Genomic DNA, 230,686 nt, shown 5'->3' with positions numbered 1-230,686 from the left:
ACACGGGTCAAACATCTGGCATGAAAATCTTCAGAAACAAGCGGTATCTTGCCGCCGGCAAAGCCACTGGGCCATTTATCCTCATCATAAAACCATGCATTGATCCCTATTTCCTTGGATGTACGGACAGCAGCATCCATCACCTCCCACCATTCGGAACCCATGTATTCGGTCAACAATCCTCCGCGACTGTGCAGGAAACTTCCTCCAAAACCAGCCTCCTTGAAGCCCCGGACCTGACGGATCACTTCGGCGGTATCCAGCTTGTCATTAAGAGAATAGAACGGGGCAGAGCGGTATTCAATCGGTGGGTTGAGAAAGATATCTGCATCAATAAATCCGTTGGGAGTCTCAGGCTTTGCACATCCAGCCATCACTAGCAGAACGGCCAATATGCCATAATAGATTTTCATATTAATGTTTTATTTTCAGTTGATGATAATTTTCGAAACGATCGGGAAATGGTCGGAGGGAAAACGGTATTTTCCATAAAAATCGGTAATGACACCAAAATTGAGCACCCTTATCGGGTTGCTGACAAAAATATAATCGATTCTTCTGCTACGGGGAGCTGCAGGGAGTGCGTTGCCGGAGTTCTCGCCAGCCCTCTGCTGTGCCTGTGCCACGGCAAGTGAGTCGATCCGGCGTTCCCGTTCGGGATTATATTGAAATCCACCGGTCGTCCTATCTGGACCATAGGGCGGCGTTTCCGATACTTTATATGTATCACGCAGCAAGGTCTCCAGTGTAGCTATCTGTTCGGTATCGGGAGTCGAATTCATGTCGCCCACCAAAATTACCGGCATATCTGCCGCAATCTCCCCAATTTTTGCCACCATGAGTTTTGCCGACTCACGACGGGCCACAGCTCCCAAGTTATCGAAATGGACACTGAAAAAGTAGAACTCCTTTTTAGTTGTCAAGTCGCGAAACCTGCCCCATGAACAGATCCGTTTGTTCACTCTCGAATCCCAGCCGATGGTAGGTTTGTCCGGAGTCTCGCTTAACCAGAAATCACCTGAATCGAGCAGCTTGAACCGCTCTCTCTTGTAGAAGATGGCGCAATGTTCGCCCGCCGATTCTCCGTCATCGCGGCCTTTACCGTACCATGCATACTGGTCGAGCTCCGCTACATCCTTTACCTGGTTGATCATACCCTCCTGAATCCCGAAAATATCGAAATCGTGGAACCGGATCAAGGCTTTGACATGCTCCTTGCGGTTAGACCAGACATTCTCCCCGTCGTTCGGATTATCATAGCGGATGTTATAGGAGGCGACAACCACCGGAATGCTCTTTGGGGCACACCCTGACATCAGGAAACCCAAAAAAAGTATCGAGATCAACTGTAAGCTTTTCATATTATAACATTTTTACAGGTTTGGACAATTTTTCATCGCCCATCGAGCCGCTGTTGACAGAGAAGCTTGTTTGGTAGGTCACCCCGAAAAAGAATCAACTCGGACTCAAAAATACACATTTTTTCATCAACCTCAAATTCTAAATCCCAAGATCTTCCTCATCGTTTCATACCCTGCCTACACCATGATTTTCGATCTGCCACGGTTTTTCCAGACCATGAAAAGCGCCAGAGATCCTTTGCTGCAATCATCGACAATCATCGAATAAAAAAATAAAAAAAATTATGGTTGAAGATGCAACTACAAAAAAAAAATTTCTAAATTTGCAGTGTCAAACCATAACGGCGCACTCTTCTAACGGTTAGGAAAATTGTTTCTCAGGCAATGAATAGCGGTTCGATTCCGCTGTGCGCTACAACACTATTCTGGAACGCTTCCCGCAACATGAATTGTCGGGAAGCGTTTTTCATTCTCTCCTACCTGAACTTATGCTCGTTGAATATCAACCATTTTTCAAGAAGAGCAACATTTTATTCAAAAATCCGCATTATTCTTTTTAAAAATAAACTATATTTGCACTATGTATTAACACCTATCAGCAAAAAGCGATAAAAAATGAAAATTTGTAAGATTGTTTTAGCCCTATCACTATTGATGGCTTCGTCTCATGTTTCACCACAAAGTCATCAGAGACTATTCGCCATTGTGGTCGACCCTGCTGTCAGCGAAAACTGTGGAGCATCTATCGATGCATATGCCAGATCGATTCGAGCCGATGGACTGGAGACTCTGATCATTGTGGACAAATGGCATGTTCCCGACTCCATTCGGGTTCAACTGCAACAACTATATCTCAACAATCACCTGGAAGGGGCCGTATTCATTGGCGACATTCCTGTACCGATGATACGTGACGCACAACATCTGACCACCGCCTTCAAGATGGATCAGCGACGTCCCTGGGATCAATCCTCCATACCTTCAGACCGGTTCTACGACGATTTCGACCTGCAGTTCGAATATCTCAAACAGGACTCATTGCAACCGCTCCTCCATTACTATAGTCTCTCGCCCAAGGGAGCCCAGACGGTAAAAAGTGAAATTTATACCGCAAGAATAAAACCTCCCAAATATGAAGGTAAAAGCCGGTTCGACCTGATCAGCACTTTTCTTGAGAAAGCCGTCAGGGAGAAAGCTTCAGCGCGTCGAATCTCCCAGATCACCTATTTTGCCGGAAATGGATACCACTCCAATAGTCTGGCAGCACGTATCGATGAGCGATTCTCGCTTACGAATCAATTTTCCGTCTTGACGAACGGGAAGGGTAAGCTCAACTACATCGACCATACTTACGATGAATTTATAAAGGGTCGACTCATGGCCGAACTGGAGAGGGAGGATCTCGATCTGGCCATCCTGCATCACCACGGTGCGGAAGACACGCAATATCTCAATGCCAGTCCCTATTCCATCATGGCGGACAAATGGCTGGAAATGGCCCGCAAGTTCTTCCGGGGCAAGATCCGTAACGCAAAAGATACCACCGCTTCCAAACAGTATTACATCGAGAAGTACAACGTGCCGGAATCCTGGGTCAACAATGCGTTCGATCCGGCAGTCATGCTGAAGGACAGTCTTGCGGACGCCGCTATGGATATCCATATTGATGACCTGAAAAATTTCACCCCGGCAGCCCGCTTCATCATGCTCGACGCCTGCTTCAACGGCTCCTTCCACCTGGAGGATTACATCAGTGGGCACTACATCTTCAACCCCGGGCATACGGTTGTGGTCAAGGCCAACTCGGTGAATACGCTTCAGGACATCTGGAGCAACCAGTTGATCGGATTGCTGGAGTTGGGGGTAAGTGTGGGTAACTGGGCAAAAGAGCAGTTCACCCTGGAATCGCACCTGATTGGCGACCCTACCTATATGTATGCTGCCAGCAGAGAGGGAGGCGACAAACTCAACTTTGCGATGGCACACAAAAAGGATGATACCGGTTACTGGAAAAAACTGCTGAAGGATAAGCATCCGGAGGTGAGAGCTTTGGCCATGAAGCGGTTGGCTGCCAAAGGAGCCATATCTCCCGAGCAGCTCTTCTCGATCCAAAGAAGCGACTCCTCGCCTACAGCAAGGCTGATGGCCTACCGCCTCATTAAAAAAAGTGAAGATAATCTGGCCATATCCTCCATCCTTGCGGGGCTCCGCGACGATTACGAACTGCTGAATCGCTTCGCTGCCATCGACGCTTCCGAGAACCAATCTCCCCAACTTCTGGATGAGTTAATCGGCATGTGGATAGCGCCGGGAACCTCACAGCGGGTCAGTTACCAGGTGAAGGGTGCAGTTGAACTTTATGAGAAGGAGGCGGCTCTAGCCGCTTACGACAAAGCACTGGAGGGAAAGCAGGGAATCTGGTACGATGAGCGGAGAGCCGAAAGAGGCAATTTTGAACGGATCCTCATCTCCAAGGAGAGCGACATGAAAGGGCTGCTCGATCCGGCAACAGAAACGCGCAACAATCGTTTCACCATCACCGCACTTCGCAACTCCCAACAGGCTGCCTACCTCGACACCCTTTTCCGTTTCATGAGGGAGTCTCACGATCAGACCCTGAGACAGCTGTTGGCCGAAGCTTTGGGCTGGTACACCCAATCCTGGAGAAAACAGGAGATCATAGACTTCTGCAAGTCACAGATCGAAGTGGAAAAGGATGATCTGGTGAAACGGGAGCTGCAACGCACCCTCCGCCGACTTACCGATTGATATTTCTCCATTTTTTGTAATCACATTATTAAGAAATTAAGAAGATAACGTATGAACAGTGATCAGCATCTCAAATTCATCACTTCGAGGAGGAGACCTCTTCTTTTCGGGATAGCCATATTGGGGTTGTGGATGGTTACTACAACGCAGTTGATGGCTCAGGAGACAACCGCTTCCTTGAGAGGCCGGGTAACGGAGTTGAACAATCCCTCCGTACCAGTTGAGTTTGCCACGGTGCAAGTGCTGCCGCAAGGGGCTGCCACCGCGACCAATAGCAGGGGAGAATTCTTTTTCGACAAGTTATCGCCCGGGCGGATAAACATAAGGATCGATTTCCTGGGAATGGAACCGATCGATACCACCTTCACGCTGGCTGCCGGGCAAAACCTGTCTCTTTCACTCCAGATGCAGGAGAGTACCTTCCGTCTCACCGAAATCACGGTGGTGGCCAAGGAGAGCAAAGCGGGTAGAGCCACAGCCTCCACCATCTCACGACAGGCGATGGACCACCTGCAAACCAGTTCATTGAGCGATATCATGCAACTGCTTCCGGGCGGAGTCACCTCCTACCAGAGCGGACTGGCTACGGCCAAGACCTTCAATATTCGTAGTCTGGGAGCCAATCCGGTTAACCAGGGCGTACCGATACCCACCGATGCAGCCAACATGAACAGTATGGGTACCGCTATCGTGATCGATGGAGCTCCCCTATCCAACAACGCCAACCTGCAAACCCTCTCGCCCGCCATCAGCGGCAGTGGTGCTGCTATTGGCGGTGGCTCGTCACCCAACTCCGGGCTGGATATCCGCAGTATCTCCACCGACAATATCGAGTCGGTAGAAGTAATCAGAGGTATCCCTTCGGTGGAGCATGGCGATCTCACCTCCGGCGCTGTGATTATCAGATCGAAAGCCGGACGTGAGCCACTTACTGTACGCCTGAAGACAGATCCCTACATCTACCAGGCCTCCGTCAGCAAGGGAGTGAATCTGGGCAAAGAGAGAGGAAACCTGAATATAAGCGGTGATTATGCCTACAGCATAAAGGATGCCAAGGAGTCATATGCCTATTATCAGCGTGCAACAGCCCGGAGCATCTATTCCAACCAGTTCAACAAGCTTTTCAGCACCACCTCGCTCGATCTCTCACTCGGCAAGGATACCCGCGAGAAGAATCCCGACGATGCCCGCAGCCAACTGGAGACCGGAGCTCGCGACCTTGGCCTGCGCCTCAACACCAACGGAACCCTCAACATCCGAAAGGGATGGCTGAACAACGTGAAGTATACCCTCTCGGGCAGCTACCGCGACAAGCACTCCTACCAGAAAGAGTTGCTGGGCAATGCATTCGCTGCCTATTCGATGTCGAAAACCGACAAGGCGGTCCTAAGCAACCGACCTGGACAGCAAGTATTTGACGACCAAGGAAATGAACTGACCAATATTCCTCCTTCGGAAAAAGATCTTATTGCCACCTACCTCCCCAACGAATACTACAGCCAATACGACATCTACGGCAAGGAGGTAAATATCTTCGCCAACCTGAATGCCACTTTAACCAAGAGCGTGGGCAATATCAATAACCGGATCCTGGTCGGAGCCAACTTCAAGAGCGACGGCAACCTGGGCGATGGCAAGGTATATGACCCCAACAATCCGCCATATAGAGTGCTCAGTTCTGAGAACTCTTCACCCCGTCCCAGAAAATATTCCGAGATACCTTTTATCAACCAGTTGTCGCTCTATGCCGAAGAGAATCTCAACTGGATCATGGGTAAACATGAGCTGATGGTTCAGGCGGGTGCCCGCTACGACCTGGTCAACGGAAAGAGCATCGTCACACCCCGCTCCAACCTCTCATTCGACATCTTGCCGCAGAAGCTGTGGCTGAGAGGAGGATACGGCATTACCGCCAAGGCCCCGACGGCCCTCTACCTCTATCCTGAAAATGCCTACTTCGACCTGGTACACTTCAATACGCTCAACTCCTCATCCGTACCCCAGGATGAACAACTTTTCCTGGCCACTACCCGGGTTTTCAACACCGAGAACCGCGATCTGAAAATCGCGGCAAACCGGAAAGCGGAGATCGGACTCGACCTGATGGTGAAAAAGATGCGATTCTCGGTCACCGCATACGACGAGCAGTTGAAAAATGGATATAATTTGGCTACCACCATCGACTCCTACAGGCTGCTCGAATATATCATCTACGAACAGGCGGAGGCCAACCCTGGCACCATCCCCACCCTGAAGGAGAAGGAGCGTCACAATATTTTTGTCTCCTTTGCCACACCCACCAACGACGGACGGTCGCATAACCGGGGCGTGGAATTCGATTTCGACTTCGGCAGGATCAACGCCATCCGGACCTCCTTCGTACTGAACGGAGCCTATATGCGGTCGACCGATTGGAACGACGGCCACTCCTTCAGCAACCAGAAGAACCTGAACAACCTGGAACGGAACGTCGGCATCTACGAGAAGGGGGCAGAGAAATATGAGCGGGAGCGCTTCACCACCACCCTCAGGGCCACCCACAACATCCCCTCAATTGGGTTTGTGGTGACCACCACTGCACAGGTGAGCTGGCTGAACAAGTACTGGACCACCTACGGAAACGACTCCATTCTGGTATCCTATATCTCGCGTGTAGATGGCTCAGTAAAGCCTTTCAATGAATCGATGTATAATGATCCCGAATTTGCCTATCTCAAACAAGTAAGGAGTCCCACCCGTTTTATCACGGAGTCCTATTTCCCCGTGCTGCTGATCAACTTCCATCTGACCAAGGAGATTGGCCGCAACCTGAAGGCCAGTTTCTACGCCAACAACATGTTCAACAACAGACCGCTCTATGAGAGTAAACGTACACCTGGCTCATTCACACGGTTAAATATTCCCCTCTACTTCGGCTTTGAACTGGCACTCCAGTTGTAGGGAGGAGTGGAATTTCCCAGCGCGATTTACAACCATAGATAGAAAAGATTAAAATCCGAAAATCATATGAAGAAGAAAATCAACAGATACAGTCTCTTCCTACTGCTGACACTGCTACTCTCTTGCGAGCAGTTTCAGAGTGTCTCCGATGCGGAGAAGATGGTTCCGTTGCGCGCCACCATTGAGGTGAATCTCAACGTGGGCGATGCGCCGATACCCGACCAGTTACAGGTAAAGCTGGTCAATTTTGCCGAACGATATGAGCTCTCCACCACCATGACACCCAATCAGCCGGTCACTGTAGAGAATATCATCCCTGGCATCTACACCGTAACGGTGAGTGCCGCGAAAAGCGAAGATGGATTTTCGTACAATTACAACGGAAATGTGGTGAACGTGGGGATAACAAAGGATATGGAAACCATCACTGTGGAGGTGGGGGCAGCCAAGTCCGGCGCACTCCTTTTCAAGGAGGTCTACTACTGCGGATCGAGAACCCCCAGCGGCGGCTCCTATTTCCGCGACCAGTTTTATGAGATCTACAACAACAGCGATCTCGAGCAGAATGTCCGCGGCCTGGCCATTGCCATCATCAATCCCCTAACCGCCACTGCAAATATGCCTGTATATGATGGTCCCGATGCCGACAAGTACGTCTATGCCCTGCAGATCTGGCAGGTACCAGACACGGCCGATTTTCCACTTCAGCCGGGCGAATCGATCATTATCGCCCAGATGGCTGATGACCACAGGAAGGAGAACCTCAACCCCTCCGCACCCGTCAACCTGCTGAGTGCCGAATTTGAGACACTGGTACAGACCACCTCGCTGATCCAGGATAACCCGGCCATCAACATGAAGATGGCCTTCTGGCCCTCGCCCGTCGCACAGTGGCTGACCACCGTCTTCGGAGGAGCATTCATACTCTTCGTGCCCTCCGAACCGATCGATCCCAACAGTCCAACCGAAGTGGTGAGCCCGGTAGGAACCACGACAAAGACCTACAGAGTACCGATCGAATCGGTGGTGGACGCACTGGAGAATGTAGGCAACCCCAACCAGATGGAACTGAAACGGATGCCCGCCATCCTGGATGCCGGTGCAGCTACCGTCAACGGCACCTACCTTGGAGTAAGCGTGGCCAGAAAAGTGAAGGAGACACATCCCGACGGACGTGTGATCCTGCAGGATACCAACAACAGCACCGACGACTTTGAGGTGATGGATCCGCCAATGATCAGGCGCTACGACGCTAAAGCCCCCGCCTGGAACACCTGGAAATAGCAAAAAGAGGAACGATTATGAAGAGAAATAACATACAATACATCAAAGGGCTGTTGCTGGCGGCTGTAGCCCTTCAGTTGGCCCCCTGCATCAAGGCCCAAGTATCACCACTCACCATAGAACTGAGCAAGGCTCGCTCCACATGGTTGGAGAGCGACAACGGTGCCGGTATCGGCCTCGACAGCCTCGGTAAATACGGCCTCCTGGAGGCTGGTTACCAGACAACCGACGGAACCTTCAAGAGGGTGCAACAGGGAGAAAAGGAGCGACAACTCGATGTGGTCACCGAGGGTGGTCAACAGATCGGTGGCATCTATGCCTGGGGCCGGTTTGCCTATGCTAACGAAACCGAGAAGGATACCCGTTTCAATACGGCGATGCTCGATCCTTACCGGGGAGTACCTTACTATCCGGTAGATCCCAACCCGAGTGAATGGAAAAAGCAGCATTACAACCTGCAGATGAAGGTATCATCCCGCCCACTGGCCAATCACTATCTGCTGGGTATACAGGCTGCATATAAAGCGGAGACGGGAGCCAAGCAGATGGATCCCCGTTCGGAGCTCTACCTCTATTCCATTAACGTGAAGCCGGGTATCGCTGGCATCTTCGGATCCCATCGTGTGGGTATAAATCTGGAGTACGAGAACATGATCCAGGAGACCCGGGCACATAGCAACAGTGACACCCAAGTAAACCAGAATGTGTTCGTGATGCGGGGATTGGGGAATCACTATACTGCCGTGATCGGCGGTCTGCAATCGCTGGGTAGCTTTATCTACGATGCCAACAAGGTGGGTTTCGGCCTGCAGTACGGTTGGCAACAGCAAGCTTTTCGCCTTTTTGCCGAGGGTGGCTACGGCTACCGTGTGGAAGAGGCGGTGAGGGATATCACCAAACCCCGCAAGGAGGGTACCATACGTCAGCAGGTGCTCTATGGACATGCAGCACTGCTGCACGAGGGGGTCAACCTGAACAGGGTAGACTTCATCTACCGCAGTAGCCGGACAGATGGCATCGAGTTTGTACAGGTGCTGGACAACAGTTATGAAGTACAACAGTGGGTGGATCTCTACAGCAGCATCCGCTCTACCTATCGGCGCGACAGCTACCGCCTGTCGTACGACCTCTTCCGCAACGCGGTTCGGGAGTACAGCTGGAAAGCAGGTATATATGCACTCTACACCGTAACGGACGACAACTATATCATGCCAGCCTCATACCTGAAGATCAGTGATCTCTACCTGGGAGCAGATGCTAAATTCAATCTTTCCACAGGTGGAAACTCCCGTTGGGTGCTGGGTGCCGACCTCGTCCGGAAAATGAACCGGAAAGGGGAGTATCACTATGGTGGTGTCGACCCCGGATCGATCGTCATTACCGATTTCATGAATCCCGAGGCAGACTATTTGAAACAGGACTACTATAAGGTGGGAGCCTCCATCAGCTATTTTACCGGCCTTTTAGCCCAAAGGGGCGGCGGTGCCTACGTGAAAGTGACTGCCGATTATTATAAACCGACCGAAAGTGATGATACAAGGCTGATTGCCCGCTTAGGTATTGGGCTCACCTTTTGATAATTAAATTGAATATGGTTCGAAAATTGATATTTCTGACAGCTTTTTCCTTGCTGCTCACTTACGGGGTAGAAGCTGCAGGCAAAGGTTTTGCCATCGTGGTGGATCAATCCACCTATACCGCCTGCAAGGCGGAGATCGATGCCTACAGCACACTCCTGGAACGGGAAGGCTTTTCGCCATCACTCCTTTCCGGGGAGTGGAAACAGCCCGATGAGCTGAGGCAACAGCTGCACCATCTCTATCTACATCATCAGCTGGAAGGAGCGATCTTGATCGGACAGATTCCGGTACCGATGATCCGCGATGCGCAGCATCTCACTTCCGCCTTCAAGATGGATCAGGAGCGGTTCCCCAAACGTGACTCGTCGGTACCTTCCGACCGCTTTTACGACGATTTCGACCTACGGTTCGACGACCTCGGAAGTGATGAGGAGGAGCCGCTGCTCCACTACTATTCACTGCGGGGAGACTCTCCCCAGTATATCCAGAGTGATATCTACAGCGGGCGACTGAAACCGACGCGACAGGGAGAAGAGGGGTATCAACAGATACGAAGCTATTTCCGGAAACTACTTCTCGAACGGGAGCAGCAGAATCCGCTCGATGTGGTTGTCGCCTATACTGGCGAGGGTTCCTTCTCAAACAGCCTTACTGCATGGCGCAACCAGGGGATGATGATGCGGGAGCAGATTCCGGCCGCCTTCCGCAACAAAAGTTCCGCAAAGTTTCTCTTTTTCAACATGTACCCCTATATGAAGGAGCTGGTAACCGAGCAACTTCGACGGATGGATTTGGACCTGATGCTTTTCCACGAGCATGGAACGCCCGACAGGCAATACCTTACAGCACTGCCGCATACCAAGGAGAGCGAGGAGCAGATGGAGGCGGGACGACGCCTCTTCCGGCAGGCTCTCCGTCGTGCCGGGGATGTCCAGCAGCAGGAAAAACTGAAACAGACCTGGATGGAGCTTTACCGGATAGATACTCTCTGGTTTGCAGGGGCAGATGATCCGAAACAGCGGGTAGCCGATTCGCTTCTCGATCTGCAGACCGGCATCGTCCTGGACGATGTGCCGCTCATCTCGCCCAATGCCCGGATGGTGATCTTCGACGCCTGCTACAATGGTGATTTCCGTGAAGAGCGCTATATAGCCGGCGAGTACATCTTCGCCGACGGCAAGACGCTGGCCACCTTCGCCAACAGTGTCAACGTATTGCAGGACAAGAGTTCAACCGACCTGTTGGGTCTGCTGGGACTTGGTTTTCGGATAGGTGAATGGGCCCGCGAGATCAACATCCTGGAGTCACACATCATTGGAGACCCCACCTTCCGTTTTGCAGGCGATGTTGCCGATCAGGTAGACCTTCGCACTACAGACACTGCCTACTGGCTGGCATTATACAACAAAGCAGATCATCCCGATCTGAAGGGACTGGCGCTGCATAAACTTTCCGACCTGGGGTATCCCGGGATGGCTGAATTTCTTACCAAAGCCTATAACGAGTCGCCCTACTACTCGGTACGGCTGCAGGCTTTTCTACTGCTCCAGCTCTACGGCGGTGACCATTTTGCACAACTGCTGGAGAAGTCGATTAATGACCCCTACGAGTTTATCCGTCGCAAATCGGTATATGCCATGGGCGCCATCGGTTCCGACCACTTTATTCCCTATCTGGTGAAAATCTACCTCGACAATTATCTTGATGAACGGGTCCATTTCAATGTCACCTTCACCTTCGACCGGATGGATTTCGATGCGATGGAAGCAGAGATGAAACGACAGCTTGATCAGAACATCTCCTATCCAGACAAAGAAAAGGTATGGGAAGAGTTCCAACACATCTTCGCCTCCCGCAAGCGGATAGCGGCGATGGCCAACGACGTCACCAACAGGGAGAAGCCGTTGAAGAGCAGAATATCTGCAGCAAGAATGCTGCGCAATAACAACTACCACAAGCAGGTGGGTGATTATCTCCAGGTGCTGACCGATACGAGTGAAGATGCTTCGTTGCGCGTGGCGCTTGCCGAAGCACTCGGCTGGTTCAACAACTCCTACCGCAGGGAGGAGATCGTGGCCGCACTCAGGGAGGTGGCCGCACAACCGCAAGCCTCTCAACAATTGAGCAATGAGATCAACAAGAGTATTGCGCGATTAGAACATTTTATGCAATAGCGAACATCTATATGAAGAAGATCAAAACCATAGCCATATTCTACCTGCTTGCCACCCTCCTTACCATGGCGGCAGACCGGATCATACCCGAAAGCGGGAAGTTCGAGAGCCGCTTTCTGGTTGTTATCGACTCCAGGAGCTTTGAGGAGGCCACCGAGGAGGTGATGGCCTACAAGGCTGTTCTGGAGGAGGAGGGACTGGGAGTTGTCATCATGATCGGCAACTGGGACAATCCCTTGAAGTTGCGGGAGGAGATCAGGCAGATCTACCGCCGGAAACCGGTGATGGAGGGGGCCGTCTTTGTTGGCGACATCCCCGTAGTGCGTCTGCGTAACTTTCAGCATGGCACCACCGCCTTCAAGATGAACGAGAAGGAGTTTCCCATTGAGGAGTCGTCGGTAACCAGCGATCGTTTCTACGATGATCTGGATCTGGAGTTCCGTTTTCTCAGCATTGACGAGAAAAATCCCCGCCATTTCTATTACGAGTTGACTGAAAGCTCACCACAGGTAGTACAGAGTGAATTCTACTCCGCCCGCATGCTCCCACCCGTCGATATGGGAGAGGATGTCTACGAGCTGCTGAGGCGATATCTTCGCAAGGTGGTGGAGGCCCACCGAGAGGTCAATTATGCCGACAGGGTCCGGTTTTTCAACGGCCACGGATACAACTCAGACTGCCTCACTACCTGGCACAACCAGCAGTTTGCAATCAAGGAGCTGTTCCCCGGCGCATTCCGTACGGCCGAGGGCAACGCCTTCTACAACTTCAGGCAGGCCCCCTTCATGAAATACAAGCTCTTTGAGCGACTACAGTCGCCCGGGACCGACATCTTTGTATTCCACGAACATGGCGCCTTCGACACCCAGTATATCAACGGCCCGTATCCTGCTCCCAATCTGCTGGGCATGGGACGTGAGGGAACAACGGGTCCCCTGGAAATTCTCTCGGCTTCGCTCCGGAACAGTTATCGTCGTTACAGCGGTGAACGGAGAGAGACATTTGCGAAGCGGGTATTGAGCGAATATGCCCTGTTGCCCGACTTCTTCTCGTCCGAACGGCTCGACAGTACCCGTGTGGGCGACTCGCTACTGGCTGCCGACATCAACATTGTGCTTGCCGATATCCGGAAACTGCAGCCCCAACCCCGCATCACCATCTTCGATGCCTGTTATAACGGCTCCTTCCACCAACCGGGTTATGTGGCCGGCTATCATATCTTCACCGACGGCAAGACGGTGGTGACACAAGGCAACACCGTCAATGTGCTTCAGGACAAATGGTCGATGGAGCTGATAGGCATGCTGGCCGAAGGAGCACGTATCGGATTCTGGCAGCGGGAGCTCCAGTGGATCGAGTCACACCTGATAGGCGATCCCACCTACCGGCTCCTCCCGGCCACCGATGGTGGTGATCCGTTGGCCTTGAGCCGGAAACTGAACCGCGACCTGGCCTTGAACCGCCACAAGAGCAAGGTATGGCAGGAGTACCTGCAGAGTGACAACCCCAACCTGCAGGCAATTGCCCTGAAGATGCTCTCCTACAGCTCACCCAAAGGATATCCAGAACTGCTGCTTCGCCATCTGAAAGAAAACCCCTACTACAGTGTCCGGATGCAGGCATTGCAACGGATTCTTTACTCTTCCGGCAACTATCTCACCGAGGCGTTGTTGCTGGCATTGGATGACCCCTATGAACTGATCCGCCGTAACGGTGCCCGTTTTGCCGGTTATCACGGCGATGATCGACTGATCGCCCCTTTGGTGGAGACAGTGCTCTTCGCAGATGAAAGTCAACGGGTTCAGTATGCTGCACAGGGATCACTCCCGATGTTCAACCTGGAGAAGATCCGGGAGGAGATTGCCCGCCAGACGGTTGCCTCAAACCTGACACAACCCGATGAGGTTGCAGGGAAGATGACCAGCTATTTTGAGGGGCAGGCGAAACGGTACGACCGCTCTCTGACTGTGATACAGGACAAGGAGGCTGCGCCGAAAGATCGGATCTCAGCCATCCGGATGTTGCGCAACTACAACAACCACCAGCAGGTTTCCGCTCTCCTGACGGTACTGAAGGATCAGAACGATGATACTGAAGTAAGGATTGTCCTGGCCGAGGCGTTGGGCTGGTTCCGTTGGAGCATCGAGCGGGATGCAATCGTACAGGCTTTAAAGGAGGTTGGCAGAAACAGGGCGACTCCACAGGAGCTGCGTAATGAGATTGAACAGTCGCTGATCAGGCTGAAATAGACCCTCTACGGCATCCACTCCAATATACCAGGCACGGGATTCTCATGTCTGTAACGGAGCAGCTCGTCGTAACTTCTTACCCCCCCGGTGATGACTGCGCGGTAATATTCAATACCCATGATCTTCTCATTGTCTGGAGTCTCAAATTTCAGTCGCAATATCGTATTACGCTGCTCTTCGGTCAGCACGGCCAAAATTCGGTCGCTCACCACCTCAAAATAACCATCGTAGCGGGAACCTTTTACGATATGGATCATGTCGATATGCCACATTTTGCCATCAAGGTCTTCATACCAAGCATGCCATTCTAGACAGGCATCTTCAACGTTAAGCAGATTGGCATATTCAATCCTCCTGATGGAGGGATGCTCTGCCAGTCTGGCTATTGCTGCGAAGCTATCGGATACACGAAGGGAATCTGTATAGATATGCATATCAATATCACAATGTTTCACCATCAGATTCAACTTCAGCGATCCTACAATGTTAACGGTAGCTCCTACCGACTCCCAGATGCCGATGAGATCGGTATCCCGGATAATCTCCCAGGCACGCTGCCGGTTTCTTTCCGATAACTCCAATATCTCTTTCACAGATTCTTTTATTTGGATCGCGAAGTTACAATTTTCTCGGTGATATGTCATAAGATTCCAGACAAGAAGAGTTCAAATGAAGCGGCGAGATCGCCGGAGTTCTCTGCATCATCCAACATCTTGAAGAACTGAAGTGAAGGAGTGGGAAAACAGTCGTCTCTTCCACCTGCTTGCCGGTCCCGATCTGGAAGAGCTGGAACAGGTAAGCAGGGGAAGAACGGATATTGTCGGGATAACAAAAGAGTAGTTATCTTTGCGTTCAGGATGAGAATAGATATTTTAGATATAAGCTTTGAGCATGATGGTACATCGCAGGCCATATATCCTGTTATTATTCAGGATAAAGAAAATATGCTCCTGGTTGATGCAGGGTATCCTCATCAGATTGAACTGTTTGAGGAGGCATCAAAACAGAATGAGATCAAACTGGATAAGCTAACACATATCATCATAACGCATCACGATTTTGATCATACTGGATCGTTAGCGGAGTTTAAAAGGAGATATCCGGCAGAGTCAAGCAGCAAGTGCAATTTACATTAATTGTTTGTAAAACTCAACTTTGGGTGTGTTAAAGTCCAATTTTTTCCTCGGTCTTTCATTCAGCCTGTGCTGTATCCGCTTCAATCTGTCGGGTGGATAGTTCTTGACCGAAAATCCCGTGCTTTTGTAACCATATTTACAGCTCTCTTCCCGATGTTCTTTCCTTACCCTTGAAGGTGTATGGTATCTCCAGGAGGTCGAAGACTAGTCGCTGAGCCGCGGTGGGTGTGGAGTACACATCCTTGTATTTTCCCTCGAAGTGAACCCTTGCATAAGTTTCCACCTTGCGCAACATATCTTGTTCAGACCAGTGTTTGCGTTTCTTCTTGTCAATCTGGCCCACCATTTTTCGTAACCTTGCAAGGATGATCAGAGAGATGAAGGTCACGAAAATTTTACCCTTGATCGTCTGCTCGCTATGGTTCTTCAGGCGTCTCAAGTCCAGGAGATTCTTCTCATCATCGAAGTACAATTCCACACCGTTTCTCTCCCGGTATTGTTCCAGTGCCTGAACCGCCGTTTTGGCTGAGGTAGAGATCAGTACCCAGTAACAACTGTCACTGTTGATGAACTCCTGTATCGCCTCATCGTTATAATTCACCGACCGGCCCCGAACGGGGGTCTCCTTGACGATGAAGTAACGCTCATACATCGTCCGGTGTGATTCTACAAGCTTGTCTGCTTCCAGCTCATCTTTCAAAGCCCTTAGCTTTTGCATGAAAGAGGCTATGATCTTGTCTTTTCTCGCGGGGTCAAAATACAGGTGATACCAGGTTCTGCCATGAGCAGAGGTAGTCTTGTAGATGGTCTTCCCGTACATGATACTCCCATTTTGCTCGATCAGGTTCCCCGGGCGCACAAGTGTGTCGCGATGTTCCGCGATCAATTTCTTTTGCCATGCGACATTGGACGGCACCGGGATGGTGAACTTGTAGCCCTCGCGTGACAACAGCTCAAGGTTGTAGTCACTATAAAAACCGCGATCACCCACGAAGGTAAACCTTGGGACTTCCATCTTCTTCATCATCGACAACACCTGATCCAGGATCACCTTGTCGGACATGCTCCCGGGGAGCACCTGGTACCACATAGGCAGCCCGCTCCCACACGAGGTCAGCAGTGCCAGGTTGATTTGCTCGAGGTTTTCCCTATCCCTGTTGTACCCGTACTCCGCGTAAGGGTTTCGTTTGCCGTAGGTACTCACGCTGGTCAAATCGAATAGCTGGCTCCCTTTTTCCGCGTGTTCCCCCGCCCAGAGTTGAAAGAACGTGCTCACCTTGTCTTGCTTCAATCTCTCGAGCAATTCGGATACCCTTTGTGAACTCAACCCCATATTCCCCAAACCGCGCTGCTCCAACCAGTCTTCCGCGTTGCTCAATGCCTTCCCCCGACATATCTGGTAGTAAGACAACGCGATGATCTTGCGGGCATCATTTTCCCCGAAGCTCTCGGTCAAAACGCGTGAAACACCAGTATCCCGGGTCACCTTGTCAAGTATCATCGTCTCTCCAACGAATGTGGTGTTGGATACCTCGTTGGGCTTCTTTACCTCTGCGGCTAGTTGATGCATCTTTTCCCGGTTCCTATAGTAAGTGTTGTAAATAGCCTCACCATCTGCCCCCTTCTTGCCAATACAGGTGCGCTTGTGCGTTGAGTAACCCTTTTCCCTGTCCCAGTATGACTCATCCTCGTAGAGATATACCGTTCCATTCTTCGCCTTGATCTCGATGACCCTTTTTCCCATGACAATGAATCTTCAATATGGTTACAAATGTAACCATATTGTTTGAGAAAAACAAGGGTTTTCCAAAATATTTTCACTATTTATCAGTAAATTACGTGTGATTGACAATAATCTGGTTAGAAAAAAGCGGGAATTTCAGTTCTTGAAGGACGCCCCCTTGAGGATGTATTGCCGGATGAGCTTGTTCGCGTTTTCGATCGATCCTTTTTGCCATGCCGAATAGGGGTCGGTGAAGTACACCGGGGCTTCCAGCATCTCCGTGATCCGTTCGTGCGCCGCGAACTCCAAGCCGTTGTCCGTGGTGATCGTCCTTATCACGTCCTTGTAGGGTAGCAACATGCGGCACAGCACCTTGGCCAACCCTTTCGAGTCCCTTCCGCGGGGCAGTTCCCCGATCATCACGAGGTTCGTCTTCCTTTCCGTCACCGTCAGTATCGCCTCCGACTGGTCGGCCCCTATCATCGTGTCCATCTCGAAGTCGCCGAAGCGCTTCCCGTCGGCCTCCACGGGCCTTTCCCGGATGCTCCTGCGGTTGGGGATGCCTCTAACGGAGCCCACCGGTCTCTTGCGGTGCTTGAGCCTGTGACGGCAATGCTTGTAAAGGTCGCCCCCGGCCTTCTTGTCCTCCCGGATCCACTTGTAGATGGTCTCGTGGGAGACCCGGATATTCTCCTTCTTTCTCAGGTGTCCGCTGATTTGCCCGGGCGACCAGTCCTTGCGCACGAGCCGGATCACCTTTTGTTTGATCCATTCCGGGGTGGACCGGTTGCCGGGCAGGCGTTCCCTTCTCTCCATCGCCATCTCGTGGGCCAGTCGCCACGAGTAGCCCCCGCGCTTGTCCTTGTTGCGCTGCAACTCCCTGGACACCGCTGAAGGACTGACACCTATCAAGCTCGCGATCGTCCGCTGGGTGTCACCGTTTTCTAAACCTAAATAAATCGCGTACCTTTGTTCTGAAGTTAACTGTTTGTATTTTTTCATAAGCAACATAATAGTTAATTTTAGGGAGACTTCGGTCTCCTTTTTCTTTTATGTTGCTGTCCGACTCTCTTCGGGGGCTTGCGCGCCCCCGGCCGTTAGGCAAACCCCCCCGGTGTTTTTCATGATTGTTGTGAAGAATCATTTCAAAAAACAACACGTGGATGTTGCACTTCTAAGTTGAACTTAGGCCCCAGATCAAAGTAATGGCATCCGATATTGAAAAAAGATATCACTGTTGTCCGATAAAACTTTTTTCTGAAGAAGTACGAGGGCAAATCTGAGTTTGCCCATCGTACTAATAATTGTAGCTTTGTATTTAGCACAAAACAAGACTACAATGAACAAAAGTACTTATTTTTTCGGACAATCGGTTTTCGGACAGCTCATATCTATGATAGATTCAGGAATCATCGCTCGAAACAGCAAACGCCACAAGGCTGATCATTACGTGAAACGTTTCATGGCCAAGGATCACCTCATAAGCATGTTATTTTGTGTTTTCGCCAAATGCTCCTCCCTGCGAGAGGTGGCGGGCGCAATGCTCGGTCTTTCAGGCAAGACCAGGCATTTCTAACTCGGCCACATACCCTACAGGAGCACATTGTCGGACGCCAACAAGCGCCGGAGTGTTGATTTCTTCTCGGGCGTGTATCACGATTTGCTCCGCGAGTATCAACACGTGATCTCGGACACCCGGTTCAAGGCCGTGTTGAACAAGCAGGTCGAGATCTTCGACAGCACGGTCATCAGCTTGTTTCAGGACATCCTGAAGTGCGTCGGCAGAACACCCTCTAACGGTAAACGCAAAGGGGGGATCAAGGTGCACACCGTCATCAATGTGGACGAGCCCGTTCCCAAGATGGTATGGTTCACGTCCGCCGCCACGCACGACCACGCGCTGTTGAAGAAACTCAGCCCCGACGACAACACCATTTACGTCTTCGACAAGGGATACAACGACTACAAGGCCTTCAAGCTGTTCGGCAAGAAGGGGGCCGGCTTCGTCACCCGCATCAAGGACGACGCCGTTTACAAGGTGGAACAAGAGCTTCACGTTGAAGAATGCATTCATAGCGGCGTGCTGGAGGACACCATCATAGAGGTGACCGTCAAGGAGGACAATGGGCAGGGCAAGCTGATGTTGCGCAAGGTGGTGTTCTACGACAGGGTGTTGAAACGCAAGTTCGAGTTCCTCACCAACCTGTTCGACCTTCGTCCCGACATGATAGCCGCCCTTTACAAGATTAGATGGCAAATTGAATTGCTGTTCAGTCAGTTAAAAGGTAACTTCCCCTTGAAGTACTTCCTCGGGGACAACGAGAACGCGATAAAAACACAGATATATTGCGCCTTGATCGTGAACCTCTTGCTCACGGTTGTTCAAAAGCGGTTGAAACGGCGCTGGGCATTCTCGAACCTGGTATCATTTTGCAGGATACACCTGTTCAATTACTTGCATTTGATGAGATTTTTAGAAAATCCGGAACGAGACTGGCAACGGGATGACAAGAATTTAGGGATGCTCACCCTTTTCAGGGGGGCTTACTTTTGAGAATAATAGAAAACTAAAAAAACATGTCTGATAATATGACGGTTGGAAGTCAAGCAAAATTAAAATCAGTTTTTATCGGACGGCAATGAAAAGATATATTGAAAAGCAGAAAAAATCCTTACGATTGGAACAAGCTGAAAAAATATATCCGACTTTATCTGATGGTGATAAGGCAGAGGCTCTTAAATTTCATAAGACGCTGGAAAGTGTTGAGGCAGTAGAGGTAAATGATATCCTGGAAAATCACCAGATCCTGCCTATTGGCTCAGGCATAGAGATTATTTCTACTCCTGGACACACTGAGGGACACATATCACTTTATGTCAAAGAGAAAAAAACACTTATTGCCGGAGATGCCTTAGTACTGGTAAATGAACAGCTTGTTATTCCCTACCCTCAGTTTGCCTATGATGCAGATAAAGCCAAAGAGTCTGTCAAGAATCTATTCACTTATGAAATTGAAGAGATTATTTGTTATCACGGAGGCCTGGTTAGAGGTAATTGGAAAGATATGAATATTGGATAACAGCTTGCTACTAATAGGGTTGACTAATCAAATCTTCATGGTGCGGTTCCATCTCAGCGAACTCTCAATGAGAATTGTGCTCCACATCACTTTGGGGAATATTATCCGGCGAGGTGACAGAATGGCTCAACATCAAGCCCCTGTCATGAATTGGATCTATGCATTTCCTCGATATTTGCATAAGTGAAAAGAGGAAGCTATCCAGAAATCACGGCAGTAAATGGTATACGCTCATTATAAGATGATAGCGAACAGCCTGAATCAAACAGCTATTCCAATTCAATTCAAATCAACTTATCATACCGTAACCATTGTGGTAGCTGCTTAAAGGTATCTAACCACACCGGTTAACAAATCGCGTAATCCGGCCTATTCTTTATTTTTCAGAATGCTTTTGCGCACGTCGTTCATGGTAAAGGCATACTGTCTCCGTAACCTGCCGAGTCTCTCACCGGACCGCTCTGAAGGGATGTTGAGATCGGCTGCAACTTTTTCCACCGGTATGCCGAATTTGTTGGCAACAAACTGTAGGGTTTGCCTTCCGTTGATTTCAAGGTCGACAAATTCAGTTCCGGATAGAGTCTGTTTCGGTTTATTCAGTCCCGCCCGGGGGGAAACCACTACATCCTTGTCAGCTTCTTTTGACACTTCTTTACGGATTTCTCCTGGTGACGCGATTTGGAGAGTTTCCTGTTTGATTTTTCTGTTCAGATGTAACGATTTCCTTGTAACGATCTCCGGTTTCACAAAAAGAGGAAATACAATCATGAGAAGACCGGTACCGGCAATCAGTGTGGCCGATATTGCACATAAAGCTTTATCAGGAAACATCCGTTTGAAGATCCCAACGATCATTTTCCAATGCAGAATAATGTGAAGAAGTAAAAGAACGAGGAAAACGATACTGATGATCAGGTGAATGGATCCCCATTGGTGACGTGTTAGTCCCCAAAATTCCAGTTCAACACCAGCCCCGTAGCGTTCGTTCCGCTGAATACCGGGGATCAGAACATATTTTATCAGGAAGCCGATTCCCGCCAAGGGCATGAGCAGTAATAACATGATGATGTCAATGCTCAGGTTCAGTTTTGATTGATTACACCACTTTTGTTTCATCCTGACTTATTTTTTCAGTTGTTGCTTAAAATCCTGATTGACGGCAGGATACCACGAGTCTCATTTTATCACCTCCGCATATAAGGCCAGGCCATCATGCTGTTTTCAAACACTTTTACGTTTTGATGGCCGGTTGCCTCAAGCCGTGATCTGGATCGGGATTCCCTGGGATTCAGGAAAAGAAGAATGGACAATTCCAAGAAGAGCTCCTGGCTTCAGCGAGCAGGCGCTCGTTGCTCTCATACTTGATCTGTTTGTAAAGATCGGCCACGCCACTCTTCTCCCTGAAAAGACGGTAGAGTTCTCTTGAGAGAGTGGGGACTGAAAAAACGGGTCCTATTGTGAAAGCGTGAGAACAACTCAGCGGCAAGCGCTTTTTTCTCAGTAGAAGTGAGTGTATGCTTTCACAGAATCTATACTACTGACAGTCACAGGCATCGAGACCGGTGACCATCTCTTCTTCTCATTCTTTCGCCTTGAGCCTGGCCCATACCCCTGATAGCACCCCGGCCTCTGCCGGCACCCTGTCGGAAAGGAGCATTTATCTCGGCTCCTGCAGGAGCATCAAAATTGTTGGACTCTCTGTTCGACGGGTTACAACGTCCCCGTCCTCTTCCACTCATCGGACCTTCGCCTTCGGGCCCTCTCCTGTTCATTCCTGGCATAATAACCTCCTTTTGTTAAATGTAAAATTTCTCTTTTTGATCATCAGAATCACCTCTTCCACACTTCTCTGCCGATCATCGAGCGGGGTCATCTCAATACCGAGTTGTCTCGCAACCGATGCTGCCTTGTCGCCCAGATGTCCGGTGATGGCTACTTTCAAAAGATGTTTTTCACCGTTCCATTTTGAGATCGCCAACATGGACTACTCATTTCGTACAGCAAATATAATGAACATATGTTCATTTAGCAAATAATTCGATATATTTTTAAGTGATTTTTTTTGTAGCATAAACAATGCAATAAAAACGGTCTCACTCTAAAAAATATGGTAATTCAACAATCAGGATCGTGAAATTATTTATCAAAAAAATCCCATTAATGAGCATAAGTTTATAACTATTCCATATCTTTGAAATTTAAAGTGACAAAATCAACTTTTTAACTGTGAATTGATATTATGCCTCGTCCCAAACAAAACCGGAAAATATCCAATCCTCCCCTGATGCAGGGATTCAAGCCCTTTGGCATTCCTCGGAACAAGTTGGGTTCTGTATCATTGCTATACGATGAGTATGAAGCAATCCGGTTATTGGACTATGAAGGATTAAACCAGGATCAGACTGCTGCACGGATGAATGTTTCACGCCCTACATTGACACGTATCTATGAACAAGCCCGTAGAACAATTGCACTGGCACTGGTGGAAGGAAAGGTGATTCATATTGAGGGTGGTAATGTACAGTTTGACAAAGAGTGGTTTCGTTGCAGACGCTGCTACAAATTGATAGGCGGTATCGAGAACCATGTACACTGTACGGATTGCAACAGTTTTGGCAATGACGAGTTAATCCCAATCCATGTGGGAAAAAAATGAGTATGGTCAACAATTGTCACCCGATGAAAATCTAACCTTATCAATACTTCGGTAAATATTCAATTAACTAATTAAAATTCAATGATTTACATAGCATAGTTTAACATAAAAAAGATGGTTAAGTAGCTGATTATCAGTATCTTTATAGCTGATCAAAACCTAATAAAGATGGATAGAACCAGCATACTTAACCAATATAGAGGTATCTGTAGTGATGTTCTTGGTGAACTAACTACGAAGTTAAACAAAAGTTTCAAATCATTCCTTATGGAGACGCTTATTTTGTATCTGGTCATTCCCGGCAGGATTAATTTCCTACAATTGGGGAGATATGGCAAGTCGTGTGAACAGCGATTTCGCCAGAACTTCTCGAAGGATTTTGATTGGCTGGAGTTTAACTTGTCTTTGTCTGATAGGGTATTTACCGGAGATCGCAAGGCAATTGCCATTGATCCCAGTTATATATCCAAATCAGGAAAGAATACCCCTTGGATTGGTTACTTCTGGTCGGGTGCAGCCGGTCAGGCGAAAAGAGGATTGGAAATCCTGGGAGTGGGCCTTATAGACGTCGACAACCAGGATTGCATCAATCTACAGGCCGTTCAGACTCCGGACCGTCAAACCCTGGAGAGTCGTGATGCCAACCTGATTGACTGGTACCTTTTGGTCCTTAAATCGATGCAGGAGAAACTCCATCGGGCAAGCCGTCACGTGGTTGCCGATGCCTACTTCGCAAAGAACAACTTCGTTACGGGTCTGCAAGAGATGAAGTTTGATCTGGTCAGCCGTTTCAGGGATGACGCCGCACTTTATTATCCAACACTGCAGAAACCGACAGGCAAGAAAGGCAGGCCCAAACTCTACGACGGAAAGATTGACATGGCCAACCTGGATACAACCAGAGTGCAAAAGATCAATATTGATAACGGTGATCTCTACACCTTGATAGCCTATTCCAAATCATTTAAACAGATGGTCAGGCTTGTCATCTGGTATTCCAAGGATGGGAAAAAACCAAAACTGTTCTTCTCTACCAATCCTGAGATGAGTGGAAAAGATGTTATAGAATTTTACCGCACCCGTTTTCAGATCGAGTTTTGCTTCAGGGATGCCAAAGGCTTCACAGGACTGATGCAATCGCAGGCAAGGGACGTAGCAAAGCTATCGTTCAACTTTAATGCGTCTCTTACCTCGGTCAACCTGGCAAGGGAAAGAGGTATTCCTTTTTCGATGGCATCATGTAAAACGATGATACACAATGCCTACTTGCTTGAACGATTTATTTGCGTGTCCGGCATTAAACCGAACAGAAGATTAAATGATAAACTTGTCAAAGAACTCATTGAGTTTGCAGCAAGTGCTGCGTGACTCTAAACTATATTTTTAACGAACTATTGTTATACATCAACCCACCCAAAACAACAAACATGATGGACGAAATATCAAACGCCCTGAGAAGTCTGAAGATGCCCGGAATGGCGCATTACTGGACTACCATGATGGAGACGCGACAGCATGATTCGATCTCCTTGAAAGATGGCCTGCAACTGCTTATACAGGCCGAGTTGGACAACCGCACGACAAGCCGGAACACGCGTCTGGTGAAGAAAGCCCGCTTCCGCTATCAAGCCTCTATCGGCGAGGTCATCTACGACAGCAAACGCGGAGTGGACAAGCAGAAGGTGCTCAATCTGGCCACATGCGACTATGTGCGCAAGGGAGTATCTGTGCTCATCACAGGAGCGGCAGGAACAGGCAAGAGCTGGCTCGGTACTGCTCTGGGGCATCAGGCCTGCATGAACGGACTCAAGGTGGCATACTACAATGTCTACCGTCTCTTCGAGGAGATTGCACTTGCACGCATCGCCAGTACCCTGCACCGGTTCTTTGCCAAGCTCGCACAGACTGACCTGCTCATCCTGGATGACTTCGGCATGAAGGTGCTCGATGGTCAACAACTGCTTGACTTTATGGAAATCATAGAAGACAGGCACGGCCAAAAAGCTACCATCATCATCTCACAGTTACCAGTAGCCGACTGGTACGATGTGATGAAGGGAAACACTACGGCCGCGGATGCCATCCTCGACCGTTTGGTGCACACAAGTGTGCGCTTCGAGCTAAAAGGTGCCTCTCTACGGCAGAAAAAAGTATCAAATCAAACTGAAAACAGAGAAAATGACTAATTTTGCATCGCCATTAGGGTAAAGAGCATGAAAAGTGAACGGATATCCCCGTTTTGGGTGGGTGGATATCGTCCGTTTTCAGCACATAAACACAAAGGCTGGTTTTCACCCGGAGATAACTCCGATCATCCTCGTTATGAATCTATTTTTTTGGAATATCACCGTACCAAATTGTTTTTTTTATCAAATCAAGGTATTTCTTCTCTTTTTTCTTTCCCTTATTTGTGAAGAACCATTTTAGATACAACACAGGCCTATTGGCCTTGCTTATTGCCAATCCGGTACAGTGCACGTATTTTTCTTCGTACGGTTTGTCCATAGGGATATCATAAATAAAAACGGAGTCGGCATTAAAAAGGTTTCGCGCCTCTTTTCCTGCCAATACGGTAATATGCTTGTCAGGGTCAATCCAAGCACGATAATCGATATCCAACGCCGCTCTGATCTCTGAATAGATAATACTGCGGGGAATTCCCACTTTCCAATTGGGGGTTTTGAGGATGGTAGAGTCTTTTTTCATAAGTTCTTCTATCTCTTTTCTCTCGCGTGAAGAAAAGCATGGGGTATCTCCGACTCTATCTGTATGTACAGGGTAAAAGGGATATAAGATTATGCACTGCTTGTCTTTTGACCTCAATACGGGAGTGTACACGAAAGTTACATCCCTGTTTTGATGAATTCTCCACTGTCTGAGCTGTTTTTGGTCGATAAAGTTACGGGGCATCGTGCAGGTAATTCCTAACTTTTCATCCATAAATTTGGCGTATTCTGGTAATGTGCGGGTGTTTTGTTCCGCTACTCTTTCTTGCCATAATTTTATTTTTGAAGGGGAAGCGGAGCCACAACCTATAACAAGGAAAATAAGCCCCAACAGACAAAACAATACTACTTTTTTCATAATCTCAAATTCAGTATTTAACATTTAGTATCTTATATCTTCTTCTTATTCTCCAATTTTCTATAACTACATCTTTGCCAGTTTGTTCGTCCCAAATATATGCCAATTCCCCATCTGAAATAAGTAAGACCTCTGCATGCCCTGTGCCATCCCAATAATCAAGAACAGCCATTGTTCTGGTATTACCTGCATTTAAATAGTTATAATACATAGGAGGTCCAGCTTGGTATTCGTAATTAAAAAAATGACCAACTGCAAACCCCATCAATTCCAACGGTACTCCATATTCCGCGTAGCCTTCTATGCTGTCATTCAGGAAGGCATTAATTCCCGAATATGTGTAATACCCGCCCAAGTCATTTGATATCGCATGGATGGTGTGAGCTACGCAGTTAATGTTGTCACCAAACTCTACGGTATCCGATCTTAGATGAGGGGTGGTGGACTTTTTGCTTTTCGCATTAACAAGTCTATTTGAATTTTCAACAATCTGTTTTATATACGAAAAAAGATTCTCTGATATATTTATTTCTTGTCCATTTTTTTGAACAATTTCATAAAAACCGTTTTCAGACACTATCTGAATACGTTCCAATGCAAGAATAAAATTGTTTAGTTCTTCTTTGGATAGTTTATCTAAACTTTGCTTGGTAGCACTAAATGAAAGAAATTTTGACCCGTTATTCAGTGAGTCTTGTTGACAACTATTTGAAGAAAAGAATGCAAGTACAATTATTATGCTTGCTAAAAATCCTGCATACTTTAACTTATTTTTATTCATCAATACTTCGGTAAATATTCAATTAACTAATTAAAATTCAATGATTTACATAACATAGTTTAACATAAAAAAGATGGTTAAGTATCTGATTATCAGTATCTTTATAGCTGATCAAAGTCTAATAAAGATGGATAGAACCAGCATACTTAACCAATATAAAGGTATCTGTAGTGATGTTCTTGGTGAACTAACTACGAAGTTAAACAAAAGTTTCAAATCATTCCTTATGGAGACGCTTATTTTGTATCTGGTCATTCCCGGCAGGATTAATTTCCTACAATTGGGGAGATATGGCAAGTCGTGTGAACAGCGATTTCGCCAGAACTTCTCGAAGGATTTTGATTGGCTGGAGTTTAACTTGTCTTTGTCTGATAGGGTATTAACCGGAGATCGCAAGGCAATTGCCATTGATCCCAGTTATATATCCAAATCAGGAAAGAATACCCCTTGGATTGGTTACTTCTGGTCGGGTGCAGCCGGTCAGGCGAAAAGAGGATTGGAAATCCTGGGAGTGGGCCTTATAGACGTCGACAACAAGGATTGCATCAGTCTACAGGCCGTTCAGACTCCGGACCGTCAAACCCTGGAGAGTCGTGATGCCAACCTGACTGACTGGTACCTGCTGGTCATTAAATCGATGCGGGAGAAACTCCATCGGGCAAGCCGTCACGTGGTTGCCGATGCCTACTTCGCAAAGAACAACTTCGCTACGGGTCTGCAAGAGATGAAGTTTGATCTGGTCAGCCGCTTCAGGGATGACGCCGCACTTTATTATCCAACACTGCAGAAACCGACAGGCAAGAAAGGCAGGCCTAAACTCTACGACGGAAAGATTGACATGGCCAACCTGGATACAACCAGAGTGCAAAAGATCAATATTGATAACGGTGATCTCTACACCTTGGTAGCCTATTCCAAATCACTTAAACAGATGGTCAGGCTTGTCATCTGGTATTTCAAAGATGGGAAAAAACCAAAACTGTTCTTCTCTACCAATCCTGAGATGAGTGGAAAAGATGTCATAGAATTTTACCGCACCCGTTTTCAGATCGAGTTTTGCTTCAGGGATGCCAAAGGCTTCACAGGACTGATACAATCGCAGGCAAGGGACGTAGCAAAGCTATCGTTCAACTTTAATGCATCTCTTACCTCGGTCAACCTGGCAAAGGTGCTGGCAAGGGAAAGAGGTATTCCTTTTTCGATGGCATCATGTAAAACGATGATACACAACGCCTACTTGCTTGAACGATTTATTTGCGTGTCCGGCATTAAACCGAACAGAAGATTAAATGATAAACTTGTCAAGGAACTCATTGAGTTTGCAGCAAGTGCTGCTTGACTCCAAACTATATTTTTAACGAACTATTGACCTTATCTAAAACGTGATTTTCTCGATATAGTATGAATCAGAATCATTTGACACAATTTATTGATTGTATTAGCCCGTAATAACCGAGCACATTAATTGTATTTAATCTTTTTTATTACTTTTGTATCGGACAAGCTGATCCGATGGTGATATATTATACCGAAGGATTTATAGAAGGGGTGTTACTGTAAGTAATTGCCCCTTTTACCATTGCCTGAAGAGCTATTTCATTTCTTCGTGGCATTGAGCCACTTGAAATGAGGACAAGCTGAACCTCAGGATCCTTATTGCCCGATGGTATATCATCTTTTACTTTTCGCTGGCTTTCAGCGTACTTTTCCCTGTATTCTACAGGTGAACAGTATTCCAGTCTATGAAGTATCCAATCCGTGTTGTAGTCATTAATAAATTGATCAATACTGTTATAAGCTTCCTCAAAGGAAGAAAATGTTTCTGTTTGCAGCACCTGTTCTTCCAGGGTGCGGTGAAACCGCTCTATTATCCCGTTGCACTCTGGTGACCGTACAAACGCTTTGGACATCTCCAATCCCAGGAATTTCATTTCATTCATAAAATCAGCAGAGTCATACTGCGAGCCATGGTCGCTTCTTAATTGCAACTTCATTCCTTTACATACATCCTTACCTACCGAACCGAAAGTCTTTCGTACAGCGGCCCTAACAGGCTTAATGGCAGCAAAACGGTTGCCTTTCTTTGCAATATGCCACGATATAATCTCATCGTTAAAGTGATCGATCACACCAAAGAACCAATGCCAGCCTGACCCTTCAATCCAGAACTTCTTCCCGTCAGTGGCCCACATTACATTGGGTGCATCCGTGATTATAGTGCCATCATGTTCGCGCTTATTCCTCTTCCCTGGCCTTCTGTAGGGGCTCAGCAGGTTGTGTTCCCGCATGATGCGGTTCACACATGCCTTGCCGGCTACCAGAGCGTTTATCTTCCTTTTACCCATGCGCTTCTTCACTTTCAGATAACCTTCAGCGTTGAATGTACTTTTCATAATTTCAGTTTTAATCTCTTGTAAAACTTCTTCATCGCTATGCTTGGGTTTTCTGCCCCGTTTCCCTGTTTTGGGGGTAGGGTTTTCATACCAGGTGCTGCTGCTGTAGCCAACAACCTTGAATATCAAACGCTTCGGGTATGGCTTCCCGGTTAATGGATAATGCTCCTCTATCAGCATGGAGATTATTTCCTTCTTAGTTTTGCTGCCAATTCGTTCTTTTTTTTTGTGAGTTCAAGCTCCATCTGCAGTTGCCCGATCTTACGCTCGGCTGCACTCAGCTTCGAATCGTCGGGGTTACGCTTGAACCCGTCGGTACCACTCTCGATAAATTGATCCCGCCAAAGGTTGATATCAGCCAGAGTAACTCCGTATTCACGGCTAAGCAACTCAGGATCTTCTCCACGCAACAAGGATAAAACTATTTCAGCCTTGATTTTCGATGTAAAAATTCTTCCTCTTTTCCATAGCAGTTGTAAAAATAACTTTTATTTTTTACTGCTCGGTTTTTTTGAGGGCTAATATAACACAATTTATTGATTCAGTTTTTCATCGAATGGACATAAAAAAAAACGCACAGCCAACGCGGAAAATGTGCGTAAAACTGTGCTTAGATAATGTATATTACTGAATTTCAGCATTTATTGCGGAGAGAGAGGGATTCGAACCCCCGGAACCTCTCAGTTCAACGGTTTTCAAGACCGCCGCGATCGACCACTCTGCCATCTCTCCTTGCTTTTTGTTAAAAGCGAGTGCAAAGGTAAAACTATTTTTGTAAAGAAAAAAGGTTCAGTAAAATTTATTTTACTGGAGAGCAGTTCAGGAGATAAAAAAAGGAAAATAAACACTATCTTTGCCAAAACTTTAGAAAATAGCAATGTTATTTACCGAACTTCCGCTGTGCGATAACCTGCTGGATGGGTTACAGGCAATGAACTTCAAAGAGACTACACCCATCCAGGAACAAGCCATACCGGTTATTCTAGAACATAAAGATGTGATCGCCTGTGCACAGACAGGGACAGGTAAAACTGCAGCTTTCCTGCTCCCACTGCTGAACAACCTACTAACCGAACCGCACGAAGCCAACAAGGTAAATGCCATCATCATGGCTCCTACCAGAGAGTTGGCGCAACAGATCGACCAACAGATGGAGGGCTTCTCCTATTTTACCCCCTTCTCATCGGTAGCCGTTTACGGAGGCAATGATGGGGATGCCTGGGAGGTACAGAAGAGAGGATTGCTTAGCGGGGCCGATGTGGTGATCGCCACACCTGGTAGGCTGCTTTCACATATCAACCTCTACAACATCGATTTTTCCGGGGTGAAGTATTTTATTCTGGACGAGGCAGACCGGATGCTCGACATGGGATTCTACGACGACATCATGAAGATTGAGAAATTGCTGCCGAAAGATAGGCAGACAATCATGTTTTCAGCTACGATGCCGCCAAAGATCCAGCAACTGGCCAAGACTATCCTGCGAAATCCCGTGGAGATCACCATTGCAGTAGCTCGTCCGCCAGAGACCATTTTACAGACGGCCTATATCTGTTACGAAGCACAAAAGATCGAGATCGTCAAACAACTCTTCTCGGAGAAGAAACCCAACAAGGTGATCCTTTTCTCCGGAAAGAAACAGAAGGTAAAAGAGATTGCCAAGACACTCCAGAAGATGGGGCTGTCGGCCGACGCCATGCATTCCGACCTGGAACAGTCTGAGCGAAACTCAGTAATGCACGAATTCCGGAATGAAAGGGTAAATATCCTGGTGGCTACCGATATTGTCTCGAGGGGAATCGATATTGACGACATCACGCTCGTCATAAACTTCGATGTACCCCACGACGTGGAGGATTATGTCCACCGTATCGGACGAACGGCACGCGCAGGCGATTCCGGGATGGCAATAACATTTGTATCGCCCGAGGAACAGTTCCGCTTCTCCAAAATTGAGCGGTTCCTGAAAAAGACGATCTACAAAATTCCTGTTCCTCCTGAGTTGGGGGAGGTTCCCGAATACAATCCCGAACAACAGCGCAAGGAGGGGAGGAGACGGAGCGACAAGCCTTCAAAAAACAAGGGAAACAAGGGGAAAGAGAAGAAACATGCCCAACCGTCGGGAGAGAAAAAAGGGAAAAAAACCTCTTCAAAGAGAAAACAAAGCCGGCCCAACAAGAAAGATCAGACCGGCTCCTGAATCTCTTTTCAGTCTACAAGGTTGCCTGCTGCTCCTGTTCAATGATCTCCATTCCTTTCAGAATGGCTTCCTGATTCATGGGTAGAAGTTTATGGTGACGTTCGGGCAATGTCTTCTGCAATCCCTTCATCACGTTTTCAAGCTGAACCATGGGTGAAATCTTGAGTAATCCACCCAATACAATCATATTGAACACCTTTGTGTTGTTCATCTTCAAGGATTCATCCATGGCCTTGATCCGGTAGACGTTGATATCCTTGCGGCTCACCTTGTGGCGTATGCCGTAGTCATCGTAGATCAGAGCTCCACCCGGTTTAACCTTCCCCTCGAACTTGTCTAATGAGGGCTGGTTCAACACGATGGCCACGTCGTACTGGTTTATCACCGGTGAACTGATAGGTTTATCACTGATTATAACGGTAACGTTGGCTGTTCCGCCGCGTTGTTCGGGTCCGTAGGCAGGAAACCAGGATACCTCCTTCTCTTCCAAAATACCGGAAATGGCCAGAATTTTACCCATCGATAAAACCCCCTGACCGCCAAATCCCGAAATAACGATCTCTTGTAGCATACTCTTCACTTTAAATATTCTTTAAATCTCCTATCGGGAAAACGGGAAACATATTCTCAACCATCCAGTCGTTGGCTTCGGTAGGCGTCATTTTCCAGCCTGAGTTACAGGTAGAAACAACCTCAACGATTGATGTACCTTTGCCGGCCATGGCATTCTCGAACGCCTGCTTGATCATCCGCTTGGTCTTTTTGACGGCAGCTGCGGTATGAACGCTCACGCGGGTAGCCAGACATACACCGTCGAGCATTGCAAGCATATCCAGAATCTTCAACGGTGCACCCATTGTTCGGACATCTCGTCCATCGGGACTGGTGGAGGTGACCATCTTGTTGAGGGTGGTAGGTGCCATTTGACCTCCGGTCATTCCGTAAATTCCGTTATTGATGAAGACAATCGCAATATTCTCTCCACGATTGGCAGCATGAATGGTTTCCGCAGTTCCAATTGCAGCCAGGTCGCCATCTCCCTGGTAGGTAAAGACCATCTTGTCGGGATTCAACCGCTTCACTGCAGTAGCCACGGCGGGAGCCCTTCCATGGGCTGCCTCCTGCCAGTCGATATCCAGATACTTGTACGCGAAAACCGCGCACCCCACCGGGGCGATCCCGATGGTTTTCTCCTGCAGGTCGAGCTCCTTGATAACTTCGGCTATGACTTTGTGGACAACACCGTGCGAGCAGCCGGGGCAATAATGCATGTGGTTGTCGTTCATGATTTCCGGCTTGGCGTAAACCAGGTTTTCGGGGCTAACTATACTGTTTATGTCCATAATCCTATCTTCTTGAAAATCTGTACAAAAAATAACAAACAACGGCGCAAGCCCCTGTGATCCACGTTAGTTTCATATCCTTGTCGGTAACAAAATAGACGGCTATCGTTGCTAGGAAGAAAAGCAAGAACAGCACCGAAAACAGTTGTTGCAATTTTGGACTCACGACTCTAGTTTTTTTATTTCATTACTATTTTTTCCTTCAACGCATCCAACACTCCGTCGGGAGTTGGTACAATTCCACCGAGGCGACCGTAATGCTCCACAGGGACCTTACCATTTACAGCCAAACGCACATCTTCCACCATCTGACCCGCATTGAGCTCTACAGTCAGCATTCCCTTCACCTTGTCGGCATATGAACGGAGTATCCCGGTCGGGAAGGGCCACAATGTTATGGGCCGAAGGAGCCCCACCTTTATCCCTTCCTCTCTGGCCATGTCTACCGCCTTGAGGCAGATACGGGCTGCAGAGCCGAAAGCCACCAGCAGATAGTCGGCATCTTCACATGCCACCTCCTGATAACGGACCTCCATCTCTTCGATTCTCCTGTATTTGGCCTGGAAGCGTTCATTGTTCTTCTCCATAAGCGCCGCATCCAGTTCCAACGAGGTGATGATGTTGGGACCTCGCTCTTTTGTTTTACCGAGCGTTGCCCAGGGGCACTCTTCCCGTATCTGCTGTTCGGTACGGCGTGGGCGGTAATCGGGAAGCTTCACTTTCTCCATCATCTGGCCGATAACACCGTCGGTCAGAATCATTGCCGGATTGCGGTACTTGAACGCCAGATCGAAACCCAACGCCACAAAGTCGGCCATCTCCTGAACCGAATTGGGAGCCAGTGTGATCAACCGGTAGTCGCCGTGTCCCCCACCCTTGACAGTTTGGAAGTAGTCGGACTGCGACGGCTGGATTGTGCCCAACCCCGGGCCTCCCCGCTGCACATTCACGATCAGGCAGGGCAGTTCAGCACCGGCCAGGTATGATATTCCCTCCTGTTTGAGGCTAATTCCAGGACTCGACGAAGAGGTCATGGCATATTTACCGCAGGCGGCACCTCCATAGACCATGTTGATGGCCGCCACTTCGCTCTCCGCCTGGAGCACCACCATTCCCGTCGTTTTCCAGGGAGCAGCCTCCATAAGGGTTTCAATTATCTCTGATTGGGGAGTAATGGGATATCCGAAGTATCCATCCACGCCATAACGGATGGCAGCATGGGCAACAGCTTCGTTTCCCTTCATTAATGTTACATCTTCTGTCATGATTCAATCTCCGTTTTTTGATCTTTCAATGAGTATGAGACTTAAGAAACAAAACATTTGGTTATCGGTCCAGACGTTTCCGGTAAACGGTCAGGCATCCTTCGGGGCAAACGGTACCACAATTGAAGCAACCGATGCACTCCCCCGGATTCTTCATGTAAACGTAATGGTAACCGCGATCATTCACCTCCCGCGGTTGTAACTCCAACACATCCGTCGGACACGATACAACGCAAAGGTTACACCCTTTGCAGCGTTGTGTATTAACAACTACATAACCTTGTACTTTTGCCATTTCTGCTTGTTTGTGGTTTCTGTTGGTTTTTGCAAATTTAATCGATGTTTCACTTGTTTTCAACTTTTACGTGTTAAATTTTCCGCATAACTCTTTTACTATTACCCCAATAGAAGTTTGATTATCGTAAAAAACCGGAAATTTCCTTCAAAAAATTTACTATTTTTATAAAAAAACAGGAAACAGAAGCTCAACCACCAGAAAAATGAATGAAATATAATTTGACGCCTATTTTTTACCAATAGAACGCATCATCGACCATCCATTTGCCCTGCACCTTCAATACCTGTTCAATGACATCGCGGGCAACTCCCTCTCCCCCTTTCACGGGCGAAATATAAATGGAGATCTCCTTGATCTCCGGACAGGCATCGGCAGGTGCAACCGGCAATCCTACCTCCTTCATTACCAGATAGTCGATAATATCGTCACCAACGTAGACAATCTCCTCCCGGACAAAACCGGTCTCCTCCATATACTCCTTCAACTGCACTGTTTTGTCGCGCGACTTCAGATAGATATGCCTTACACCAAGCGACTCGAGACGCCGACGGACAATTTCCGAACGTCCTCCTGTAATCACTGCAACATCAAATCCAGAACGTACAGCATGGTGAATGGCATAACCGTCCCGTACGTTGGTCGTTCGCAATGGTTGACCATCTTCGGAGAGCGGTACGGTTTGACAGGACAGAACGCCGTCTACATCAAAAATAAATGATTTTATCTTGGTAAGATCGTAATTGATTGTGCTCATTCAAATTAAAAGATTGGGTATATTTCAGTGTTTATACTTCCCCAGGTGAACTTTTTCCCACAACAGGGTATCTACGTTGTTTGGAGTGCGTGATTTCTCCCTGTTACCGAAAGCAATAACGCAAAGCACCTCCAGAGGCATCGGGATATCAAGAAGCTCATTGATATATGCTCCCGAACTTATCGTTTCGGAAAAGTCACGGTTCCTTACCTGTACCCAACAACTCCCAATCCCCAGTTCCTCGGCCTGCAACTGCATATTGATGGCAGCTATGGAGGCATCCTCAACCCAGGCATCGCTCTCGAGCGGATTACCCAGTACCACGACCGCCAATGCCGCATCGGCAATAAAAGCGGCGCTCTGGGGCTTGCATCTGGAGAGTTTCGACAGCATCTCCCGCTCTTCTACCACCACAAACTCCCACGAGTGCCTATTTTTTGAGGTGGGTGAAAGCAGAGCGGCTTCAAGAATAAGCTGAACAGCATCACCCGGTAAGGGTTCACCTGTAAATTTCCTGTAACTTCTCCGATTGACAAGAAGTGTGTTAAAATCTTGCATAGTTCATCTCTTTCGACTCACAAAAATAGCCATAAAAATTAAGAATCGGAAAGAAGTTAAATTGCAATTTTGCTTTTGCAGACTCTACCCTCTGCTCAAAAACCGGTTAAGAAGAGTTCAATTAGAATCAATCTAAATAAAATTGGTTATCTTTGTATCCAAAACAGGGATATATGTATCACGTCTGCAGAACATACGTAAAACCGGGAATGAAGTTGTTTGACCTGATAGAGGAAAATCCGGCGCTGCTACTAGTGATGCAGCATTTCGACATTGATTTCAGGGTTGGCGACCTGACTGTCAGTCAGCTCTGCCAAGAGAAAGGAATCAGCGAAAGGCTCTTCATATCGATCGCCAATCTCTACAACGGTTTCAAGCCCAAAGAGAATCCCATTGATTCGATTGACGATGTGGAACAGATTGTCCGCTTTTTGAAGAACAGCCATAACTACTACCGTAATGACAAATATCCGCAGATAAGTGCATATATAAAGCAACTGCAGGAGAACCATCCCGAAAAGGAGTTGAAATTGCTGGAACAGTTCTTTAACGAATACTTTGCTGAGGTTATTGATCACCTGGATTACGAGGATAACATAGCCTTCCCCTATTTCATTGAATTCAGCGTGAAGAGGGATAACCCCCAAAACACCTCCTACTCTGCCCTGGAGTACAGCGAACACCACTCGGACATCGAGTTGAAGATACGCGATATTAAAAATTTGTTACTGAAATATGTGACTATCGAGGATGATCTCGGGCTGCGCCGCAAACTGCTTTTCGCATTGTATGAACTGGAGTATGATCTCTATGTCCATTCACTGATTGAAGAGACCATTCTCATTCCTTTCGGCTACAACATGGAGAAAGCATGAACAGGCAACGGTTACATATCGCCATCATGGTCAATTCGCAGATCATCTACGAGGGAGTGTACGCCATCCTTTCGCAATCGGATATCGGCTGTATCATCTGCAAAGTGGACTCGCTCGACGATCTGGAGGAGATTCTCCCGTCTAGAAGGGTGGACCTGCTGATCGTCAACCCCCTTCTTCTGGTCAACAGAGAAAAGGAGATCAAAAGAATCAGGAAGAATCATCCCGACTTCTCCATAGTGGGAATCCATCTGGGAATTGTCGATAACCAGTCACTCGCATTACTAGACTCCTCGTTCACCCTTTTTGATACGGCTGAACAGATCTTGTCCAGGCTTGAAAAAACGGGAACCGGCAACGAGTCGAAGCTTCCGACGAATGATGACAATCTCACCGAAAGGGAACTGGACGTCCTCACCCAACTGGTTCACGGCCATTCCAACAAGGAGATTGCCGATTCACTCAACATCAGCATCCACACGGTGATGACCCACCGGAAAAATATTGCGGCCAAGACCGGAATCCGGAGCCAGTCGGGTTTGACCATCTACGCCATCTCCAAAAAGATCGTCCAGATTGAGGATGTGAGTCCCCAGGCCCACTGAACATCCTATACAAACGCCACAATCACCACCGTAAGCACAATGCTGATGATGATCATCACTATTCCGCGCTTGCTTTTCCGGCTTCCGAACCGGAACATGAACAGCGAGGAGAATGCCAGAAAGAAGAGCATGCAACCGTAAATCAGAGACAAGACGGAGAGACTGTGGGCACCGGTAACCTTGTGCAGGTTCACCAGCTTGTCGAACGGGGGAATGTAAACCTTCCGTGTAATCACCGACATCCCGGTATCACCATTGTAATGGCCCTCCTTAAAATAGATGACCGCCCCCTCTTCCCGCTCAACCTTGAAATTACGGATCCTGAGCTGCTGTGCAACTTCGCTGCCTGATAGACTGGCTGCCAACTGTTTCTCCTCCGTCTTCTCCATCTTCATGAAATCGGTATTCCGATAAATGAGCAGCACCCCCGAGAGGACATACACCAGGGTAAGTCCGATGGTCAGGAAGCCGATATCGCGGTGTAACACCCGCATGATTTTATAAATGTTCAACTTCTTCTCTTCGTTTTTCATCATTTCAATAATTAACCGTTAGAATTGATAATTGAGTGCCACTGAGAAATTTCGGGGATCGGTAGGATTGAGGTAACCTCCCCGATAATATGCCGTATATCCGGTAGAATTGAGCAGGTTATTCATAAACAGACGGACACGGTAGTTCCGGAAACGGTAGCCAACCTGCGCATTTACCGTTGAATAGGCGTCTGCCAGGAAGGGAGGGGTATTGGGCTGTATGGCGTGACCGGGGATTACCTGATAGGTATACTCGGCCAATGGCCGCTCACCTACATAATAGATGCCCAGACCGAAGGAGAGGTTGCGTAGCAACCCATCAAACAGGGTATAGTTTATCCAGCCGTTGGCAGTATGTTTGGCCGTGTTCATCGGTGCAGATTCCTCATGGTAATAGGGACTGTCGTGATAGGCCGCATCTAGATATGAGTATCCACCCACCACATCCAGATTTTTCAACAGCCGTCCGGTCAGTTCCAACTCAACCCCTTTCCGTTTCAGGTTCCCTGCCTTCATGTAGTAGCCGGTGTTTTGTCCCGATTCGTTCAACAACGCATAGGTCAGGTTGTTGTTCAGGATATGGAAATAGGTGGCGTTAAAGCGCAGGCGGTTATCGAACCATTCGGTTTTCATACCGGCCTCCACCTGCTTCTCACGTGTGGGACCGACGGGAGTAACACGGTCCTCCAGCAGGTCGGCAGCTCCACGCAACGAAGTGGTAGTGGTGTACGATGCAAAAAAGTTGATATTCTCGATCGGCGTAATGATAATGCCGAAGAGCGGATCCCAGACATCTCCGCCTGTGGATGAGACTACATTGTCGCTCAATCCGTTCACCTGACTGTATCGCAACCCGAGCGACAGCTTCAGGTATCTGTTGAACGTCATCACCTCCTGCAGCAGCAGACCGTATGAATAGGTTTGAGAGGTGGTGGGATCCCCATCCTTGAGCGTTACATCGGGCAGAATATTGGAGATGGGTTGCAGCACATCAACCGTATCCACGATGACCGAATTGGTGCTGATGGTGGCAACATCCGTCCAGCGGTAATCAAACCCCACATTGAATGTATGCTTTACCGAACCGGTCAGGATATCCTTACCGATAAGATCTGCCTGAAAAACGCCGTTCTTATCGCTCCGCCGGCTACCACTATAACTTCTCGAACGAAGATTATAATTACCGGTTGTTGCCGCCGACCGTAGTGCAGCGGCATGCCCCCTGATCGAACGAAGGTTCAGGTCGGCTCCTGCATATGCCAGGCGTACGGTAAAACCATTTCCAAGATCGCGTGTAAGGTGCGTCATGTAGGTTAACGTATTGGTAAACTGCCGGTCGGTTGAGAAACCCAGAAATCTGTCGTGCGGCATTTTGTAGATATTGTTCACACTGTCTGCGCTAAGGTTGACGGTTCCCTGGTCGGGTGTGCGCGAATCGTGCAGGTAATCCATCTCCAGCACGACGTTTGTCTTGTCATCGGGATTCCATGCGAACGAAGGATTCAGATAAACCCGATCTTTTGAGACATGCTTGCGGTAGTTGTCGGCCTGCTCATAGGCACCGTTGATCCGAAAAGCGGTATGTCCGCGAGCATCTAACACGCGTTGAAGATCAAACGTGGGACGAAACTGCCCCCAACTGCCCATACGCACCCCCAAGTTCCCTCTGTTGATAAAACGGGGTGTCTTGGTGGCAACATTTACTACACCGCCTGCCGATCCGATGTCATTTCCAATCCCTTGTGCAATGGCTGCCGAACCACGCAGCACCTGCACAGTCTCAACACCCTGCATGTCAGACAGGAAACCCTGTCCCCGAAAGTCGGAATGGATACGTACGCCGTTCTTCACTACTGGAATACCGCGGTAACCCCTCGAAGTTATACTTTCCGACGTATTGCCGTATGTGGCAAAAGTGCCTAATCCCGGAGCATTGCGCACCGCATCATTGAGTGTCATCGCCCCCTGTTCGGTTATCATCTTTTGCGAAATTACCGATACGCTCTGCACCTGTTCATCCAGCCGCAACGGTATCCTTGTAAGTGCCTCCATCTTTTCCGGACGCTCACGACGAACTCCAAACACCTCCACTTCCAACAATAGGCGGTCATCGGGTTGCAGATTGAAATTTTCCTCCCGATGCTGTTTCCCTCGTTGAAATTCGATCTCCCGGGTATCTGACCTGTAACCCATGTAACTTACCACAACGCGATGTCGTCCAGCCGGTATCTGCTCGATACGGAAATTTCCTGATATATCTGTACTGCCACCTATACCCAGCTCTTCAAAATAGATGGTTGCCCCAACCAGCTCCTTGTACTTTTCATCAGTCACCTTTCCCGTCAACAGATGGCTTTCCCGTTGAGAAAAGAGTGTCAACGTACTTGCCAGCAACCCGGCAATTATCGACAATACAATCTTATTGATCATCTTTTTCACTATAATTGTTTAATTTACAAATATTTGCTATCTTAACGCTACACCAACAACGAGGTAATCCTGCTCTATTGCGGGGAGACATTCCGAGAAGTCTGCGGCAAAAAGAAAAGCTGTTCGAAGCGAAACAAGTTCTTTTCTTTTCGCGGACAAGCGGATAATGGGTCGTAAAAGCAGCAGCAATCGAGTGTTAGTGTAGATCCATCACCCAGTCTTTACTTCGAGGGACAAAGGAACTGCAAAACCAGATCCCTCACAATCCCATAATGTGATGATATTATTCAAATGAGATACCTTAAATCGGGTAGTAGTGAACTAAAATATATATATTTGTATCTGATAATATTTCTAATCCGATTACACGACTATGAAGAGAAACTTAACCCTGCTGTGTTTGTCAGCCTTTATTTTAACCGCTAATGCACAGGATATCAACGACAACCTGTTTGACAAAAGGTACATCAAGACAATCATGATCAAAACGGCCAACTGGCAGCTGCATCATCCCAAACATGAGCCGAGAGACTGGACTAACGGGGCCTTCTATGCCGGACTTTATGCCGCCTGGGAAACCACTAAAGCAGATGGAATCTACCAGGCGATGATGGATATGGGAAATTCTGTAGGCTGGACGCCATACAGGCGCTGGTATCATGCCGACGACATCGTTATCAGTCAGATGTATCTCGACATGTACCGTCACGAAAAAAGAGCTGAGATGATACAGCCTACCCTGGATACTTTAAAACTATATACCAGCAGACCTTACCCCACACAAGGGAAGATTGATCTCATCAAATACTGGTGGTGCGATGCCCTCTTCATGGCTCCACCCACACTGGTGAAGTTTGGAGTGGAGACCGGCGACCGGTCGCTTCTCGAGATCAACGACACCTATTTCAAGGAGTGCTATGATCTGCTTTACAATAAAGAGGAGCATCTGTTTGCCCGCGACCTGAACTACGTGATCGGCCCCGATGGCACCGGACGCCTGGAAGCCAATGGTCAAAAAATATTCTGGTCACGCGGTAACGGCTGGGTAATGGGCGGATTGGTCCGTATTCTCCAGGAGCTACCCAAGAACTATCCAGCACGCCCATTTTATGAAGGTTTATTCAAAGAGATCTCTTCCCGGATCATCACCTTGCAACAGGAAGACGGCTTATGGCGGGCCAGTCTGCTTGATCCTGCATCTTACCCGGGTGGCGAAGTAAGCGGGTCGGGATTTTTCTGCTATGCCCTTGCATGGGGAATAAACAACAGGTTGCTCGACGAGAAGAGCTATCTTCCTGCCGTCAAAAAGGCGTGGATCGCGTTGAATAGATGCGTGAATGAGGAGGGACGCGTGGGATGGGTGCAACCCATTGGTGCCGATCCAAGAAAGAATTTCGACGAGAACAGCTGGGAGGTATACGGAACGGGTGCTTTTTTGCTTGCCGGAAGTGAAGTGATAAAGTTGAACCGGTAAAAAATAACATTATTTTTCTCCAATCAGAAAAAATATCTATTTTTACGAGATTATTATCATTTTAAAAATTTGCAGAGATTACAATTTGCCGTAAGTAACCTTACGACAGTTCAATTTACAATACAAAAAATTTGAAAAGCCCATGAAAATTCATGAGTACCAGGCAAGAGAGTTATTTGCAGCATATGGGTTACCGGTAGACCAGGCCTATATCTGCCGCAATGTTGAGGATGCCGTTCGGGCCTACCACGATCTGGATGCCCCATTGGTAGTGGTAAAAGCTCAAGTCCATACTGGAGGAAGAGGAAAGGCAGGGGGAGTAAAATTGGCCAAGGATGAGATAGAGCTGCGGCAACATGTAGCCAACATCCTGTGGATGGATATCAACGGATTTATCGTCGACAGGGTACTTATCGGCAAAGCGGTCAATATTGCATCGGAATATTACGTAAGTTATGTAATAGACAGAAAGACCAAATCTACCATACTGATGGTGAGCCGCGAGGGGGGAATGGATATCGAGGAGGTTGCCCGCACTTCACCTGAGAAAATCCACAAGATTCCGATCGATCCTCTAATTGGCGTGCCGGACTACTTGGCACGTGAAGCTGCATTCAAACTGTTCGACGACATCAAACTTGTCCGTAAGACTGCCACCATCTTCCAAAAGCTCTACAAGCTGTTTATCGATACCGACGCCTCGCTGGCAGAGATCAATCCCCTGGTACTCACCGAGGAAGGGGAGATTAAGGCAATCGATGCAAAAATGACGTTCGACGACAATGCCATCTATCGTCATCCCAAGATTGCCGCACTTTATGAACCCACCGAGGAGGAGAAGAAGGAACAGAACGCCAAGAGCAAGGGATTCAGCTATGTTCATCTAGGCGGTCAGATCGGGTGTATGGTGAACGGTGCAGGATTGGCCATGGCTACGATGGACATGATCAAGCTGTATGGGGGCGAACCGGCCAATTTCCTCGATATTGGAGGCAGTTCAAACCCCACCAAGGTGATTGAAGCCATGAGACTTTTGCTAAGCGACAAGAATGTGAAGGTGGTTCTCATCAATATTTTTGGGGGGATCACCCGTTGCGATGATGTGGCCAGAGGATTGCTTGAAGCGTTCAATCAGATTAAAACCGATATACCCATTGTTATTCGGTTGACCGGAACCAACGAGAAAGAGGGTCGGGCCTTGCTGGAAGGAAGCAGATTCCACCTTGCAGAAACCATGGGTGAAGCAGGTAAGAAAGCCGTTGAGCTGGCAAATTAAGTTCAACTTCACACAATTAACGTCTAGAAATATGAGTATTCTAATCGATAAAAATACACGATTGATCGTTCAGGGAATTACCGGACGCGACGGTGGATTCCACACAGCCAAGATGAAAGCATACGGCACCAACATTGTTGGTGGAACATCTCCCGGAAAAGGCAGAGAGATGGTGGAGGGAATCCCTGTTTTCGACACGGTGCGTGAAGCAGTAAGTGAGACGGATGCCAATACATCGGTTATCTTTGTTCCGGCACCATTTGCCAAGGATGCAATGATGGAGGCAGCAGATGCGGGAGTAAAGCTTATTATCTGCATTACCGAAGGTGTACCTACCCTCGATGTGGTAGAAGCCTATCGCTACATCAGTCTCAAGGGAGCCAACCTTATCGGTCCCAATTGTCCCGGTCTGATCTCTCCCGGAAAAAGTTCGGTGGGCATAATGCCTACTGCAATCTTCAAGCAGGGAGGAACCGGCGTAATCAGTCGCAGCGGAACCCTCACCTATGAGGTGGTCTACAACCTCACATCCAAAGGGATGGGGCAATCCACAGCTGTAGGCGTTGGCGGCGATCCGATTGTAGGGTTATACTATCAGGAATTGTTGGAGATGTTCCAGAATGACCCGGAAACCGATTCCATCGCACTGATAGGTGAAATTGGAGGGGATGCGGAAGAGCGTGCTGCCGAATTCATCAAGGAGCATATTACCAAACCAGTTGCCGTATTTATTGCAGGCCAACAGGCTCCTCCGGGGAAACAGATGGGACATGCCGGTGCAATTATCTCCAGTGGAAAAGGGACTGCCGCAGAAAAAATTGCAGCCTTCGAAGCGGTAGGTGTTCCAGTGGCCAAAGAACCGAGCCAGATTCCGGTACTATTGAAAAGCAGATTATAGAAACCTTTTACCCAAGGCCTTGGCCTTGGCTATGGAGAGGGTGTCGGAAGCATCGATACCATACTCTGAAGGATCTGGGATAATTAATGGGGTCCCAACGGCTACAACGTTGGGATTCTCTATTTTATCCCTATTTTTCAGGTAGATATAGATCCAGAACTCGCGACTGCCATACTGCTCCTCCGCAATCAGCCTGAGGGTTTTACCCGGCAGCACCACCACCTGCAAAGGGGGGGGCACCGGCGCTATCCCGGCGTCTGACGGCAACGGCATGGTTTCGGCGACAGGGGGTTGTGGGTGTGAGACCTCGACATTTACAGGCTCAGCATGAGGAGGAGTCACTGGAGGTTTTGGTTCTTGCCACCGGACGAAAAAAAAAAGCGCGGCCAACGCAATGGCCATTCCACCCAGGATAGGTATCCAGACAGGGCCTGCTGAACGTTTTCGCAGAGTAGTACCTGTGGGGAAACTTTCGGGATTGGGTTCCACCTCTTCGGTCACCATCATCTCGGGTGCCGGAGCCGGCTCTTCCATCACCTCCTCTATGCCCTCGAGGACAACTCCATCGTTTAACCGGATCGCTTCAAAATGGGCGAACGGTTTGTTGACCGACTCTTTCAGCTCATTTGCTGGAAAAAAGAGCGGTGTAGGCTGTTCATTCTCCCCGACCGGAGCCGGTGAAGTCTGAAAGACCCCCAATTTTTCAATCTCGACTCTTCCGCCGTTAACGACCCTATCCTTTACAAGACCGAACAGTTGGCTCAGAAAATTTTCGGCTTCGCCACTCGATATGGCGGTCCGTTCCGACAGCCATGCCGTCAGTTGGGTCAGCCCCTCTTCACCGGTAGCCAGTTTCGCATCGAAATGGGGCACGATGGAGGGAGGAATAAGATGGCGCTCTTTTGTTGAGGCATCTACCAAAATATGTTCAGCCCTCTTTAGGGTAGTGAGGGTGCCGATATGGGGAATAGATATGGGGTTCCCCGCCGATAATTTATCGGTCACTTCCCGTACCGTCGCCTCCAGCAGACCGGTCACCTCCGGCGGAGTCTTTCCAAGCCGCCGGCCCAATTCATCAATCAGTTCCTGGTGTGTCATGAAGCAACAATTCCCATTAAATCAAACGGCATGGCCGATGTGATTCTTACCTCATAAAACTCGCCCACTTGCAACAGGCCTCCTTTTTCAATCAATACCTCCCCATCCACTTCGGGTGAATCGAATTCGGTCCGACCCACGAAATAGTCGGGATCTTCCCGGTCAATAATCACCTTTAGGGTTTGTCCCACTTTCGATTCGTTGATGGAGGATGCAATCGACTCCTGCAGCTCCATCAACATATTCATTCGCTCCTGTTTTATGCCTGCCGGCACATCGTCTGTATAGTTCCTGTCACAATAAGTATCCTCCTCATGTGAGTATGGGAAAGCACCCAAACGCTCGAACCGGGTCTCTTTTACAAATTCCAGGAGCTCTTCGAAATCCTGTTCAGTTTCGCCAGGGTGTCCCACCATCATCGTTGTTCGCAGATGAATTCCGGGAACCTCCTCCCTAAAACGGGCAATCAGGTCTACCGTCTGCTGCTTGGTAATGTTACGTCTCATCTTCGACAACATATTGTCACTGATATGTTGCAGGGCGATGTCGAGATAGTTGCAAACGTTATCCCGTTCTCGCATCACCCGCAGCAGTTCAAAGGGGAAATGCGCCGGATAGGCATAATGCAAGCGAATCCATTCAGCCCCTTCAATATCAGCTATCCGCTCAACCAGCCCGGGTAACATCATCTTCCGGTATCTGTCGAGTCCGTAATAGGTGAGATCCTGAGCAATGAACTGAAACTCCCTGACACCTTGCGATACCAGGCGCTTCACCTCCTCCTCGATCTCTTCTACCGGACGCGATTTATATTTTCCGGTCATGATGGGAATGGAGCAGTAGGAGCAGGTACGATCGCACCCCTCCGAGATCTTTACATAGGCATAATGGGGCGGTGTGGAAAGGGAGCGGTCAAACGCGAGATCCTTGTAATAGGATTTTCCCAGGTCAGCAATCAGGTTTTTCCATGCAAACTTCCCGTAAAACTTGTCCACTTCCGGAATCTCAGCCTGCAGCTCATTCATGTAACGCTCAGACAAACATCCCATCACGAACAGTTTCTTCAACCTGTTCGCCTTCTTCGCCTCGGCGAACTCCAGGATCATGTTTATCGACTCCTCCTTGGCGTCACCAATGAAACCGCATGTATTTATTACTGCAATATCACCTCTAGGGTCGGCCGGATCGTGATCCACCGTGTAGCCATTGGCAACCAGTTGCCGCATCAACAACTCGGAATCTACCAGATTTTTGGAACAACCCAGGGTTATAACATCAATTCTGTTCTTCATTCTCCAAATAACGAATCCACAAATTCTTTCCTTCTGAAAACCTGCAGGTCTTCCATCCCTTCACCCAATCCGATATATTTTACAGGAATCTTGAACTGATCGGAGATGCCGATAACAACCCCACCCTTTGCAGTTCCATCCAGTTTGGTGATGGCCAAGGCTGTAACTTCCGTGGCTGCGGTAAACTGCTTGGCCTGTTCAAATGCATTTTGCCCGGTAGAACCATCCAGGACCAGGAGCACCTCGTTTGGTGTTCCTGGAACTACCTTGCTCATCACATTCTTAATTTTGGTGAGCTCATTCATCAGGTTTACCTTGTTGTGGAGCCGTCCAGCCGTATCGATTATCACGACATCGGCACCGTTCGCTTTGGCTGAACTTAGCGTATCGAAAGCGACTGAGGCAGGATCTGCTCCCATCTTCTGCTTTATGACAGGAACCCCAACCCGCTTTCCCCAGATATCAAGCTGCTCTACAGCCGCCGCACGGAAAGTATCTGCTGCACCCAAATATACAGACAATCCGTTCTGTTTAAACTGGTATGCCAGTTTCCCGATGGTAGTGGTCTTCCCTACTCCGTTCACACCTACCACCATAATAACGTATGGTTTTTGTGAGTCGGGCACGGTAAATTCAGCCATATCAGCTGAATTATTCTCGGTCAGCAATTCTGCAATCTCCTCTCTAAGAATCCGGGTAAGTTCGTCCGTCCCCACATATTTATCGCGTGCAACCCGCTTCTCTATACGCTCGATGATCTTTAATGTAGTATCAACCCCGACATCTGAGGTAACCAATATCTCCTCAAGTTGATCGAGCACATCGTCGTCGACACTCGATTTCCCGGCAACGGCACGGGTCAATCGTGAAAAGATATTCTCCTTGGTCTTCTCCAGCCCCTGATCCAGCGTCTCCTTTTTTTTCTTCGAAAATATCTCGAACAATCCCATACTTAGGCAGTTTTTACTTATTCAATTTCCCTTTGCACCAATTACTGCAAGGTTATCACAATATCTTACAAATCTACAAAATAGTAAATAAAAAACTTCCCCACAAGTTCTTGCAGGGAAGTTTTTAGATATTTTTAACAAGCTTATTTCTTGAAAAAATCTTGCACCTGATCGTTCAGGACCATCTCTTCCTTGAAACAGTAAGCCCCTGTTTTTTCAGACTTCACCATTTTGATTACCTTGGTGTGACTCCGTCCTGTAGTTGATGTTTTATCGCGGAACCCTGCGACTGCTTTCTTTGCCATAGTCTATTCCTTTATTTAATTTCTTTATGAACGGTCATTCTCTTCAGGATGGGGTTGTATTTTTTCAACTCCAATCTCTCGGTCGTATTCTTCCTGTTCTTCGTAGTGATATATCTCGAAGTTCCGGGCATTCCGCTATCCTTATGTTCGGTACACTCTAATATTACCTGAACCCTGTTACCTTTAGCTTTTTTCGACATTGTTCTTCTCTCCTGATGATTAAGCGTTTAAATACCCTTTTGCAGCAGCCTGCTTCAAAGCGGCATCCAATCCTATTTTATTAACGGTACGTAAACCTGAAGCAGAAATATTCAGGCTAATCCAGCAATCTTCTTCTACCCAATAGAATTTCTTTCTGAACAAATTGACGTTGAATTTACGTTTTGTTCTTCTGTTGGAGTGAGAAACGTTGTTTCCAACCATTGCCCTTTTTCCGGTTATTTGACAAATCTTAGACATTGCTATGTTGTATTTTATTGATTTCGATAAAATTCTGCCCTTTTCGGATAAATCAGGGCGCAAAATTAACCATAAAAAATGTATCTACCAAGAAAATCGGCAAATAAATTTCTTCTAGATAAGGTGATTATTTCATTTATTGAGACTGAATACCTTGCTCAGCTCATTATAGAGCTCGTTCAGGTAAAACAGCGTACTCTTCTGGGTATTTGTCCTAAACTCCTTATCGGTTCCAGATACGGCCGAAATCGCAGCCGGAGTAATGGTCTCCTCCGCTGTAAATGTCTTCGGGAAAAAGGCGGAACCAGACGATTGGCTATTCTGATAGGTGATATCCCTTATCACCAGCATACAGCCGGAATTGGTAATGGAGGCATCGAAGCGATAATTCATGATCACCTTTTCCCTTACCCCGCTGCTGTTCTGTGGCAACAGGAGTTCAATTTTTGAGCCAACGGTGATACTTTTGGCCTTGTCGTCGAAACGGATCCCCGACAACAGCGGATTGCCCGCATAGTTATCTTTTCCCCACTTGTAAAGCATGGCATAACGCTGATCGGCAGTTAGGGCCTGATCAATATGTATAAACTGCTGAAACACCACCTTGCCGTTTACCACAGGAACAGTAGTGAAAACAGACTGAGCCCTTACCTGAATCAATAGTGAAGCAAAAAAAAGTGCTGTAAAAATAGTTTTCTTCATAATATTCGTTTTAGAATTGTATAAATCTCCTTTATACAGCCTATATGACTACAAACTTACTGAAAAGATTAATCAGCGGCAAACGGTTTGTAGAAAAAATATCCAATTTATTTTATTTATCACTTAAAAACCATTACTTTTGCAACTCGAAAATTGATAACATAATTTTTTGAACAACATGTCCAATAAACACCAGGAAAGTAAAGCCGAAAAAGGTTTTGAGAATATCGAGGAAGTGTTGACCTCATCGGAACGTTTTATCGAAAAGAATCAAAAAACCATTTTAACCGCATTGGCAGTTATCGTTTTAGTTGTCGGCGCTGTCATCGCCTTCAATTACTTATACAAAAATCCACGAAACGAGAAGGCCCAGGCTGCCATCTACAAGGGTGAACGCTATTTCCAGAATCAGGAAGATTCTCTTGCACTTTTCGGAAACGGAAACGATTATATCGGGTTTGAAAAGATCATCAAGGAGTTCAGTGGCACCAAAACAGCCTCACTTGCCCATGCTTATGCCGGAATCAGCTATAGCCGACTGGGGAACAATGAAAAAGCACTGGAACACCTCAACAGTTTCAAAGGTGGTGATCTGCTTATCTCTCCCGCTATTGAAGGTGCCATTGGTGATGTTTACATGAATATGGGTGAAACCGAAAAGGCGATCTCCCACTTCAACAGCGCGGCCAAAAAGGCCAACGACGAGATGCTGAGCCCCATCTACTATAATAAGGCCGGGGTCGCATACCTGTCACTCAAGAACTACGCCAAGGCTATCGAGACTTTTGAGATGATCAAGGAGAAATACCTCAACTCACCTCAAGGTCAGGAAGCAGACAAATATATTGAGGCCGCCAAACTTCAACAAGCAGGAAATTAATGGCTACTGAACTGCATAACTTATCGTCGTACGATCACGGTTCCGTCCCGAGTGGCGAAGGAAAGAGAATTGGCATTGTCGTCTCGGAATGGAACAGACCTGTCACAGGCAATCTTCTGGAAGGAACTGTACAGACACTGCTGAAGTTCGGCGTCAATGAGAAGGATATTGTGGTTGAATATGTTCCTGGAAGTTTTGAACTCACCTTTGGAGCCAAAAAGCTGATTGAAAAAGCCGATATCGACGGTGTGATTGTGATCGGCTGCGTTATCCAGGGAGAGACCCCTCACTTCACATTTGTATGCGACAGCGTCACGCAGGGGGTTACCGAACTCAACATTCGCTACAACATTCCAGTAATTTTTGGATTACTGACAACCAATACGTTGGAGCAGGCTAAAGCCCGATCGGGCGGCAGGCACGGAAACAAGGGAGATGAAGCTGCAATTACTCTATTAAAAATGGTTGCGCTTAACGAAAAATACAAATAATTTTATTATCTTTGTCTCCCGAATTCAGGGCAGTTACCAGAGTGGCCAAATGGGGCTGACTGTAACTCAGCTGGCTTACGCCTTCGGTGGTTCGAATCCATCACTGCCCACACACAATAAAGATCGCGGAAGTAGCTCAGTTGATAGAGCATTAGCCTTCCAAGCTGAGGGTCGCGGGTTTGAGTCCCGTCTTCCGCTCTAAAAGGAGTAGCTATTAAATAGTTACTCCTTTTTTTCAAACTAATGGTGACAACCGATAAACTTGATAGGCCTGTGATTCGGGATTTCACTCGGGGAACTATATTCCGCCAGCTCATTATTCTGGCAATGCCATTAATGGCTGTCAGCTTTATCCAGATGACCTACAGCATGGTTGATATCATCTGGATCGGGAGGTTGGGCAGCAAATCGGTTGCAGCCGTGGGGACAGTTGGCATGCTGATTTGGATGATCAACTCTTTCGCTCTTCTCTCCAAAGTCAGTGCCGAGGTATCCATCGGTCAGTCCATCGGAGCAAAAAGATTGGACAAGGCAGCCATCTATGCATCACACACCACCACAATTGCCATAATTCTTGGCATCACTTTTGCCGTTTTCTTCTTCCTCTCTCCTCAGCTTATACTCGCTTTTTTCAGACTGGATGCCGACATTACGGCGGAAGCTGTCGACTACCTCAAGATTGTCTCCTTCTGCATCCCCTTCATCTTCTTGATTTTGAACTTTTCGGGCATCTATATCGGAAGTGGCAGGAGCGATATCCCCTTTTATTTCAATGCAGCAGGATTGCTCCTCAATATCGTGCTAGACCCCCTCTTTATTTTCGGTTTGGGGCCTATCCCCATGATGGGGTCGAAAGGAGCTGCACTGGCTACCACCCTTTCACAGGGAGTAGTTACGGTACTCTTCATTCGCCACCTGCGTGGCAACACGGGAGCAATCGGGCGATTTGCCTTCTGGATAAAACCGAGGAGAGGGTATACGGTCAATATCCTGAAGCTTGGCATTCCCGTGGCTGCCATGAATGTCTACTTTTCCTTAATCAATATGAACCTGACCCGTATCGCGTCGATTCACGGGGGACACCTTGGCGTTACAAGCCAAACCACAGGTGGACAGATAGAGGGAGTGACGTGGAATACGTCGCAGGGATTTGCCACTGCACTGGGAAGCTTTGTCGCACAAAACTTCGCTGCCGGAAGAATGGACAGAGCCAGACACGCCTACCGGTATACATTGATGACCATGATGGCATTGGGACTGGTGGTGACAGCATCGTTCATGTTGTTTGGCAGTGAGATCTTTGCCGTTTTTATCCCCGAAAAGGCAGCCTACCTCGCCGGTGGCGATTATCTCTTCATCATTGGCATATCTCAACTCTTCATGATGCTTGAAATCACCACACAGGGTATGTTTAACGGGATTGGGAAGACCGCCCCACCCGCCGTGGTAAGCATCGGGTTCAACACCTTGCGGGTTCCGCTCGCCATCTTCATGGCATCGGCCATGGGGGTCAACGGCGTCTGGTGGGCCATCTCGATCACTTCAATCATAAAAGGTGTATGTTCAGCTTTGTGGTTCTATCTCTCACAACGGAAATTGAAATGAATTCACCTATGAAACTCCACTTATCAACACTTCTACTCGTCGCAATCATCCTGCTCGGTTCCTCCTGCTCCACGCTTAAGCAACATCATCTTCGGAACCGACAGGTAATCATCCAGACAACTGAAGGTGATATCACACTGAGACTCCACAATGAGACCCCGTTACACCGCGACAACTTTATTAAACTGGTAAAGGCAAGATTTTATGATGGATTGCTCTTTCACCGTGTAATAGAGGAGTTTATGATCCAAGGAGGTGACCCCAATTCCAGGAGTGCCGCACCGGATGCATTGCTGGGGGATGGCGACGTGGGCTATTCCATACCGGCCGAATTCAGGACTCCGGGCATCTATCACAAGTATGGGAGTCTGGCAGCAGCTCGCGAAGGTGACGACGTCAATCCGCAGAAAGCATCGTCCGGATGTCAGTTTTATATCGTGGTTGGGAAAAAGTTTACCGCCGAAGAGCTGGATAGACTGGAAGAGAGAAGGAGGGCACCGTTCAGTGCAGAGGCGAGACAGGACTATATGACGGTTGGCGGGACACCGCATCTCGACGGTAACTATACCGTCTTTGGCGAGGTTGTGAAAGGGATGGATGTCGTGGAAAAGATATCCAAGACTGAGACGAACGAGGACGACAGGCCCAGAAAGGCGATCAGGATAAAGCGGATGAAGTTAAAATAAGAGATTGGTTTGTTTTAGTTGGTTAACCTGGTTATATTTGCCGAGTGCAATAGTGCCAATAATCAAGTTAAAATCCCTCTTTATGGAAGTAGCTGTTTGGGATACCTACGTAACAAGAAAAGATGGCAAGGTAATGCACTTTGATATTATTGTTCCGGCAGACTTGACGGATGAGAAGATAATCCTTGCCTACGGGAGGGAGTATCTCAAGACCAAAGGTCAGGAGGGCCAACCGCTTACATCCGAGGAGAGCAAATACTGCCATACGGAAAAGATAAAATCAACGTGGGAAGCTGATATTAGAGAAAAGGGATATTTCATCAGCGAGATGGAGAACTGTGACTGAACGGATCTTGCTTTCACGCAAATGACAGATCGGGAAGATGAAACTACTTATTCTGATGAGACATGGAAAATCATCATGGGAAGATTGTAACCTGGATGATTACGACCGTCCATTGAATGAACGGGGCAGGAGAAATGCTGCAGATATGGGTGCCTTCCTGCTTGGGAAAACCGGCATCCCTGATCTGGTTCTCTCCTCTCCTGCCAAGCGCGCTTTCACCACTGCTGTTGTTGCCACAGAAGTCATGGGTTATCCGAAAGAAAAAATCGTAACGGACAAAGAGCTCTATTTGGCTTGGATAGACGACATTCTGCGCTCTATCTCAAAGGTCCCCGACACCATTGGCAGTTGTCTGGTTGTCGGGCACAATCCTGGATTGACATACCTGATCAACCACTTTGGAATAAGGCTCGACAATCTGCCAACTGCATCAACCGCCTGCTTTACATTTGAGGTGCAGAGGTGGAAGGAGATTACCCCGGATAAAGCACGTTTTCAATGGTTGAAGCAGGCTAAGGAGATATAAACAGGAGGGAGTATTCAACTCGCTTTCTTTTCTCTTTCAGCTTTTGTAGTATACCCTCGCCGTCAGAAAAATAGAACGGCAATGAGCAGGAGCAAGCCCATTTGTCGGCATCCGTTCTACTCCATTGCAACCTGCACGGTTTGTCCTCAGGATCGTAGGCGACAGTCAGCTCTTCAGGTTCGCACAGAAAGGATTGTCGCCACGCGTCAATATGTTCATTAATAACAGGGAGAGGATAAAGCCTCTCTTTTTGGGGATCTTGGGTGTAGATAAATGTTTTTCGTAGTCCATACTTAAAGATTTTGTATTGTATGCGACTGGACGGTTTACAGTGGGTATGCAAGACAAAACTACGGAAAGAAGAGAATAATGGAGTTGTGATATCAACAAAAAAGTAGTAATTATAAGAAAAAGATGTTGTTTGATTATTATTGACAAAAATGGGTGGCTAAGAGGGAAATATCCATTTCAAGAATAACTTTCGCCACAAGGAGGGATTCAGACCGGGGAACAAAAACGGTCAGGAGAAAGATAAAACAGAGGGGCATTGGTAAAAAAAATCAAAGTGTCGTCTCTCTACAATCCGGGAAGAAACAGTCCTATATCGTTGACAGGCCGATTAAAATGGTTGGCTACATACGAGTTGACCATCTTTCCTGCAAACATATAGAAACCGGATGCAAAACCAATATCAAAACGGGCAAGGCGGCCTATTCCGCCACACTCTGCCATTGCCGAGAAGATCGAAATGAAGATATTGCTCAGCGCAATGGAGGCAGTGCGTGCAACACGTGAGCTGATGCTCAATTCACAAAAATGGAGGATTCCAAACCGTTCGAACACTTGGGGATGACCTGGAAGACAGGCCTCCATCGTAGTTTCAAAACATCCGCCATGCGACATACGTAAATCGATGATAAGAGCACCCTTTTTCATCTCCCGGATCAGGTCGGCCGAAATACGGTAGAGATCTTTTTTGTTTACATATTGCATGGCGCCGATTACCACGTCGGCAGAACGAAAAACGTTCCTCAGCACATTGGGTTGCAGGGTAGATGTAAAGACCGTCCTTCCCAGTTCGTGCTGAATCTTTCGCAGGTTATTGATGTCGTTGTCAAAAACTTTTACAGCCGCACCCAGGGCCAGCGCAGCCCGGGCTGCCACCGTTCCGGCAACACCTGCGCCGATTATAACCACCTCGGTGGGAGAGATTCCCGGAACTCCACCAAGCAAGATACCCTTTCCTCCATGTGCACTGCTGAGCAACTCGGAGGCAATAGAGATGGAGCAGGCTCCTTCGATCTCGCTGATGGCAGTCACAAAGGGAGAGACCCAATTGTCGTCATGAATCAATTCGTAAGCCAATGCATTTATACGCTTTTCGGCCATCAGCTCCAAAGTTTCTGACGAGATAAGGTGTAAATACAGAAACGAGAAGACACTGCTGCGGGGTTTCATCATCGCCACCTCCTCGTAGGTGGGTGGTGAGATCTTCAGAATGATATCTGCCTGAAAAACATCTGCTTTTGAGTCGGCGATTCGGGCTCCCGATTCGGAATAGTACCGGTCGGAATAGTTGATGGCCAACCCTGCCTTGCTCTCAATCACCACCTGATAACCCGACTCAACAAGCAGGGTGGTTGTTTCGGGGGTGATTGCCAGCCGCTTCTCAACTTTTTGATTCTCCTTGGGTACGCCGATTACAAGCGAGACATTGTGTTTGTCGGCCTTCAACAACAATTCACGGACAACAAATTGAGCGCTTCTTAAAGGTTCGTATATCATTTTAGCAGTTTTTTTATTTCGTGAGCAATCCCCTCTACGGTAAGGTGAATCTCATCCTTTGTAATCAGACGATCGGTCTTGTAAACGATCTGTGCCTGATTGTAAAATTTCTCCCTATCTTTCAGGTGACTGGCAATGAATGCTGTCAACTCCTCCCCACTTTTTCCGGCTACGACAGGACGGATATTTTTTGACGCCCTCAGTCTGGCGGCAAGCTCATCGGGTTCCGCATGGATGTAAACAGTGATACCGGTCTCATTCATCAACCCCACATTATCGAAAAAGCATGGGGTCCCGCCACCGGTCGAGATCACGACATCCTCAATTGATGAGACCTCGATCAGTGCCTTTTGTTCAATCAGCCGGAACTCCTCTTCACCACGTTCTGCAAAAATCTCGGGAACAGTCTTGTGGTACCTGTTCTCGATAAACTTGTCCAGATCAACAAACCCGATATCGAATAACTGTGCCAGCTTCTTGCCGACTGTGGTTTTCCCAACCCCCATATATCCGATTAAATAGATCCTTATCATATTGTTAAAGCCGGTTGTATTACATCAATGGAGCAAACAATCGCATCAGTGACTCGAAAAAACGGAGTCTTATCGGCCGCTTCACCCATTCGCGCAACGACACGACCTGGGAATCGCGCTGATCCTCAACAAAAATCTCAATGGCCCTCTCCGCCACAACATGATCGTATATAAATGCCTCCACCTCAAAGTTGTGTTCAAAACTGCGTGAATCGAAATTCACCGAACCGATCAACGTGAGGGAATCATCAAACACCATCAGCTTGGAATGAAGGAATCCCTTTTCATACATGTACACCTTCACACCGCTCTCCAGCATCTCCTTTACAAACGAACGCGACGCCATCTGCACCAGGGGGACATCCGACCTTTTTGAGATGATCAGCCTGACATCCAATCCCCGGATAGCAGCTGCCTGCAATGCTTCGATCATCGATTCGGGAGGTATAAAATAGGGTGTCTGGATGAAGATACTCTTCTGGGCATCGTAAATTGCCTGAAGAATACCATGATAGATCTCCCTCTCCTCACGAAACGGACCGCTGTTTACCATTTGCAGGGATATGTCACCATAGACGGGAAGCTCCGGGAAATATCTTCTCGAAGTGATAAGGGTCTGGCTGACAAAAAACCAGTCGATAAGAAAGATCGACTGCAATCCCTGTACCCCTTTCCCTTCGATGCGAACATGGGTATCGCGCCAGATACCCCACTTCAAACCGTCGATGTAGCGGTCCGCAATATTGATGCCACCCACATAGCCAATCTGTCCGTCAATAACAATAATTTTCCTGTGATTTCTGAAATTCAAGCGTGAAGTAAACTTTGGCAGTACCACTTTCAGAAAGGGCTCGGCTTCGATACCCGCTTTTCTGAACTCCTCGAAGAATGCCCGGCTGGTTTTCCGTGAACCAAAGCTATCGTAGATAACACGCACCTCAACACCTTCAAGCGATTTTCTGATCAGCGCATCCCGAATCCTTCTACCGATATTGTCACCTTCAAACACATAGTACTCTACGTGGATGTGCTGCTTGGCATTCTCGATATCGCGAAGCAGCTCTTCAAACTTCTCTGCTGCCCGGGTATAGAAACGAACATCGTTACCGCCAAGCAACGGGGTATGGTCGAGATTTCGCAACAAGCGTATCAAGCTGGCATGCTCCGGCGGATATGAGAACTCCTCAAGCGTACCGATCTCATCGAGCGGCCGCTTCTTAAGTTTACTGTACATCCGCTTGTTTATGACCTGTTTTCTGGTAAAGTCCTGTCCGAAGATAAGGTACCAGATCAACCCTACAAAAGGGAGAAACACAAGTACCATCACCCACGAAAGTGTCTTGATGGGGTTCCTATTCTCCGAAATCACCACAATAACCACACTGATGATAGTCAATGCGTAAAGAATCTCCAGAATAAGCATCAATACACTGTTCATAGCTATTCAACTTGTAATCCTCACGGCCGACGGGATCATGCCCATACAGCCAGACAACACCAGAATGATTACCGGTATTTTCCCTCGTTTACGTCTTCCAGGATATTCAAATAAGAGTGGTAACGGCTTTGGCTGATATATCTGTTCTCCAATGCCTCTATCACGGCGCAACCGGGTTCATTCAGATGCAGGCAATTGTTGAACTTGCATTTAGCTGAGATCTTGAATATCTCGGGAAAATAGTGCGATACTTCGGCAGTTGTCATATCGATGGTTCCAAAACCTTTGATACCAGGGGTGTCAATGAGGAACCCGCCGCCATTAAGTTCAATCATCTCGGAAAATGTGGTCGTATGCATCCCCTTATTATGGTAGTCGGATATCTTTCCCACTTTCCGTGCCGCCTCTTTTTGCAACGCGTTTACGATACTCGATTTTCCGACGCCGGAATGTCCGGCAAGCAATGTAATCTTACCCCGCACCTGTTCACGCAGTTCATCCATCCCCTTCCCCGTCAGCACCGAAGTTTTGATGCTGCCATACCCGATTGTAGAATAGAGATGGATCAACCCCTCAACATACTCCTGATCATCGGAGTCATAGATATCCGTTTTGTTGAAAACGAGATGGACGGGAACACTGTACGCCTCCGCAGTAACCAGAAACCTGTCGATAAAGACAGTGGTCGTTTCAGGAAACCGTACAGTGATGCAGAGCAGGGCCAGATCTATATTGGCAGCAAGGATGTGCGCCTGTTTGGAAAGATTGGACGCACGACGGACAATGTAATTTTTTCGGTCTTCGATTTCGGTAATATAGGCAGTTCCCTCGGAATTCGTCCCGATCCTTACCTTGTCTCCCACAACCACCGGACTTGTGCTCCGGATGCCCTTAAGGCGAAAACTCCCTTTCGCCAGGCAAGGAATATCATCTCCATCGTCCGTCCTTACCAGATAATTATTGCCCGTATTCCTGATTACCAGACCCCACTTGCTTCCCCCCTCGCTCATCACTGCTTATACGGTAAGTATTTCTTTCTCCTTCTCCGTGAACTTATCGTCAATCTTTTTGATGTATTTGTCGTGGAGTTTCTGAAGTTCGTTCTCTACATCTTTACCCATATCTTCGGGCAACCCCTCTTTCACGGCTTTACGCACCTCATCGATCCCTTCACGACGGGTATTACGGATACTGATCTTGGCATCTTCCGCCTCCTGCTTGGTCTGTTTCACCAGCTGCCTGCGTCTCTCCTCGGTAAGTGGCGGAATTCCGAGGCGGATAACTTCACCGTTATTCTCAGGCGTGATACCCACATCCGAATCCATGATCGCCTTCTCGATCACTTTCAAGATATTTTTCTCCCACGGCTGAATCAGAATTGTCTTGGCATCGGGAGTCGTTACTGTTGATACGTTCGATAACGGAACGAGACTTCCATAATATTCCACCTTCACTCCGTCAAGGATACGTACATTGGCTCTCCCTGCACGAATCCGCGCAAAAGTCTCATCCAGAAACTCCAAGGTCATCTGCATCTTTTCCTCGGCATCTTTTTTGATTGTCGTAATATCCATATATGTTTTGTTTGATGTTATGTAAACAAAAATAGTGATTTTTTTTGAATAAATCCCCTATACGTGCACCAGGGTCCCGACATTCTCTCCGGAAAGGAGTTTCAGGAGGTTTCCATAACGATCCATATCAAAAACCACGATAGGCAGACCGTTCTCCTTACACATCGTGGTTGCCGTGAGATCCATCACCTGCAGACCGCGATTGTAAACCTCATCAAACGAGATCGTGTCGAACCGGGTAGCTGACGGGTCTTTTTCCGGGTCGGCCGTGTAGACACCATCCACGCGGGTACCTTTTAACATGGCATCGGCCTCGATCTCGATTGCACGTAAGGCGGAAGCGGTGTCGGTAGTAAAGAACGGATTTCCAGTTCCTCCGGAGATGATGGCCACCTCGCCGTTTTGCATCGACTCAATCGCTTTCCATTTAGAGTAAAGCTCACCAACCGGTTCCATGCGAATGGAGGTAAACACCCTGTTCTTCTGGCCAATGGCCGACAAGGCAGAACTCAATGCCAAACTGTTAATAACGGTGGCAAGCATCCCCATCTGGTCGCCTTTCACCCGGTCGAACCCTTTCTTCGAACCGCTCAGGCCCCTGAAAATATTTCCACCTCCAATTACTATGCCTATCTGCACGCCCATCGCTACAGCCTCTTTGATCTGCCGGGCATATTCTTCCAACCTTATCTCATCTATTCCGTTTCTCTTTTCTCCTGCCAGCGATTCACCGCTGAGCTTCAGTAAAATTCTGTTGTATTTCATATATTATGTTATTCAATTAATCTGAATCACTCCCGATACAATACAAACTGCACCTCCTTGAACGCATACAACCTCTCCTCATTGGTCTCAAGCGTCTTCAGCACAAGGTGTCCCGAGGGAAGGACGTTATCGATCCGGGCCTGGAACCTGCCATTAGCATCTTCATACCAGTAGTAACCGTTCACCCGGTAAAGATCAAGCATGTATTCATCTTCGATAAGCTGCTTATCTCCCCGTTGCAATCCCCTGTACAAGAGGAAAAACTCCTTCAGTAACATCTCCAGAACATACTCCCTGTCGACCTCCGTTCCCGTGATCTGTCTCAACGATATCGGATTGGGCAGTTCCGCCGGAAAATCACGCTGGTTGAGGTTCAACCCTATTCCTATAATGGAATTTTCGATTCTCTTTCCCTGTATACTGTTCTCAATGAGCACCCCTGCAATTTTCCGTTCCTCCCAGTAAATGTCGTTGGGCCATTTAATCCGTATATCGTTGACAAATTGATCCAGGGTATTCTTTATTGCCAGTGAGGTTATCCGCGAGATGATAAACTGCTCGTTGGCCGGAATTCCGGTCGGATGAATCAGCAGGCTAAACAGCAAGTTTTTCCCTTTTTCTGAATACCAGCTGTTCCCTGTTTGCCCGCGGCCAGCCGTCTGAAAATCGGCCATCACGATAGAACCCTCATCGAGGGACTCACTTTTCAACAGCTCCTTCATGTAGGAATTTGTCGATTCCGTCTCCTCCAACCGTACAATTTTCCTGTTACTGCTCAACTGATCCATAATACTCTTTTTGTCTCTTTTTGGGGAGTTTTTTTATAACCTCGTCAACCGAATGCCTGACCCATCTCTTCACCTCTTCATCCGCCATCTCGCCGGTAAGGTAGATGGTATTCCAATAGGTTTTATTCATATGGAATGCAGGCTCCACACAATTGTACTCTTCACGTAACTGAGCCGCTTTGTCCGGATCGCATTTGAGCGCTATGCACAATCTCTCCGCATCGAGCGGGATAAGGGCAAACATCTTGTCGCACACCTTCATCACCAATGTTACATCGTCAAACGGCGTGGTCGCCTCTGCTCCCGGTATGGAAAGACAATAGTTGTAAAGCTCTTCTATATTCATATCAACAACTCAACTTTATGAGGAGGCATCCATGCAACTGAAGCTTTTGCTGACGATGTTCAAAGAAACGGCAGGAAGGCATCATCGATATGTTCCAGGTCGAATCTCTCCCCGTTCCACACCAGTCCGATAATGTCGAACCGGGCAGGTTTATCGATATCCATCTCAATCAGATAGTGATTGGCGGCATCGACCATTCTACGCATGCGGGACATATCGACATAACTGACCGGATTTCCCCATTGTGTAGAGGTTCTGGTCTTTACCTCCACAAAGACAATGAACTCTTCATTTTCCGCAACAACATCAATCTCATAACCGTAAAATCTCCAGTTGCGACAGAGGATCCTGTAATTTTTCGATTTTAAATAGTTTACGGCCTCTTCCTCACCTCTTCTACCTAACTCGTTGTGTTGTGCCATAACTTGTGAAATACCGGTGGTCTCCGACCAACAGATAGTTACTGATACAAATTTATGCATTATTATTTTCTTTCGTGTTAAAATATTTTGTTTTTTTGTGCCTGAAAAGGATGTAGGACATTTTTCAGAATACTTTCTTCAAAAGGAGATGAGAACGACTAAAAAGTACATGTTAAAGGGACGACCCTCCCCGCGATCGATAAAAGCGGGGTTTACACTGAGCGAAGAGGAATACGATGTGATCAGTTTCTATTTGAAGAAGTATAAAATCAGCAACCGTTCTCGCTGGTTCAGGGAAACCATCCTGAATCACGTTCTAAAAACCATGGATATGGACTACCCCACTCTTTTCGGGGAAAATGAGATGAGAAGATAAAAGATGCTGGACGATACTTATTTCATGCGTCAGGCGCTGGCCGAGGCACAGAAGGCTTTCGACAAGGATGAGGTACCTGTGGGTGCGGTAGTTGTTGCCAACAACCGGATCATTGCCCGGGCACACAATCTGGTAGAGACGCTGAACGATGTAACTGCCCATGCAGAAATGCAGGCAATAACCGCAGCTGCCAACGTGCTGGGAGGAAAGTACCTGACCAATTGCACCCTTTACGTCACCATCGAACCCTGTCCCATGTGTGCCGCCGCCCTGGGCTGGTCGCAGATTTCACGGATTGTTTACGGCGCCGGGGATGAGAAACGGGGCTACTCGAGACTGGCCGCAGGGGTTTTGCACCCCAAAACAACTGCTTCATATGGAGTGTTGGCAGAGGAGTGTGCAACGTTGATGAAGCATTTCTTCGAGAAGAAACGATAATCACCTAAAACCCATTATCATGAAAACATTTTGCCTATTACTTTCCGCTCTCCTTCTTTTCGCCTGCGGTTCACACCAGGGCAACAGTGACACCTTTCCCCAGGTAGAAGCTATTGACCAGGCGATGCTGGCATTTGTCGATTCAGGCTATATCCCCGGAGCGGTCACCGCGGTAGTCACCAGGGAGAAGATCCTGCATCTCGGAGCTGTAGGTGTCGCAGATTACGAAACTGGATCACCCATGGAGCCCGAACAACTTTTCTGGATTGCATCAATGACAAAGCCGCTCACCGCAGTTGCCTTATTGATGCTGCAGGATAAAGGCAGCCTTTCAGTTGACGACCCGGTTTCAAAATATATTCCCGAATTTGGGGCGTTAAAAACCCCTTCAGGTAAAGCGGCCAACCTCACCATTTCTCAGATCATGAGCCATACCTCGGGTCTGCGTGAGGCGGATGCCCAAACAGCCCGGAAAGCAAAGGAGCTTGCCGACCTGATTCCGTCATACCTGAATGGACCCACACAATTCGAACCGGGCAGCAGATGGAGTTATTGCCAGTCGGGAATCAATACGGGTGCCAGAATTGTGGAGGTGGTCAGCGGATTACGTTTCGACCAGTTCCTTCAGCAACGGATATTCGAACCGCTCGGGATGAAGCATACCACCTTTTATCCTCTGCAGCTTAAGGAAGCCCGGCGTGCTGCAGGCTACATAAGAAACAACGAAAATGGTCAGTATGAGAGAACCGAAGTTAGCGAGATCTTCGGCAAACCGGAAAGTGTTCCGCTGGGAAATGGGGGGCTCTTTTCCACCGCTCCCGATTATGCCCGTTTTACACAACTGCTTTTGGGAGAGGGTATCTATAACGGCAAACGCTACCTCAGCGACGAGGCCTACTCCCGTCTCACCACGGTGGTGACGGGCGACCTGGATTGCGGTTTTCTACAGGAAGCACAATATGGAAGCCGCGGAGCTAACTATGGTTGGGGAATCGGCACCTGCATCCTGAGGGCTCCGCATCCCGGAGTGGCAGCCATGTTGTCGCCCGGATCGTTTGGTCACGGCGGTGCCTGGGGCACGCAAGCATGGATAGATCCTGTAAAGGGGGTGGCCTACATTCTGATGATACAACGTCCCGGTTTCAATTCAGATGCAAGTAATATCCGTGCCGAATTTCAACAGGTAGCATTTGACGAACTGGTAAAGGGTAGAACTGACTAGATCGACAATCGAGACCAAACCGGTTAAGAACTTTTTGTTCAGTTTGTTGTTAAGAAAGAAATCACAAAATCATTAAACAAGACAAGTATGAACAAGAAAAAAATTGCCGTATTGGTAGGCAGCCTTAGAAAAGAGTCATTTAACAGAAAAGTAGCCAAACAGCTTATTCAGCTGGCGCCCGATTCGTTGGAGCTGGAGATAGTGGAGATAGGAAAACTGCCACACTATGATGAGGATATCGATCAGAATCCGCCCGCCGAATATGTCGATTTTCGCAACAAGGTAAAAGCAGCCGACGGGGTTCTGTTCGTTACGCCTGAGTACAACAGATCGATTCCCGGCGTATTGAAGAATGCCATCGATGTAGGGTCGAGGCCTTACGGTCAGAGCGTCTGGGGAGGAAAACCGGGTGCGGTGGTCAGTGTATCTGTAAGCCCTATCGGAGGGTTCGGAGCCAACCACATCCTGCGTCAATCGATGGTATTCCTCGATGTACCCATGATGCAACAACCGGAGGGGTATATAGGAGGCGCCCATACACTCTTTGATGAAAAGGGAGTTCTTGTCAACGATGATACTCGCGCTTTCCTTAAAAGATATATGGACGCCTACGCCTCCTGGGTAAACAGCTTCTGAGTTCAAACCATCAGGGGATGGCAAAAGTAGAGTCGGTGAAATGCACCAGATAGGGTAGCGGTGGAACAGCAGTAGTGTCAACACTGATACTTGAGAACAAAATGTAGTTCTTGCCGGTTTGCATTGTACGGTTGATTACCTTTCCTTCGCTGATTCCGGTGGCATCACTCATTGTCGCTCCAGGGCTTTTTATCGTGGCTATCCTCAGATTACCCACCAGATAATCTGTCTTGGGAATAAACCAGGCGTAGTAGGTCTGTACCTCATCGGGTTCGATAATTGAATCCGTGGGGAAAAAAGTCAGTGTTGTTGACTCAGATAATGTGACATAATTGCCGGTGGCCATATTAAAGGTTGCCAATCCTTCTCCGCTCTGGCGGTTTAGGATCCAATTCGTTGAAGGATTGGTTTGCAGTGCAACCGAATGGAGGTCAGTTACAGGTGTTGTGCCCACATTCTTCAGGTGTAGTGTCATCATCGATCCAAAATGCTGGAAAGGGATTGATATGTTCTCCATATCGGGTTCAATCACCTTCTTACCCCAGAGGGAGAAAACTATGGCCTGGTCGGCAAGGGTCGACTTGTAGTCATATTGGTCCGTCGGCAGGATGGCTATGGTAGGATCTCCGGCGTCCAAGACGCTCCCTACAGTTTTGAAGGGCCATCTGCCACTTCTGAATCCATAGAGTGTATATGGGCTTTCGGTATCGATTCCAACGGGAATCTCAACGGTAAAGAAGGCTGTCTTACCCTCAACACCTACACTGTCAACATTCGCAATATTGCTGTATTTAGTGCCGTCCTGTTCAAAGCTGTACTGAATTATATCGGTCGTGTCCCATCGGAATCCAATCGTTTTGACGATGGTAGTTCCATACTCCTCCAAAGAGCCACGTGTCCCTACAGGTTCATCGAATGAAGCGGTTACCTGCAGCACCTTGCCCTTAGGCAGGTCGGGAAGCTGATCGTTCCAATATTCAATTGTCTCGCTGCTGCAGCCGGCCAGAACAAGAGCTACGGCTGCCAAAAGAAATAATCTAAATTTCATATTCATTTTCAGTTTTTTAGTAGGGTTAAAATTGATCCCATATCACCATAGCTCTCCGTCCATATCACCACCATTACCGCCAGTACTGGCCAGAAAGGTCTGTTCGGTTTCAATATCAATCACGTCGATCTCGGGAGCAACATAAGTTTCCGGCAGATCCTGTACAAGCAGGAATCTCTCTCCAACGCCCGGCATAATTTGCAAATTGTTGTGCATAACGATACTCTTTAGTAGATTTATAAAATTGTTAAACGTAAAACTATCGTAACAAATGTGTGCTGCATGCTCATCTATTTGTTGTATAAATGTTAAAGATAAAGCGTGCTTCATTTAGTGCGGTAAAAGTAATATGCCAACATGGAGAGATGTTAGGACTGAACGGACATTTTTTTGTATTTTCTAATCAAAAAAGGTTGTTAAATTATAACTACAGAAGCATATTACATATATAAATATCTATATATGTGATGCTTATATATAAAAAAAATCTTTATGGTTTTTTCAAAAAAAAGAATCCTGAAAGAGGGTATTACAAAAGGAGACAAAATCGACTATCCATGTGAATATCTGCACATTACAAACATAAAACAGATTGTCCCGATCTCAATCCGGGGATCAACGATCGGCACAATCTGTTCAAATCTGCATATATCAGTCAGTTCCGTTATTCCTGGTATAACTTTCACACCGGATTATCAATCCAGACATACTGTATGGATATTACCTCCGGCAAGGCTGCGTCACTCTATTATATCTTTAAAAAGATCTTTTTCTTATAAAGGATATATAAGAAGAGCCAGCCGATTACCACATAACCTGCAGCCATGATCAACGGAGCCCAAGTTTCAGGAAACAGGGAGGCAAGCCCCTTGAAGAAGAACCTGGTTGCACTATCCCATCCAATAATCTTGTTCGCAAGATAGATGGTAATGGGATTCATGCCAATCACTACAAAGAAAAATGCCCACTTCTGAAATTTCCATACGTCGATGATCAGGTAGAAAATTGCCAGCAGCAGCATGCTCAAACCACCCACCCAGCAGACGAAGGAGCTCGACCACAAGTTCTTGTTAATCGGAAAAGCCAGATTCCACACCTGACCTATAACCATAAGCAGCACTGCCGCCACGGCGAGATATAACACCTTCTTCATCGGTTTCAAACCAGTCATCAGAAACTCGCCGGTAAGCATCCCCAGTAGAGCAGTACCTACAGCTGCAATGGTAGGCAATATCCCTTCATTGTCGCCAATCTCGTAGCAACAGAACCTGCCGGGCAACAGGAGCCGGTCGACATAACTCGAGATATTTCCCCTCATGGAATAGTGATCGGGGTCACCCAGGTCGGGCGCTTTGAACAACACAAACAACAGCCAGTAGAAAATCAGGATTGCGCCGAACCACAGCAGACGGATCTTCGTACTCTTCGTGTTCATAAAGAGAAGCGCCGCAAACATCCAGGCCAGTCCAATTCTCCCAAGCACACTTGCATAACGCATATGGACCAGATCGAAACTCAATCCGTTGTTATAGATTATCCCTATCAGGACCAGCAACAATCCCCGCTTGAAGATATGACGGTATAGCGATCTGCTTCCGCCGTCGGCACTCAAACGTTTCTTAGCCGAGAATGGGAAAGAGACGCCTGCTATAAACAAAAACAGTGGAAAGATCATATCATATGCATGAAATCCGTGCCACGCCACGTGTGACATCTGATTGGCCCACCATTGCAATGCAGGGATACCTGTCAGTGATCCCAATAAAATGAATACCTCTTCCGCCCCCATGATCCAGAACATATCAAATCCGCGAAGGGCATCCAGCGATTTTAATCTTTCGGGTTGCTGCTTTTCAATTTTTTCCATGATGTTATTCTACATTTTTCTCTATTGTGTTTAAATTGTCGTACGTTATCCGGACAGAGTTGGTCACCATGTTTGCTGAAGAATCGTTCAGTATGCTTGTCGCCTCACCATTGCAGTTCGTGAAATAGACATAGTGCCCCATATCATAAAACCGGTAAACCTTGCAACCATCGTGTTCAAACAGGTAATCCACCTGATACGACCGGTTGTTTTCGGGAATTTCCGTAGTGACTGGAGAAGGGTAGAAGATGGCACAACCGGACATTACGGTCACAATCATGGTAAATATCAATATTCTGGTAAAGATTTTCATGATGCAAAGATAAAAACTTTGTATTATTACGTACATTTTTTTATTAATTATTGAGCCATCCGATAACACTTTGAATGAAATATGTATATTTGCGAATCATTTAACACAGTGTGGTAAATCTACTGTCGTGTGACTGCTAAATCACCTTAAACATATGGAAATAATTAATGATTTCCTGATCACGCTGCACAACTATATCGGGGGGCACTACTGGTTCGTTTTTCTTCTGCTGGGTACTGGCGCCTTTTTTACCATCTACCTCAGGTTTCCCCAAATCCGTTATTTCCGACATGCTATCCGAATTCTAAGGGGGCGATACGACAAAACGACCGACAAAGGGGATACATCTCATTTTCAGGCACTGGCAACCGCGCTATCGGGGACGGTCGGCACTGGAAATATTGCCGGAGTGGCACTGGCCATCCACCTGGGGGGACCCGCAGCTATCTTCTGGATGCTGCTTACCGCATTTCTGGGCATGTGTACAAAATTTGTAGAGGTGACACTGTCGCACAAGTATCGCGATTTCGACGAGAAGGGCATGGTTGCAGGTGGCCCGATGTACTTCATGAAGAAACGGCTCAACATTACCACTAAAAAGGGATATCAAATTAAAACCGGCTACTGGATTGGAGGTTTCTTTGCAGTTGCGACAATCCTCTCCTCGTTCGGATCGGGTAATCTGCCTCAGATAAACAGTATCTCCAACTCCATCTTCGCTACTTTCGGCATCAGCCATCTTCTTACCGGAGCCGTGATGGCCATTCTCCTTGCCATGATAATTATCGGCGGGATCAAACGGATAGCCAAGGTGACCGAACGGCTGGTGCCTTTTATGGCCACCCTCTATTTTGCAGGGGCAATAGGTGTTATCTTGTTTAATTATCAAAACATTCTTCCCTCCTTTATCTCAATATTCAGTGACATTTTTACCGGAACGGCAGCTACCGGCGGCTTTCTGGGAGCAGGTTTTGCTTTCGCTTTTAACCAGGGTGTCAACAGGGGGTTGTTCTCCAACGAATCGGGACAGGGGTCTGCTCCGATTGCTCACGCTGCAGCCAAGGCGCATGAACCAGCCTCCGAGGGGATGGTCGCAATTCTGGAACCCTTTATCGACACCATCATTATCTGCTTCCTGACCGGGATTGTGCTGTTATCGTCAGGGGTATGGAAGGAAAAAATGCCCAATCAGTTTCAAAAAACGGATATTGAGGTACTGGCTACATTATACAGTGAAAACAATCCGTCCGATGCATTGAACCTCGGAAATCACCTTAACCGGGGTGACAAACTGCCGCTTTTCAACGGAACGCTTTATGTTGAGAAGGGAGAGATCAGGGAGAATGTATCCATCATCCACGCCCGTTCACTGGCAGACGATGTGCGGGTATTGGAATCGGGGCAACCCTACACCGGCCAAATCGATGTTATCAACGGAAAAGTGACCAACACCTCCAACACCATAACGTTCCAGGGAACATCACTTATCCACAGCGCACCTCTTACTGCAACAGCCTTCAGCAAAAGCTTTCTTGGTGATTTCGGGAAATATATCGTCTCCATCGGACTGCTTCTCTTCGCCTTCTCCACCGCCATTGCCTGGTCCTATTACGGCGACAGGGCTGTGACCTATCTCTTCGGTGCCAGGTATGTGATGGCCTACCGGATAATCTTTGTCGCAGCATTCTTTTTCGCATCATTTACCGATACCACCATTATCTGGAACGTATCATTGCTTACCGTAGCATTTATGGCGGCTCCCAACCTCTTTGGACTCTTGGTGCTTCACAAAGAGGTAAAATCTACTATCAGGGATTACTGGAGCGGATTCAGGCAAGAATACCCAAACGAAAAAACGCCCGGTGAATAATCCTGGTTGAATCTATCCTTTACGGTTTCAGAACAATTTTTGTTAAATTATTTCAATAAACAATTTTTGTTCCTAAATTTGCTCCACAAAGCGACGTCTGATGGATTCATTCTCTTCGGTACACTATTTTAATAAATTGTTTAACGACTATTACGATCGTTTCGTCCGTTTCGCATCGGGATATGTAAGAGAGAGACAGGTCGCTGAAGATATTGTATCTGAAGCCTTTACAGTTTATTGGGAGAACAGGAAGAATCTCTCTCCCGATTCAAATCCCCCAGCTTATATCCTGTCGGTTGTCAAGAACAGATGCCTCAATCACCTGCAACACATCCAGGTCCGTCAGCGCGCGGAGAAAGAGATTAACGAGCATACCGAGTGGTTATTATCCATAAAGATAAATTCATTGCAAGCCTGTGATCCCGATTTTATCTTCTCCGATGAGATCGAGAAAATCGTTGCCTCCACCCTCGAGAGTCTTCCTCAAAAAACCCGTCAGGTGTTCATGCTGAACCGATATCAGGGATTATCGTACAGGGACATTGCCAGCCAGATGGATCTGAGCATTAAAGCCATTGAGTTCCACATCTCGAAAGCCCTATCCCAACTCCGTTTTTCATTAAGGGACTTTATCTACCTGCTTCTTTTTTTACTTTATTTTCATTAAAAGTATACATTTTTATTAGGGTAAAGTGATCCTGAACTGTTTTCTATATACAGGATGAAAAAAACACGTGAATAAAGAACTTCTATACCGTTTTTTTGAGGGGAAGACTTCTGTTAGTGAGGAGAAACAGATAAAAGAGTGGCTGGATGCCTCTGAAGATAACCGTCATATATTTTTTCTGGAACGAAAAATGTATGATGCTATCCTGCTGACAACCCATGACAGTACACAGAAAAAGAATCGGAGTGCCCTCTTGTCGCCCTGGACTAGCGGTGCCGCTGCTGCTCTCCTGTTGATCATACTTGGAGGATTGTATCTGCTCGGCCAAAATAGAGCGGCAGAGTCGTACAACAGGCTGATTGTACCGCCCGGTCAACGGATCAACCTTATCCTCTCCGACAATTCGAACGTCTGGCTCAATTCAAATACCGAATTCCGCTATCCGACAGTATTCTCAAAGAAGGAGAGGACAGTATACCTTAATGGTGAAGCCTATTTCGAAGTAAGCAAAAACGTAGAAAAGCCATTTATTGTCAGAACCGGTCAGGGAGATATCCGGGTAACCGGCACATCGTTCAACGTGGAGGCATACTCGCAGTTCAATACATTTGAGACCAGCCTCTTTGAGGGGGGAGTGGAGATTTACAGAAACGAGACAAGGATTGCCGCACTGCAACCGAATCAAAAGGCGATCCTCTCCAACAATAAACTGGTTGTATCGGCAATCGAGGATACCGACCACTTCCTATGGAAAGATGGATTGATTGCTTTCAACAACAAGCCGCTGCACGAGATTCTCCTATCGCTCGAGAAATATTTCGATACAAAAATTGAACTTGAACTGAAAAGTTTACCCCAACATACATACACTGGAAAATTCCGTCAATCTGACGGTATTGACCATGCATTACGGGTATTGCAACGGAGTATCCATTTCAGATACGACAGGGATGATGAGACGGGAATAATCTATATCAGGCGTTAAACTGGGCCGAAGAAGCACTCTCCGATCCTGCTAGTGCCAAAAAAAATAAACGTTCAAAACATATAATCTGGATTTGCCTATGAAGTGAAACCTACTTATAAAAACGAAAGAAGACAAAAAGAAATCGGCAAGCGCTGCAACGCTCACCGATTACGTGTTTTCGTCAACACAACCTGGAAATTTTCTATGTATTAACTAAAAACAATTACAAATGTATGAAGAAAAACTATTCATTGGGTAATCATTTAACCGGAAAAGTACCCATTAAACATTTTTTATTGATTATGCGAACAACCGTTATTTTATTGTTTACCTGTGTCTTTTGCTCAATGGCCGAATTGAGTTACACGCAAAATGCCCGGGTAACTATCAATAAACAGAATGCAACTCTCAAGGAAGTATTGAACGAAATTGAGAAACAGACTGATTACCTTTTCGTTTACAGCAACGAAATAAATACGAACGAGAAAGTATCGGTGAAGGCTAAGCAGCAGGCTGTATCCAAAGTACTCAACTCTCTTTTGAAAGATCAGGATGTCGACTATACCATGGAAGGCAGTCACATCATCCTCGCCAAAAAGAGTGAAGAGGTGTCGCCTGCAAAAGAGGTTGCCTCAATCGAACAACAGAAGAGGAGAATTACCGGTACTGTGGTTGACAATACAGGAATGCCCATTATCGGAGCCAACATTCTGGAAGTGGGTACCACCAACGGTACCATTACCGATATCGACGGTAACTTCGTTCTGAATGTAGCGGACAATGCAACAATCACCGTTACCTATATCGGTTACCTGAACCAGACGATCCAGACCGCAGGCAAGTCGAACTTCAGCATCATCCTATTGGAAGACACTCAGGCACTGGATGAAGTTGTGGTGATCGCATACGGTTCTGTCAAGAAGAAAGACCTGACAGGTGCAGTATCTTCGGTCGACCCGGGCGTTATCAGCAAACAGTCCAACTCGACAGTCTCCAGGGCATTGGAAGGTGCTGCTCCCGGTATTCAGGTTGCATCTATCGACGGACAGCCCGGTGTTGACATGGGTATCCGTATCAGGGGTGCAAGTTCCGCCAGCCAGAACAGTTCAACCGCGCTCGTCGTGATTGACGGAGTACCGGCTCAGACCAACAACGCACTCTCCTCCATCAATCCAAAGGATATCGAGAACATCACCGTATTGAAGGATGCTGCATCAACAGCACTTTACGGTTCTCGCGGTGCAAACGGTGTTGTGTTGGTAACCACCAAGAAGGGAAACAAGGGGAAAGCCAAGATCGCATTTGAAGGACGTTGGGGTATCAACCAGATTGGCCCTTTCAAATATGAGAAAATTTCAGATCCCAAGGATATTTACGAACATGCCTGGTTGGCTATCTACAACAAGGTGAGATACGGAAGCACCCAGAACTATACAACCAATGTAAAAAATCCGAACATGTCACACGAGGAGGCTGCATTGTTCGCCAGCCAGCACCTCTTTGACTATACCGGATCGATGACCAATTTCCAACGCAATGCTTTGGGCAACTTCATGCCATACAGGGTACCTGGTGCAGTCTACACCCCCACCGGTGAAGGAGCCACAGCCAGTTCTACCATGAGCGGAGCATATCTGGTCAACCCCGACGGTAAATTGAATCCCAATGCAGAACTGCTTTACAGGGATCATTATGATGACTTCTTCCTCGAAAACAGACAGCGTCAGGAGTACAATATCAACGCCAGCGGCGGTTCCGATAAATCCGACTATTTCGTTTCGTTGGGCTATCTGGAAGATCCTTCATACATCCGCGGTTCGGAATTTGAACGCTACAATGTCCGTTCCAACCTGAATTCGCAGCTGCTCGACTGGTTGAAGATAGGTGCAAACATGTCTTACACCAACAGGAGAACCCAATCTCCCGCTACCCGTTATGGACGTAACCCAGGGTCGGCCGTAGCCAACGTCTTCCGCTGGATCAACGGACAGAATCAGCTGACCCCGTTATATGCACACGACGAGAACGGCAAGATTATTTACAATGCAGATGGTTCAAAGAAGGTGCATGAGGCACCGGGCATGACCTACTCTCCGCTGGGTCCGACAGCAGGTCCTCTCACTACGGCCAACCTGATTCAGATTCTGGACAAGGACCTTGACGAGACCGTTTCGAATGATCTCTCCATGAGAGGTTATGCAGAAGTCAAGTTTTTGAAAGACTTCACCTTTACCACCAATATGTCGTTGGATCGCGTAGGCGAAATCAGAACAAGATATTGGAACAAGGAGACAGGAAGCTCAGTCAGTGAAGGTGGTGCTCTCGGTAAGGTTTACCAGAACTTCACAGTCCTGAATACACAACAGTTGCTCAACTACAACAAGGAGATCGATCTCCATCATGTTGATGTAATGTTGGGACATGAGTTCAACAAGTACAACCGCGACAACCTGAACTACAACTCGGCCTACTCACTGATTCCCGACTTTCTGGGATATGTCAACTTTGTAGGAAGATATACTGGCGGTACCTTCTCAACTCCGGGCGGGGGTTATTCCGTTAATGCAATGGAGAGCTATTTTGGAAGGGCAAACTATATCTACAACGACAAATACTACGGTGAATTGTCGTTGAGAAGAGACGGCTCCTCGAAATTCAAATATAAAGAAAACAGATGGGGTACCTTCTGGTCGGTTGGTGCAGGCTGGAGAATCAGCCAGGAAGAGTTCATGCAAGGTACCAGCCACTGGTTAAACAACATGAAACTCAGGGGAAGCTACGGCGTAATCGGTAACCAAAGCGGTATTTCCGACCATTCCGGCTACCAGACATGGGGTTATAGCGCTTCGTACCAACAGACAACCGCAGGTACAGGTATACCCGCCAGTTACAATATAACTAAAGGTAGCTTTGTAAACGATGCACTTACCTGGGAAAATGTACATACGTTTGATGTCGGTATCGACTTCAATGTATTCGACAGGGTACACGGTACGGTGGACTATTTCTTGAAGAATACGGTCAACTCTGTATGGTCACAACCCATCCCATACTCTTTGGGACAGTCGAGTCTGGACAAGAACAGTGCAAAACTGCGCAACAGAGGTGTTGAAGTTGAATTGGGCATCGATATCATCAAAAACAAGGATTTCTACTGGAACGTCTCTTTGAACGGTGTTCACTACAGGACCATCCTGACTGCAGTACCTGCCGGTGTAGGCACCGCTGAACTGGACGGCAATTTCACTGCCGGTATTGACTCTTGGGGTGCAACCGGAGGAGCAAACACTGGTGGCAATATCGCCTATCTCAGGGGTGTTGGCAAAGACTTCTTCAACCTCTACTTCTACAAATACGGAGGTGTGGATCAAGAGACCGGTCTTCCCTTATTCTACGCAAGGGTAACTGAAAAGAAGAAAAATGACGGACACTTTGCTGAATATGCAGTGGGAGACGTGGTTAAAACCACCAACTACAGTCTTGCAGACAGATTCGAGATGGGTAGCGCCACACCCGACTGGATTGGCGGTTTCACAACCTCGGTCAACTACAAGGAGTTCGACCTGATGGTCAATCTGGCCTACCAGATTGGAGGTAAATTCCTGAGCGTGGAGTACGCAAACGGTCTTTACAGAAGTGACAAAATCGGCTCGGCACTCTCTGCTGAACTGATTGGTAATACCTGGACACCCGAACGCACTGATGCATATTTCCCGATGGTGATGTATGGCAATACCTACGGAGATGGAGCAACAATTGGTAGCTGGGCTTATACAGACATGGCACTTTTTGATTCGTCTTACCTGAATGTGAAGAATATTACACTGGGATATTCACTTCCCAAAAATCTTCTCGGCAAACTCAGCCTTTCCAACGCACGCCTTTTCGCTACTGCCGACAACGTATTCATGTTCACTGGACATGCAGGATTCGACCCGCGCATGTCACTGGTAGGTGGATTGGAAGTAGGAGCTTATGCTTTCCCCTACATGCGGACTATCTCATTTGGTATTGACTTAAGTTTCTAATTTAAAAAGACTATAAACAATGAAAAATAAAGTTCTATCCTTAATTGTTGCACTCTCCTTTCTTTTGATTGGATGTGCTGACCAATTGGAAATTACTCCCCCTAACAGCATCACGGATGAGCAGATCATGAAACTGTTGGAATCAGGCAATGAGGCCCAAATTGACATGATCCTGGGAGGTATGGCCAACCAGATGCCACTGTTGTTTAAGGCAGGCGGTATCAAGGATACCGGAAGCGATATCCGTTACAATACACCGCAGGGCCTGATGGTGATGCGTAACCTGGAAGCCAACGACATCGTCTTTGGCACAGCACACTCCACCGCATTCGGTGCAGATGAATACAATTTCAGGGATTTTACCTCCAGCTCAATCGACAAGAACAAACCCTACTGGTTTTTTGCTTGGAACATCATCACCACAGCCAATAAACTGCTTTTTTATCTGCAAGATGATAACGTAGTGAATGCAAACAACAAATTGAAGGATTATAAGGCAAGAGCATTGACCATGCGGGCATATGCATACAACTTCCTGATGGAAAACTACCAGGATGCCTATTTGCAAGGTGGTAAAAACAAATTGGGAATCATGCTGTACGACACCTTCTCGCCCACACAGCAGATGAAAGCGAGAGCAAGCAGCGATGAGACCTATAGCTTTATCAAGAAAGACCTGAATGATGCTATCGCTCTTTTCAAGTCAGCAAATATCGGCATCACGGAAAAGACGACCGACATCGACCTGGGGGTTGCAAACTTCATCCTGGCACGTGTTTCTCTCTGGACCGGCGATTGGGCTAAAGTTATCGAGGCTACGAATGTCATCCTGGCTGAAAAACCGTCATTGATGACGCAGGAGATGTATGGTGGCAAAAATACCGGCACGGACGACAACCCGGTATTTCTGCCTGAAAGCAACGGTTTTCTCAATAACACGATCAATCCTGAAGTGATGCTGGGTTGGCCGGTTGGAGAAGCCAACACCACTCACAACGCCTGGATGAATCCTTTTGGAACAAGCCAGGGAGGTCTTTCAGGCCTCTATCAACGCATCGACAACAGGCTATACGAAAAGATTTCGGATAACGACTTCAGAAAAGATGCATTCCTGGGTAATACCGCTTTTGGAAGCTATATCTATCCTCCCAACAATGTAGAAGGGCAAATTCCCTCCTATATCAACCTGAAGTTTGCCGCAACCCACGGTATGGGAAGCAATATTTCAGATCGTACACAAGTAGGAAGGGTTACCGACATCTATATGAGAACCTCCGAATTGCTGTTGATGAAAGCTGAAGCATATGCCCAGCAGGGAAATGACACAGAGGCCAAAAATGTACTGAACACTCTGCTGGCAGCCAGAACCAAAGAGGGAGCTCCTACCCTTACGTGCGACAACTACCCTGCAATGCAAGGGCTGACCGCAATGCAAATGGTACAGCTACAGTACAGAATCGAGCTTTGGGGCGAAGGAGGATATGAATTCTACAACAACAAAAGGTGGAATATCCCTGTAGACAGAACCAGCTCGGCCAACCACGTCAACAAGGGTACATACAGTGTAGCTGACATGACGTTGGATATACCCGATGACGAGATGTTCTACAACCCATATTGTGAACAGAACTAATCCATATCATCTACAACAGGGATTTGTATAGAATGATATAAACCCATTAATCTGATAATAGGAGCTTTTTGAACAGTCTGCTGCTCAATTGCTCCTATTATTTTTATCTTTTCACGCTCAGAAAATACCGTGGCTAATCAAAAGCTCTTTTAGTGCGGAGGTACGGAGATGTGAGATGAGAACGATTTTGCTTAACAAATAAAAACAGGAATATTATTCAAAAAAATATGGACAGACGATCCTTTATCATTCGCAGTGCGGCACTCTCTGCAGGTCTCGTGGTCACTGGCGGCATCCCGTTGCTGGGGGCAGACGCTGCCGAGGTGAACAGTGGAAAAGGTGCAGGCGACATCTATTCCACATTCAGTGAGCCGGATGCCAGATTCCATCCCTTTGTAAGATGGTGGTGGAACGGCAACAAGGTAGAAAAAAATGAAATTATCAGGGAGTTACGCCTGTTAAAAGAGGCAGGTGTGGGAGGAGTGGAAATCAATCCCATCTCTTTCCCCTCAACAGGCGACGACCTCGGTATCAAGTCGCTACGATGGCTTAGCGACGAGTGGATCGAGATGCTGCAGGTAGCCTTCAGTGAGGCCAAAAGATTGGGCATGACCTGTGACCTGATCGTAGGTTCGGGCTGGCCTTTCGGTTCCGAAACATTACCTCCGGACGAACGGGCCCAAGTAGCGTTGATCTTCGCTGAAACCCTCGAAGGCCCTATGGAGTATGAGGTATCGCGTTACCATATCTTCCGCGAAACAGATCCGGGGGTTACCGACACCTTCCCCGGTAGAACATTCGAGATTCTCTCCCTTAAACTTGTACCAGATCCTATGGAGAGCCTCAACCAGGTGATCGAATTATCTGATTGGCGCGATCAGGAACGCTTCGTGATCAAGGTACCGGAAGGCAAACATGTTTTTTACGCTCTGGTGAAAGTGAACTCTTTTGCCTCTGTCATCAACGGTGCGCCGGGTGCCGCAGGTCCTATACTAAACCATATGGACAAGGCAGCGGTGAAAAAATACCTGAATCACATGTCCGATACCATCCAGAAAAAGATTGGTCCGCTTTCCAACCACCTGAGGGCGCTCTTCACCGATTCGATGGAGCTGGAGGGTTGCAACTGGTGCGAAGATTTTGCCGATGAGTTCAAAAAGAGAAGGGGTTACGACCTGATGCCCTACCTTCCCTTTACCATGTTTAAGGTAGGGCGACTGGGAGCAGTGGTGGACGAGAAGTATGGCGTGACCAAAAGCCCGGAATTTGAAGAGATCATTCGCCGGGTGCGTTTCGATTTTGAGTATACCAAAGCTGAACTGCTCTATGAAAGATTTACCGAAACCTACCTGGAATGGTGCCGCGAGCAGAATGTAAAATCGAGGGCGCAGGCCTACGGAAGAGGTTTCTTCCCGCTGGAAACAAGTCTGGGGTATGACATCCCTGAAGGAGAATCGTGGACAACCAACTGGCTGCGTCACAAACTGGGTGAAGAGATGTCCGACCAAGACTACCGCAGGGGTCGGGGTTACACCATGATCAACAAATATGTCTCATCGGCAGCACATCTTACTGGCAAAAGGGTAGTCAGCTGTGAGGAGATGACCAATACCTATCTTGTCTTTAACGCTACGTTAGAGCTGTTGAAAATCGGTTCCGACCAGGCCATCATGTCTGGAATCACCCACTCCATCTGGCACGGATTCAACTACTCTCCACCGGAAGCACCCTTCCCTGGATGGGTACAGTATGGTTCCTACTACAACGAAAACAACAACTGGTGGCCCTATTTCAAGTACCTCAACCAGTATAAGGCTCGCATCTCATCCTTGCTGCAGCAGGCCGACATGTATACCGACATGGCCATACTGCCGGCCAACTACGACATGTGGGGGGAGATAGGTGTCCAGACCGATCCTTTCCCCGAGAAACTGAATGTGCCCTACACCTCCATCCTCTGGGAATCGATCAACAAGAACGGAGGTGCCGCCGATTACGTAACCGAGAAGATTATTCAGGATGCGACGGTCGAAAAAGGAAAACTTTGCTATGGACCCAAGAAATATGGCATTCTCTTTTTGCCGGAGGTAAAGAGCATGTTTCCGGAGACCATGGCCAAACTGTATGAGTTTGTCAGCAAGGGTGGCAAGATCTACTCCATCGGATGTCTGCCGGAAAAATCCCTTGGTCTGAACAATTACCAGGAGAATGACAAGAAAGTAAGCCGATTGGTTGAAAAGCTCCGTGCCTTTCCCGACCGTTTCGTGCTAATCTCCAAACCGGATGACCTTCGCTATCTGGAGTGGTATACCGGTTTGCAGCAGCAATATAGGCTACCGCACTACCTGGAGATCGGACAGCCCGACCGTTACCTGATGCAGACACGTTATCAGGCGGACGACAAGAGCGAGATCTTCTTCTTTGCCAATGCCCACAAACATGAAGGCAGAAGCAGCCGCATCACCTTCTCACGGGAGATAACCAATGGACGTTACCCCTGGCTACTGGACCCGGAAACGGGCAGATCATACCGGCTGAAACTTGAGGGGAACAGCCTGCAACTCAACCTGGGCCCGGCAGAATCCCGAATTATCGTCTTCAATAAGGAGAAGAACGGCTCCTACTGGGAAGAGCTCCCTTTAAACCATCCTGCCGCAGAACAACAGAACGACAACTGGGAGGTAGAGTTACGCCACAGCCGGGAGAATTGGGTGACAAACCTCAAGATGACGGAACTGAAAGACCTCAAGGATACCGACTATCTCCGTTTCACCGGCACGGCGGTCTACAAGAAACGGATCAATATCCGCAAGAAAGGAACAATCCTGAACCTGGGCAAGGTGGCCGGCGTATCGGAGCTGTTTGTCAACGGCAAATCGCAAGGGGTCAAGTGGTATGGCAACCGCATCTACAAGCTGGATGATGTGAAGATCGGCGAAAATGAGATTGAGGTACATGTCGTCACAACCATGGGTAATTACATGCAGACATTGACCGATAACCCCACTGCTCAGAAATACACCAACCGGAAGGGCCGGGAACAGGAGATTCAATCGATGGGGCTGATCGGGCCCGTAATGGTCTATTAAATTAATGAAAAGGTACCCCAAATCAAACCGAAAATTTCATGCAATCATAACAAACATAAAATATAAACCAATGAAAAGAATAAAAGCTATCTTTCTAACACTGGCACTGCTCTCTGTTCTGCACCTGTCGGCAGCGGAATATAAAGCATCCTACTTCGGTATTAAATCCAACGGAACAACACTGAACACCACCTCCATACAGAAAGCGATCGACTATATCCACGAAAAGGGAGGTGGCACGCTGGTTTTCTACGTGGGACGGTACCTTACAGGCACCATCGAACTGAAATCCAACGTCCATATCGTGCTCAAGGAGGGTGCCATACTGGTGGGATCGACCAACATCTACGATTACAATATCGACAATCCACCCTACACTGCACTGGTCTATGCCAAAAATGCCTCAAATATCTCGATCAGCGGCAAAGGGGTGATCGACGGCCAGGGGGCTTCGGTGGCGTACAACCTGGTTGATCAGGTACATAAAGGGATCATCGAGGATGAGCTGAAACTCGACCGTCCCGCACAGAGAAGGCCGAAAGGGATCTATCTGCGCGAGTGCAAGAATGTGGAAATAAAAGAGATCACCATCAAGAATACGGCAGACTGGGTTCAGGTCTATGATCAGTGCGAGAAGCTGTTGATCGACAAGATTACCGTCGACAGCAAGGTGTTCTGGAACAACGACGGGCTCGATATCGTCGACTGTAAAGATGTTGTGGTGAGCAACTCCTTTATCGATGCATCGGATGATGCCATCTGTTTCAAATCGCACGACAAGAACAAGCGGTGTGAAAATATCGAAGTCCGCAATTGTGTGGCCCGCTCAAGCGCCAACGGTATCAAGTTCGGCACCGTCACCTCGGGTGGATACAAAAATATCCGCATCATCAATAACAAGGTGTACGATACGTTCCGCTCAGCCTTCACCATTGCCGCCCCCGACGGTGGCAAAGTGGAAAATATCTTTGTCGACAGCCTCTATGCCTACAATACCGGCAATGCCATTTTCCTGCGCATCGGGAAACGGTGGAACACCGACCGGCAAGGGACCATCGACAATGTCACCATCCAGAATATGTACGTGGAGATCCCGGCCACCAAACCCGACACCGGCTACGGCTACGAGGGTCCGATCGAGGATCTTCCCCGGAATGTTTCTCCGGCCATCATCCACGGTATTCCGGGTGTTGATATCAACAATGTCACTTTGCGCAACATCGAGATCGTATACCCGGGTGGCAGCAATCCAAACTATGCCTATCGCGGAACTAAACCAGCAGATCTGGATGGAATTCCCGAAATGGTTGAAGCCTATCCCGAATTTTCACAATGGAAAGAGTTGCCGGCCTGGGGACTCTATGTGCGCCATGCCAGCAACCTCACCCTCGAGAATGTAACGTTCACGGCAAAGGAGAAGGAGTATCGTGCGGCAGTTGTATTTGACGACGTGAAGAGAGCAGCCTTGTCCGGTGTCAAGTACAATGTTCCGGGTGGAGGAAAGAAGCTTGTCAAGCACAAATCTACCCAGATCATCCAAAAATAAGCAAAAGCCAGATTCATTTATCAAACAGCAATAATCATGAATAAGATAAACCTGATTTTCTCACTTATATTTGTCCTGTTTGCCACGCATCTCCCGGCAAAAGATTACTATGTAGCCGATTTTGGCGCCAAAGCCGACGGAATTACGGTCAACACGCGAACCATTCAACGGGCAATCGATTACATCAACCAAAATGGCGGTGGCCGTCTCGTCTTCCAGGTTGGCAATTACGTTACCGGCACCATCTATCTGAAATCGAACGTAACGTTGCACCTGGAACCTGGAGCAACCATCCTGGGATCTACCAATCCCCTCGATTATGTGATCGACCCCAAGGTGAAATGGTCTTCCATGATCTTTGCCATCAACCAGGAAAATATCGGCATTACCGGCAAGGGAACCATCAACGGCCGCGGATTCACTACGGCCAACAACCTGGTCAGCCTGATTCACCGCGGTGTTTTTGAGGATGAGCTTATGCTGGACAGACCGAGGGAGTGGAGACGCCCCGAGAATATCTATTTCCGGGAGTGTGTCAACGTCACCATCACCGGCATCACCCTTCGTGACCCGGCAAGCTGGAACCAGACATATGACCAGTGCAAGAATGTATATGTGGATGGCATCTACGTGGACAGCAAAGCCTACTGGAACAACGACGGAATCGATATCGTGGATTGTGACGGGGTAATCATCAAGAACTCCTACTTCGATGCGGCGGACGATGTGATCTGTTTCAAGTCGCACGATGCCAACAGCATTTGCCAGAACGTGGTAGTGGAGAACTGCGTGGGACGCTCCAGCGCAAATGGGATCAAGTTCGGCACCGTATCACGTGGTGGGTTCCGGAACTTTAAGATCAAAAATGTAACCATATTCGACACCTTCCGCTCAGCCATCACTTTTGCTGCCGTGGACGGTGGAATAGTTGAGGATATCGAGGTGGACAGCATCCGTTCCATCAATACTGGAAATGTGATCTTCCTACGCATCGGGGACCGCTGGAGCAGCGGCAAACAACCCAGCATGAAGAATGTCCGCATCTCCAACGTCTATGCCGAGGTTCCCTTTAACAAACCCGACGCTGGATACAGCTACGAGGGACCGGTGGAGGACAATCCTCGCAACATCTCTCCTGCAGTGATATTCGGTCTCCCAGACCATAAAATCCAGGATGTGGTATTGAAAAACATCGAGATTGTCCATCCCGGTGCCGGCAACCCCCTCTATGCATACCGTGGAATAACTCCGGCTGAACTGGACAGCATCCCCGACATGCGTGACCGCTATCCCGAATTCTCACAATGGAAAGAGTTGCCGGCCTGGGGATTCTATGTGCGTCATGCCGACGGCGTGGTATTCGACAATGTAAGGTTGGTTGCCGAGAAGAAGGATTACCGTCCCTCGATTGTCATCGACAACGTAGATGGCGCCACTTTCCAAAACGTTGAGTTTGTTGAACCCGACAGTAAAGGGAAAGAACAGATCATTCAACACCGTTCCAAAAATGTGACGATCCGGTAAGGTTCGTTTTGATCATTCAACCATTTAATCAGAAGAAGAAAATGAATAAAAAAATAGCTATCATCTTCACTGCTCTCATCCTGTCGCTGACCATCCATGCAAAGGATTACAAGGCTTCGCTGTTTGGCATCAAATCGGATGGGGTGACCCTGAATACCGCGTCAATCCAGTATGCAATCGACCATATTAGTGCCAATGGCGGCGGCCAGCTCAACTTCTATGTGGGACGCTACCTTACCGGCAGTTTCCAACTGAAACCCAATGTAACGATCCAGCTGCACGAAGGAGCCATACTGGTGGCCTTTCAATCGGCCTACGATTACTTGAGTCTTAATGGCACTCCGGCCCTCATCCTGGCAGACAGTGTCGAAAATATCGGTATCACCGGTAAGGGTGTTATCGAGGGGCATGGCCAGGGGGTATTGAAAAGCATCTCTACCCAGGTTGAAAAAGGGTTTCTCAAGGAGAGCGACTTACAAACCAGACCGGCATTGATCCACTTCAACGGTTGCAACAATGTCAAGCTGGAGGGTATTATCCTGCGTGATGCCTGTGGTGATGCCCAGGTCTATACCGATTGCAAAGATGTCACCGTCAACAACATCACCGTGGAGAGCAAGGCGCTGCCCGGAAGCAAGGGGATGGTCATCTCCGGCTGCGACGGCGTAACCCTCGGCGACTCCTATTTCGACACCTCCGGTAGCGAACTGGTTTCAGACAAGCCTTCAAAGAGAGTGACGGTCAAGCAGTCCATCAACGCTGCCGGTAAGAAACTCCAGTTCAGAAAGTGACTGCAACTCCAAAGGAAATGACCAAAAGAGCTTTTAGATCATCTTTTTTACTACTTTTGTCACTGATGCTTCTCTCCTGTGCAGAACGTTACCAGGTGTACGTTTCTGCACGGGCAGAAGGGGGTGGAACAGGATCGAAAAAGGATCCCTTTTCCACCATTGAGGCAGCAAGGGATCATGTCAGGAAAAAAAGAGTCCTGGGAGAGAGGGGCAATTATGCCATCATACTCCGGGAAGGAGACTATTTTATCAGGGAGGCTCTTCGGTTTACCGAACAGGACAGTGGCTTGCAGATACTCCCCTACCGTGATGAAAGGGTTACCTTCAAGGGGAGCATATCCATCGATCCCTCTTCCATCCTGCCGGTTTCCGGTACTGAGAAAGATCAGCTGTCTGGTGAGGAGAAAGGGGGAGATATTTTAATGGTCCCGCTCAAGGAGCTGAATATTACCGACTACGGCACCCTCCACCCTGTCGGGTTTCAAAGGCCGGTCACCCCCGCGGGAATGGAGCTCTTCATTGACGGGCAACCGGGACAGCTGGCACGATGGCCCAACGACTCGATGATCGCCATCGGGAAGGTGCTCGACAGGGGTGCAGTTGCAGCAGAGGGCGATCAGAGCAACCGGGGTGCTGTTTTCACCTATGAAACGGAGCAACCTTCAGGCTGGTCAACCCCGGAGGAGATCTGGATATCGGGCTATTTCAGGTACGGTTGGGCGGACGACGCGATCGGGCTGGCCTCCATCGATACGGTAAAAAAAATGATCACCACTCTACATCCCCACCGTTACGGATTTGAATCGGGCAAACCTTGGAGCCGCTGGTATGCCTACAACGTGAAGGAGGAGATGGATATGGCCGGCGAATACTATATCGACCGGGAGGAGGGGATCCTCTATTTCTTCAACCCGGGCAGTGTGGGGGAGATTGAACTTTCCCTGCTGGAAGAGCCCTTCATCGTGATGAACGGTTCGGTGGATGTGACCATTCGGGGAATTCTGTTCGAAAACAGCAGGCTGAACGGAGTGGAACTGCAGGGGACACGCCGATGTATCATCAAGGAGTGCACCTTCAGAAACCTGGGCGGATATGCCATCAGCATCCAGGACAGCACAACGCCGTCGGCGGATGGAATGCTGCTTGCCAGCAGGGAGAATGGTGTGGTGAACTGTACCATCCACAATACCGGCCGGGGAGGAGTCATATTGTCGGGAGGCGACCGCCAAACCCTTGAACCGGGACTCAACTATGTTGAGAACTGCTCCATTCACGACTTTAACCGGATCGCGAAAACCTATTGTGGTGCCGTTACCATTTCAGGAGTGGGGAACCGTATTACCCACAATGAGATATACAACTCTCCTCATGTGGCCATCCTGCTCACCGGGAACGATCACCTGATTGAATACAATGAGATAGATCATGTATGTCTGGAGACCGATGATGTGGGAGCCATCTATTATGGCCGGAATCCCTCGGAAAGGAGCAATATCGTTCGGTACAACTACATTCATGACCTGGGTGACAACTTCCGTACCACCGCCGTCTATCATGACGATGGGGCATGCGGCATGACGGTTCATGGCAACATCTTTTACCGGGCCGGCCGCTTTCCGGTATTGATCGGGGGAGGTAGCGACAACAGCTACACCAACAACATCTTCATCGACTGTCAGGTAGCCATCAAGGTTGACAATCGCATGGAGGCTTTTGAATGGGCCAAAGGGATGATTGCCCCGGGAGGTGTCATCGAACAACGACTGGCAGAGATCAGGCATGACCAGCCCCCATACAGTGTACGTTATCCCGAACTGGCCAATTACTGGAACGAGGACCCCGCCTTTCCCAAGAGAAACCGGGTCGACAGGAACCTTTTCGTCAATGTCAACCAGGTTATCCTGAAAGTGCATGAAGGGGTGAATGCCAACAAACCGTTTCTCGATTTCACCCGTGACAACTGGATTACCCATGAAGATCCCGGGTTCGTCGACAAGGAGAATCAAAACTTTACCCTCAGACCGGGATCCGCGGTATTTGAAAAGATACCCCGATTTGAACCGGTTCCGTTTGAAAAGATGGGAAGAGAAACAGACCAATAAAACAGAAGAATATGTTCAGGAAATTATCGATTTTACTTTTATGCACGGCTGTCGCCTGCGGACCGTTATCCTCTCAGAATCAGACAGAGGATCTGACCCGATATGTGAACCCGATGATCGGCACCCAGGAGATGGGGCATGTCTTTCCCGGCGCCACTGTCCCCTTCGGGATGGTGCAGCTCAGTCCGGATACCGACACCATTCCTTATGCCGTAGAGGGGAAATATACCGGCACTGTTTATCGCTACTGTGCAGGTTATCAATACAGTGATCCCACCATTGTGGGGTTCAGCCATACCCACTTCAGCGGTACGGGCCATTCCGACCTGGGAGACTTTCTGATCATGCCCACTACCGGGAAACTGCAGTTGAACCCCGGAACTGCCGAAAAACCTGAAAGCGGTTACCGGTCGCGTTTCAGCCACGGAACCGAAACGGCCACTCCCGGCTACTACCGTGTCGCCCTGGAAGACTACCAGATTGCAGCCGAACTGACCACAACCGAACATGTGGGCTTCCATCAATACACCTTTCCCGAAAGCGATGATGCCCATATCATTCTCGATCTGACCCACGGCATCTACAACTATGACGGCAAGGTGCTCTGGTCGCAAGTGTGGGTACACAACGACACGCTGGTGACCGGTTACCGCATCACCAGCGGCTGGGCACGGACCAACTACCTCTATTTTGCCATGGTCTTCTCCAAACCGATCGAGAATTACGGCTGCCGCAACGACGAGACACAGGTATACCGCGGTTTCTGGCGTAAGTTTGACCAGGAAAACAATTTCCCCGAGATGGGTGGCAGAAAACTCAAGACCCATTTCGACTTTAAGACCGAAGCGGGCGAGAAGATCAAGATCAAGTTTGCCCTCTCGGCCGTCAGCACCGAAGGCGCACTGAAGAACCTTTACGCCGAGGTGCCTCATTTCGATTTCGAACGGACCAGAGATGAAGCACGGGAAAAATGGCAGAAGGAGCTGGAGCGGATCAGGATTCAAGCCACACCGGAAAAGAAAGAGACCTTCTACACCTCACTGTATCACACCTTTATCAATCCGGTGCAGTATATGGATGTGGATGGCCAATACCGCGGAATCGACCACCAGATCCATAAGGCTGAAGGATTTGTCAACTACTCGGTCTTCTCATTGTGGGATACCTACCGGGCGTTGCATCCCCTACTGACCATCATCCAGCCCGAACGGACCTCCGATATGATCAACTCGATGCTGGCCCACTACGACCAGAGTGTACATAAGTTGCTGCCGGTATGGAGCCATTTCGGAAACGAAAACTGGTGCATGATCGGCTACCATGCCGTACCGGTCATTGCCGACGCCTGGATCAACGGCATCCGCGGTTTTGACCCGCACCGGGCACTGGCCGCATCAGTCTCCTCGGCAAGCTATCCCCTATATGGCAACCTCGATGACTACATGAAGTTGGGATATGTCCCTTTCGACAAGAGCGCCAATGGCTCCTCCATGACCCTGGAGTATGCCTACGACGACTGGACCATCGCGCAGTTGGCCAAATCTGTCGGAAACGGAGAGGTGGCCGAAAAGTTCATGAAGCGGTCCGAAAACTGGAAAAAGCTGTTCAATGAGCAGACCGGCTTTATCGGAGCCAAGATGAGCGACGGAAGCTGGAAAGCACCATTCGATCCGCTCCATACGGCCAATGAGGGATTTATCGAAGGCAACGCCTGGAACTATTCGCTCTATGTACCGCACGATGTTCCGGAACTGATCCGGAAGATAGGAGGGAACGAACGGTTTACCCGGTATCTCGACACCCTCTTTACCATGTACCTACCGGACAAATACTTTGCAGAAACCGAAGACGTGACCAGGGAAGGGCTGATCGGCTGCTATGTTCATGGTAACGAGCCGAGCCACCATGTACCCTACCTCTACAACTGGGCCGGTAAACCTTGGAAAACACAGGAACGGGTACATCAGATCAAAAGAACCATGTATCTGAACAAGCCTGACGGGCTATGTGGCAATGACGACTGCGGCCAGATGTCTGCATGGTATATCTTCTCCTCGCTGGGCTTCTATCCGGTGGCCCCCGCATCGGGTCAATATGCCATCGGTTCACCCTCGGTTGAAGCGGCCACCATACAACTCCAGGACGGAAAGGAGCTGCGGATCAAGGTGGAAAACTACAGTGAGAAAAATATCTATGTACAACGTGTGGAGATAAACGGCAAACCCATCAGGGACTACACCCTGCTCCACAGCGAACTGGCGGGGGGAGGAGAGTTGCTCTTCAAAATGGGTAGCAAGCCGATGAAAAAAACAGTCAAATAGCCGCTATTTCAATGAGGGCTCTATTTTTATTCCTGCTCATCCTGTTAGCAGGGAGCAACCATGCAAATGTGCCGGAGAGAATCAACCGGAAGGCGGTAGTTACTCGCCACAACATCAAGTCGGATAGATTCAGTAAACGAAGTCCCGCACAAGTTGGAAACGGTGAGATCGCCTTTGGGGTCGATCTCACCGGTCTCCAGACTTTTGTTCCATTCAACACCCTGTCGCAATGGGGCTGGCATTCAGATCCCGTACCGGAGGGGGTGGAGATTGGGAATTTCAGGGGACAGCAGGTAGAACAGAACGGCAAGATGGTCACCTACCCTCTTCGAAATGAGGAGAACGAAGAGCAGAGGATGATCTCCGACTGGCTGACAGGAAATCCCCATCGGATCAACCTGGGGCGGATCGCATTCTCATTGCTGGACGAGCAGGGTGAGGAGGTGCAGATGGACGACCTGCAACATTGTCAACAGGAGGTAGACCTCTGGACAGGCATCATCTCCAGTTATTTTGAAATTGACGGTATTCCTGTACAGGTATATACGGCCTGTCACCCCGAAAGAGACCTCATTGCGGTTTCGGTGGAATCCCGCCTGATAAGCCTCAACAGGCTGGCGGTGGAGATCTCCTTTCCCGGAGCTTCTGCCGCCAACAGCCGGAAAGGCAACTACATCGGCATCTGGAATGAGCCCGACAACCACTCAACAACCTATAGTCGGGGCAATCGACAGGTAAATTTCACCAGGAGACTCGACCAGGATTGCTACTACTCCACCCTCTCCTGGGATACTCCTGCAAACTTCTCGGAAGTGGAAGGCACCATGCACACCTTCAGACTGGCCCCGGAAGGAGAGAGGATGGCCTTCACCTGTGAATTTTCACCCAAGGAGATCCGCAAAAAGAGGGTTACCGCAACAGCAACACTTGAAGCCAGTAAAAAGGGCTGGAAGCGTTTCTGGGAATCGGGAGCGGCAATCGACCTCTCGGGCAGCAAGGATGAACGCTGGTTTGAATTGGAGAGGCGCATTGTCCTGTCGCGCTACCTGATGAAGACAAATGAATCGGGATCCTTGCCTCCACAGGAGAGTGGACTGGTAAACAACAACGGCTGGTATGGCCGTTTCCACTTCGAGATGATCTGGTGGCACCTGGTACACTGGCCACTGTGGGATAACCTTGAATTGGCCGACAAGAGCCTCTCAATCTATCGGGATTTTCTGGAAACAGCCAGAATGAGGGCCAAAGGAGAAGGATTTAACGGGGCAAAATGGCCCAAATGTACTGCTTATACCAATGTGGAGTGGCCCGATATCGCCCATGCCTTCCTGATCTGGCAGCAACCACACCCCATCTACTTTGCCGAACTGGAATATCGGCAGAACCCAACCCGAAAGACGTTGAAAAAATGGAGTGATGTGGTTTTCAGTACGGCCGAGTTTCTCGCCTCCTTTGCCTATTACCATCCGGAAAAGGGGGAGTATGTACTGGGACCACCCATCGTTCCCGTATCGGAAAACACGAAGTATGGCGATACCTTCAATCCCACGTTTGAGCTGGGTTACTGGCGCTACGGACTGAAGACGGCCAAAACGTGGTACCAGAGACTCGATAGCGTGGTACCTCCCCCGATCGACACGGTGTATCAGCGTCTATCACCATACCCAATGGAGGATAGCCTCTACGTTCTATACGAGGGCATTCCCGACATGTGGAGCAAATATACCTTTGAACATCCCGCCATCATTGGCATTTACGGCATGTTGCCAGGAGATGGTGTCGACCGGAAGGTACTGGAAAACACCTTCGACAAGATCCTCTCCTCCTGGAATTTCAGGCGTATCTGGGGATGGGACTTCCCAATGCTCGCCATGACAGCAGTCCGGCTTGGCCGACCGGAACTGGCGATTGATCTGCTGCTGCACGACAATTACATCTTCGATGAACATGGATTGGCTTACGGCGAAGGATCACCATATCCCTATTTCCCCTCCAACGGGGGGTTACTTACAGCCATTGCCATGATGGCCGCAGGATGGGATGGTTGCAGTGAAGATGCAGCCCCCGGGTTCCCGAACGATGGCAACTGGAAAGTAACATTCGAAAACTTGCATAAACTTCCTTGAAACAGATGAAAAAATACACCAGGTTCCTTTTTATCACCGCAATTGTCTGGTTGACCTGCGGTTCATACTGTCAGCTGCATGCGGACAATCGTTTATCCATATTTGATATCCCCCTCTCGAACGGAGAGACTATGCGCATCCAGGTATGCAGCAACGAAATATTCCGGATCAGGTTCTCCTCAACGGGTAAATTCCAGGAAACCTTGATGGAACGGTATGGAATCATCAAAACAGAGTGGGAACCGACTGAAGTCACCCACAAAAGAGAGAGAGAAAAACACCTGATCTCCACAAGTTCATACCGGCTCATCGTTGATCCTGTAACAGGTGACATGACACTTCACGATAACCGGGGAAGAGAGGTAGTGAAAAAGATTCAACGGATGAAACCGGAAGAGAGGATAACCGGGGAGCTGGGCGCCTCCCTCCGCTCCTACTTCGAGGAGATGGGTCAGGAAAAGGCGATTATCGGATCTGAAAAAACAGACGCTCCAGTAAATATGGAGGCATCGGATGAAGCAGGAAACCCCGCCCAAACCGGAATAATCAGCATCAGTCTCGACGAAAAGGAGCGTTTTTATGGCGGCGGGAGCACAAGCCGCTCCAACATCCAGCATCGTGGAACTGCCCTGCGGATGTGGGCCACATACCAAAAAGCCGAGAACCCCACGCCATTCATCATCAGCTCGGGTGGATGGGGAATCTTCAATAACACCACGGTGAAGAACTATTTCGATATCGGACGTTTCCAGAAAGAGAAACTCTATATCTACAACAGCGAAGGGGCTCCCGACTTTTATCTGTTCCTAGGCAAGGAGATGTCAGATGTGATCGATCTCTACACTCAGGTTACGGGCAGACCCTATCTGCTGCCCAAATGGGCATACGGACTCGCATTCGGTGGCAACCAAATGGAAAACCAGTTCGATATCATGAACGATGCCCTCCGTTTCAGGGAAGAGCAGATTCCTTGCGACATCTTCTGGCTCGAACCGCAATGGATGGAGAAGCGGTACGACTTCTCCACATCAAAAAACTGGAATTTCGACAGGTTCCCTGCCGAACCCTTCTGGGAGAAGAAGATGTTTCCGAAATATGAACACCCCAGCCTCTTCATATCACGGCTACACGGTCTTGGATTCAAACTGGCCCTCTGGCTCTGTATCGATCACGACATGTCGATTGCCGAAGAGGACAGGCTGGCAGGGAAACGGGGAGCTCCCCTTTCTGGCAAGGAACACTGGTTCGATCACCTCACCAGATTCATCGACCAGGGTGTGGACGGATTCAAGCTCGATCCGGCGCACACCCTTGATGAGCATCCGGAGCTGAAATACTACAACGGGAAGACGGACAAAGAGATGCACAACCTGAATCAGGTACTGCTCCCCAAGCATATGTACGAAACTTTCCGTTCACATAAGGGGATACGTTCATTCCACCACTACTGCGGAGGATACGCCGGCACCCAGCATTGGGGAGCAGCGACAAGTGGGGACAACGGTGGTGGCAAGGTAGCTCTGCTGGATCAGCTAAATCTGGGGCTAAGCGGATTTTTAAACAGCTCGGCCGATGTCTTGGTAGATGTTTCCGACAACAAGATGGCCATGCACATGGGTTTCTTTCTCCCCTGGATCCAGGTAAACAGCTGGTATAATCTACTCCACCCTTGGTACATGAAACCCGAAGAGAAAGAGCTGTTCCGCTTCTATGCAAGGCTCAGGAACAGCCTATTTCCCTATATCTATTCTGCAGCTTTGCAGGGTAGCCAGACCGGTATTCCCATCGCGCGGGCGATGCCGCTGGTTTTCCCGGATGATCGCGCAGTGGATAACATCATCAACCAATATATGTTTGGAGAGCATCTGCTGGTGGCTATCTACAGCGACTCCCTATATTTGCCGAAAGGGAACTGGATCAACTACTGGACCGGCGAAAAGGTTGCCGGCAACAGGATCGTCAAGGCTAACGTACCGGAAACGAGGGGAGGTCCGCTCTTTATCCGCGAAGGGGCCATTATTCCCTACCAGAAACCGTCTCAATTCATCGGTGAACATCCGCTCGACACCATTGAGCTGAGGATCTACCCCCACCAAACAAGCAGCTATACCCTTTGGGAAGATGATGGAATAACCTTTGCTTATGAGGAGGGGAAATTATCAAAGACAAAGATCGACTGTAGGGAGAGCGGGAAAGAGACAACAATCACTCTCAACGCTGTCGTGGGCAGTTACGACGGAATGCCACTGCAACGGACGTGGGAACTCAGGGTATTCACTGGCTCACGACCCACCCAGTTACTGCTGAACAACATCACCACGGATAAGTGGGTGTACGAAAACGGCACCGTCCATTTCACCCTGTTTCAGGATGATTTCCATAAAAAGCAGACCATTGTAATTCAATAATCCGTCTCGATTTTTTAAATAAAAACTTAAAGATGACCAGAAGAAGACCTATCCAGACCAGATTCATGATGCTGTTGCTGTTATGTGCAACAACATTAGCATCATCAGCACAGCTCAACAGCTTTCCGGAATCTTACCGGATCAGCCAGAAAGATATTGAGAGGGCAAGAAAGGTAATTGCAACGCCGTTAAAGGAAGAGCCTACATTCCCGAATCCGCATCATGAGGCGCAATGGTTTCCTGACGCCAGCCTCGGACTTTTCATGCATTGGGGAATCCATAGCGTTGTAGGAGCACAACCATCGTGGGACATGATATCCCATTACAGGTACGGAGGTAAAGTTGCGCCTCCCGACCGTTACTATGCGCTGGCCGACCAGTTTGATCCTCAGAAGTATGATCCGGACAAATGGCTAAAGGCAGCCAAGGAGGCAGGATTTACCTATGCGGTGCTTACCACCAAGCATCACGACGGTTATGCCCTATGGCCATCAAGGTATGGTATTGGAACCAGTCAGTACATACAGGGGCGGGATTTGATCAGGGAGTATGTGGATGCTTGCAGAAAAAACGGCATGAAGGTCGGCTTCTATTTCTCCCCCAGGGACTGGCATTTCCCGGGACTGATGCATCCGGTCGAGTTTGATGCAAATACAAGGCATCAAGTGCCGGCCATTACCGATTCCGTGGCAAACTACCAACTGTACGAAAGGTTTCTCGCTTTTGTCCTTGCCCAGATGGAAGAGATCCTGACGCGGTACGGCAAGATCGATATCCTCTGGCTCGACGGAATGTATTTCAGGGGGGTGAGCGACATGCACACGAATCAGATCTATGCCTGGATCCGCTCCCTACAACCAGGGATTGTGGTAAACGACCGCTGGTCGAACATCGTGAACCCCGATGATCCAGACGGTACCGGTATGCGGATCGGCGACTTCACCACACCATTCGAGTGTATCCTTCCCAGCTATATCCCATCACGTTGGTGGGAGCACTGCGACATCTGGACGTCAGGCGGCGGCGGTTGGGGACACGACAAAACGGGCAAGTTCAGACCATACGCCTGGTTCTTTGAACATCTCGTTGCCAGCCGTTCACTGGGTGGAAATTTCCTCCCGAATGTAGGTCCCGACGGTAACGGGGAGATGCATCCGAACTACTACAGAAACATGGAGGCCATCGCAGCCTGGATGTCACACAGCCGAGAATCGGTAATCGGTGCCGGTCCTTCACCCGGCGTAGAACGAAGCAACGTAATGATCACCACCCGGGGCAACAACTGGTACCTGCACCTGTTGCCATCATTCCAGAAACAGGTCTCGCTCCGGACAGACCGTGAACCGATATCGGTAACACTGCTCCGTACTGGCGAACCAATTCCTTACATATACATGGACGGGTTCATCAACTTCACCCTCTCCCCGAAACTGCGCACAGAGATGGATGATGTGGTGAAGGTGGTTGTTCCGTCCGAGGAGAATGTGATGACGGTTGCCTCCTACAACATCAAATATGAATCAAAAGCCGACTATGAGGACGGAAACGGATGGGAGAAGAGAAAGGCGCCTCTCGCAAAACTGATTCTCGATCACGGGATCGATATCGTGGGAACCCAGGAAGGCACCCCAAAACAGCTGAACGAACTGAAGACTCTTCTGAGCGATTATCAATATATTGCCTATCCATATGGCGGGTCTGACGGCAAGTTGCACAACTGTGCCACCTACTACAGGGCCGACCGTCTTGAGTTGCTCGACGACGGGCTCTTCTGGTTAAGTGAAACACCCGAGAAACACTCCATAGGATGGGATGCCACCGATACCCGAATTTGTCAATGGCTGAAATTCAGGGAGGTGAAAAGCGGAAAGGTTTTCTTTCTTTTCAATGCCCATTTTTATTACAGGAATGAGAAGGCTAGAGAGCGATCGGCAGATCTGGTCATCTCCAAGATTGAAGAAATTGCCAAGAACAACCCGGTAATCTTTATGGGGGATCTCAACTCCACACCCGATATGGTACAGATCCAGAAACTGAGGAGTGTATTGACTGACTGTTCACTGGTTGCCCCCCAGGTTGCGGGTCCCCGGGCAACCTATATGGGAGGACGTTTCCATGGCAAATCCGAGATGCAACTGGACTATATTTTTATAAACGACAAGTTTCAGGTTTCGGCTTTCAGAACAGTTACCGATACCTATAACGGCGAGCGGTATCCCTCCGATCACCTGCCCGTAGCTGCCAAGTTGTCGATAAAGTAAACCATTCAATCATAATTAAAACATTTTAACTCTATCAACTCAGTATGAATCCCAAATCATTTCTATGGATTACTCTATTCATGAGTATCTCAACACTTCTGCTGTCCCAATCGCGGATCGCCATTACCCACGGTCCCTACCTGCAAGGCTTGACGGAAAATGAGGTGACCATTGTCTGGACGACCAATAAAGAGGCCATATCGTGGGTAGAACTGGCCCCGGACGACAATTCCCATTTCTATGGCGAACAGCGCCCCCGTTTTTATGCAGAATCATACGGCTTTAAAGTGATTGATTCGGTACATATGGTCAAGCTGAAGAACCTGAAACCCAACACAACCTACCGCTACCGCATCTATTCTCAGGAGGTGCTGAGCAACCAGCCGTACAACATAACCTACGGCCGGACTGCCGCCAGCAATGTATACAGCGAGGCTCCACTGAAGTTCACTACCAACAATCCACAGAAAAAGGAGATTTCGTTCCTGGTATTAAATGACATTCACGGCAACAATGAGCTGATGGATTCACTCCTGACCGGGACCCAATGGGAGAAAACCGACATGGTTATCTTCAACGGCGACATGACTACCGATCTGCGTTCAGAAAAGCAGCTCTTCGACAATTTCATGGACAAGGCGGTTACACTCTTTGCCAAAGAGACCCCGTTCTATTATGCGAGAGGGAACCACGAAACCAGGGGAAACTTCGCACCCACTTTTCCCCGTTACTTTCCCACCCCTACCGGGCAACTTTACTACATGTTCCGTCAAGGGCCGGTCTGCTTTATCGTGCTTGACTGCGGTGAAGATAAACCCGATATGGATATTGAATACAACGGCATTGCAGCCTTCGACAACTACCGCACCGAACAGGCCAAGTGGCTGGAAGAGGCGATCAAGTGCGATGATTTCAGGCAATCCCCCTTCAAGATAGTGATCGTCCATATACCCCCTCTTGGAGAATGGCACGGCGAGAAAGAGATTCTTGAGAAGTTTGTTCCGATACTGAACGGGGCCGATATCGACTTGATGCTGAGTGCCCACCTTCACACCCATGTTTACCGGGAAAAGAGCGATGCAATCAACTTTCCTGTACTGGTAAATCACAACCGGCAGATGATCAGTGTCAGGGCAGACAACAGTGTAATGGATCTCAAGATTTCTGACACCAAGGGGAAACAGGTCAAAACCTTCCGTTTTACTGCACGAAACAACGGCAACCGGAAATAAGAAAGGAGAAGTGATGCTCTTACAGCAATGTCTTGATTGATTCCTTGATCACAACTTGAGGTTTAAGGAGCACCTTGATCACATTCATATCCTTGTTCTGCATCCTTGAGAAAAGATACTTGACCGCGATCTGGATGATATCGTCGACGGGTTGAGCAACATACGAAAGGGGTGTTGACAAAAAATCTAGATAGGGGTGCTCATCGAACGTTATAATGGAAACATCCTGCGGTATGCGTATATTTTCCTCTTTCAATGCCTTTATACATCCCATTGCAATGGTGTTGCTTAAGGTAAATATGGCTGTTGGCCTTACCTTCTGCTGCATCAGGAGTTTCGTTTCCAGGTATCCGTTCTGTATAGTAAAATCATCTCCAACAACCCAATAATCACGGATACCCGATTGTTCAAGCGCCTCTTTAAATCCCTTTACCCGCAACCGGTTTGGCGTTGACTCCTTGACACCTTGTATGCAGGCTATGGATACATGTCCGTTTTTAATGAGATACTTTGTAGCATGAAATGCTCCATCATAATTATCCGTAGAGACATAGGGCAAATCCAAATCTTCAAAATACCGGTCAATACAAATAATGGGCAATTGTTGATCATAGAGCTCTTTTATATGCCTCCACTGATTTCCGGAAGGAACAATAATCAACCCCTCAATATTTCTAGCACTCAGCTGCTCCAACTCTTTTTTCTCGTTTTCAAAGTTCTCATCACTATCGCTGATAATGGTAATATATCCGTATTTCCTGATCTCTGCATTCAGTCCGCTAGCTATGGCAGCAAAAAACGGATTGCTTAAAGAGGGGACGATAAGCGCAACGGTATTGCTTTTCCCCGTACGGAGATTGGCCGCGTAAAGGTTCGGTACATACCGCATCTCTTTGGCTACCTCCAGAACTTTCTGCTGTGAAACTTTACTGATGCGGTATTGTTCACCTTTACCATTAATGACCCTTGATACGGTGGTCGTGGAGAGCCCGGCTTTTTTTGCTATGTCAGTAATACTCACTTTATGATTGCTCATGTCTTCCGGCGTTTTCACTATATAATCTATCTGTTCTACTCATCAAAAAATGAAATTCTGGTCAAAAGTAAGTAATATTAATCAATATACAAATAAAATCAGTAATGGGCAGAGTCAAGCAGCAAGTGCAATTTACATAAATTGTTTGTAAAACTCAACTTTGGGTGTGTTAAAGTCCAATTTTTTCCTCGGTCTTTCATTCAGCCTGTGCTGTATCCGCTTCAATCTGTCGGGTGGATAGTCCTTGAAGGACGCCCCCTTGGGGATGTATTGCCGGATGAGCTTGTTCGCGTTTTCGATCGATCCTTTTTGCCATGCCGAATAGGGGTCGGTGAAGTACACCGGGGCTTCCAGCATCTCCGTGATCCGTTCCGGGGTGGCCCGGTTGCCGGGCAGGCGTTCCCTTCTCTCCATCGCCATCTCGTGGGCCAGTCGCCACGAGTAGCCCCCGCGCTTGTCCTTGTTGCGCTGCAACTCCCTGGACACCGCTGAAGGACTGACACCTATCAAGCTCGCGATCGTCCGCTGGGTGTCACCGTTTTCTAAACCTAAATAAATAGCATATCTTTGTTCTGAAGTTAACTGTTTGTATTTTTTCATAAGCAACATAATAGTTAATTTTAGGGAGACTTCGGTCTCCTTTTTTATTTTTTTATGTTGCTGATTGACTAATTGTTTTTTTCAAAACCCCTTAAGCACTTTTGAAAGGGGATTTTGGAAAAAAACAATTAAGATAAGAAGTGTAATGTAATCAAATCTTTTGCACTTCTATCTTGAACTTAGTTCGTTAGCACAACCCAAAATCTCAATAAGATTCCATGCAAAACAACATCCGGACCGTACAGAGACAAGTTGCTACCTGATTTTATAGACCATGTATTTAGACAAACCATAAATAAACTGCTATTCAATTATTTTTTCAGACTTATCCTGTTCCATATGGCAACAAATTATAAAAGTATCTCAAAAAAGAATATTCTGGATCATTGCCGTCCGATAAAAACTGATTTTAATTTTGCTTGACTTCCAACCGTCATATTATCAGACATGTTTTTTTAGTTTTCTATTATTCTCAAAAGTAAGCCCCCCTGAAAAGGGTGAGCATCCCTAAATTCTTGTCATCCCGTTGCCAGTCTCGTTCCGGATTTTCTAAAAATCTCATCAAATGCAAGTAATTGAACAGGTGTATCCTGCAAAATGATACCAGGTTCGAGAATGCCCAGCGCCGTTTCAACCGCTTTTGAACAACCGTGAGCAAGAGGTTCACGATCAAGGCGCAATATATCTGTGTTTTTATCGCGTTCTCGTTGTCCCCGAGGAAGTACTTCAAGGGGAAGTTACCTTTTAACTGCCTGAACAGCAATTCAATTTGCCATCTAATCTTGTAAAGGGCGGCTATCATGTCGGGACGAAGGTCGAACAGGTTGGTGAGGAACTCGAACTTGCGTTTCAACACCCTGTCGTAGAACACCACCTTGCGCAACATCAGCTTGCCCTGCCCATCGTCCTCCTTGACGGTCACCTCTATGATGGTGTCCTCCAGCACGCCGCTATGAATACATTCTTCAACGTGAAGCTCTTGTTCCACCTTGTAAACGGCGTCGTCCTTGATGCGGGTGACGAAGCCGGCCCCCTTCTTGCCGAACAACTTGAAGGCCTTGTAGTCGTTGTATCCCTTGTCGAAGACGTAAATGGTGTTGTCGTCGGGGCTGAGTTTCTTCAACAGCGCGTGGTCGTGCGTGGCGGCGGACGTGAACCATACCATCTTGGGAACGGGCTCGTCCACATTGATGACGGTGTGCACCTTGATCCCCCCTTTGCGTTTACCGTTAGAGGGTGTTCTGCCGACGCACTTCAGGATGTCCTGAAACAAGCTGATGACCGTGCTGTCGAAGATCTCGACCTGCTTGTTCAACACGGCCTTGAACCGGGTGTCCGAGATCACGTGTTGATACTCGCGGAGCAAATCGTGATACACGCCCGAGAAGAAATCAACACTCCGGCGCTTGTTGGCGTCCGACAATGTGCTCCTGTAGGGTATGTGGCCGAGTTGGAAATGCCTGGTCTTGCCTGAAAGACCGAGCATTGCGCCCGCCACCTCTCGCAGGGAGGAGCATTTGGCGAAAACACAAAATAACATGCTTATGAGGTGATCCTTGGCCATGAAACGTTTCACGTAATGATCAGCCTTGTGGCGTTTGCTGTTTCGAGCGATGATTCCTGAATCTATCATAGATATGAGCTGTCCGAAAACCGATTGTCCGAAAAAATAAGTACTTTTGTTCATTGTAGTCTTGTTTTGTGCTAAATACAAAGCTACAATTATTAGTACGATGGGCAAACTCAGATTTGCCCTCGTACTTCTTCAGAAAAAAGTTTTATCGGACAACAGTGATTCTGGATGAACAACTATCAATAGTTCGTTAAAAATATAGTTTGGAGTCAAGCAGCACTTGCTGCAAACTCAATGAGTTCCTTGACAAGTTTATCATTTAATCTTCTGTTCGGTTTTATGCCAGACACGCAAATAAATCGTTCAAGCAAGTAGGCGTTGTGTATCATCGTTTTACATGATGCCATCGAAAAAGGAATACCTCTTTCCCTTGCCAGCACCTTTGCCAGGTTTATTGAGGTAAGAGACGCATTAAAGTTGAACGATAGCTTTGCTACGTCCCTTGCCTGCGATTGCATCAGTCCTGTGAAGCCTTTGGCATCCCTGAAGCAAAACTCGATCTGAAAACGGGTGCGGTAAAATTCTATAACATCTTTTCCACTCATCTCAGGATTGGTAGAGAAGAACAGTTTTGGTTTTTTCCCATCCTTGGAATACCAGACGACAAGCCTGACCATCCGTTTAAGTGATTTGGAATAGGCTACCAAGGTGTAGAGATCACCGTTATCAATATTGATCTTTTGCACTCTGGTTGTATCCAGGTTGGCCATGTCAATCTTTCCGTCGTAGAGTTTAGGCCTGCCTTTCTTGCCTGTCGGTTTCTGCAGTGTTGGATAATAAAGTGCGGCGTCATCCCTGAAGCGGCTGACCAGATCAAACTTCATCTCTTGCAGACCCGTAACGAAGTTGTTCTTTGCGAAGTAGGCATCGGCAACCACGTGACGGCTTGCCCGATGGAGTTTCTCCCGCATCGATTTAATGACCAGCAGGTACCAGTCAATCAGGTTGGCATCACGACTCTCCAGGGTTTGACGGTCCGGAGTCTGAACGGCCTGTAGACTGATGCAATCCTTGTTGTCGACGTCTATAAGGCCCACTCCCAGGATTTCCAATCCTCTTTTCGCCTGACCGGCTGCACCCGACCAGAAGTAACCAATCCAAGGGGTATTCTTTCCTGATTTGGATATATAACTGGGATCAATGGCAATTGCCTTGCGATCTCCGGTTAATACCCTATCAGACAAAGACAAGTTAAACTCCAGCCAATCAAAATCCTTCGAGAAGTTCTGGCGAAATCGCTGTTCACACGACTTGCCATATCTCCCCAATTGTAGGAAATTAATCCTGCCGGGAATGACCAGATACAAAATAAGCGTCTCCATAAGGAATGATTTGAAACTTTTGTTTAACTTCGTAGTTAGTTCACCAAGAACATCACTACAGATACCTCTATATTGGTTAAGTATGCTGGTTCTATCCATCTTTATTAGGTTTTGATCAGCTATAAAGATACTGATAATCAGCTACTTAACCATCTTTTTTATGTTAAACTATGTTGTGTAAATCATTGAATTTTAATTGGTTAATTGAATATTTACCGAAGTATTGACTATAGAATCAGCCTTTTTTGCAAAACAACATTATTTAACTAAAAAAAGTACTTTATCAATCAAAATATCTCCATTTTTGTAAAAAATAGAGCAATCCATTCTCCAGCCACCGTTAAAAAATTAAATGCTCCCATAAATAAACAGTGTTGCTCAAGTTGCTCTTTCATTGGTTTTTATCTTCATTGTACGTAAAAAATGTGTCTACATGTAATAAATCTCTACGATTATGAATAAAAATAAGTTAAAGTATGCAGGATTTTTAGCAAGCATAATAATTGTACTTGCATTCTTTTCTTCAAATAGTTGTCAACAAGACTCACTGAATAACGGGTCAAAATTTCTTTCATTTAGTGCTACCAAGCAAAGTTTAGATAAACTATCCAAAGAAGAACTAAACAATTTTATTCTTGCATTGGAACGTATTCAGATAGTGTCTGAAAACGGTTTTTATGAAATTGTTCAAAAAAATGGACAAGAAATAAATATATCAGAGAATCTTTTTTCGTATATAAAACAGATTGTTGAAAATTCAAATAGACTTGTTAATGCGAAAAGCAAAAAGTCCACCACCCCTCATCTAAGATCGGATACCGTAGAGTTTGGTGACAACATTAACTGCGTAGCTCACACCATCCATGCGATATCAAATGACTTGGGCGGGTATTACACATATTCGGGAATTAATGCCTTCCTGAATGACAGCATAGAAGGCTACGCGGAATATGGAGTACCGTTGGAATTGATGGGGTTTGCAGTTGGTCATTTTTTTAATTACGAATACCAAGCTGGACCTCCTATGTATTATAACTATTAATGATTATCCGCAATAGTTCCTATTGTAAATTCTTGACTTGAAATCAGGCGCACACGATACGGCGGCTATCAACAGCCTGTCAAACTGGTTTTCCCCGAAGTAACGCCTGTTGAATTTATAACAGAACTGGTTGAGGTAATATTGCAAGTATTCTGGTTTTATCTTGTAATACACGCCCAGGAGCTGTCGTTTGGCATTGCTGATCGCGGTATGCACCCAGGGCAGCACCTTGGAAAGATCCTGGTGTGGAATAACAGATGCCGTATGTGAATGAACATGCTCTTTCAATTTAGTGTAAGATGTTGAGTCATCGGTGGTCAGATCCGCCGTGCTTTCAACGTGCTCTTTGACATTCCTTGTAATTGTACCGGACTTCAAGTCACTGATCACTTTCATTTTCAGGTATCTAACCTTCTTGGGTTTCTTACCCGGCTTGGGGTTTTCAACGGTTTTGCTTTCAGCCATTACCAGCACTTTGGTCTTTTTTTGGCTCCCGCGGCCGCGCTTCAACGGTTTGTCCCTCTCTTCAAGGGATATTTCGGTGGAAAAGAAGGCGTCGTCCAACTCGATGGCTCCCTCAAGGGTGTACTCGTCGTCGCGTTTGCCCATCACGTCACGCAGTTTATTGACCATTTCCCATATGGGCTGGTAACGCTTGTGCCCCAGCTGGCGCTGCAGCTCCGCCGCGGAAAAGGAGCCCTTGGTCGCCGTGAGCAGGTGCATGGCCACGAACCAGTAACGGTAAGGCAGGTTGGAGTGCTGCATGACGGTGCCTGAACGCAAGGTTTGGCGTACGCGACAACGCTTGCATTCATAGGCCTGCTTGTTTTCCAGCCAATAACAATAATGTTCTTTACAATTACAATGACGACAGGTTACTCCCATTTGGTCTCTTTGTTCTTTAAATTTTTTCCGACAGGATTCCTCATCGGGGTAATTTATAGCAAAATCCAGGATATTCATAGTTTGAATCTTTATATCGTTAGCGATGTAAATATAATGAATATCAGTGAATTGTGCAAGTGTTTTTGAAACTTATTTATAACTTTTTCCCGTTAAATTCTTTAGGAATAACTGCGGATAATCATTTAACTATTTAAATGCAGGTAATACCAGAACAATGGCTGTTCTTGATTATTGGGATGGCACAGGGCATGCAGCGGTCTTACTTATTTCAGATGGGGAATTGGCATATATTTGGGACGAACAAACTGGCAAAGATGTAGTTATAGAAAATTGGAGAATAAGAAGAAGATATAAGATACTAAATACGTGAGTTCGGGATAACATATTATCCCCAAATGGTTAATTGACTTGACTTTTCCACTTCAAATTTGATTGAAGGCTTTTTGGGAAAGAAACAATATGCCACCAATGCAGCAATTATGTTCATGATGAAATTATGTGTGGAACGATGCCTTGAATGTTCTATCTGGCAGATATTCTTCAGTTCATCATTGATGGACTCAATTACAGATCTTTTGCGTAAGAGAATCTTGTCGCGGAATGACATCAGGGAATTTTTCATATTTGAGCGTATACCGGTCACTAAATGAACTCCCTGGTCAAACAGCATCTCGAAGAGCTTTGTGCTGATGTAACCCTTGTCTGCATATAGTTTACCGAAAAGATCTTTGGTAAGAACATTGATTACGTCAGGGTTTCTATCGTCGACATTGCCTTTTGTGAGAGAGAAATTCAGCAATTCACCCTTTTCATTACAGACCAGATGAAGCTTGAATCCAAAAAACCAGCCCATCGTACTTTTCCCTCTTTGTGCCAAATCCCTGAATACTTTATTCGAGTGGATACGCTTGTTATGACATACTTTGATTGGAGTGCTATCCACATATGTAATGCCTGTGCATTCACCAAATCCAAAGAGTTTGAGCAACAGCATGAAAGGTACAATCACCCTGGGTTGCAACTCGACAAAACGGTTGTAGGAAACGGCATTTGGAAAATAGCTCTTCATGTGCTTGCAAATATAAAACAGGTAATAATTCTTGAAATTATGAAAGGTTCCACAGTGGAAGCAGACCATCACGGCAATAATCTCGCTCTGGGACATTTGCGTTTTCCTGTTTCTCCTTTTCGTTATGTCACCTGCTTGAAGTTGGTGATTCCGGATTTCATTCTCATATTCTGCACAAAAATCGTCGGCAATACAAAATATTTCAATAACTTTGTCTGTTGTGATCATAGGGTTGATGTTTGTTATTTGTTTAATTAACAGCTATAAATATACAAATAATCTCCCTATATCACAACTTTTTTTATGATTTTCTTATCCCGAACTCACGTTAAATGTTAAATACTGAATTTGAGATTATGAAAAAAGTAGTATTGTTTTGTCTGTTGGGGCTTATTTTCCTTGTTATAGGTTGTGGCTCCGCTTCCCCTTCAAAAATAAAATTATGGCAAGAAAGAGTAGCGGAACAAAACACCCGCACATTACCAGAATACGCCAAATTTATGGATGAAAAGTTAGGAATTACCTGCACGATGCCCCGTAACTTTATCGACCAAAAACAGCTCAGACAGTGGAGAATTCATCAAAACAGGGATGTAACTTTCGTGTACACTCCCGTATTGAGGTCAAAAGACAAGCAGTGCATAATCTTATATCCCTTTTACCCTGTACATACAGATAGAGTCGGAGATACCCCATGCTTTTCTTCACGCGAGAGAAAAGAGATAGAAGAACTTATGAAAAAAGACTCTACCATCCTCAAAACCCCCAATTGGAAAGTGGGAATTCCCCGCAGTATTATCTATTCAGAGATCAGAGCGGCGTTGGATATCGATTATCGTGCTTGGATTGACCCTGACAAGCATATTACCGTATTGGCAGGAAAAGAGGCGCGAAACCTTTTTAATGCCGACTCCGTTTTTATTTATGATATCCCTATGGACAAACCGTACGAAGAAAAATACGTGCACTGTACCGGATTGGCAATAAGCAAGGCCAATAGGCCTGTGTTGTATCTAAAATGGTTCTTCACAAATAAGGGAAAGAAAAAAGAGAAGAAATACCTTGATTTGATAAAAAAAACAATTTGGTACGGTGATATTCCAAAAAAATAGATTCATAACGAGGATGATCGGAGTTATCTCCGGGTGAAAACCAGCCTTTGTGTTTATGGAAAAATAACAGCGGAAACTATATAATTACAACAGAGAATTACCGGATAGAGACAGGGATAAACCATCTTTGTCCGTCAGAGTACAACAAAAAGATTACCCCCTACTCCAAACAAATAATATAAAACTATCCCAAGAGGTGAAATACTAGTTCAAAATGGGCAAATTTAATCAATATAAAAACAAGATCAACAAATGCTCAATCGTTATCACAACAAAATAAATCAATAAGATCAACACAAACAAAGGGGCCATATAGGTAAATAATTTATTTTTTTCGATAATAACGTACACTTTTGTATATATTCCTCAAGAACACACATATATCTAAACAACAACATTTTAACCATATTATAAAAATTCATGATGAACAAAAAGCATTAAGTAATAATAATGAATAAAATCCAAACTGGATTGAAGCATAGATACTGTTCCAAAAAGTGTGTCTGTACCTGTAAAAAAAGAACATAGTCTAAAAACTTTATTAGTTTTGCAAATAACCATAACAAACAATAAAATTCAAAGACTATGTTACTATCAAAGGAACAGCTTTCTTCCGTAATGGCCAAACATTCAGAGCGCGAAAACGGGTTACACGATTTAATGGAAATCATGCTTGAGAGTATGATGCTGGCAGAGCGTCGCGAGTTTTTAGACCAGTCAAAAGGTAACAAAGGGAATGGTTACCGTCAGGGTCGCAGTTTCGGGCATGGCCGTGTTCTGGAATTCAGGATTCCACGTGACCGTTACGGCAACTTCCATCCAAAGATTCTTGCATTGTTGCGTGACCAGGAACTGGAGTGCGAACGTTTGGCCGGCAGCCTTTATTGCAGGGGTTTGACCCAGGGGCAGGTCGGCGAGATCTTCGGTGAGATTTACGGTGAGCATTACAGCAAAGCCAGCATTTCGCGCATGATTGACTACTTGCGCTCCGATGTGCAGGAGTGGCTGAACCGTCCGTTGGAGGGTTATTACCCGATTGTATTGGTGGATGCCATCCATATCAAGATCCACCGTAAACGTTCAGTAGCCACTGAGGCTTTCTATGTGGTCCTGGGGGTGAAAGAGGACAAGAAGCGTGAGGTGCTGGGTATTTACAACCGCCCCACGGAGAGTGCCGCGGGCTGGGAAGATATCTTCCGGGATGTCCAAAGTCGTGGGGCAGGTCATATAGGACTGCTGGTAAGCGACGGGCTGACAGGCCTGGACTCGGCCCTGTCGGTCGTTTATCCGAAGACCCTGCTGCAGCGGTGCGTCACCCATTTGAAGCGCAACATGCTCTCCAAAGTGCGCCATGGTGACAAAATGGAGCTGGCGGAAGATTTACGCGAAGTGTTCCGTACGGGCCAGAAAGACTACACCAAGTGCGAAGCCTGGCAAAACTGGACGGCACTTTGCCAAAAATGGGGAAAGGATTACAGGAGCATCAAAAGGATGGGGGAGGATATTTCCTACAAATATTACTTCACCTATCTGCAATTCCACCCCCGTATCCAGTCAATGGTCTACACCACAAATTGGATAGAGCGGCTTAACAAGGACTTCCGGCGCGTATTGAAGATGCGAGGGGCAATGCCCAATGAGGAGTCGGTACTGGTACTCATCGGTAAAGTGGCGATGGACAAGGATGCTTATAACAGGGAATTACCCGGTATTGACAGGGACAAGACGTTGTTCCCCGGTGAGTGAAGGTATTTCCCGCCAACCCATGACAAAGGTCCTTAATTCCTCTTACTTGCACAAGGACAAGCAAGTTGCATGCTGCGCATGTAATCCTTGTGCAAGTATCGGAATTAAAAAATACATGTCATGGATTAGGTGAAATTAAAAAAAAGAAATAAATTTGTTATAAGACTGATAAAGCAATAGACTAGAGACACACTAAATGTAACACTACCGAAGCATACATGACGAACACCGACCCAACCAGAATAATCATGAGCTAAGATATTCGTAAGACATTGGTAGTTAAAAAAGTATTTATAATGGTAAAACTTGCGAAAGCTTAAAAATAAATTTGAAGTCGAAATACCGACAAGAGAAGTTATTTGTTTAATTCACGACAACCTCATCCAAAATAAAACTCTATTAATCTGATGATTAAATGCTAACAACATTTGATAACAACCTATTAAAATCCTAAAAAAAGGAGGACGATCTTTAAGATGAGCTTTTAATAGTCTTATAATAAACGACAAGCAATCTTTAATATTTAACTTTATTTAATAAACAATCGTTTGTTCTGTATAAATATTGATTTATATTTGCAGAAAATAATTTTGAAAACTTAAAATACTAATGATCATTTATACACAATACCATTGACTCTGAGATTTCCGGATTCAATTTTTTGAAATAAACAAGATAATATATATGATTATCCGCAATAGTTCCTATTGTAAATTCTTGACTTGAAATCAGGAGCATACGTTACAGCGGCTATCAACAGTCTTTCAAACTGGTTTTCCCCGAAGTAACGCCTGTTGAATTTATAACAGAACTGGTTGAGGTAATATTGCAAGTATTCTGGTTTTATCTTGTAATACACGCCCAGGAGCTGTCGTTTGGCATTGCTGATCGCGGTATGCACCCAGGGCAGCACCTTGGAAAGATCCTGGTGTGGAATAACAGATGCCGTATGTGAATGAACATGCTCTTTCAATTTAGTGTAAGATGTTGAGTCATCGGTGGTCAGATCCGCCGTGCTTTCAACGTGCTCTTTGACATTCCTTGTAATTGTACCGGACTTCAAGTCACTGATCACTTTCATTTTCAGGTATCTAACCTTCTTGGGTTTCTTACCCGGCTTGGGGTTTTCAACGGTTTTGCTTTCAGCCATTACCAGCACTTTGGTCTTTTTTTGGCTCCCGCGGCCGCGCTTCAACGGTTTGTCCCTCTCTTCAAGGGATATTTCGGTGGAAAAGAAGGCGTCGTCCAACTCGATGGCTCCCTCAAGGGTGTACTCGTCGTCGCGTTTGCCCATCACGTCACGCAGTTTATTGACCATTTCCCATATGGGCTGGTAACGCTTGTGCCCCAGCTGGCGCTGCAGCTCCGCCGCGGAAAAGGAGCCCTTGGTCGCCGTGAGCAGGTGCATGGCCACGAACCAGTAACGGTAAGGCAGGTTGGAGTGCTGCATGACGGTGCCTGAACGCAAGGTTTGGCGTGCGCGACAACGCTTGCATTCATAGGCCTGCTTGTTTTCCAGCCAATAATGTTCTTTACAATTACAATGACGACAGGTTACTCCCATTTGGTCTCTTTGTTCTTTGAATTTTTTCCGACAGGATTCCTCATCGGGGTAATTTATAGCAAAATCCAGGATATTCATAGTTTGAATCTTTATATCGTTAGCGATGTAAATATAATGAATATCAGTGAATTGTGCAAGTGTTTTTGAAACTTATTTATAACTTTTTCCCGTTAAATTCTTTAGGAATAACTGCGGATAATCATATAATATATTAAGTTTATTATGACACGAATTTTAACTTACAAATTTTAAATGAAATGAGAAAAAAATGCAACTTAGTTTTGTACCTCCTCTTTCTCTTGTTAATCGCTCCTTCGCAATTGCTGGCACAGCAAGTTACAGTCAAAGGGCGGGTACTCGAAAAAGAGACAGGTGAACCGCTGCCTGGTGCAAGCATTGTTGTTGAGAGTACCCCCCGGGGTGTATCAACCGACATTGACGGAACCTTTGAAATTAAGGTCACTTCTTCTGACAAACTTGTCTTTTCATTTTTGGGCATGGAGTCCCAAACAATAGCTGTCAGAGATAAAACCTTCATTGAAGTACAGTTGTCACCTGCGAGCAGTGAGCTTGATGAAGTAACGATTGTCGCTTTCGGAAAACAAAAGAAAGAGAGTGTGATTGGGGCAATAACCACCGTTAGCCCTGCAGACTTAAAAGTTCCCTCCAGCAACTTGACCACGGCATTGGCAGGGAATGTGGCAGGGGTTATCGCATATCAGAGATCCGGTGAGCCGGGTCAGGATAACGCAGACTTCTTCGTCCGTGGTATTACCACTTTTGGTACTAACACAAATCCTTTGATCTTAATTGATAATATTGAATTGACAAGTACCGACTTGGCCCGTTTACAGCCAGATGACATTGAGAGTTTCTCCATCATGAAAGATGCTACAGCTACGGCTCTTTACGGTGCTCGCGGAGCAAACGGTGTAATTCACGTAACAACCAAAAGAGGGCAGGAAGGTGCTGCTAAAGTGTTTGTTCGTTTAGAGACATCTCTTTCGGCACCCACGCAAACAGTTGAATTGGCTGATCCTGTTACCTACATGAAGGCGTACAACGAAGCCATTACTACCAGAGACCCGCTGGGAGACCTGATGTATAGCTACGATAAGATTGAGCAAACGGGTAAACCCAATGCTAACCGTTTAATCTACCCAAGTAATGATTGGTATAGTATGATGTTTAAGGATTACTCCAACAGCAACCGTGCCAATGTTTCTATTCGTGGGGGAGGTAAAGTAGCCACTTATTATGTTTCCGGTGCATTTACTCACGACACGGGAATTTTAAAAGTGGATAAACGCAATACGTTTAATAACAACATTGATTCTAAAAACTACACACTTCGTTCCAATATCGATATCAATACAGGGCCAACCACTAAATTGGCTATCCGCTTAACCGGTAACTTCGATGATTATACCGGACCGTTAAATGGAGGTAGCGCGGTTTACAGTCAGGTGCTTCACTCCGATCCTGTGTTGTTTCCTCCCTATTATCCCATAGATGAGGATCATATCGGAATTAAGCATATCTTATTCGGAAATTATGGTGATGGTGGCTATATCAACCCTTACGCTGAAATGGTAAAAGGTTATAAAGACTACGACCGTTCGCAGATGATTGCAGCGGTGGAGTTGAATCAAAAGCTTGATTTTATCACCAAAGGCTTAAACTTTATGACACTGTTTAACCTTACACGTTATTCAGACTTCACGGTTACCAGAAGTTTCAGACCTTACTGGTACACGTTGGGCAACTACGACTCCTACACGGGTGAATACAAAATTTCACGTTTGAATGAAAACGGTACCGATTATCTGACCTATGGTGAGGGAGCCAAGAATGTAATTAGTACTATGTATTCGGAAAGCCGATTAAATTGGGGACGTGAGTTCGGTCGTAGCAATGTGACCGGATTGTTGGTGTTTACCGTTCGGGAAAGATTAACAGCAAACCCGGGTTCGCTTCAGCTCTCGCTTCCTTCTCGAAACGCCGGATTGTCAGGACGTTTCACCTACGGATGGGATGGAAAATACTTCTCGGAGTTTAACTTCGGTTACAACGGTTCTGAGCGTTTCTCAAAAAATCACCGTTGGGGATTCTTCCCCTCGTTTGGTCTTGCTTGGGTAGTTTCTAAAGAAAACTTTTTCAAACCGCTTAATAAAGTGGTTAATAACCTGAAGCTGCGTTACTCATACGGATTGGTGGGAAACGATAATATCGGCTCCAGCTATAACCGTTTCTACTATTTATCGGAAATGGCTATGAATGATGCCGGCAGAACATCTTATTACGGAGAGAATCGGGGAGTATCTTCTACCGGAATTTCCGTGTTGCGATACGCCAATGATGCCATTACATGGGAAAAGTCTTTGAAACAAAACTATGCCGTGGAATTAGGCTTATTTAATAAAATTGATGTTATTGCTGAATATTTCACCGAATATCGCTCCGATATCTTTATGTCTCGGGCAGATATAACGAATACAATGGGGCTTCAAGCCGGTATTTCGGCAAACATTGGAGAAGCATCGGCAAGAGGTGTTGATATACAAGCTGACTACAAGCAAAGCTGGAACAAAGATTTTTGGACATCCGCTCGTGCTAACTTTACCTACTCTACAAGCAAATATGAGGTGTATGAGGAGCCTGAGTACAAGGAATATTGGCGTCAACACGTAGGATACTCAATCGGACAACAATGGGGGTTCATAGCTGAGCGCTTGTTTATTGATGATGAAGAGGCGTTAAACAGTCCTTCACAAGCTGCGTTCGGTTCTCAATACGGTGGTGGTGATATCAAATATACCGATGTAAATCAGGACGGTGTAATTACTGACGCGGATAGAGTTCCTATTGGGAATCCCGTTACTCCCGAAATTATTTACGGGTTTGGAGTTTCTACAGGTTACAAAGGGCTCGATGTATCGGTGTTTTTCCAGGGATTAGCAAACGAATCTTTCTGGATTAATGCGCCTGATATGGCACCGTTTGTGGGCAACACCCAACTCTTGAAAAGCATTCATGATAGCCATTGGAGCGAAGATAATCGCGATATTTACGCATTTTGGCCCCGCTACAGTGCTTACTACAATAGCAATAATATGCCTTATAGTACCTGGTGGATGAGAGACGGTTCGTTTTTGCGCTTAAAACAAGTGGAGTTGGGTTATACCCTTCCGCAAAAATTTGTCAATAAGCTACATCTTTCGAACCTCCGTGTGTATATGTCAGGTACAAACTTGTTCTGTTGGAGCAATTTTAAGATGTGGGACCCTGAAATGGGACGTTCAGCACTAAATTATCCCATTCAGCGAGTGATTAACGTAGGTTTGAATTTAACGTTATAATAAGTGAAACTATGAATAAGCGAACAGATATAATTAAGAAAATAAAATTAGCCGCGCTCGTGTTAATTGTTGGGTTAACGGCTTGTAATAAATACCTGAACGTGGTGCCAGATGATGGAATGGCAACTATTGAGACGGCTTTTAATTTGCGCTCTACTGCCATACGTTATTTGGGTACTTGTTACTCTTATATGACGGAAGAGGGTGCATCGCAGTATGACCCGGCGTTATTGGGAGGTGATGAGTTGTGGGACCTTGTAGGACGAAAAATAACGAATACAAGTGGACGCGTGCCTAGTAATATGTTTCAAATAGCACGTGGATTGCAGAATGCTACAACGGTGTATGGTAATGATTGGGCAGATATGTATCAAGGTATCCGCTGTTGTGATATTTTGGTGGAGAATATTGATGACGTTCCCGATATGCAAGAGTGGGAAAAGAAACAATGGAAAGCTGAAGTGAAATTTCTCAAAGCCTATTATCATTTCAACCTGATTCGTAAATGGGGACCAATTCCCATTATAAGAGAGAGCTTGCCTATTGACGCGACTGTTGAAGAAGTAAGGGTGTTTCGTGATCCTATTGACGAATGTTTTGACTTTGTGATTGAACTGCTGGATGAGGCTATACCCGATCTTCCTTTGGAAAACGCCTCTGTAGATGAGTACGGAAGAGTTAATCAGGCTATTGCTGCTGCGTTGAAAGCGCGTGTAATGGTGTACGCTGCCAGTCCTTTGTTTAACAACAATGTGGATCAGGCTTCATTGATAGATTCAAGAGGTGTTCAGTTGTTTGCACAAGGAAAATCGGAAACGGAACAGCTAAAAAGATGGGAAAATGCTGTTGAAGCATGTAAAACTGCAATTGATTTAGCAGAGCAAGCTAATAAAAAGCTGTATCAATACGACAATTCGTACAGAGTAAATGACACTTTGTTCCTCGATTTTACATTGCGTGGCATGATGTGTCAGCGTTGGAATGAAGAGATTATTTGGGGGAACACTCAGACCAATTGGACGCAGTTGTCTATGTGGCAGCGACTTACGGTTCCAAACTTACAGTATAAATCATTAGGTTGGAAAGAGTCTTTAAGCTGTTATGCTTTTATTGGTGTTCCGTTGAAAATTGCTGAGCAATTCTATACTCGCAACGGGCTTCCTCTTAACTTCGATAAAGACCGACAGGGGGTAAATGAACTTTCGCTTCGCGAAGGCGATGCTGCACACGCCTATTATATTGAGCAAGGCTACATAACCGCTCAACTGAACTTTGACCGTGAACCTCGCTTCTACGCCTTCTTAGGTTTCGATGGCGGTAAATGGGTGGGTGCTTTAACCAATTACAACGACTTACAACCCGGCGATATCTTTACCGTTGAAAACCGTATGGGTAAAGCGCTGGCAAAAAGTAGTGGGGAATCCGGTCCCGTTACAGGATACTATGCCAAAAAGATGTATCCATACAGAAATCGTATGAGTGCAGACAATAGTGCTTTGTCAACCTATTGGTATCCTTGGCCCATGATTCGCCTTGCCGATCTGTATCTGCTTTATGCGGAGGCGATTAATGAAGCAGAAGGACCAACCGGACCACGTAGCGCGGAAATGTTTAAATACATCAATGCGGTGCGTGAACGTGCGGCTATTCCCGACGTAAAAACTTCTTGGGATGTGCACAGTACTTCTCCCGGAAGATATAATACCAAAGCGGGTATGCGTGAAATTATCCATAGAGAAAGATTGAATGAATTGGCTTTCGAAAGCCAGCGTTTCTGGGACTTAAGACGTTGGAAAGAGGCAAGTCTTGAATATTCAAAAAATATATATGGATTTAGAGTGCTTTCGTTTACACCTGAGGAGTATTATAAGAAACTTTTAATTGCCGAACAACCTTTTGCGCAGAGAGATTACTTCTGGCCCATTCAAACGGCTACACTTGAAAGAAACCCGAACCTTCTACAGAATTTGGGTTGGTAATTGTTTAATAAAATAAAACGACTAAATATGAAAAAGTTAATATACTGTAGTGCTTTACTCTTCGTTTGGTTATTTTTCAGCTGTCAGGAGGCAGGAAGAATAGATCAGATTGATGAGTCTGTACCCGCACCCAAGCCTGTGGAAGTCACCGAGGTTATCAGTATTCCCGGTGGTGCAGTTATCAAGGTTAAGATACCCAACGATGACAACTTAAAAGGTATTGTTGCCACATATGAACGTAACGGGGAAATTGTAAATACAAAAATATCTCGTTTTGTGGATAGTTTATTAGTTGTTGGTTATGCCGATACAGAGCCACGCAAGGTAGAAGTGTGTTCATTTAACGTAAATGAGGTGAGATCAACACCGGTAAATGTTACCATTAATCCGTTAACACCTGCTGTTCAAACCGTAGATTTTGATATCGTAGAAGCTTTTGGTGGTGTGAAAATTCACATTATGAACAACACTTCTAACGAAGACTTGGCAGTGTGCTTGCTGGCTGACAAAGATGTTTCCAACATCGATGCTCCTGAATCATCAAAAAGATGGGTTGAGGTAACAACCCTGTTTACTTCCGCCGAAGACATCTATTTGGCTCGTCGTGGAATGAAGCCCGAGGAAACTCTTTTTGGGGTATATATTCGGGATAGATGGGGCAATAAGTCTCCAATAAAAAGTAAGATTTTAACTCCGCTGGAAGAGATTGAACTTGATAAAAAGAAGTTTAGATATTACAATCCGGGTGATGACAACTCTTACTCTACGAATAACTCCAACTATCCTATTAGTTCTTTATGGGATGGATCCGGGGTTTCTCAAGCACCTTACTTCTATGCAAGTAACTCGAGCAATCCAATGCCTCAATGGCTTACCATAGACTTGGGAGTGACGGCAAAAATCAGCCGTATTACCAAAATGGCTCGTATTGACTACAACATCTGGACCGGAGCGCATCCTCGTGAATTTGAGTTTTGGGGAAGTATGGCACCAACCGGTCAGGTAGTGCCTGAGAATGAGCATGGATTTGACGACAGCTGGTTCAAACTGGGATACTTCGAACAACCAAGACCTTCAGGATACAATCCCGACGGGACCGTTCCACCCACCTACACGGCGGAAGACCGGGAAATGTTCAATACCGGTACCGAATTTGAAATGGATGAGACCGTTTATCCGGATGCCCTCAATGAGTTACGCTACTTGCGTGTAGTGTTTATCAACACCTTTAGCACATGGGAAACAAAAGCCAAGGTAGGGCAGGTACAAATTGGTGAAATAACTCCTTATGGGCAGGTTGTAGAGTAGAAGTGAATTAATTATTAATGTGTGCAAGATTAAAAATATTGAGCAATATGAAAAAAATTAAATATTTACTGATGGCTTTACTCGTGGTGCTTTGCGTGAGTTCATGTAAAGACCAGGACGAAATCTACAAGGAGTTCGTCAAGGTTGGCGGATACATTTATCCTGAGAAAACAAATGGACTGCATGCATTTAGAGGTCATAACCGTGTGAAGCTTGTATGGAAAATGCCGAAAGACCCTTCGGTGACTTCAGCAAAGATCTACTGGAATAACAATGTTGATGTCTTGGATATTGATTATACAACCAGATTAGGTGAATATACCGAGCAGGTTATTGATAATCTGGAAGAGCGCTCTTATACGTTTCAACTGATTAACTTTGATGCCGACGGTAACAAATCAATGATTTCAGAAATAACGGTAGCGCCTTATGCGGCTAACTGGCTGTTGACGCATGCCGAACGCACTGTTACATCATCAGAGATTGTGGGGTCGGATGCTCAGATAGAAATGAGTTTCGGTACCGATGAGATGATAGCTACCCGATTTAGATATATCGATACGAATGGTGATACTATTCAGCTTGAGGAAACAATGGACTTGCTAACAAATAAAATAACTTTTCCCAACGCGGTATGCGGAAGAAAGTTTGAGTACAGCTCTAGTTTTTGTCCTCCCGAGGGCTTGGATACCATCTGGAACGACTGGATTAAGTCGCCGACCCCTATTTCCGGTAAGCTGGATTGCAAGTCGTGGAACGTTACGGTAACTACCGGTCAGATCTGGGATAACAACTTCCTGCCTTCAAAGGCGGTGGACGGCGTTATCGACAGAAATTACCGTTGGTGTAGCGCGCAAGGAGCATTAGCAAACGTTTTCCCGAAAATAATGGTGGTCGATAATCAAAAAGATTCCTATTACATCAATAAGGTTTCTTTATATCAGGACCAAGCCACTATGAACAGGCGATTTGGCAACAGTGTGGAGATGTATTGGGGTAATGAACCATTTGATCCCGACGCGGGAACCGATTATGCTAATTCTCCCGGATTTGCCGATGCCATTGCTAAAGGCAACTGGCTAACCACAACGTTCTGGTTCAGTACTGCAACTTGGACAAAAACATGGTCGCAAATGCAAGAATTCCAATATTTTGCCATAGTCTGGAAAAATTCTCGTTCCGGCAGCGGATGGATTGATCTATGGGAAATAGAGTTCTATGGATATGACTCCGCAGCCGACTAAAATTTTAAATTGGCCGTCGCGCTTTTAAGTTCATAAGATAAAGACCGCTACAGTTCAGACAGTTATAAATTGATTACAGGTTCTGACTTACTGGATAAATTTATAATCTGAACTACGGCGGTCTTGATTTTTTAAATTGCTATATGAAAATCTGATGTTTTTGATTTACTTTGCAATAAGGGGGTAATCAGCATCGGGTTTATCATGGGAAAAGCAGCCATCATCTCTTTTATCAGTCGGAGTTTCGGTCAGCCATCATATCCACCAGTACCAGCAAATAGAGGTGGAGTGAAGACTCTCCTGAACATTTCCGTCCCGCCCCGTTGTAATGAAGTGCTTGAATTTATGAATTGCAATAAGCAGTACCGAAAAGGGTGCAAGATATTTCATATAAAAACTGAACAAACGTTTGTTCAAAATTAGTTTTTATACTATATTTGTATTTTTAGTCAGTGAATCAATCGAATAATCAATATCGAATATTTCATTTAGTACATACAATATAACCAATTAATTTAATTTTATGAATCTTAAGCTTTTCTTCTTTTCCGGCATGATAGCCCTCTTGTCATGCAATATAAACGATGTGTCGGCAAAAGAATACAAAATCTCCAAAGGTGAACTCCTCAACAAGATCAAGGGAGGCTGGGCCGGGCAGGTAATCGGATGCACATATGGGGGCCCTACGGAATTCAAATGGAACGGTACGATGATCGGAGAAGAGATCCCGATCCCATGGGACGACACCCGCATGGTCTGGTATTACAAAAACTCCCCGGGACTCTACGATGATGTATATATGGACTTGACATTCGTGCAGGTCTTTGAAAAGTATGGGCTGGACGCTCCCGACTCGTTGCATGCAAAATACTTTGCCAACGCAGGCTATCCGCTATGGCATGCCAACCAGGCAGCCAGATACAATATCCTCAACGGCATCATGCCACCCGAGTCAGGACATTGGAAAAACAATCCACATGCCGATGATATTGATTTCCAGATTGAAGCCGATTTTGCCGGGTTGATGTCTCCGGGAATGGTCAATGCCGCATCAGAGATTGGCTGGAGAATTGGGCATATCATGAATTATGGCGATGGAGTATACGGCGGGATTTATGTGGCGGCCATGTATGCACTCGCTTTTGTGCATAATGATATCGAATTCATTGTGGAAGAGGCACTGAAATCGATCCCGAGACAGAGCAAATATTACCAATGCATAGCCGATGTGTTGCGGTGTTACCGTAAAGATCCCAAAGACTGGAAAAAGGCATGGTTCGAGGTTCAGAAAAAATGGAGCGCCGATACAGGTTGCCCTGATGGGGTTTTCCAACCCTACAACATCGATGCAACGGTCAACGGAGCTTATATCGTAATCGGACTGCTTTACGGCAGGGGCGACTACGGAGCAACCATCGATATCAGTACAAGGTGCGGATACGATTCCGACTGCAATCCCGCCAATGCTGCCGGAATTCTAGGAACAATGATCGGGTACGACAAGATACCGGCATATTGGAAACAGGGATTGGACAAAGTAGAGGATTTAAATTTTGCACACACCGAGATGTCGCTCAACAAGGTATACGAAATAGGATTTCGCCATGCAAGCGAGATGATCATCCGTAACGGAGGTCGTTTAACCGGAGATATTTTCACCATCAACTACCAGCAACCAAAACCGGTTCCGCTTGAAGTGGGTTTCGAAGGCCTCTATCCGGTAGAAAGACGAAGAATCGGCAGCAATCTTGGCGGGAAAAACCGCGAGATCTCCTTCAAAATTAATGGATCGGCTTTTGTGTTGAGTGGAAGGGCTGTAAAGAACAGCGACCGCCCCGACTCCATTCTGGAAATCGAAGTCTATATCAACGGGAACCTGCACGAAGTTGCGAAAATACCTACCAACAACCGCATCAGGCGGCACGATCTCACCTGGAACTATGATCTGACCGAGGGAGAAAACAACATTACGCTGAAAGCTATCAAAATTCCGGAGGGATACCGGATAGATGCAACAGATGTGATTGTCTATTCCAGAAACAGACCGGGAAAACTGGTCTATTATTAACACACTTTTCCGCAATCAGAAAAAAATCAATATCCACACTGTGTAAGCATAAAAGATAAACAAATGAAAACTAAAACTTTTTCTCTATTTTACATCTGCCTGTTTCTCTGTTTTTTTGTTAAAAGTACGGCGCAGGTCCAGAACGATGAGGTTTACGAGTATCCCAACCTGAACAGTCAAGATTACCGGTACAACATCAGGATTCCGGATATTGACGGGTATAAGACATTGAAAGGTGATTTTCATATACATACCGTCTTCTCCGATGGAAAGGTATGGCCCGATCAACGGGTCAAGGAGGCTTGGAATGAAGGACTGGATGTCATTGCCATAACCGATCACATCGAATACCGGCCCAATCAGAAGATTTTGATCAGCGACCACAACAAGTCGTTTGAAATTGCAAAGGCTCAGGGGGATGCCATCGGTATGCTGGTTATAAAAGGATCCGAAATCACGCGACAGAAGCCATTGGGCCATATCAACGCCCTTTTTATCCAGGATGCAAATCCGCTCGAACGTCAGGATCCGCTCGAGGCCATCGACGAGGCCCTGAAACAGGGTGCCTTCATCTTGTGGAACCACCCCGGCTGGCCGGACGATAAAAGCACATTTTATCCTGTTCACAAGGAGCTGATTGCAAAAAAGAAGATTCACGGCATTGAAGTCTATAACGGCTGGGAATCCTATCCGAACGTAATCGACTGGTGTCAAGAGCATAACCTGGCTCCTTTTGCCAACACCGATCTCCACTACACCAGTGCAAATCTCTACAGGGGAGAGCGGGTGCGCCCGATGACCCTGGTGTTTGCCAAGGAATACAGCGAAGAGGGTGTAAAAGAGGCACTATTTTCAGGCAGAACCGTGGCACTTTATAACAATATTCTGTCCGGCGACGAGGCATTGCTGAAGTCCCTTATCAAGGCCTCCCTCTCGATCAGGGTGATCAACCAGCAGAAAGGGGTTATCGAAATTACCAACAACAGCGATATCGCCTACGGCATCAAGTATGGCAATTATATGTATCCCATGTCATTATATCCAAATCAGGTACTTCGTGCCACCATTCCTGCCGGTTCGGATGTCGAGTTCTCGAACTGCTTATACGGAAAAGATCGACACGTCGTGCTGAAATTGTGGTAAAATAATCACCGGAAAACATTCTTGAGGCCAAATCTACAAACATGCAAAAGAAACAGATTGTCGTAATCGGGAGTTCAAACCTCGATTATATAGTAACGATGGATCATTTCCCAAAAGGAGGCGAAACCCTCGAGGGACTATCATTCACCCAGGCGATGGGAGGTAAAGGAGCCAACCAGGCAGTGGCAGCCTGCAGATCGGGCGGTAAAGTAAGTTTCATTACCTGTGTTGGTGATGATTCAAGCGGCGAGAATGCACTGGTTTATTACAACAATGAAGGTATTGATACCTCCCTCTCTCTTGTAAAAGAGAATGTCACAACCGGAGCCGCATTAATATGGGTAGACAAGAACGGTGAAAACTGCATCATCGTAATCCCGGGTGCCAACCGCTATCTTACATCAGATCAGATTATCCCCCACTCCGACCGGCTAATCGAGGCGGATACCATCCTGCTTCAACTGGAAATTCCTTACGAAACGGTCAGGACTATCTGCCGGGTAGCATCAAGCCACACGAAGATCATACTGAATGCCGCTCCTGCCTATCCCATCGAGGAAGAGATCCTGAAATCCATCTACATGCTGGTGGTGAACGAGACTGAAGCGGAGACCATTACAAGTTGCAAGCTTGAAACGATTGGCGAAAATGCGATGGTTGAGGCACTTCTAAAAAAAGGGGTGAAGAATGTGATTCTCACCCTAGGGTGTAAGGGATCAATTTACAGTAACGGTGTCGAGTGGTTGCAAATTCCGGCCTTCAAGGTTGCGGTAAAGGATACAACAGCCGCAGGAGACACATTCTGCGGCGCACTTGCAGTTGGAATCGGGAAATATAACGATATGCGAAAAGCCATAACATTTGCTACTGCCGCTGCTGCACTGTGCGTAACCACACTCGGCGCGCAACCTTCGATACCCGGAGAAGAGGAAATCAGCACGTTTCTGCTCGAAAACAACATCATACTATAAAATTGCAGATAGAGACATCAGACATCCATTTGTGAATCAACCAAATATCGCATGAAATCAACATTACAGGCTGTCGTTCTCATCCTCCTGATGACACTGACCGGATCTGCCGCGCAGGGGCGAAAGGCTAAACCTGAAGCCATCTACCGGAGATTACCCGTCAAGGAATATCGCGACAGAATGGCGGCCGGTTGGCTTGGCCAGATCGTAGGGGTCAGCTGGGCCGCCCCAACCGAGTTCAAGTGGAAAGACAAGATCATACCTGTAGAGGATATGCCGCAGTGGCGTAACGAACTGATCAATGAGGCATTCAACCAGGATGATCTCTATGTGGAGATGACTTTCCTGCGATCATTGGAAGAACATGGCCCTGATCTCTCCATCCGGCAAGCAGGTATCGATTTTGCCAATTCGGAATATCCGCTATGGTGTGCAAATGAAGCTGGACGGCGTAACCTGCGCGCAGGAATTGCCCCGCCCGACTGTAGCCACCCGGCATTCAACAACAGGGTTCACGACATCGATTATCAGATCGAAGCCGATTACTCTGGACTGATTGCCCCGGGAATGCCTGCCGTACCTGTAGCATTGGGCGAAAAATTCGGCAGGCTGGTCAACTACAGCGATGGCGTGTACGCGGGGCAATTTATCGGCGGCATGTATGCCGAAGCATTCTTTGAAGATGATATTCTGAAAATCATCGACGCCGGTCTGGCATGTATCCCTACAGGATCTCAATATGCGGAGATGGTACGTGACGTGGTTTCCTGGTACAAGAGCAATCCGGACGACTGGGAAGCCACCTGGAAGTTTTGTCAGCAAAAGTACCGCGAGAATCCCGAGTATCAAAAAAACTCCAATGGCGGCATCGATGTGAAAATCAATGGAGCATATATCCTCATTGGCATGCTTTACGGCGAGAGGGATATCGACCAGACCATCGTCATCTCAACCCGCTGCGGCCAGGACTCCGATTGCAACCCCTCAAACGCTGCAGGCATACTTTTCACCACCATCGGCACTTCAAGACTTCCGGAACGTTTCAAGGCGAACCTCGACCTGAAAAGCTGCTTTGCCCATACCGAGTACAATTTCCCGAAACTGCTGGATGTGTGTGAGGCACTTGCACGTGAATATGTCGTCAGGGAAGGTGGATGGATCGAGACCGACGCAAACGGGGAGGAGAACTTTGTGATCCCGGTCAAGAGACCGGAACCCAGTCCGCTGGTATTTAGCTGGGATCCGGAGCCGATTGCAAAGAGTCTCTTCACTGAAGAAGAGATGGCGAGAATCAGGCACCAGGCCTCTGCCGATCTGCAGAAAGTTCTGGATAAACTCTTCCCGGGCTGGACCATCGCCTATTGCGGATCCGATATGCAACCCGGTCTCCGGGAACAGTACAAGGGGAAGGAGAATGTCATGCTCACTCACCCCCTGTCGAGAGAGATGCCCTGTGTGCTGACGATGGAGAGAGATATCCCGACCGGCAAGAAAACGGTTCTAAAAACTTGTGTAACTCATCATGATGGCGGTGACTGGGTCCTGGTTATCCGTGTCAACGGTTCCGTACAGAAGATGGTAACCGTGGGAAAAGAGTCGGTCGGCGAGGATGGATGGCTGGAGGTTGATTTCAACCTCACCCCCTTTGCAGGAAACAAGAACATCAAGATCGACCTGGAAAACAAGGCCAACGGCTGGTCGTGGGAAGCCGGTTACTGGAAGGAGTTGCGCATCGACTACCTGGCACCCTGATTCCATCATACTGAACAACATCTTAAAAAGAATCCTATGCAACGACGCTACATACTACTCTGTCTGTCATTTGGTCTCTTCCTGACTCTATCGGCTCAGGTAAAAGACCGGCAATATCCATTGCCACCACACTCCATTCAATTGTCGGGATACCTCGAAAATGACATTCAGAACTCGATAAACCACTGGAACAAGGGTGTACTTCCCTATGGCGCTTTCGTCGATCTCTTCCGTAACGGAAGAACACAGTTTGCAGTTGGCGAAATGTGGGGGAAGGCAGTCCGGTCGGGAAGCATGTTTTACCGGTATACGCAGGATCCCGAACTGAAGAGAATATTGGATGAGACAGTCCGCGACCTGCTCTCCACCCAGCATCCGAATGGCAGCATCAGCTGTTCACCCGTGGAAAAGCAACCGGAAGGGCCCACTGGCGACCTGTGGGAGCGCAAATATGTGATGCTGGGACTGATGGACTATTACGACTGGGTAAACCGGGACCCTGCTATTCTCGAAAGTCTTGTCCGTCAGGCAGACTGTATTCTCGACCAGGTAGGGAATGGTCCCAAGGCGGCGATCAACCAGATGGGATGGAGCTCCGAAAAGATCGAGTCGAGTACCATTCTCGAACCAATAATGAGGCTCTACCAGATGACGGGATTCAAACGGTATCTCGATTTTGCCAACTATATCATCGAGACGGGAGGAGCCAGGAATTTCAACCTTTTTGAAAATGCATACAATAATGTCGAACCCTACAAAATGGCAGGAAATTATCCAAAAGCGTACGAAATGACCTCCCTGTTTGAAGGGGTGGTAAAGTACTATCGGGCAACGGGCAAGCCAGAGGTGAAGCAGATGTTGGACAACTATTACAACAACATAAGTACCAGGGAGATCACCATTATCGGCAATGGGGGAGCCGATCAGCCATACCACCCCAAGGTGATGGGTGAAGCGTGGGACAACACGGCACTTGAACAGACAAATCCCGATATCAAACGGATGATGGAGACCTGTGTAGGGGTAACCTGGATGAAATTCTGCAGCCAGATGATGCGGTTGACGGGAGAATCTTCGCCGGTAGACCAGATCGAGAAATATATCTACAACGGCCTGCTGGGTGCCATGAAGCCTACCGGCGACGGGTTCAGCTACGTCAACCTGCTCAATGGAAAGAAAGTCAACGACAGCGGATGGGGACGACATTTCGACCATCTCCATGTAACCTGCTGCAACTTGAGTGGTCCGATCGGACTCTCCTATATACCCTACATTGCGGTAACCAACTCCGACCAGGGACCGGTAGTCAACCTCTACAACGCGGCCGAAGTAACCACCACTACCCCTTCGGGTCAGGCCTTGAAGATCACGATAGATACCGATTATCCCCAATCAGGAAAGATTGTGATCGGGGTGAAGTCCCATAAACCGGAGAGATATGCCATTCAGTTGCGGATTCCCGAATGGAGCAAAAAAAACGTAGTGAAGGTGAACGGGAAAAAACATGATGTTACTCCGGGAAGATATGCTGTCATCGATCGGGAATGGAAGAGCAACGACCGGATTGAGATCGGGTTCGAGATGGTGTGCCGGATTATTGAGGCACCCAGGGGAAGCAACCGGAAAGGGGACAATTTCGAGGCTGCAACATGGGGCCCCATCGTCTTGGCACGCGATGAGAACATCGACCCGGACTATAACCAGCAGATTAAGGTAAAAGCCGACAGGCGTGGAATAGTGAAAGTTGCCAAAACAACGCCTACCCGTGACGATGCCCGGATGGAATTTATCGTACCCACCACAACCGGCACCATCCGGATGGTGGACTACGCTTCAGTAAATGGATGGGAAGGATCACATGTTTGTACCTGGTTACCCTTACCGGAAAAATAGAATAAATTTTTTAGAGTTCTTAACCAATTAAATCGAGACGATATGTTTATTGTAGGCAATTATTTATTAGCAGTGATTCTGTGCGTGGTTACCATGATTTGCTGGGGATCCTGGGGCAATACGCAAAAACTGGCCGCCAAGACCTGGCGGTACGAGCTGTTCTATTGGGATTACGTGATCGGTATTGTACTTCTTTCGCTGATTCTGGGTTTTACCCTCGGAAGCATCGGCGAAGAGGGCCGGAGCTTTGTGGATGACATAAGACAGGTTAATTCGAGAAACTTCTGGAGTGCATTTACCGGAGGTGTCATCTTCAACGCTTCCAACATTCTCCTTTCCGCTTCAATCTCATTGGCCGGGATGTCTGTGGCTTTCCCCGTAGGTGTGGGATTGGCGCTTGTTCTTGGTGTCTTCATCAATTACTTCGGTGCACCCAAAGGTGACCCTGTAATCCTGTTCCTGGGAGTTTTCCTGGTGGTTACAGCCATTATCCTGAACGGTATAGCATCCGGCAAGATGAGTAAGGGTACCGAAGAGCAACAGACGCGAAAGAAAGGGATCATCATCGCCATCATCGCCGGATTCCTGATGTCTTTTTTCTACAGGTTCGTGGCTGCCGCAATGGACCTGACAAACCTGGAAAACCCAACGGAGGGCATGCTTACCCCTTACGGCGCATTTTTTATTTTCGCCATGGGCATATTGATCAGCAACTTCGTTTTTAATACCGTTGTAATGAAAAAACCGTTTGTAGGAGAGCCGGTTAACTATGTCCGGTACTTCAAGGGCAATCTTAAGACACACCTGGTTGGAGTACTGGGAGGCGTTGTCTGGGGAATCGGTACCGCCTCCAGCTATATTGCTGCAGGAAAGGCCGGTGCAGCCATTTCGTACGGACTGGGACAAGGCGCGACGCTTGTCGCCGCCCTTTGGGGTGTATTTATCTGGAAAGAGTTCAAGAATGCTTCGAAATCGACCAACCGGTTGCTGGTATGGATGTTTCTTCTCTTTATCCTCGGCATTGTCTCCATAATTTATGCAGGCCAATAGAAGTTGATAGCCACATGCGGCTATCGCATTCGTAACATCAGGAAGGTTTGCCAACCATAGGGTGGACAAACCTTCTTTCATTTTCTTCTGTTCAAACAAAATAATTCCTATCTTTGAACCGGTAACGTTCTAATCACATATCCATCAACACAATGAAACAGGCAAAAACTCTTTCGCTCCTGACAGTTTTCACAATCGGCATGCTATGTTTCGGGTGCCGGCAAAACCCCGTATCAAAAACTGATCCGACAGCCCGGAAAATCACCCCAGTAGATTTCTCCCGCGTAAAGATCAACGACAATTTCTGGTCGCCCAGGCTGAAGAATCATGTCATGCACACGCTTCCGGTCTGCATCGACCAGATCGAGAACAGGACCGGCCGGATCCGGAATTTTGAAAATGCGGCCAATCGCTCAGGCGAGCATTCAGGCATCTTTTACGATGATTCAGATGTTTACAAGGCACTCGAAGGAATGGCTTACAGCCTCATCAACAATCCAGACCCCGAACTGGAGAAGAAAGCCGACGAGTGGATCGACAAGTTTGCAGCCGCCCAGGAACCGGACGGCTACATCAATACCTTCTATACGCTGACAGGCCTGGAGAGGCGCTGGACAAACATGGACAAACATGAGATGTATTGTGCCGGTCATATGATCGAGGCGGCAGTTGCCTATTACAAGGCTACCGGCAAACGGAAGCTGCTTGATGTCTCCATCCGCATGGCGGATCACATGATGGAACATTTCGGTCCCGGTAAACGTCACTGGGTTCCGGGACATGAAGAGATTGAACTGGCACTGGTAAAGCTCTATGAGGTGACCAACGAGGAGAAATACCTAGATTTTGCCTACTGGCTGCTCGAGGAGCGCGGCAGAGGATACGGCTCAATGGGTGACGAAGGCACCTGGAATCCCATCTACTATCAGGATGAGATGCCTGTCAGGGAGCTGTCGACCATCAACGGACACGCCGTGCGGGCCATGTATCTTTTCTGTGGCATGGCGGATGTTGCCTCGCTGAAAGGCGATACCGGCTATATCCATGCCCTGGACCGGCTGTGGGACGATGTGGTGCTCTCCAAGATGTACATCACGGGGGGGATCGGATCATCACGACACAATGAAGGGTTTACCGAACCTTTCGATCTTCCAAACTATGAAGCCTATTGTGAAACCTGTGCCTCGGTGGGAATGGTCCTCTGGAATTCGCGAATGCACCAGCTCACAGGAGATTCCAAATATATCGACGTACTGGAGCGCTCCTTGTATAACGGTGCTCTGGCGGGAATATCGCTGAATGGAGATCTCTTTTTCTACGTCAATCCCCTGGCATCGCACGGTGATCATCACCGGAGGGAATGGTACGGAACGGCCTGTTGTCCGAGTCAGGTTTCCAGGTTCCTCCCCTCCATCGGCAATTATATTTACAGCACATCGAAAGAGGCGGTGTGGGTGAATCTCTATATTGGAAACAGTGCCGAAGTGGGTGCCGGGAAAGAGACGGTAAGGCTGACGCAGGAGACAGGCTACCCCTGGGACGGGAGTATAACGCTTACGGTTGAGCCGCTGAAAAGTTCCCTCAGGAAGGAGATCCGCATGAGAATTCCCGGATGGTGCAAACAGTATTCCATTGCCGTAAACGGAGAGCAGATAATCGATCCCCAAATTGAGAACGGCTACCTGGTGATTGAACGGAAATGGATTTCTGGTGACAAAATCACCCTTTCTCTGGATATGCCAACTGAGATTATAGCCGCAGATCCGCGCGTAAAGGAGAACATAGGTAAAAGGGCCATACAGCGGGGGCCACTGGTCTACTGTGCGGAAGAGGCAGACAATCCATCATTCGACGAGGTGATCCTCACGCCAGATGCGGAAATCAGAGAGAGATTCAACTCCTCCCTCCTGAACGGCGTCACCACCATTGATGCCATCAGGGGCGACAAGACCGTCAGGTTTATCCCCTACTATGCATGGGATAACAGGGAGGCTGGAGAGATGAAGGTGTGGATCGATTACACCGTAAACTGATAGCAAGACAACCCTTCCGGCTCACTTATGAAAGCACTGGTACTGGATAACTACATGGAGCTGAACTATCGCGACGTCCCCGATCCGCAGTTGGAAGTCGACGAAGTGTTGATCAGGGTCAAAGCGTGCGGAATATGCGGAAGTGACGTACACGGCATGGACGGAAGCAGTGGCAGAAGAATACCCCCATTGGTGATGGGACATGAAGCCGCAGGAGTAATCTCCGCCATCGGGGCGGCAGTAACGGGTTGGGAAGTGGGCGACAGGGTCACTTTCGACTCCACGATCTATCCGCTCGACGACTGGTACACCCGCAAGGGACATTACAACCTCAGCGACAACAGAAAAGTTCTGGGTGTCTCCACTGGGCACTACCGGAAAGAGGGCGCATTTGCCGAGTTTGTAGCTGTTCCGGCCCATATCCTATACAGGATCCCCGACAATGTCACCTTCGAACAGGCCGCCATGACGGAGCCCGTGGCAGTGGCACTCCATGCCGTCAATATTTCCGGCATACGTCCGGGAGAGTCTGCAGTGGTGATCGGCACGGGGACGATCGGGCTCTTTGTAGTCAAGTTGCTGCAGATAGCCGGTGCATTTCCCATCATTGCCGTGGAGAGGGATGAAGAGAAACTGAAACTAGCCAAGAGCTTCGGCGCAACGGATCTTCTCCTCAGTTCCGACAGTCTGGTTACCGGCACGATTGAAGCACTTACCAACAACCGGAAGGCGGATGTCGCTTTTGAGGCTGTGGGGATCCAGGAAACGGTAAACCTCTGCATAAAGAGTCTGCGAAAAGGAGGCAGAGCTATCCTGATCGGCAACCTGATGCCAGAAGTGACCATTCCGCTCCAGCAAGTGGTGACTTCTGAGCTTTCTCTTCTGGGGAGTTGTGCCATCAACGGCGAATATGAAACTGTACTTGAACTGATGCGCTCCGGCAAGATCGAAGTTGACGGGATGATATCTGCCGTGGCTCCACTATCCGAAGGAGCTGAATGGTTCAGACGACTCTACAACAAGGAGAGCGGCTTGCGTAAAGTGATACTGGTTCCCTAACACGAGATAGAGATGAGAAATTGGCTACACAACATTGCTATACTGGGATGCGGAAAGGTGGCACACCTACATGCACGGGCAGTAAAAAACCTGCCGAATGCACGACTTGCAGGCGTTTGGAGTAGAAGCAGGCAGACTGCGAACAGCTTTGCCGAACAATATGGGGTGCCTGCCTACAACGACGTTGGAGAACTGGTTAGAAAAGAGCAGATCGATCTGGCCATTATCTGTACACCCCATCCCTTCCACCTGAGACCTGCAGTTCATGCGGCCTTGGAAGGCGCCAACATCCTGGTGGAAAAACCGTTGGCATCAACCCTGGAGAATGCCGACAAGATCATTGCAACCTGCAGGCAAGCAGGTGTCAAATTGGGAGTAGTCAGTCAACGCAGGTGGTATGAACCGGTAATGAGGGTGAAAAAAGCCATTGATGCCGGTAAGATTGGAAAACCGCTATTGGGAACTGTCAACATGCTGGGTTGGCGCGACAGGAACTATTACGACTCAGATAAATGGAGGGGAAACTGGGAGACGGAAGGTGGAGGGGTGCTGGTGAACCAGGCGCCTCATCAACTCGACATCCTGCTCTGGTTCATGGGAGAGATCGATGAGGTTTACGGTCTCTGGAGAAACCTGAATCATCCATACATTGAAGTGGAAGATACTGCCCTGGCCATCATAAAATTCAGGAACGGCGGCATCGGGAGTATAATCGTGAGCAATTCGCAAAAACCGGGGATATACGGCAAGGTACAGATACATGGCGAGAATGGAGCTTCAGTCGGTGTCCAGACCGATGGAGGGGCCATGTTTATCGCCGGAATGAAGGGAATAGTTGAACCGCCATTGAATGACATATGGACCATCCCCGGGGAAGAGGAGCTGGTGAGGGAGTGGAACGCTGAAGATGCGCGTCATTTTAGCAGGATCGATCCGACGGTCTACTATATGGAGCGACAGATCGAAGATTTCCTGCTTGCCTTGGAGGAGAACCGGGATCCACTGGTTACCGGCGAAGATGGCCGAAGGACGGTAGAGCTCTTTACAGCCATTTACCGCTCCAATCGCGACAACCTCCCCATAAAATTTCCGCTCGGTCACGAAAAGGGAAATGAGATGGATGGCAGAAGAAAACCTTAACGATCGGCATATATGGCACTTAAAAATCTCATTTAAAATTCCCAACTCAAGTTAATAGTTTTCAAAGCGGAATTTCTCTTTTTTTTCGAGAGATACCGTTTTATTTTCTTTTCATCTTCACTGTTTCCTGACTTCGTCACTCAAAAAACACTTATTTTATAACTGATTGATAAACAATATTTTGTATCTTTGCGTCACCTAATTTTGGGTGACGCAAAAGGTTTTTTAACTATGTTTATCAGAAAGAAAAGACATCGTTCTGGCAATATCGGAGTTATTGTTGTTGAGAAAATCGGTGGCAAGATGAAAGAACTTGCCACAATTGGTGTTGCATATAACCCAAAAATGTCATTAGGACCTAATCTCTAATGACCGCCATTAGAGAATCATGTTCATAAGTTGTTGATTAATAGTTTCTATTAGGCTTTAATTACTGAAAATTTTAGCTGATTTTTATGTAAGAATTTCTTATTGGTTAAAATGGAACTTAAAATTGATTTTACAGATAAAGAAATTACTCCCTGGGGAGGCATTTCTTTGATGCAGCAATTTTTGAGAAAACTAAAAATGGAAGAAGTATTCCATCGTCTGCCTTTACCGGAACAAGGCTCCAACAGAGGATATTCTCCCCATCAATTATTATTGCATTTTTGGATTGGAATATGGTGCGGAGCAAGTTGTTTCGAGCATTTAGAAGTTACCAGACAGGATGAAGTTATAAAAGAATTTTTCGGATGGAAAAGAATGGCAGGCAGCAAAGCATTCCAGAGATACTTCAGCAAGTTTTCCCAGTCCACTAATCAAGAAGTATTTACCAAGCTATACCAATGGTTTTTTAGTAATTTGCTGTTTGATAATTACACGTTAGACTTTGATTCTACTATTTTTACACGTTATGGAAACCAACAAGGAGCAGAAGTTGGTTATAATCCAAAGAAACCAGGTCGAAAATCACACCATCCTTTAATGGCATTTGTTTCAGATTGCCGAATGATAGCCAACTTTTGGTTACGCCCGGGTAATAGTTATACTACCAATAATTTCTATGGTTTTTTAGAAGACACCTTGAGTAAACTCACAGGCAAAACAGTAGGCCTTATACGTGCTGACAGCGGATTTTATCAAAGAGATATTTTTGAGTATCTGGAGGCTAAACCCATAAATTATATTGTTGCCGCTAAATTTTATCGTCCGATTAAAATAAAATTAGCAGCCCATAAAACCTGGCTTACACTTGATGATGGATTAGAAATTGCAGAAACAACTTATCAGGCTGAAGATTGGGCATCTCCAAGAAGACTTGTGATGATTCGCCAGGAAATAAATACAAGGCCTAAGGCTGCAGGCAAACAATTACGACTATTTGAAGAAGAAGGCATATATAAAAATTATCGCTATTCGTGCTTCATTACCAATATGAATCTTCCTGCCAAAGCTGTTTATGATTTATACAGAGGCAGGGCTGATTGTGAGAATAGGATAAAAGAAATTAAATATGATTTTGCCGCAGAAAACTTTAATACAAAGGATTTTTGGGCAACAGAAGCCTGCCTCAATTTTGTAATGATGGCATATAATCTTATGAGTCTTTTTCGTCAAGTGATACTAAAGGAGAAGACGCAAAAGTTTCTCAAAACAATCAGGTACAAAACATTTGCCATTGGTGCATATATGGTTAAAAATGGGAATTCAAGAATATTAAAACTTTCCTTGGCAATGCAAAGACGAGAATGGTTTAAAGGATTATGGGCAGCTTCATCTTATATCGAATTACCAGTGGATCTTAGTTCCTAATGACAAATCTGGGTATAATGAAGATGAGGTCGAAAATCTTGTCAATGAAGCAAAAGAATGGATTTCAAAAGAAGAATCCCGGCGTCATCCCCAACTCGATTTATATGGTGAGGAGCGTAAAGCGTGTGATCGTGAGCGAGAAGAAGTACGTCGTGTATTGTCACAGGTGAGTAATATACTTCTCAATGGTTACGACTTGATATTGGACCGCACTTTTGATAGGATTGGTTTCAATCGTATTGACGATGAAGTGTTCCGCAAGCTAGTGAAAGCCCGTTTGGCATATCCAACGAGCAAGGCTGCTACGGTGGAATATCTGAAAAACCACTTTGACGAAGATGTGGATCTCTCAAAAATCTATCGCTATCTTGACAAGCTTAGCGACCATCAGCACGAAATCGTACAGGACATCAGCGTGCGCCATACTGCAAAACTGTTCGGTGGCAATATCGGTGTGTTGTTCTATGATGTCACCACACTTTACTTTGAAGCGGATTATGAGGACGACTTGCGCAAGACAGGCTTCTCAAAGGAGGGACGTCACAGTAATCCTCAGATCATACTCGGCCTGCTTGTTAGCCTTGGCGGCTATCCGCTTGCCTATTGCATCCATGAGGGCAACAAATATGAAGGCCACACGATGCTGCCGACGATAAACGAGTTTGTAAGCAAATACGGTTTGGAAAACTTCGTTGTGGTAGCCGACTCTGGTCTGATGAACAATGCAAATATAGCGGAACTTGAGGCTCATGGCTACAAGTATATAATAGGTGCGAAGATAAAGAATGAAAGTCAGGAAGTCAAGAACTGGATATTGGAACAGCCAAAGCGCGACTGCCAGATGGTTGAATATGACAAAGGAGGTGGCCGTCGGCTCTTGGTCGGCTATACAGATGACCGTGCAAAGAAAGATGCCTATAACCGAGAGAAGGGAATACGCAGATTGGAAAAGGCATATAAGCATGGTGCGCTCACTAAAGGTAACATCAACAAAAGAGGTTACAATAAGTTTTTATCCATGGATGGTGAAGTGAAGGTAGCCATCAACTATGACCGTGTTGCCGACGACTCCAAATGGGATGGTCTAAAGGGATATCTCACCAATACGGATATACCAATACAAGACGTTTATGCTGCATACCACAACCTTTGGCATGTAGAACGGGCCTTCCGTATAGCCAAATCAAAGATAGAGATACGTCCTATGTTTCATTTTACACGCAAACGCATCGAGGCTCATATATGCATCTGCTTTGTGGCTTTGAAAGTATACAAGGAATTGGAGCGCATGCTGAAAGTCTCAGAGATTAAAATGAGCGTAGACAAGGTGCTTGCATTGGCTAAGACCATCACAACCATACAAATTAAGCTACCTCTGAACAAGGATGTATACACTCAGACAATGTTGATGGCAAGGCATCAGAAAATCGCCAAACTCTTTGATGAAGATTTTTGGGTGACGCAATGACGAAGTCAGGTGGTGAACCAGGCGCCTCATCAACTCGACATCCTGCTCTGGTTCATGGGAGAGATCGATGAGGTTTACGGTCTCTGGAGAAACCTGAATCATCCATACATTGAAGTGGAAGATACTGCCCTGGCCATCATAAAATTCAGGAACGGCGGCATCGGGAGTATAATCGTGAGCAATTCGCAAAAACCGGGGATATACGGCAAGGTACAGATACATGGCGAGAATGGAGCTTCAGTCGGTGTCCAGACCGATGGAGGGGCCATGTTTATCGCCGGAATGAAGGGAATAGTTGAACCGCCATTGAATGACATATGGACCATCCCCGGGGAAGAGGAGCTGGTGAGGGAGTGGAACGCTGAAGATGCGCGTCATTTTAGCAGGATCGATCCGACGGTCTACTATATGGAGCGACAGATCGAAGATTTCCTGCTTGCCTTGGAGGAGAACCGGGATCCACTGGTTACCGGCGAAGATGGCCGAAGGACGGTAGAGCTCTTTACAGCCATTTACCGCTCCAATCGCGACAACCTCCCCATAAAATTTCCGCTCGGTCACGAAAAGGGAAATGAGATGGATGGCAGAAGAAAACCTTAACGATCGGCATATATGGCACTTAAAAATCTCATTTGAAATTCCCAACTCAAGTTAATAGTTTTCAAAGCGGAATTTCTCTTTTTTTTCGAGAGATACCGTTTTATTTTCTTTTCATCTTCACTGTTTCTTGCACGTTTAACGTGTTGATTTACTTTTTATGGTGGCGTTTTTATATATATTAACATTACCACTCTTCCAAGGCATGGCAATTCCTTGTCATAAACCCTTTTACGACACGAAAGATGGCGATGGACGATTAAGTGAAAATCCGTCATCCGGTCATCGTTGTCGTTATTCGCTGCTCAAAATCACGCCACCCCGCTTTTCGGTAATACTCCTTTGGCATTTTTACCGTGACCTGCCTGCCGGATTTCACCACTTTTCCCGGCACTCGGATAAACCATTCTCGGAAGGTAGAGTGCTCTTGACGCCAAACCCAAAAGTCGCCCCGGTATCGCATGAGCACCGATAAACTGTAGGCAAATGACGAAAGTTGCCAAAGAATATCGTTTACCCAAAAATCATGCGTGATGGTTTTTCCCGCACAAAGCGAGTTTTTGGTTTGCTCGATCCAATTCTCACTCTCTGATCGGGATCCATAAAGGGTATGGAGCTGCAAGGCATCCAATCCTTTCAGGTTCGAGCAATAGCAAAAGTACTCATACTCGGGTACAAATTGTTTTTCGCCAAAATAATCGACTTCAACCATTTGCTTTATGATGCGCACGGCATAAAACATGCGGGGATTCCTCCAACCGCTACATTGATGTGTAAACCGGCAGGTCGCCGTCCGTGGGTCAACCGGTTGCCATGTCTGCCCGGCAAGCAAATCTTTCAGGTTTTTCAGCTTTACTTTCACCAAATATTCATGTTTACCGTCTTCTAACAAATTAAATAATCCACCATTGAAAAAACCGCTGTCGGCCCTGAAAAACACCTTCTCCACCTTTTGGGGAAGAGCGGCCAAGGTTTCTTTGACAAATTCACAAACGCCGTTTGAGGTGTAGCTTGAACCCGGGCGGAGCCACGAATTGACAAGCAGTTTCATCTCCGTGACAAAACATAAGATGGGGTGATAGCTTTTCGAACCCTTCTTATGCGAGTTATAACCCACCTCAGCCCCTTGTTGGTTGCCGTAAACGGTAAATGTGCTTGAGTCGCAATCAAGTGTCAAGCGGCTTAAACCGCAACGGGAAACTTGCATGCCTGTAAAACCCAACAACAGCTCGTGAAGCGAACGGGCGCCCCTTTCACCCAAACCTGTCAAATGGCGGCGGATGGTGTCCTCGTCAATGTTCTTGGGTAACTTCAACAAGCGGGCAACCAAGGCGTCAAAGGTGAAGTTTTCAATCCGCTTCAAACGGTGAACACCGCACAACGATGCCAACAGGATACTTGAGAGTATTTGGGCTGTGCTGAAACGGCTTGCATTGTGGCGGATGGTTGGAAAAAGATGTTCCAGTTTGCCATAAATACCGCAATGGTTGATAAAATCAGAGGTTACGCTTAACCCTGAATATGATGTTAATTGTTCTGAACTGAACTTTTTCTTTACTGAACAGGCAGTAAATGAGATTTTTTTACTATTTTTGTCTTGCATGTGTCGGGTGAATGTTTGTTTTTGTATAACACTTTAAAGATAAATACTTTACCTGACATATGCAACTTTTATTTGAGACTTTTAGGTGGCATATATTTATTTCCGATGTTGAGAGCAGGTCTGCAAAATAATCCTTACCTTTACGACGCATTATGGTCAATGCCATTTGCATAGCAATATCGATTACCCGATATCCGCAATAATATCAAAAAACATATATTCTCATGAACAGGAAAGATTTTATCAAGTCAGCAGCAGTCTTGGCCGGAGCGGCAGCCATGACACCCCTTGCCTCTTCGGCCTCGGTCCTGCAAGGCAAGCCGGCCAAGAGGGTCACTTTAAAAAAGAGCCTGGGGCTCGGAATGATCAAGGAGGGAACATCATTAACCGATAAATTCAAGATTGCAAGAGAGTTGGGCTTTGACGGCGTGGAGCTGAACAGCCCCGTCGATTACACCATGTCAGAAATCCTGGAGGCAAAATCCAAAACGGGTATCGAACTCCCCACGGTGGTGAACAAGGACCATTGGAGTTCTCCCCTTTCCGATCCCGATCCGGCGGTAAGAAAAAAGTGCATCGACTCCATTGCAAAATCCTTGCAGGAGGTGAAGGAGATGGGCGGCGATACGGTCCTGGTGGTTCCGGGTGTAGTTAATGAAAAGGTCTCCTACGAACAGGCATATATCACGTCGCAACAGGCAATCAGGGAGTTGATCCCATATGCCGAGAAAACCGGAATGCAGATCGCGCTGGAGAACGTCTGGAATAACTTCCTGCTAAGTCCCGTCGAGGCGAAAAGATATATCGATGAGATCAACCATCCCCTGGTTGGCTGGTATTTCGACATTGGGAATGTATTGCGATACGGCTGGCCTGAGCATTGGATCAAGACACTTCACTCCCGTATCATGAAACTCCACATCAAGGAGTTCAGCCGGGAGCTGATGAACTCGAAAGGGTTGTGGGAAGGATTCAAGGTTGACCTGTTGAAAGGGGACAACAACTGGCCGGTGGTGATGAAGGCTATCAGGGAGATAAATCACCAGGGTGGCTGGTTGACAGCAGAGGTTAACGGGGGAGACCGGCAACGGCTGAAAGAGATCTCGACCCAGATGGACGAAATCATATCCTACCTCTAATATCGGCTTTTGCGACCCTGATGACGGATACTTGTAAATAAAATTAACCTATTAATAACCATTTTTCAATATGAATAACAACAATTCATTGTCGAGAAGAGACTTTATTAAAAGTTCAGTCGTGGCTGGAACGGCAGGAGTGGTGGGCGGATTTCCGTTATTGAGTTCCTGTTCAACCGAAAGATCGAAAAAGGGCGAAATGACCTTGCCCGAATTGCTGGAGCAGGCTCCTGACGGGAAAGTGATCAAAGCCGGACTTATCGGGTGCGGGGGCCGCGGTACCGGGGCAGCCATGGATTTTCTGAATGCTGGACCTAACCTGCAGATTGTTGCCCTTGGCGACGTTTTCCAGGATAAGTTGAACAGTTGCCGGGAGATCCTGAAAAAGGAACGGAACGTCGAGATAGCCGATGAAAACTGTTTTATCGGGTTCGACAGCTATGAAAAGGTGATCGACTCGGGTGTCGATCTGGTACTGCTGTGCACACCACCCCATTTCAGGCCGGCCCATGTTGAAGCCGCGGTCAACGCACGGAAACATATCTTCATGGAAAAACCGATCGCCGTCGATCCCTTTGGTGTCAGAAAGGTGCTGGCTGCAGTAAAAAGGGCAAAAAACCTGAACCTGAATATTGTTAGCGGAACCATCCGCCGTTCTCAAAAAGATTACATGGAGACGCGCAGGAGGGTTCTGAACGGGGAGATTGGCGATATTGTGGGCGCAAACATCATCCGTAACGGAGGCGCACTCTGGTTCCGTACCAGAAGGCCGGAATGGAGCGACATGGAATATATGCTGCGAAACTGGGTGAACTTCTGCTGGCTATCAGGCGACCACATCACCGAACAATTCATTCACGAAGTAGACGTCATGAACTGGTACCTCGGCAAGAATCCGATCAAGGCGACCGGCTGGGGTGGTCGCCAACGGAGGGTAACCGGCGACCAATACGACTTCTTCAGCATCGAATATCTGTATGACAACGGTATGCGGACACATTGTGCCGCCAGACAGATCGACGGTTGTACCAACGGAAAAGTGGAACAGATTAACTGTACCGACGGATATGCGGATGCCTCCGGGAAACTGTACGACTGGAACGGGAACGTTATCTGGGAATACCCCTATCCCGAGGAGGGTGATACCCAGTCGCCATGGAAGGTAAAGAATCCGTTCGTTCAGGAGCATATCAACCTGGTTACCGCCATACGCACCGGAAATACCATCAACGACGGTGAAGACCAGGCCTACTCTTCACTCATCACCATCATGGGACGGATGGCAGCCTATACAGGTAAAGATATCACGTGGGACGAGGTGTTGAACTCCGACCTTTACCTGGGCCCCAAAACTTATATCATGGGACCCGTGGAGAATATTCCAGAAACAATTCCGGTAGCGGGAGTTCCGGGAAAAGAATAACAACAGAGGGAATTGTCGACAACAGATTCTTGCGAAAATTGAGTAAAAGAACAAAAGTAAAAAATGAAATTGATATGAAATATCGGATTAATCTACTGATTTTAGCCCTGATCCTCACAGTAGGAGGATTCGCCCAACCGGCAGGACTGTTTCAAAACCCTGAACCTCCGCGTGAAGAGGGGCAACGCAGCGTACTTCAATTGGCAGTCGATCCCATCCCTACAGTACGGGTTGGATTTATCGGTCTAGGCAACCGTGGAAGCGGTGCTGTGGGTAGATACACCTTTATCGAAGGGGTGGAGATCAAAGCCCTCTGCGATCTGGATGCCGACAAGGTAAAAAGATCACAAAAGACGTTGGCCGACAAGGGTCTCAAGCCGGCAGATGAATATGTCGGCGAGGATGCATGGAAAGAGTTGTGCCGACGAAAAGATATTGATCTGGTCTATATCTGTACCGACTGGCTTCACCACACTCCCATGGCCGTATATGCCATGCAGCAGGGGAAACATGTGGCCATCGAGGTTCCTGCGGCAACCACCATCGAAGAGTGCTGGCAACTGGTGAACACGGCCGAAAAGACACAACGCCACTGCATGATGCTGGAGAACACCTGTTACGACTTCTTCGAGCTGAACACATTGAATATGGCTCAACAGGGACTCTTCGGAAATATTGTACACGGCGAGGGCGCCTACATCCACGATTTAAGGTCAAGCAACTTCCAGCCTGGCGCCTATTGGGACATGTGGAGGCTGAAGTTCAACACGGCCCATACCGGTAACCCATACCCCACCCACGGGCTCGGACCGATATGCCAGGTGATGAACATTCACCGCGGTGACAAGATGAACTACCTGGTTTCGGTCTCCTCAGATCAGTTTGGGATGACGGAGTACGCCAAGAATAAATTTGGGGAAAACTCTCCTCAGGCAAAACAGGAGTACAAACTGGGCGATATGAACACCACCATCATCAAAACCGAAAAAGGCCGGACAATAATGATCCAGCACGACGTGACAAGCCCAAGGCCTTACAGCAGGCTCCATACCATCAGTGGAACTAAAGGATTCTTCCAGAAGTATCCATCTGAATTGATCGCACTGGAACCCAATGCACACGGATTCCTCCCCAAAGCGAAGATCGACTCGCTGATGAGCCGGTATGAACATCCCTTCATCAAGGAGATCGGGGAATTTGCAAAAAAGGTAGGCGGGCACGGCGGCATGGATTTCATCATGGACTACCGGCTGATCTATTGCCTGAGGAACGGATTGCCGCTCGACCAGGATGTTTATGACGCTGCGGAATGGTCCTGTCTGGTTGAACTGAGCGAACAGTCGGTTCTAAACGGAGGCATGCCCGTTAAAATTCCCGATTTTACCCGTGGAGACTGGAACAAATTGAACGGATTGAAATTTGCCCATTGATTCAATTGCAGAGTATGCCCCATCCGGCAAGATATCTCCTCTTTTTCCTTCTCTTCCTCCTCAACCATTACGGGTACTCCCAGGAGGTTTCCAGGTCGGTATTCGCCTCCAATCAGGGGGATAGGAAGTGGATGGTCTATCAGGACAACTACAGGGCTTTATACAGGGTGCTGTTCAATGAGGCTTCGGAGCAACTCGAGAAACGTTCGGCATACGTCTCAACGCTTCGTACAGATAGGGAGTGGATTGCCTATAAAGAGGAGCTGAAGCGAAAGTATGGCGCGTCACTGTTGAAATTCCGAAAGACACCGTTAAATCCGCAGATTACCGGCCGGCTGGAACGGGAGAAATTTATTGTGGAGAAAATCATCTTCGAGTCGCATCCCGGGTTTTACGTGACTGGCTGTCTCTTTATCCCGAAGAAGAGACAAGATCCCGCACCGGCCATCCTCTACTGCTCCGGACATTCGGAAAACGGATTCCGGAGCGAAACCTATCAACGCTCAATCATCAACCTGACGGAGAAGGGATTTATAGTATTTGCTTTTGATCCGGTAGGCCAGGGCGAGAGGTTGCAATACCCCGACGAGACAACGGGCAAGTCGATGATTGGCGGGCCTACAACCGAGCACTCCTATGCAGGGATCCAGACATTGCTGACGGGAAGTTCAATCTCCGACTACTTCATCTGGGATGGTGTCCGGGCTATCGACTTTCTGGCTACCCGAAAAGAGGTGGATATGGAACGGATAGGCATCACCGGCCGTTCAGGCGGGGGTACGCAATCTGCACTGATCTCGGCTTATGACGAACGGATACTTGCCGCCGCACCCGAATGCTACATAACCACCTATAAAAGGCTGTTGCAATCCATAGGTCCCCAGGATGCGGAACAAAACCCCTACATGGCGATCAAGAAAGGTATCGATATCCCCGATCTGATCCACATGCATGCACCGAAGCCTACACTAATCGTCACCACCACGCACGATTTCTTCAGTCAGCAAGGTGCCAGGGAGGTCCTTAACGAGGCTAAATGCTCCTACAATGCGCTAGGTGCTGCAAACCATATCCGCTTTGCGGAAGATATGGGCGGTCATCAGTCGACAAAAAAGAACCGGGAGGCGGTCAATGTCTTCTTTATGGAATTTCTTAACCTGCCCGGAGATCCAACAGATCACGAGGTAGACCTTTTCAGCGAGGAGGAGCTTCGTGTCACCGCTTCCGGGCAGGTTAACAGTTCGCTGGGCAGCAAAACCATATTTGACCTGAACCGCGAATACCTTACTGCAGGAGAGCTGACTGCCGATTCGATCAGGGAGAGGGTGGAAGAGACAGTGGGTACCCGTTTCGACCGAAAAGTGACAGCTGCAGTCTACACTGGAAAATTTTTGGCAGGAGAAGCAGAAGTTGAAAAGTATTTTCTCGAGAACGACAGGAACGACTATGCGCTTCCTCTCTACGTAATCAGGAAGCAAGAGGGGGGAGGAAAGGGTCTGGTTGTGTGGAACCACCCTTCCGGAAAAGATAAGTTGTTGGAGGAGCCTTTGCTGACACTACTGCTGGATAACGGCAACACGGTCGTCTCTGCCGATCTGCCAGGAATAGGAGAACTGCACGATCCTCAGTTCAGGGGCGACGGTTTTGTGCAGGGTGTACCGTTTAACTATACCTTCCTGGCCAATCTGGTCGGGAAAAGCATTCCGGCACTCCAGGCCGAAGCGATTGATCTGCTGATGCAGTTTATCGGAAGCAGCAATTGCCATTTCAGATCAACAGTAAAGGCGGTAGGCCAGGGCACCATGATCCCCTCACTGCTCCATTACGCACTGTTGAAAGGGAATTTCGAGAAAATTGCCCTGCTCGACCCACCCCCTAAGGGCAACTATTTTGTAGAGTCTAAATTCTATGACCCCCTCCAGGCGTTCCATGTAGCCCCGGGCAGCGTAGGTTGGTACGACTGGCAAGACTTGTCGTCATTTTTGCCCATTGAAGATTTCACCCGTCAAGATTAATCTCTTCATTGTTGCTAGTTGAAATGAAAACAGACTCTATTCAAAAACTTCTTCTCTTCGCCATGCTGGCCGGCTCCCTCTCGATGATATACTCGTGTGGATCAGAAGGGAAAAAAGAGCGTGCAAACGTTGTAGGAACCGACACCACCATGCTTTGTGTCGGCTACCACTGGACGGAGAATGAAGGAAGGGAGTTTCTGGAAAAACAACGCTCCTCCTATACAACTGCAGCCGACTGGACAAAACGGGCAAAACAGATCAGGAGAGAGATCCTGAGGGGTACAGGGTTGGAAAAATTTCCCGAAAAATGTCCACTCAACCCAATTTTTGGGGATATAAGGAGTTACGAAGGCTACCAGGTACAAAATGTAGCCTTTGAGAGCTTGCCCGGAGTATTTGTTACGGGCAGCCTTTATCGGCCCACCGATGCGGGAGAGAATCTTCCCGGCATACTCAATACACACGGACACTGGGCAAACCGAGATGATTACGGCAGGTACAGGCCCGATGCGCAAAAGCGGTTTGCAGCTATGGCCCGGATGGGAGCAATCGTCTTTGCATACGACATGGTTGGATATGGGCAACTGGCAGAGGAGTACGGATGGATACACAAACATCCGGAGGCGTTGAAACTGCAACTCTGGAACAGCATACGAAGTGTCGACTTTCTACTTTCCCTGGGTGCCGATCCCACTCGGATTGCCATTACCGGAGCCTCTGGCGGTGGCACCCAGGCATTCTTGCTTACCGCCGTCGACGACAGGATAGCTGTCTCTGTTCCTGTAGTTCAGGTATCTGCCCACTTTTTCGGTGGATGTGTCTGCGAAAGCGGCATGCAGATTCACAAGACCGAGAATTTTCAGACCAATAACGTTGAAATCGCCGCCTGTGCTGCGCCTCGTCCCATGTTACTGATCTCAGATGGAGACGATTGGACAAAAAACACCCCTACTGTCGAATTCCCTCACCTGCAGTATATCTACGGACTATTTAACCGGGCCGGAGCCGTTGAAAATGTCCACCTTCCCGACGATCTGCACGGTTATGATTATAACAAGCGCGCTGCAGCATATCCATTTCTTGCAAAACATCTCGGTTTGGATATCACGAAAGCGGTAAACCCGGACGGATCATTAAACGAGCGGGATATCACTATCGAGGAGATCAGAACGCTCTACCCCTTCGATGAGAAACATCCATTCCCCGAATATGGGATCAAATCGAATGATGGGGTAACCTGGAACTAGTCTGGAATCACTCCTGGCAAGCCCTCTTCCCCTGTTTTTTAAATCAAATTGATTTTTTTATAAAAATAGGTGATGTTTTTGCTTTTTGCTCGTCTATATTAAGATTTATTCACGCAAGTGATCTAATCAGATTTGCCTTGCTCCTGTTAAGGGAGGTAATTGTAAGACGAAAAATGTGCGCAAAAACAGACAGATTAGGATTTCTCCGTTACCTTAAAGACGAGAAATTCATCGAATGGAAATTATTATCCTCCGATGAATTGTCCGCATATTGGGAAGAATATCTGAAGAACAATCCCGATGAAGCGCAGCATTTGGCTCTGGCCGATGAGCACTTCAAAAAAGTGCGATTGTCGTCATACAACCTCTCCCCCGAGGAGAGAAGGGCCAGGATAGCGCTCATGGAACAGGCCCTCAACAAGTTACAGATCAAAAGAAGAGTCCTTCGTCTCTCCTATGCCGTTGCCGTCTCCATCTCACTCCTTGTCCTGTCGGTGCTTTACATTAAGAACATCCGGGAAGAGGCGAAAGAGAGCGTTCCATTCACCAATTTCATCGTTGGAAACGAGCTGCAGTCAGAAAACATTCAGCTGGTCGCGGACGACCAAACCTACTCGTTCCAAGAGAACATCGACATCGAGATCAGTGATGACGGGGCAGTAAACATCGAGAGAGCCGGCCAGAACTGGAAGAGATTGATCATTGACAAGAAGGCAATGAACCGGCTGATAGTCCCCTACGGAAAACGGTCCACCCTCTCTCTCTCCGACGGCAGCAAGATCTGGTTCAATTCCGGTTCCGTAGTTGAATTTCCAACTCTCTTTTCGGGTGACAGCCGTGAAATCAGACTGGCATCGGGAGAAATCTACATTGAGGTTGAGCCCTACAAAAGAAACTCATTCTATGTACGCACCGCCAATTTCCACATCAAGGTCTACGGCACTAAGTTCAACGTGTCGGCCTATGCCAATGCATCGCCATCGGTTGTTCTAGTTGAGGGAAGTGTCGGTCTGTTATCCAACTACGGGGAGGAGGTAAACCTCCTGTCCAATGATCAGGCCATCTATTTGCCTGACGGCACCTTCAATACGCGACAGGTGGATGTAAGCCATCATATCAGTTGGAAAGATGGCTATTTATTGTTCGAGGAGACCCCCATGTCGGAAGTATTGAGACAGATCGAGAAAAACTACAATCTCTCGTTCAATTACGAAAAGGATGTCTCATTGAAGGAGTTGACCTGCACCGGCACGATCATCCTTTCGGAAAATCTGGACAATGTAATGACAACCATCGCCCTGCTCACCTCAACAAAATATATTAAGGAATTCAAGTTTCGCAAGTTGCTAACTTGCCGATTTTAGTTCATAAAAGTTGATAAAGTGAGCCAGATTATCCGATTTATTAATGATTGCATCGAAGATCTCTTCCTCTTCAATGGAGAAGATCCCGGTCATGATTTTCACCATTTCAAGGATAATGCCCCATATCCTCTCCGTTACGGAGAGCTCCATGCCAGAGTGTTGCACATCCCTGAAGATTCCGCCAATGGTCTCATAACTGGTGAACCTTTTAGCCAGGGAAAGCAAATTGTATTGCAATGCCGTGATCGTGGTTGCGGCAAGCTGCGCCGCGAAGTTCCGGGATTGACACTTGCCCATACCCAGCAACCCCTTGGTTTCCTTGAAGAAGACCTCGAGGGACCAACGCATGGCATAAATCCGATAGGCTTCCAGGAACTCCAGGGAGAGGTTGGTCGTCATTATTCCATTCCAGGACTCCTTTTTTCTCTTCACAAAATAGAGACGTACATCTGTGCCTGCAAAGCGAACGTCAGCGGTAATATACTGACAACCAAGCTTGCGGCTCCTTCTGGCTTCACCCCTGGCTTCAAGCAGATTGATCAGTGCCCGGGCGGTGAGTTCCTTCCCTTCAAAACCGTATTTTGTAACTCCCTTCTTCCCAATCTTGATCATACCCAGGTAATGGCACTTGATGTGCCTGTCACGTATGAAGCGAATCACCTCCGAGCAGGTGAACCAGCTGTCGGCAAGCAGGTAGTCAAAGCGGATGCCCTTTCTAATGGCTCGCTTTATCATGGTTATCATCAACTGGATCTTGCTCTCCCCGTACTCTTTTGCCCGCGTTATAACGGGGGAGGCTTCGTCCCTATCCTTGGTATACCGCGATTCGAGCTCCTTGTCGCTCATGCTGAAGTTGTTCTTCCTGCCTTTCTCCCCGAGTATGGCGAAGTCGAGTACGAACTGGCTCTTGCCATCGGTAATGCCCAGGAAGAGAGATTTGAAACCAAGGATCGTCTTGTGTCTCAGGTGGGAATAGACCCTGCCGATGTTTTCAATACGCCTTCCCGTCTTGGGAAAGTCGGTATCGTCCACCATCAGGCAAACAGTTTGATGCTTGTGGTCACTTCTCACGCGAACCTTGTTCCATATTTGAATGGTGAAGTGGTAGAGTATCTTGCGCCAATCATAAATTTCGTTGTTTACGAAACGGTAGAAAACATCCTTTTCGCAGCCAAAGAAGCCGCTTAGGGATGATCGACAATAATTGTAAGGATTCTTGATCATGAAACAGGGGAACATAATTAGCAACTCGAGCACCTGCAGCAGGGAATACTTGCTGTTGCATTTGCTCCTGCTCCCGAAGAGGACCTTCTCCGACATGTTGAAACCTTTTAGCATATCCGTCAGGGTAAAAAGGGCACTGTTTGAATCATCTTTCTTGAAAAAAACGCTGATTTCTGATAAAATGGAGTTACTTTTGTATATCGGCATAGGGCTGTTAGTATTTTTGGTTTTTACGCTTAAATATACTAATAATCTGTGAATTACAGAAGCCTCTGTGCCGTTTTTTTATGCGATTATTTTTACTGAATTTTTACTTGCGAAACTTGAATAAGGAAGATAACAGGATATATATCACCAATAACTTTTAAAATTTTGCAAGCCTATGAAAAGACGATGAAAAATGCCTGAACTAAAAAAGCTGGACGGTAGTGCGAGGACCATCCAGCTAGCGATGTTAATCATTAATTTTATTAACAATTAAAACCATACAAAGATATGAATAAATCCACCAATGAAGCAAACCCCCTCAAGTTTACTAATTTTATCAAGATCATGAAGCTAACCCTATTCTTCCTGTTTTTCAGCATTCTACTCTCTCAGGCTACCAATACTTTTTCCCAGGAGACAGAATTTACACTCCATCTGAAATCAGCGACTATCAAGGAGGTGTGCAAAGAGATGGAAAAGAGTAGCAATTACAGGTTTATTTTTGAAGGCAATGCAAATCGAGCAGCCAACAAAAAGGTTGACCTGAGTGCCAACTCACAGAATATCGAGGAGATCCTGGATGAGCTTTTATCTGGCACAGACCTCTCTTACCGCGTTTTAGACAATCAGGTAGTTGTTTATCGCGACAGAGAAAAAAGAGAGGTTAAAGGGGTCAATAGAAGCGTTACCACTCAAACAGCCCAACAACAGAAAAAGCAGATTACCGGTAGAGTTGTGGATGCACAAGGTATACCGGTCATCGGTGCAAATATATTGGAGAAAGGTACCAGCAACGGTACGGTGACCGATATGGATGGCTACTTCTCGTTGAGTGTGGGCGACAACGTAGTCCTTCATATCTCCTACATTGGGTATATAACACAGGAGGTTGCTGTTGGCAACCGTACCAACATCAACGTTCAGCTGGAGGAGGACACGCAGAGGCTCGAGGAGGTAATTGTACTCGGTTACGGCCTTGCCACCAAACGAAAAGACCTTTCCGCATCGGTCGGAATCGTGGCAGATCCGGAATCATTGGCCATGCGCCCGGTAACCTCTACCCAATCGATGTTGCAGGGGCAGATTCCTGGTGTGACGGTACAGGCAAACGGAGGGTCTCCCACATCTACGCCTAACATTGTTATCCGCGGTCAGGGTTCACAGAACGGTGACGGTGTACTGTGGGTAGTTGATGGTGTACCGGGTGCCCCGATCAACTCACTGGCAGATATCGAAAGCATCGTGGTACTGAAGGATGCCGCCTCGGCAGCTATCTACGGTGCACAGTCGGGTGCCGGCGGTGTTATCATCGTTACCACCAAGAAGGGTCAGAAAGGTGTCTCCGTCAGCTATGATGGACTTATGGGCGTGCGTACTGCAACAAACGTTGTCCAGTCGCTTAACGCCGAACAGCAGATAAAGATGCGTCAGCTCTCGAGCGCCAATTCAGGGGTGGGGCTGGATGCAGGATGGGATGTCAACCTCAACCCATATATCGGGGTTACCCGTACCAACTGGATCGACGAGATCTTCAGGAGCGCACTCTATCACCGCCACAATGTGGTACTCAATTCCGGAACCGACACCTTCAAGAATCGCGTGGGCTTTTCTGCCTCCAAAGATGACGGCGTGCTGGTCGGCACCTATAACAAGTCAATGGGTATCAACTACCGTGGCGACCTTCAGATCAATAAATGGGTGAAAATCACCGAGGATTTCCGCTTCGGCCAATCTGACGACCGGGGAGTCGATACCGATTCCGGCTATTCGGGAGCCATTATCAGCGCCATCTACATGCCACAGAGTGCCGACAAGCATTACTACACCGGCAGCGGTTTCGGTGGTGTCACTACCGAAGATCCCGAATATATTGCCAAGTATGGCAGCAACTACGCCAGCATCCACGGTGATGTGATCAATCCGCTCCGTATTCTCACCGCTGACGACCGCTACAACCGGAACAACAGCTTCTTCACCACCACTGGAATGGAGATCGGCAACATCGTTACGGGCCTCAAGTTCAACAGTAAATTCTCTTTCTATACCAACAGCGGGTTCTACAAGAACTTCAGCCACATGATCACCGAGGTGGGAAAGCCGAACGCATCCAATAGTCTCGAATACAGCACATACAGAAATCAGGGCTGGAAGACGGAGAACACACTAACTTTCGACCGTACTTTCGACAAGCATACCGTGGGAGCTCTTCTCTCCACCACATCCGACTACTACTCCCAGAGAGGATTCTCCGCTACCGGATCAACATTTGCCGACGAGTCGAAAAACCTGCAGTATTTCAATTTTGCAGAAGCCTGGAACAAGCCTTCCGACTACATGACCGGTCCCGATGCGAACGTTGCCCTGATCAGCCGGATCTCCTACAGCTTTGATGACCGATACTTCATGACAGCCTCCTGGCGTCGTGACTACGCAGGTCGTCTTCCGGATGCCAACAACTATGGCGACTTTCCGGCCATTACCGCTGCATGGAAGATCTCCAACGAGGCCTTCTTCAACAGCGAGCTGATAAACCTGCTGAAAGTGCGCGGTTCGTTCGGTCGTGTCGGCAACCTGGGTTCAGTCGGGTACAATTACAAATCCCAGACCCTCAGTTCTGCCGGATGGAACAATCAGAGCCAGCAATACGGTTTTGAATCCGATGCCGGATATACTGGAACTTTCTATTACAATGGCAAGGCACTCAATCCCAAGCTTACCTGGGAGACTTCGGAACAGTTTGATGCAGGACTCGATATCGATATGTTTGCAAACCGACTCTCGATCTCTTTCGACTTCTACAACAAACGGACATACAACCTTATCCAGAGTCAATCTTCAGGATGGCCGGCGTCAATCGGGGTAAGCCCCATGCTGGTCAACCTCGGTGAGATCATGAACCGTGGTTTCGAAGCTCAATTCGGCTGGAAAGACAGGATCGGAAAAGAGTGGTCCTACTTCCTGAGTGCAAATGCCGCATACAACAAGAACTGGGTTGCCGATATCGGTGTTACCACAGGTGATGGGTCCAAAGGTGTCTGGACCGGCGGCGGAGCCTACCGCCAGGTTCCCTATATCTACCAGACCAAGGAGGGTGGACCGCTCAACCAATTCTATATGATAAAATACCTGGGTATTTTCCAAAGCGATGCCGAGGCTCAAGCCTACACAAAAGACGGCGTGATGATCCAGCCCAATGCAAAGGCAGGGGATCTCAAATTTGAAGATTACAATGGCGACGGCAAGATCGACGCATTGGACCGTCAATATGTTGGCAATGCCACGCCAGACTGGACCTATGCATTCAGCGGAGGATTCAGCTGGAAGGATCTCACCTTAAGCTTGATGTTACAGGGTGTTCAAGGTGCACAGGCCGCCTACATGGCCAAATACTCGCTCCTTGGCGATGTGGAAGGGAACTTCAACCGTTCAGTAGATATTCTCGATGCCTGGAGCCCGACCAACACCGACTCGAAGATTCCTCGCCTGAGCAGGTCTGATCCAAACGGCAACTTCACAACACCTTCAACCTGGTATCTTGAGGATGCCTCCTATTTGCGGTTCAAAAACATTACTGTAACTTATGACCTGACAAGAATGATGCGTAAATGTTCTCATTTCCTCGATCGTGGCAGCTCGTTATCGGTCTACTTCAGCGGTGAAAACCTCTTCACAATTACGCCCTACTCGGGAATGGATCCCGAGACCGGTGGATGGGATGCGTTGAAATACCCTGTCTCGAGAGTTCTTTCACTTGGTGTCAAACTTACTTATTAAAAAAGGAGAGTTATTATGAAAAAGATGATATATATGATTGTTGTTGCCGCCGTAACAATGTTATTGGCAGGCTGTAGCGATTTTCTCGATGTTCAGCCGGAAGGGAGTCCCACCACGACCACCTATTTTGCAAACGATGCCCAGGCAATCAACGCCATCAAGGCACTGTATGCCCCCATCTACGATTCCGATGGCGGTTATGGACGGGAAATCTACTGGGAGCAGTGTGCCACCAACATGATGGTTCCCGGCCGTACAAGGAGTTATCCCGGACTCTTTACACTCAACTATTCGGGTGACGAGGGCCCCCTTTCAGACACCTATAATCTCTTCATGGGAATCATTGCCCGTGCCAACTGGGTTGTCAAGGCACTACTCGACAAACAGGCAAAAACCACCCTTACCCCCATCGAGATACGGAGCCTTGGTGAAGCCTACTTTGTCAGGGGATTTCTCCACTTCAGTCTTGCCTACCGCTATGGCAGCAACAGGCAGGGCATTCCTGCAATCAAATATGAAGAGGTGGAAGGTGAATACGACTATTCCATTCCACCACAGCAGGCTACCGTCATGGATAACTACGCCATGATCATTGCCGACTTCGAGAAGGCAAAAGAGTACCTCCCCAGATTTGAGACCTACGGTCCCGATGACCGGGGCAGGGCACACCAGGCAGCAGCTGTAGCCATGATGTCTCGCGTGTATGCCTATTGGGCCACCTGGGACAACACCAAGTGGGACAATGTAATTAGCGTGGTAAATGAGCTGGAAAACAGCTATGGCAGGAGGCTTGCCGATTCTTTCTCCAATCTTTTCTCTGCCGATTTTAAATATTGGTGGGGTCCTGAATATTGCTTTACATTCCCGAGCAATGGAGGCAACGACTGGAAGCGCGGCGGTGTTGAATGGCCGGGCGTTATCCTGGAAAACAAAGGCTGGGGTGTCTTCAACGGCTGGGGTCAATTCAAGCCCACTCAGGACGCTTACGAGGAGTTTGCCAAGGATGGGGAAGAGAACAACGAACGGCTTACCCGGTCGATCCTCAAATATGGCCAGGAGTTCCAGTTCTGGGGTGAAACCCGCCGCTTCTTTTCGGAATCCGACGTCGAGACCGGCTTCCAGATCAATAAGTGGATGGATCCCTTCGGCTATCCGGATGCCATCAATGCTGGCTATGTCAACAACTCGGGCGACTGGCCAACGGCGCGTGTAAACTTCACCGTCATCCGTTTTGCAGACTGTATGCTGCTCAGGGCAGAGGCCAATCTGGCTAAAGGCAACAATTCAGAAGCAGCCAAAGATCTCAACAAGATCCGTGCAAGGGTAAATCTTCCTGAAAATTGTGTAGGTACCTGGGAGGAGCTTTACCACGAACGGTTCTGCGAACTGGCATACGAACCGGTAGCCGACCATCTTGGCGACCTGAAGCGCTGGGCCGTAAGCAGCTACCCGGAGATCAAGGCCCTTGCCATCAAGGAGCTTGAAACTCATCCGAGAGCACGCCACTACTCCGGCTACGTCACCGACCCCAACACGGGCGAAAGTCGGTTTATGGATGGTTACCGGGGCGATCCGGATGGACCCTATACCATCGGTGCATACCTCGATTTTCAGTCTCCTGCCCCCAAATGGGAAGACCACAAGATCTGCTTCCCCTACCCATCCAATGAGATTACAAAAGCAGCAGGTGCCCTGAAACAGAATTACGGATATAATTAGTTTGAACGGATTGAACGGGGCGGATGCAACATTCCGCCCCATTCAGTCCCTTTTTTCTCCCTGCAGGTCAATCATGAGTCAGGAACAGGCCTCTCCTCATATTTATCTAAAAAGATCAACATGAAACATTTGCTTACCATATCAACCATCATTGCTGCACTCTTTTTAACAGGCTGTTGCAACAAGAATGAAAATACTCCCCGTGCAAAACATGTAATTTTTCTTGGATTCGATGCCATGAGCTCGATCGGTATCCAACGGGCCACAACCCCCACCTTCAACTATCTCATCGAGAATGGTGCAGTGTCGCTCGACACGCGTTGCGTAAGGGAAACTTCCAGCAGCCAGAACTGGATGTCCATGGTTACCGGTGCACCCATCGAGATGCACGGAGTTACAGGAAACGACTGGGAAAGAGACAACTACTCCATCGAACCGGCGGCAAGGAACTCCATTGGACTTTTTCCCACGATGTTCGATGTGATACGGGAACAGAAACCCGACGCAAAGATGTACGCCTATATTGAGTGGAGTGGAGAGACACGCATGTACGACATGACGGTCTTCGACAAGGCGCTCTATTCAAACAAGGAGAAGGGCTATAGCGCAGACGAACTGCTTCAGCAGGCATTTGCCGATTATCTGGCCGACGAACCCGAACTGCTGTTTGTATCCATCGACATCACTGATCACCAGGGTCATGAAACCGGCCACGAAAGCCAGGAGTATTTCGACTGTATCAGCCATATGGACAAACAGGTGGGCGAGTTTGTAAAGAAACTTGAGGAGAGGGATATGCTCAAGGACGCCGTTATCATCATTACTGCCGATCATGGAGGAATCCACTATGGCCATGGCGGTGATTCGATGGAGGAGCTGCAGATCCCGGTTATCATGTATGGAAAAGGTGTTACCAAAGGGAAGTTCATGGCACACGCCAACATGATCTACGACAATGCAGCTACCGTTGCCGGGCTTCTCGGGGTGGAACTGCCACGTGAATGCAGAGGCCGCTTCATGCAGGAGGCATTTGAACCCAAAACCGATCTCTGCTACGTCCCCGTTCCGCTGATTCACCCCTTCAAGGGTGTTGTGGACAAAGGTGAAAAGGTGACCATCACCGTCGATACCGAAGGTGCGGAGATCTATTATACACTCGATGGAACTGCTCCTACGAAAGAATCGATCCGGTACACCGGACCGTTTGAGTTGAAAGAGAGCTGTACCATCCAGGCCATTGCCTACAAAAACGGCAACTACAGTCTGGTAGCGAGCAATTTTCTCTATACAGCCGTTCCGGAAGGTGAGGCATCCATAGAGTATAAACTTTACAAGAACTACAATGAGAAGAAGCTTCCCGATTTCACCAAATTTGGCAAGGCCGATGCCGTCGGTTATCTCCATGCGTTCACCCTCAACGGACTTCCAGTTGCCGAGACAGAAGATCACTATGCAGTCATCTTCTCTTCCACCCTACAGATAGACGAGGCAGGGAGATACAAGTTTGAACTTGCATCGGATGATGGCTCCAGACTGATCATCGACGGCAAGGAGATCATCAACAACGACGGGTCGCACTCCCGTACAACCAAGTACGGAGTGGCCGATCTGACATCGGGTTCGCATATCATCAAGGTGGAGTATTTCGAGGATCATGGCGGTCAGTCGCTGGAACTTCGCTATGCTCCGGAGGGCAAGACACCACGCCCCATATTCCCGTCAGAACTGAAACGTTAGAGTCAAAAAGGTAGTCAATGATGAAAAAAATTGCATTGGGTTGGCTGTTATTGCTGCTCCTTCCAGGTTGTATCGGCAACATGGCGGTAGACCCGATAGATTATGTTGACCCCTTTATCGGTACAGGGGGCCATGGTCATACCTATCCAGGGGCAACATCGCCCTATGGTGCTGTTCAACTGAGTCCCGACACCCGGAGGGACAATTGGGATGCATGTGCCGGATACCATTACAGCGATTCAACCATCATCGGGTTTTCCCATACTCACCTGAGTGGCACCGGAGCCATCGACCTGGGAGACATTCTCTTTCATCCCACCTCCAGGGCAATGGACAACGGAGCCGAACACTACACTCCCGAACCCATTGGTTTCTCCCACAAGGATGAGAAGGCTACACCCGGATATTACTCCGTCAATTTCCGGAAAGAGGGAATACTGGCCGAGATGACGGCATCAACCTATGCCGGTGTCCATCGCTACACTTTCAGGAAGGGTTTACCGGCATCGCTTGTAATCGACATGAAGCATCTGCTGACCAGGGATGAGTTGATCGATACGCTCTCGATACGCGGAAGCGGACCCAATGAGATTGCAGGCATGCGGATAACCAGCGGCTGGGTGCAGGATCAGCCAGTCTACTTTGTGGCACAGTTCTCACAACCCTTCAAGAACTTATATATCCCTGAAGATCATTCTCGGGCCGTTGCCCAGTTCGGGCAATCCGACGGTACTCCGTTGGTGGTCAAGGTGGGGCTCTCTATTGTCAGCGAGGAGAATGCACGCCGGAACCTTGAAGATGATATCGACGGATACGATTTCGATGCCGTATACAGGGAGACCAGGAACAGGTGGAACGAGGAGTTGAAGCAGATCGTGGTTGAGAGTAAAAACAGGGATCAGTTGAAGAATTTCTATACTGCGATCTACCGGGCTAAAGTTGTTCCCAACATCATGAGCGACGTAAATGGCCAGTACCGCAGACACGACAAGCAGATTGCATCTACAGACAAATCATTCCGCTATTTCTCCACGCTATCCCTTTGGGATACCTTCAGGGCATGGCATCCATTGATGACGCTTATCGATACCGTACTGGTCAACGACATCATTCGCTCGATGCTGGTCATGTATGATGCCACCGGTGAACTGCCCATCTGGCCGCTCTCCTCCGGTGAAACCGGAACCATGATCGGATACCACTCGGTTTCAGTCATTGCAGATGCGTTCAATAAAGGGATCCTGGATCCTGACATCAATATCCGGGAAGCTTTTCGAGCCATGAAGATCTCTTCCGAGGTGAACCGGAAAGGAGCTTCAGATTATATCCGTAACGGTTTTATTCCGGCAAACAAGAAGCGGGAGTCGGTCTCCTGCCTGTTGGAGTTTGCATACGATGACTGGTGCATCTCACGTGTGGCGCAGCAGTTGGGATATGAACAGGATGCCGAGACCTACTTTAACCGATCACTCTCCTATATCAACGTGTTCGATGGGGAAACAAAATTTTTCAGGGGTAAACGGTCGGACGGCAATTGGGAGTCGCCCTTCAATCCCTTTGCCCCGGGACGCTCCTATACCGAGGCTACCGCATGGCAATACCGCTATTTTGTTCCTCACGATGTAAATGGCATGGTGCAACTGTTTGGAGGTGAGAATGAGTTTGAGGCTGCTGTCGACGAGCTGTTCGCCGCCGAAGAGCGTGTCGACGGGGAGATGGCCGATATTACCGGCATGATCGGTCAATATGTACAGGGTAACGAGCCTAGCCATCATATGGCGTACCTCTATAATTATGTCGGAGCACCCTGGAAAACGCAATATTGGACCCGCAGGATCCTGAAGGAGCTCTATCAACCAACTCCCGACGGATTGAGCGGAAATGAGGATTGCGGCCAGATGTCGGCATGGTATATCCTGAGCAGTTTGGGCATCTACCCCCTCTGTCCCGGTTCAAACCAGTTCCTCCTTACAACTCCCCTGTTTGAAAAGGCAGAAATCGGGCTGGCAAACGGGAAGCGTCTAATCATCACGGCCAACGATCGGGAGAGGAACATATATATCAACAAGGTGATCCTAAACGGACACATCATTGAAAATAACTACATTACCTATACCCAGTTAATGGAAGGCGGGGAACTCACCTTCGAGCTCTCCGACGAACCAAACAGGGAGAGAGGAACATCACCCGAAACATTTCCGGCCTCATTGACCACCGAGAAGGTCGTCTCCATCCCATATACCACGAAAGATCTCTATCTCTTTCAGAATGAGATAGAGGTAACACTGGGCACCGCAACCGAAGGCGCCCAGATCTACTACACCCTGGATGGAACCGAACCCGATAAAAATGCGTTGCTCTACAGAGGTCCATTTAAAATATCCAATTCGACACTCATCAAGGCAAAAGCATTCAAGGAGGGGTATACCCCAAGCAACACTTTTTCGATCGATGCTACAAAAGCCCGATTCAGAAAGGCACTGCATCGGGAAGAGAGGGAGCAAGGGGTGGTTTACACCTATCACGAAGGGGTTTTCAGCTCTGTGGCTGATCTCCTGAAATCGAAAGTGGTAAAAAAGGGGAAGCTGAGATCGCCCTCCATTGAGCATGCAGAGCGTGAAAACCATTTTGGATTTACCTTTCAAGGATTACTATGGGTTCCGGAAGACGGGGTGTATGATTTCATGACACAATCTGACGATGGGTCGGTCCTGTTCATCGGCAATGAACTGGTGGTTGACAATGATGGATCGCATGCCGCGATTACCGCCAGTGGGAGCATAGCCCTCGAAAAGGGATTTCACGCCTATCAACTGATCTATTTCCAGGATTATGAAGGCAAAAGTCTCCGTTGGGGCTGTAGATTAAAACATAATGGTGATTTTCAGCAGATCCCCGATGAGAATCTTTTTATTGACAATTCAACAACAATCAATCCATAAAATCGTATGCAAAGAAGCCGAAGATACAGAACTGCCTTTTTGATGCTGCTCGTTGCCGTGCTCTTCTACCCCTCCTATTCGCAGAGCGTTCAGAAGATACACTCCCACAACGACTACTGGCAACTTGTCCCCTTCTACCAGGCCTATTCACAACGTGTCTCTTCAATTGAGGCGGACATCTACTACCAGGATGGCATGTTGCTTGTGGGGCACGACACGAAGGAGCTCAGGAAGGAGAACACACTGAAACGACTCTATATCGATCCCATCGTGGAGCAGTTTGCCAAACATGATGGCAGGGCATGGCCAAATTCTGATCAGCCCCTGATATTGATGATCGACATCAAGACATCTGCAGAGCCAGCCCTGAGCAGTATCATTGCTCTGCTCAGCGAGCATCCTGCGGTTTTTGATCCGGCAGTCAATCCATATGCCGCCACGGTGGTGATTTCGGGTAATGCTCCCCAACCGGAGGAGTTTCACCGATATCCATCGATCGTCTCGTTTGATGGAAGGTTTGAAGAAGAGTATACCCAGTCTCAACTGGAGAGGATTGCGATGATCAGCGCCCCATTCGACGACTATGCGCGATGGAACGGAAAAGGGAGCATGATAAAGCAGGAAAAGGAGAAGGTTCAACAAGCCATTGCCGAGGCACACAAATTGAATAAACCGATCCGTTTCTGGGGTTGCCCCGATGGCGTTACCGCATGGAATACCTTCCACCAGATGGGTGTTGACTTTATCAATACCGACCATGTGGAGCGGTGTGCCGACTTCTTCAAAAACATCGGCGACATAAACTACTCCATTGAGGATAACAATCGGGAGGCCTCATCCCTGAAACGGACAAAGATGTTAGATAAAATCACTGTAGGATTCGAGGGGTTCGACCCCGAAAATATCCGGCTTTCCCACTATGTACCGCTCTATACACCCTCTTACCGAAACGACGGAGAAAGGAGAAAAATAAAAAATGTAATCCTGCTAATTGGCGACGGAATGGGTCTGAACCAGATTGCTGTTGCCCGAACCGTCAACAGGGGGTTGACCATGTTAAAGATGAGGTTCACAGGTTTGCAGACCAACAGTCCGTTGGATAGCTACACCTCCGACTCGGCTGCTGCAGGCAGTGCACTGGCAACAGGCAAGCCTCACAACAACAGGCATATTGCCATGAATGATGACGGAACGGAAAACAGATCGATCACCGATTATGCCATCGCAAAGGGTATGGCAACAGGAGTGGTCACATTGGGAAACATTGCGGATGCAACACCTGCCGCTTTTTACGGCCACAGCAGGGAACGGGACAGCTCCGATCTGATTACCCGCTATCTCCTGGAGAAGAGGATCAACCTGGTGGTCGGCGGCGGAACATCGGTCTTTACCAAACGCCGGGATGGTCTTGATATCGACTCCTTCATGGAGAAGTACCAGGTCATCCACGATACAAAACAGATCGATCAGCTCGACGGCAGCGTGCTCTGTATCGACAACCTGCTGGAGAAAGCAGCAACCGAGGAGACAATCGGACTGCTGGCCAGGGTGACCAGAAGTGCGGTCAACAAACTGGCCAGGGAGAGCAAGAGAGGGTTTTTCCTGATGGTGGAGGGAGCAAAGATCGACTATGCCGGCCACTCAAATTCACTGGCAGGGGCTGTCAGCGAGATGCTCAGTTTCGATCTTGCCGTAGCCGAGGCGCTGAAGTTTGCAGACAGCAACGGTGAGACCCTGGTGGTGGTTACCGCCGATCACGAAACGGGGGGACTTGTACTGGTGGACGGGGATCAGGAAAAAGGGCTGGTTACCGCCCGGTTCACCACAGATGACCATACTCCCGCCATGCTACCGGTATTTGCCTATGGACCGGGAGCAAAGCACTTTATCGGCACCTACCAGAATTACGAAGTGGCAGGGAAGATCATGGAGTTGCTTCAGTTGAAATGATCAATCTATAATCAACATGTTATCAATAAATCAGTCAGGAATGAAAACAACAAAATTGGTTTTACTGGTCAGTTGCATGATGTTCCTGTGCTTAACCGCCTATGCGCAGGAGGAACAGGAGGAGTTGGTGGAATATAAATTGCCCTAAAAGAATACCTACGTCAAGGAGGCATTGGTCGCCGAAAACGAGTTCCGGGTTGCACCACAGGAACGTATAATACCCGGGAGTTACGAAGAGGCAAAAAAAATTCTTCCCATCCCATTCTGGACAAATCATGAAAAAGAGATCGAGATGTACTGGAAAGCATGGGAGATTGCCATCGGAAATATACGTCAGCCACTGCCCGGCTCGGGATTTGTCACGCCTTACCTGGATACGGCCTACAACGGGAATATTTTCATGTGGGATTCCGCATTCATGATGATGTTTGCCCGGTATGGCTTCCGCTTTTTCCCCTTCCAGAAAACCCTCGATAATTTCTATGCCAAACAACATCCCGACGGTTTCATCTGCAGGGAGATCATGCGAAACGGTGCCGACTGCTTCGAACGGTATGATCCGGTGAGTACGGGACCCAACCTGTTGCCTTGGGCGGAGATACTCTACTACAAGCAGTTTGGCGACAGGGAACGGTTAAACAGGGTCTTTCCCGTACTCTGTGCCTACTACAAATGGCTAAAACTGAACCGGACGTGGCCAAACGGAACCTATTGGTCGAGCGGATGGGGAACAGGGATGGACAACATGCCCAGGGTGAGAAGTGAATACAGCATGATATATAGCCACGGCCACATGGTTTGGCTCGACACCAATCTTCAGCAGATCATGACGGCAGGCATTCTCCTTGAAATGGGGCTTTACCTGGAGCGTTGGCAGGAGATTGAAGAGTTTGAGGATGAGATAAGGTTTCTGACCGATTACATCCAGAAAAACCTGTGGGACGAAGAGAGCGGGTTTCTCTATGATCAATATGCCGATGGGACGCTTTCAACGACAAAAGGGATCATTGCATACTGGGCGCTACTCACCGATGTCCTGAACAAGGAGCAGACAGACCGGCTGGTAGAAAAATTAACCGACAAGGATAGCTTCAACCGTCCTCACCGGGTACCGTCACTCTCGGCAGACCATCCCAAATACAACGATCGGGGCCGTTACTGGCAAGGCGGGGTCTGGCCAGGCGCCAACTATATGGTGATCAATGGACTCTACCAGAAAGGGTATACCGAGCTGGCCAATGAGATAGCAGCCAACCACTACCGGTCGGTGTTTGAAGTGTACAAAAATACAGGCACCTTCTGGGAGTACTATGCACCCGAAGCCATTGAACCGGGATTCATGGCCCGAAAGGATTTTGTGGGGTGGACGGGGTTGCCCCCCATTGCCGTCTTTATCGAATATATCCTCGGCATCAAGTCAGACTTTTCGGAGAATATGCTGACCTGGGATATTGTGCAGACCGAAGCTCATGGAATCAGCAACTATCCGTTCGGACCGGAAGGAACTGTCTCATTGAAGGTGAGTGAGCGGAAGAATCAGGGAGAAGTACCCAGAATCACGGTTGAGTCGACCGTTTCATTCAAGATGAGAATCAACTGGGGTAAGGGACAAACCAGAGAGGTAGAGATTAAACCGGGCACCCAGACCATCTAGGAGAGATCAACTGATTCTTCCCCAGTCGTACCGGTTCCCGCCCAGGCGGCTAAGCTGCTGTTTCAACACCAGATGTTGCGGTTGCGAGAGTTTCGGATCGTCGGCGATGATGGTCTCTGCAATTTCCCGGGCACGGTAGAGGATGGCATTATCCCTGACCAGGTCTGCAATCCGGAGGTTGAAAGGAATTCCACTCTGCTGTGTACCCTCCAGGTCACCCGGACCGCGCAGTTTCAGATCGGCCTCGGCAATAACGAAACCGTCGTTGCTCTCGGTCATGATCTCCATCCGCTTTCGGGTATCGGCAGAGAGTTCATAAGGGGTGATCAGGATACAGTAGGACTGGTCGGCACCACGCCCTACCCTGCCTCGCAGCTGATGTAGCTGCGACAGGCCAAAACGCTGGGCACTCTCGATCACCATGACCGAGGCGTTGGGCACGTTGACTCCCACCTCAATGACGGTGGTGGAGACCATGATTTGCGCCTGGTTGTTCACAAACTGACGCATCACCTCCTCCTTCTCGGCAGGTTTCATGCGTCCGTGCATCTTGCAGACGGTAAATTCCGGGAAAGCCTCCCGGATATGGAGAAATCCCTCTTCCAGGTTTTTCAGGTCGAGCGTCTCGCTCTCCTCGATCAGTGGGTAGACGATATAGGCCTGTCTCCTGGCACCGATCTGTTCCCGGATAAACTGATAGAGCGCCCCCCGGTTCTTGTCGTACCGATGCACCGTCTTTACCGGCTTACGGCCGGGCGGCAGCTCGTCGATAACGGAGAGATCGAGGTCGCCATAAAGCGTCATGGCCAACGTTCGGGGAATAGGGGTAGCCGTCATCACCAGCACATGTGGAGGATGTTCGCTTTTCGTCCAGAGCTTTGCACGTTGTGCCACCCCGAAACGGTGCTGCTCGTCGATCACCACAAAACCGAGGTTCCGGAACTGCACCTCATCCTCAATGAGGGCATGAGTCCCGATAAGGATATCGATGTCGCCGGTCAGCAACCCGGCATGGATCTCCTGTCGCTCTCTCTTTTTCGTCGATCCCGTCAACAGCGCCACGTTGACCTTCAGCTCCGAAAGTAACCGGGAGAAGGTCTCGAAATGTTGTGCCGCCAGGATCTCGGTGGGGGCCATCAGGCACGATTGAAAACCGTTGTCCATGGCAATCAGCATACACATGACCGCAACAAGTGTTTTTCCGCTGCCCACATCCCCCTGGAGCAGTCGATTCATCTGCTTACCCGAAGCGGTATCCTTCCGTATCTCCTTGATCACCCTTTTCTGTGCCTGGGTAAGTTCAAAGGGGAGATGTTTCCGGTAAAAGGTATTCAAGTATTTCCCAACCCGGCTGAACAGAAAACCGTTCAGTCTCGCTTTCCGGTCTGCCGCATACCTGACAATGTTGAGCTGGATAAAGAAGAGCTCCTCGAATTTCAACCTGAACTCAGCATCACGGAGCAACAACGGATTCTTCGGAAAGTGGATATTTTCAATGGCATCGTGAAACGGGATCAGGTTTGCCATCTTCACCACATCGGCAGAGAGAGTCTCCTCCAGGCGCCCCTTCACCATGCCCAAGGCATTCCCGATGATCTTCTGCATCGCCTTGGAATTGAGGGAGTGCTCTTTCATCTTCTCCGTGGTGTTGTACATCGCCATCAACCCGTCGGGCCGGTCGGCCTCGCTCATGTACGGATCGATATCGGGATGGGCAATGTTCCAGCGGTTGTTGAAAAGGGTTGGCTTCCCAAAGACAATATACTCCTGATTGACCTTGTACCTGTTTTCCACATACCGGATTCCCTGAAACCAGACCAGGTCGATAAATCCGGTACCGTCGGTAAAGTGCGCGACAAGTCTCCGCTTCCTGCCTTCACCAAAGGTTTCAAAAGCGGTAATCCGGCCTTTTAGCTGGATATAGGGCATGGAGCCGTCGATCTCGTGGATATAATAGATCCGGCTCCGGTCGATATAGCGATAAGGATAATAACGTAACAGATCCCCCAGCGTAAAGAGGTCAAGCTCTTTGTTCAGGATCCCTGCACGCTTGGGGCCCACACCCGGGACAAACTGGATATCGGTCTGGAGGATCATGCTGCTATCCTACCATGCGAATAACGGGAACTGCTTCATGGTGGCGTTCACCTTCTCACGTACCGACGCTATCCTCTTCTCGCTTTCCACATTGGCAAGTACCGTGTCGATCATCTCGACAATCTCACCCATCAGCGACTCTTTCGCCCCACGGGTTGTGATTGCCGGTGTTCCGAAACGCAATCCGGATGTCTGGAACGGACTGCGGCTATCAAACGGCACCATGTTCTTGTTGGTGGTGATATCTGCCTCCACAAGCGCCTTCTCGGCCACCTTCCCGGTCAGGTCGGGAAATTTTGTACGCAGATCCACCAGTACAATGTGATTGTCCGTTCCACCCGACACCACCTTGTATCCTTTATCTGCGAATGCCTGAGCCATCACCGCCGCATTCTTCTTCACCTGCGACTGGTAGGTCTTGAATTCGGGCTCCAATGCTTCACCAAACGAGACTGCCTTGGCCGCAATGACATGCTCCAGCGGACCGCCCTGCATTCCGGGGAATACGGCAGAGTCGAGCAACGCCGACATCATCTTCACCTCTCCTTTCGGTGTCTTCAGGCCCCACGGATTCTCGAAATCCTTACCCATAAGGATGATACCGCCTCGCGGACCACGCAAGGTCTTATGGGTTGTGGAGGTTACGATATGGGCATGTTTGAGCGGGTTGTTCAGCAGTCCGGCAGCAATCAGACCGGCAGGATGTGCCATATCCACCATAAAGATGGCTCCGATCTCATCGGCTACCTTACGGATACGGGCATAGTCCCATTCACGCGAGTAGGCCGAGGCACCTGCAATGATCAGTTTCGGGCGTTCAGCGCGGGCCACCGATTCAAGTTGATCGTAATCCACATGCTGGTCATCTTCCTTGACATTGTACTCCAATGCCTGAAACATCAGACCGGAAAAGTTTACCGGCGAACCGTGCGAGAGGTGTCCACCATGCGAAAGGTTGAGTCCGAGAAACTTATCGCCCGCTTTCAAACAAGCCAGAAAGACCGCCGCATTTGCCTGCGCACCCGAGTGCGGCTGTACATTGGCCCATTCGGCGTTGAACAGCTTCTTCAGGCGATCGATGGCCAGCTGTTCACCCAGGTCTACCACCTCGCAACCGCCATAGTAGCGTCTACCGGGATACCCTTCGGCATATTTGTTGGTGAGGACCGATCCCATCGCCTGCATCACCTGTTCGCTGACAAAGTTCTCCGAGGCGATGAGCTCTATCCCCTTTAGCTGACGCAGCTTCTCCTGTTCTATAATCTCAAAAATCTGTGTGTCTCGTTTCATCTAATGTTGAATTTAGTTAGCAGTTCCAGCGCAAAATTAATCAAAATATAGATGAAAGAGACACATTTCCTTCATTTGCTTCTGGAAAAGTTCACTTCGGCTCCATCCTGTCATCCTGACACCTATTTCCTGTACTCATCCAGAATGTTCTTCACCCCGTCGGGCGAGACACGTCCATAAACACGCTCGCCTACCAACACCACCGGGGCCAGTCCGCATGCCCCCACACAACGCAGGCAGTTGATGGAGAACTTGCCATCCGGAGTGGTCTCACCCACTTTGATCTTCAGCTCCTTCTTGAACTCCTCCAGCACCTTTTCCGCTCCACGCACGTAACAGGCTGTTCCCGTACAGATGGAGACGGGATACTCTCCCTTGGGGATCATGGTAAAGTAGGTGTAAAAGGTTACCACCCCGTAGACATGGGCAACCGAGACCTTCAGGTTGTGAGCGATGACCTCCTGCACTTCTGCAGGCAGGTAACCGAATTGGTGCTGTACTTCATGCAGTATGTTGATCAGTTCGCCCGGATCATTACCCGACGATGCACAGATCCGGTCGATGATTTCGATCTTCTCCTGCGGAAGAGTCACCTTAACCTGCAAGGACTCCCTGTCACCGGGCATGAACTGGAACACTTCGGGTGTAATCTCTGTTTTCTGGCTCATATGTTCTGCTTTAATCAATGATTATTTAACGTAATGGTGATCTCATTGCTCTTTGGAAAATACTCCGTATGGAGCAGACTGTGGGCCCGGGGACTACCCGGTTCGCCAAGAAACTCCTTGTAGAGCCTGATGATCGAAGGATTTTCATGCGACTTGCGAATCCTTTTGCGTTCGTCTGCCATATACAAGGCGGCAGTGCGTCTCTTCAGAATCTCCTCCTTCAGGTGGGTATAGGGTTGACCGCCCCCGCTGATACATCCCCCGGGGCAGGCCATGATCTCGATAGCGTGATACTGCGACCTCCCGGCTCTGACCTCGTCCAATAGCTTCCGGGCATTGCCCAGTCCGTGAGCAATCCCGATATTCAGCTTCAGTCCGTCGAAGTCGACCGTTGCTGAACGGATACCCGCCATGCCGCGCAGTTCGTGAAACTCCACCCTGTCGAGACTCCTCCCCGTATAGAGCTCGTAGGCCGTCCGGCAGGCTGCCTCGATAACCCCGCCGGTGTTTCCGAAGATGACGCCCGCTCCCGACGATTCTCCCAGAGGATCGTCATACTCCTCGTCGGGCAATCCGGGAAAGTCGATGTTCGCCTGCCTGATAAAGGCGGCCAGCTCTCGGGTTGAGATCGAATAATCGACATCGGGATTTCCATCCACCTTGAACTCGTCGCGCTGACACTCATACTTCTTGGCCAGGCAGGGCATTATGGAAACCACAACCAGATCCTCCCGCTTCACACCGATCTTCTCGGCAAAATAGGTTTTGGCAATGGCACCGAACATCTGTTGCGGTGATTTTGCCGTTGAAGGTACATCCAGCAGATCGGGGAAGTTATGTTCGAAAAAGTTCACCCAGCCGGGACAGCAGGAGGTCAGCAACGGAATCCGCACATTGGGATCACCTGCCAGATACCCTTTGATCCTGTTCAGCAGCTCCGTTCCCTCCTCCATGATGGTGAGGTCTGCACCGAAGTCGGTATCGAAAACGTAGTCGAACCCCAGGCGACGGAGGGCGGCCACCAACTTGCCGGTAACCAGGGTTCCCGGCTCCATGCCAAACTCCTCTCCCAACGCTGCACGCACGGCAGGAGCAGTCTGCACCACTACCGTCTTCTTCGGATTGGAGAGTGCCTGAAGCACCTCATAACTGTGATCCACTTCGGTAAGCGCACCCGTAGGGCATACCGAGACACACTGTCCACAGTAGGTGCAGGGCGATTTTTCCAGATTCATCTCGAAGGCCGGTGCCACCACCGCCATAAATCCCCGGTTGACTGCCGAGAGTGCCCCTACGGTCTGCACGTCGTTACAGACCATCTCACAGCGCCGGCACAATATACATTTGTCCACATCCCGGATGATGGAGGGGGAGGTATCTTTCCTGTAACGCGACTGTTCACCGGCGTATGGGAGACTCCTGATACCGAACTGCGTAGCCAGGTGTTGCAGTTCGCACTGCCCCGATTTGGCGCAGACCAGACAATCGAAAGGATGATCCGAAATGATCAGTTGAAGCACTGTCTTGCGCGCGTTAAGCACTCGGATGTTATGTGTGCTTACCACCATCCCCTCCTGTACCTCGGTCACACACGACGGAGCAAGGTTCCTGCGGCCTTCCACCTCCACCACACAGATCCGGCATCCCCCCGGCCTGTTTTCGATTCCCATGTCGCACATCTCGAAATGGCATAGTGTAGGAATCTCGATTCCGGCCCCCCTGGCAGCTTTCAGAATAGTGGTTCCAGGTTCTGCCTCTATCCGCTTGTTATCAATTGTGATTGTTATCTTTCCCATGATTTCTGCTTGTTCAGTTAACTAGTATTGAGACCGTATGCCTGTCGTAATCGCTCTTCAGGCCGATTGCATCAAACTGGCATTTATCCATGCAGCTACCGCACTTGATGCACTTATCCTGATGAATAAAGTGGGTCTGCTTCCTTGCTCCGGTTATGGCGTTGACAGGGCAGACCCTGACACAGGCCATGCAGCCGACACAATTTTCGTCGTCAATCACATAATAGAGCAAGTTTCTGCACTTGCCCGACCGGCACTTCTTATCAACCGCATGCTCCCGGTACTCCTCCGGGAAGTTGTTCAACGTGGAGAGGACCGGATTGGGAGAAGTTTGTCCCAATCCACACAGCGATGTATCCTTGATTACATTGGCGAGGTTGTAGAGCTTCTCCAGATCCTCGCCGGTCCCCTTTCCGTCACAGATCCGCTCCAGGATCTCGTAGAGACGTCTGTTCCCGATACGGCACGGGGCACACTTTCCGCACGACTCCTCCACGATGAAGTCGAGGTAGAATTTTGCAACGGAGACCATGCAGTCATCTTCATCGAGTACGATCATTCCACCCGAGCCCATCATGGAGCCTGCAGCCGTCAGGCTCTCGTAATCAATGGGCGTATCCAGATGCTTTTCGGTCAGACACCCACCGGAGGGTCCGCCGGTCTGTACCGCCTTGAACCGCTTGCCCCCCTTGATGCCACCGCCTATCTCGTAGATAATTTCACGAAGTGTAATTCCCATTGGCACCTCGATCAGTCCCACATTGTTGATCTTCCCGGCAAGCGCAAACACCTTTGTCCCTTTCGACCGCTCCGTTCCAATGGATGAGAACCACTCCGCACCTTTCAGCAGGATAACCGGGATATTGGCAAATGTCTCCACATTGTTCACGTTGGTTGGCTTTCCCAGATACCCCCTCGCTGCAGGAAACGGCGGCTTGTTCGAAGGTTCACCCCGTTTTCCCTCCATCGAGTGGATCAACGCGGTCTCTTCACCGCAGACAAACGCACCGGCACCATAACGGAGATTGATGTCGAACCTGAACCCGGTGCCGAGGATATCCTCGCCCAGCAGGCCATATTCGCGCGCCTGCCTGATGGCGATCTTCAGTCGCTTGATCGCCAGCGGGTATTCAGCACGGATATAGATCAACCCTTTCGTTGCACCGATGCAATATCCGCAGATAGCCATCGCCTCAAGAATGGAGTGCGGATCACCCTCGAGGATCGAACGGTCCATGAAGGCTCCCGGATCACCCTCATCGGCATTGCAAACCACATATTTCTGGTCAGCACTGTTCCTTCTGGCTATCTCCCACTTGATACCGGTGGGGAAACCGGCTCCGCCACGTCCCCTCAATCCCGACCGCTTAATGATCTCGATGGTCTCCTCCGGTGTATGCCGGGTCAGGACCATTCCCAACGCCTGATAGGCGTCGCGGCCAATCGCTTCGTCGATATTCTCAGGGTCGATGATGCCGCAGTTCCGCAGTGCAATACGCAGCTGTTTCTTGTAGAACCCCATCTTTTTAGAATCCAGGATATGCTCCTCCGTCTCCGGGTCGAGATAGAGCAAACGGTGAACGCGACGCCCCTTGATAAGGTGTTCATCCACAATCTCCCGGATATCCTCCGGCTTGACCTCCGTATAGAAGGTATTGTCGGGAAGAATTTTCACAATGGGCCCTCTCTCGCAAAAACCGAAACAACCGGTCTTAATCACCTGCACATCCTCCTTCAACCCCTTTCGGTCCAATTCATCTTTCAACATCTCGTGAATCAGTCCGCTTTGCGACGACTGACAACCGGTTCCTGCGCAAACGAGCAGATGCATCTTGTAATGACTCATGGATATAATTTTTCGGTTAATCGGGTTCAGCAATCGTATTGTAGTTCTGGGGAATAATCCCGTCCACCAGTTCACCTTGCTTGATGTAGTGCTCAATTATCTCATCCACTTTATGGGCATCAACATAACCGAACACGATCGGCTCCTTTCCGGGAAGAGTAATTTCTACAGTGGGTTCCGCAAAACAGTACCCCATACATCCCGTTTGCGTCACAACGGCTTCAATGCCCCGTCTGGGCAACTCCCGCACAAAGAGATCCATCACGATCTTGGCTCCCGATGCAATGCCGCAAGTAGCCATCGCCACTTTCACCTGTACCAGGGAATCGGGTTCTTCAGCCCTTCTTCGCAAATCGATCTCCCTTCTTACCTCCTCCTGTTTGCGTTTCAGATCTGCCAATGTTTTAATTCCTGTCATAATAATAGATATTAGATTGTTATGAGACATCCCTATCCCCAAGCGTATCGCTTCAACACAAGAAGCTTTCTGAATTCCTCTTCCGGCACACTGTCTTGAGATTCTCGGCGATAAACTCAGTCACTGCCGGAGCCATCTCCTTTTTTGAAAAATCGGTAAATCCCTGTTTCACCCACTCTTCGGTATCGATTAAAAAGTGATCTCTATCCAGCCGGTAACTGAAACTGAAATGAATATCGGGATTGGCAACCAGTAACAACACCAAGTATCCGGCCAGATCACCCAACGGCAGACAATCTGGGTTGTCGGTCCTGAAGACCGCCTCTACCACGGTTCCCGCTCCCGGGAGTGAAACCACCCTCAATGATCCGCCACTCTGCTCGCTTGTCATCTTCAGTAGCGGGATTCCCAGTCCTATCCTCCGGGTTGTCCTTGTTGTGAAGAAGGGATCCTCCACCCTTTCCACCGTTTCGGGAACCATTCCCGAGCCATTGTCACTTACCGTGAATGTGAGCGTTCCCTTCCGGCTCTCTTCGAGAAATCCGATATCGATCCTCGTTGCATTTGCCCGAATGGCGTTCTGAACGATATCCATCATATGCATGGCAAGATCAACCATCGCCAATCGGAATTTTTATCATTCCCCTATTGTGGGGTTGCTTTCCGAAAGCATTGCTGAAACTGTTCCAGTCGGCTCTCTCCATGTAAAAAAGGGTATGAACCGCTGCTATCTGCTCCAGCATGTGGGCATCAGAGCTTTGCAGGATCCTCTCTCTCACCAGTGCAGGATGTGACCTCAGGAAATCTCCGTAATTTACCCTTCGCGAGATCTCCAGGGCATCGTAACGCAAACCGGGGGGAATAAATCCCAGTTGCCCGAAAATGCCATTCTTCATCCGGTCGACATGCGCCGGCACAAAGAGTCCACCCAAGGAGTCCACCTGTTGTTGCAGACCCTCAATCTCATCGCAAATACCTGTAAAGAGCGACCTCTTCTCTTCGAATATTATCGCATCATCCTTGTCTACAGCCACCTGATATCCAAAGAGTAGAGGATCATTGGCAATATCCGGGATCTTTGCATCCAGGTATTCCTGGAAAGCCTCCAATGTCTCGATATCGGGGAAAAAACAGAGACAATGGACCTCTTCCTGCGTATTCACTTCGCATCCGGCCACAACATAGAGACCCAGCTCATCCCCGATCTCCACGCAGGGACGCACGTTGCGGGTCGTGTTGTGATCGGTAATGGCGATGATATCCAACCCTCTTTCAAGGGCGCTCTCCACAATCTTGCGGGGACTCATCTCCAGGTGACCGCAGGGCGAGAGACAAGTATGGATATGCAGGTCTGCCTTGAAACATTCTACACCCATCAAATCAATGGATTTATTCTCTGTTTTCCAGGTAATTGTACAATTTACCCACCGTTTCATATGCGGGAAGGTTAGATGCCAGCAACACCACTTCCTCCCGCTCGGCCTGTTCCAGCAGTTCATTCGTCACCGGACGCTCATTCACGATAATTATCGCACTCAGTTCTTTGAGCGAAGCCACCGCAACAATGTTCCTGTGGACTTGCGACGTTACCCAAACCATTCCATCGCTGGCCTTGCCCATCACATCGCTCAACAAATCGGAGACATAAGCAGAGCGGGGTATCCTCTCTAGCCAGGACCTGCCTGACAGACAGACGAATCCCAGCTCCTCGGTCAGTTTTTCAAGTGTTGGTTTTACCATGCTGCTGTTGATATTTATTGAGCCGATCCCTGCCCCATATCCTTTCGATGACATGAAAGGACTGATCGGGACTCAGATTATAATTCTTCTCCATCACTCGCTGTACAAAAACGCAGTACGAAATGGTTGCCTTATCCCTCACGATATCTTCTGCGAGACTGCGACAGGTAGGCGCACCGCAGGCACCGCAGTCGAACCCCGGCAGATAGGTGCTGAGTCTTTTTATCCGTTCCATCTTATGAAGGGCTATCTCCATATCCTCATCAAGTAACAGCCCAGCACGTGGATAGACCTGATCGGTTGCCGACTCGCCGCGGAGCGCTTCGGCATAATCCATCAGACTGTTCCTTCCAGCTCCGCTCCGCTCCGTCAGCAGGGTGAGTTTTCTCTCCCGCTGCTCGAGCCTCTCAACCGTCAGGAAACGGTTGCCCGGGCAAAGTATTCCTCCGGCACAACCTTGGTCGCAGGCTCGCATCTCAAGAAAATCGACTCCGGTAACTCTCCCCGATTCCAGCCTGTCGAGAAACTCCATGGCATTCTCCATGCCGTCAATGGCAAGGGCCCTGCCTGGAAAATATCTTTTTTCGGTTCCCGACAGCGACCAGTTCACCGAATCGGGACTCATGTTGGCATACTGTTTCGAGAGCTGGGTATCCTTCCTCTCCATCAACCTCATTGAAACCAGGTTGTACACCTCCTTCATATCAATAACACCGTCAATGGCAGAGATCTTCTCACCAACCGGTGCCTTTGCAGCCACAATCTTTGCGGCACAAGGCGTTATGTAGCAGATAAAAATGGAGCGAGGGTCGACACCTGCCTTCGCTTTCGACCGGCGAACGTAGAGGGCTGCAATATCGTGTGGGGCTTTTATCGGCAAGATCTGACCGGTTAACGAGGGGTACTGAACCTGAATAAGTCTGACAATTGCCGGGCAGAATGAACTGATAACGGGCCGTACGGCGATATCCTCCTTTGCGGCAACCTCTGCATAGACCCCCTTCATGAAATCTACCGCCTGCTCCACCTCCAACACCTCGTCGAAGCCAATCTGTCTGACCGCCTCCATGATTTCAGAAGCAGTATGTTCCGAAGGAAACTGACCGATAAAGACCGAAGGAACCAGAGCAACTCGGTAACCATCGCGGTTTATTGCAGGCAGGCCATCATCTTCAACATCAACCGCCTTCACGGGGCAGACACGGTAACACTCACCACAGTCCACGCACCGTTCAGGGATGATTCCGGCATGCCCTTCCGCAATCCGGATCGCCTGGGTTGGACAGACCTGCATACAGTGTGAGCATCCGATACATTTCCCGGTATCGATCTGGACAGCATGTGTATAATCCCGGTCTTTCATCTCCTGCTCATCTTACCGTCTCAAAATCTCACTATCATCTCCAACGTGGTTCCTTCACCGGGAACCGAGGAGAGATGCATCTCATCTGTATTGCGTTTTATGTTGGGCAATCCCATGCCCGCACCAAACCCCATCTGGCGGACCGTTTCCGATGCCGTGGAAAAACCCTCCTGCATGGCCCGCCCGATATCTTCAATGCCGGGACCCTCATCTTCCAGCACGATCCTTATCCTTCTAGCATCAAGTTCAACTTGCATAACCCCCTTATATGCATGCGCCACCACATTTACCTCGGCCTCGTATACCGCAACAGCTATCTTGCGTACCACCTGGGGATCGATATTGAGTTGCTTGAGAATTTTTTTCACATCCGAGCTCGCCTGTCCGGCCGAACTGAAGTCTCCGCCAATTATCTCATACCCGAACTGCATATCAGAAGATAGGTTTTATTCCGTTACCATACAACCTGCCCGATACTTCAAAGAGGGTGAGGGGGGTTGTGATCAGCGAGATGTTGTTTTCAGCCGCCAGCGAGATCATCTCATCGGTTACTTTTTTTCCGCGGGCGAAGATGATACATTCGATATTCGACATTTCGGCAGTCCGTAATGTCTGAACAGTAGACAAACCGGTAATGAGAATGGTTCTTTCCATGTTGAATCGCAACACATCGCTCATCAGGTCAGAAGCAAAAGCATGGATAAAATCCTGTGATGTGCCGCAATCCTGGCAAATGGTGCCTTTTACCAATTCGTTTACCGTGTACAGATCCATGGGTTAGCTTTAATAGATCCTCACTTTTTGCAGATGGAAGATCATATTACAAAGTAAATCATTTCATTCGAATTAATGAAATTTTACAAAGGTAATTTACTGAAATGAAACTGAATAGTTTCACCTCAGCCGGAATCTGTTGCCTATGCCTGCAAAGCCCGGTCAGATCAATGTTTATCTCCCTGTCAAGAAAAAGGAAAATCTGCTGAAAATCAAATTTTTCATCCCGGAATTTATCGAAAAAAAGAGCTTCAACTGGAAAGTATACGATATATTTTGTACTTTTGTGGAGTTTTTGCGAAACTCGAAAAAATAAAACAAGATGCATCATTTAGAGCTTAGTGAACAGGAGCTGATCCGCAGACAAAGTTTAAACGAATTAAGAGAATTAGGAATTGATCCCTACCCCGCGGCGATTTACGAAGTAAACGCCTATTCCACAGATATAAAAGAAGAATTTAATGATGAAGAGAAACGTCCGGTAAGTATTGCCGGCCGCATCATGGGGCGCCGTATCATGGGCAAGGCCTCCTTCATCGAATTGCAAGATTCAAAAGGAAGAATCCAGGTCTATATCACCCGCGACGATATCTGTCCCGGAGAAGACAAGGAGCTCTACAATACTGTTTTCAAGAAACTGCTCGATATAGGCGACTTCATCGGCATCACCGGGTTTGTCTTCCGCACCCAGATGGGCGAGATCTCCGTGCATGCCCAGACATTGACAGTGCTCTCCAAATCATTGAGACCGCTTCCCGTAGTGAAGATGAAGAATGGCGTGGCATACGACAAGTTCAGCGATCCCGAACTCCGTTACCGTCAACGTTATGTCGACCTGGTGGTTAATGATGAAGTGAAGGAGATCTTCATCAAGCGGACCCGTATCTTCAACGCCATGCGCGAGTTCATCAACCAGTTCGGCTACCTGGAGGTAGACACCCCGGTCCTGCAGAGCATCCCGGGTGGAGCTGCAGCCCGTCCGTTCATCACGCACCACAATGCCCTCGATATCGACCTCTATCTACGTATTGCCAATGAGCTCTATCTGAAACGTCTGATCGTAGGCGGATTTGAAGGTGTCTACGAGTTTGCGCGCGATTTCCGCAACGAGGGAATGGACCGCACGCACAATCCTGAATTTACCGTCATGGAGATCTACGTCTCCTACAAGGATTACCGGTGGATGATGGAGTTTACCGAGCAGATGTTGGAACAGATCGCCACAAAAGTGTTGGGCACCACAAAGGTAACCATCGGCGACCGGGAGATCGACTTCAAGGCACCCTACCCGCGCATCACCATGATCGATGCTATCAAGGAGCATACCGGAATCGATATTACCGGAATGGACGAGACGCAGCTCCGCGAAGTATGCAAGGAGCTCAACATCGAAGTTGACGACTCTATGGGGAAAGGGAAACTGATCGATGAAATTTTCGGCGAGAAGTGCGAAGGGAATTATATCCAGCCGACATTTATCATCGACTATCCCATTGAGATGTCGCCGCTCTGCAAGCGACACCGTAACAATCCCGAGCTCACCGAAAGGTTTGAACTGATGGTGAACGGCAAGGAGCTGGCAAATGCCTATTCCGAGTTGAACGATCCAATCGACCAGCGTGAACGGTTCGAAGAGCAACTCCGGCTGTCGGAAAAAGGTGACGACGAGGCGATGTTCATCGATCAGGACTTCCTTCGTGCGCTGGAGTATGGTATGCCTCCCACTGCCGGAATGGGTATTGGCATGGACAGGCTTACGATGTTGCTGACCGGGCAGACCACCATCCAGGAGGTACTCCTTTTCCCGCAGATGCGTCCTGAGAAAAAGGCAAAAAAAGATTCACCGGCAAAGTATGCCGAAGCCGGAATACCGGAAGCTTGGGTTGCCGTATTGCAGAAAGCGGGCTACAATGAAGTTAAAAGCCTGATAGAGGCAAATCCCAACAAGTTACACCAGGAGATTTGCGGATTGAACAAAAAATTCAAGATGGAACTGAACAATCCTACGGTTGAAGAGGTTAAGTCCTGGGTGGAGAATGCAAAAAAAACCGTATCACCTAACGCACAATGAGTTCACTCGGAAAAATCGCTATTCTTGGCGGCGGCACCTGGGCAACGGCTCTGGCAAAGATCGTGTTGATGAATGAAAAACACATCAATTGGTTCATTCGACGCGACGACCAGATCGAGGGCTTCTACAAGCTCGGCCGCAACCCCAGCTACCTGACAAACGTAAAGTTCAACCTGGCCCAGATCACCTTCTATTCAAACATCGAAAAGGCGATCAAGGACTCCGACACCATCATCATTGCCATCCCCTCGCCCTATGTAAAACAGTACATGCGAAAAATATGGCTGAGCAGCACATTGAAGGGTAAGTTTGTGGTCTCGGCCGTCAAAGGGATGATTCCGAACGACAACATCGTTGTCAGCGAATACCTGATGAGCAGTTTCAAGATTCCCCAGGAGTATATAGGGGTGATTTCGGGTCCCTGCCATGCCGAGGAGGTTGCACTCGAACGGCTCTCTTTCCTGACCGTTGCCAGCTATGACACCACAAGGGCCAAGCTGCTTTCCGATGCGATACGCTCCCGCATTTTAAACACCTCCGTTTCGGACGATGTGGTAGGTATCGAGCTGGCTGCCGTCCTGAAAAACATCTATGCCATCATCGCCGGCGTATGTTCAGGATTGCAGTACGGCGACAACTTCCAGGCTGTCTTGATGACCCATTGCGCCAAGGAGATGAAGACCCTTCTCGATGCCATCGCCCCTATGGAGAGATCCATCTGCGAACAGCACTATCTTGGAGACATGCTGGTGACCGGCTATTCGCAGTTCAGCCGGAACCGTACACTGGGGACGATGATCGGAAAAGGATATTCAGTGAAAACGGCACAACTGGAGATGGAGATGATTGCCGAGGGTTATTATGGCGCCAAGTGTATCCATGAGATGAACAACCACTTCAAGGTGGATATACCCATTGCTCAAACAGCCTACGAAATCCTTTACGAAAAGCTTCGTCCACAGACTGCTATCGACGAGTTGATCAAGAAATTTTAACAACATAGTGAATATGGACAGAATAAAACTAGTCATTAATCATGTGTATGATTTTGTCTCCGAGAAGGAGATCCTGCAACAGGCAGACAACGCAACTGCCGCCAACAGGGCCCTGCACGACGGGACACGGGCAGGAAACGACTTTCTGGGTTGGGTAAACCTTCCCTCTTCGGTCACCGAGGATCTTATCCGGGATATCGAAGATACCGCAACGGCGCTTCGCTCACGCTGTGAGGCCGTAGTAGTGGTGGGCATCGGAGGGAGTTACCTGGGAGCAAAAGCCGTTATCGATGTCCTCTCCAGTTCTTTCGACTGGTTGCAGCACGAACGGAAAGATCCGGTCATCCTCTATGCAGGGAACAATATCGGCGAAGATTATCTGCATGAGCTCACCAGTTACCTCGAAAAACGTCAATTCGGAATTATCAACATATCCAAATCGGGAACCACAACTGAACCGGCCATTGCCTTCCGTCTCCTTAAAGACCTGCTGGTTGCCAAGGTAGGCGGGGAGGAGGCCCGCAAGCGGATCGTAGCCATCACCGACGCATCAAAAGGAGCCCTGCGTACGCTGGCTACCACCGAAGGCTACAAGACTTTTGTCATTCCCGACGATGTAGGCGGACGCTATTCGGTACTTACCCCTGTAGGCTTGTTGCCCATCGCCGTGGCAGGTATAAATATCCGGGAGTTGAACAAGGGAGCCACCGAAATGGAGAAGGCCTGTGGTGCCGACACTCCGTTCGAAGTTAATCTCCCTGCCATCTATGCGGCCATCCGCAACGAGCTTTACAGGAGAGGCAAGAAAATTGAGATCCTGGCCAACTACAATCCGAAACTGCACTATTTTGCAGAATGGTGGAAACAGCTCTATGGTGAAAGCGAAGGTAAGGATGGAAAAGGAATTTTCCCCGCCGCTGTCGATTTCACCACCGACCTCCACTCGATGGGTCAATGGATCCAGGAGGGGGAACGGACCATCTTCGAGACGGTCCTGTCGGTAAAGGAGCCAAAGGCTCACGTCACCATACCGCAGGATGACACCGATCTGGATGGACTTAACTACCTGAAAGGGAAACGGGTGGACGAAGTGAACAAGATGGCGGAACTGGGCACGCTGATCGCTCATGTCGATGGAGGTGTACCCAATATCCTGATTGAGATTCCCAAACTTTCGGAATACTACATCGGACAGCTTATCTACTTCTTCGAGAAGGCTTGCGGCATCAGCGGCTATATGCTCGACGTCAATCCGTTCAACCAGCCCGGCGTGGAGGCCTACAAGCGCAACATGTTTGCACTGCTTGAGAAACCGGGCTACGAAGCAGAGACCCAGGCGATAAAAAAAAGATTATAAATTACCACCTTTAAAAAACTTAAAATCGCTCGACTGCTCTTTGGTGGTCCTGCGATTTTTTAAGGTTCTATATGATATTGTATGGGTAAATTAAAATTGAATTAACTTTGTGGAATGAATTCAATAGCACTTTTCACTTTAGCATTAGGTTTGGAAAAACCGTGGATCATTACCAAAATAGATATTGATCCAAGCATATCACAGTTGGATATCCACATAGACTTTGAGCGAGGCTCAAAGTTTTTAATGCCCGACGGAGCTTATTATACAGCTTATGACAGTAGCGATCATACATGGCAACATCTGAATTTTTTCCAGTATCGCTGCTATTTGCATGCGCGCATACCCCGGGTAAAACAATCTGACGGCAAGACGGAGGTTCAAAGTGTACCTTGGGCACGAAAAGGAAGTGGTTTCACTTTATTGTTTGAAGCGTTCTCTATGTTGCTGATAGAGAAAGAAATGCCTGTAAGCAGCGTTGCTTCCACGTTAAAGGTTTACGCACAACGTATCTGGGGAATTTTCAATTATTGGGTAGAACGTGCACATAAAAAAGATATCCCTGAAAACTTAACTCAAATCGGTTTTGATGAAACTTCACAGAAGAAGGGGCATAACTACATCACACATTTGGTCGATTTGAACGAACGGCGTGTACTTTACGCCTGTCAGGGCAAAGGTTCTGATTGTATCGAAGAGAGCGTAAAGTATTTAGAAAGCAAACATGTAGATACCACTCAAATCGAAGATGTTTGTATAGATATGTCACCCTCTTTTATCGCGGGTTGCACAGCGTATCTTCCAGAGAGTCAAATAACATTTGATAAGTTTCACGTGGTAAAAGAGGTCAATAAGGCGATGGATGAACTCCGTAAATTAGAACGAACAGGAAATGAGCTGCTGAAAGGACATAAGTATACTTTTCTGAAAAAGAAATTGAGCGACAAACTACAAACAGAGAAGGATATACTACTCGAGATGTATCCAAAGCTAGGGCAGGGATATTGGCTTAAAGAAATGTTTGAGGACTTTTGGCAGATAAAGGACACGGAAGAAGCAGAAAGCTATTTGGCCTTTTGGTGTGACTTTGCCATGGAATCTAAAATACAACCTTTTATCCGATTGGTAAATACCATTAAAGCCCACTGGAGAGGCATTGTGAGATATATAAAGAGTAAAATCTCAAATGGCATACTCGAAGGAATAAACTCAAAAATTCAATTGGCTAAAAAAAGAGCAAGGGGTTATAGAAACTCCCGGAATTTTATTAACATGATTTACTTTACCTGTGGCAAACTCAAATTTGACTACCCACAGTATTTCATATAGAACCTTTTTTAATTATATGAAAGAGCAATTCCAAGACTACCTGAAAGCAAATAATTATACCGGTTTTGAACTGAAGGCGATCCTGTTCGACATGGATGGCGTACTCTACAATTCCATGCCCGCCCATGCACGGTCGTGGCGGCAGACGATAGAGGAACTCGGATTGAGGACCGATTCCGAAGAGTTCTATCTCCATGAAGGGAGGACCGGAGCATCCACGATCCATATCATCTTCCAGCGGAATTTTGGCAGGGATGCAACGGAAGAAGAGATCCGGAGAATCTATGAAAGGAAAAGCGAGCTGTTCGTAAAATACAACACGGGGGAGACAATACCCGGTGCAAGGGAGATTCTCAATTTCGTCAAGTCGAGCGGATTGAAACCGGTACTGGTGACCGGGTCGGGACAGCCGTCGCTGCTCGACAGGCTCGATCAGGACTTCCCCGGCATCTTCACTCCAGAGACGATGGTTACCGCTTTTGATGTAAAGATAGGGAAACCGCATCCCGAACCGTTTCTGATGGGTCTGCAGAAGGGGGGGAACCTCAGCCCCAACCAGGCCCTGGTCGTCGAAAACGCCCCGTTGGGAACCGAGGCAGCAACCAGTGCCGGCATTTTTACCATCTGTGTCAACACCGGACCGCTCAGCGACAATATCCTCACCGATGCCGGCGCAAAACTGGTTTTTCACTCCATGCAAGAGCTGATGGAGCGGTTTCCAGAAATTCTGAAAATCACCTCCTTAATCTGAGGTGGCTTTGACCTATTTCGCAAAAAATAGCTAAATTTGTATCTCCTACAACCTAAACGGGCAACGACAATGCATATCAACAAGTACGGTTTTATCAGGGTAGCGGCAGCATCTCCCAAGGTACGGGTGGCAGACTGCGATTACAACATTTCGGAAATCAAGTCGATGATCGACAGGGCCGAGTCGGAACAGGTACAGTTCATCGCTTTTCCCGAGCTATCTATCACCGCATATACATGTGGCGATCTCTTTCTGCAGACTGCACTGCAGCAGAAAGCCGTCGAGTCCCTGGCGGAGCTGACCGGCTTCATGAGAAGCAAACCGTCGATGATTGCCATAGTGGGACTGCCATTGTTGTTGGGAAATCGCTTGTACAACGTGGCTGCTGTTCTCTCTAACGAGGGAGTGCTGGGCATTGTCCCCAAAACATATATCCCCAACAATAACGAGTATTACGAGAAACGGTGGTTTGCGGGAAGCGGCGACCTTACAGTGTCATCTACCGAAATCTGCAACCGGAGAGTACCTGTTCTCTCCGGTGGAGCGATCTTCAGGACACCATTCGCCCTATTCGGTGTAGAGATCTGCGAGGATCTCTGGATGCCTGTTCCCCCCTCTTCAAAACTATCCATGCAGGGTGCCGAGGTCATCTTCAACCTCTCGGCAAGCAACGAGCTGGTAGGCAAGAATGCCTACAGGAAATCGCTTATTCTGCAGCAGTCTGGCCGTTGCAATGCGGCATACGTCTATGCATCCTCCGGGTGCGGAGAATCTTCCACCGACCTGGTCTTTTCCGGTGCCACAATCATCGCTGAAAACGCCAGGCTTCTTGCCGAGGGGAGACGTTTCTCACAGGAGAATGAGATGGTCATCGCCGATATCGACATATCGGTCCTCAGGAGTGACAGACTGAGAAACAGCAATTTCAATCCTCCGCGGGAGGAGTCGGTCCAGGTTATCGATTGTGCAATGGAACCGGTTGTGGCGGAGAAGATGCACCGACAGTTCAATCCCCATCCCTTTATTCCTCATCCGGAGAATGAAGCTGAATACCTGGGCGAAGTCTTCAACATCCAGACGATGGGACTTGCCAAGCGGTTACACCACACCGGAACGGAGAGAGTCACCATCGGCATTTCGGGAGGTCTCGACTCGACTCTGGCACTACTGGTTGCCGTCAAGACATTCGATCTGCTCGACCTGCCCAGGAAAAACATCACCGGAATCACCATGCCCGGCTTCGGCACCACAGGAAGGACATACAACAATGCCCTGGAACTGATGAGGAGAGTAGGCGTAACCGCGAAGGAGATATCCATAGTTGATGCCGTTACCCGGCACCTTGAAGATATCGGACACGAGATCAACCTTCACGACATCACCTACGAGAATGCACAGGCCAGGGAACGGACACAGATACTGATGGACTATGCCAACAAGACGGGGGGACTGGTGGTAGGAACCGGCAACCTCTCGGAACTGGCCTTGGGCTGGGCCACCTATAACGGCGATCAGATGTCGATGTATGCCGTCAATGCGAGCGTGCCCAAAACGTTGGTTGCCTCTCTCGTCCGCTGGATAGCCCATACGGAGATGGAGGAGCAAGCCCGGAAGATTCTGCTGGATATTCTCGATACACCCTTCAGTCCGGAACTGCTGCCGGCAGACAACGAGGGAAAGATCTCCCAGAAGACTGAACATTTCATCGGACCCTACGAACTGCACGACTTCTTCCTGCACCGGATGTTGCGTTACGGGGACTCCCCCCGACGGATCCGTTTCATTGCACAACAGGCTTTTGCCCACCTCTATCCTCCGGAAGAGATATTGAAATGGCTGAAGGTGTTCTATAAACGCTTTTTTGCCCAGCAGTTCAAACGCTCCTGTATGCCGGACGGTCCCAAGGTGGGCTCCGTCAACCTATCGCCACGGGGTGACTGGCGGATGCCTAGCGATGCCGTGGTAAACCTATGGCTAAACGAACTAGAAAACTAACCTCATCCGTATGAAAGAATTGGTAAGACTGTTCAAGGAGTATACCGGAAAGTCTGCTCCGCACATCGAGTCACTCCCCTCGTCGGGATCTAACCGGAGGTACTACCGACTGAAGCAGGAGGAAGTATCGGTCATCGGGGTACACGGACAATCGAGAGAGGAGAATCATGCCTTTATCGGCCTCTCGCACCATTTCCACCAGCAAGGGCTGAATACCCCCCGGGTAGTGGCCGTTTCAAACGATGAGCTATTCTATATCCAGGAGGATCTGGGCGACCTGGTACTCTTCGACGCCCTGAAAGCAGGCAGGACAACTGGCGTTTTCAGTACCGAGGAGAAGGAGCTTCTCCACAGAACCATCGCCATGCTGGCCGATTTCCAGGTACTTGGCGCCCGTGGACTCGACTTCAGCATCTGTTATCCTCAGGCCGAGTTCAATCGCCGCTCGGTCTACTGGGATTTGAACTACTTCAAGTACAATTTCCTGAAGACTACCGGAATGGAGTTTCAGGAGGAGTTGCTGGAGGATGATTTTGACAAGATGGCGCAACAGCTGCTCGAGGATGGGGCTGATACATTTCTATATCGCGATTTTCAGTCGCGCAACGTGATGCTCCTGAATAACACCCCCTATTTCATAGATTATCAGGGGGGAAGAAAAGGACCGGTCTATTATGACGTGGCATCATTCCTGTGGCAGGCAAAAGCCAATTTTCCAGAGGAGTTGCGCAACGAACTCATCGCGACCTATATCGCTTCACTCCGCAAATACAGGGCGGTAGATGAAACCATATTTGCAAAAAAACTCAGGTTGTTCGTACTGTTCCGCACATTACAGGTTCTAGGGGCATACGGGTTCCGGGGGTACTTCGAGAAGAAGCCACACTTTATTCAGAGCATCCCGTATGCGCTCAACAACCTCCGCATGCTCCTCAGGGATGGCTTCGAGGAGTATCCCTATCTCTCAAAGGTACTGAACGAAATGATCAACCTGAAACAGTTTGCCGATACGCAAAAACGTGAACTGCTGGTTCGTGTCTTCAGTTTTGCCTACAAGAAAGGGATACCCGACGACGCATCGGGCAATGGAGGCGGTTATGTGTTCGATTGCCGTGCAATCAACAATCCCGGAAAATATGAAAGGTTCAACAGTTTCACGGGGCTGGACGAGGAGGTGATCAGGTTTCTGGAGGAGGATGGCGAAATTGTACGCTTCCTGGATAATATCTATCCGCTGGTCGACAGCCACGTGAAGCGATACATGGAACGGAATTTCACCAACCTGATGGTCTCGTTCGGCTGTACCGGAGGACAACACCGGTCGGTCTACGCAGCTCAGAAGACGGCAGAACATATCGCGAAAAAGTTCGGCGTCAACGTATTGCTGGTTCATCGGGAACAGAATATCGAACAGGAATTCAACCGCCGGTAAAAGGGGGTAGAAATCACTATTCCAGATTCAACATGAAAGCGATGATTTTTGCTGCCGGCCTGGGCACACGGTTGAAACCACTGACGGACACCATGCCGAAGGCCCTGGTTCCCGTAGCGGGAAAACCACTCCTGTGGCACGCCATACAAAAGCTGAAGGGTGCAGGTGTTGACGAGATCATCATTAACGTACACCATTTTGCCGACCAGATCAGGCAATATATTGAGGAAAACAGCCGTTTCGACATCCGTATCGAATTTTCAGACGAGAGCCAGGCACTTCTCGACACCGGGGGTGGCATAAAAAGAGCCTCCTGGTTTTTCGACGACGGCAAGCCGTTTCTCATTCACAATGTGGACATCCTCTCGGATGTAGACTTGTTGCAGTTCTACCGCTTTCATGCCGACAGCCACTCCCTGGCCACACTGCTGGTAAGTGAACGGAAGACGTCGCGCTATCTCCTTTTCGACCGGGAGAACAGACTGACCGGCTGGCTGAATGAGGCGACAGGAGAGATTAAATCACCGTTCCCTGAACTGCAGAGAGATGCCTGTAAAAAGCTGGCATTCTCCGGTATCCATATCCTTCACCCTTCAATCCTCAAATACATGGAGGAGTTTCCCGAGAGGTTCTCCATTATCGATTTCTATCTGACAATCTGCAAATATTGCCCGATAGCCGGTTATGCTCCGGCGGGCGTCAAGAGTATCGATGTGGGGAAGATTGATTCATTAAAACAACTCACCTTTATTAAATAACTACATAAAAAACATATATTTTGATTCAATATTATGTTTTGCAACATATTTATTAAATTATTTTATTAATAAATTTGTTTTTCAAGTTTCTTTTTATTTTCTTTGCGCCATATATTAATTAATTGTTCTTTATTTATATCCAAAAGGATAAAACAGGATGCAGAGAGAAGAGATGGAAAAAAGAGTCACCCAACCCCCGCACATCATAGATGCCAGTAAGGCAATAGAGCAATACAGGAGCGAACTGCTGGAAAACGTGCTCCCTTTTTGGCTTGAAAAATCACAAGATCATCAGTTCGGTGGTTACTTCACTTGCCTGGATCGGGCAGGAAATATCTTCGACACAGACAAATTTGTATGGTTACAGGGTCGCCAGGTCTGGATGTTCTCCATGTTATATAACAATGTGGAGAAACGGGAGGAATGGCTCAATTGCGCCCTGCAGGGAGGAGAATTTCTCAAAAAACATGGTCACGACGGCAACCTGAACTGGTACTTCTCGCTTACACGTGAAGGAAAACCATTAACCGTACCCTACAATATCTTCTCCTATACGTTTGCCACAATGGCGTTCGGCCAGCTGAGCAGAGCAACCGGCCAGGCAGAATATGCGGAAATTGCAAAAAAAACCTTCGAAATAATACTTTCCAAACGGTACAATCCCAAAGGCGAGTGGAACAAGGCCATTACCGGAACACGCAGCCTGAAGTCGTTCTCCCTGCCCATGATTCTCTGCAACCTCTCACTCGAGATAGAGCACCTGCTCGAACCCGACTTCCTAAACAGAACGATCAACGAGTGCATCCATGAGGTCATGGAGATCTTTTTACGTCCCGAACTGGGTGGAATCATCGTGGAGAATGTCAATGAGGACGGTTCGCTCTCCGACACCTTCGACGGAAGATTGATCAATCCGGGACATGCCATCGAAGCGATGTGGTTCATCATGGATCTGGGCCAGCGACTCAACCGTCCACAACTCATCCAGAAGGCGGTAGAGACAACAGTTAAAATGGTTGAGTACGGTTGGGACAAGCAGTATGGCGGAATCTTCTATTTTATGGACCGAAAGGGATCTCCTCCCCAACAACTGGAGTGGGATCAAAAACTCTGGTGGGTCCATATCGAAACGCTCATTTCGCTTATCAAAGGCTACCAGCTCACCGGATCGAAAGAGTGTCTCGAGTGGTTCAACACTCTGCACGATTACACCTGGAATCACTTCAAAGATCCTGAATACCCGGAATGGTGGGGATATCTCAACCGCAAGGGTGAGGTGCTGCTCGACCTGAAAGGGGGAAAATGGAAAGGGTGCTTTCACGTTCCCCGCGGTCTGTACCAGGTATGGAAAACGATGGAGAAGATTAAAGAAACCGCAACAACTAAATAACAATAGTTCGTTAAAAATATAGTTTGGAGTCAAGCAGCACTTGCTGCAAACTCAATGAGTTCCTTGACAAGTTTATCATTTAATCTTCTGTTCGGTTTAATGCCGGACACGCAAATAAATCGTTCAAGCAAGTAGGCATTGTGTATCATCGTTTTACATGATGCCATCGAAAAAGGAATACCTCTTTCCCTTGCCAGCACCTTTGCCAGGTTGACCGAGGTAAGAGATACATTAAAGTTGAACGATAGCTTTGCTACGTCCCTTGCCTGCGATTGCATCAGTCCTGTGAAGCCTTTGGCATCCCTGAAGCAAAACTCGATCTGAAAACGGGTGCGGTAAAATTCTATAACATCTTTTCCACTCATCTCAGGATTGGTAGAGAAGAACAGTTTTGGTTTTTTCCCATCCTTGGAATACCAGATGACAAGCCTGACCATCTGTTTAAATGATTTGGAATAGGCTATCAAGGTGTAGAGATCACCGTTATCAATATTGATCTTTTGCACTCTGGTTGTATCCAGGTTGGCCATGTCAATCTTTCCGTCGTAGAGTTTAGGCCTGCCTTTCTTGCCTGTCGGTTTCTGCAGTGTTGGATAATAAAGTGCGGCGTCATCCCTGAAGCGGCTGACCAGATCAAACTTCATCTCTTGCAGACCCGTAACGAAGTTGTTCTTTGCGAAGTAGGCATCGGCAACCACGTGACGGCTTGCCCGATGGAGTTTCTCCCGCATCGATTTAATGACCAGCAGGTACCAGTCAATCAGGTTGGCATCACGACTCTCCAGGGTTTGACGGTCCGGAGTCTGAACGGCCTGTAGACTGATGCAATCCTTGTTGTCGACGTCTATAAGGCCCACTCCCAGGATTTCCAATCCTCTTTTCGCCTGACCGGCTGCACCCGACCAGAAGTAACCAATCCAAGGGGTATTCTTTCCTGATTTGGATATATAACTGGGATCAATGGCAATTGCCTTGCGATCTCCGGTTAATACCCTATCAGACAAAGACAAGTTAAACTCCAGCCAATCAAAATCCTTCGAGAAGTTCTGGCGAAATCGCTGTTCACACGACTTGCCATATCTCCCCAATTGTAGGAAATTAATCCTGCCGGGAATGACCAGATACAAAATAAGCGTCTCCATAAGGAATGATTTGAAACTTTTGTTTAACTTCGTAGTTAGTTCACCAAGAACATCACTACAGATACCTTTATATTGGTTAAGTATGCTGGTTCTATCCATCTTTATTAGGTTTTGATCAGCTATAAAGATACTGATAATCAGCTACTTAACCATCTTTTTTATGTTAAACTATGTTATGTAAATCATTGAATTTTAATTGGTTAATTGAATATTTACCGAAGTATTGAAATAAACAATAGACCCTTTATTAATGATGAGAAAAGAAAACAGCATAAGAGTATCCGTCATCCTGATTGCGACATCACTGATGTGCAGCATAGCAGGATGCAATCGCACTCCTGCCCCCACTACTGAAATTGCAGGTGCGAAAACGACAGAAAATAGCGAATATACCGGACGGGGCAACCAAAATGAGCTGCTGCTCGCCCTGATGATCGACCTGAACGAGAACGACACCATCTCCCTGAAGGATATCACGCTGATCAAAGATGCAGCCACACAGCGTTCCGACGTGAAAGCAATCAAGGTCTATTACACCGGTCAGCTCGACACGCTCGACACAAGGACCCTTCACGACGCTCTCCTGCTTGGAAAAGGATCCTTATCGAAAAAGAAAACGAAAATAGCTCTCTCCGGCGATCTGAAGCCGGGCAGAAATTATCTTTGGGTGACTGCCGACATTGCCGATGATGCAACCGAAGGAAATAGGGTTGCCGTTTCACTTACCTCCGTCGGGTACAACAAGAACAAAAGGTTCGAATATGAACCGGAACCGGCAAAGGGCAGGGAGATCCTGCTGGCCCGCAGGCTGTTATTTGCTCCCGGCGACTACAATTCCAACTTTTACCGGATCCCGGCCATCATTACTGCCGAAGATGGTTCTCTCGTCACGGCAACCGACAAGCGCAAGGAGAATCTGTGGGATCTGCCGCAGGATATCGACGTGGTTATCCGCCGCAGCACCGATAACGGTAAAACGTGGAGCGAACCGGTCACCATTGCCGAGGGCAAAGGATACGGCAAGGGATACGGTGATGCCGCTCTTGTCAGACTCGACAACGGCAAGCTTCTCTGCCTCTTTGGGGGAATGAACGGATTGTGGCAATCGCGACCCGACTCACTGCTCCGTACCTATGTGTGCGAAAGTGTCGATAACGGCATCAACTGGACTTCACCCCGCGATATTACCGACCAGCTATACGGTGCCGGATGCTCCGATCCCATACGCAAAAAATGGATGGCCTCATTCTGTGCATCGGGACATGCCATCCAAACCTCATCTGGCAGGGTGATGGTGGTAGCTGCCGTGCGTGAGGGCGACGATTACTCGCTCAACAACTACCTTTTCTATTCCGACGACGAGGGCGTCACGTGGCACGTCTCGCAAAGAGCAATGGAAGGTGGCGACGAAGCAAAAGTAGTTGAACTGGCAGACGGGACCATTCTGATGAGCATCAGAAACAAGCACAAGGGGAGCCGGTATTACACCCGGTCTACCGACAATGGTATCACCTGGGCCCCTGTACAGCAATGGGACGATCTGAAAGAACCCGGCTGCAACGGAGATATGATCCGCTATTCGATGGAAAAGAACGGTACCGGGAAAAACATATTGTTACACTCTATCCCGTTTGATGAAAAACTGCGCCGCAATGTTTCGGTCTTCGTAAGCTACGATGAAGGCGAAACATGGCCCGATGGCAAAACAATCTGCTCAGGCGCTTCTGCCTACTCCGCCCTTACCGTATTGCAAGATGGAACGATAGGCGCATATATTGAAGAGGGAGAACCTGGAATGAATCTGGTATTCCTTAATTTCTCACTCGAATGGCTTACCCGGAAACACAAATAATTTTTCACTATCAACCGACTAAAATCAAAATCAATCGGTTCTTATTTTTAAACACTTGACAAGTAGATCATTACAACTCTTGTCTTTCATTTCCAAAAAGTGTCCCCCCCTCAAAACAGTGATAATTGGGCGGCCGTGGGACTTTTATTGCGACTTTTCAGTCGTCTGGGATAAGTGCGCCTGCCTTCGGTCACCACCCACGTCAAATCCAGATGGCTTATCAAATGCATCCTCAACAACGCGGCTATGGTTGAAAACGCCTTTTCGCTTTCCGACTTGGTCTGAATCACCTGTAAAAGCAAATACGCGATCAGGGTACACCATACTTGGGTCTTTATCCCGTTTTCAGTGTCGGAATAAAAATAGGTGAGTTGGAAGTTTTGCTTCAATTTTTTGAATCCCGTTTCGATAGACCACCTATTTTTATAAATCAAGGCAACTTCCTCGTCTGTTATTTCCCAATTATTGGTGATGAACTTGTATTTACGCCCCTGTTCATCCCTGTACCAAACTAAACGAAGGCATAATGTCCTCGTCTGTCTGACTTTCTTCCTTTTTTTCTTGCCTTCGGTCCCCGTCTCGACCTTCTCGATATATTGAACGTGGATATGTTTCACCTTGTAAACGGCATGTTCCCCTTTTTCCAGCTTCTTCTCGTGAAGGACTTCCTGAACCTCGTACCTTGCATTGTCTTTCAGCCGACAAACGAAATTCACGCCTTGTCGCGTCCATTTGGCGAACTGCAGGTAGTAATTGTATGCCTTGTCGAAGACCACCATGCTGCCTTCACTTAAATTCAGGTATTGCAAGAAGTTCTTGTCGTGCATTTTCGCCTCGCTTATCTTCACGAATCGCGGCGTGTCAGCATGGACGTCGGTCAGCATGTGGACTTTCAGGCCGCCTTTCTTTTTCCCGTCGCCTTTAGGGTTCCGGCCCACGCCTTTCATCACGTCGGAAAACAGCGTCACCGTACTCGAATCAAAGGCATAGAACTCCTCGAAACTGACACCCTGCTTCCGGCACTTTTTTTGCAGCTGACCGACAAAAGCGGGGAAAAATGGGCTATCAGTGCAAAGTAGAACAGACGGAACAGTTCCTCGTCCCTGTCACGCAATGCATCTCCGGCAGTACTTTTTGCAGGCGAACTCTCCATGCCCAGGTAATTCAACTTACCACCCAAGGCACGCATGCCGTCACAGACTTCACCCATCGAATCGCAACGGGAAAAAATGCCAAAGAGCATCACGATCAATTGATCCCAAGAAAAAAACGCCTTGTAATATTTATCACTGCCGAGCCTTATTACCAGCTCATCAAACTTTTCCCTCGGGAGAATATTCACTATTTGTCTTAAGATCGGCTGACCGACAAATTTATTTTCGCTAACTTTGCCCATGGTTGGAAATTTAGTTTTTGACAATCCAAATTTACAACTTAGGGACGAGACTTCGGTTAAGTCCCTATTTTATCTTCATTTTTTAATCGGTCAGTACTGATATATTTTGTTTTATGTTTCAATCCTTATTGTAGTGGATGTACCGCTGGAAGTTGGATTAAGTATCCACCAATTTGACCATTTGTTTAGTTTCAATCCTTATTGTAGTGGATGTACCGCTGGAAGTCGTGCACTGAAAGATATCCACCAGTAAAATCTATGTTTCAATCCTTATTGTAGTGGATGTACCGCTGGAAGATTTGATTACGTTGTTATCGGAAATAATTACGCAGTTTCAATCCTTATTGTAGTGGATGTACCGCTGGAAGCATATTGCCCCATATACTTATTCAGCAGTGGGGTGGTTTCAATCCTTATTGTAGTGGATGTACCGCTGGAAGAGTAATTGAGAAGGGACTTCAGAAAACTATAAGTAGTTTCAATCCTTATTGTAGTGGATGTACCGCTGGAAGTGCGTTGGTAGTCCAGTCAGAAGCGGGGTAATTTGCGTTTCAATCCTTATTGTAGTGGATGTACCGCTGGAAGTCACCGGACTGGACAACCCGAACTCCCCCGCGCAGTGTTTCAATCCTTATTGTAGTGGATGTACCGCTGGAAGCGTTTCTGTTTCACCTGTTGTGGCTCACCTTATCAAGTTTCAATCCTTATTGTAGTGGATGTACCGCTGGAAGCCGTTCGTATTCTTCCCTGATTCTGCTGATGTAGGAAGTTTCAATCCTTATTGTAGTGGATGTACCGCTGGAAGTGTTTCTCGTTAAGATATTCCCAAGTGCAGTTGATGTTTCAATCCTTATTGTAGTGGATGTACCGCTGGAAGGAGTTAACCGAGATGCAAAAATTATCCTTATTGGAGTTTCAATCCTTATTGTAGTGGATGTACCGCTGGAAGTATGTAAATAGTTTTTTTCGTCGGCGCGGTCGCTTGTTTCAATCCTTATTGTAGTGGATGTACCGCTGGAAGATAGTCTCGAACCCGCTGTCCTCCTTAAGCTGTGCGGTTTCAATCCTTATTGTAGTGGATGTACCGCTGGAAGTAAAACATACAGTTATGAGAACAATAGAATTCAGGATGTTTCAATCCTTATTGTAGTGGATGTACCGCTGGAAGACAACAAAAACTAACAGATATGCAAGTTGCGGCTAAGTTTCAATCCTTATTGTAGTGGATGTACCGCTGGAAGTACGGTTTTATTCCTTATTACGATACGTTAAAAATTGTTTCAATCCTTATTGTAGTGGATGTACCGCTGGAAGTAATTTCGTCGTCTGTCAAGCCCTCGGGATCGGCGTGTTTCAATCCTTATTGTAGTGGATGTACCGCTGGAAGAAATGAACAGTCTCGCGAAAACATTGATGGTGTAAGTTTCAATCCTTATTGTAGTGGATGTACCGCTGGAAGTATAGGCTTTTTTTTGTGCCAGTTCAATAGCCTTTAGTTTCAATCCTTATTGTAGTGGATGTACCGCTGGAAGTCTCATCCTGCGCACTTATAGAATTTATACAGGGTGTTTCAATCCTTATTGTAGTGGATGTACCGCTGGAAGTTATACCCCAACCGTTCGGCTCTCCAGAAGGCCTTTTGTTTCAATCCTTATTGTAGTGGATGTACCGCTGGAAGAAGAAAAGCATACAGACTTAAGTCCCCATTTTTGTTGGTTTCAATCCTTATTGTAGTGGATGTACCGCTGGAAGCTATGTAAATGGTTTTTTTGGGTGCTGCGGTCGCTTGTTTCAATCCTTATTGTAGTGGATGTACCGCTGGAAGAACGTATCTGGGTTGTCAAACTTGTTACCATAGATGGGTTTCAATCCTTATTGTAGTGGATGTACCGCTGGAAGCGTTAAAAATATACCCCAAATAATGCACAGGGCAAAGTTTCAATCCTTATTGTAGTGGATGTACCGCTGGAAGTGTGATTGTTTCACCGTAAAAATCACCCGTAAAAATGTTTCAATCCTTATTGTAGTGGATGTACCGCTGGAAGCAGTAAATACTTTTTCCATTTCAAAACCATTACTTAGTTTCAATCCTTATTGTAGTGGATGTACCGCTGGAAGGGGCTTGCTTTTGTTTGTTTTTTAGCTCGTTTTCAAGTTTCAATCCTTATTGTAGTGGATGTACCGCTGGAAGTTCATCAAATGTCACATCTGGACATCCAAACTCAATGTTTCAATCCTTATTGTAGTGGATGTACCGCTGGAAGTGAATGCAGGTGTAAATTTTGCGGTAAATTGCTTTTGTTTCAATCCTTATTGTAGTGGATGTACCGCTGGAAGTTTTCGGAAAGAAAGGAGGAGGTAAGCGACCGACAGTTTCAATCCTTATTGTAGTGGATGTACCGCTGGAAGCGCCTGGGCGGAGGTGGCGGAATAATACCGCCCAGGTGGTTTCAATCCTTATTGTAGTGGATGTACCGCTGGAAGCACGTCAAAACACTATAAGTAGCTGATGCAAAGGCTGTTTCAATCCTTATTGTAGTGGATGTACCGCTGGAAGTTTTTTGGCGCGCGTTTTGAGAAAAACTTTAATAAGGTTTCAATCCTTATTGTAGTGGATGTACCGCTGGAAGTGTTTTCTGTATATTGCACAAATGACTGAAATACAGTTTCAATCCTTATTGTAGTGGATGTACCGCTGGAAGTCTTTCGCCTTTGTGAATTTTACCAGACATTTCACCAGTTTCAATCCTTATTGTAGTGGATGTACCGCTGGAAGTATAATTGCTCCTCCCCTTTTATCTTCTGGATGATCGTTTCAATCCTTATTGTAGTGGATGTACCGCTGGAAGTCCTTGCTTCCATGTAGGCAACGTGTTCCTCTCGTTGTTTCAATCCTTATTGTAGTGGATGTACCGCTGGAAGTTACCCTCCCCAAAACCGCCCGGACAAGTCGAACAATGTTTCAATCCTTATTGTAGTGGATGTACCGCTGGAAGCATGTTGGAGATGAAAGCTCTCCACTTGGTAAATAGTTTCAATCCTTATTGTAGTGGATGTACCGCTGGAAGGCTCTGTTTTACTCATAGTGTCCTGATTTTGATTAGTTTCAATCCTTATTGTAGTGGATGTACCGCTGGAAGTTATTAGAAATTATCTTTTTTGGAGCAAAAGACTAGTTTCAATCCTTATTGTAGTGGATGTACCGCTGGAAGTGCCGAACAGGATAACCGAAAGGCAGGGGGCAAGGCGTTTCAATCCTTATTGTAGTGGATGTACCGCTGGAAGCAGGGACAAGACGAACAAGGCATGGGGCGGTCTGTGGTTTCAATCCTTATTGTAGTGGATGTACCGCTGGAAGTTCTCTTCCGAACACCTACATGCCACCCACCCCATTGTTTCAATCCTTATTGTAGTGGATGTACCGCTGGAAGAAGATTTCAGTAATGCGGTGAATATAAGGCTTCACTTGTTTCAATCCTTATTGTAGTGGATGTACCGCTGGAAGTTCACAATAGAGCCGTCAGGCACCGAACTCGTCTTGTTTCAATCCTTATTGTAGTGGATGTACCGCTGGAAGCCATCATAAGGTCGGGGAGTTGACGGAGGGGGATTGTTTCAATCCTTATTGTAGTGGATGTACCGCTGGAAGTGTTTTAGGGTTAGATTCATAACCGTGGTTAGCTTTGTTTCAATCCTTATTGTAGTGGATGTACCGCTGGAAGTGTTTTCTGTAAACTCCTTTATAGGTGCAGGTGTCATGTTTCAATCCTTATTGTAGTGGATGTACCGCTGGAAGCCTGATTCGCACCTTGTCGCTGTTCGAGAGGCTCGAGTTTCAATCCTTATTGTAGTGGATGTACCGCTGGAAGAAGAAGTGCGGTAAGGGATCGGTGGAAATAACGGGTTTCAATCCTTATTGTAGTGGATGTACCGCTGGAAGTAAACTAGCATCAGCGCAATATATAGACAGTGCTGTGTTTCAATCCTTATTGTAGTGGATGTACCGCTGGAAGCACATAACGGCGAAGTATAACCGTCAGGTTGGGATGTTTCAATCCTTATTGTAGTGGATGTACCGCTGGAAGAATATAAATTTGAAGTGTCGTCGATTGGGTAATTAGTTTCAATCCTTATTGTAGTGGATGTACCGCTGGAAGCTTTTACATTTACATCAGCCATTTTTTACAAAGTTGTTTCAATCCTTATTGTAGTGGATGTACCGCTGGAAGGCCCCGTAGATGAGTGCATATGGAATCTCGGTTGCCAGTTTCAATCCTTATTGTAGTGGATGTACCGCTGGAAGACAACATCCCTGAACATCTTCGTCTTGTATGTTGAGTTTCAATCCTTATTGTAGTGGATGTACCGCTGGAAGATGATTTTATCACTATTCCAGAGCCTCAGATTGATTGTTTCAATCCTTATTGTAGTGGATGTACCGCTGGAAGTTGAGCTGGAGCAAATAGCAGAGGACAGAGATATTTGTTTCAATCCTTATTGTAGTGGATGTACCGCTGGAAGTAGACCAAATGGAACCAACAGATATTTTAGGAAATAGTTTCAATCCTTATTGTAGTGGATGTACCGCTGGAAGTTATCAGGATATGAACGCCCGCCCCCAAATTCATGAGTTTCAATCCTTATTGTAGTGGATGTACCGCTGGAAGATCACAGATGCAACCTCATTCAGTTTTATCAAAAAGTTTCAATCCTTATTGTAGTGGATGTACCGCTGGAAGTTGCACCGATGGCATCCTCGAAATCGGCAGCCATCAGTTTCAATCCTTATTGTAGTGGATGTACCGCTGGAAGGTTTAAACTTTTCCTCCATAACTAAAAAGTTGTTAGTTTCAATCCTTATTGTAGTGGATGTACCGCTGGAAGTCTTTCCGAAACATGGCAATATAAAATAGACGAAATGTTTCAATCCTTATTGTAGTGGATGTACCGCTGGAAGCTGCAACCCTGTTGAGCATATCATATACTTTTTTGCTGTTTCAATCCTTATTGTAGTGGATGTACCGCTGGAAGTTCAGCCGAGTCGCTTGTATTGTCTGAGCTCTGCTCGTTTCAATCCTTATTGTAGTGGATGTACCGCTGGAAGGCATGCGGCTTTTGATGCATCAATATCTGCATGTAGTTTCAATCCTTATTGTAGTGGATGTACCGCTGGAAGTTGTCACCCTCAATAGTTTCAGAATTGAGCCAGTTATGTTTCAATCCTTATTGTAGTGGATGTACCGCTGGAAGCTCCATGTCGAGCGTGTTGAGGCTGATCGAGAAAGGTTTCAATCCTTATTGTAGTGGATGTACCGCTGGAAGCGTGCATACTCTCGTTTTCATAATATGATTCCGATGTTTCAATCCTTATTGTAGTGGATGTACCGCTGGAAGAATGTAATTGTGGCGAACAAAGAATCATCTGATAAGTTTCAATCCTTATTGTAGTGGATGTACCGCTGGAAGGCTCCGCGTTGATGCAGAAATCCAGCCATATCTGAGTTTCAATCCTTATTGTAGTGGATGTACCGCTGGAAGTCATACAAAGCATTCTGCGAATCAACAGCATTAGGGTTTCAATCCTTATTGTAGTGGATGTACCGCTGGAAGCAGTTATTTTTATCCCGTCTTTCTTGTAAATATTCGGTTTCAATCCTTATTGTAGTGGATGTACCGCTGGAAGGCGAAGCGAACAGTTTTATTGCACTTGTTCGAGAGCGTTTCAATCCTTATTGTAGTGGATGTACCGCTGGAAGATGATTGGACGGAGGAGCAGAGGAAAGAGTTCACGAGTTTCAATCCTTATTGTAGTGGATGTACCGCTGGAAGTTAAATGGCTTGAGCTATACAACGATGATTTACCAGGTTTCAATCCTTATTGTAGTGGATGTACCGCTGGAAGTGATTATTGGAAGAAGATAATGTGCGAAACTTTTGAGTTTCAATCCTTATTGTAGTGGATGTACCGCTGGAAGGCCACTATCACCGTATCCAAGTGCCGAAACACCTTTGTTTCAATCCTTATTGTAGTGGATGTACCGCTGGAAGATTTTGTGCGGTGCGCTATATGTTTATCAACTAATGTTTCAATCCTTATTGTAGTGGATGTACCGCTGGAAGTCGGCTCAGGCACTACAATGGTAGCTTCGCATCAATGTTTCAATCCTTATTGTAGTGGATGTACCGCTGGAAGTAAACAGGAAATTCGAGACCACCATCCGCAACCGCGGTTTCAATCCTTATTGTAGTGGATGTACCGCTGGAAGAGCTATACGGCGACACATACCGGGCCGCCGTTGAGAGTTTCAATCCTTATTGTAGTGGATGTACCGCTGGAAGAGTTACGGAAGGCCAGGAGAAGGAGAAATCGTCTTTGGTTTCAATCCTTATTGTAGTGGATGTACCGCTGGAAGGAGCTCGACGCCGAACAGCTGAACGATACGGATTACAGTTTCAATCCTTATTGTAGTGGATGTACCGCTGGAAGTACAGTTAATATTTCCGCATCAATTACTTGACTTGTGTTTCAATCCTTATTGTAGTGGATGTACCGCTGGAAGCTGATTGATGCACCCGAAACGGTCGAATTCGTTGTGTTTCAATCCTTATTGTAGTGGATGTACCGCTGGAAGCCAGCGGAGGAAAGGCGTCAACGGTTTTCTTGTTGTGTTTCAATCCTTATTGTAGTGGATGTACCGCTGGAAGTGTACTGCTCCCGCCTGATATCGTGGTTCCCTTTTTGTTTCAATCCTTATTGTAGTGGATGTACCGCTGGAAGTCATCCTGAAAAACTCCAACTGATCTTCGGTCAGGAGTTTCAATCCTTATTGTAGTGGATGTACCGCTGGAAGAAATTAGTATTTTCGTTTAATCTATTAGTATTTAAGTTTCAATCCTTATTGTAGTGGATGTACCGCTGGAAGATTTCCATCACTAAATCAACTGGGCGGTGGTATATGTTTCAATCCTTATTGTAGTGGATGTACCGCTGGAAGAACAAAAGCTCACAGATATGCAAGTCGAAGCTAAGTTTCAATCCTTATTGTAGTGGATGTACCGCTGGAAGCCATTTGTCGCCTTTGAGCTCCATATCCGGTTGCTTGTTTCAATCCTTATTGTAGTGGATGTACCGCTGGAAGTTGCCATGTCCATTTGCTTGCTTGTTCTTTATTTGCGTTTCAATCCTTATTGTAGTGGATGTACCGCTGGAAGATCTTCCATTTGGAAGAGTTTCACTATAGTAATGATGTTTCAATCCTTATTGTAGTGGATGTACCGCTGGAAGAGGACTACGGTTTCTCGGTCGATCCGACTACGTTAGGTTTCAATCCTTATTGTAGTGGATGTACCGCTGGAAGACTTAACAAAAAAACAAAACATGGAACACGAATCTTGTTTCAATCCTTATTGTAGTGGATGTACCGCTGGAAGAGCCACATCCACGCCGAACGTGCGAACGAGGAACAGTTTCAATCCTTATTGTAGTGGATGTACCGCTGGAAGCGTCACGATTATAGGATTGCTTGCCGTAGGATTTAAGTTTCAATCCTTATTGTAGTGGATGTACCGCTGGAAGAAATAGTGTCAGAGTGTGAAAGTGAAGATTTAGATGGTTTCAATCCTTATTGTAGTGGATGTACCGCTGGAAGTCGTAAGGGCTGCATAGTTTATGAATATAAGTTAAAGTTTCAATCCTTATTGTAGTGGATGTACCGCTGGAAGTTTTTTGTTTCCATAATACTCCTCATGTTTATTGTTGTTTCAATCCTTATTGTAGTGGATGTACCGCTGGAAGTCCTGTCAGTGCGATCCTCTGCCTCGCCTTGATTGAGGTTTCAATCCTTATTGTAGTGGATGTACCGCTGGAAGTACGCAATATCCTGAATCCATTTAGGATATCCTGCGTTTCAATCCTTATTGTAGTGGATGTACCGCTGGAAGTTGTAAGATTAGTTTTAGAACAAAAAGATAAGCAGAGTTTCAATCCTTATTGTAGTGGATGTACCGCTGGAAGTCGTGTGTTTTTATATAGTTTTGATATTCAGTAAAATATGCTCCTTTCTTGGATTGTCATTTTCAAATTTCAATATGTCAATGAACGCAAGAAATATGGGTTTTTCGAGAATTTCCGAAGATGTAATTATTTTACTTTTAGTTAAGTACATCATGTTTTTTGATACATTAAAATAAACTTGTACCCGGAACACTATTTAATGCATATGTTTCTATACGTACACCCAATACACCGTTTTTTATACTTCGTTGCCTTCGGGTAGAAATTATTGAAAATAATCTCGTTCACTTTTTCACAAGTATTTCGTACCTCTTGTTTTGCACCTTCGCCTATAGCTACCTCGACGAGTTTGTTGGTAGAGCGTGTATAAACCAAAAAGCCTTTATCGACACGTCGTTGAAAATTGTCTTCGATCAATACCGCATAGCATTCTAATTGGGTCCGGTATGTATTGTAAATCCGTTCTTCAAATTTAGCAAATTTATAGTCAAGAGGAGCCATTGTCCCATCATTTAACACTAAAACTTCATCAATAACGCCCCTGAGCAACTCATTCGTTAAATACTGGTCTATGTGTTTATCTATCGCCCCAACTCTTTTACGTAAATAATCCTTGTTTCGCTCCAATTTCATGTCGTGCAGATTCCGTCCCTTCTCCACTTTGTAATGCCGGTCTTCAAATTGTGGGATACGAAGCACGTGTTCGTAATAGATGAACCGGGGACAGTAGAGGTATTCTATAATATGTGATGGTGTTATTGACATCAGAAAAACAAGGCTTTTACGTCGTCAGTTACTAATTTTTTATCAAAAGCCTGGCCGAGCAAAACAGTTTGACGAAGCTCGTTCTTACTCATCGGGAAGATATAAATAGAGTCGGTCTCCTCATTTATTAGCTCACTCACGGACAATTCGAGGGTGTCTTTTTCGTTCTCGTCCAGGCTTCCTAAAAATACCGATTTTTGTACCCGGTACAGCCCCGCCCTCTTGCATATTTTGGATATCTTAGTGCGCGGCTTGTCCTTTTTGATATCGTATATAACCCAGCAAATCATGATTTTATTAATTGGTTCGCAAACTGGTGAGCGTCCATCTGCATGGCATTAGCCCTTGTTTGATTCCTACCATTGTAACGAATCTTGCCCTCCTCCAAAAAGCGCAACAAGGCTTGCATCAATAAATTTTTGCCCTCCGCGTTCAAACTATAACCATTCGTTATTTTATTCGTGTGGGCGTCATTGATTTTTTTCGCTGAAAAGAGTTTAAAAACAACTTCTTCTGCATAAACCCTGTAAGGCTCGATGAAATCGAATACCATGCTTTTCATGTTGTAATCATCTCTATGCATGAACCCGACGTATGGGTCAAGTCCGGCAATTACTAGCACTTTCTCTACACGGCTGTATAAAACTCCATAAGCGTAATTGAGAAAAGCGTTGAAAGGATCCTTTGCCGGGCGAAAATTGCGCCCTTCAAATCGATATCGCTCGGTTAATAGGGAACTTAAAACCTTGAAATATACACGACCGGATGTTCCCTCTAATCCTCGGAGGCTTGCATCTATGTTGTCAATTTTGGAGCCATTTAGCTCATTGATTTTTATTTTGATGCCATTAATAAGGTCGATTTTTTCCTGTATCTGTTCTGCAGAGGCAGGCCTATGGCTTTTTAGTCGCTTCAAGAACTCAATCTGGTTTTCTAATTTTTTAGCCAACCAGCTTTTTATCCAGTAAACGCCCGTTTCGTTCAAACTGGACTCTAACTGTTGTTTCCTGATTTTAGACGTGCTCCCCGGCTTGCTATGCCAAAAGCGACCGATAGGCATTCCATCGTATTCGAAAACGATGATGTCGATATTGTTTTTCATGGCCAGTATTATAGCATCGGTACTGAGAGCCGCCCCTTTGCTCATCAGTATTGATGTTACCTTTTGGCTCGCGAAGTGATGTTTTTGTTTTTCACCATCCTTCGTTAGTGACACTTCAAATAGTTCATCTTTCACATGAACATACGTGCCATACGTGTTAATGATTAATTGCATGTCATAGAATTTATTTTACCAGACTAACGGCTCCAAATCCACGGCTCACTGCCTTCCCTATCCCTACATGTTCAGGTAGGTAAGCATTCGTGGTAAACGTTCCTGAAAATACCAACATCTGTTGATCTTTAAATGTTGTTTGTTTCTCCTCCAACCGTGCGGTGCTCATTATACGCTCATCTACCCGGAAAGAAACACCTTTGTAGAAACTTAGTATATTGTTTTGTACCTGACGATTCAGGAACTCCTTTTTTTGCTCCTCGTCAAGATGCACGTATTTCCTGAAATTATCTTGATTTAACGCCATCCAGAGGGTTTCAAACGAGTAGTCATATAACTGCTGATTGACTGCGAGCTCGCACCGTGTCTGGTGAATATTTTTCGCGGAAACGGGATAGTATTCTCCCTCGATATCCAGCTCACGAATTTTCAAGAATAGCGAAATCAACAGATCGGCACCCTCCTCGAGGCCTACGAGCATGGGCACGTTTTTGATTACCTTGTATTGAACCAACGGGTAAGCAAAACGTGTAGTCCCATCTTGGTAATGATTATGTAGTAGCGGAGAGTGTTCTTTAAACAAGTTGCCAAAGTACCCTCGCAGCTTCTGTGCATCCCGTGTCTTTAATCGGATATCGGGAAAATGGATAATTGTTTGAGTGATTTGCATGACTCTATTAAAATAAAATGGCTGTTTTATCTGTATTATACCCGGTGTTTACCCTTGTATCTTTTGATGAATAGGAGTAAAATGTGGAGGGTTGTTCTAACTTGGATAAATAGAACCCGTGTATTTGTTCGGAATCGAAATTAATTTTCGATTCGCCGTATGGAATAGGCACGTTGATTACGTAATCATAAAATAGGGACTTGAACGAAGCGAACTTGGCTTTTCGTTCCCACGGTTTCATGTCCTCCTCGTAAAGAGCCACGTAACTTTCCCAAATATCTTTTGCTTCTTCATTTAATTGAATAAAGACCGATTCGGTTTCTCGTTCTTCAATGAGTTTCAGGTCTATTTCCATAAATCGTAGGGTTCCTATGGCGTCAAGTAAATCCGAAGAAGTTTCGTCCGATTGTTTTCGTACCTCCTTGTAATATCGGTCAATAATTTCCAGGTACTCTCTTTCCTCTACCACGTCAATTCCTGTTAACGTGTTCCTTGTTTTTAACATTAAGTCGGAGCCATAGATTCGAGTTGTTGCTCTTCCGTGCTCGTCGTTAATATCGTAGAGAAAAATGTCGGCGACGTGCTCTTTTTCGCTGTACCGGTTGGCGCGTCCCGCGGATTGGATAATAGAATCAATTGGTGAAAGCTGTCTGAAAATAGTATCCACTGAAATGTCTACTCCGGCCTCTATTAATTGAGTAGAAACGATTATCTTGCGTTTATTGCTTTTCGCTTTGATTTTTCGAATAATCTCTTTTCGTTCGTACGGTGTAACGAGCGTTGATAGGAAGTAGTATTCGGTATTGTCCGTGTCTTCCTCTCCCTGTACAATTAATTCTTCAAAGCAGTGCTTGGCGGCTTTTTTGGTATTCAAGATTACCAATACATCTTTTTTTGATTCGTCACGGGTATAATCCGAGATTATATTAATAAACGTCTCGAAAGCAATCTTCTCGTTGTGATAATGCAACCGTGTACGATTAAACATTCCAAAGTATTTTCTGTAATCCGGCACCAGTTCCACGATATCCTTCCCTGGGGTAAAGATAAGTGGTTGCGTCGCCGATATTAGGACGAAATAGATATTGAGTGTTTCACCGAGTGATAGAAATACCTTCCTCACTGTTTCCCACAGTTCATAAGGGATGGTTTGTATCTCATCAAGAAGGACAACGGCGTTCCTCAGGTTGACCAGTTTCATCAACTTTGTTTTGTCCATCGAGAGAATCGTTTCCAGGAATTGCACGAACGTGGTCACTATGGTTTCCGATTGCCAGGTTTCAATCAGAAACTGGCTCTGGTTTTCGTTATACACCTTCTCGGAACCGTCCTTGTACTTGGGTTCACTCAAGTGGTGATGCTTTAATAAAACCTCGCTCGAATCGGTAGCCAGTACTTCTCGATACACTTCAAAATTTTGGTCAATTATTGACGTGTAGGGGATTACGATAACTATTTTCGCGTCGCTATTTCCTGCCAGTGACCTCATCCTACCGGCGACGGAAAATGCAGTCAAGGTTTTCCCCAACCCCGTGGGTAACGTGATAGAATAGAGGTGCCGCCCCGGTGTAAAAACCTTTTCCAAATGCTGCAACGTGGTAAAATAAGCTTCATTTTTAAACCGGTTGATTTCGGAACCCGGAATATTAAATCCATTTTCTTCCCTGTACCGGTTCAAACACCCTCCGATATCAGTTGTTTTGCTTGCTGTCTTGACATCTTGCAGGATGACGTCGTTTTTATCGGAGTACATTAACGCGGAATAGATTACCTGAAACAGGTTATATAGTTCCACCCGTGTCTTTTCGTCAAGTTTCGGGTAATTAAATTTGAAATCGAAACGAAAATCCTTCAGCTGTTGCTGAAAAACGGCTGATTTCCAAAACACTAAGAAATCTCCCCATGTAACCTTGATGGGGCCTTGACTAAACAAGCTCGAAAGGATTGATTCAACCGATGCCTCGTGAATGCTTTCAACCTGTACCGAAAGGTATTCAATCTCCTCGTTAGAAAATAGCACCTCTTTCTGAAGGTTCTGGATATTGCCATGATGCCGTTTCACGGCGATTAGTATTAATACGGGAAGTAACTCCGGTAGAATTTCGTCCTTGAACTGTTGCTCGCAATAACGACGTGCGGCAAAGTAGGCAAAAACCGATGACAGCAACGAGTGATTCTTCAAGTTAGTATGTTCACTTTCCGGGTTGCGGATATATTCCTGAAAATAGCTTGTGGCTTTCGCGATATCGTGAGAGATGGCGGATATCCACACCAAGTCAGCGAGTTGCCGGTTCGTTATTTCGTTTTCCTTCACAACGAACCGGTACCCTTTTCCTTCCATGGTTGCTTTAGCTATTGATGCCACTTCCGATAAGTGATTGACTAACAGCTTTTCACCGTGGGACAGTACCTCAATGTTGGACGACAACAACTCTTTGTTCTGCAGCTGCAAGCTTTTCTTGTGCGATATCAATTCTTCCATTTTTGCTCGTCGTTTTTCGTTGTGCGCGGATCGTGTCGGGAGTTATAGGAATAGGATGTTTCCAATTCCCTCAACTGTTAAATATTCTGACACGCGAACATGCAAAGGCTTCCCACTTTTCTCTATAAGTACCTCGGAATACTCCAGTACCTGCCGCTCCCGGTTCATGGCGATAGGCATGTTGTTGGCCGAGTAGAACAATTCCCTTTGAAATTCGACGGGTGGATTACCCACGACCTTTGATAGATTCACTGCCGTGATAATCTCGACCATATTGCCGTTCGACGTGACCATATGCCCCGTTGCTCGTTGAACAAAATCGACTTGCGCGGTAAATTGAGCCAGTCCCAAGTAAGGAGTGAAATGGTGTCTTTTGTTTTCAATCCGTTCCGAAAGTTCCTCGAATTTCGATTGGTCTTCCATTGCCAGGTAGATACGGTAATGGGGGTCTTTTACCAGTTCAAACTCTGTTTGGGTGTGTCCTGCCCGGGTTAAGTCGTAGAACGATGTTTTCGTGTTAATCAAGTTAAACCCGATATTTTCTTTTTTCACGGGACTAATAACCTGTACCGCCACCCCGCACTTCTCTTTCGAGAAAAACTCCTGAACCGGTACGATATCCTCAGCGTAACGACCGTCACGTGTCTCTCTTTCCATTCCCAGGATAGCTCCCAGCATTCCCGCGATAGCCGTACGCGTGGGAACAGAGTAGGTGAGAGGTGAGGTCGTGGTGTTGTACTTTCGGAAGTGCCCGTATTCGCCCGTGATGTCGAAAATAAGCAATTCCTTATAATTCATCCTTGCTGATATTTTTGATTAATTGGCCGTTACTGATCATTGTCATTCTTGAATCCACCTTCAAATGAATATCGGCAATTTTCTCCTTGTTCTCTTTAAGTGCCTCTATCAACTCCGAAACGTCGAGCTTGTAATCATTCGTGCCTCTTATTTGTAATTCATTTTTCTCACCACAATCCAGTTTCAGTCGTTGCCGTAAATTACCAATATAGAACGGCTCATTGTACTCTACCTCCAGTAAAAAGAGGGGGGATTGGCCGAATTTTGAACGGGAAATAAGATTCTTTGTCCCTTCCCAAATACCTTCAATCAATAATGACTTATCTTCCTTTGTCATCCTCGAGTAGCGTGCTGCCTTCTCGTTGATTACTCCGTTAAAGCCTATTACAGCGTATGGGACCTTGTATTCAGTCCGAAAAGTTGCCTGTGCTTTTTTGTCGGATGACGCGAATGCACCGGTACCTTGTTCTTCGATAATTCCAGTTTTGTTTAACGACTTTCCCATCTGGAACTGCACCGGCCCGATGTAAGTGATAGAGTCATTGCCCAACGGAATCACCCCGCCGAACACCCGGATATCAATGCATTTATTCAGGATGATATCTTCCGCTTCTTGAAAATCTTTGGCCCGACGTTTCCCGTCTTTAATATATTGCTTATCTCCTTCCTCGTAGGTTGTTTCTCGTACAAAGATATCCTGCCGGTCGCCCAGCCCGTTGAATTCCTTATATTCGTACCAGTAATCCCGTATAGTCCGTTTCAGTCGAACGTCAGACACGAGGGCGACACTTTCTTCCGTGTCGAATCGTGGACGGTTTTCATTCAGTGGATCCCCATTAGGGTTCGCGTTTTCAATGTCGTAAAGAAACAATAGCTCGCTGCGGCTGTTAATAATTTCACTCATGATTTTGGATTGTTTTAAATGTTATTATTTTGATTCTGTATTATCTTCTTTTTTCTCTTTCTTGAACCTGGAGCCCATTTCGAGGCCGGCAACGAAGTAGAACGAGAGTTCGTTATTGCTCATCGCGGTCATATCCTGTTTTCTAAGGGTAAAATAATTGTTAATTATTTCTCGAAGCGAGGAGTAAGCATTATAGTTCTTCAGGTACTTTTGGATTTTATCCAATGCTTCCAGGTAAACTTGCATCAAGTGCTCCGGGTTCAGGTTATACCCTCGAAGTTTACTCTCGAACGGGGTGTTGGATAGATTGCTGTATTGAATATCAAAAACGAATCGCACCAAAACTCCCACCGCGAAAACACCAATTTTAATATTGCTATCCAGAAAACTTTTGTTATCTGCCACGAACCGGTTAAATTCGTCAAGGTTAAACCTTCCGCTTTTTTGTTCATCTTTTACCGTGTCCATTGTATTCATAAAATTATAGTTAATATTGTTTTGTATAATTCCGAGCTCTTGTAAATAGTTCATTAACATCACCGCCTCTAAAATGCTTCGTCGTGTAGATTTGGTCACTTTCTCTCTAGTATGTGCTTCGTTGTAATTTTTCCTTATTACCCCCATGATCCTCTCGAACATAAAATCCTTGGAAATGGGCCTACCAAGAAAAATACTCTGTACAACTTCTAAAAACTTGTCGTCGAAAAACTCCTTGATAATCCCGAATGAAAACGTCAAGTTACGCGTCTGCTTATCCTTGGTAACAGCATTTTTAAATAGAGGGACCCGGTTTACATCTTCCGGTACACGTGTAAAAAGCTCGTTAAATCTCGAAGGAAGCACCTCTTCCAGCATCATGTTAATACTGATAGCTTTACTCATTTTGTCTTCCGAGAAAAAAAGCATATCCACGTAAAAATAGTTATCTTGCCGAGCGATGATTCTTTGCACGTGTTCCTCGGAGTCCGCTCGCTCTTCTTTGGATTCCTTTTTTTTCTTCGCGTCAGCAAAAGCACTTTTCAGTAATTCCACGATTATTTCTAAACTTTCTTGGTCACTTTGTAAAATAGGACGAGGAACGAACAAGAACTCGTGTCCATAGAAATAGCCGGTCAAGTGTTGCTTGATGTATTTCTCTCCATACTCGAGCGCCAAGGCTTCTTTCGAGGATACCGGGTAATTTCGCCAGAACTTCCCCTTGTTAAAGAAGCCGCTAATAAATCCCGGCTTATCGGGGGTAGAGTATTTAAAGGGTGCAGCGAAGCCATACACCTCTTCTGCTTCTTTCCCGGTAACCGAACAAACGACATCGGCGGCGCGTGAAATGGTGCCATTGTGCTCGTATTTCTTTTCCGATCCTGAATCGAGTATGGTGTTTCGAACCGTCTCGAAATCATATAAGTAAAGCTCTTTATCGTTGTGTATTCGCAATGATATGCCTGTGGAGGTTTGTTCTTCACGTGTAGCGTTTGTAAAATAATCGGTAATTTGCGAAGTTACGAGCTGTTCGTTTTTTAGGAACTCTGTTTCCACGAGTTTGAAAAGTTGGGCCTCGGGATGTTCTCCATTCGTGAGTTTCTTGAATTGTGTCTCTTTGATGTTCTTTAGTTTTTTATCTGGAGGATTGCTTAGCTTCGTGGTGAGGGTGATATCGCCTCCTCGAGCACTTCCTTTCCGGTACGCATACTTCCGGTAATTGGATGAGTCTTTTTTTACTTTTTCGATGTCTATTCCTCTGTAAAAGCATTGTAGTTCACCCATGGCATCAATAATTTCGAAAACCATTAACAATACCTGGTAATCTTTTCCGGGAAACAAGTCCTCTATGTAAAGATCCACCGGCTCGAGGTCAGTTTTTTGTTCCAACTGCCAATGCCCGATCGCTGATATTGATCTATCGTTCATTATTTTTCAGGTTTATATTAAATGTATATCCGCAGTTATTCCTAAAGAATTTAGCGGAAAAATAGTTATAAATAAGTTCGCAAATGCTTTCCAAATCGCTGATATTCATTATATTTACATTCTGAACACATGTAGTATTTCAAGCTATGAATATCCTGGATTTTGCTATAAATTACCCCGATGAGGAAACCTGTCGGGAAAAATTCAAACAACAAAGAGACCAAATGGGAGTTACCTGCCGTCGTTGTAATTGTAAGGAGCATTATTGGCTGGAAAACAAGCAGGCTTACGAATGCAAGCGTTGCCAAGCGCGCCAGACGCTGCGTTCGGGCACGGTCATGCAGCATTCCAACCTGCCATACCGTTACTGGTTCGTGGCCATGCACCTGCTCACGGCTACCAAGGGCTCCTTTTCCGCCGCCGAGATACAGCGACAGCTGGGGCACAAGCGTTACCAGCCCATATGGGAAATGGTCAATAAACTGCGTGACGTGATGGGCAAGCGTGACGACAAGTACACGCTCGAGGGCGCCATCGAGCTGGACGACGCCTTCTTTTCCACCGAGATATCCGTTGAAGAGAAGGAGAAACCGTTGAAACGCGGCCGTGGAAGCCAAAAAAAGACCAAGGTCCTGGTGATGGCTGAAAGCAAAACGGTTGAAAACCCAAACCGGGTAAAAAACCCAAGAAGGCCAGATACCTGAAGATGAAAGTCATCAACGACTTGAAAGCCGATACAATTACAAAGAATGTCAAAGAGCATGTCGAAAGCACGGCGGATCTGACCACCGATGATTCAACTTCTTACACTAAATTGAAAGAACATGTCCATTCACACACGGCATCCGTTGTTCCACACGAGGAATTGCCTAACGTGCTGCCTTGGGTACACACCGCGATCAGCAATGCCAAACGACAGCTCCTGGGCGTGTATTACAAGGTAAAACCCGAGTATTTACAGTACTACCTCAATCAGTTCTGTTACAAGTTCAACAGGCGTTACTTCGGCGAGAACCAGTTTGACAGGCTGTTGATAGCCGCCGTATCGTGTGCGCCTGATTTCAAATCAAGAATTTACAATAGGAACTATTGCGGATAATCATTTTATACCTAAAAGTCTCAAATAAAAGTTGCATATGTCAGGTAAAGTATTTATCTTTAAAGTGTTATACAAAAACAAACATTCACCCGACACATGCAAGACAAAAATAGTAAAAAAATCTCATTTACTGCCTGTTCAGTAAAGAAAAAGTTCAGTTCAGAACAATTAACATCATATTCAGGGTTAAGCGTAACCTCTGATTTTATCAACCATTGCGGTATTTATGGCAAGCTGGAACATCTTTTTCCAACCATCCGCCACAATGCAAGCCGTTTCAGCACAGCCCAAATACTCTCAAGTATCCTGTTGGCATCGTTGTGCGGTGTTCACCGTTTGAAGCGGATTGAAAACTTCACCTTTGACGCCTTGGTTGCCCGCTTGTTGAAGTTACCCAAGAACATTGACGAGGACACCATACGCCGCCATTTGACAGGTTTGGGTGAAAGGGGCGCCCGTTCGCTTCACGAGCTGTTGTTGGGTTTTACAGGCATGCAAGTTTCCCGTTGCGGTTTAAGCCGCTTGACACTTGATTGCGACTCAAGCACATTTACCGTTTACGGCAACCAACAAGGGGCTGAGGTGGGTTATAACTCGCATAAGAAGGGTTCGAAAAGCTATCACCCCATCTTATGTTTTGTCACGGAGATGAAACTGCTTGTCAATTCATGGCTCCGCCCGGGTTCAGCTTACACCTCAAACGGAGTTTGTGAGTTTGTCAAAGAAACCTTGGCCGCTCTTCCCCAAAAGGTGGAGAAGGTGTTTTTCAGGGCCGACAGCGGTTTTTTCAATGGTGGATTATTTAATTTGTTAGAAGACGGTAAACATGAATATTTGGTGAAAGTAAAGCTGAAAAACCTGAAAGATTTACTTGCCGGGCAGACTTGGCAGCCGATTGGCCCACGGACGGCGACCTGTCAGTTTACACATCAATGTAGCGGTTGGAGGAATCCCCGCATGTTTTATGCCGTGCGCATCATAAAGCAAATGGTTGAAGTCGATTATTTTGGCGAAAAACAATTTGTACCCGAGTATGAGTACTTTTGCTATTGCTCGAACCTGAAAGGATTGGATGCCTTGCAGCTCCATTCCCTTTATGGATCCCGATCAGAGAGTGAGAATTGGATCGAGCAAACCAAAAACTCGCTTTGTGCGGGAAAAACCATCACGCATGATTTTTGGGTAAACGATATTCTTTGGCAACTTTCGTCATTTGCCTACAGTTTATCGGTGCTCATGCGATACCGGGGCGACTTTTGGGTTTGGCGTCAAGAGCACTCTACCTTCCGAGAATGGTTTATCCGAGTGCCGGGAAAAGTGGTGAAATCCGGCAGGCAGGTCACGGTAAAAATGCCTAAGGAGTATTACCGAAAAGCGGGGTGGCGTGATTTTGAGCAGCGAATAACGACAACGATGACCGGATGACGGATTTTCACTTAATCGTCCATCGCCATCTTTCGTGTCGTAAAAGGGTTTATGACAAGGAATTGCCATGCCTTGGAAGAGTGGTAATGTTAATATATATAAAAACGCCACCATAAAAAGTAAATCAACACGTTAAACGTGCAAGAAACAGTGAAGATGAAAAGAAAATAAAACGGTATCTCTCGAAAAAAAAGAGAAATTCCGCTTTGAAAACTATTAACTTGAGTTGGGAATTTTAAATGAGATTTTTAAGTTATATTATTATGGGAATGATTATTTGGCTATGTTCGCTATCAAATCCCTGTGTTCTTTCTTGTACTATATCATCCTTGTTGTAATGGATATTTTGTGTTTTATTTAGTTCTAATTTCAACCCTTATTATAACTGGAATGAGTTTTTTATACCAACTCTCCCCTTTGAGTTGTACATTTTGTACTATTTAAAAACAAAGGTAAATCTCATTTTACAAAAAAGCAAATAATTTGGATAATATTTTTTATAGAATTAAATTAAACCATTATTTCTTTTCTAAACCTCTTACAGCAGATTTAAATTTACTGAGTGGGATTGAATATTACTCAAAAGAAAAACAGTAAAAACACTCCATAATTACCAATTATTGGCAACTTTGCGATAAAAATGGATAATTATCGATGGAAGCTTTTCCGTCTATTGTCTTGTATCGTAAGCCGTCGGTCATAGGCGTATTGGATTGCTTCGATTAAACCGTGATCTTTGTCAAAAAAAGATGAACACTAACAAAATGAATCGTCGTTTTACTCAACACGAAGCGTTTTCCCTGATCGAAGAGTACTTTCAAAGTGGTCAGCGGGCCACGGATTTTTACCGGTCCAAAAATATGAGTGAATGGCAGTTTTACAAATGGAGAAAACTGTATCTTGAAGTCCATCCGGAACATGAAGCCTCAAAAATACCCCCTGCAAAGGAACCATCCCTCTTGCAGCCGGTAACTGTTATCGGCAAGCCGTCCTCCCGGCGGATGCCCCGGTTCGAGATCGCCTATCCCGGCGGGGTAACTCTTCGCGTGGACGAGGGGGTAACCGACATCACGCTACTCGGGGAACTGCTCACTTTTTAATTCCTCGGACGATGTTCTCACTTAACGAATCCCAGCGTTTTTACCTCTGCCTCTCACCCACCGACCCGCGTAAAGGATTTGACAGTTTATGCGGGCTTGTCTCATCGGAACTGGGACGCGACCCGTTAGGCGGGGAAGTGTTCATCTTTGTCAACAGGTCCAGGACGACCATCAAGCTGCTCCATTGGGAACGGGGCGGGCTCGTGCTGTACCACAAGCGCCTGGAAAGCGGCCGCTTTTCCCTTCCCACCTGCGACGGGAAGAGGAGGTGATTGAACCTGACCTTATCCCCGATGGAGCCGTCAAGATAGGGGAGTCTGTCACCGAGCTGCTGGAGTACAAGCCCGCCGACGTTTACGTGCGGGCTATTATCCGTCCCAAGTACGTGGTGCCGGGCACGGAAGGTGAAGGCTGCGTTACTGTGGCCCCCATGCCCTCGTTGCCCATCGTGAAAGGAAATGCCGGGGCAGGCATTCTCTCCCATATTTGCGCGAGCAAATTCATCGACCACCTCCCGTTCTATCGCCAGGCCGAGATATTCAAGCGGCAAAAGATACCGGTTGCCGAGTCGACGCTCAAGGGCTGGTACGCCGCCGTCTGCCGCTTGCTTGAGCCGTTACACGATACACTGGTCCATGAAATAATGAAACGCGACTACCTTCAGGTGGACGAATCCCCGATACCTGTTCTTACCTCGGATAAGCCCGGAGCCACGCACAAGGGGTACATGTGGGTGTTTCATGCCCCCGTGGAAGGCATGGCGTGCTTCAGGTACGGAAAATCCCGCTCGGAGGATGTCGCCGCCGGATTTCTTGACGGGTACCGCAGCACGCTCCAAACTGACGCGTACGCGGGGTATTACCAGTATAAGGACGCGGAGCACATCACACTTTTGCCATGCATGGCCCATAGCCGGCGAAAATTTGAACACGCCAAGGAGAACTCGCCATCGAGATCGCGTCAAGCCCTTGACTTGTTCGCGAAACTCTACCGGGTAGAGAAACGGGCACGTGAGGAAAAGATGCCATTCGAGGAACGGCACCGGCTGCGCGAACAACAATCAATACCGGTAATGGAAGAGCTGAAACGGTGGCTGGAAGACCAGCGGGGGCAAGTCCTGCCTAAATCTCCCATAGGAATCGCGGTTGCCTACACTCTAAAAATTTGGGACAGGTTGGAAAGGACGATGACGGACGGCAAATTCGAGATAGATAATAACGAAATTGAAAATAAAATCCGGAAACTTGCCCTGGGGCAGAGTCAAGCAGCAAGTGCAATTTACATTAATTGTTTGTAAAACTCAACTTTGGGTGTGTTAAAGTCCAATTTTTTCCTCGGTCTTTCATTCAGCCTGTGCTGTATCCGCTTCAATCTGTCGGGTGGATAGTCCTTGAAGGACGCCCCCCTTGGGGATGTATTGCCGGATGAGCTTGTTCGCGTTTTCGATCGATCCTTTTTGCCATGCCAAATAGGGGTCGGTGAAGTACACCGGGGCTTCCAGCATCTCCGTGATCCGTTCCGGGGTGGACCGGTTGCCGGGCAGGCGTTCCCTTCTCTCCATCGCCATCTCGTGGGCCAGTCGCCACGAGTAGCCCCCGCGCTTGTCCTTGTTGCGCTGCAACTCCCTGGACACCGCTGAAGGACTGACACCTATCAAGCTAGCGATCGTCCGCTGGGTGTCACCGTTTTCTAAACCTAAATAAATCGCGTACCTTTGTTCTGAAGTTAACTGTTTGTATTTTTTCATAAGCAACATAATAGTTAATTTTAGGGAGACTTCGGTCTCCTTTTTCTTTTATGTTGCTGTCCGACTCTCTTCGGGGGCTTGCGCGCCCCCGGCCGTTAGGCAACCCCCCCCGGTGTTTTTCATGATTGTTGTGAAGAATCATTTCAAAAAACAACACGTGGATGTTGCACTTCTAAGTTGAACTTAGGACCGGTGCACTCATCCTTTCGTTCCTTATTGCTCTATACGCTATTGCATGCGGCGATAATCACAATAACAGGAAGATGGAACTTAAACTGAATCAATTATCTGTCGATGGCCTCACGGAGCATCTCGACAAGGGGGTTTCGGCAAGCTATGCAGCACTGATCGGAAACAAACTCATTGTGGCGGGCGGGGCCAACTTCCCCGGGAAGTTAGGGTTCGAAGGGGGCACAAAAGCCTACTACAGCGAAATCGTTAGCTACGATGAAGAGAGCGGGAAGTGGAGACTTATCGGCCATCTGCCCGATTCGGCGGCTTACGGAGTATCTGTCCCTCTTTCCGACGGTGCATTGTGGGTTGGGGGGAACAACGCGACAACATCGCTGAGAAGCGTCCTCAGGGTCTCGTTGAACGAAACCGGAGCCGCAGTACTGAAACCATTTCCTCAACTCCCGGCCACCATGGATAACATGGCAGGATCTGCCATAGCAGACACAGTCTTTGTAGCTGGAGGGAACATTGACGAAAAGCCGGCAAACCGGTTCTACTGCATCGATGCAAGGAGCGGTTCGGAATGGAAGGAACTGCCGCAATTTCCCGGACCTCCTCGCCTTCAACCCCTATTGGTGCCGATAAAGCAGAATAACCGGTCGTACCTCTATCTGCTCGGTGGTTTTTTCGGCGGTGATAGCCTAAGGCAACCGGTGATAAGCAGCGAGATTCTTCGCTACGATGTAACTGCGGGCAAATGGGAGATAACCGGCGAGCTGACCGACGAGGAGACGGGAGAGCACTTCTCGCTGACCGGCGCAGTTGCCATGCCGGTTGAGAACCGTTATATCCTCTGCATGGGAGGAGTAAACCGGACCATCTTCCTTGATGCCATCACTACCCAGTACAATATCACATACAATGGTGCGTTAACCGTCGAGGGGCGACAACTGCTGCACCTCGAATTTTCAAAAGAATACATGACACGTCCCATCGAAGATTATAAATTCAGTCGCGAATGTCGTATATTTGACACCGTTACCGGTGGGTGGAAAACCATACTGGATACCTCCCTCACAGCACGTGCAGGAGCAACACTGGTTTTTGAAGGAAAGGAGTTTTATGTCGTACAGGGCGAGCTAAAGCCTGGTGTACGTACTCCGGTAACAATAAAAGGAGAGATCAATTTATGAGAAACAGCAAAGCTTATCCGTGGATCGTCGTCGGACTACTCTGGTTCGTGGCATTACTCAACTACCTCGACCGGCAGATGTTATCCACCATGCAATCATCGATGCAGCTCGATATCAGGGAACTGGCCATTGCCGAAAATTTCGGACGGGTGATGGGGATCTTCCTCCTCATATACGGATTGATGAGTCCCGTAGCCGGCATGATTGCCGACCGTGTCAATCGTAAATGGCTCATTGTCGGCAGCCTCTTTGTCTGGTCGGCCGTAACGTACGGGCTGGGCTATGCCCAAACTTTTCAACAGGTCTACTGGCTGAGAGCCCTTATGGGTGTCAGCGAAGCGCTTTACCTGCCCACCGGGTTGGCTATGATTGCCGATTTCCACACCTCAAAAACCCGCTCACTGGCTATCGGCATCCACATGTCGGGTCTCTATACCGGCCAGGCGTTGGGCGGGTTCGGAGCGACCATTGCCGCCAACTACTCCTGGCATACCGTTTTCCACTGGTTCGGGATTGCCGGTATTATCTACGCTGTAGTACTGATTTTCCTGTTACACGACAAGGAGGGGCATGCATCGAAAGAAAGAGCCGTCTCAAGGAGAGGCCAGCTGGCAGCACCCTCCGGCCAGCCGTCGATATTCCGCTCCTTCGGCGTTATTCTGGGAACCCTCTCCTTCTGGATCATGCTCTTTTACTTCATGGCTCCAAGTTTTCCGGGTTGGGCTACCAAGAACTGGCTACCGACACTCTTTTCCGGGAACCTGGGCATTGAAATGGCAAAAGCAGGCCCCATGGCCACCATCTCCATTGCCATCGCTTCATTTATCGGTGTGCTTATCGGTGGACCGCTTTCCGACCGATGGGTACAGAAAAATATCAGGGGACGAATCTATACGAGTACGATCGGATTGGCGCTCACCATCCCCTCCCTTGTGTTGCTGGGGTTCGGAGATTCGCATATGGAACTGGTCGGGGCAGCCGTGCTCTTCGGGATCGGGTTCGGGATGTTCGACACCAACAACATGCCGATACTCTGCCAGATTATTCCCCAACAATACCGCGCCACGGCATACGGCATCATGAACATGATGGGCGTTTTTGCCGGCTATGCCGTTACGTTGATACTCGGCAGCTCCACCGATGCCGGAAATCTGGGAGCAGATTTCAGTAAACTGGCAATTGTGGTACTGGCTGCACTCCTTCTGATGCTGCTTTTTCTGAAACCTAAAGAGAAGCTGACCTACCCCGAAGAGGAGAGTCGGCCAACCGACAACAGAAAAGGGTGAATGTTCATGCATTCCACCCGCTCTTGCACTTAGAAAGAACAGCTGTTTGAACGAAACGAGTTTTTCTTTTAGCAAGAGGGTGGCCAATGGGTCGCAAAACTGGTGGAATCGAATGTTAGTGAACAAAAACATAGTTTTACCTGCTGAAATTGACTAAATGGAAAAAATATGAAACAGTTTGAAAAGATCAAAGGATTAATCGTGGCTCCATTTACCCCCTTCGACAGCAAGGGAGAGGTAGATATGGGTCCCATAGCCGATTATGCAGCCATGTTGCAGAAAAACGGACTGATCGGCGTGTTTATCAATGGCTCTTCGGGCGAGGGGTATATGCTTACCGTGGAGGAGCGGATGAAATTGGCCGAGAAATGGATCTCGGTTGCCTCGGAAGGGTTCAGGGTGATCGTACATGTAGGTGCCACCTGCATCAAGGATTGTTACCGCATGGCAGAGCATGCCCAAGCCATCGGGGCCTTCGGTATCGGAGCCATGGCCTCTCCTTTTCCCAAAGCGGGAAGAGTGGAGGAGCTGGTGCAATATTGCGAAGAGATTGCTTGTGGAGCTCCCGATCTTCCGTTCTATTTCTACCATATTCCTGCCCTCAGTGGCGTCTTCCTGCCCATGTTGCCCTTCCTGAAGGCGGCAGACGGACGCATCCCCAACCTGGCGGGAATCAAGTATACCTACGAAAGTATCTACGAATACAACCAATGCATGCTCTACGGCAATGGTAAGTTCGACATGCTGCACGGTCAGGACGAAACCATCCTCTCTGCACTGGTAATGGGTGGTGCCCAGGGTGGAATCAGCGGCACCGGAAGCTATATCGGCCGATCGCTGACGGGCGTGATTGAGGCATATAACAGCGGCAAGCTGGCTGAAGCGGTAGCTCACCAGAATTTTGCCCAGGAGGTTATCAATGTCATTGCACGCTACCGGGGCAATATCGTCGCCGGGAAAAGGATCATGAAACTGATCGGCCTTGATTTGGGAATAAACCGCACACCTTTCCAGAATATAACGGACGAAGAGGAGATACTCATCCGGGAAGAACTTGAAAGAATCAACTTTTTCGAAAAGTGTAACCGGCTTTAAAGAACAGGAGACTGTCTCAAAATAAAACTTGACCTCCCGAGATATGAATATTGGGATAGGTTCTCAGATAGGTTATCCGAATAAAAAGAGGGTGAAATCACTTTGTGATTCACCCTCCTGTTTTATCCGGTTTACAGGTATACAGTCATATAGCCTGACTAATCGAACATCTTGCGAAATTTATTGAACACACTTTTTTTTGCCGATTTCGATGGAATGAAATTGGGAGACTTGTCCAGCTCCGCAACTCTCTTCTTTTCCGCATCACTCAAGTTTTCAGGAATATATACATTCACATTCACAAGTTCGTCGCCCGTACCGTAACCGTTTACGGTTGGCAGTCCCTTGTTGCGCAAGCGGAGTACTTTTCCAGGCTGGGTTCCCGGCTCGATCTTCACCTTGGCTACTCCCTCGATGGTGGGAACCTCTACCGTTCCGCCCAACGCTGCCGTCGGGAAACTGATGAAAAGGTTATATATCACATCATTGTGATCCCGTATCAGATCGGGATGCTCCTCCTCTTCCACCAGGATGAGCAGATCACCGTTGACACCTCCGCGACGGGCCGCATTTCCCTTTCCCGACATGGAGAGCTGCATACCCTCTTCAACACCGGCAGGGATCTTGATGGAGATTACCTCCTCGTCCAGAACTATGCCGTCGCCGTTACAGTGTGTACACCTCCTGGTGATACTCCTCCCCTCCCCGTTACAGGTGGGACAGGTTGTGGTGGTCTGCATCTGTCCCAGGATGGTATTCTGTACCCGGGTCACCACACCGCTACCGTTACAGGTGGAGCAGGTGGAAACTGAAGTTCCGTTCTCCGATCCGTTACCGTTACATGAGGTGCAGGCCACATATTTCTTCACTTTTATCTTCTTCTCCACCCCATGAAGGATCTCTTTCAGGTTGAGTTTCACCTTCACCCGGAGATCGGATCCCCGGTTGGTACGCCTGCTGCTCCTGCTAAACCCGCCGAAACCGCCGAAACCGCCGAAGTGGCCACCAAAAATATCGCCAAATTGCGAGAAGATGTCCTCCATCGACATGCCTCCGCCGAATCCACCGCCCGATGCGGTTCCTCCTACACCCGCATGCCCGAACTGATCGTAGCGGGCCCGTTTATTCTGGTCACTGAGCACTTCATACGCTTCGGCAGCCTCCTTGAACTTCTCCTCGGCCGTAGCATCCCCTGGATTTTTGTCGGGATGGTATTGGATGGCTTTCTTGCGGTAAGCCTTTTTGATCTCCTCCGCCGTTGCCGTCTTGGGCACCTCCAATATTTCGTAATAATCTCTTTTTGCCGCCATCTTATTCCCCTACAATTACCTTCGGATAACGGATAATCTTATCGTTTAGCTGATACCCTTTTTGTACACAATCAATGACAACCCCTTTTTGTGCCTCCTCCTGAACCGGAACGGTAGTTATTGCCTCGAACCGGTCGGCATCAAAAGGTTGTCCGATAGCCACAATCTCTTTTACACCGTGCTGGTTAAGGAAGTTGACAAATTTTGAATAGATCAGGTCCATCCCTTCCACCATCGCCTCCTTGTCTTCCGCCATGTGAAGCGCTTGCAATGCCCGTTCGAAATCATCGGCAAATGGCAGGATATCGGTCAGTACACGTTCACCGCCACTTCTAATGATGTCGGCCTTCTCCTTCATTGTCCGCTTGCGAAAATTATCGAACTCGGCGTGAAGACGCAAATAGCTGTCGTTCAACTCATCATATTTCCTCTTTAACTCCTCCAGCGGATCGGGCTCTGCTGACAAATTGTCCTCGATACTGCTTTCCGCATTTTCACTCTCCTCACTGTTCAGATTGGCCGGTTCCTGGCTTACCTCGTTGTCGTGCAACTCCTCCGGCCCGTTATAATCGTTGTTTCTCTTCATAATCTACAATAAAAAAAAATGTGGTTGCAGGTCGGCATAACCTGTCGCAACTATTCAGATATTGCTACTGCAAATAGTTTGCCAAACTATTACAAAAACAGCTCACACCACTCATCAAATATCTCTATCTGGTGGCTGTCATGATTCTTGAGGCTCTCCCGGATCTTTTTAAGGGGTTTCTCCTTCCCCAGTTGGGACTTCGAGTAGAACTTGTCGGCAAAGCAGATAATCTTCTCCTCCAGACTCTTCGGTCGCATATCCCTGTGCGGAACGGGCAATTTTTTCCGGATGATGGTCTCCAGACTCAAACCGGTTCCGGTATGCCGTTCGCACACCAGTCCGTGCTTGGGAAGCCCCTCCAATGTGAGCAGTTCCCTGCCCAGATAACCGTGGCAGATGTAGGGGTAACTACCTTCACAGGCAATCGCCGGCGACTTGGTCTTGAAGATACCGATATCGTGCAGCATGGCCGCCTCTTCCAGAAACTTCACATCGATGGCCAGTTCGGGGTGCTTCTGGGCGACAAGCAATGCCTTGGCAGTTACATCCGATACGTGAGAGATGTAAATATCGTAAAGTTTCGTTCCTTTCTTATAATACTTATGAATGATATCCAGTGGTTGCATCTGTGTCAATACTATTGAAAAAGGTGTCGCACCTACAACGGAACCACATATTTCTTCAGTGCCGGATCCTTGAGTGATGCGGGAACAGCCTCCCTTACCTCATCCGCAATAATCTGAATCAACCGTTCCCGGATGAACTCCTTGCGGGTGATCAGGCTGATCTCACGAACGGGAGTAACGTTCTTGAACGGCCGTACATTCTTTTTCTGCTGTTCGCTGAGGTTATATATCGCCATTTCCGGAATAACGGTCAGCCCGTCATTATCATCCACAATCTTGATGAGCGTATCGATACTACCTGCCTCAAACGAGAAAATGGAGTTCGACCTTCGTCGCTTTCTCATGTTGCAGAGGTGCAGGATCTGAGTCCTGAAACAGTGCACTTCATCCAGCATCCATAGTCGTCCGTTGTTCAAATCGGTCTCGTCCAGTTCGTTCTTCACATATAGTGCACGCTCCTTGGGAGAGACGTAAGCGAAAAAACGCTCGTAATAGAGCGGTCTCTCGGTAACGGAATCGTCGTTTAGCGGAGTGGCCAGGATTGCGCCGTCGAGCGAATCGTTTCCCAGCCCCCTGAGGATATTGTCGGTTGTAAGTTCCCTCACCACGATGCTGATATCGGAGTTGCCATGCATATGTTCATCCATCAGCCTCGGCAACAGATAGGGCGACACCGTGGGTATTATGCCGAGCCGGAAGGTCCCCTTGATTATCCCCTTCTCCTCCTGGATAATCTCCTTGATCTGATTGATCTGGGCAATCGAGAGACGTGCCTGATCGATAATTTTCTTACCTATCTCGGTGGGTTGAACCGGCAGTTGGGTCCGGTCGAAAATCTTCACCCCCAACTCATCTTCAAGCTTTTGGATCATCATGCTGAGGGTGGGTTGTGTTACAAATGACGCTTCGGCCGCCTTGGAAAAATGGCGGTAGTTGTCAACCGCAATGATATATTCAAGTTGCTGTATGTTCATTGCTGATAACTTGAGAAGTACTTCATAAACTGAACACGTTCATACAGTGCCGGACTGGTTATATTGGCATAATTGAGCTTTCCCCTGAAATCGGAAATCCGTTCGTAGTTGTTCTGAACCATCCACTCCTCCACACAGGTAATCATGTCGCCGACCACATCCAATCCCTGTTCATAAAGCACACTGCAAAGCTGTATTCCTGATGCGCCGGCCAGAATACCTTTGATGCTGTCTTCCCAGCTATGCACTCCGGTGGAACAGGCAATATCCACATCTTTAACGCGCCCCGACACGATGGCTGTCCAGCGGAGCGTATCGTGGAAATCGGCCGGGTTGCTAAAAACTGTTCCGGCAGTAAGTTCCAACTTATTTATATCGATATCGAGCTGGTAGAACCGGTTAAACAGCACAATACCGTCGCTGCCCAACGCCTTCAGTTTGCCTACCAGCCCTGGAAGGTTTCCAATGTTCCGCGCCATCTTCACCACAACAGGGATCTTTACCGTTCTTTTCAACTGTTTCACGATATCTATATAGGCCCCCTCCAGGTATGTATCTTCATACTCACCTGCGTTCAGCAGGAAAATATTCAGCTCAATCGCGTCGGCCCCGGCAGCCTCGATGCTTTTGGCAAAGTCGGTCCATCGTGTCAGCCTGTAACAGTTGATGCTCGCCACGATGGGGATGGAACAGGACGCTTTTGCCGATCGGATCAGATCGAGATATTTCTCCACATGATTCATCTGGATATAGGCATTTATGTAATCTGCCGCTTCTGGATAATCGGCAATTTGTGTCAACTTCTCGGTATGATTTTCTATCTGCTCTTCGAACAGCGATTTGAGCACCACCGCTCCTATTCCGGCGTTCTCAAGTTCTTTTATTTTCGACAATGAATTTGTTAAACCGCTGCTTGCAGCAACGAACGGATTCTTCAGGGTCAATCCGGCGAATGTTGTCTCTAAGTTTACCATATTGAATGAATGTTTTTCAATTATCAAGCAGGACAAAAATAGCTATTTAAATTGACAAAAGTAATCACGCGAAGGAAATTATTGAAACGATAGATAGATTGCACGGATCATCGTTCGCCGAAGATCGAGGTGCCTACCCGGATGATCGTAGCCCCCTCCTCCACAGCAATGGGATAGTCGCCCGACATGCCCATGGAGATCTCCCTGAAGTGCTCATCGTTGGCGAAATAGTCCGATTTGAACTCCTCGAACAGGGATCGTATCAGACGAAACTCTCCTCTCACCTGCTCCAGGTCGTCGGTAAAGGTAGCCATCCCCATCACGCCTGCAAGTTGCACATGTTTGCAATCTCGCCACCTGCCTTCTGCAAGAAAACGGCGACACTCGTCGGGCAGAAAACCCGATTTTGTATCTTCATGGGCTACATGTAGCTGCAACAGGCAGGGAATTATCCGCCGGTTAGCCGCGGCCTGCTTTTCAATCTCGAGCATCAGCCGTTCACTGTCGAGGCTATGGACAAGGTGGATAAACGGGGCAATATACTTCACCTTGTTTCGTTGCAGGCTGCCGATAAAGTGCCACTCAATATCCTCCGGAAGCATCTGCTGCTTGGCTCTCAGCTCCTGCACCCGGCTCTCACCGAAGCTTCTCTGGTTGGCGCCATAGGCTTCAAGGATTGTATCACTCGAGTGAAACTTCGAGACGGCTACTATCTTGACCTCAGCCGGTACCGATCTCCGCAACTCTTCCAGATTACCCTTTATGCTCATTCTCCTGTAGTTGAGTTTTCTTCAACCTGATACCTGAACACATCCATGATGGCGGTCTCGTTGACCGCAGCAATGGTGTAGTCGACCATTGTCTTCTTCATCTCCATTTCTACGATCTCAACCGCCTCTTTCAGCTCGGAGGCCTGTACGAGCATATTGACGGCCGTCTTTTTTTCAGAACCGCTCTTCTCGTCGAGAGTAATGAAGTATAGTTTCGCCTTGTAGTAACGGTCGCCCGTTTCATTGAAAAAGGTATCGGAGAATCTTGCCCGCTTAATGTCGGAAACGGTGAATTCGCCCGACATGTAAGGTCTCATCTCTTCAATGATCCTTGCTTCTGCTTCGGTAAACGACATTGCATCCACCAGGTAAGGTTCGGTAACCGTTTTTATCATCCCCGTGTCCAGGGTCTTATCATAACGCACTTTGCATTCAAACCAGTTGTACATATCTTGATCTATTTCATTGGATCGCAAAGTTACAATTTTTTTTTGCAGTTCTGTCCCGAAACAGCGGTTAAGGGGCGGATATACCCACCGCTTTTTTTCTGATCGGTCTCGGCAGCAGGTCTATTATCACAAAAAAGTGGTATTTTTGCACTTTATTGGAAAACGAAATGATCGGAACCCTGGTAAATACAGCTGCAGTGCTGTGCGGTGGAGTGATTGGACTGCTGTTGAAGAAACGGATGCCGGAGCGAGTGACCACCATCTACTTTCAGGCTATAGGCCTCTTTACGCTGGCAATCGGAGCAAACATGGCAGTCGGCATGGAGAAGATTCTCATTGTGGTGAGCAGCCTCGCCATCGGCTCTCTTCTGGGAGAGTGGTGGAATCTGGAGAAGGGTGCAGAGCAGGTCAGCGACAAGCTGAAGCGACGTTTCCGTATCGGGAACGAGCGATTCTCCGAGGGCCTGGTCACTGCCTTTCTGTTGTTCTGTGTGGGCTCCATGACCATTCTCGGTACAATCCAGGAGGGTACCGGCGGTTCTCCCGACCTGCTCTACACCAAATCGTTGATGGACTTCTTCTCAGCCATCCTGCTGGCATCAGCTTTCGGATCGGGAGTTGTATGCTCGGCACTTCCCCTCTTCATCTTTCAAGCCATCCTCACCCTGCTCGCCGGTTACGCCGGAAACCTCTTCAGCGAAGAGATCATATTCGGACTCACCAATGTGGGGGGAGTACTTCTAATAGGGCTGGGTATCAATATTCTTGGCATCAAGCAACTTCGCATCATAAACATGCTGCCCTCGCTGGTTGTCGTCGTGCTGCTCATCTGGATCTTTGGATAATATGCAACAACGGAAAGAGGAAAAACTGGGATTGTGGCTGCTGGTATTTGTAGCTATCGGCTCCATGATCGGGTCGGGCATCTTCAACTCTCCCAGAGATCTCATTCGTGTGGCCAACCCTCAAGGCGCCCTGATCGCCTGGACAACCGGCGGGGCCGGTGCACTTACCCTGGCGCTGGTATTCGTCTATCTGGTCTCCCGTAAACCGGAGTTAAAAAGCGGCATCTATGCCTATGCACGCGACGGGTTTGGCGACTACATGGGTTTCAACTCCGCCTGGGGATACTGGTCGGCAGGCTGGATGGGGAACGTGAGTTGCCTGGTACTCCTCTTCAAGACACTCAACGATCTGCTGGGCGAACATGCCATTTCGCCGCTTGCCGCCTTTTTGACCGGTTCTGCACTCCTCTGGCTCTTTTTTGCCATCCTGATGAGCGGCATCAGGGAAGGCGCCATCCTGAACTTCATCGTGACAACCGCCAAACTGATCCCGATCCTGTTGATCATCTTTCTGGGTGTATCACTGGTACGGGGCGACCTGCTCCTGGTACCGGACTGGCAACAGCGGCTGGCGTCCAACGGTGAGGAGACCGCACCGCTGCTTCAGTTAAAAGGGGCCATGGCAATCATTCTCTGGTGTTTCGTAGGTGTGGAGGCCGCCTCCGTCCTCTCCGGCAGGGCGAAGAGCCAGCAGACGGTACGGTTAGCCACCATCCTCTCGCTGCTGGTTGTTCTCACCGTCTACATGCTGATTACCGTGATCACCATGGCATCGATTCCCGCCGGTGAACTGGCCGACAGTCAGACACCGCTGGCACTGGTACTCAGCAGGACACTCATCGGTACTGCCGGTGGCCTGACAGTCAAACTGGGCATCATGGTTTCAGTACTGGGAGCCAGCCTCTCCTGGATTCTGCTTTCGGTGGAAACACTCTATGTTGCAGCCAAGGATGGAGTGTTGCCACGCACCTTCAGGAAGGTCAACCGGAAAGGCACCCCGGTCAATGCACTCCTCCTCACCCAGTGCTGCACACAGCTCTTCCTGCTCTCCATCCTGTCGCCCAAACTCAACGAAACCTATCTGGCAGCCATCACCATCGCCTCCAGCCTGGTGCTGATCCCATACCTCCTCTCATCGCTCTATGCGGTAAAGGTTGCCCTTCGTTACAGGACGACCGAGAAAACGGGACGAAACCTATTCGTCGCGCTCCTAGGCACGATCTACTCCTTGTACGTGATCTACGCGGTGGGGGTGGAGTATCTTTTTCTCTCGGTGCTTTTCTACGGCATTGGATCGCTCCTTTACCTCCGGGCGAAAAGGGAGAAAAAAGAACGGCCCAAACCGTGGGAGTGGACCGTCATTATCCTGTTGCTTACCGGTGCGACTTGGATTGCCGTGCTTCTCGTTACCGGGAAAATCCTCCTTTAGCAGAAGCCGTTCCGCTACCGGTCGAACGTGTACCGCAACGTGGCACCGAAGCGGATGGGATACCCGCGCTGCACAAAGGTGTTCGTTTCGCCTGTCATCACATCGTCTTGCTCGAACAGGAACGCGTTGTACTTGGTGTTGAAGAGGTTCTCCACCCAGCATTCCAATCCGAAAGCTCCTTTCTCTGCTGCAAGGCTGGCATTGGCTAACCCGTAAAAGGGTTGGTAGAGCTCTTGCCCACTCGCGTCTTTGTTCGATTCGGTCCAGTAGATACGCCCCACTCCCTTGTACTGCACGTTGGCCACGAGGCGGTCGATAAACGAACCATAAGGCAGGTGATGCACGTAGCTAGCTCCCAAGCTAACCGTATGTCGCGGAGCGAATGGAATACGATTGCCCGCGTACTCGTCTTCCTCTTCCTGCTCGTCGTTTTCAACAAAGCGGGCATCGGCAAATCCGTAGTCACCATACAACGATAAATTACTAATCGGTGTATATTTAAGGCTCAGCTCGAACCCCTTGCTATCCGATTTCCCGGCATTATCCACGGTACGCCCTGCCATCCCCTGATCCATGAGTTTAATAATCTGAATATTGTTTACCCGCGTGTAAAAGAGCGCGTAGGTCAGCGACAATCTCTGATCAAACATCTCATACCTTCCCCCAAGCTCGTAGGTCCAACTGGTCTCGGGGTCATAGGATAATTGTTCTTCGAGCGTGGGTGCATCCGTCCCGTCAGAGGGCATTCCGGGTATTGGTATAGTAGGAGGTGTCTTCTCGTCAAGATTTCTCATGAGCGATTGCCGCAAGGCATTTTGTAATATCTTCGAAAACGCCTGTTCGTTGTAACCGCCGGTCTTGTATCCTTTCGACGCGGAAAGGTATATTTGTGAAGTGGGTGAAAACTGGTATTTTAACGCGAACTTGGGAAGTATTTTCCAAAAGTCTTTGCTATAACTATCCCCCAACAATGTATCCCCTTCAATAAACATAGAGGGTATGGGCATGTTAGGAATTTGAAAATCGATGTTCACATCTCCTCCATCGCTCTCCGTGAAGAAATCGATGCCGGTATGCTCGTAATCAAAACGAACGCCTACCGTAGCGGATAGCCCTTCCAGTCCAAAGAGATTATCGAGGGTGGATTGGTGAAATAAAGCCGCGCCACGCGATGGTTTCGTGTAGATACCCGGCAGGTCGATCCGGTCGCCCGCGTACGTAATCGTCAATGGTGCATTGGCAGTAAAACGGTCAAGCTCAGCCTGCAATACCTCCACCATTCCTTCTTTGAGCGCCACCGGAGTATCGATCTCGCGATGATCGTGAAAACCAAACGCGCCCACCACCCAACGATAGCGACCTTCTAAATCCGATTTCACGGTAATCTCCTGGCTCACGGAATGCTGCTTCTGCTTCTGGTTAATCGAGAAAATCGACTTAGGGCTGTAGTCCTGATCCATCTTCATATCGTCCTTCAAGTACTGGAAACCGGTGGTGGAGTGGATGCTGTAGCCACTTCCAGTGTAGTTCAATGACAACCCGTTGGTAAACAGGTGGCGGTCGTAGGACGACGGCTCGTTAAAGCTCGAGGCGGTAGAATCCACGTGCATGTAAGGGAATGCCCCGCCCGAGACCCAATCGTAATTACCAAACAACAATGCCTTGAACGAGGGGGAAGCTTGCCACTCCAGTTTGACCCGTGCACCGGCGTTTTCGGAAGCATCTACTTTCTCCCCGGTATGGCTGTTCATGAAATACCCGTCGTCGCGCTTGTAATACGCGGCGGCCGAGAGGCCAAAGTTATCGCCTATCTTCCGGTAGTCGGACCCTTTAACCGAGAACTGCCCGTGGTTGCCGCCGCTCATCATCAGCCGGGTGCCTTGATAGGTGAGGGGCGACAAGGTATACATGTTCACGATGCCCCCGATGGCATTTCTTCCGTAAAGTGTTCCCTGTGCACCACGAAGCACCTCTATTCGCTGGATATCCTGAAACTCAAAATCGAATGCAGATGGGTTGAAACTGGGTACATTATCCACATACAGGCTCACCGTCTGCGCTCCCAACCGGGCACCTATCCCCCGGATATAGATAGGCGTGGAGACTTTTGACCCGTAGGAGGGAATAAAGAAGTTGGGGATGATTGAGCTCAAGCCCGGCAACGACTCAATCTGTGTATCCTTCAACTGCTTCGGGGAGATTACCGAAACTGCGGTAGGCATATTCTTCAACTCGTTTGTCTCTTTTACAGACGAGGTTACAACCACTTCGTTCAGGTAGTACACCCTCAACGTATCTTGCGGACCGTTCCCTTTTTCAGGGTCTGCAACCCTGGAGTATGAAATAAAAACCTGGCTGACGGCCAGTGCTATCATTATTAATTTTTTCATCGGATAAAAGGTGTTATTTGATATTGCAAAGTAACTCGATAAATGGAAACGAAACAATCCCCACAAATAGTGATTTTATTCCTATTTGGCATTATCTTCCAAAATATCTATTTTTGTACAAAAAAAAGATATTTATCTAAATTCAATACCACTGAGCAGACGAGCACTCTTTCACCCATCTTGGAACCATCACCAGATGTAACCATATTCAGCCACGCACCGTCCATCCATTCAAGCGATGGTGACTTCACCTTAAAAGAATCGAACGAAAAGAATGAAACTTCAAAAAAAGATGTTGCTTTCACTCTTTCAGGAGAACAAGAGAATAGAGAGCAAACTGCACAGCCTTACTTGCCTTTTCTGGGAATGTACCTTGCGCTGTAATTTCAATTGCGTACATTGCGGAAGCGATTGCACACGGGAGGAGCTAGCTGCCGACATGCCCAAGGAGGATTTTCTGAAGATACTTTCCGATATCCGTCCACATCTCAATCCGCGCAAGACAATGATTGTGATTACCGGCGGCGATCCGCTCCTCCGGGAGGACCTCGAGGAGACAGGCAGGGAGATATACAGGATGGGGTATCCATGGGGACTTGTCACCAACGGCTGGGAATTGTCGCAGGGGCGGCTTGATGCACTGCTGCATGCAGGATTGCGTTCCGTAACTGTAAGCCTGGACGGATATACCGAGGAGTCTCATGAATGGTTCCGTGGCAAAAAGGGATCGTGGCTCAGGACACTCAATGCCATTTCACGGGTAGCAAGCACTCCGGGTCTGGCGTATGAGGTGACAACATGTGCCAATAGATCAAATATCAACGATCTACACAAGTTGAAATCGATGCTGATCTCACTTGAAGTCGAAAAGTGGAGGCTTTTTACTCTTTTCCCGAGAGGTAGAGCCAAAGGCAATCCGTTGTTGAAACTCTCTACTGAAGAGTTTGTACAGCTGATGGAGTTTATCCGTGAAACCCGGAGGGAACGGAAAATCGATGTCAGTTACGGGTGTGAAGGTTATCTGGCAGATTACGAGATGGAGGTGAGGGACGCACCCTTCTTCTGCCAGGCAGGGATTCATATCGCCTCGGTGTTGGCAAACGGAGATATTGGAGCCTGCCCAAGCCTTCGAGGCAACTACATCCAGGGCAACATTTACAAGGACGACTTCTGGGCGGTGTGGAACACCCGCTATCAGGTGATGCGTGACCGGAGATGGACCAGAACCGGCAAGTGTGCCAATTGCAGCTCCTACCGGTTCTGTCAGGGGAATGGGCTACACCTCCGGGATGAAGAGTCGGGCGAGTTACTGGGCTGTCACTTGGAAATGATGGGAAACCACACCCTCTATCCAACCGGAAAATGAACACGGGCAACCGTTTATTGTTATATTGATGAGGGCCTCTTAAAGGTCTTCATCAGAAAACAATGAATCAAGCAGGCAAATCAGATAGAGCCAAGCGGGCATTATTGATAGTGGATGTGCAGAACGATTTCTGCCAGGGCGGTGCACTTGGAGTCAAGGATGGCGACAACGTCGTACCGGTGATAAACAGCATTATCGACAAGTTTGACATCGTAATTTCATCGCAGGACTGGCATCCCGAAGAGAGCATCCATTTCAGAAAATGGCCGCCACACTGTATTGCCGGTACTCACGGCGCCGATTTTCATCCCGGTCTGAAGAGTGACAAGATCTCCCTGAAGTTAAGAAAAGGTACGGACAACGTCGATGACGGTTATTCCGCTTTTGAAGCTACCAACGTCTCGTTGGCCGGCTTCCTTCAGGAGAATGAGATCAGCACCCTCTACATCTGCGGATTGACCACCGATTATTGCGTCAAGACCACGGCATTGGATGCCGTGAACCTCGGTTTTCACACCTATGTGATCACCGATGCCATAAAACCTGTAAATGTGAGGCCCGGCGACGACAAAAGGGCTTTGGACGAGATGTATCTGAACGGCTGCATACTGGTGGAGTCGGATCATTTACCCGCTTGACCCAGGTTATCATAACACTTTTTTTATTATCTTTACGGCGAAGACAATCAAGGTATCGATGCAGCGTTACCAGTTATAGCCTGTAACAATGTTACCCAGCGGAAACAACATCAGCTTTCGGTTTACGGACGGCGACCTGCGCACGTTTTCCATCAATGGATCTGAAATCATTCAACGAATCTATTTTGCAGTACGCGATGAAACATGGTTGAATATCGAGCCGTCACTGCACAACCTCACATCGGTTGTGGAGGGGTCTACCACTATCTACTCCTATGACCTGCTGTTTCAAGAGAAAGCAATAAACTTCACGACACATATCGTGATCAGGATTGACACCCATACCGGTAGTCTGCAGATTGAGGCATCGGGAGAGGCACTGTCCGATTTCAGAAAGAACCGGATTGGCTTGTGTCTCCATCTGAATGCATCACTCAAAGGATCGCGTTGTGATGTGATACACACCGATGGGAGCAGTTCATCCGTCGAACTCCCCATATTGGTATCCCCTCATCAACCAATCCTGAACATCCGGCAAATGAAGTTGCGAACGGGACATCTGACCTCCGAGTTCATTTTCGAGGGCGATATCTTCGAGATGGAAGATCAACGGAACTGGACAGATGCTTCATACAAGATCTACTCTACCCCGTTGGCGCTACCGTTTCCGGTAGCAGTAAAAAAGGGAGACCGGTTTCATCAGAAAATATCGGTCACCACCTCTGTAGAAACCGACGCGCCTACGCAGACTGAATCGCTGTATGGCAGCATGAGACCGCTCCCCTTTCCCAAATTGGGCACACTTATTCCGGAAAACTTCTCGTTCGAAGCGTTCAACGGGCCCGCCGGCAACGTCGCATTTCCATTCTCGTACCTGCGGATCGACTTTCGTCTGTACCGCAACGGGTGGGAAGAAAAGGCAAAGGAGCATGCCCTGCTTGCCCGGGAAAAGCAGATCTCCATCTATGCCATCCTCTACTTCAGTGATCGTTACGAAGAGGAGATGGCCGATTTCTGCACTTTTGTCTACACGTTTCGGCTGCACGATCATATTGCCTGGGCTGCCCTTCTCTCCTCGACCGATTTCGTGTTGTCCGGCTCCATACTTGAAAAGCTTGTTCCAAAACTGAGGAGTACCCTACCGAATGTAAAAGCAGGTGCAGGTACCGATGCCAATTTCGCGCAACTGAATCGTAACCGTCCCTCTGCAGAGGATCTCGATTTTATCTGCTATTCAATTCAGCCACAAGAGCATGCATCCGATAAACTGTCGATCATCGAGAATATCAAAGGGGGGTTTGACACTGTACGGACAGCTCAATCGTTTGCCGATACCAGACCGGTCCATATCTCTTCACTCTCCATTTTCAGGAGATTCAATGCAAATGTAGATAAAATCTGTCCGGATAACAGCATGGAGAGGTATCGGTTCGCGGCGGGGAATCTGGAAGCCGGTTGGTTTATCGGTGTTCTGAACGACCTGATACTGGCCGGAACAGAGGCAATAACGGCAATCTTCTACCCATTACACGACTCGCCGCTGCTGGAACTCTTCAGGAAATTCGCCAATCGCCCTCCGGAATTCTTGCTGGCCGACGGCTCAACAATGCCAACAACATACTCGTTGCTATCATGGCAATCGAAAGGCAGACAATACACGGTCGCAGCCAACCTCACAAATAAGGAAATATTTATCAGCCATGCGGAGCTGAACCTGCAACTGAAACCGTACGAGATCAAATATGTTGATCATTAAAGTCAGGGAGCATGATAATAGAAGGTTTTCATCAATGCGATGATGGTCTGTTTTACGGTCTCGAGATGGGTATGCATCAACCTGGCGGCATCCTCTTTCCTCCCTTCCAGGATCGCCTCTCCAATTTCAAGGTGCTCGTAGATTGATTTCCCAACCCGCTCCTCAAGCACCAGCATGCCCAATTTAATCCGCATAAACTGGAGATTCAGGTTGTCCACAATAACTCCAGCCCTGGAGTTGTTTGCGATCCTGAACAACAGACCGTGAAAATCGATATCCAGCTGAAGCCATCGCTGCACATATTCGTCGTGACGGGAACTATCCATCGTTGTCAGCGATTTCATCTCTGCCAGCATATCCGACAACTCCTTCTTGTCCTCCGGTGTTGCCTTTTCAGCAGCCTGGCTGGCAGTCATGCTCTCTATCGCCTGTTTGATCTGGAAGATCTCCTCGATATCCTTGGGGAACAGGATGTAAACCCGTTTCTTGCGCTCTGCAGAGACAATAAATCCCTCATTTTCAAGCCTCATAATGGCTTCCCTGACCGGGGTACGGCCAAACCCGAACTTTTGGGCCAGCTGAATTTCGGCCACAGTATCCCCCGGACGAAGCTCGGAAGTGATAATTGCATTCAGGATTCGACTATATGCGTCGTTTGATGTTAAATTTTTCATGTAAACCAGTATTTGACAATTATCCCGCACAAAATGTATACAAACCCCCACCCTGGACCACTCTATTCCATCGTAATCTCAACCGCTACAACTTATGATTGTTAAGTGGAGAGATCAAAATTGAATGCTCAAAATCTGGAAAACTGTTTAACGGAGCAGTGCTGTTTGATATGCAACAAGAACTCCTTTTTGTATACATTTTTCAACAGCAAAAGTAAGAATTTTTTCCCAATTTTGAGCCATTTATCGTAACTTTTGATATCTTGCAGGAGATCCCTGTTACCTTATATCTTACCGGAGCCATGATTTGCAACCTTCAAGCCGGATCTGCTCCGTTTGGCATATCAGAATGGGGTGCTGCAATTATTTTCTCAAGAACCTCCCCTTTTTTCAGCCTGATAATCTCACCATTGCATTCAAACTCCGCATCCTTCCACGCCTTCAGATAGAGGCGGGCACTGCTTCCATTGATTACTCCATCAATTACAATGCCCAATTTTGAATAGATATTTTTCAAATGGATATCACCTTGCCAGGGGTTGCATTTTGCTATCTCCAGCTTCCCGTACCAATCGCTTATCAGATTGTTCAGGAGCGACTGAGCTATCAATCCGTTTGTGGAGATATAAAAGGGCATATCGTAATTGCTGCTGCTTTCATATATCTGAATCCACTCGGCATCCACATTATCAGATATTCGAAGATTCTCCCAATCCTTTATCCATTCTTCCGGGTTTCCGCATCTTGAACCGGCCAGGAGAAACGTTCCCAATGTCCAGCCATGGAAGAGCGGTTCTTTTGCATTGGCCGTAATCTCATACCGCTTCTCATACGCGATCCGCGATGGGTCAGAGAGCAGAGTGTCTACAGGCAAGAAGGTCAGCGGATTCAACTGGACAGGATGTTTCTGATCCCCAAAATTGGCATCTCCTTCGCAATTGCAGGAGTAGTATAAGCCTTGAGGTGACAGCAAAACTGGAAAAGCCATATTCTCCAATATCTCCCGATAGCTTCCATCCCTGTCCAGTTTCAGCTCTACCGCCCTCTGGAAGCAATACTTGGCACTATACAAAGCACACAGATAATCCTTCTGATTCTCGCCTCCCCTCTCATCCTGTCCCATCGAAGGGGTTACAAACAGATGCCATAGGCCATCCTCCTCTTTCCGGCTGATATTTTTGTAAAATTCCGCCGTACCCTCTATCAGCGGGACGACATATCTCTCCGTCCAGGCCTCATCATCCACCAACAGGGCAGTCTCATACGCCATCCTTGCCAGATAGCCCGCATTATGAATTTCGTAATAAAATTGGTTGGGCGGAACCGGGTCGTGATACCCTTCGATAGTACCATATGGAAATACCCAGGGAGAGAAAATACCGTCCACACCGAACAGCCGTTTCGTGTAGGCCCGCAACCCATCCGGGTCGGCGGCAAGCCGTTCGATCCACGATTTGGCGATATCGATATTTCCGGTGGCAAGCAGAACAGCATGGACAAATGAGCCATCCTGAGGAAAATAAAAGGGCCAGCCATTGCCGCTCAATCCGCAAGGGGGCGATAAACCGGCGCCATCACCGGTAAAGGAGGAGAGAAACATCGCCATCGATCTGACCCACATGCGTTGCGCCGTTGAATCAGGAATCAGCAGGCATCCCATGTTCATCCACTTCTCGTTCCACCACTCGATTGTTCCGTTTAATGACTCCCGATTTGATTTCTCAATGGGACTACCAACGGAGATAAGTATCTCGTTTTTCCCCTCATGGAGTTGCAGGCGCAAACAGCCCCCCTCACGTCTCACATTTGCATTGCTCTTCAGATAGAGTGAGGAGACCACTTCCCCGCAACTTATATCTACCCGCCAACAATCGTCTACTTTACGGATTTGAGATATCTGCTCCACTACCTGGTTATAGTGGACTCCGGTCTTGCCGAAAGGTTGCAATATGACGTCGGAAGCGGTGCCCTTCAGTTAGATGATAATCCCGGCCAGGTCTTTGTTGACCGGATCAAACCATGTAGTTGTCTTCACCATGTTCTTGCCCGTGGTGAACCTGGTCGTGATTATTCCGTCGTAGAACGACTGGTACTGTTCATATTGATCAGTCGTTTCAGGCAGGGTCTCCCAGAAGATTTTGGCAAGGGGCAACAAATAGTCGGCATTGAACTTCGCCCTTACATGGTGCCCTAAATGTATGTACTCTGTTTTTCCGAATGCGTCACCCTCTTCAGGGTGAATATGCAATCCAAATGCGCCGTCTGCACAACCCCAATGTCCGTTTCCCTGATAGAGCGGAATGGTCATGCAGCTATCCCGTTGAATGTCGCCCATTCGCACCGCCTCCGGCAGGTTGAACCCGGTCCGTGTCCGGTAGGTGTTGCACGACACCTGAGTAATGACCAGTGCGGTCAGGATGATTCCGATTACTCTCATTTGGATATTCATATACAACAATTTTTAATCTAATGTTTAAACTGAACGATCGGTTCGAAACGGTTAACGGCTTTGCGAAGGCGGGGCTAAGAAATTTAAAACTTTCTATAAATACGAACTCGAGCAAAAACCATTTTCGTTTTTCAAACTTACAAAAAATAAAAAAAACCACTGTTGTCCGATAAAAACTTTTTAGAAAAAGTACGCGGGCAAATTTGAGTTTTGCCCGTCGTACTAATAATTGTAGCTTTGTATTTAGCACAAAACAAGACTACAATGAACAAAAGTACTTATTTTTTCGGACAATCGGTTTTCGGACAGCTCATATCTATGATAGATTCAGGAATCATCGCTCGAAACAGCAAACGCCACAAGGCTGATCATTACGTGAAACGTTTCATGGCCAAGGATCACCTCATAAGCATGTTATTTTGTGTTTTCGCCAAATGCTCCTCCCTGCGAGAGGTGGCGGGCGCAATGCTCGGTCTTTCAGGCAAGACCAGGCATTTCCAACTCGGCCACATACCCTATAGGAGCACATTGTCGGACGCCAACAAGCGCCGGAGTGTTGATTTCTTCTCGGGCGTGTATCACGATTTGCTCCGCGAGTATCAACACGTGATCTCGGACACCCGGTTCAAGGCCGTGTTGAACAAGTAGGTCGAGATCTTCGACAGCACGGTCATCAGCTTGTTTCAGGACATCCTGAAGTGCGTCGGCAGAACACCCTCTAACGGTAAACGCAAAGGGGGGATCAAGGTGCACACCGTCATCAATGTGGACGAGCCCGTTCCCAAGATGGTATGGTTCACGTCCGCCGCCACGCACGACCACGCGCTGTTGAAGAAACTCAGCCCCGACGACAACACCATTTACGTCTTCGACAAGGGATACAACGACTACAAGGCCTTCAAGTTGTTCGGCAAGAAGGGGGCCGGCTTCGTCACCCGCATCAAGGACGACGCCGTTTACAAGGTGGAACAAGAGCTTCACGTTGAAGAATGTATTCATAGCGGCGTGCTGGAGGACACCATCATAGAGGTGACCGTCAAGGAGGACGATGGGCAGGGCAAGCTGATGTTGCGCAAGGTGGTGTTCTACGACAGGGTGTTGAAACGCAAGTTCGAGTTCCTCACCAACCTGTTCGACCTTCGTCCCGACATGATAGCCGCCCTTTACAAGATTAGATGGCAAATTGAATTGCTGTTCAGGCAGTTAAAAGGTAACTTCCCCTTGAAGTACTTCCTCGGGGACAACGAGAACGCGATAAAAATACAGGTATATTGCGCTTTGATCGTGAACCTCTTGCTCACGGTTATACAGAAGCGGTTGAAACGGCCTTGGGCATTCTCCAACCTGGTGTCATTTTGCAGGATACACCTGTTTAATTACCTGCACTTGATAAAATTTTTAGAAAACCCGGAACGAGATTGGCAACGAGATGACCAGGATTTAGAGATGCTTACCCTTTTCAGGGGGGCTTACTTTTGAAAATAGAAAAATTATCAGTACTGACCGACTAAAAAATGAAGAAAATATAGGGACTTAACCGAAGTCTCGTCCCTAAGTTGTAAATTT

The 230,686-nt window shown here is 47.6% G+C and carries 182 protein-coding genes, 3 tRNA genes, 5 pseudogenes and 1 CRISPR repeat array (1 of these 191 running past the window's edge); of the genes and pseudogenes, 104 read left to right on the top strand and 86 right to left on the bottom strand.

The window, feature by feature from the left end:
* On the bottom strand, positions 1-413 hold the 5' portion of the coding sequence (locus tag ING2E5A_RS04730) for a glycosyl hydrolase (RefSeq protein WP_071136415.1). The gene continues 2,686 nt to the left of window position 1, outside the view; only the first 413 of its 3,099 coding nucleotides appear in the window; the start codon lies at positions 411-413; its stop codon lies beyond the left edge, outside the window.
* A gap of 15 nt (positions 414-428) precedes the next feature.
* Positions 429-1,361, bottom strand: a complete 933-nt coding sequence (locus ING2E5A_RS04725; protein ID WP_071136414.1) for an endonuclease/exonuclease/phosphatase family protein — start codon at positions 1,359-1,361, stop codon at positions 429-431.
* 615 nt (positions 1,362-1,976) lie between these two features.
* On the opposite strand from ING2E5A_RS04725, the gene ING2E5A_RS04720 reads away from it, so the two are divergent.
* The 6 genes from ING2E5A_RS04720 (at position 1,977) to ING2E5A_RS04695 (ending at position 14,357) form a co-directional block, all read left to right on the top strand.
* Positions 1,977-4,130, top strand: coding sequence for a HEAT repeat domain-containing protein (locus tag ING2E5A_RS04720; RefSeq protein ID WP_154670033.1), 2,154 nt, complete (start codon positions 1,977-1,979; stop codon positions 4,128-4,130).
* A 51-nt stretch (positions 4,131-4,181) separates the two neighbouring features.
* A complete protein-coding gene (locus ING2E5A_RS04715) occupies positions 4,182-7,070 on the top strand; it encodes a TonB-dependent receptor (protein WP_071136412.1) in 2,889 nt (962 codons plus the stop codon).
* 66 nt (positions 7,071-7,136) lie between these two features.
* On the top strand, positions 7,137-8,354 hold the full coding sequence (locus ING2E5A_RS04710; RefSeq protein WP_071136411.1) for a DUF4876 domain-containing protein: 1,218 nt from the start codon (positions 7,137-7,139) through the stop codon (positions 8,352-8,354).
* A gap of 17 nt (positions 8,355-8,371) precedes the next feature.
* Entirely contained in the window at positions 8,372-9,931 is a 1,560-nt protein-coding gene (locus ING2E5A_RS04705; protein WP_071136410.1) for a DUF6850 family outer membrane beta-barrel protein, read from the top strand.
* Between the two features lie 14 nt (positions 9,932-9,945).
* Positions 9,946-12,108: a HEAT repeat domain-containing protein gene (locus ING2E5A_RS04700; protein ID WP_071136409.1), complete on the top strand. Its 2,163-nt coding sequence runs from the start codon at positions 9,946-9,948 to the stop codon at positions 12,106-12,108.
* Between the two features lie 11 nt (positions 12,109-12,119).
* A complete protein-coding gene (locus ING2E5A_RS04695) occupies positions 12,120-14,357 on the top strand; it encodes a HEAT repeat domain-containing protein (protein ID WP_071136408.1) in 2,238 nt (745 codons plus the stop codon).
* A 5-nt stretch (positions 14,358-14,362) separates the two neighbouring features.
* On the opposite strand, the gene ING2E5A_RS04690 is transcribed toward ING2E5A_RS04695, so the two are convergent.
* A complete protein-coding gene (locus tag ING2E5A_RS04690; RefSeq protein ID WP_071136407.1) occupies positions 14,363-14,950 on the bottom strand; it encodes a hypothetical protein in 588 nt (195 codons plus the stop codon).
* Between the two features lie 264 nt (positions 14,951-15,214).
* On the opposite strand from ING2E5A_RS04690, the gene ING2E5A_RS04685 reads away from it, so the two are divergent.
* The gene (locus tag ING2E5A_RS04685) at positions 15,215-15,493 is read left to right on the top strand and encodes an MBL fold metallo-hydrolase (RefSeq protein ID WP_071136406.1); all 279 of its coding nucleotides are present in this window, start codon (positions 15,215-15,217) and stop codon (positions 15,491-15,493) included.
* Positions 15,494-15,629: 136 nt separating this feature from the next.
* Here ING2E5A_RS04685 and ING2E5A_RS04680 read toward each other — a convergent pair whose 3' ends face one another.
* Positions 15,630-17,237: an IS1634 family transposase gene (locus ING2E5A_RS04680; protein WP_071136405.1), complete on the bottom strand. Its 1,608-nt coding sequence runs from the start codon at positions 17,235-17,237 to the stop codon at positions 15,630-15,632.
* A gap of 138 nt (positions 17,238-17,375) precedes the next feature.
* Positions 17,376-18,218 (bottom strand): annotated as a pseudogene (locus ING2E5A_RS04675) (IS30 family transposase); the annotation flags it as partial.
* 337 nt (positions 18,219-18,555) lie between these two features.
* On the opposite strand from ING2E5A_RS04675, the gene ING2E5A_RS15580 reads away from it, so the two are divergent.
* The 3 genes from ING2E5A_RS15580 to ING2E5A_RS04665 all read left to right on the top strand — a co-directional run bounded on the left by ING2E5A_RS15580 (position 18,556) and on the right by ING2E5A_RS04665 (position 20,296).
* A complete protein-coding gene (locus ING2E5A_RS15580; RefSeq protein WP_197678524.1) occupies positions 18,556-18,792 on the top strand; it encodes a DUF4372 domain-containing protein in 237 nt (78 codons plus the stop codon).
* A 27-nt stretch (positions 18,793-18,819) separates the two neighbouring features.
* Positions 18,820-19,770, top strand: a complete 951-nt coding sequence (locus ING2E5A_RS04670; protein ID WP_197678523.1) for an IS4 family transposase — start codon at positions 18,820-18,822, stop codon at positions 19,768-19,770.
* Positions 19,771-19,855: 85 nt separating this feature from the next.
* The gene (locus ING2E5A_RS04665; protein ID WP_071136403.1) at positions 19,856-20,296 is read left to right on the top strand and encodes an MBL fold metallo-hydrolase; all 441 of its coding nucleotides are present in this window, start codon (positions 19,856-19,858) and stop codon (positions 20,294-20,296) included.
* Between the two features lie 369 nt (positions 20,297-20,665).
* On the opposite strand, the gene ING2E5A_RS04660 is transcribed toward ING2E5A_RS04665, so the two are convergent.
* The 3 genes from ING2E5A_RS04660 to ING2E5A_RS04650 all read right to left on the bottom strand — a co-directional run bounded on the left by ING2E5A_RS04660 (position 20,666) and on the right by ING2E5A_RS04650 (position 22,277).
* The gene (locus tag ING2E5A_RS04660) at positions 20,666-21,412 is read right to left on the bottom strand and encodes a DUF4405 domain-containing protein (protein ID WP_071136402.1); all 747 of its coding nucleotides are present in this window, start codon (positions 21,410-21,412) and stop codon (positions 20,666-20,668) included.
* 428 nt (positions 21,413-21,840) lie between these two features.
* On the bottom strand, positions 21,841-22,077 hold the full coding sequence (locus tag ING2E5A_RS04655; protein ID WP_154670031.1) for a DUF5320 domain-containing protein: 237 nt from the start codon (positions 22,075-22,077) through the stop codon (positions 21,841-21,843).
* Complete coding sequence (locus tag ING2E5A_RS04650) at positions 22,065-22,277, bottom strand: hypothetical protein (protein ID WP_071136400.1); 213 nt, start codon at positions 22,275-22,277, stop codon at positions 22,065-22,067. The genes ING2E5A_RS04655 and ING2E5A_RS04650 overlap by 13 nt, the downstream gene beginning before the upstream one ends.
* Before the next feature lie 258 nt (positions 22,278-22,535).
* Between ING2E5A_RS04650 and ING2E5A_RS04645 the strand changes: the two genes are divergently transcribed.
* From ING2E5A_RS04645 to istB, 3 genes are all read left to right on the top strand, one after another.
* Complete coding sequence (locus ING2E5A_RS04645; protein ID WP_071136399.1) at positions 22,536-22,952, top strand: DUF134 domain-containing protein; 417 nt, start codon at positions 22,536-22,538, stop codon at positions 22,950-22,952.
* A 168-nt stretch (positions 22,953-23,120) separates the two neighbouring features.
* Positions 23,121-24,320, top strand: coding sequence for a transposase (locus ING2E5A_RS04640; protein ID WP_071136398.1), 1,200 nt, complete (start codon positions 23,121-23,123; stop codon positions 24,318-24,320).
* 59 nt (positions 24,321-24,379) lie between these two features.
* Positions 24,380-25,138 (top strand): IS21-like element helper ATPase IstB, encoded by a 759-nt coding sequence (gene istB, locus ING2E5A_RS04635; RefSeq protein WP_231960440.1) that lies wholly within the window; start codon positions 24,380-24,382, stop codon positions 25,136-25,138.
* Between the two features lie 142 nt (positions 25,139-25,280).
* Here istB and ING2E5A_RS04630 read toward each other — a convergent pair whose 3' ends face one another.
* Both ING2E5A_RS04630 and ING2E5A_RS04625 read right to left on the bottom strand, forming a co-directional pair.
* Positions 25,281-26,036 carry a hypothetical protein gene (locus ING2E5A_RS04630; RefSeq protein ID WP_071136397.1) on the bottom strand — a complete coding sequence of 252 codons (756 nt, stop codon included), beginning with the start codon at positions 26,034-26,036 and terminating at the stop codon, positions 25,281-25,283.
* 10 nt (positions 26,037-26,046) lie between these two features.
* Positions 26,047-26,817, bottom strand: a complete 771-nt coding sequence (locus tag ING2E5A_RS04625) for a hypothetical protein (protein WP_071136396.1) — start codon at positions 26,815-26,817, stop codon at positions 26,047-26,049.
* A 127-nt stretch (positions 26,818-26,944) separates the two neighbouring features.
* Here ING2E5A_RS04625 and ING2E5A_RS04620 point away from each other — a divergent pair, with 127 nt between their 5' ends.
* The gene (locus tag ING2E5A_RS04620) at positions 26,945-28,156 is read left to right on the top strand and encodes a transposase (RefSeq protein WP_071138200.1); all 1,212 of its coding nucleotides are present in this window, start codon (positions 26,945-26,947) and stop codon (positions 28,154-28,156) included.
* A 184-nt stretch (positions 28,157-28,340) separates the two neighbouring features.
* On the opposite strand, the gene ING2E5A_RS04615 is transcribed toward ING2E5A_RS04620, so the two are convergent.
* The 3 genes from ING2E5A_RS04615 to ING2E5A_RS04605 all read right to left on the bottom strand — a co-directional run bounded on the left by ING2E5A_RS04615 (position 28,341) and on the right by ING2E5A_RS04605 (position 29,942).
* Positions 28,341-29,390, bottom strand: a complete 1,050-nt coding sequence (locus tag ING2E5A_RS04615) for an integrase core domain-containing protein (protein WP_071136395.1) — start codon at positions 29,388-29,390, stop codon at positions 28,341-28,343.
* Positions 29,391-29,395: 5 nt separating this feature from the next.
* Positions 29,396-29,620 (bottom strand): hypothetical protein, encoded by a 225-nt coding sequence (locus ING2E5A_RS04610; protein ID WP_154670030.1) that lies wholly within the window; start codon positions 29,618-29,620, stop codon positions 29,396-29,398.
* Between the two features lie 237 nt (positions 29,621-29,857).
* Positions 29,858-29,942: transfer RNA gene (locus ING2E5A_RS04605), tRNA-Ser, on the bottom strand.
* Positions 29,943-30,087: 145 nt separating this feature from the next.
* Here ING2E5A_RS04605 and ING2E5A_RS04600 point away from each other — a divergent pair.
* Positions 30,088-31,410 (top strand): DEAD/DEAH box helicase, encoded by a 1,323-nt coding sequence (locus ING2E5A_RS04600; RefSeq protein WP_071136393.1) that lies wholly within the window; start codon positions 30,088-30,090, stop codon positions 31,408-31,410.
* 13 nt (positions 31,411-31,423) lie between these two features.
* Here the strand turns inward: ING2E5A_RS04600 and ING2E5A_RS04595 are convergent, their stop codons facing one another.
* The 6 genes from ING2E5A_RS04595 to ING2E5A_RS04570 all read right to left on the bottom strand — a co-directional run bounded on the left by ING2E5A_RS04595 (position 31,424) and on the right by ING2E5A_RS04570 (position 35,628).
* Complete coding sequence (locus ING2E5A_RS04595; RefSeq protein WP_071138199.1) at positions 31,424-31,981, bottom strand: 2-oxoacid:acceptor oxidoreductase family protein; 558 nt, start codon at positions 31,979-31,981, stop codon at positions 31,424-31,426.
* Positions 31,982-31,991: 10 nt separating this feature from the next.
* On the bottom strand, positions 31,992-32,753 hold the full coding sequence (locus ING2E5A_RS04590; RefSeq protein ID WP_071136392.1) for a thiamine pyrophosphate-dependent enzyme: 762 nt from the start codon (positions 32,751-32,753) through the stop codon (positions 31,992-31,994).
* 179 nt (positions 32,754-32,932) lie between these two features.
* Positions 32,933-34,018, bottom strand: coding sequence for a 3-methyl-2-oxobutanoate dehydrogenase subunit VorB (locus ING2E5A_RS04585; protein ID WP_071136391.1), 1,086 nt, complete (start codon positions 34,016-34,018; stop codon positions 32,933-32,935).
* 61 nt (positions 34,019-34,079) lie between these two features.
* A complete protein-coding gene (locus ING2E5A_RS14980) occupies positions 34,080-34,313 on the bottom strand; it encodes a 4Fe-4S dicluster domain-containing protein (protein ID WP_083373191.1) in 234 nt (77 codons plus the stop codon).
* 235 nt (positions 34,314-34,548) lie between these two features.
* Positions 34,549-35,070 (bottom strand): KdsC family phosphatase, encoded by a 522-nt coding sequence (locus tag ING2E5A_RS04575; RefSeq protein WP_071136389.1) that lies wholly within the window; start codon positions 35,068-35,070, stop codon positions 34,549-34,551.
* Between the two features lie 24 nt (positions 35,071-35,094).
* Positions 35,095-35,628: a nitroreductase family protein gene (locus tag ING2E5A_RS04570; RefSeq protein WP_071136388.1), complete on the bottom strand. Its 534-nt coding sequence runs from the start codon at positions 35,626-35,628 to the stop codon at positions 35,095-35,097.
* Between the two features lie 152 nt (positions 35,629-35,780).
* Between ING2E5A_RS04570 and ING2E5A_RS04565 the strand changes: the two genes are divergently transcribed.
* The gene (locus ING2E5A_RS04565) at positions 35,781-36,503 is read left to right on the top strand and encodes a hemerythrin domain-containing protein (protein WP_154670029.1); all 723 of its coding nucleotides are present in this window, start codon (positions 35,781-35,783) and stop codon (positions 36,501-36,503) included.
* On the top strand, positions 36,500-37,108 hold the full coding sequence (locus ING2E5A_RS04560; protein WP_071136386.1) for a helix-turn-helix transcriptional regulator: 609 nt from the start codon (positions 36,500-36,502) through the stop codon (positions 37,106-37,108). Before ING2E5A_RS04565 ends, ING2E5A_RS04560 begins: the two co-directional genes overlap by 4 nt.
* A gap of 5 nt (positions 37,109-37,113) precedes the next feature.
* Here the strand turns inward: ING2E5A_RS04560 and ING2E5A_RS04555 are convergent, their stop codons facing one another.
* A complete protein-coding gene (locus ING2E5A_RS04555; protein ID WP_083373190.1) occupies positions 37,114-37,644 on the bottom strand; it encodes a hypothetical protein in 531 nt (176 codons plus the stop codon).
* 15 nt (positions 37,645-37,659) lie between these two features.
* The gene (locus ING2E5A_RS04550; protein ID WP_154670028.1) at positions 37,660-40,071 is read right to left on the bottom strand and encodes a TonB-dependent receptor; all 2,412 of its coding nucleotides are present in this window, start codon (positions 40,069-40,071) and stop codon (positions 37,660-37,662) included.
* A gap of 373 nt (positions 40,072-40,444) precedes the next feature.
* Between ING2E5A_RS04550 and ING2E5A_RS04545 the strand changes: the two genes are divergently transcribed.
* The 3 genes from ING2E5A_RS04545 (at position 40,445) to sucD (ending at position 43,719) form a co-directional block, all read left to right on the top strand.
* Positions 40,445-41,545, top strand: a complete 1,101-nt coding sequence (locus ING2E5A_RS04545) for a glycoside hydrolase family 88/105 protein (RefSeq protein ID WP_071136384.1) — start codon at positions 40,445-40,447, stop codon at positions 41,543-41,545.
* A gap of 142 nt (positions 41,546-41,687) precedes the next feature.
* Entirely contained in the window at positions 41,688-42,821 is a 1,134-nt protein-coding gene (gene sucC, locus ING2E5A_RS04540) for an ADP-forming succinate--CoA ligase subunit beta (protein ID WP_071136383.1), read from the top strand.
* A 31-nt stretch (positions 42,822-42,852) separates the two neighbouring features.
* Positions 42,853-43,719: a succinate--CoA ligase subunit alpha gene (gene sucD / locus ING2E5A_RS04535; protein ID WP_071136382.1), complete on the top strand. Its 867-nt coding sequence runs from the start codon at positions 42,853-42,855 to the stop codon at positions 43,717-43,719.
* Here sucD and ING2E5A_RS04530 read toward each other — a convergent pair.
* From ING2E5A_RS04530 to ING2E5A_RS04505, 7 genes are all read right to left on the bottom strand, one after another.
* Positions 43,714-44,817, bottom strand: a complete 1,104-nt coding sequence (locus ING2E5A_RS04530) for an HU family DNA-binding protein (RefSeq protein WP_071136381.1) — start codon at positions 44,815-44,817, stop codon at positions 43,714-43,716. The two genes, sucD and ING2E5A_RS04530, sit on opposite strands and share 6 nt — an antisense overlap.
* Positions 44,814-46,109, bottom strand: a complete 1,296-nt coding sequence (rimO, locus tag ING2E5A_RS04525) for a 30S ribosomal protein S12 methylthiotransferase RimO (protein ID WP_071136380.1) — start codon at positions 46,107-46,109, stop codon at positions 44,814-44,816. The genes ING2E5A_RS04530 and rimO overlap by 4 nt, the downstream gene beginning before the upstream one ends.
* Positions 46,106-47,059, bottom strand: a complete 954-nt coding sequence (ftsY, locus tag ING2E5A_RS04520) for a signal recognition particle-docking protein FtsY (RefSeq protein ID WP_071136379.1) — start codon at positions 47,057-47,059, stop codon at positions 46,106-46,108. The genes rimO and ftsY overlap by 4 nt, the downstream gene beginning before the upstream one ends.
* A 143-nt stretch (positions 47,060-47,202) precedes the next feature.
* A complete protein-coding gene (locus ING2E5A_RS14975) occupies positions 47,203-47,364 on the bottom strand; it encodes a DUF4295 domain-containing protein (RefSeq protein WP_083373189.1) in 162 nt (53 codons plus the stop codon).
* Positions 47,365-47,375: 11 nt separating this feature from the next.
* Positions 47,376-47,564, bottom strand: coding sequence for a 50S ribosomal protein L33 (gene rpmG, locus ING2E5A_RS04515; RefSeq protein ID WP_071136378.1), 189 nt, complete (start codon positions 47,562-47,564; stop codon positions 47,376-47,378).
* A gap of 19 nt (positions 47,565-47,583) precedes the next feature.
* Positions 47,584-47,823 carry a 50S ribosomal protein L28 gene (rpmB, locus tag ING2E5A_RS04510; protein ID WP_071138197.1) on the bottom strand — a complete coding sequence of 80 codons (240 nt, stop codon included), beginning with the start codon at positions 47,821-47,823 and terminating at the stop codon, positions 47,584-47,586.
* A 132-nt stretch (positions 47,824-47,955) separates the two neighbouring features.
* Positions 47,956-48,525 carry a DUF4468 domain-containing protein gene (locus tag ING2E5A_RS04505; RefSeq protein WP_071136377.1) on the bottom strand — a complete coding sequence of 190 codons (570 nt, stop codon included), beginning with the start codon at positions 48,523-48,525 and terminating at the stop codon, positions 47,956-47,958.
* A 178-nt stretch (positions 48,526-48,703) separates the two neighbouring features.
* On the opposite strand from ING2E5A_RS04505, the gene ING2E5A_RS04500 reads away from it, so the two are divergent.
* The 8 genes from ING2E5A_RS04500 (at position 48,704) to ING2E5A_RS04465 (ending at position 53,059) form a co-directional block, all read left to right on the top strand.
* A complete protein-coding gene (locus ING2E5A_RS04500; RefSeq protein WP_071136376.1) occupies positions 48,704-49,405 on the top strand; it encodes a tetratricopeptide repeat protein in 702 nt (233 codons plus the stop codon).
* Complete coding sequence (ribH, locus tag ING2E5A_RS04495) at positions 49,405-49,896, top strand: 6,7-dimethyl-8-ribityllumazine synthase (RefSeq protein WP_071136375.1); 492 nt, start codon at positions 49,405-49,407, stop codon at positions 49,894-49,896. Before ING2E5A_RS04500 ends, ribH begins: the two co-directional genes overlap by 1 nt.
* 27 nt (positions 49,897-49,923) lie before the next feature.
* A tRNA-Tyr gene (locus ING2E5A_RS04490) sits at positions 49,924-50,006 on the top strand.
* A gap of 15 nt (positions 50,007-50,021) precedes the next feature.
* A tRNA-Gly gene (locus ING2E5A_RS04485) sits at positions 50,022-50,094 on the top strand.
* 129 nt (positions 50,095-50,223) lie between these two features.
* Positions 50,224-51,501: an MATE family efflux transporter gene (locus ING2E5A_RS04480; protein ID WP_231960439.1), complete on the top strand. Its 1,278-nt coding sequence runs from the start codon at positions 50,224-50,226 to the stop codon at positions 51,499-51,501.
* Positions 51,502-51,509: 8 nt separating this feature from the next.
* Positions 51,510-52,187: a peptidylprolyl isomerase gene (locus ING2E5A_RS04475; protein ID WP_071138196.1), complete on the top strand. Its 678-nt coding sequence runs from the start codon at positions 51,510-51,512 to the stop codon at positions 52,185-52,187.
* An 82-nt stretch (positions 52,188-52,269) separates the two neighbouring features.
* On the top strand, positions 52,270-52,533 hold the full coding sequence (locus ING2E5A_RS04470; protein WP_071136373.1) for a DUF2024 family protein: 264 nt from the start codon (positions 52,270-52,272) through the stop codon (positions 52,531-52,533).
* Between the two features lie 37 nt (positions 52,534-52,570).
* Positions 52,571-53,059 carry a SixA phosphatase family protein gene (locus ING2E5A_RS04465; protein WP_071136372.1) on the top strand — a complete coding sequence of 163 codons (489 nt, stop codon included), beginning with the start codon at positions 52,571-52,573 and terminating at the stop codon, positions 53,057-53,059.
* A gap of 165 nt (positions 53,060-53,224) precedes the next feature.
* Here ING2E5A_RS04465 and ING2E5A_RS15825 read toward each other — a convergent pair whose 3' ends face one another.
* From ING2E5A_RS15825 to ING2E5A_RS04415, 10 genes are all read right to left on the bottom strand, one after another.
* Positions 53,225-53,350 carry a hypothetical protein gene (locus ING2E5A_RS15825; RefSeq protein ID WP_262502193.1) on the bottom strand — a complete coding sequence of 42 codons (126 nt, stop codon included), beginning with the start codon at positions 53,348-53,350 and terminating at the stop codon, positions 53,225-53,227.
* Between the two features lie 285 nt (positions 53,351-53,635).
* The gene (locus ING2E5A_RS04455; RefSeq protein WP_071136370.1) at positions 53,636-54,844 is read right to left on the bottom strand and encodes an alanine dehydrogenase; all 1,209 of its coding nucleotides are present in this window, start codon (positions 54,842-54,844) and stop codon (positions 53,636-53,638) included.
* Entirely contained in the window at positions 54,841-55,377 is a 537-nt protein-coding gene (locus ING2E5A_RS04450; RefSeq protein WP_071136369.1) for a shikimate kinase, read from the bottom strand. Before ING2E5A_RS04450 ends, ING2E5A_RS04455 begins: the two co-directional genes overlap by 4 nt.
* 19 nt (positions 55,378-55,396) lie before the next feature.
* Positions 55,397-56,815, bottom strand: coding sequence for a cardiolipin synthase (gene cls / locus ING2E5A_RS04445; RefSeq protein WP_071136368.1), 1,419 nt, complete (start codon positions 56,813-56,815; stop codon positions 55,397-55,399).
* A 68-nt stretch (positions 56,816-56,883) separates the two neighbouring features.
* Positions 56,884-57,825 carry a ribosome small subunit-dependent GTPase A gene (rsgA, locus tag ING2E5A_RS04440; RefSeq protein ID WP_071136367.1) on the bottom strand — a complete coding sequence of 314 codons (942 nt, stop codon included), beginning with the start codon at positions 57,823-57,825 and terminating at the stop codon, positions 56,884-56,886.
* A 6-nt stretch (positions 57,826-57,831) separates the two neighbouring features.
* Entirely contained in the window at positions 57,832-58,389 is a 558-nt protein-coding gene (gene frr, locus ING2E5A_RS04435; protein WP_071136366.1) for a ribosome recycling factor, read from the bottom strand.
* A 57-nt stretch (positions 58,390-58,446) separates the two neighbouring features.
* A complete protein-coding gene (gene pyrH / locus ING2E5A_RS04430) occupies positions 58,447-59,154 on the bottom strand; it encodes a UMP kinase (protein WP_071136365.1) in 708 nt (235 codons plus the stop codon).
* Between the two features lie 26 nt (positions 59,155-59,180).
* A complete protein-coding gene (locus ING2E5A_RS04425) occupies positions 59,181-59,942 on the bottom strand; it encodes a biotin--[acetyl-CoA-carboxylase] ligase (RefSeq protein ID WP_071136364.1) in 762 nt (253 codons plus the stop codon).
* Positions 59,923-60,288 carry an MmcQ/YjbR family DNA-binding protein gene (locus tag ING2E5A_RS04420; protein WP_071136363.1) on the bottom strand — a complete coding sequence of 122 codons (366 nt, stop codon included), beginning with the start codon at positions 60,286-60,288 and terminating at the stop codon, positions 59,923-59,925. Before ING2E5A_RS04420 ends, ING2E5A_RS04425 begins: the two co-directional genes overlap by 20 nt.
* 59 nt (positions 60,289-60,347) lie before the next feature.
* Positions 60,348-60,770 (bottom strand): YraN family protein, encoded by a 423-nt coding sequence (locus ING2E5A_RS04415; RefSeq protein WP_231960438.1) that lies wholly within the window; start codon positions 60,768-60,770, stop codon positions 60,348-60,350.
* 88 nt (positions 60,771-60,858) lie between these two features.
* On the opposite strand from ING2E5A_RS04415, the gene ING2E5A_RS04410 reads away from it, so the two are divergent.
* The 4 genes from ING2E5A_RS04410 (at position 60,859) to ING2E5A_RS04395 (ending at position 63,382) form a co-directional block, all read left to right on the top strand.
* Positions 60,859-61,086: a hypothetical protein gene (locus tag ING2E5A_RS04410; protein ID WP_071138195.1), complete on the top strand. Its 228-nt coding sequence runs from the start codon at positions 60,859-60,861 to the stop codon at positions 61,084-61,086.
* 3 nt (positions 61,087-61,089) lie between these two features.
* On the top strand, positions 61,090-61,524 hold the full coding sequence (locus ING2E5A_RS04405; RefSeq protein WP_071136361.1) for a nucleoside deaminase: 435 nt from the start codon (positions 61,090-61,092) through the stop codon (positions 61,522-61,524).
* Between the two features lie 19 nt (positions 61,525-61,543).
* Positions 61,544-62,746 (top strand): serine hydrolase domain-containing protein, encoded by a 1,203-nt coding sequence (locus ING2E5A_RS04400; RefSeq protein WP_071136360.1) that lies wholly within the window; start codon positions 61,544-61,546, stop codon positions 62,744-62,746.
* A gap of 87 nt (positions 62,747-62,833) precedes the next feature.
* Complete coding sequence (locus ING2E5A_RS04395) at positions 62,834-63,382, top strand: NADPH-dependent FMN reductase (RefSeq protein ID WP_071136359.1); 549 nt, start codon at positions 62,834-62,836, stop codon at positions 63,380-63,382.
* 10 nt (positions 63,383-63,392) lie between these two features.
* Here ING2E5A_RS04395 and ING2E5A_RS04390 read toward each other — a convergent pair whose 3' ends face one another.
* The 4 genes from ING2E5A_RS04390 to ING2E5A_RS04380 all read right to left on the bottom strand — a co-directional run bounded on the left by ING2E5A_RS04390 (position 63,393) and on the right by ING2E5A_RS04380 (position 66,562).
* Complete coding sequence (locus ING2E5A_RS04390; protein WP_154670027.1) at positions 63,393-64,430, bottom strand: hypothetical protein; 1,038 nt, start codon at positions 64,428-64,430, stop codon at positions 63,393-63,395.
* 42 nt (positions 64,431-64,472) lie between these two features.
* The gene (locus tag ING2E5A_RS15240) at positions 64,473-64,646 is read right to left on the bottom strand and encodes a hypothetical protein (protein ID WP_154670026.1); all 174 of its coding nucleotides are present in this window, start codon (positions 64,644-64,646) and stop codon (positions 64,473-64,475) included.
* 532 nt (positions 64,647-65,178) lie between these two features.
* On the bottom strand, positions 65,179-66,297 hold the full coding sequence (locus tag ING2E5A_RS04385) for an acyltransferase family protein (protein ID WP_071136357.1): 1,119 nt from the start codon (positions 66,295-66,297) through the stop codon (positions 65,179-65,181).
* Between the two features lie 4 nt (positions 66,298-66,301).
* A complete protein-coding gene (locus ING2E5A_RS04380) occupies positions 66,302-66,562 on the bottom strand; it encodes a DUF4884 domain-containing protein (protein WP_071138194.1) in 261 nt (86 codons plus the stop codon).
* 202 nt (positions 66,563-66,764) lie between these two features.
* Between ING2E5A_RS04380 and ING2E5A_RS04375 the strand changes: the two genes are divergently transcribed.
* The 15 genes from ING2E5A_RS04375 (at position 66,765) to ING2E5A_RS04305 (ending at position 95,175) form a co-directional block, all read left to right on the top strand.
* Positions 66,765-68,480, top strand: a complete 1,716-nt coding sequence (locus tag ING2E5A_RS04375) for an alanine/glycine:cation symporter family protein (RefSeq protein ID WP_071136356.1) — start codon at positions 66,765-66,767, stop codon at positions 68,478-68,480.
* 100 nt (positions 68,481-68,580) lie between these two features.
* Positions 68,581-69,147 carry an RNA polymerase sigma-70 factor gene (locus ING2E5A_RS04370; protein WP_071136355.1) on the top strand — a complete coding sequence of 189 codons (567 nt, stop codon included), beginning with the start codon at positions 68,581-68,583 and terminating at the stop codon, positions 69,145-69,147.
* Between the two features lie 67 nt (positions 69,148-69,214).
* Positions 69,215-70,132 carry a FecR family protein gene (locus ING2E5A_RS04365; RefSeq protein ID WP_071136354.1) on the top strand — a complete coding sequence of 306 codons (918 nt, stop codon included), beginning with the start codon at positions 69,215-69,217 and terminating at the stop codon, positions 70,130-70,132.
* 329 nt (positions 70,133-70,461) lie between these two features.
* On the top strand, positions 70,462-74,142 hold the full coding sequence (locus ING2E5A_RS04360; protein WP_161941952.1) for a TonB-dependent receptor: 3,681 nt from the start codon (positions 70,462-70,464) through the stop codon (positions 74,140-74,142).
* A 19-nt stretch (positions 74,143-74,161) separates the two neighbouring features.
* The gene (locus tag ING2E5A_RS04355; RefSeq protein ID WP_071136353.1) at positions 74,162-75,775 is read left to right on the top strand and encodes a RagB/SusD family nutrient uptake outer membrane protein; all 1,614 of its coding nucleotides are present in this window, start codon (positions 74,162-74,164) and stop codon (positions 75,773-75,775) included.
* Positions 75,776-76,002: 227 nt separating this feature from the next.
* A complete protein-coding gene (locus tag ING2E5A_RS04350; protein WP_071136352.1) occupies positions 76,003-78,864 on the top strand; it encodes a glycosyl hydrolase in 2,862 nt (953 codons plus the stop codon).
* 70 nt (positions 78,865-78,934) lie between these two features.
* Complete coding sequence (locus tag ING2E5A_RS04345; protein ID WP_071136351.1) at positions 78,935-80,410, top strand: glycoside hydrolase family 28 protein; 1,476 nt, start codon at positions 78,935-78,937, stop codon at positions 80,408-80,410.
* A gap of 36 nt (positions 80,411-80,446) precedes the next feature.
* Positions 80,447-81,934: a glycoside hydrolase family 28 protein gene (locus ING2E5A_RS04340; protein WP_071136350.1), complete on the top strand. Its 1,488-nt coding sequence runs from the start codon at positions 80,447-80,449 to the stop codon at positions 81,932-81,934.
* A gap of 41 nt (positions 81,935-81,975) precedes the next feature.
* Positions 81,976-82,725 (top strand): glycosyl hydrolase family 28 protein, encoded by a 750-nt coding sequence (locus ING2E5A_RS04335; protein WP_071136349.1) that lies wholly within the window; start codon positions 81,976-81,978, stop codon positions 82,723-82,725.
* Positions 82,726-82,790: 65 nt separating this feature from the next.
* Complete coding sequence (locus ING2E5A_RS04330) at positions 82,791-84,827, top strand: right-handed parallel beta-helix repeat-containing protein (protein WP_161941950.1); 2,037 nt, start codon at positions 82,791-82,793, stop codon at positions 84,825-84,827.
* Positions 84,828-84,838: 11 nt separating this feature from the next.
* On the top strand, positions 84,839-87,148 hold the full coding sequence (locus ING2E5A_RS04325) for a GH92 family glycosyl hydrolase (protein ID WP_071136347.1): 2,310 nt from the start codon (positions 84,839-84,841) through the stop codon (positions 87,146-87,148).
* 11 nt (positions 87,149-87,159) lie between these two features.
* On the top strand, positions 87,160-89,274 hold the full coding sequence (locus ING2E5A_RS04320) for a hypothetical protein (protein ID WP_071136346.1): 2,115 nt from the start codon (positions 87,160-87,162) through the stop codon (positions 89,272-89,274).
* Positions 89,275-89,279: 5 nt separating this feature from the next.
* Positions 89,280-91,682 carry a glycoside hydrolase family 31 protein gene (locus ING2E5A_RS04315; protein ID WP_071138192.1) on the top strand — a complete coding sequence of 801 codons (2,403 nt, stop codon included), beginning with the start codon at positions 89,280-89,282 and terminating at the stop codon, positions 91,680-91,682.
* A gap of 32 nt (positions 91,683-91,714) precedes the next feature.
* A complete protein-coding gene (locus ING2E5A_RS04310; RefSeq protein ID WP_071136345.1) occupies positions 91,715-93,943 on the top strand; it encodes an alpha-L-fucosidase in 2,229 nt (742 codons plus the stop codon).
* Positions 93,944-94,023: 80 nt separating this feature from the next.
* Positions 94,024-95,175, top strand: coding sequence for a metallophosphoesterase (locus tag ING2E5A_RS04305; RefSeq protein WP_231960437.1), 1,152 nt, complete (start codon positions 94,024-94,026; stop codon positions 95,173-95,175).
* A gap of 19 nt (positions 95,176-95,194) precedes the next feature.
* Here ING2E5A_RS04305 and ING2E5A_RS04300 read toward each other — a convergent pair whose 3' ends face one another.
* From ING2E5A_RS04300 to ING2E5A_RS04285, 4 genes are all read right to left on the bottom strand, one after another.
* Positions 95,195-96,211, bottom strand: coding sequence for a LacI family DNA-binding transcriptional regulator (locus tag ING2E5A_RS04300; RefSeq protein WP_071138191.1), 1,017 nt, complete (start codon positions 96,209-96,211; stop codon positions 95,195-95,197).
* A gap of 132 nt (positions 96,212-96,343) precedes the next feature.
* Positions 96,344-96,811 (bottom strand): IS30 family transposase, encoded by a 468-nt coding sequence (locus ING2E5A_RS04295; RefSeq protein WP_071136343.1) that lies wholly within the window; start codon positions 96,809-96,811, stop codon positions 96,344-96,346.
* Between the two features lie 472 nt (positions 96,812-97,283).
* Positions 97,284-98,498, bottom strand: coding sequence for an IS4 family transposase (locus ING2E5A_RS04290; protein WP_071136342.1), 1,215 nt, complete (start codon positions 98,496-98,498; stop codon positions 97,284-97,286).
* 155 nt (positions 98,499-98,653) lie between these two features.
* Entirely contained in the window at positions 98,654-99,865 is a 1,212-nt protein-coding gene (locus tag ING2E5A_RS04285) for a transposase (protein ID WP_071136341.1), read from the bottom strand.
* 355 nt (positions 99,866-100,220) lie between these two features.
* On the opposite strand from ING2E5A_RS04285, the gene ING2E5A_RS04280 reads away from it, so the two are divergent.
* A complete protein-coding gene (locus tag ING2E5A_RS04280; RefSeq protein WP_071136340.1) occupies positions 100,221-100,808 on the top strand; it encodes a hypothetical protein in 588 nt (195 codons plus the stop codon).
* A gap of 3 nt (positions 100,809-100,811) precedes the next feature.
* On the opposite strand, the gene ING2E5A_RS04275 is transcribed toward ING2E5A_RS04280, so the two are convergent.
* Complete coding sequence (locus ING2E5A_RS04275; protein ID WP_071136339.1) at positions 100,812-101,771, bottom strand: IS1595 family transposase; 960 nt, start codon at positions 101,769-101,771, stop codon at positions 100,812-100,814.
* 328 nt (positions 101,772-102,099) lie between these two features.
* Positions 102,100-103,011: an IS982 family transposase gene (locus tag ING2E5A_RS04270; RefSeq protein WP_005842164.1), complete on the bottom strand. Its 912-nt coding sequence runs from the start codon at positions 103,009-103,011 to the stop codon at positions 102,100-102,102.
* A 128-nt stretch (positions 103,012-103,139) separates the two neighbouring features.
* Between ING2E5A_RS04270 and ING2E5A_RS04265 the strand changes: the two genes are divergently transcribed.
* Positions 103,140-103,895, top strand: coding sequence for a hypothetical protein (locus ING2E5A_RS04265; protein WP_071136397.1), 756 nt, complete (start codon positions 103,140-103,142; stop codon positions 103,893-103,895).
* A gap of 585 nt (positions 103,896-104,480) precedes the next feature.
* Positions 104,481-105,641, top strand: coding sequence for an IS256 family transposase (locus ING2E5A_RS04260; RefSeq protein ID WP_071136337.1), 1,161 nt, complete (start codon positions 104,481-104,483; stop codon positions 105,639-105,641).
* Between the two features lie 688 nt (positions 105,642-106,329).
* Here the strand turns inward: ING2E5A_RS04260 and ING2E5A_RS04255 are convergent.
* A complete protein-coding gene (locus tag ING2E5A_RS04255) occupies positions 106,330-107,283 on the bottom strand; it encodes an IS1595 family transposase (RefSeq protein WP_071136336.1) in 954 nt (317 codons plus the stop codon).
* 179 nt (positions 107,284-107,462) lie between these two features.
* On the opposite strand from ING2E5A_RS04255, the gene ING2E5A_RS04250 reads away from it, so the two are divergent.
* From ING2E5A_RS04250 to ING2E5A_RS04175, 17 genes and pseudogenes are all read left to right on the top strand, one after another.
* Complete coding sequence (locus ING2E5A_RS04250; protein WP_071136335.1) at positions 107,463-110,564, top strand: SusC/RagA family TonB-linked outer membrane protein; 3,102 nt, start codon at positions 107,463-107,465, stop codon at positions 110,562-110,564.
* 11 nt (positions 110,565-110,575) lie between these two features.
* Positions 110,576-112,543 carry a RagB/SusD family nutrient uptake outer membrane protein gene (locus ING2E5A_RS04245; protein WP_083373186.1) on the top strand — a complete coding sequence of 656 codons (1,968 nt, stop codon included), beginning with the start codon at positions 110,576-110,578 and terminating at the stop codon, positions 112,541-112,543.
* 27 nt (positions 112,544-112,570) lie between these two features.
* Positions 112,571-113,851 (top strand): DUF5000 domain-containing lipoprotein, encoded by a 1,281-nt coding sequence (locus ING2E5A_RS04240; protein ID WP_071136334.1) that lies wholly within the window; start codon positions 112,571-112,573, stop codon positions 113,849-113,851.
* A 47-nt stretch (positions 113,852-113,898) separates the two neighbouring features.
* Positions 113,899-115,095: a DUF4998 domain-containing protein gene (locus tag ING2E5A_RS04235; protein WP_071136333.1), complete on the top strand. Its 1,197-nt coding sequence runs from the start codon at positions 113,899-113,901 to the stop codon at positions 115,093-115,095.
* A 553-nt stretch (positions 115,096-115,648) separates the two neighbouring features.
* Complete coding sequence (locus ING2E5A_RS04230) at positions 115,649-117,163, top strand: ADP-ribosylglycohydrolase family protein (RefSeq protein WP_449421130.1); 1,515 nt, start codon at positions 115,649-115,651, stop codon at positions 117,161-117,163.
* A 63-nt stretch (positions 117,164-117,226) separates the two neighbouring features.
* Positions 117,227-118,306, top strand: coding sequence for a PHP domain-containing protein (locus tag ING2E5A_RS04225; protein WP_083373184.1), 1,080 nt, complete (start codon positions 117,227-117,229; stop codon positions 118,304-118,306).
* 41 nt (positions 118,307-118,347) lie between these two features.
* Positions 118,348-119,277, top strand: a complete 930-nt coding sequence (gene rbsK, locus ING2E5A_RS04220; RefSeq protein WP_071136331.1) for a ribokinase — start codon at positions 118,348-118,350, stop codon at positions 119,275-119,277.
* A 51-nt stretch (positions 119,278-119,328) separates the two neighbouring features.
* Positions 119,329-121,029 (top strand): ADP-ribosylglycohydrolase family protein, encoded by a 1,701-nt coding sequence (locus ING2E5A_RS04215; RefSeq protein ID WP_071136330.1) that lies wholly within the window; start codon positions 119,329-119,331, stop codon positions 121,027-121,029.
* 36 nt (positions 121,030-121,065) lie between these two features.
* A complete protein-coding gene (locus ING2E5A_RS04210) occupies positions 121,066-122,922 on the top strand; it encodes a beta-L-arabinofuranosidase domain-containing protein (protein WP_083373183.1) in 1,857 nt (618 codons plus the stop codon).
* Positions 122,923-122,964: 42 nt separating this feature from the next.
* On the top strand, positions 122,965-123,972 hold the full coding sequence (locus tag ING2E5A_RS04205) for a GRP family sugar transporter (RefSeq protein ID WP_071136328.1): 1,008 nt from the start codon (positions 122,965-122,967) through the stop codon (positions 123,970-123,972).
* A gap of 152 nt (positions 123,973-124,124) precedes the next feature.
* A complete protein-coding gene (locus tag ING2E5A_RS04200) occupies positions 124,125-126,005 on the top strand; it encodes a glycoside hydrolase family 127 protein (RefSeq protein ID WP_071136327.1) in 1,881 nt (626 codons plus the stop codon).
* A gap of 27 nt (positions 126,006-126,032) precedes the next feature.
* Positions 126,033-127,064 carry a galactitol-1-phosphate 5-dehydrogenase gene (locus ING2E5A_RS04195; RefSeq protein ID WP_071136326.1) on the top strand — a complete coding sequence of 344 codons (1,032 nt, stop codon included), beginning with the start codon at positions 126,033-126,035 and terminating at the stop codon, positions 127,062-127,064.
* A gap of 12 nt (positions 127,065-127,076) precedes the next feature.
* Complete coding sequence (locus tag ING2E5A_RS04190; protein ID WP_071136325.1) at positions 127,077-128,204, top strand: Gfo/Idh/MocA family protein; 1,128 nt, start codon at positions 127,077-127,079, stop codon at positions 128,202-128,204.
* Positions 128,205-128,435: 231 nt separating this feature from the next.
* The gene (locus ING2E5A_RS15675) at positions 128,436-128,573 is read left to right on the top strand and encodes a hypothetical protein (protein WP_231960436.1); all 138 of its coding nucleotides are present in this window, start codon (positions 128,436-128,438) and stop codon (positions 128,571-128,573) included.
* 111 nt (positions 128,574-128,684) lie between these two features.
* Complete coding sequence (locus ING2E5A_RS04185; RefSeq protein WP_071136324.1) at positions 128,685-129,998, top strand: IS1380 family transposase; 1,314 nt, start codon at positions 128,685-128,687, stop codon at positions 129,996-129,998.
* A gap of 31 nt (positions 129,999-130,029) precedes the next feature.
* Positions 130,030-131,466: pseudogene (locus tag ING2E5A_RS04180) on the top strand (IS1634 family transposase); the annotation flags it as partial.
* 12 nt (positions 131,467-131,478) lie between these two features.
* Positions 131,479-132,066 (top strand): Gfo/Idh/MocA family oxidoreductase, encoded by a 588-nt coding sequence (locus ING2E5A_RS04175; RefSeq protein ID WP_179946774.1) that lies wholly within the window; start codon positions 131,479-131,481, stop codon positions 132,064-132,066.
* A 271-nt stretch (positions 132,067-132,337) separates the two neighbouring features.
* Here ING2E5A_RS04175 and ING2E5A_RS04170 read toward each other — a convergent pair whose 3' ends face one another.
* Entirely contained in the window at positions 132,338-133,666 is a 1,329-nt protein-coding gene (locus ING2E5A_RS04170) for an IS1380 family transposase (RefSeq protein WP_071136322.1), read from the bottom strand.
* A gap of 224 nt (positions 133,667-133,890) precedes the next feature.
* On the opposite strand from ING2E5A_RS04170, the gene ING2E5A_RS04165 reads away from it, so the two are divergent.
* The 6 genes from ING2E5A_RS04165 (at position 133,891) to ING2E5A_RS04140 (ending at position 142,284) form a co-directional block, all read left to right on the top strand.
* Positions 133,891-134,805 carry a sugar phosphate isomerase/epimerase family protein gene (locus tag ING2E5A_RS04165; protein WP_071136321.1) on the top strand — a complete coding sequence of 305 codons (915 nt, stop codon included), beginning with the start codon at positions 133,891-133,893 and terminating at the stop codon, positions 134,803-134,805.
* 70 nt (positions 134,806-134,875) lie between these two features.
* A complete protein-coding gene (locus ING2E5A_RS04160) occupies positions 134,876-136,228 on the top strand; it encodes a Gfo/Idh/MocA family oxidoreductase (protein ID WP_071136320.1) in 1,353 nt (450 codons plus the stop codon).
* Positions 136,229-136,302: 74 nt separating this feature from the next.
* Positions 136,303-137,658 (top strand): Gfo/Idh/MocA family protein, encoded by a 1,356-nt coding sequence (locus tag ING2E5A_RS04155; RefSeq protein ID WP_083373407.1) that lies wholly within the window; start codon positions 136,303-136,305, stop codon positions 137,656-137,658.
* A 14-nt stretch (positions 137,659-137,672) separates the two neighbouring features.
* Positions 137,673-139,673 (top strand): alpha/beta hydrolase family protein, encoded by a 2,001-nt coding sequence (locus tag ING2E5A_RS04150; protein WP_071136319.1) that lies wholly within the window; start codon positions 137,673-137,675, stop codon positions 139,671-139,673.
* 23 nt (positions 139,674-139,696) lie between these two features.
* Positions 139,697-140,920, top strand: a complete 1,224-nt coding sequence (locus tag ING2E5A_RS04145) for an alpha/beta hydrolase family protein (RefSeq protein WP_083373182.1) — start codon at positions 139,697-139,699, stop codon at positions 140,918-140,920.
* Positions 140,921-141,093: 173 nt separating this feature from the next.
* Positions 141,094-142,284, top strand: a complete 1,191-nt coding sequence (locus ING2E5A_RS04140; RefSeq protein ID WP_071136318.1) for a FecR family protein — start codon at positions 141,094-141,096, stop codon at positions 142,282-142,284.
* Here ING2E5A_RS04140 and ING2E5A_RS04135 read toward each other — a convergent pair.
* Entirely contained in the window at positions 142,267-143,715 is a 1,449-nt protein-coding gene (locus ING2E5A_RS04135) for an IS4 family transposase (RefSeq protein WP_083373181.1), read from the bottom strand. The genes ING2E5A_RS04140 and ING2E5A_RS04135 overlap by 18 nt on opposite strands.
* A 345-nt stretch (positions 143,716-144,060) precedes the next feature.
* Between ING2E5A_RS04135 and ING2E5A_RS04130 the strand changes: the two genes are divergently transcribed.
* The 6 genes and pseudogenes from ING2E5A_RS04130 to ING2E5A_RS04105 all read left to right on the top strand — a co-directional run bounded on the left by ING2E5A_RS04130 (position 144,061) and on the right by ING2E5A_RS04105 (position 157,491).
* Positions 144,061-147,489 carry a SusC/RagA family TonB-linked outer membrane protein gene (locus ING2E5A_RS04130; RefSeq protein ID WP_231960434.1) on the top strand — a complete coding sequence of 1,143 codons (3,429 nt, stop codon included), beginning with the start codon at positions 144,061-144,063 and terminating at the stop codon, positions 147,487-147,489.
* Positions 147,490-147,504: 15 nt separating this feature from the next.
* On the top strand, positions 147,505-149,208 hold the full coding sequence (locus ING2E5A_RS04125) for a RagB/SusD family nutrient uptake outer membrane protein (RefSeq protein ID WP_071136317.1): 1,704 nt from the start codon (positions 147,505-147,507) through the stop codon (positions 149,206-149,208).
* Between the two features lie 120 nt (positions 149,209-149,328).
* The gene (locus ING2E5A_RS04120; protein ID WP_071136316.1) at positions 149,329-150,945 is read left to right on the top strand and encodes an alkaline phosphatase family protein; all 1,617 of its coding nucleotides are present in this window, start codon (positions 149,329-149,331) and stop codon (positions 150,943-150,945) included.
* Positions 150,946-150,962: 17 nt separating this feature from the next.
* Positions 150,963-153,887: a GH92 family glycosyl hydrolase gene (locus tag ING2E5A_RS04115; protein ID WP_154670024.1), complete on the top strand. Its 2,925-nt coding sequence runs from the start codon at positions 150,963-150,965 to the stop codon at positions 153,885-153,887.
* 6 nt (positions 153,888-153,893) lie between these two features.
* Entirely contained in the window at positions 153,894-155,837 is a 1,944-nt protein-coding gene (locus ING2E5A_RS04110) for an alkaline phosphatase (RefSeq protein WP_071136315.1), read from the top strand.
* A 76-nt stretch (positions 155,838-155,913) separates the two neighbouring features.
* Positions 155,914-157,491: pseudogene (locus ING2E5A_RS04105) on the top strand (MGH1-like glycoside hydrolase domain-containing protein).
* A 6-nt stretch (positions 157,492-157,497) separates the two neighbouring features.
* On the opposite strand, the gene recG reads toward ING2E5A_RS04105, so the two are convergent.
* The 12 genes from recG to ING2E5A_RS04045 all read right to left on the bottom strand — a co-directional run bounded on the left by recG (position 157,498) and on the right by ING2E5A_RS04045 (position 169,483).
* Positions 157,498-159,588 carry an ATP-dependent DNA helicase RecG gene (recG, locus tag ING2E5A_RS04100; RefSeq protein WP_071136314.1) on the bottom strand — a complete coding sequence of 697 codons (2,091 nt, stop codon included), beginning with the start codon at positions 159,586-159,588 and terminating at the stop codon, positions 157,498-157,500.
* Positions 159,589-159,597: 9 nt separating this feature from the next.
* A complete protein-coding gene (gene glyA, locus ING2E5A_RS04095; RefSeq protein WP_071136313.1) occupies positions 159,598-160,878 on the bottom strand; it encodes a serine hydroxymethyltransferase in 1,281 nt (426 codons plus the stop codon).
* Between the two features lie 122 nt (positions 160,879-161,000).
* Positions 161,001-161,504, bottom strand: coding sequence for an NADH-quinone oxidoreductase subunit NuoE family protein (locus tag ING2E5A_RS04090; RefSeq protein WP_071138183.1), 504 nt, complete (start codon positions 161,502-161,504; stop codon positions 161,001-161,003).
* 56 nt (positions 161,505-161,560) lie between these two features.
* The gene (locus ING2E5A_RS04085; protein ID WP_071136312.1) at positions 161,561-163,342 is read right to left on the bottom strand and encodes an NADH-dependent [FeFe] hydrogenase, group A6; all 1,782 of its coding nucleotides are present in this window, start codon (positions 163,340-163,342) and stop codon (positions 161,561-161,563) included.
* 13 nt (positions 163,343-163,355) lie between these two features.
* Complete coding sequence (locus ING2E5A_RS04080) at positions 163,356-165,188, bottom strand: NADH-quinone oxidoreductase subunit NuoF (protein ID WP_071136311.1); 1,833 nt, start codon at positions 165,186-165,188, stop codon at positions 163,356-163,358.
* Positions 165,189-165,204: 16 nt separating this feature from the next.
* Positions 165,205-165,606 carry a (2Fe-2S) ferredoxin domain-containing protein gene (locus ING2E5A_RS04075; protein WP_071136310.1) on the bottom strand — a complete coding sequence of 134 codons (402 nt, stop codon included), beginning with the start codon at positions 165,604-165,606 and terminating at the stop codon, positions 165,205-165,207.
* 52 nt (positions 165,607-165,658) lie between these two features.
* The gene (locus ING2E5A_RS04070) at positions 165,659-166,225 is read right to left on the bottom strand and encodes an ATP-binding protein (protein WP_071136309.1); all 567 of its coding nucleotides are present in this window, start codon (positions 166,223-166,225) and stop codon (positions 165,659-165,661) included.
* Entirely contained in the window at positions 166,218-167,042 is an 825-nt protein-coding gene (locus ING2E5A_RS04065; protein WP_231960433.1) for a PHP domain-containing protein, read from the bottom strand. The genes ING2E5A_RS04070 and ING2E5A_RS04065 overlap by 8 nt, the downstream gene beginning before the upstream one ends.
* A complete protein-coding gene (locus ING2E5A_RS04060; RefSeq protein WP_083373178.1) occupies positions 166,996-167,346 on the bottom strand; it encodes a hypothetical protein in 351 nt (116 codons plus the stop codon). Before ING2E5A_RS04060 ends, ING2E5A_RS04065 begins: the two co-directional genes overlap by 47 nt.
* On the bottom strand, positions 167,327-168,709 hold the full coding sequence (locus tag ING2E5A_RS04055) for a [Fe-Fe] hydrogenase large subunit C-terminal domain-containing protein (protein WP_071136307.1): 1,383 nt from the start codon (positions 168,707-168,709) through the stop codon (positions 167,327-167,329). Before ING2E5A_RS04055 ends, ING2E5A_RS04060 begins: the two co-directional genes overlap by 20 nt.
* A 20-nt stretch (positions 168,710-168,729) precedes the next feature.
* Positions 168,730-169,140: an ATP-binding protein gene (locus ING2E5A_RS04050; RefSeq protein WP_071136306.1), complete on the bottom strand. Its 411-nt coding sequence runs from the start codon at positions 169,138-169,140 to the stop codon at positions 168,730-168,732.
* 1 nt (position 169,141) lies between these two features.
* Positions 169,142-169,483, bottom strand: coding sequence for a transcriptional regulator (locus ING2E5A_RS04045; RefSeq protein WP_071136305.1), 342 nt, complete (start codon positions 169,481-169,483; stop codon positions 169,142-169,144).
* A 322-nt stretch (positions 169,484-169,805) separates the two neighbouring features.
* On the opposite strand from ING2E5A_RS04045, the gene lysS reads away from it, so the two are divergent.
* The 9 genes from lysS to ING2E5A_RS04000 all read left to right on the top strand — a co-directional run bounded on the left by lysS (position 169,806) and on the right by ING2E5A_RS04000 (position 181,561).
* Positions 169,806-171,554, top strand: a complete 1,749-nt coding sequence (lysS, locus tag ING2E5A_RS04040; protein ID WP_071136304.1) for a lysine--tRNA ligase — start codon at positions 169,806-169,808, stop codon at positions 171,552-171,554.
* Positions 171,551-172,549, top strand: coding sequence for an NAD(P)H-dependent glycerol-3-phosphate dehydrogenase (locus ING2E5A_RS04035; RefSeq protein WP_071136303.1), 999 nt, complete (start codon positions 171,551-171,553; stop codon positions 172,547-172,549). Before lysS ends, ING2E5A_RS04035 begins: the two co-directional genes overlap by 4 nt.
* Positions 172,550-172,562: 13 nt before the next feature.
* Positions 172,563-173,906, top strand: a complete 1,344-nt coding sequence (locus tag ING2E5A_RS04030) for a glucose-6-phosphate isomerase (protein ID WP_071136302.1) — start codon at positions 172,563-172,565, stop codon at positions 173,904-173,906.
* Between the two features lie 114 nt (positions 173,907-174,020).
* A complete protein-coding gene (locus ING2E5A_RS04025; protein WP_071135804.1) occupies positions 174,021-175,235 on the top strand; it encodes an ISL3 family transposase in 1,215 nt (404 codons plus the stop codon).
* Between the two features lie 16 nt (positions 175,236-175,251).
* A complete protein-coding gene (locus ING2E5A_RS04020) occupies positions 175,252-175,986 on the top strand; it encodes an HAD family hydrolase (protein ID WP_071136301.1) in 735 nt (244 codons plus the stop codon).
* A gap of 69 nt (positions 175,987-176,055) precedes the next feature.
* Entirely contained in the window at positions 176,056-177,981 is a 1,926-nt protein-coding gene (locus tag ING2E5A_RS04015; protein ID WP_071136300.1) for an NAD(+) synthase, read from the top strand.
* 4 nt (positions 177,982-177,985) lie between these two features.
* Positions 177,986-179,413: a RapZ C-terminal domain-containing protein gene (locus ING2E5A_RS04010; RefSeq protein WP_092032518.1), complete on the top strand. Its 1,428-nt coding sequence runs from the start codon at positions 177,986-177,988 to the stop codon at positions 179,411-179,413.
* Positions 179,414-179,445: 32 nt separating this feature from the next.
* Positions 179,446-180,171 carry a nucleotidyltransferase family protein gene (locus ING2E5A_RS04005; RefSeq protein ID WP_071136298.1) on the top strand — a complete coding sequence of 242 codons (726 nt, stop codon included), beginning with the start codon at positions 179,446-179,448 and terminating at the stop codon, positions 180,169-180,171.
* Positions 180,172-180,343: 172 nt separating this feature from the next.
* The gene (locus ING2E5A_RS04000) at positions 180,344-181,561 is read left to right on the top strand and encodes an AGE family epimerase/isomerase (RefSeq protein WP_154670101.1); all 1,218 of its coding nucleotides are present in this window, start codon (positions 180,344-180,346) and stop codon (positions 181,559-181,561) included.
* Between the two features lie 29 nt (positions 181,562-181,590).
* Here the strand turns inward: ING2E5A_RS04000 and ING2E5A_RS03995 are convergent, their stop codons facing one another.
* Complete coding sequence (locus ING2E5A_RS03995; RefSeq protein ID WP_071136297.1) at positions 181,591-182,802, bottom strand: transposase; 1,212 nt, start codon at positions 182,800-182,802, stop codon at positions 181,591-181,593.
* A gap of 151 nt (positions 182,803-182,953) precedes the next feature.
* Between ING2E5A_RS03995 and ING2E5A_RS03990 the strand changes: the two genes are divergently transcribed.
* The gene (locus ING2E5A_RS03990; RefSeq protein ID WP_071136296.1) at positions 182,954-184,555 is read left to right on the top strand and encodes a sialidase family protein; all 1,602 of its coding nucleotides are present in this window, start codon (positions 182,954-182,956) and stop codon (positions 184,553-184,555) included.
* Between the two features lie 110 nt (positions 184,556-184,665).
* Here the strand turns inward: ING2E5A_RS03990 and ING2E5A_RS03985 are convergent, their stop codons facing one another.
* From ING2E5A_RS03985 to ING2E5A_RS03940, 10 genes are all read right to left on the bottom strand, one after another.
* Complete coding sequence (locus tag ING2E5A_RS03985; RefSeq protein ID WP_071136295.1) at positions 184,666-185,523, bottom strand: IS4 family transposase; 858 nt, start codon at positions 185,521-185,523, stop codon at positions 184,666-184,668.
* Positions 185,520-185,951: a DUF4372 domain-containing protein gene (locus ING2E5A_RS03980; RefSeq protein ID WP_071136294.1), complete on the bottom strand. Its 432-nt coding sequence runs from the start codon at positions 185,949-185,951 to the stop codon at positions 185,520-185,522. The genes ING2E5A_RS03985 and ING2E5A_RS03980 overlap by 4 nt, the downstream gene beginning before the upstream one ends.
* A gap of 115 nt (positions 185,952-186,066) precedes the next feature.
* Positions 186,067-193,965: a CRISPR direct-repeat array (repeat unit 37 nt; unit sequence GTTTCAATCCTTATTGTAGTGGATGTACCGCTGGAAG).
* Positions 193,966-194,157: 192 nt separating this feature from the next.
* Complete coding sequence (gene cas4, locus ING2E5A_RS03975; RefSeq protein ID WP_071136293.1) at positions 194,158-194,730, bottom strand: CRISPR-associated protein Cas4; 573 nt, start codon at positions 194,728-194,730, stop codon at positions 194,158-194,160.
* The gene (cas2, locus tag ING2E5A_RS03970; protein WP_071136292.1) at positions 194,730-195,020 is read right to left on the bottom strand and encodes a CRISPR-associated endonuclease Cas2; all 291 of its coding nucleotides are present in this window, start codon (positions 195,018-195,020) and stop codon (positions 194,730-194,732) included. The genes cas4 and cas2 overlap by 1 nt, the downstream gene beginning before the upstream one ends.
* Positions 195,017-196,006, bottom strand: a complete 990-nt coding sequence (gene cas1 / locus ING2E5A_RS03965) for a CRISPR-associated endonuclease Cas1 (protein ID WP_071136291.1) — start codon at positions 196,004-196,006, stop codon at positions 195,017-195,019. Before cas1 ends, cas2 begins: the two co-directional genes overlap by 4 nt.
* A gap of 10 nt (positions 196,007-196,016) precedes the next feature.
* Entirely contained in the window at positions 196,017-196,676 is a 660-nt protein-coding gene (locus ING2E5A_RS03960) for a CRISPR-associated endonuclease Cas6 (RefSeq protein WP_071136290.1), read from the bottom strand.
* Between the two features lie 7 nt (positions 196,677-196,683).
* Entirely contained in the window at positions 196,684-199,158 is a 2,475-nt protein-coding gene (locus ING2E5A_RS03955) for a CRISPR-associated helicase/endonuclease Cas3 (protein ID WP_083373176.1), read from the bottom strand.
* Positions 199,159-199,200: 42 nt separating this feature from the next.
* Complete coding sequence (cas5b, locus tag ING2E5A_RS03950) at positions 199,201-199,956, bottom strand: type I-B CRISPR-associated protein Cas5b (protein ID WP_071136288.1); 756 nt, start codon at positions 199,954-199,956, stop codon at positions 199,201-199,203.
* A complete protein-coding gene (gene cas7b, locus ING2E5A_RS03945) occupies positions 199,946-200,860 on the bottom strand; it encodes a type I-B CRISPR-associated protein Cas7/Csh2 (protein ID WP_083373175.1) in 915 nt (304 codons plus the stop codon). The genes cas5b and cas7b overlap by 11 nt, the downstream gene beginning before the upstream one ends.
* 24 nt (positions 200,861-200,884) lie before the next feature.
* Positions 200,885-202,765, bottom strand: coding sequence for a TIGR02556 family CRISPR-associated protein (locus tag ING2E5A_RS03940; RefSeq protein WP_071136287.1), 1,881 nt, complete (start codon positions 202,763-202,765; stop codon positions 200,885-200,887).
* Between the two features lie 146 nt (positions 202,766-202,911).
* On the opposite strand from ING2E5A_RS03940, the pseudogene ING2E5A_RS03935 reads away from it, so the two are divergent.
* From ING2E5A_RS03935 to tnpC, 5 genes and pseudogenes are all read left to right on the top strand, one after another.
* Positions 202,912-203,864, top strand: a pseudogene (locus ING2E5A_RS03935) (IS1595 family transposase).
* 96 nt (positions 203,865-203,960) lie between these two features.
* Entirely contained in the window at positions 203,961-205,289 is a 1,329-nt protein-coding gene (locus ING2E5A_RS03930; protein WP_071136286.1) for an IS1380 family transposase, read from the top strand.
* 749 nt (positions 205,290-206,038) lie between these two features.
* The gene (tnpA, locus tag ING2E5A_RS03925) at positions 206,039-206,389 is read left to right on the top strand and encodes an IS66 family insertion sequence element accessory protein TnpA (protein ID WP_083373174.1); all 351 of its coding nucleotides are present in this window, start codon (positions 206,039-206,041) and stop codon (positions 206,387-206,389) included.
* A gap of 11 nt (positions 206,390-206,400) precedes the next feature.
* Positions 206,401-206,661 carry an IS66 family insertion sequence element accessory protein TnpB gene (gene tnpB / locus ING2E5A_RS15450; RefSeq protein ID WP_071136284.1) on the top strand — a complete coding sequence of 87 codons (261 nt, stop codon included), beginning with the start codon at positions 206,401-206,403 and terminating at the stop codon, positions 206,659-206,661.
* Complete coding sequence (tnpC, locus tag ING2E5A_RS03915; protein ID WP_071136283.1) at positions 206,658-207,686, top strand: IS66 family transposase; 1,029 nt, start codon at positions 206,658-206,660, stop codon at positions 207,684-207,686. Before tnpB ends, tnpC begins: the two co-directional genes overlap by 4 nt.
* Here tnpC and ING2E5A_RS03910 read toward each other — a convergent pair.
* A pseudogene (locus ING2E5A_RS03910) lies at positions 207,668-208,136 on the bottom strand (transposase). The gene tnpC and the pseudogene ING2E5A_RS03910 overlap by 19 nt on opposite strands.
* Positions 208,137-208,399: 263 nt before the next feature.
* On the opposite strand from ING2E5A_RS03910, the gene ING2E5A_RS03905 reads away from it, so the two are divergent.
* From ING2E5A_RS03905 to ING2E5A_RS03895, 3 genes are all read left to right on the top strand, one after another.
* Positions 208,400-209,503, top strand: a complete 1,104-nt coding sequence (locus tag ING2E5A_RS03905; protein ID WP_071136281.1) for a cyclically-permuted mutarotase family protein — start codon at positions 208,400-208,402, stop codon at positions 209,501-209,503.
* Complete coding sequence (locus tag ING2E5A_RS03900; RefSeq protein ID WP_071136280.1) at positions 209,500-210,789, top strand: MFS transporter; 1,290 nt, start codon at positions 209,500-209,502, stop codon at positions 210,787-210,789. The genes ING2E5A_RS03905 and ING2E5A_RS03900 overlap by 4 nt, the downstream gene beginning before the upstream one ends.
* A gap of 168 nt (positions 210,790-210,957) precedes the next feature.
* Positions 210,958-211,884 (top strand): dihydrodipicolinate synthase family protein, encoded by a 927-nt coding sequence (locus ING2E5A_RS03895; protein WP_071136279.1) that lies wholly within the window; start codon positions 210,958-210,960, stop codon positions 211,882-211,884.
* Between the two features lie 158 nt (positions 211,885-212,042).
* Here ING2E5A_RS03895 and dnaJ read toward each other — a convergent pair whose 3' ends face one another.
* From dnaJ to ING2E5A_RS03860, 7 genes are all read right to left on the bottom strand, one after another.
* The gene (dnaJ, locus tag ING2E5A_RS03890; protein WP_071136278.1) at positions 212,043-213,194 is read right to left on the bottom strand and encodes a molecular chaperone DnaJ; all 1,152 of its coding nucleotides are present in this window, start codon (positions 213,192-213,194) and stop codon (positions 212,043-212,045) included.
* 1 nt (position 213,195) lies between these two features.
* Positions 213,196-213,780, bottom strand: a complete 585-nt coding sequence (locus tag ING2E5A_RS03885) for a nucleotide exchange factor GrpE (protein WP_071136277.1) — start codon at positions 213,778-213,780, stop codon at positions 213,196-213,198.
* Positions 213,781-213,869: 89 nt separating this feature from the next.
* Positions 213,870-214,406 (bottom strand): HD domain-containing protein, encoded by a 537-nt coding sequence (locus ING2E5A_RS03880; RefSeq protein ID WP_071136276.1) that lies wholly within the window; start codon positions 214,404-214,406, stop codon positions 213,870-213,872.
* Positions 214,407-214,438: 32 nt separating this feature from the next.
* Positions 214,439-215,380 (bottom strand): hydrogen peroxide-inducible genes activator, encoded by a 942-nt coding sequence (locus tag ING2E5A_RS03875; RefSeq protein WP_071136275.1) that lies wholly within the window; start codon positions 215,378-215,380, stop codon positions 214,439-214,441.
* A complete protein-coding gene (locus ING2E5A_RS03870; RefSeq protein ID WP_071136274.1) occupies positions 215,377-216,354 on the bottom strand; it encodes a dihydroorotate dehydrogenase-like protein in 978 nt (325 codons plus the stop codon). Before ING2E5A_RS03870 ends, ING2E5A_RS03875 begins: the two co-directional genes overlap by 4 nt.
* Before the next feature lie 107 nt (positions 216,355-216,461).
* Positions 216,462-217,124 (bottom strand): YggS family pyridoxal phosphate-dependent enzyme, encoded by a 663-nt coding sequence (locus ING2E5A_RS03865; RefSeq protein WP_071136273.1) that lies wholly within the window; start codon positions 217,122-217,124, stop codon positions 216,462-216,464.
* Positions 217,121-217,573 (bottom strand): DUF4494 domain-containing protein, encoded by a 453-nt coding sequence (locus ING2E5A_RS03860; RefSeq protein WP_071136272.1) that lies wholly within the window; start codon positions 217,571-217,573, stop codon positions 217,121-217,123. Before ING2E5A_RS03860 ends, ING2E5A_RS03865 begins: the two co-directional genes overlap by 4 nt.
* Before the next feature lie 167 nt (positions 217,574-217,740).
* Between ING2E5A_RS03860 and ING2E5A_RS03855 the strand changes: the two genes are divergently transcribed.
* Together ING2E5A_RS03855 and ING2E5A_RS03850 are read left to right on the top strand one after the other, a co-directional pair.
* The gene (locus ING2E5A_RS03855) at positions 217,741-218,418 is read left to right on the top strand and encodes a DUF554 domain-containing protein (RefSeq protein WP_071138179.1); all 678 of its coding nucleotides are present in this window, start codon (positions 217,741-217,743) and stop codon (positions 218,416-218,418) included.
* 1 nt (position 218,419) lies between these two features.
* Entirely contained in the window at positions 218,420-219,847 is a 1,428-nt protein-coding gene (locus ING2E5A_RS03850; protein WP_071136271.1) for a basic amino acid/polyamine antiporter, read from the top strand.
* A 14-nt stretch (positions 219,848-219,861) separates the two neighbouring features.
* On the opposite strand, the gene ING2E5A_RS03845 is transcribed toward ING2E5A_RS03850, so the two are convergent.
* The gene (locus ING2E5A_RS03845; protein ID WP_071136270.1) at positions 219,862-222,237 is read right to left on the bottom strand and encodes a TonB-dependent receptor; all 2,376 of its coding nucleotides are present in this window, start codon (positions 222,235-222,237) and stop codon (positions 219,862-219,864) included.
* Positions 222,238-222,511: 274 nt separating this feature from the next.
* Between ING2E5A_RS03845 and ING2E5A_RS03840 the strand changes: the two genes are divergently transcribed.
* From ING2E5A_RS03840 to ING2E5A_RS03830, 3 genes are all read left to right on the top strand, one after another.
* Positions 222,512-223,603 (top strand): TIGR04133 family radical SAM/SPASM protein, encoded by a 1,092-nt coding sequence (locus ING2E5A_RS03840; protein ID WP_071136269.1) that lies wholly within the window; start codon positions 222,512-222,514, stop codon positions 223,601-223,603.
* A 62-nt stretch (positions 223,604-223,665) separates the two neighbouring features.
* Positions 223,666-224,241, top strand: a complete 576-nt coding sequence (locus ING2E5A_RS03835; protein ID WP_071136268.1) for a nicotinamidase — start codon at positions 223,666-223,668, stop codon at positions 224,239-224,241.
* 88 nt (positions 224,242-224,329) lie between these two features.
* Positions 224,330-225,997: a hypothetical protein gene (locus ING2E5A_RS03830; RefSeq protein WP_071136267.1), complete on the top strand. Its 1,668-nt coding sequence runs from the start codon at positions 224,330-224,332 to the stop codon at positions 225,995-225,997.
* A gap of 2 nt (positions 225,998-225,999) precedes the next feature.
* Here the strand turns inward: ING2E5A_RS03830 and ING2E5A_RS03825 are convergent, their stop codons facing one another.
* From ING2E5A_RS03825 to ING2E5A_RS03815, 3 genes are all read right to left on the bottom strand, one after another.
* Complete coding sequence (locus tag ING2E5A_RS03825; protein ID WP_071136266.1) at positions 226,000-226,671, bottom strand: GntR family transcriptional regulator; 672 nt, start codon at positions 226,669-226,671, stop codon at positions 226,000-226,002.
* 316 nt (positions 226,672-226,987) lie between these two features.
* Positions 226,988-228,577, bottom strand: coding sequence for a hypothetical protein (locus ING2E5A_RS03820; protein WP_154670022.1), 1,590 nt, complete (start codon positions 228,575-228,577; stop codon positions 226,988-226,990).
* A 69-nt stretch (positions 228,578-228,646) separates the two neighbouring features.
* Positions 228,647-229,120, bottom strand: a complete 474-nt coding sequence (locus ING2E5A_RS03815; protein WP_071136264.1) for a hypothetical protein — start codon at positions 229,118-229,120, stop codon at positions 228,647-228,649.
* A 264-nt stretch (positions 229,121-229,384) separates the two neighbouring features.
* Here ING2E5A_RS03815 and ING2E5A_RS15575 point away from each other — a divergent pair, with 264 nt between their 5' ends.
* On the top strand, positions 229,385-229,768 hold the full coding sequence (locus ING2E5A_RS15575) for a DUF4372 domain-containing protein (RefSeq protein WP_197678521.1): 384 nt from the start codon (positions 229,385-229,387) through the stop codon (positions 229,766-229,768).
* 6 nt (positions 229,769-229,774) lie between these two features.
* Positions 229,775-230,599 (top strand): IS4 family transposase, encoded by an 825-nt coding sequence (locus ING2E5A_RS03810; protein WP_394332596.1) that lies wholly within the window; start codon positions 229,775-229,777, stop codon positions 230,597-230,599.
* The last annotated feature ends 87 nt before the right edge of the window (positions 230,600-230,686 follow it).

The sequence above is a fragment of the Petrimonas mucosa genome (assembly GCF_900095795.1).
In the GTDB taxonomy this organism is placed as follows: domain Bacteria; phylum Bacteroidota; class Bacteroidia; order Bacteroidales; family Dysgonomonadaceae; genus Petrimonas; species Petrimonas mucosa.
This window is presented reverse-complemented; position numbering and strand designations above follow the sequence as displayed.

What these genes read in the sequence shown, in the direction of transcription:
- ING2E5A_RS04370 (WP_071136355.1), top strand. Translation starts at nt 68,581, where the DNA reads ATGGATTCATTCTCTTCGGTACACTATTTTAATAAATTGTTTAACGAC.
- ING2E5A_RS04420 (WP_071136363.1), bottom strand. Translation starts at nt 60,288, where the DNA reads ATGAATATAGAAGAGCTTTACAACTATTGTCTTTCCATACCGGGAGCA.
- ING2E5A_RS04300 (WP_071138191.1), bottom strand. Translation starts at nt 96,211, where the DNA reads ATGAGCAATCATAAAGTGAGTATTACTGACATAGCAAAAAAAGCCGGG.
- cas5b (WP_071136288.1), bottom strand. Translation starts at nt 199,956, where the DNA reads ATGAATTATAAGGAATTGCTTATTTTCGACATCACGGGCGAATACGGG.
- recG (WP_071136314.1), bottom strand. Translation starts at nt 159,588, where the DNA reads ATGATCCTCCAGACCGATATCCAGTTTGTCCCGGGTGTGGGCCCCAAG.
- tnpB (WP_071136284.1), top strand. Translation starts at nt 206,401, where the DNA reads ATGTTCTCACTTAACGAATCCCAGCGTTTTTACCTCTGCCTCTCACCC.
- cas2 (WP_071136292.1), bottom strand. Translation starts at nt 195,020, where the DNA reads ATGATTTGCTGGGTTATATACGATATCAAAAAGGACAAGCCGCGCACT.
- ING2E5A_RS04590 (WP_071136392.1), bottom strand. Translation starts at nt 32,753, where the DNA reads ATGGACATAAACAGTATAGTTAGCCCCGAAAACCTGGTTTACGCCAAG.
- ING2E5A_RS04055 (WP_071136307.1), bottom strand. Translation starts at nt 168,709, where the DNA reads ATGAAAGACCGGGATTATACACATGCTGTCCAGATCGATACCGGGAAA.
- ING2E5A_RS04160 (WP_071136320.1), top strand. Translation starts at nt 134,876, where the DNA reads ATGAATAACAACAATTCATTGTCGAGAAGAGACTTTATTAAAAGTTCA.
- ING2E5A_RS04660 (WP_071136402.1), bottom strand. Translation starts at nt 21,412, where the DNA reads ATGAAACAAAAGTGGTGTAATCAATCAAAACTGAACCTGAGCATTGAC.
- ING2E5A_RS04725 (WP_071136414.1), bottom strand. Translation starts at nt 1,361, where the DNA reads ATGAAAAGCTTACAGTTGATCTCGATACTTTTTTTGGGTTTCCTGATG.
- ING2E5A_RS04585 (WP_071136391.1), bottom strand. Translation starts at nt 34,018, where the DNA reads ATGACAGAAGATGTAACATTAATGAAGGGAAACGAAGCTGTTGCCCAT.
- frr (WP_071136366.1), bottom strand. Translation starts at nt 58,389, where the DNA reads ATGGATATTACGACAATCAAAAAAGATGCCGAGGAAAAGATGCAGATG.
- ING2E5A_RS04625 (WP_071136396.1), bottom strand. Translation starts at nt 26,817, where the DNA reads ATGAATAAAAATAAGTTAAAGTATGCAGGATTTTTAGCAAGCATAATA.
- ING2E5A_RS04345 (WP_071136351.1), top strand. Translation starts at nt 78,935, where the DNA reads ATGAAAAGAATAAAAGCTATCTTTCTAACACTGGCACTGCTCTCTGTT.
- ING2E5A_RS03960 (WP_071136290.1), bottom strand. Translation starts at nt 196,676, where the DNA reads ATGCAAATCACTCAAACAATTATCCATTTTCCCGATATCCGATTAAAG.
- ING2E5A_RS04275 (WP_071136339.1), bottom strand. Translation starts at nt 101,771, where the DNA reads ATGAATATCCTGGATTTTGCTATAAATTACCCCGATGAGGAATCCTGT.
- ING2E5A_RS03995 (WP_071136297.1), bottom strand. Translation starts at nt 182,802, where the DNA reads ATGGATAGAACCAGCATACTTAACCAATATAAAGGTATCTGTAGTGAT.
- ING2E5A_RS04135 (WP_083373181.1), bottom strand. Translation starts at nt 143,715, where the DNA reads ATGCCGATATACAAAAGTAACTCCATTTTATCAGAAATCAGCGTTTTT.
- ING2E5A_RS04615 (WP_071136395.1), bottom strand. Translation starts at nt 29,390, where the DNA reads ATGCTGATAGAGGAGCATTATCCATTAACCGGGAAGCCATACCCGAAG.
- ING2E5A_RS04200 (WP_071136327.1), top strand. Translation starts at nt 124,125, where the DNA reads ATGAAACAGGCAAAAACTCTTTCGCTCCTGACAGTTTTCACAATCGGC.
- ING2E5A_RS04640 (WP_071136398.1), top strand. Translation starts at nt 23,121, where the DNA reads ATGGATAGAACCAGCATACTTAACCAATATAGAGGTATCTGTAGTGAT.
- istB (WP_231960440.1), top strand. Translation starts at nt 24,380, where the DNA reads ATGATGGACGAAATATCAAACGCCCTGAGAAGTCTGAAGATGCCCGGA.
- ING2E5A_RS04060 (WP_083373178.1), bottom strand. Translation starts at nt 167,346, where the DNA reads ATGGTAAAACCAACACTTGAAAAACTGACCGAGGAGCTGGGATTCGTC.
- ING2E5A_RS04325 (WP_071136347.1), top strand. Translation starts at nt 84,839, where the DNA reads ATGTTCAGGAAATTATCGATTTTACTTTTATGCACGGCTGTCGCCTGC.
- ING2E5A_RS04695 (WP_071136408.1), top strand. Translation starts at nt 12,120, where the DNA reads ATGAAGAAGATCAAAACCATAGCCATATTCTACCTGCTTGCCACCCTC.
- ING2E5A_RS15580 (WP_197678524.1), top strand. Translation starts at nt 18,556, where the DNA reads ATGAACAAAAGTACTTATTTTTTCGGACAATCGGTTTTCGGACAGCTC.
- ING2E5A_RS04045 (WP_071136305.1), bottom strand. Translation starts at nt 169,483, where the DNA reads ATGGATCTGTACACGGTAAACGAATTGGTAAAAGGCACCATTTGCCAG.
- ING2E5A_RS04020 (WP_071136301.1), top strand. Translation starts at nt 175,252, where the DNA reads ATGAAAGAGCAATTCCAAGACTACCTGAAAGCAAATAATTATACCGGT.
- ING2E5A_RS15675 (WP_231960436.1), top strand. Translation starts at nt 128,436, where the DNA reads ATGTTTATCAGAAAGAAAAGACATCGTTCTGGCAATATCGGAGTTATT.
- cls (WP_071136368.1), bottom strand. Translation starts at nt 56,815, where the DNA reads ATGAACAGTGTATTGATGCTTATTCTGGAGATTCTTTACGCATTGACT.
- ING2E5A_RS04600 (WP_071136393.1), top strand. Translation starts at nt 30,088, where the DNA reads ATGTTATTTACCGAACTTCCGCTGTGCGATAACCTGCTGGATGGGTTA.
- ING2E5A_RS04630 (WP_071136397.1), bottom strand. Translation starts at nt 26,036, where the DNA reads ATGAAAAAAGTAGTATTGTTTTGTCTGTTGGGGCTTATTTTCCTTGTT.
- ING2E5A_RS03900 (WP_071136280.1), top strand. Translation starts at nt 209,500, where the DNA reads ATGAGAAACAGCAAAGCTTATCCGTGGATCGTCGTCGGACTACTCTGG.
- cas1 (WP_071136291.1), bottom strand. Translation starts at nt 196,006, where the DNA reads ATGCAATTAATCATTAACACGTATGGCACGTATGTTCATGTGAAAGAT.
- ING2E5A_RS04205 (WP_071136328.1), top strand. Translation starts at nt 122,965, where the DNA reads ATGTTTATTGTAGGCAATTATTTATTAGCAGTGATTCTGTGCGTGGTT.
- ING2E5A_RS04075 (WP_071136310.1), bottom strand. Translation starts at nt 165,606, where the DNA reads ATGACAGGAATTAAAACATTGGCAGATCTGAAACGCAAACAGGAGGAG.
- ING2E5A_RS04395 (WP_071136359.1), top strand. Translation starts at nt 62,834, where the DNA reads ATGAACAAGAAAAAAATTGCCGTATTGGTAGGCAGCCTTAGAAAAGAG.
- ING2E5A_RS04545 (WP_071136384.1), top strand. Translation starts at nt 40,445, where the DNA reads ATGAAGAGAAACTTAACCCTGCTGTGTTTGTCAGCCTTTATTTTAACC.
- ING2E5A_RS04120 (WP_071136316.1), top strand. Translation starts at nt 149,329, where the DNA reads ATGAAACATTTGCTTACCATATCAACCATCATTGCTGCACTCTTTTTA.
- ING2E5A_RS03850 (WP_071136271.1), top strand. Translation starts at nt 218,420, where the DNA reads ATGCAACAACGGAAAGAGGAAAAACTGGGATTGTGGCTGCTGGTATTT.
- ING2E5A_RS04450 (WP_071136369.1), bottom strand. Translation starts at nt 55,377, where the DNA reads ATGATAAGGATCTATTTAATCGGATATATGGGGGTTGGGAAAACCACA.
- ING2E5A_RS04705 (WP_071136410.1), top strand. Translation starts at nt 8,372, where the DNA reads ATGAAGAGAAATAACATACAATACATCAAAGGGCTGTTGCTGGCGGCT.
- ING2E5A_RS03845 (WP_071136270.1), bottom strand. Translation starts at nt 222,237, where the DNA reads ATGAAAAAATTAATAATGATAGCACTGGCCGTCAGCCAGGTTTTTATT.
- ING2E5A_RS04550 (WP_154670028.1), bottom strand. Translation starts at nt 40,071, where the DNA reads ATGATCAATAAGATTGTATTGTCGATAATTGCCGGGTTGCTGGCAAGT.
- ING2E5A_RS04215 (WP_071136330.1), top strand. Translation starts at nt 119,329, where the DNA reads ATGAAATCAACATTACAGGCTGTCGTTCTCATCCTCCTGATGACACTG.
- ING2E5A_RS04090 (WP_071138183.1), bottom strand. Translation starts at nt 161,504, where the DNA reads ATGCCCGGTGACAGGGAGTCCTTGCAGGTTAAGGTGACTCTTCCGCAG.
- ING2E5A_RS04470 (WP_071136373.1), top strand. Translation starts at nt 52,270, where the DNA reads ATGGAAGTAGCTGTTTGGGATACCTACGTAACAAGAAAAGATGGCAAG.
- ING2E5A_RS04035 (WP_071136303.1), top strand. Translation starts at nt 171,551, where the DNA reads ATGAGTTCACTCGGAAAAATCGCTATTCTTGGCGGCGGCACCTGGGCA.
- ING2E5A_RS03930 (WP_071136286.1), top strand. Translation starts at nt 203,961, where the DNA reads ATGCAAGACAAAAATAGTAAAAAAATCTCATTTACTGCCTGTTCAGTA.
- ING2E5A_RS04665 (WP_071136403.1), top strand. Translation starts at nt 19,856, where the DNA reads ATGAAAAGATATATTGAAAAGCAGAAAAAATCCTTACGATTGGAACAA.
- ING2E5A_RS04000 (WP_154670101.1), top strand. Translation starts at nt 180,344, where the DNA reads ATGGAAAAAAGAGTCACCCAACCCCCGCACATCATAGATGCCAGTAAG.
- ING2E5A_RS04230 (WP_449421130.1), top strand. Translation starts at nt 115,649, where the DNA reads ATGATAGCCCTCTTGTCATGCAATATAAACGATGTGTCGGCAAAAGAA.
- ING2E5A_RS04505 (WP_071136377.1), bottom strand. Translation starts at nt 48,525, where the DNA reads ATGAAGAAAACTATTTTTACAGCACTTTTTTTTGCTTCACTATTGATT.
- ING2E5A_RS14980 (WP_083373191.1), bottom strand. Translation starts at nt 34,313, where the DNA reads ATGGCAAAAGTACAAGGTTATGTAGTTGTTAATACACAACGCTGCAAA.
- ING2E5A_RS04130 (WP_231960434.1), top strand. Translation starts at nt 144,061, where the DNA reads ATGAAGCTAACCCTATTCTTCCTGTTTTTCAGCATTCTACTCTCTCAG.
- ING2E5A_RS03885 (WP_071136277.1), bottom strand. Translation starts at nt 213,780, where the DNA reads ATGAAGAGAAACAACGATTATAACGGGCCGGAGGAGTTGCACGACAAC.
- ING2E5A_RS04415 (WP_231960438.1), bottom strand. Translation starts at nt 60,770, where the DNA reads ATGCATAAATTTGTATCAGTAACTATCTGTTGGTCGGAGACCACCGGT.
- ING2E5A_RS04015 (WP_071136300.1), top strand. Translation starts at nt 176,056, where the DNA reads ATGCATATCAACAAGTACGGTTTTATCAGGGTAGCGGCAGCATCTCCC.
- ING2E5A_RS04125 (WP_071136317.1), top strand. Translation starts at nt 147,505, where the DNA reads ATGAAAAAGATGATATATATGATTGTTGTTGCCGCCGTAACAATGTTA.
- ING2E5A_RS04270 (WP_005842164.1), bottom strand. Translation starts at nt 103,011, where the DNA reads ATGATCACAACAGACAAAGTTATTGAAATATTTTGTATTGCCGACGAT.
- ING2E5A_RS04380 (WP_071138194.1), bottom strand. Translation starts at nt 66,562, where the DNA reads ATGTCCGGTTGTGCCATCTTCTACCCTTCTCCAGTCACTACGGAAATT.
- ING2E5A_RS04170 (WP_071136322.1), bottom strand. Translation starts at nt 133,666, where the DNA reads ATGCAAGACAAAAATAGTAAAAAAATCTCATTTACTGCCTGTTCAGTA.
- ING2E5A_RS04145 (WP_083373182.1), top strand. Translation starts at nt 139,697, where the DNA reads ATGAAAACAGACTCTATTCAAAAACTTCTTCTCTTCGCCATGCTGGCC.
- ING2E5A_RS03825 (WP_071136266.1), bottom strand. Translation starts at nt 226,671, where the DNA reads ATGAAAAATTTAACATCAAACGACGCATATAGTCGAATCCTGAATGCA.
- ING2E5A_RS04570 (WP_071136388.1), bottom strand. Translation starts at nt 35,628, where the DNA reads ATGCAAGATTTTAACACACTTCTTGTCAATCGGAGAAGTTACAGGAAA.
- ftsY (WP_071136379.1), bottom strand. Translation starts at nt 47,059, where the DNA reads ATGGGATTGTTCGAGATATTTTCGAAGAAAAAAAAGGAGACGCTGGAT.
- ING2E5A_RS04645 (WP_071136399.1), top strand. Translation starts at nt 22,536, where the DNA reads ATGCCTCGTCCCAAACAAAACCGGAAAATATCCAATCCTCCCCTGATG.
- ING2E5A_RS04715 (WP_071136412.1), top strand. Translation starts at nt 4,182, where the DNA reads ATGAACAGTGATCAGCATCTCAAATTCATCACTTCGAGGAGGAGACCT.
- ING2E5A_RS04240 (WP_071136334.1), top strand. Translation starts at nt 112,571, where the DNA reads ATGAAAAAGTTAATATACTGTAGTGCTTTACTCTTCGTTTGGTTATTT.
- ING2E5A_RS04190 (WP_071136325.1), top strand. Translation starts at nt 127,077, where the DNA reads ATGAGAAATTGGCTACACAACATTGCTATACTGGGATGCGGAAAGGTG.
- ING2E5A_RS04110 (WP_071136315.1), top strand. Translation starts at nt 153,894, where the DNA reads ATGCAAAGAAGCCGAAGATACAGAACTGCCTTTTTGATGCTGCTCGTT.
- sucC (WP_071136383.1), top strand. Translation starts at nt 41,688, where the DNA reads ATGAAAATTCATGAGTACCAGGCAAGAGAGTTATTTGCAGCATATGGG.
- ING2E5A_RS04185 (WP_071136324.1), top strand. Translation starts at nt 128,685, where the DNA reads ATGGAACTTAAAATTGATTTTACAGATAAAGAAATTACTCCCTGGGGA.
- cas4 (WP_071136293.1), bottom strand. Translation starts at nt 194,730, where the DNA reads ATGTCAATAACACCATCACATATTATAGAATACCTCTACTGTCCCCGG.
- ING2E5A_RS03895 (WP_071136279.1), top strand. Translation starts at nt 210,958, where the DNA reads ATGAAACAGTTTGAAAAGATCAAAGGATTAATCGTGGCTCCATTTACC.
- ING2E5A_RS04255 (WP_071136336.1), bottom strand. Translation starts at nt 107,283, where the DNA reads ATGAATATCCTGGATTTTGCTATAAATTACCCCGATGAGGAATCCTGT.
- ING2E5A_RS03830 (WP_071136267.1), top strand. Translation starts at nt 224,330, where the DNA reads ATGTTACCCAGCGGAAACAACATCAGCTTTCGGTTTACGGACGGCGAC.
- cas7b (WP_083373175.1), bottom strand. Translation starts at nt 200,860, where the DNA reads ATGAGTGAAATTATTAACAGCCGCAGCGAGCTATTGTTTCTTTACGAC.
- ING2E5A_RS04530 (WP_071136381.1), bottom strand. Translation starts at nt 44,817, where the DNA reads ATGACACACCAGGAACTGATTGATGAATTGGGCCGGCGGCTTGGAAAG.
- ING2E5A_RS03860 (WP_071136272.1), bottom strand. Translation starts at nt 217,573, where the DNA reads ATGTACAACTGGTTTGAATGCAAAGTGCGTTATGATAAGACCCTGGAC.
- ING2E5A_RS04260 (WP_071136337.1), top strand. Translation starts at nt 104,481, where the DNA reads ATGTTACTATCAAAGGAACAGCTTTCTTCCGTAATGGCCAAACATTCA.
- rbsK (WP_071136331.1), top strand. Translation starts at nt 118,348, where the DNA reads ATGCAAAAGAAACAGATTGTCGTAATCGGGAGTTCAAACCTCGATTAT.
- ING2E5A_RS04425 (WP_071136364.1), bottom strand. Translation starts at nt 59,942, where the DNA reads ATGGATCAGTTGAGCAGTAACAGGAAAATTGTACGGTTGGAGGAGACG.
- ING2E5A_RS04115 (WP_154670024.1), top strand. Translation starts at nt 150,963, where the DNA reads ATGATGAAAAAAATTGCATTGGGTTGGCTGTTATTGCTGCTCCTTCCA.
- ING2E5A_RS04405 (WP_071136361.1), top strand. Translation starts at nt 61,090, where the DNA reads ATGCTGGACGATACTTATTTCATGCGTCAGGCGCTGGCCGAGGCACAG.
- ING2E5A_RS14975 (WP_083373189.1), bottom strand. Translation starts at nt 47,364, where the DNA reads ATGGCAAAGAAAGCAGTCGCAGGGTTCCGCGATAAAACATCAACTACA.
- tnpA (WP_083373174.1), top strand. Translation starts at nt 206,039, where the DNA reads ATGAACACTAACAAAATGAATCGTCGTTTTACTCAACACGAAGCGTTT.
- ING2E5A_RS04680 (WP_071136405.1), bottom strand. Translation starts at nt 17,237, where the DNA reads ATGGGAAAAAGGGTCATCGAGATCAAGGCGAAGAATGGAACGGTATAT.
- sucD (WP_071136382.1), top strand. Translation starts at nt 42,853, where the DNA reads ATGAGTATTCTAATCGATAAAAATACACGATTGATCGTTCAGGGAATT.
- ING2E5A_RS04555 (WP_083373190.1), bottom strand. Translation starts at nt 37,644, where the DNA reads ATGATGAAAAACGAAGAGAAGAAGTTGAACATTTATAAAATCATGCGG.
- ING2E5A_RS04195 (WP_071136326.1), top strand. Translation starts at nt 126,033, where the DNA reads ATGAAAGCACTGGTACTGGATAACTACATGGAGCTGAACTATCGCGAC.
- ING2E5A_RS15575 (WP_197678521.1), top strand. Translation starts at nt 229,385, where the DNA reads ATGAACAAAAGTACTTATTTTTTCGGACAATCGGTTTTCGGACAGCTC.
- ING2E5A_RS04295 (WP_071136343.1), bottom strand. Translation starts at nt 96,811, where the DNA reads ATGAAAAAATACAAACAGTTAACTTCAGAACAAAGATATGCTATTTAT.
- ING2E5A_RS04480 (WP_231960439.1), top strand. Translation starts at nt 50,224, where the DNA reads ATGCCATTAATGGCTGTCAGCTTTATCCAGATGACCTACAGCATGGTT.
- ING2E5A_RS03955 (WP_083373176.1), bottom strand. Translation starts at nt 199,158, where the DNA reads ATGGAAGAATTGATATCGCACAAGAAAAGCTTGCAGCTGCAGAACAAA.
- ING2E5A_RS04375 (WP_071136356.1), top strand. Translation starts at nt 66,765, where the DNA reads ATGGAAATAATTAATGATTTCCTGATCACGCTGCACAACTATATCGGG.
- rpmG (WP_071136378.1), bottom strand. Translation starts at nt 47,564, where the DNA reads ATGTCGAAAAAAGCTAAAGGTAACAGGGTTCAGGTAATATTAGAGTGT.
- pyrH (WP_071136365.1), bottom strand. Translation starts at nt 59,154, where the DNA reads ATGAAATACAACAGAATTTTACTGAAGCTCAGCGGTGAATCGCTGGCA.
- ING2E5A_RS03855 (WP_071138179.1), top strand. Translation starts at nt 217,741, where the DNA reads ATGATCGGAACCCTGGTAAATACAGCTGCAGTGCTGTGCGGTGGAGTG.
- ING2E5A_RS04310 (WP_071136345.1), top strand. Translation starts at nt 91,715, where the DNA reads ATGACCAGAAGAAGACCTATCCAGACCAGATTCATGATGCTGTTGCTG.
- ING2E5A_RS04720 (WP_154670033.1), top strand. Translation starts at nt 1,977, where the DNA reads ATGAAAATTTGTAAGATTGTTTTAGCCCTATCACTATTGATGGCTTCG.
- dnaJ (WP_071136278.1), bottom strand. Translation starts at nt 213,194, where the DNA reads ATGGCGGCAAAAAGAGATTATTACGAAATATTGGAGGTGCCCAAGACG.
- ING2E5A_RS03840 (WP_071136269.1), top strand. Translation starts at nt 222,512, where the DNA reads ATGAAACTTCAAAAAAAGATGTTGCTTTCACTCTTTCAGGAGAACAAG.
- ING2E5A_RS04285 (WP_071136341.1), bottom strand. Translation starts at nt 99,865, where the DNA reads ATGGATAGAACCAGCATACTTAACCAATATAGAGGTATCTGTAGTGAT.
- ING2E5A_RS04475 (WP_071138196.1), top strand. Translation starts at nt 51,510, where the DNA reads ATGAAACTCCACTTATCAACACTTCTACTCGTCGCAATCATCCTGCTC.
- ING2E5A_RS03940 (WP_071136287.1), bottom strand. Translation starts at nt 202,765, where the DNA reads ATGAACGATAGATCAATATCAGCGATCGGGCATTGGCAGTTGGAACAA.
- ING2E5A_RS04595 (WP_071138199.1), bottom strand. Translation starts at nt 31,981, where the DNA reads ATGCTACAAGAGATCGTTATTTCGGGATTTGGCGGTCAGGGGGTTTTA.
- ING2E5A_RS04050 (WP_071136306.1), bottom strand. Translation starts at nt 169,140, where the DNA reads ATGCAGTTCGGGTATGAGATAATTGGCGGAGACTTCAGTTCGGCCGGA.
- ING2E5A_RS04410 (WP_071138195.1), top strand. Translation starts at nt 60,859, where the DNA reads ATGAGAACGACTAAAAAGTACATGTTAAAGGGACGACCCTCCCCGCGA.
- ING2E5A_RS04710 (WP_071136411.1), top strand. Translation starts at nt 7,137, where the DNA reads ATGAAGAAGAAAATCAACAGATACAGTCTCTTCCTACTGCTGACACTG.
- ING2E5A_RS04225 (WP_083373184.1), top strand. Translation starts at nt 117,227, where the DNA reads ATGAAAACTAAAACTTTTTCTCTATTTTACATCTGCCTGTTTCTCTGT.
- ING2E5A_RS04070 (WP_071136309.1), bottom strand. Translation starts at nt 166,225, where the DNA reads ATGGTTGATCTTGCCATGCATATGATGGATATCGTTCAGAACGCCATT.
- ING2E5A_RS04620 (WP_071138200.1), top strand. Translation starts at nt 26,945, where the DNA reads ATGGATAGAACCAGCATACTTAACCAATATAAAGGTATCTGTAGTGAT.
- ribH (WP_071136375.1), top strand. Translation starts at nt 49,405, where the DNA reads ATGGCTACTGAACTGCATAACTTATCGTCGTACGATCACGGTTCCGTC.
- ING2E5A_RS04340 (WP_071136350.1), top strand. Translation starts at nt 80,447, where the DNA reads ATGAATAAGATAAACCTGATTTTCTCACTTATATTTGTCCTGTTTGCC.
- ING2E5A_RS03870 (WP_071136274.1), bottom strand. Translation starts at nt 216,354, where the DNA reads ATGGTAAACTTAGAGACAACATTCGCCGGATTGACCCTGAAGAATCCG.
- ING2E5A_RS04065 (WP_231960433.1), bottom strand. Translation starts at nt 167,042, where the DNA reads ATGAAACGGTGGGTAAATTGTACAATTACCTGGAAAACAGAGAATAAA.
- ING2E5A_RS04685 (WP_071136406.1), top strand. Translation starts at nt 15,215, where the DNA reads ATGAGAATAGATATTTTAGATATAAGCTTTGAGCATGATGGTACATCG.
- ING2E5A_RS03865 (WP_071136273.1), bottom strand. Translation starts at nt 217,124, where the DNA reads ATGAGCATAAAGGGTAATCTGGAAGAGTTGCGGAGATCGGTACCGGCT.
- ING2E5A_RS04235 (WP_071136333.1), top strand. Translation starts at nt 113,899, where the DNA reads ATGAAAAAAATTAAATATTTACTGATGGCTTTACTCGTGGTGCTTTGC.
- ING2E5A_RS04210 (WP_083373183.1), top strand. Translation starts at nt 121,066, where the DNA reads ATGCAACGACGCTACATACTACTCTGTCTGTCATTTGGTCTCTTCCTG.
- ING2E5A_RS04500 (WP_071136376.1), top strand. Translation starts at nt 48,704, where the DNA reads ATGTCCAATAAACACCAGGAAAGTAAAGCCGAAAAAGGTTTTGAGAAT.
- rpmB (WP_071138197.1), bottom strand. Translation starts at nt 47,823, where the DNA reads ATGTCTAAGATTTGTCAAATAACCGGAAAAAGGGCAATGGTTGGAAAC.
- ING2E5A_RS04025 (WP_071135804.1), top strand. Translation starts at nt 174,021, where the DNA reads ATGAATTCAATAGCACTTTTCACTTTAGCATTAGGTTTGGAAAAACCG.
- ING2E5A_RS04155 (WP_083373407.1), top strand. Translation starts at nt 136,303, where the DNA reads ATGAAATATCGGATTAATCTACTGATTTTAGCCCTGATCCTCACAGTA.
- ING2E5A_RS04085 (WP_071136312.1), bottom strand. Translation starts at nt 163,342, where the DNA reads ATGGGAAAGATAACAATCACAATTGATAACAAGCGGATAGAGGCAGAA.
- ING2E5A_RS04290 (WP_071136342.1), bottom strand. Translation starts at nt 98,498, where the DNA reads ATGAACAAAAGTACTTATTTTTTCGGACAATCGGTTTTCGGACAGCTC.
- ING2E5A_RS03905 (WP_071136281.1), top strand. Translation starts at nt 208,400, where the DNA reads ATGGAACTTAAACTGAATCAATTATCTGTCGATGGCCTCACGGAGCAT.
- glyA (WP_071136313.1), bottom strand. Translation starts at nt 160,878, where the DNA reads ATGAAACGAGACACACAGATTTTTGAGATTATAGAACAGGAGAAGCTG.
- ING2E5A_RS04005 (WP_071136298.1), top strand. Translation starts at nt 179,446, where the DNA reads ATGAAAGCGATGATTTTTGCTGCCGGCCTGGGCACACGGTTGAAACCA.
- ING2E5A_RS04320 (WP_071136346.1), top strand. Translation starts at nt 87,160, where the DNA reads ATGAGGGCTCTATTTTTATTCCTGCTCATCCTGTTAGCAGGGAGCAAC.
- ING2E5A_RS04245 (WP_083373186.1), top strand. Translation starts at nt 110,576, where the DNA reads ATGAATAAGCGAACAGATATAATTAAGAAAATAAAATTAGCCGCGCTC.
- ING2E5A_RS04465 (WP_071136372.1), top strand. Translation starts at nt 52,571, where the DNA reads ATGAAACTACTTATTCTGATGAGACATGGAAAATCATCATGGGAAGAT.
- rimO (WP_071136380.1), bottom strand. Translation starts at nt 46,109, where the DNA reads ATGAAGAACAGAATTGATGTTATAACCCTGGGTTGTTCCAAAAATCTG.
- ING2E5A_RS04350 (WP_071136352.1), top strand. Translation starts at nt 76,003, where the DNA reads ATGGACAGACGATCCTTTATCATTCGCAGTGCGGCACTCTCTGCAGGT.
- ING2E5A_RS04330 (WP_161941950.1), top strand. Translation starts at nt 82,791, where the DNA reads ATGCTTCTCTCCTGTGCAGAACGTTACCAGGTGTACGTTTCTGCACGG.
- ING2E5A_RS04080 (WP_071136311.1), bottom strand. Translation starts at nt 165,188, where the DNA reads ATGAGTCATTACAAGATGCATCTGCTCGTTTGCGCAGGAACCGGTTGT.
- ING2E5A_RS15825 (WP_262502193.1), bottom strand. Translation starts at nt 53,350, where the DNA reads ATGGACTACGAAAAACATTTATCTACACCCAAGATCCCCAAAAAGAGA.
- ING2E5A_RS04360 (WP_161941952.1), top strand. Translation starts at nt 70,462, where the DNA reads ATGGCCGAATTGAGTTACACGCAAAATGCCCGGGTAACTATCAATAAA.
- ING2E5A_RS04265 (WP_071136397.1), top strand. Translation starts at nt 103,140, where the DNA reads ATGAAAAAAGTAGTATTGTTTTGTCTGTTGGGGCTTATTTTCCTTGTT.
- ING2E5A_RS04400 (WP_071136360.1), top strand. Translation starts at nt 61,544, where the DNA reads ATGAAAACATTTTGCCTATTACTTTCCGCTCTCCTTCTTTTCGCCTGC.
- lysS (WP_071136304.1), top strand. Translation starts at nt 169,806, where the DNA reads ATGCATCATTTAGAGCTTAGTGAACAGGAGCTGATCCGCAGACAAAGT.
- ING2E5A_RS04385 (WP_071136357.1), bottom strand. Translation starts at nt 66,297, where the DNA reads ATGGAAAAAATTGAAAAGCAGCAACCCGAAAGATTAAAATCGCTGGAT.
- ING2E5A_RS04315 (WP_071138192.1), top strand. Translation starts at nt 89,280, where the DNA reads ATGAAAAAATACACCAGGTTCCTTTTTATCACCGCAATTGTCTGGTTG.
- ING2E5A_RS04575 (WP_071136389.1), bottom strand. Translation starts at nt 35,070, where the DNA reads ATGAGCACAATCAATTACGATCTTACCAAGATAAAATCATTTATTTTT.
- ING2E5A_RS04560 (WP_071136386.1), top strand. Translation starts at nt 36,500, where the DNA reads ATGAACAGGCAACGGTTACATATCGCCATCATGGTCAATTCGCAGATC.
- ING2E5A_RS03875 (WP_071136275.1), bottom strand. Translation starts at nt 215,380, where the DNA reads ATGAACATACAGCAACTTGAATATATCATTGCGGTTGACAACTACCGC.
- ING2E5A_RS04655 (WP_154670031.1), bottom strand. Translation starts at nt 22,077, where the DNA reads ATGCCAGGAATGAACAGGAGAGGGCCCGAAGGCGAAGGTCCGATGAGT.
- ING2E5A_RS03990 (WP_071136296.1), top strand. Translation starts at nt 182,954, where the DNA reads ATGATGAGAAAAGAAAACAGCATAAGAGTATCCGTCATCCTGATTGCG.
- ING2E5A_RS15240 (WP_154670026.1), bottom strand. Translation starts at nt 64,646, where the DNA reads ATGCACAACAATTTGCAAATTATGCCGGGCGTTGGAGAGAGATTCCTG.
- ING2E5A_RS04650 (WP_071136400.1), bottom strand. Translation starts at nt 22,277, where the DNA reads ATGTTGGCGATCTCAAAATGGAACGGTGAAAAACATCTTTTGAAAGTA.
- ING2E5A_RS04140 (WP_071136318.1), top strand. Translation starts at nt 141,094, where the DNA reads ATGTGCGCAAAAACAGACAGATTAGGATTTCTCCGTTACCTTAAAGAC.
- ING2E5A_RS04355 (WP_071136353.1), top strand. Translation starts at nt 74,162, where the DNA reads ATGAAAAATAAAGTTCTATCCTTAATTGTTGCACTCTCCTTTCTTTTG.
- rsgA (WP_071136367.1), bottom strand. Translation starts at nt 57,825, where the DNA reads ATGAGCGAGGGGGGAAGCAAGTGGGGTCTGGTAATCAGGAATACGGGC.
- ING2E5A_RS04150 (WP_071136319.1), top strand. Translation starts at nt 137,673, where the DNA reads ATGCCCCATCCGGCAAGATATCTCCTCTTTTTCCTTCTCTTCCTCCTC.
- ING2E5A_RS04305 (WP_231960437.1), top strand. Translation starts at nt 94,024, where the DNA reads ATGAGTATCTCAACACTTCTGCTGTCCCAATCGCGGATCGCCATTACC.
- ING2E5A_RS03835 (WP_071136268.1), top strand. Translation starts at nt 223,666, where the DNA reads ATGAATCAAGCAGGCAAATCAGATAGAGCCAAGCGGGCATTATTGATA.
- ING2E5A_RS04335 (WP_071136349.1), top strand. Translation starts at nt 81,976, where the DNA reads ATGAATAAAAAAATAGCTATCATCTTCACTGCTCTCATCCTGTCGCTG.
- ING2E5A_RS04455 (WP_071136370.1), bottom strand. Translation starts at nt 54,844, where the DNA reads ATGATATACGAACCTTTAAGAAGCGCTCAATTTGTTGTCCGTGAATTG.
- ING2E5A_RS03815 (WP_071136264.1), bottom strand. Translation starts at nt 229,120, where the DNA reads ATGAATATCCAAATGAGAGTAATCGGAATCATCCTGACCGCACTGGTC.
- ING2E5A_RS03980 (WP_071136294.1), bottom strand. Translation starts at nt 185,951, where the DNA reads ATGGGCAAAGTTAGCGAAAATAAATTTGTCGGTCAGCCGATCTTAAGA.
- ING2E5A_RS04165 (WP_071136321.1), top strand. Translation starts at nt 133,891, where the DNA reads ATGAACAGGAAAGATTTTATCAAGTCAGCAGCAGTCTTGGCCGGAGCG.
- ING2E5A_RS04250 (WP_071136335.1), top strand. Translation starts at nt 107,463, where the DNA reads ATGAGAAAAAAATGCAACTTAGTTTTGTACCTCCTCTTTCTCTTGTTA.
- ING2E5A_RS04030 (WP_071136302.1), top strand. Translation starts at nt 172,563, where the DNA reads ATGGACAGAATAAAACTAGTCATTAATCATGTGTATGATTTTGTCTCC.
- ING2E5A_RS04700 (WP_071136409.1), top strand. Translation starts at nt 9,946, where the DNA reads ATGGTTCGAAAATTGATATTTCTGACAGCTTTTTCCTTGCTGCTCACT.
- ING2E5A_RS04390 (WP_154670027.1), bottom strand. Translation starts at nt 64,430, where the DNA reads ATGAAATTTAGATTATTTCTTTTGGCAGCCGTAGCTCTTGTTCTGGCC.
- ING2E5A_RS04280 (WP_071136340.1), top strand. Translation starts at nt 100,221, where the DNA reads ATGAATAAAAATAAGTTAAAGTATGCAGGATTTTTAGCAAGCATAATA.
- ING2E5A_RS03880 (WP_071136276.1), bottom strand. Translation starts at nt 214,406, where the DNA reads ATGCAACCACTGGATATCATTCATAAGTATTATAAGAAAGGAACGAAA.